The organism is Microbacterium telephonicum, from assembly GCF_003651225.1.
In the GTDB taxonomy this organism is placed as follows: domain Bacteria; phylum Actinomycetota; class Actinomycetes; order Actinomycetales; family Microbacteriaceae; genus Microbacterium; species Microbacterium telephonicum.
Genome location: NZ_RCDB01000004.1, coordinates 55,876 through 242,586, shown reverse-complemented (window position 1 = coordinate 242,586; position 186,711 = coordinate 55,876). Strand labels below are relative to the sequence as shown.

The following is a 186,711-nucleotide window of genomic DNA, read 5'->3' as shown; positions in this document are numbered from 1 at the left end:
GTCGACATGCCCTGATTCTCCCACTGGCCTCGGAGATTGATTCGAAAGTCCGAGAGGGTTGTGGAGAACTCGAGGGCGTCGGGTGCCAGCAGCCGATGCCGAGTTCGGGGGTTTCGATACGCGCGCTGCGCGCGCTACTCAACCACCGGGAGAGGGAGCCGCTAGGCGAGAGCACTCGCACCACCATCACCGCTGGCCCGGGGCGTTTCGACTCGTCGCGGTGCTCCTCGCTCAACGACCGGGAGTCACGCCGCGAGGATGCCGTGGGCGAGGCGGATGACGCGGTCGGCGGCGGCGATCGCGGCGTCGTCGTGCGAGACGCAGGCGACGGCGGCGCCGCGCGCGGCCTCCTCCGCCAGGATCCGCTGGGTACGCGCGACGCTCTCACTGTCGAGACCCGCGGCCGGCTCGTCGAGCAGCAGGATGTCGGGACGCCGCACGATTCCCTGCGCGACCAGCACCCGCTGCCGCTGCCCACCCGACAGGTCGGTCAGCGGCCGGAGGGCGAACGCCGTCATCCCGACCCGCTCGAGCGCCTCGGCGACGGCCTCACGCGCGGCGAGGCGCGACATCCGCACCCCCTTCTTCCACGTGCCCATCGCGACGACGTCGGCCGCGGTGACGGGCAACTCGGCGGGCGCGACAGGACGCTGCACGACGAGCGCGAGATCGCCGTGGCGCTCGACCGCACCCCGACGAGGACGTCGCACTCCCGCCATCAGCTCCACGAGCGTCGACTTGCCCGAGCCGTTGGGGCCGGCGATCGCCGCGACCTCACCGAAACGCAGGGTCACGCTCACGTCGTGCAGCACGTCGACCGCACCGTAGGCGAAGCAGAGGTCACGGGTTCGGAGCGCAAAGGACGAGGACGGCACGCGCGCCATCATAGTTAATGAAAATCGTTCTCATTTCCATGTAGCCTGTGTCCTCGTGTCCCTCCTCGATCCCTTCGCCACGGAGTTCTTCCTCCGCGCCGTCGTCGGCGGTTCACTCGTGGCCGTCATCTGCGGCGTCGTGGGTACGTGGGTCGTCATCCGCGGCATGGCCTTCCTCGGCGAGGCGATCGGCCACGGGATGCTGCCGGGCGTCGCGCTCGCCACGGTGCTCGGCCTGCCGGTGCTCGTCGGCGGCGCCGTCAGCGCGGTCGCGATGAGCGCCGCGATCGGCGCGCTGCAGCGCCGCGGCAGGCTGTCGTACGACACCAGCATCGGCCTGCTTTTCGTCGCGATGCTCTCGATCGGCGTCATCATCGTGTCGCACTCGCGCAGCTTCGCGACCGATGCCACCGCGTTGCTGTTCGGTGACATCCTCGCGATCCGCAGCGACGACATCGTCGTGCTCGCGATTGCGCTCGCCGTCACGCTAGGCGTCTGCGCCGGGTTCCATCGCGCGTTCGTCGCCGCGGCGTTCGACACCCGCATCGCGCAGACCCTCGGGCTGCGCCCGCAGCGCGCCCACATCGCCCTCGTCGGCCTGGTCGCCCTCGCGGTGGTCGCCTCCTTCCAAGCGGTCGGCACGCTCCTGGTCGTGGGGCTGCTGCTGGCTCCCACCGTCGCCGCCCGCGCCTGGACGACCCGCATCCCCACGACGATGGCCTGCGCCGCCGCGGTCGGCGTGCTCGCCGTGTCGGTCGGATTGCTCGTCTCGTGGCACTTCGGCACGGCGGCGGGCGCCTCGATCGCCGGCACCGCGATCGCGCTGGCGGCCCTCTCGGCCGCAGTCCGCGCGCTCAGCTCCCGTTCCACCCGCGACGGCGCCGCACACGCGGTCGCCGCCGCCCCTGCGCTCGCGTCACAGCGGTGACGCCCCGAAAAAGGTCCCCATGCCCCGCCGCCCGCTCCGCCGCCCCCTCCTCGTGCCCGCTCTCATCACCACCCTCGGGCTGACGGCAGGCCTCACCGCGTGCGCGGGTCAGAGCGCGGGTCAGAGCACTCCCCCGCCGGCCATCGCGTCGGCCGACGCGACCGGCGCGGGCCACGGCGCCGTGGCAGGAGCCGAGGAGGTCGCCGAGCCGCCGCTCGCACTCGTGTCCGTCGACACCGCCGGCGAGGTCGGGCTGCTCGATCTGCTGTCCGGCGATGCCACCACGCTCGGCAGCACGGCGACCCCCACGAGCCTCGCGACCGACGGCCGCTTCGCCTTCGTCGGCACCGCCGACGGGGTCGAGATCGTCGATTCCGGTCGGTGGAGCTGGAACCACGGCGACCACTTCCACTACTACCTCGCCGGCCCGCGACTCGTCGGCTCGGTCCCGGGAGACGGCGCCGCCACGGTCACGTGGGGCATGCTCTCGACCGCCGGGTCGACCGGCATCCGCTTCGCCGATTCCGGTGAGGCAGTACTCCTCGACAACGACGCCCTGGCCGGCGGTGAGATCGTCGAACGCTTCCGGGTGCAGACGGATGCCGGCCCCGGCGTCATCGCGCCGCTCGACGACGGCGCGCTCGTCTCGATCGGCGAGCGGCTCGTGTTCCACGACGCGACCGGCGAGCCGACCGACGCGACGGTTCCGTGTGCGGCGGCATCAGGCGCGGTCACGACCGTGGTCGGGCTCGCGGTCGGGTGCGCCGACGGCGCCGTGCTCGCGACCTGGGAAGGCGACGCTCCCGTCTTCGAGCAGATCGCCTCCCCCACCGACACCCCCGTCGAGCAGGCGACGTCCTTCGACGGACGCAAGGGACGTCCCACGGTCGCGGGCCTCACCGAGGGCGGCGCGCTCTGGCTGCTCGACACCCGCGAGCGCGCCTGGCAGGTCGTCTCCAGCCCCGCTCCGCTGGTGCGTGCCGTGGCCGTCGACGACGCCGACGGACACGTCGTCGCCCTCGACGCCGACGGCCGCGTGCGCGTCTTCGCCGCCGGCACCTCGCCCGACACCGGCGCCGAACTCGCCGTCACCGAGCCCCTCGTGGGCAGCGTGACGGATGCGGTGTCGCTCACGGTCGACGGCCAGCGCGCCTACCTCAACGACCCGGCCGCCGGCGTCGTGCTCGAGCTCGACTACGCCGACGGCGCCCGTATCGCCCGCACCGTGCACACGCCCACGGCTCCGCAGTTCCTCGCGGAGGTCGGCCGATGATGCGCCGTCTCGTCCGCACCGCCACGGCCGGCGCCGTTCTCCTCGCCCTCGTCCTCACCGGCTGCGCAGCATCCGATGCGGGCTCCGCCGAGCCGCAGGTCGTGGTCACGACGAACATCCTCGGCGACGTCACGCGGCAGATCGCCGGCGTCGAGGCGCACGTGACGACACTCATGAAGCCCAGTGCCGACCCGCACTCGTTCGAGATCTCCGCGCAGGAAGCCGCCCTCATGGACTCGGCCGACCTGCTCGTCTCCAACGGTCTCGGGCTCGAAGAGGGCCTGCAGCAGCACCTCGATCGCGCCGCGGATGCCGGAGTCGCCGCCGTGGTGGCCGGCGAGCACCTGGACGTGCTGGCCTACACGTCCGACGACGCCGACGGCGCCGACGACCCGCACTTCTGGACCGACCCGGCCCGGATGCGCGACGTCGTCGACGCGATCGAAGACGCGTTGACGCAGGTCGACGGGATCGACGCCGACGCGGTCGCCGCGAACGCCGCCGCCTACCGCGCCGACCTCGACGCGCTCGATTCCGAGATGGAGCAGGCCTTCGCCGCCATCCCCGCCGACCGGCGCGCGCTGGTGACCAACCATCACGTCTTCGGATACCTCGCCGACCGCTTCGACTTCCGTCTCATCGGCGCCGTCGTCCCGGGCGGCACGACCCTCGCCGCCCCGAGCGCGGCCGACCTGCGCGAGCTGGCATCCGCCATCGAGAGCGCCGGTGTCCCCGCGATCTTCGCCGAGTCCTCCCAGCCCGACCGGCTGGTGCAGGTGCTCGCGAGCGAGGTCGGCATCGACGTCGACGTCATCGAGCTGTTCACCGAATCCCTCACCGAGCCCGGCGGGGGAGCCGACACCTACCTGACGATGATGCGCGAGAACACGCAGCGCATCGCCCGAGGCCTGGGCCGCTGAGCCCACGACCGCGCCGCACCGGCGCACATGAAAGGGAAACCATGAAACGACACATGCGACTGACCGCGGTGGCGGCGGGCCTGGCCGGGCTCTCGCTGCTGGCCACCGCCTGCGCCGGCACCGGCGACGCCGGCGCCGCCCCGTCCGGCGACGCGACGGCATCCGCTCCGGCGACCGCCGAGGGACGCGTCGCCGTCTCGTACCCGGGCGGCATCGCGGTGCTCGACGCCGACACGCTCGAGGTCGTCGACGAGTTCGACTCCGAGGAGTTCACCCGCCTCAACGCGTTCGGCGACGGCCGCACGATCGCGGTGACGACCTCGACCGGCTTCCAGATGCTCGACACCGCCGAGCCCGCGCTCACCGACCTCGTCTTCGACGCCACCACCCCGGGGCACGTCGTGATCCACCACGGCAAGACCGTGCTCTTCGACGACGGCACAGGCACGACCACGATCCTCGACACCGACGCGTTCGACGGCGGCTACGACACCCTGCCCGAGGGCACGACCTACACCTCGGATGCCGCCCACCACGGCGTCTCGATCGTGCTCGAAGACGGCACCCTCGTCACGACGGTCGGCGACGACACCGGCCGCACCGGCGCCGTCGCACTGCACCCCCACGACGACCACTGGGACGAGGCCGCCTCCAGCGCCGAGTGCCCCGGCATCCACGGCGAAGGCACCGCCGAGGGCGAGGCCGTCATCTTCGGCTGCGAGAACGGCGCGCTGCTGTTCGACGACGGCGCGTTCACCAAGCTGACGGCGCCCGACACATACGGCCGCATGGGCAACGCCTTCGTCTCCGAGACCAGCCCGATCGTCGTCGGCGACTACAAGAACGACCCCGACGCCGAGGGCTACCTGCTCGACGCGGTCGCGCTGATCGACACGGCGGCGAAGACCTACGAGGTCGTCGCGCTGCCCGACGAGGTGCGCTACACGTTCCGCGACATCGCGCGCGGCCCCGGCGACCTCGCCTACATCCTGTCGACCGACGGGCAGATCCACGTGCTCGCCCCCGAGACCGGCGACATCACCGACACCTACCCCGTGATCGGCGCCTGGGAGGGACCGGCCGAGTGGCAGGACGCGCACCCGGCGATCAAGGTGAACGGCGACATCGCGTACGTCACCGAGCCCGCCGCGAACAGCGTGCACGCCGTCGACCTCACCACCGGCGAGGTCCTCGCGTCGGTCGAGCTCGACCACACGCCCAACGAGCTGGCCGTCGCCATCGGCTGACACCACTCCTCCGGCAAGAGGCCGGTGCGCGCGCCGCGGCGCCGCACCGGCCTTTCCCGTGCCCCCTGTGACCCACCCGGCGCGCGCACAGCCGGCGGACATACAGTGGAGGGGTGAACACGGTCGGGCCCCACAGGGGCAGTGAGGAGGTCGTCGGCGCATCCGCCGGCGGCAGAGGCTGAGGTCGGCGGCATCCGCCCCCTCTGACATGCGTCTTCGACGCACCCTCACCCGCGTCTTCGACGCACCTCACCCGCGGCTCCGCCGCATCCTCACGACAGGACCCTTCATGCGACCGTTCTCCGAGGCCGACATCCGCGCCTCCTTCCTCAACGCCAGCCTCCGCGAGCGCAAGACGCTGCTGCTGCCCGACGCCCTCGACCAGACGCCCTGGGACGCGCTGGACTATCTCGGCTGGCACGACCGCAAGCTGCCGCAGGTGGCCTACGTCAGCGTCGAACTCGACGGTGCCCCGGCGTCGCTGCTGCTGCGACGGGCGGATGCGAAGCCGCGCAACCGCGCCCAGTGCTCGTGGTGCGCCGACGTGCAGCTGCCCAACGACGTCGTGCTCTACACCGCCAAGCGCGCCGGCGACGCGGGCCGTCGCGGCGACACGGTCGGCGTGCTCGTCTGCGAGAACTTCGAGTGCTCGGCGAATGTGCGCAAGCTCCCGCCGTCGGCCTACCTCGGCTACGACCGGGAGGCCGCGCGCGACCGCCGCATCGAGCAGCTGACCGAGAACGTGACGGCGTTCGCCCGCGCCGTGCGCGACGGCAGCTGACCGCCCACGGTCCCGAACGCTCAGGCCGCCCAGGCGACGACGGCGATCACGATCAGCAGCACCAGGGCCGCGATCCGCGAGCATCGCGACGAGCGCCACCTCGCCGCTGTCGGCTCCTGCTCCGCCCGCGGGGATCGGGTCGGCCGCTCGGCCCCGGCCCGTGGTCCCATCGCTCATGATCATTCCCTTCCGTCGAGTCCCGACCGTACGATCGGCCGGTGCGCGCCCCCGGGGGCTTGACAGCAGACCCGTGCCCGCCCGGGCTACCTGCCGACGGCGCCGGATGCAAGCCCCTCCCGGTGAGGCTCGGGGGCATCCAGCGTGGAACCATGAGCGACAACAGCTTCAACGACGACATCGACCGTCCGGCATCCACCGACCCCGCGGCGCAGCCGCTGGGCGACCGGGACAGCTCGATCACCTCCGACGACGACGCCGCCCAGCGTGAGTGGGAGCGCACCGATGCGGTCGAGGCGGGAGTCGACCCCGCGGTGCTCGGTACCGCGACCGCGACCGGCGCCGATCCCGACGAGATTCCGTCCGACGAGGACGACATCCCCGCCGCCGATCTGCCCGCGGGACATGCCCAGCCCGAGACGCAGGGGGAGTCGCCCGTCGAGGCCGAGCTCGGCGACGACGGGCAGGGCGACCTCGCCCTGGAGGACCTGTGATGGCTGCGCACGAACCCACCGACCCGCGCAACGCGCACCCCGACGACGACTTTCCTGCGCAGGAGCAGCCGCAGCCGGGACTCACCGGCCGCACCACCCCGACGCCCGACCACGGCGAATCCGACTACCGCGGCTCCGACCGTCTCGTCGGGCGCCGCACTCTCATCACGGGCGGCGACTCCGGCATCGGCCGTGCCGTCGCGATCGCCTTCGCGCGGGAGGGCGCCGACGTGGCGATCGCGCACCTGCCCGAAGAGCAGGCGGATGCTGACAGCGCCGTCGAGCTCGTGCGCGACGCCGGCCGCTCCGCACTGTCGTTCGCGGGAGATGTCCGCGACCCCGAATTCGCCGCATCCATCGCCACCCGCACGGCCGAGGAGTGGGGCGGCCTCGACGTGCTCGTGCTGAACGCGGCGTACCAGAAGGATCGTGAGGGCCTCGAGACCCTCGCCGACGACGAGTTCGACCGCGTGTTCCGCACGAACCTCTACGGCATGATCTACACCGCCCGGGCGGCGATCCCGCTGATGCAGCCCGGGGCGAGCATCATCGTCACCTCGTCGATCCAGGCGTTCCAGCCTTCGCCGGGCCTCATCGACTATGCGATGACGAAGGCGGCGCAGGTCGCGTTCGTGAAGGCGCTCGCCGAAGAGCTCGGCCCCCGAGGCATCCGCGTCAACGCGGTCGCGCCGGGCCCGATCTGGACGCCGCTGATCCCCGCCACCGGCTGGGACGCCGACCGGCTGGCACAGTTCGGCCAGGACACGCCGCTGGGTCGGGCGGGTCAGCCGGCCGAACTCGCCGGCGCCTATGTGTACCTCGCATCGGATGCCGCGACCTACGTCTCGGGCGCGGTGCTGCCGGTGACCGGCGGCAAAGGGCTCTGACGGCGGCGCTCAGCCGCGGCCTTCGTCCTCCTCGGGTTCGAACGTCGAAGGCTCCCCCGTGTGACCGGCCGCGACGCCGTCCTCGTCGGGCGGGATCGTGCCGTCGGGGCCGAGCCCGCCGGGCTTGCGCTCGCCCGGGTCGTCCGCCGACGGCGTCTCGCCGGGCGCCTCGTCGGGGGTGATGGGATCGCTCATGATCGTTCCTCTCCTGTGTCCCCGTGCGTCGTCGCACGTGCGGGCAGGCTAGGCCGCATCATCCGCGCGACCGCGGGGGTTGACATCCCGCTAACCCGCGAGGCGGCTCACCGCAAGCCCCGTGATCGGCGGATGCGGACGGGCGAGCATGGGGGCATGGCCGCGACGCCCAGACTCGACCACGACGCCCTCGACGACGACACCCTCGACGCATTGGATGCCTGGTGCCGCGCCGCCGACTATCTCAGCGTCGGCCAGCTCTATCTGCTCGAGAACCCGCTGCTGTTGAGACCACTCGCACCGGAGCACGTCAAGGCGCGGCTGCTCGGCCATTTCGGCACCGTGCCGGGACTGAACCTCGTCTACGCGCACGCGAACCGCGCCATCCGAGAGCGCGACCTGCGCGCCCTCTACATCGCGGGGCCGGGTCACGGCGGACCCGCGATGGTCGCCGGGGCCTGGCTCGACGGCACGTACTCCGAGCGCTATCCCGAGATCACGCAGGATGCCGACGGCATGGCGCGGCTGTTCCGGCAGTTCTCGTTCCCCGGCGGCATCCCCTCGCATGCCGCCCCCGAGACGCCCGGCTCGATCCACGAGGGCGGTGAGCTCGGTTACTCGTTGAGCCACGCGTACGGGGCCGCGTTCGACAACCCCGACCTCACCGTGTTCTGCGTCATCGGCGACGGCGAGGCCGAGACCGGACCGTTGGCGACGGCGTGGCACGGCAACAAGTTCCTCAACCCCGTCACCGACGGCACGGTGCTGCCGATCCTCCATCTCAACGGCTGGAAGATCGCGAACCCCACCGTGCTCGCCCGCATCCCCGACGACGAGCTCCTCAGCCTGCTGCGCGGCTACGGCCACGAGCCGCTGCTGGTCGACGTCGAGAAGGGGGACGACCCGCGCGTCGCGCACCGCCGGTTCGCGGCCGCTCTCGACCACGCTCTCGACCGCATCGCCGAGATCCGCCGCGCGGCATCCGAGGGCGACGACGCACGTCCGGTGTGGCCGATGATCGTGCTGCGCTCCCCGAAGGGATGGCGGGGTCCCGACACGGTCGACGGCGACCCGGTCGAGGGCACGTGGCGGGCGCACCAGGTGCCGGTCGACGACGTGCGAGAGAACGCCGACCACCGCGACGTGCTCGAACGATGGATGCGGTCCTACCGCCCCGACGAGCTCTTCGACGCCGACGGCCGCCCCGTCGACACCCTCCGCGCCCTCGTCCCCGACGGCGACCGGCGCCTGTCGGCGACTCCCGATGCGAACGGCGGGCGTCGCGAGGACCTCGCGCTGCCCGCCGTCGGATCGTTCGCCGTGCCGGTCGAGACGCCGGGGGCCGAGGACGCCGGGGCGATGGCGACGCTGGGCGACTGGCTCGCCGAGGTCATCCGCGCCAATCCGACCACCTTCCGCCTGTTCGGGCCCGACGAGACCGCGTCGAACCGGCTCGCGCCGGCCGTCTACGCGGCGACCGACAAGCAGTGGGCCGCGGACCGCTCCCCCCTCGACGAGCACCTGGCCCGCGCCGGCCGCGTCATGGAGGTGCTCAGCGAGCACCAGTGCCAGGGCTGGCTCGAAGGGTACCTGCTCACCGGGCGCCACGGTGTCTTCACGTCGTACGAGGCGTTCGTGCACATCGTCGACTCGATGTTCAACCAGCATGCGAAGTGGCTCGAATCGGCGGCGGACGTCGACTGGCGCGCACCGATCTCCAGTTTCACCTATCTGCTGTCCAGCCACGTCTGGCAGCAGGACCACAACGGCTTCACGCACCAGGACCCCGGGTTCCTCGACGTCGTCCTCGACAAGAGCGCCGACATCGTGCGCACCTACCTTCCGTTCGACGCGAACACGCTGCTCGTGACGATGGCGCACTGCCTGCGCGGCACCGACCGCATCAACGTCGTCGTCGCCGGCAAGCAACCCGCCCCGCAGTGGCTCGACCTCGAGACGGCGTCGGCGCACTGCGCGCGCGGTCTGGGCGCGCTCGACTGGGCGGGAAGCGGCGGCGACCGCGCCCCCGACGTCGTGCTCGCCGCCGCCGGCGATGTGCCCACCGTCGAGGCGATCGCCGCCGCACAGCTGCTGCGCGATCACGCGCCCGAGGTCGCGGTGCGCGTCGTCAACGTCGTCGACCTCGGACGGCTCAGCACGCCCGAGCAGCATCCGCACGGCCTGCCCGACGACGACTTCGACGCGCTGTTCCCGCCCGGAACGCCGGTCGTGTTCGCCTTCCACGGCTACCCGTGGACGATCCACCGGCTCACCTACCGGCGGCGCGCCCACGACGACCTCCACGTGCACGGCTACCGCGAGCGCGGCACGACGACCACCCCGTTCGACATGCTGATGATGAACGACCTCGATCGGTACGCGCTCGCCGTCGACGCACTCGAGCGGATGCCGCAGGGCCACGACCGGTACTCGGCGCTGATCGCCGACCTGCGGGAGCGGCGCCGGGCCGCCCTCGCCCACACCCGCGCGCACGGCACCGACATCACCGACGTCACCGGATGGCGGTTCCGCCCGTCCGACGCCGGCGCGACGCCCCGACCCTCGGAGAAATGATGATCACGGATCTCTGGCTCACCCGGCACGGCGAGAGCATCGGCAACGTCGCGGCGACGGCGGCCGAACGCGACGGACTCGACGTCATCGCCCTCGAGGAGCGCGACGCCGATGTGCCGCTGTCGATCACGGGCGCCGAGCAGGCGCGCGCGTTCGGCTCATGGCTCGGTGAGAACGGCGCGCGCATCGGCACCGCGTGGGTCTCGCCGTACCTGCGCGCCCAGCAGACGCTGTCACTCGCGATGGACGAATCCGGGATGGCGCTGGTGCCCCTCACCGACGAACGCCTGCGCGACCGCGAGCTCGGCGTGCTCGACCTGCTGACCCGGCGCGGCGTCGAGCGGCTGCATCCGGGCGAGGCGGAGCGGCGCGCCCGCCTCGGCAAGTACTATCACCGCCCACCGGGCGGCGAGTCGTGGGTCGACGTGCGGCTGCGCCTGCGGTCGTTCCTCGCCGATGCGCTGCCGGCCGCCGACGGCGGCGGTCTCGTGGTCGCGCACGACGCGGTCGTGATGCTGATCGTGTCGCTGCTGACGGCGATGAACGAGTCCGAGCTGCTCGAGTTCGCCGCCGCGAACACGGTGCTCAACGCGTCGGTGACGCACGTGCGCCGGGGCGGCACCGGCTGGGAACTCGTCGCCTTCTCGGACGTGTCGCACCTGCGCCAGGAGGGCGCCGACGTCACCGTCCACCCCGGGAGCCCCGATGTCCAGCCCGAGTGAGTCGGAGGCCGCGAGCCGGGACCGGCGGGTGGATGTCGGCACGCTGCGGCGGTGGGGCCTGCCGGAGCCGGGGCGCACGAAGCAGTCGCGCGGCGACGCCGTCATCGTCGGCGCGTCTCGGCGCACCCCCGGCGCGGTGATCCTCGCGTTCGAGGCGGCCATGCGCGTCGGGGCGGGCCGGGTCGCGGTGCTCGTGCCCGGCTCGGTCGAGGAGCAGCTCGGCGCGCACCTGCCGGAGGCCGCGGTGCTGGCGCTGCCCGACGACCCGGCGGCTCCCCTCACCGGCGCCGCCGCCGAGGTCGTGGCCGGCGCGGGCGCGGTGCTCGTGGGGCCGGGCTTCGACGACGTGCCGCAGACCCGCGCGACGCTCGACGCTGTGCTGGCGTGCGCGCCGCAGCGACTCGTGCTCGACGCGTACGCCCTGGCCGTGCTACCGGGTATCGCACGCGATCGGCTTCCCGGCGAGCTCCTGCTCACTCCGAATGAGGACGAGCTAGAGATCCTCTCCCGCGCCGACCTCGACAGGAACGACCTCTCCCCGGCGGTCGTCGATGTCGCGGCGCGTTTCGAGGCGACCGTCGCCGCCTATGGGCTCGTCGGCACGGCGCCCGGCGACCCGACCGGCGGCACCGCGTCGCCGCTGCAGGTCGAGGGCGGCGGACCGGGCCTCGCGACCGCCGGTAGCGGTGATGTGCTCGCCGGTGCGATCACCGGCTTCCTCGCGCGCGGCATCCCTGCCGCCCGCGCCGCCGCGTGGGGGCTGTGGGCACACGCCCGCGCCGGCGACCGGCTGACGGCGACGCACGGTCTCGGCTTCCTCGCCCGCGAGCTCGCGACCGAACTCGCCTTCGCCGTGCGAGAGGTGGAGCAGGGCTGACCGCTCCACCTCCCCGGCGTCCGCCGCGTCAGGGCGTGAGCACGACCTTGATGCAGCCGTCCTCCTTGCGCTGGAACGTGTCGTAGAGCTGCGGCGCGTCGGCCAGTGGAGCACGGTGGGTCACGAGGTCGCCCACGCCCAGCGGATCCGCCGGGTCTTCGACGAGCGGCAGCAGCAGGTCGGTCCACCGCTTCACGTTGCATTGCCCCATGCGCATCGAGATCTGCTTGTCGAACATCGTCTTCATCGGCAGCAGGTCGGCGTCGCCGGCGTACACGCCGCTGACCGACACCGTGCCACCGCGGCGCACGGTGTCGATCGAGGCGTGCAGTGCCGCAAGCCGGTCGACGGCGGCGGCGTCCATGAGCTTCTGCGCGACCGGGTCGGGCAGCAGCCCGATCGCCCGCTGCGCGAAGGCGACGCCGGGGTTGCCGTGGGCTTCGAGCCCGACCGCGTCGACGACGGAGTCCGTCCCGCGCCCGTCGGTCGCGTCCCGCAGCTGCGCGACGATGTCGTCGGTGAGGTCGTACGTCTCCACCCCGTGCCGTGCCGCCATCTCGCGCCGCTCCGCAACCGGATCGACGGCGAGCACGCGGTATCCGAGGTGCACGCCCACCCGCGAGGCGAACTGGCCGACGGGGCCGAGGCCCATGACGGCCAGCGTGCCGCCCTCGGGCACGTGCGCGTAGTGCACGCCCTGCCAGGCGGTGGGAAGGATGTCGCTCAGGAACAGGTAGCGCTCGTCGGGCAGCTCCCCGCCGACCGGCACGCTGTTGTGATCGGCCAGCGGCACGCGCAGGTACTCCGCCTGACCGCCCGGCACCTGGCCGTAGAGCTTGGTGTACCCGAACAGCGCCGCGCCGCTGCCGTACTCGTGCACCTGCGTCGTCTCGCACTGCGACTGCAGGCCGCGACGGCACATGAAGCATTCGCCGCAGGCGATGTTGAACGGGACGACGACGCGGTCGCCGACCGAGAGCCGCGTGACGGCGTCGCCGACCTCGACCACCGCCCCCATCGCCTCGTGGCCGAGGATGTCGCCGGCGTCGAGGAAGGGCCCGAACAGTTCGTACAGGTGCAGGTCGGAGCCGCAGATCGCGGTCGAGGTGATCTTGACGATCGCGTCGGTGGGCTGCTCGATGACGGGGTCGGGCACGTCCTCTACGCTCACCGACCGGCGGCCCTGCCAGGTCAGCGCCTTCATGCCGCGCCTCCCTTCTCGGCGGCCTCGACCGCGGCGAGGCGGTCCCACGCGCGGTGCGCGGGCAGGGCTGCGAGGATGCCGTCGGCGAGCGCCGCGGCGTCGCCGCCCACGATCCCGGGGTCGTCCGGCGTCGCGCCCACGGCATCCCGCATCGTCTTCGCACCGTCGGCGATGCCGATCGCCTTGCCGTGCCGATACGCCTCGTCGAGCAGCTGCCGCACACGACGGTCTTCGGATGCCGCGAGCACGATCACGGCGTCGAGCTCGACGCTGGCCGCCGTGGCCGGGGTGCGCTGCACCGGGATCGCCCCGAGCATGCCGCCGTGGGGGGCGATGACCAACGGGACGATCGAGGCCGCGTCGAGGGTCTCACGCACGGCCGCGAGCGCGGCGGCGTCGGTGGCGTCATCGGCGACGATGCCCACGACCCGGCCGTCGACGGGCCACTCTTGACCGACCATGCGCAGCGCAGGGCTCGGCTCCAGCTCGGCGACCTGGATCTCGGCGTCCGGCGCAGGGAGGCCGAGCGCGCCGGCCACCGCCGCGCACAGCTGCGCGTCGATGTTCGCGAGCGCCTGGAGCTGACGTTCCTTGACGGCCTGCTCGTAGCACTTGCCGAGTTCGAACGCGTACGCGTCGGCGACGTGCTGCTGCTCGATCGGGGTGAGCGACCGGTAGAACAGCCGCACCTGCGTGAAGTGGTCGTCGAAGCTCGCCGCCTTGCCGCGCTGCTTCGTCGATTCCGCGACCACGGCGGGCACCTCGATGAAGGCGCCGTCCGCGGCACCGGCGTGGAACGGGCATCCGCCGTCGAGCGAGTTCGGCCGATAGGGCGCGACACCTCCGTGCACGGCGGTCTGGTGCATGCCGTCGCGCAGCATGTCGTTGACGTCGGTGTGGGGCCGGTTGATGGGCAGCTGCGCGAAGTTCGGGCCGCCGAGCCGGGTGAGCTGCGTGTCGAGGTACGAGAACAGACGCCCCTGCAGCAGCGAGTCGTTGGTGACGTCGATGCCGGGCACGAGGTGTCCGGGGTGGAAGGCGACCTGCTCGGTCTCGGCGAAATAATTGGTCGGGTTGGCGTCGAGGGTCATCGTGCCGATCACCTGCAGCGGAACGAGCTCCTCGGGCACGAACTTGGTCGGATCCAGCAGGTCGATGCCCTCGTACATCTCGGTGGGGTCGTCGGGCATGACCTGCACGGCGAGGTCCCACTGCGGGAAGGCACCCGATTCGATGGCGTCGGCGAGGTCGCGTCGGTGGAAGTCGGGATCCTTGCCGCCCAGCAACTGCGCCTCCTCCCACGTCAGGCCGTGCGTGCCCAGCTTGGGACGCCAGTGGAACTTCACGAGCGACGTCTCACCTGCGGTGTTCTCGAGCCGGAAGGTGTGCACGCCGAAGCCCTGCATCATCCGGTACGAGCGCGGCAGCGCCCGGTCGGACATGTTCCAGATGGTGTGGTGCTGCGCCTCGGTGTGCAGCGAGACGAAGTCCCAGAACGTGTCGTGCGCGGACTGTGCCTGGGGGATCTCACGATCGGGATGCGGCTTGCCGGCGTGGATGATGTCGGGGAACTTGATGGCGTCCTGGATGAAGAACACCGGGATGTTGTTGCCCACGAGGTCGTACACCCCCTCGGAGGTGTAGAACTTCGTGGCGAAGCCGCGGGTGTCGCGCGCGGTGTCGGCCGAGCCGCGCGAGCCCAGCACGGTGGAGAACCGCACGAAGACGGGGGTGCGCTCACCGGCCCGCAGGAACGCGGCCTTCGTGATGCCCTCGGCGGCACCGCTGGCCTCGAAGTACCCGTGCGCGGCGGCGCCTCGCGCGTGCACGGCGCGCTCCGGGATCCGCTCGTGGTCGAAGTGCATGATCTTCTCGCGCAGGTGGTGGTCCTGCAGCAGCACCGGGCCACGCGGCCCCGCTGTGAGCGAGTGGTCGGTGGTCGGCAGGCGGGTGCCCTGCGCGGTGGTGAGGAACGCCCCCTGCTGCGCGTGGGCCTCCGGCGCGTCGGCACTGGCGGCACCGGTGGGGGTGTGCGGCTCGGGGCCGCGCTGGTCGGGTTTCGGCGCGAGGGGACCGCGCGGCTCGGTCGGCTCCGCCACGGGCGGCGCCTCGGGGGCGGGCACTCCGGGGATGGTCACGTCGTCGGTGATGCGCTCGTCGGTCATGTGGGGCACGCTAGGAGCCCGCTCGGTCGCGCCCGATGGGCTTGACATCGTCCCGGTCCCGGCGTAGACGAGCGGGACGCCGCGACCTGTCAAGCCCTCGCCGCAGACCGCACCGCGTCGTACGGTCGAAGCACGGAGGAATGAGGATGATGTCGACGAACTTCTCCCGCACCGCACCGCACCGGGTGTGGGCGACGGCGATCACCCTCGCGGTCTCGCTCGCGGTCACGGGCTGCGGCGTCACGATTCCCACCGATCCCGACGGCACGCTCGACCGGGTGCGCTCCTCCGGGGAGCTGAGGGCGGGTGCGACGCCGGTCGGCGATGCGGTGATCGTCGACGGCGATGACCCCCGCGGTCCGCTGGTCGACCTCGTCGAGGACTTCGCGGCATCCGAGGGGGCGACGGTGCGCTGGACGGTCGCCGGCGAGGAGAGCCTCGTCGACGCGCTCGAGGCGGGCGAGGTCGACCTCGTCGTCGGCGGCATGAGCGACGCGACGCCGTGGTCGGATCGCGCGTCGGTCAGCCGCGGCTTCCCCGGCATCCCCGGCGCCGGCGGGAGGTCGCTCGTGTTCCTGGTGCCGCTCGGCGAGAACGCGATGCAGTCGACGTTCGAGACCTACCTCGACGAGCACATCGAGGGCGAGCGATGAAGCGCCTCGGACGCACCGACCTGCCGCCGGGGCAGCAGAAGGCGCTGCACAGCGCCATCCGTTGGGAATGGTTCACGATCGGCTACACGACCGTCACGATCGTCGTGATCGCCTTAGTCGTGGGCGGGTCGCAGGCGATGAAGACGGCGTGGATCGAAGACATGCTCTCCCTCATCCCGCAGATCGCCTTCCTCGTGGCGCTGCTGTTCATCCGGCGTCCGCCGTCGCGGTCGTTCCCGTTCGGGCTGCACCGGGTGATGGGCGTCGGCCACCTCGTGGCCGGGGTCGCGCTGCTCGCCGTCGGCGGCAACCTCGCGGTCGAATCGATCGTCGGTCTCGTCCGCGGCGAGCATCCCGCGATCGGCACCGTCGTGGTGTTCGGCCAGACGGTCTGGCTCGGCTGGTTCATGGTCGCCGTCATGTCGGTCATCGTCATCGGGCCGTTCTTCTACGGCCACGCCAAGGCGAAGCTCGCGCCCGTGCTGCACAACAAGGTGCTGTACGCCGATGCCGACATGGCCAAGGCCGACTGGACGACGACGGTCGCCTCGATCGTGGGGGTGCTCGGCGTCGGCGTCGGGCTGTGGTGGCTCGACGGCGTCGCGGCGCTGTTCATCTCGCTCGGGATCGTCTGGGACGGGTACCGCAACGCCCGCGCGGCCGTGTTCGACCTCATCGACCAGCGCGCCCGCACGCACGACGACGAGGACGAGGACCCGATCGCCGACCGCATCCGCGACGAGCTGCGGCGTCAGCCGTGGGTGCGCGACGCGGGGGTGCGGATGCGGGACATGGGGCAGGTGTTCCACGTCGAGGCGTTCGTCGTGCCGCGCCGCGACCGGGTCTCGACGCGCCGGATCGAGGCGGCACGCCGGGCGATCTCCGACCTGGACTGGAAGATGCAGGACGTGTCGATCGTCGTGGTCGCCGCGCTCCCCGAAGAAGTCGGAGACGACAGGAGGGTCTGATGTCGGTCAACGTGAGACGGATGCGGTGCGCACCGGAGGACGTGTTCCGGGTGCTCGAGCACGGCTGGCTGTACCCGGGCTGGGTGGTGGGGGCGTCGCGGATGCGGGCGGTCGCCGCCGACTGGCCGGCCCCGGGTGCCCGCCTCGCGCACTCCTTCGGGGTGTGGCCGTTCCTCCTCGACGACCAGACGGTCGTGGAGGCGTGCGATCCCGGCCGGCGCCTCGTGCTGCGGGCGAAAGGGTGGCCGATCGGGGAGGCGCGGGTGACGATCGACGTCAAGGCGGCGGGGGCGGGCACCCTCGTGCGCATCCAGGAAGAGGCGGTCCGCGGCCCCGGCCGCCTCGTGCCGCAGCCGATCCTCGACGTGCTGCTGCGCGTGCGCAATCGCGAGACGCTGCATCGCCTCGCGTACCTGTCGGAGGGGCGCGCAGGCGGCGCGGCACGATGACCGGCGAGCGTGTGGATGCCGTCGTCGTCGGGGCGGGGCCGAATGGCCTTGCCGCCGCCGTCACCCTCGCCCGCGCCGGGCTGGCGGTGCGCGTCTACGAGCAGGCTCCCCATCCCGGGGGCGGGACCGCGACGCGGGAGCTGACCGGGCCCGGCTACCGCCACGACGTGTGCTCCGCCGTGCACCCGCTGGCGCTCGAGTCGCGGTTTTTCCGGGAGTTCGGCCTCGCGCAGCGCATCGACCTGCACACGCCGGAGGTGTCGTTCGGCCATCCGCTGGACGGGGGCCGTGCGGCCGTGGCGTACCGGGACCTCGCCCGCACCGCCGCCGGCCTCGGCCGGGACGGCGCGGCGTACCGCGCCCTGGTCGCGCCGCTCGCGGAGCGCTCCACACGCATCGCACGGTTCACGGGCTCGCCGCTGCTGCGGGTGCCCGACGATCCTGTTGCGGCGTTGCTGTTCGGCCTGCGCGCGATCGAGCAAGGCTCGCCGCTGTGGGGGGCGCGGTTCGCACAGGATCTCGCGCCGGCGCTGCTGACCGGCGTCGCCGCCCACACGATCCTGCCCCAGCCGGGACTCGCGGCGGCGGGCGCGGGCCTGGCCCTCACCGCATACGCGCACGCGCGCGGCTGGCCGATCCCCATCGGCGGCAGCCAGGCCATCGCCGACGCGATGGTCGACGACCTCCGCGCACACGGCGGCGAGCTGATCACCGATCACGAGGTGCGCTCGCTCGATGACCTCCCCACGGCCCGCGCCGTGCTGCTCGACGTCACGCCGCGGACGCTCATCCGCCTCGCTGGCGAGCGGATGCCGGCGCGCTACCGCCGTGCGCTCGATCGCTTCCGGTACGGGGCGGGCGTCGCGAAGGTCGACTTCGCGCTGACGGCGCCCGTGCCGTGGGAGCACGCGGAGCTGCGACGGGCGGGAGTCGTCCACGTCGGCGGCACGCGCGCCGAGATCGCCGCCGCCGAGAACGCCGTGCAGCGCGGCGGGCACCCGGAGCGGCCGTACGTACTGGTCGCGCAGCAGTCGCTGTTCGATCCCACGCGCGCGCCGGCGGGCGGTCAGACCCTGTGGACGTACACGCATGTCCCCGCCGGCAGCGACGTCGACCGCCGCGAGGCCGTCATCGCGCAGATCGAGCGCTTCGCCCCGGGCTTCCGCGACGTCATCGTGCACACCGCCTCGGTGACGGCGAGCGACGTCGCGCGACAGCATCCGAACTACCCGGGCGGCGACATCTCGGCGGGCGCGGCGACCTTCGGCCAGCTCCTGCGCCGGCCCGTGCTCAGCCCGGATCCGTGGCGCACGCCGATCTCGGGCCTCTACCTCGCGTCGGCGTCGACGCCGCCCGGTCCCGGTGTGCACGGCTTGGCGGGCTGGTACGCGGCGCTGTCCGCGCTGCGGCACGAGTTCGGCACCCGTGCGCTCCCCGATCTGTCTCCCGACCCCCTGTCACCCGACCCGGGTACGGGCACCTAGTCGGCGTCCACCAACCGCTTCCGCAGGAACACCTGCTCCGACCCGCCGTCCTGCGGCACCCGCTCGCTCTCGCGGTACCCGAGCTTCTCGTAGAGGGCGATGTTCTGCTCGCTCAGCGAGCCGGTGAACAGCTCCGCCTCCCGGCATCCGTGCGCCCGCCCGCGCTCCTCGACCGCCTCGAGCAGGCGCGACCCGATGCCGCCGCCCTGCTGGTCGGGGGCGATCGCGATGCGGCCGACGAGCAGCAGCTCGCCGGAGGCGACCGCGCGCGCGGCCCCGACGATGCGCTCACCCTGCACTGCGACGCACCCCAGGTTCTCGCGCAGCTCGAACGCGACCTCCTCGAGCGACTGCGTCAGCGGTCCCATGTCGGGGTCGCCGTAGATGAGCGCCTCGGTCACGAATGCGGCACGCTGCACGGTCAGCACCTGACCGGCATCCGCTTCGGTGATGGGGCGGATCGTGATCTCGGAGTCGGCCATGGGTCAGATCGTGGCGACGGATCCGGAGTCGACCCGGTAGTTGGAGCCGTTGACGAACGACGCGTGGTCCGAGCAGAGGAAGGCGATCACCGCGGCGACCTCCGCGGGCTCTCCCCGGCGGCCGAGCTCCATGTACGGGCGCTCCTCGGCGAGGAACGACTCGATGGCCTCGTCGACACTCTCCCCCCGCTCCTTCGACCGCTTCTCCATCATCGCGTCGGTCATCGGGGTGTGGATGAAAGCCGGCGAGACGGCGTTCACGAGCAGCCCTTCCTTCGCGTAGGTGCGCGAGAGTCCCTTCATGAGCGCCAGGATGCCGGCCTTGGCCGAGCAGTAGGGGATCTCGTCGTCGTAGGGCTGCACGGCGTCCTCCGAGGCGAGGAACACGAGCCGTCCCCAGCCGCCGGAGCGCAGGTCGGGCAGGAATTCGCGCACGACCCGCACCGGGCCGAGCAGGTCGGTCTCGATCGTCGAGGTCCACCCCTCGTCATCGATCTCGTGGAACAGTCCCTGGGCGCCGGTGATCCCGGCGGACTGCACGAGGATGTCGATCTCGCCGACCGCGGCGCGCACCCGGCGTCCGAGTTCGGCGACGGAGGCGACGTCGGTGATGTCGGCGGCGACGTGGTGCAGGCGCCCCTCCGGGGCATCCAGGCGCGCGGCGGCCTCGGCCAGCGACTTCTCGTCGAGGTCGGAGAGAACGACGGTCGCGCCCTCCTCGAGGAGCAGGCGTGCCGTCTCCCAGCCGATGCCGGAGTCGCCGCCGGTGATGAGGGCGGTGCGTGAGGAGAGTCCGAGGTCCATGGTGTTCCTTTCGATGGGGTCAGGGGGTGGTCTCGCCGAACACGTGCGGCGGGTAGCCGCGCGTGCCGACGTCGAGGGCGAAGATCGAGCCGCTCAGCGGGTGGGCCTCGAGCTGCTCCTCGGTGAGGTTCTCGCGGCCGCTGCCCACGAACAGGGTGGCGAAGTCGGGGCCGCCGAACGCCACGGAGGTGACATTCGGGACGGGCAGCGGATGCCGCCGGTCGACGGCGCCGTCCGCACTCCAATGCACGACCTCGCCGTCGCCGTAGAGCCCGTTCCAGAATCCGCCCTCGCGGTCCCGAGTGAGTCCGTCCGACGGGTGACCGGCGAGGAACGGGGTCAGCTCGCCGAGAGGATCGGCGCCGGGGCCGTACGGCGCGCGGTAGACCGTTCGCGTCGAGGTGTCGGTGAGGTACATCTCGTCCCCGTCATCCGACCACTCGAAGCCGTTCGCGACGCTGAACCCGCCGCGCAGCAGCGCCGCGTCGCCTTCCGCCGTCACCGCGAACAGCGCGGCATCCGGCTCGCCCGAGGTCAGATCCATGCCACCGACGAGGAAGCGCCCGAACGGGTCGACCTTGCCCTCGTTGTTGCGGATGCCGCCGTGTCGGTGCGGGGTCGCCGCGACGTCGCGCACGAGGCGCCCGTCGGCGTCGAGCAGCGCGACGCGGTCCTTCAGCGCCACAACGAATCCACCGCCGGTCGCGGGCTGCACGGCGCTGACGGGCGGAGGGAGTTCGACGACGCGGTCCTCGCTCCCGTCGACGGCGCCGTCCAGTCGCGCCCGGTGCAGCAGGCCGGTCGTGATGTCGACCCACACGAGGTCGTCGGTGCGCTCGTCCCAGAAGATGCTCTCCACGAGCACCGAGCGCAGCTCGCGGAACACGCGCGCGTCAGTGCCCACGCAGCGCCCCCTCGGGCACGACGTCGCGGATGGTGAGGGCGGAGGCCACGACGGCGAGGTGGCTCAGGGCCTGCGGCAGATTGCCCCAGAACGTTCCGTCTTCCGCGTCGATCATCTCGCTGAAGATGCCGACGTCGTTCGCGCGACCGACGAGGTCGTCCATCGCCGTGAGAGCCTCCTCGTGCCGCCCCACGCACGCGAGGGCTCCGGCCCGCCAGAACGCCGACGCGACGAAGGTGTGCTCTTCGCGCCGCATCCCGCTGTACCGGTAGAGCAAAGCGCCGGCTCCGAGCTCGGCGGTGAGGGCGTCGATGGTGCGCGACATCCGCTCGCCGCGGTCGAAGCCGCTTTCGGCATGCAGTAGCACCGAGGTGTCGAGCTCCCGGGAGCCGGGGTACATCGTGTAGGCGCCGAGTTCCTCCGACCAGCACTCCTCCTCGATCCACGCCGCGATCCGGTCGCGTTCGGCGGCCCACCGGGAAGGCTCCCCGGGGATGGCGCCGGCCTCCGCGAGGTGCACCGCGTCACGCAGAGCCTGCCAGCAGCCCATCTTCGACGACGTGTAGTGCTGCAGTTCGGGCAGCTCCCACATGCCCGAGTCGCGCTGGCGCCACAGGTCGCAGGTGCGGTCGGCCGTGCGCGCCAGCAGTCGACCGGTCGCCGCGTCGAGCACGTTGCCGGCGTCGACGTAGGTGCGGCAGATCGCGAACAGGTCGCCGTAGACGCCGAGCTGCAGCTGATCGTGGGCGGGATTTCCTGCCACGACCGGTCCGATCCCCTGCCACCCGGGGGCGTCGAACTCTTGCACCCCGTCGACGACGCCGCCGCGCAGCGTGTACATCACGTGCAGTTCGTCGCCGTGCCGGCGGATGGTCTTCAGCAGCCACGACAGCGCGGCGTGGGTCTCCTCGCGCAGCCCGAAGCGCACGAGTGCGTGCGCCGTGTAGGCGAGGTCGCGCACCCACGCGTAGCGGTAGTCCCAGTTCTTGCCGCCGCCCGGGTTCTCCGGCAGCGAGGTGGTCGCGGCGGCGGCGATGGCGCCCGTGGGGGCGTAGACGAGCAGCTTGAGGGCAAGGGCGCTGCGCTGCACGGCATCCGCCCACGGGCCGTCGTACGAGAACTCGCGCGACCAGGTGCGCCAGCCGGCGATCGAGCGGTCGAGGCTCTCGTCGAGGTGGGTGACATCGGGCAGGTGCAGCGGCTCGTCGTCGGTCGCGACGATGCCCAGCACGTGGCGCGATCCCGGCGAGGTGGTGAACGCGCCGCGGACAGCGGGGAAAGGGGAGGCGCGCGATTCGGCGCGCGGGGTGCCGACGTCGCCGCCGACCACAGCGAGCGTCGTCGTGCCGATCTGCAGCAGATGGTGACCGTCGGCCCGCTGCACCCACGGCGAGGCGGTGCGCAAGCGCGTGCCGGGCCGCACGGCCCAGCGCAGCCGCACCGATCCCTCGACGCCGTCGATGCGACGCACGAGCTGCGACCACGGCAGACGACCGGCGACGCCGGTCACGAGCGCGTCCGTGACCGTGACCGTCCCGGCGTCGGTCGCGAAGGTCGTCTGCAGCACGTTGGTGCCGGCGAGATAGCGCCGGCGCACCGTGTACTCGCCGTCGGGCGCGAGCTCGAGGCAGCCGCCGTCGTCGTCGTCGATCAGCCGCGCGAACACCGGCGTGGAGTCGAGATTCGGCATCGGCATCCAGTCGATCCCGCCGTCGCCGGCGACGAGGGCGACGGTGCGCCCGTCGCCGATCGGCGCGTACGTGCGCAGGTCGTCGCGGTCGGGCACTCTCACCTGCCCATCGTGACACCGGCCGCCGGATCGCCCACGGGGCTTGCGATCCGACGGCCGGTGACGCTACGGCGGCTCAGGTGACGGGCATCCCGCCGGTCACGGCGATGGTCTCGCCCACGACGTAACTCGACTCCTGCGAGGCGAGGAACACGTAGGCGGGGGCGAGCTCGACGGGCTGTCCGGCGCGGCCGATGGGGGTCTGCTCGCCGAAGTGCTCGATCTTCTCGTTCGGCACGAACGCGGGCTGCAGCGGCGTCCAGATCGGTCCCGGCGCGACGCCGTTCACGCGGATGCCGCGCTCGATGAGCTGCTGGGCGGTCGCCCGCGTCCAATTGGCGATCCCCGCCTTCGAGACGGCGTACTCCGCGAGCGAGGGCGACGGCTCGAACCCCTGGATGCTGGAGGTCGTGATGATCGCCGCGCCCGGCTTCAGGTGCGGCGACGCCGCCTTGGTCAGCCAGAAGAGCGGGTAGATGTTGACCTTGACGACGTGGTCGAGGGTCTTCGTCTCGAAGTCGTCGATGCTGTCGACCGTCGGCATCGTGCCGGCGTTGATGACGAGGATGTCGAGGCCGCCGAGCTCCGCGACGGCCTTCTCGACGACGTCGGTGTTCGTCTGCTCGTCCTGCAGGTCGCCGGGCAGCAGTACGGCGGTGCGTCCCTCGGCCCGGATCAGCTCCGCGACCTCCTCGGCCTGCTGCTGCTCGACCGGCAGATACGACAGCGCGACGTCCGCGCCCTCGCGGGCGTAGGCGATCGCGACGGCGCGGCCGATTCCGGAGTCCGCTCCGGTGACGAGCGCCTTGCGACCCGGCAGCCGACCGAAGCCGACGTAGGTCTTCTCGCCGTGGTCGGGGGCGGGATCCATCGGGTGGATGTCGCCCGGACCGGACTGCTGCTGCGGCGGGAACGGCGGACGGGGGTACTGGGTCGTCGGATCCTGTGCGGTGTACATGTCGGTCATGCCGTCACGGTACAAACCGGCGTCCGATCCGAGTGCCCCCTTGCGGCCGGCGAGCACGGATGTTACTCGCGGGAAGCCTCCCGGACCGGACGCGCGAGGATGCGTGCGACGGCGTCTTCGACCTCGCCCGGATCCCGCGGCTCGGCGTCCAGCGCGCGGTGGATCGTGAGCCCCTCGATGAGCGCGTCGAGGATGCGCGCGGTCTCGGGGTCGAAGTGCCGCTCGAGCGCAGCGCGGCTGCGCCGCATCCAGGCGCTCGTGATCGCGCGGTAGGCGGGCTCCCGGGCGGCCAGGGTGTAGAGCTCGTGGGAGAGCACAAGCTCGCGATCGGTGCCGAAGACGTCTTCGCGGATGATGTCGACGACCGCGCGCGCGGCCGCGTCGGCGTCGCCGGCCTCCGTCATCCGTCGGTCGAACCGGTCGGCGACCGTCGCGGCGAAGCGGGAGAAGGCCTCGCCGAGGAGGTCGTCCATCCCGTCGAAGTAGTAGGTCATCGCCCCGAGGGGCACACCGGCCTGCGCGGCGACCTTCCGGTGCGAGGTGCCGGCCACCCCGTGGCGGGAGACGACCTCCAGGCACGCGTCGATGATCCGGTCGCGTCGGTCGGGGTCGTTCGGCCGCCGGCGCCGCGCGCGGGCTGACTTCTGCTGCTGCGCCATCCGACCTCCTATCCGTTGTGTACGAGCGTACACACAATGTGTACAGTCGTACCATGTACTCGCTGCTGTTGGGCATCATCTACGTCGCGTTCGTGAGCCTGGGGCTTCCCGACTCGCTCGTGGGCTCGGGGTGGCCGGTCATGCACCAAGATCTGGGCGTGCCGGTCGCGTTCGCCGGCATCCTCACGATGATCATCGCCGGCGGCACGATCCTGTCGAGCCTCGCCTCCGAGCGCGTCACGCGCCGCTTCGGCGTCGGCGTCGTCACCGCTGTCAGCGTCGGGATGACGGGCGCCGCCCTGCTCGGATTCTCGTTCTCCGACCAATTCTGGATGCTGTGCCTGTGGGCGATCCCGTACGGCCTCGGCGCGGGGGCCGTGGATGCGGCGCTGAACAACTACGTCGCCGTGCACTTCGCCGCCCGGCACATGAACTGGCTGCACGGATGCTGGGGTCTCGGCGCGTCGATCAGCCCCTTCATCATGAGCTACGCGCTCTCGGCCGATCTCGGCTGGCACGCGGCGTACCTGATCATCGGCGTGCTGCAGGCGGTGCTCACCTTCGTGCTGCTGATCAGCATCCCGCTGTGGGGCAAGGTGAAGCCGATCGTCGGCGACGGCGCGGCGCCGGCCGACGAGTCCCCCGACGAGACCTCCGACGCGCCTTTCGCGCCGGAGCGGGCGCACGTGCCCCTCGCTGCGGCGCTGCGCATCCCCGGCGTCGTGCTGATCCTCGTCGCGTTCTTCGCCTACTGCGCACTGGAGAGCACAGCCATCCTCTGGGCGGCGACCTACCTCGTGACCGATCGCGGCGTCGACGCCGTGACCGCCGCCGCGTTCGCGTCGCTCTTCCTGCTGGGGGTGACCGCGGGCCGGTTCCTGGCGGGATTCTTCGCCGACCGCATCGGCGACCGCGCGCTGATCCGCGGCGGCTTCGCGCTGGTCGGGGTCGGCGCGGTGCTGATCGCGCTGCCGCTCGGGACCGACGTGCTCGCCCTCGTCGGCCTGGCTCTCGCGGGGCTCGGCTGCGCGCCGATCTACCCGGCCATCATCCACTCGACGCCCGTGAATTTCGGCCGCCGCAACTCGCACGCGATCATCGGCATCCAGATGGCGGCCGCCTACACCGGCTCGACGTTCGTGCCGCCGCTGTTCGGCGCGGTCTCGGCGGTGACGGGCCTGTGGGTCTTCCCGCTGTTCCTGGCGATCCTGGTCGTGCTGGGGCTGCTGATGTCCGAGCGCCTCAACCGCCTCGTCGACCGCCGTCAGGTGTGAGCGTCTGTGCGCGCCTGCAGGTGAGTGCAGAGGCGTGAGATGTCGGCGAAGTCGTCGGCGAGGTCGCGCACTTGTGAGCAGGTCGCGTCGACCTGCTCGCCGCGGCCCTCGAACACGGCGCGCCAGCGCGGGTGACCATCGGCCACGAAGGCCTGCAGCAGCGTGAGGGTCGGCGCGTGGTGCAGCTCGATGATCACGATCGCGGAGTTCGGCCCCGGCGCGAAGCCGTCGTCGAGAACAGACACCCGATCCCGCAGCCGCAGGTTCTCGGTCAGGAACTCGTCGACCCACTCGGCGACGCGGGCACGATCACGGTAGGGCACAGGCACTCCTCATCAGAACGGGAGGTGTCCGTCACACACCAGTGCCCACCCTACGCGCCAGTAACGATATATCGTCCATCGACACCGGCTCACCCGGGCGTCGTCGATTCCGCGAGCGGGATGAGGTCGTCCCGCAAATAGCGCGCGTAGCCGTCGGGAGCCCGACCCACGGAGCGTCCGCTCGTGCGCACCCAGGCCGCATCCGAGGCGACCGCCTTCGCCCCCGCCGCGCGGGCCGCCTCGACGAGCAGCACGTCCTCGTGCACGGGCGCGGCCGTGAATCCGCCGGCGGCGAGGAACGTCGACGCGCGGATGCCGAGGTTCGCGCCGTGCACGTGCCCGTTGGCGACGCCGGGAGTGTGCGTGCGCCACCACGCGTCCTGCTGCGCCTCGGAGAGGTCGCGGAAGTCCGGCCGCACCGTGCCGATCACCACGTCCGCTCCCCGGCGGCCCAGCCGCAGCTGATGGCTCAGCCAGTTCGGGGGAACCACGCTGTCGCCGTCGGTGTGCGCGAGCCAGACGCGGGCCGGATCGGTCCCGTGCAGGCGTGCGAGCGCGGCGCGCGTCCCCTCCTGCCGAGCGATGCCGACGCAGCGGGCGTCGAGGGCGACGGTATGCACGCCGAGGCCGTCGGCGATGTCGGCCGACGCGTCATCGCAGGCATCGAGCGCGACGACGATGTCGACGCGGATGCCGCGCCGCCGCGGGGCGAGCGCGGCGATCTCGACGGCCTGCAGGCACGCCGCGAGCAGCTCCTGCTCGTTGTGCGCGGGGATGACGACGCCGATCGCGTCGATCGACGTCGTCATCCGACATCCCCCTGCACCCGCCCGGGCGGCGGCGAGGCGGAGGCGGGACGGAAGACCTCGAGCACGAACTCGTCCTCGAGGTGCGTGGACCCACGTCGGAACAACCCGCTCGCGACGATTGCGGCGTGCACGTCGTCGCCGTCGAGAGCGCAGCCCTCGATCGCGGGACGCCAGTGGCAGGCGACGAGCTCTCCGTCGGGGGACAGCGTCGCGGCGATGCGGGTGAGCGCGCGTACGAGCTCGTCGGGCCGCCAGTAGTAGGCGATCTCGGACAGCACGATGAGGTCGGCTTCCCCGTCCGGCCACCAGTCGGGCAGCTCGCCGCGCACGAAGGTCACCCGCGGGTCGTCCACGCGCGCGCGCGCCCGGCGCAGTGCCTCTTCCGAGACATCGACGGCGGTGACCCGGTCGGCGCGCCGCACCAGCTCGGCGGTGAGCAGGCCTGTCGCACATCCGAGCTCGATCGCGCGGGCATAGTGGGGGCGGGTGAGCGTCGCCAGTAGCAGCGCGCGCTTGCGCCGCTCGTACCACCGCGACTCGAACCCCCACGGGTCGTCGTGACGCCGGTAGAAGCCCTCGAACCAGTCCGCGGTGTGCACCGGCGGCTCGTCGTCGCGCGGCGCGGTGACGAACACCTCGTGCGTGCGCTCGAAATGCGACCGCATCCCGGCATGGATGATCGGGGGCGCCCCGCCCGCGGATTCGAGCTGGCTGCGGTGGGCGGCGATCGCGCGACGCTTGGCGTCGACGACGTCCGGCTGCAGTTCCAGCGTCCGCCACGCACGGCCGTCGACGGCATCCGGCGACGACCAGTGCCACATCCAGATCGGGTAGCCGACCACGTCCGCGCCGGAGGCCCGCAGCGCGAGCGCCGCCTCCCCGGCGATGCGGTGGTCGCGGTGGCCGTCACCCCACCACGGCACCGCGACCAGGGTGCGGGCCGCCGGCCCCTCCCCGACGACGTCGGCGATCGCGGCGCGCACCTCTGTGCGGTGCTCGCGCAGCCCTCCGTCGGGCAGGCCCGCGAACCGCACGGTGATGCGCTCCCCGAGGGCGGCGAGCGCCGCGAGCGTCTCGGCCCGGCGGGCTTCGGCCAGCGACGGGGTGTCGGGGTGCGACGCCTCGCCGTCGGTGAGCACCAGCACACTCACCGGGATCCCGTGGGCATGAGCCGTGGCGATGAGGCCTCCGGCGCCGAGCGTCTCGTCGTCGGGATGCGCGGCCACGATCACGACGCGATCGACATCGAACGACAGCGGCGACGCTCGGGACCAGGGCGCTGCTGCCTGCCAGTGCTCTTCCGCGGTACCGGGCTCGCGATGGTCGAAGACGACGCTCATGCCGGCGAGAGCAGTCGGCCGAGTCGGGCGAGGTCGCGTTCGCCGTGGTGCTGGCGCAGGTAGATCCGCAGGTCGGCCACGCGACGCGCGTGCTTGTCGTCGGAGGTGAGCGGGCCGGGGCCGAGCGCCCGGTCGGCGGTCGCGACGATCTGCTCGACCTGCGAGGCTGTGATGGACCGCGCCCGCTCGGCGGTGATGGTGAGATCGCGCCCACCGATGCCGACGTCCACGGCGTCGGCCGCCTCCGCCAGCACCGCCCGCACACCCCAGAAGGCGGCATCCGCCATGCCGGCGAACATGTCGGCGAGCTGGTCGGCGCCGTCTCGCTGAGCGCGGTCGACGACCGCGCGCACGAGCGGGGCCGCCGCTCCCCACCAGACCGCGGCGACGCCGATCCCACCCCAGGCGAACCCGGGACGCTCCAGATACCAGCCGTCCTCGCCGACGGGGACCGCGACGGCATCGTCGAAGTCGACGGCGGCGCTGACCACCTGCGACAGCCCGCGCGAGACCCACGGCCCACGGTGCGCGCGCACCTCGGGGCGGCGCAGCGGCACCGCGAACAGCCGGCGCTGCTGCGGTCCCGTCCACGCGGTGACCAGGGCGTGGCTGAGGTCGCCGGCGAGCGAGCACCAGTTCTTGGTGCCGCTCAGCCGCCATCCGTCGGGCGTCCGCCGGGCGTCGAGCCTCGCCCCCTCCGCCGCATACACGCCCCACGACGCACCCTCGTCCACTCCGATCGCCTCGAGGTCGACGGCGATCGCCTCCTCACGCGCCTGGCCGAGGATGCTCAGCGCATCCAGGTGCGGTTCGAGGATGCGGGCCCCGGTCACGTCGACGGCGGCCGCCGAGGCGAGCACCTCCCACGTCTCCCGGGTACGGCCGCGACCCGGGTGCGGGGCGTCGGCGGCGGCGGCGACCGCCCAGTCGATGGTGGCGCCCAGGTGCACGCCGAGCATCGGAATCATGCGCGCCGAGGCCACGACCGCGGAAGCGGCCGCGCCCGGTCCGTCGCCGAACGGATGCAGCGACAGCGCCTCCGTGGCTTCTTCGAGGGCCACCGACGCCGTCTGCATGCTCATCCGCGCTCCTGTCCGAGGGACTCATCCGAGGGTCGCGACCGACGATAGGCGGCGGAACCGATTCACCGGGGAGGCTTGACACGGGGCGCGACCGTGCTACTCGCGCGACACGCTGCCCGGACGCTACGTTCGGAGTGGGCGGAGTCCCTGGCGCTGGCCGCGAACACCAGCACCGGGATGTACATCACCGACGAGCGCATCATCGCCGAGGGCGACCCCGACCTGTCGTGACCGGCTGGTGCGGTGGCGGACTGCACGAGGCCGTTTCCAGAATCGCTCCCAAGCCACGGTTTCCGGGCAAAGCAGAACCCCCGCGATCCCAGTTTTTTCAAGGGATTGCGGGGGTTCGAAGCTGGCGGTGACGGTGGGATTTGAACCCACGGTAGGGGGTTACCCTACACAACTTTTCGAGAGTTGCACCTTCGGCCGCTCGGACACGTCACCGTCGTCCAGTTTACGACACGATCCGGTGTGCTGCGAATCGGGCCCCAACCGGCGGCGAACCGCCCCGCCGCACCACCCCGCCCCGACCCCCTCCGCCACCCCGTAGGTTGGGCCCATGACGGAGCGGATGTCGCCGCAGCAGCGCCTGGTGGTCGCGATCGCCGTGCTGGGGTCGTTCGTCGCGTTCCTCGACGGCACGGTCGTCAACGTCGCCCTCCCGGCGATCGCGAGAGAGCTCGGAGGCGGCCTGTCGACTCAGCAGTGGACCGTCGACTCCTACCTCGTCACCCTCGGCGCCCTCATCCTCGTCGCCGGTGCCGCGAGCGACGCGTACGGCCGGCTCCTCGTCCTCCGCATCGGACTGATCGGCTTCGGCGTCGCCTCGCTCGCCGTCGCGGCGGCCCCGACGATCGAGCTGCTCATCGCGGCGCGCGCGCTGCAGGGCGTTGCCGGCGCCTTCCTCGTGCCGAGCTCGCTCGCCCTCATCACCTCGACGATGTCCGACCCGGCGCACTCACGCGCCATCGGACTGTGGACGGCCCTCACGACGAGCGCCATGATCGTCGGCCCGCTTATCGGCGGCGTGATCGTCGACTTCTCGTCGTGGCGCTTCGTCTTCGTCATCAACGTGCTGCCGATCGGTCTCGCGCTCTGGTTGCTCACCCGCCTCGACGCCCGCGATCAGCGCCGACCCGACGCCCGCATCGACTGGCTCGGCGCCGCCCTGTGCACGGTCGGACTGGGCCTCGCGGTCCTCGCCCTCATCGAGCTGCCGGTCGCCGCCGACCCGATGCTGCTGTGGATCGCCCTTGTCGCCGGCATCGCGCTGTTCGCGGGCTTCCTCTGGCGGCAGCATGCGGCATCCGTCCCTCTGCTGCCGCTGTCGCTGTTCCGCAGCGCCACGTTCGCGAACGGCAACATCGCGACGTTCTTCATCTACGCGGCGCTCTCGCTCAACGGCTTCATCGTCGCCGTCTACCTGCAGCAGGGGGCCGGCCTCACCGCCACCCTCGCGGGACTCGCGAGCCTGCCGACGACGATCCTCACGATCGCGCTGAGCTCGCGCATCGGCGCCCTCTCCGGACGCATCGGCCCCCGGCTGTTCATGACGGTCGGGCCGGTAGTGATGGCGATCGGATGCCTGCTCCTGCTGACCGTCGGCGACGACTTCGACTACTGGTGGCAGGTGCTGCCGGGCATGGTCGTGCTCGGCCTCGGACTCGCGATCACCGTCTCGCCACTGACCGCCGGCATCCTCGGGTCGGTCGATCCGGAGCGCTCCGGCATCGCCTCGGCGGTCAACAACGCCGTCGCCCGCGTCGCCGGCCTGTTCGCGGTGGCCGGGGTCGCGGCGATCACCGGCGGCGCCCTCGACCTCGCCGGCTTCCACCGCGCGAGCTGGACGGCCGGCGCGCTGCTGATCGCCGGCGCGATCGTGTCGGCGATCGGCGTGCGCAATCCGCCGCGCGAACGCCTGGACGCCGAAGCTCAGCCCGACGCGGCGCCGTAGAGCGCGCCGATCTGCTTCGAACTGCGGCCCACGTCGTAGGTGCCGTGCTGCGGCCACCCGTCCGGCACGTCCTGCCACTCCTCCTGCCGGCCGTAGGGCAGCACGTCGAAACCGGCATCCGGCGGCGCGCCCATGTCGGCGCCGAACGGACTGTGCGCCGTCGAGTGCCACTCCATCCGGTTGCCGACCCGCTCCTTGTAGGCCAGGGCGTCCTCGATCGAGCCGTGCGTCACGATCACGAACCGGGCGTCGTATTGGTCGAGGAAGTCGAGCCGCGTGAACTGCGACGTCCACCCGGTCCGCCCATCGTGCGCCGCTGCCGCGCCCCCGGCAAGACCCCTGGCCATCCGACGGTGGCCGGTGCGGCATCCGTCCTGCCAGACTGAGCCCATGAGCGTGATCGAGAACTCGAAACTCACTGTCGTCGGCGCGGGTGCGGTCGGATCCTCCGTCGCCTACGCCTCCCTCATCCGCGGGTCGGCGCGCCACGTGGCGCTGTACGACATCGCGACCGAGAAGACCGAGGCCGAGGTGCTCGACCTCTCCCACGGCGCCCAGTTCACCGGGTCGAGCGACATCACCGGCGGCTCCGACATATCGGTGGCCGCCGGCTCGCACGTCATCGTCATCACCGCCGGCGCCAAGCAGAAGCCCGGCCAGACGCGCACCGAGCTCGCCGGCGTCAACGCCAACATCCTGAAGACGATGATGCCGCGGCTGCTCGACGTCGCCCCCGACGCGGTTTTCGTCATCGTCACGAACCCCTGCGACGTGCTCACCGTGCTCGCGCAGGAGGCCACCGACCTGCCCGTCGAGCGCATCTTCGCCTCCGGCACCGTGCTCGACACGTCGCGTCTGCGCGTGAAGATCGCCCAGCGCGCCGGCGTCTCGGTCGCGAGCGTGCACGCCTACATCGTCGGCGAGCACGGCGACACCGAATTCCCGCTGTGGTCGCACGCGACGATCGGCACCGTGCCGATCCTCGACTGGCAGCCCCTCGACGGCCAGCCGAAGTTCACCGTCGACGAGCTCGACCAGATCGCCGTCGACGTGCGCGACGCCGCCTACAAGGTCATCCAGGGCAAGGGCGCGACCAACTACGCGATCGGCCTGTCCAGCGCGCGCATCGTCGAGGCGGTGCTCGGCGACCAGAACGCCGTGCTGCCGGTCTCGACCGTGCTCGACGACTTCCACGGCGTGAGCGGCGTCGCCCTCTCGGTGCCGTCGATCGTCAACGCGAAGGGTGCCGCCCCGATCCGCGAGACGACGTTCTCGGCAAACGAGCTGGGCCTGTTCCGCCGCTCGGCCGACGCGCTGCGCGAGGTCGCCGTCTCGCTGCGCTGAGTCCACGCACGTACCGATGCCGCGGCGGTCTCCACCGTCGCGGCATCGTCGTGTCCGGGTGTCGGATGCCGCGGCTAGCCTTGCAGGATGGCCACCCGACGCCCCGCCACCACGAGCGCCTTCCGCTGCACCGAATGCGGGTGGACCTCCGCCAAGTGGGTGGGCCGCTGCGGTGAATGCCAGCAGTGGGGCACCGTCGTGGAGGCTGCCACGGCGACCGGCATCGTGCACACGGTGACGGCATCCACGCCGCTGCGCGCGGCCCGGCCGATCACGCAGATCGACACGAGCGAGGCGCCGCGGCGCACGAGCGGCATCGGCGAGTTCGACCGGGTGCTCGGCGGCGGCGTCGTGCCCGGCGCGGCGATCCTGCTGTCGGGCGAGCCCGGCGTCGGCAAGTCGACGCTCCTCCTCGAGGTCGCCGCGCAGAGCGCCCGGGCCGGTCGCCGCGTGCTGTACGCGAGCGCGGAGGAGTCCCTCGGCCAGGTGCGGCTGCGCGCCGAGCGCACCGGAGCGCTGCACGACGAGCTCTACCTCGCCGCCGAGACCGACCTCGCCACGATCCTCGGACACATCGACCAGGTGCAACCCGAACTGCTCATCGTCGACTCGGTGCAGACGGTGTCGTCTTCCCTGAGCGACGGCGTCGCCGGGCATCCCAGCCAGGTGCGGGAAGTGGCATCCACCCTCATCCGCGTCGCCAAGGAGCGCGACCTGCCGGTGATCATCGTGGGACACGTGACGAAAGACGGCTCGATCGCCGGTCCCCGCATCCTCGAGCACCTCGTCGACGTCGTGTGCCAGTTCGAAGGCGACCGGCAGACGTCGCTGCGCTTCGTGCGGGCGCTCAAGAACCGCTTCGGCGCGACCGACGAGGTCGGCTGCTTCGACATGACCGGCGACGGCATCGCCGAGGTCCCCGATCCGAGCGCCCTGTTCCTCGGGCACGGCTCGAGCGAACCCGGCACGTGCGTCACGATCGCCCTCGAGGGGCGCCGCGCCCTCCCCGTCGAGGTGCAGGCGCTCACGCTCCCCGCCGGCGGCGGCAATCCGCGCCGCATCGTCAGCGGGGTGGATGCCGCCCGCGTGGCCATGGTGCTCGCGGTGCTCGAGAAGCGCGCCGGGCTCAAGCTGTCCGACCAGGACGTGTACGTCTCGACCGTCGGCGGCGTGCGGCTCGTCGAGCCCGCGGCCGACCTCGCGATCGCCCTCGCCGTCGCGAGCGCCGTCACCGGTCGGCGCAACCCGACCGGCGTCGCGGCCGTCGGCGAGCTCAGCCTCGCCGGCGAGATCCGCGCGGTCACCCAGCACGATCAGCGCCGCTCCGAGGCGACGCGCCTCGGCTACCGCGCCGTGCTCGACCGGTCCTCGAACACGGTGCAGTCCGCGCTCTCCGACCTCGCCCGCCTGCACCCCGCCGACCGCCGCGACCGCCCCGACTTCTGACGCGCCGGTTGTGCGCCGCGCGCCCACCCGCTCCGCTCGCCAGCACAAACGGCGCCCCCCGGCGGCGGGCACCCACCGGTTCTGACTGCCGAGCGCACGGTGCGTGACCTCACCAGTCACGAACGGCGACCTACGGCGACAACCACCCACCACTTCTGACTGCTGAAGCCTCGCCCTACCGGCGCACACGCAGCGCGCAGCATCCGCCGCCCTCACCAGTCACGAACGGCGACCCACAGCCGCATCCACCCAGCATTTCTGACTGCTGAGCGCGGCGCGCGCGCGCTCACCAGTCACGAGCGGCGGCCTGCACCGGCATCCGCCCGCCTCTTCTGACTGCGGAGCGAAGGGCGGCGGTCAGACCTCGAGGGCGGCGAGCAGGTCGGCGGGGGCGGCCTGCATCGGATGCGGGCCCGCGATGTCGAAGAACACCGTCGTGATCTCGTCGGCGTGCACGTTGAGGAACGCCTTCAGCCACCCCGGCGACTGCAGCGCGACCGCGGGCGGAAGCGTCGCGGGCTTGTTCTTCGCGTCGCTGAACAGCAGCAGCGCGACCTGGCCCGTGTTCGGGTCGCGGAACGTCCACACCTCGCCGCTGTCGAGCGGGTTGTCGCGCTGGCCGGGCTTCATCAGCGGGACGACTGTCGGTCCGTGGCGCAGCGCGAACGCGAGGGCCGCCATGTCCTGGGTCTGCAGTGCATCCGCGAGCTGCGAGTTGGAGAACTCGAGGGGCTCGCCCTTCGCCGCTTTCGCGCGCTTCTTCCCGGCCATCCGTCCAGCGTACGCGGGTGCGGATGACGGACCCCTCGCCCATGGCCCGTGCAACGAACCAGGAGGGAAAAGGAAGGGGCCCTCTCGATCTCCCCATTGGGGACTGGGAAATTCGAGAGGGCCCTGCTCACCGCGGTGAGGATCCTGCATCGTGTCTCTGGGGAAGACGACGATCCATCGCTGGGGACAATGGGGACTCACCAGTGGCGGGAGCTGAGTCCAGCGTAACCGGCCACCCTTGCGCGCGGGTCCCCCAAAAGGGGGACAATGCATGAGAATGTTCTCAGGAATTCGCCGCTTTCCAGGCGAAAACCGCCCGAGAACCTGTGGATGACGTCAGCGTAGACGGAACTGCACCGGCTGCGACAGCACTCCGCCGATCGTCACCGTGAGGTTGTAGTAGCCCGGCAGCGCACCGGGGCGGTTGCCGCCGCACGTGTCGACCGACGACCGCGTGCGGTCCCACGACAGCGGCGCGGCGCTGGAGACCGTCTGCCCCGCCGCGAGCTGCACGACCTGGTTGCCCGACTCGGACTGGCAGTCCGTCGAACGCCACCAGGTGTCGCTGCCGCTCGTGATCGTGAAGCTCTGCGTCGCGGTGCCGACGTCGATGAGGCACGGGTCGGCTCCGGTGTTGGCGAGGGTGATCGACAGCTGCGGCAGCTCGCCCGAGCCGTACGACTCCTTGTCGGTGACCGCCGTCACGGCGAGGGAGCGGGTCTCGCACTGCGTGATCTCGGCCGCCTCCGGCTCCGTAGGCTCCGCGGGCGCCGGGGTCTCGGCGGGGTCGGTCGGGGCGGCATCCGCCGTCGCCGACGGGCTCGCCGAGGGCGTGGATGCGGCCGGGCTCGTCGGCACGCCGGAGCCGGACGCGGATGTGGTCGTCCGTGGCGCCGCGGCCCCGACGCCGTTCCACGGCTGCCAGACGGCGAGCGCGACGCCGCCGCCCACGACGAGCAGCACGGCGAGCAGCACCGCGAGGCGCCGCCGGCGGTACACGGCGGGCGACGGCCGGCGGGGTGCGGTGCTCACCCTTCCAGGCTACGGGCGAGCCGCTCTCAGAGCCGCTTGAGCATGCGGGTGTTGCCGAGAGTGTTCGGCTTGACGTGGGCGAGGTCGAGGAACTCGGCCACACCCTCGTCGGGGCTGCGCAGCAGCTGCGAGTACACGTCGGCGTCGACGACCTGCTCGCCGATCGGCTCGAAGCCGCGACGGCCGAAGAATTCGACCTCGAACGTGAGGCAGAACAGCCGGCTGAGTCCGAGATCGCGCGCCCGCTGCTCGAGTCCGGCGACGATGCGCCCGCCGACACCGTGCTGCAGCCACCGGTCGTCGACGATGAGCGTGCGGATCTCGCCGAGGTCCTCCCACATGACGTGCAGCGCGCCGCATCCGACGATCTGCTCGCCCGCCTCGGCGACGACGAACTCCTGCACCGATTCGTACAGGGTCACCCGCTCCTTGCCGAGCAGGATGCGCCGCTGCACCCACGGGTCGAGCAGCGCCAGGATCGCCGGCACGTCAGAGGTGCGCGCGGGGCGGACGACGAACGTGCTCACCCGCACCACACTAATGCGCGGATGCGGCACCCTCCCGCCCGGCGATGCGGCACCGCGCCCGCCGCGCACGCACCCTCCCGCGGCGCCGATAGTCTTGCGGAGCACGACCCACAGTCCTGATCCCGAAGGCGGCCCGAGCGTGAGTGTGCTGCGCGACTACGCCGCGACGGTGGCCCAGCCGACCCTGCCGTTCTCGGCCGACACGGCGCGCTACGACGAGGTCGTCGACGCCGACGGGTCGCTGCGCGCCGGGTGGAAGGCTTTGGCCGCCCCCGCCCTCGAGCTCACCCCGTCGACGCTGCAGCGCATCGAGGGCGAGATCACCCGCTTCCTCGCCGACGACGGCGTCTCGTATGCACGACCCGAGGCGGGCGCGCAGCCCTGGCAGCTCGACCCGTTCCCGTTCGTCGTCGACGCCGCGGCGTGGGCGACGCTGGATGTCGGTCTCGCCCAGCGCGCCGAGCTGCTGAACGCGGTGCTCGTCGACCTGTACGGCGAGCGCACGCTGCTCGAACGGGGCATCATCCCGGCGGCCGCCGTGACGGGCCACTCCGGTTTCGCCCGGCCGCTGGCGCGGGCGAGCGCGGTCGACCCGCATCCGCTGATCCTCTCCGCCGCCGACCTGGGACGCGACGCCGACGGCGAGTGGCACGTACTCGCCGATCGCGTGCAGGCGCCGTCGGGCCTCGGCTTCGCGATGGAGAACCGCCGCGTGATGTCGCAGGTGCTGCCCGACCTGTACCAGGAGGGGAGCCTCCACCGCGTCGAGCCCTACTTCTCGGCCGTGCACGCCGCCCTGCTCTCGTCGGCGCCGGAGGGCGTCACCGACCCGCGCGTCGTCATCCTCTCCCCCGGCACCCTCTCCGAGACCGCGTTCGACCAGGCGTTCCTCGCGAACGCGCTCGGCTTTCCCCTCGTGCAGGGCGGCGACCTCGTCGTCCGCGACGGCTTCGTGTGGATGAAGCCCGCGGGATGGCCGGCGAAGGCACCCGTCGAGCGCATCGACGTCATCGTGCGACGGGTGGATGCCGAATGGTGCGACCCGCTGGAGCTGCGCGGCGACTCACGCCTGGGTGTCGCGGGCCTGGCCGAGGCGGTGCGCCGCGGTCACGTGCGCCTCGTGAACGGGCTCGGCGCCGGCGTGCTCGAGAACCCGGCGCTCATGCCGTACCTCCCCGCCGCGTGCGAGCACCTGCTCGGCGAGCAGCTGCGCCTGCCGTCGACGCCGACCTGGTGGTGCGGCGACGCCGGGGCGCGCGAGAGCGTGCTGGCGCGCCTGCGCGCGGAAGACCCGACGCTGTTCGTGCGTCCGATCGACCGTCCCCGCAGCTCGCTCGCGGGCCGCACCCCCGCGGAGCTCGCCGACCTGATCGCCGCCGCACCTCACCGCTACGTGGGGCAGGAGCTGCTGCCGCTGTCGCAGGCGCCGTCGTGGCGCGGCGGCACGCGGGCGGGCGCCCTGCCGATCGTGCTGCGCGGGTTCACGCTGCGCTACGGCTCGGTCTACCGCCCCCTCGTGGGCGGCCTCGTCACGATGCGAGAAAGCACGGACGCCCCGCCGGTGTCGAAGGACGTCTGGGTGCTCAAGGCCGACGAGGCCGACCCCGACCAGGGCCTGGCCGAGCTCGATCCGCTGCCCGCCTCCCGCACGGTCCCCTCACTCGCGCCGCGCGCGCTGGCCGACCTGTTCTGGAGCGGACGCTACGCCGAGCGCGCCGAGGACCTGCTGCGTCTCGTGCTCACCGCGCAGCAGCAGATCGACCGCCCCGGCACGCACACGACCGGCATCCCGGCCGACGCCGTCGTGCTGCTGCAGGTGATCGCCCGCCTCGCCGGTCGCGCCGCCGCCGATCCCGAAGCCGAGTTCCGCTCACTGCTGCTGGATGGCGACCGCCCCGGCTCGGCGGCCCACTCGATCGCGCACCTCCGCGACGCGCTCTCGGGCGTGCGCGACCAGCTCTCCGGCGACACGTGGCGCGTGTTCTCGCAGGTGGAACGCGCGGTGCGGGCGCTGCGGGTGTCGCCGCATCCACACCGCTCGCAGGAGTCGGCGGGACGGATGCTGTCGGCACTGCTGTCGCTGTACGGCGTCTCGGCGAACATGGTGCGCGACCCCGGCTGGCACATGATGGAGGCCGGGCGCGCCCTGGAGCGCGCGCTCCAGGTGTGCGAGGTGCTCGCCGCCGGCGTCATCGACCGGCGTGATCCGCGCGAGGAGCGCGAGGTGCTCGAAGGCCTGCTGATCGCGTCGGAGAGCATCGTCACCTACCGCCGCCGCTACCGCGCGGCGCTGCGCGTGCCGGGCATGCTCGACCTGCTGCTGCTCGACGACGGCAACCCTCGGTCGATCGCGTTCAGCCTCGCCGCCGTGCAGGGGCACCTCGCCGCGATGCCCAGTTCGACCGGATCGTCGCGTCCGGAGCGGCTGCTGGAGCATCTGATCCGCGACCTCGCTGCGGTCGACGTCGCCGCGCTCGGCGCCTCGACGGGCGGCCGCCGTCGGGCGCTGGAGCCGTTCCTGCTCGACCTGCTGGCGCGGCTCGAGCAGCTCGCCGATTCGATCGCCGACCTGCACTTCGAGGTCGGCCCGCCGCCGGTGTCGCTGTCGTCGCTCGCGCTCATCGAAGAGATGGAGGCCCGCGCATGAAGCAGTACCGCGTGTGGCACCGCACCGCCTACAGCTACAGCGACCCGGTGCAAGACTCCGTCGGGCAGTTCCATCTGATCCCGCGCGCCCTGCCGTGGCAGACGGTGCGTTCCTCCGAGGTCACCGTGGCGCCGCATCCGGGCGATCTCAGCCCCGACACCGACTACTTCGGCAACTCCGCGACGTACTTCCACGTGACCGCCCCGCACGACGAGCTCGCCATCGCCTGCACGAGCGACGTCGTCGTCACCGAGCCCGACTACGACGCCGACGCGCTCGCTCAGCCGTGGGAGCTGGCCCGCCCGCTGCACGCTCCGACGCAGCCGGGCGCCTGGCGGGCGGCGGAGTTCGCGCTCGAGTCGCCGCGCGTGCGCCACGTCGACTCGGCGACCGCCTACGGCGCGCTCTCGCTGACGCCCGGGCGGCCGATCGGCGAGGCCGCGACCGACCTCATGCAGCGCATCCACCGCGACTTCGACTACGACTCCACGGCGACGACGGTGACCTCGACGGTCGCCGACGCGATGAGCAAGCGCGCCGGGGTGTGCCAGGACTTCGCCCACGTCGCCCTCGCCTGCCTGCGCGCGCACGGCGTCGCCGCCCGCTACGTGTCGGGCTACCTCGCGACGCAGCCCCCGCCCGGCAAGGAGCGCGTCTTCGGCGCCGACGCGTCGCACGCGTGGCTCGCGGTGTGGCTGCCCGGCACCGACGAGTGGCTCGCGATCGACCCGACGAACGACCAGTGGGCGAACGACCGTTACGTGACGGTCGCGTGGGGCCGCGACTACGGCGACGTCTCGCCGGTGAAGGGCATCATCTTCACCGAGGCGAAGACCTCGACGCTGCGCGTGCAGGTCGACGTCGCCCCGCTCGACGCGTGAGTTCGCACGGGGCACGCCTGCGGCATCCGCCCAGCACCCGTTGCTAGGGTCGGGTCGTGTCCACCCGGAGCTCGCTCACCCGCGCGCAGCGCCGTCGCCGCGTCGTGCGTCGTCGCCGCGCGCTCGCGGTGATCGTGTCGACCATCATCGTCGCCGCACTCACGGTCGGGATCTTCGGATTCATCCGCTCGCTCGGCGAGCGTCCGGCACCCTCCTCCACCCCGGATGCCGGGGGCGCCGACACGGCGTCGACCCAGCCCGCGTCGGCCGATACCGGACCGGGTGTGGACGTCGTCGCGGCGGCGGACTCCGCCCTCGGGGTGCTCGGCGACTACTCCGACGCCGCCCGTCCCACCGAGGACGCGCTCTATCAGGCGACCCAGACGCTGCGCGCCGCGACGACACCGGCGGATGCGGCCGCCGCGCAGTCCGGGGTCGATCAGGCCGTCGCCGCCGTCAAGGCCGACGCCGAGGCGTACCGCGCGCAGCTGGCCGCAGCATCCGCCGGCACCAACACGCAGCCGACCGGCGGTGACGTCGCCGCACAGCTCGGCTACCTGCACCAGTACGTCTTCAACTACAACTCCGGCGAGTGGGGCGACTACAACCCGTACGGCGGCGACTGCACGAACTTCGCGAGCCAGGGGCTCATCGCCCGCGGCTGGCACACCGACCGCACCTGGTACTCCGAGGGCGCGATGTGGACGGCCTCGAAGCCGTGGATCGCGACCGCGCCGATGGCGGCCTACTTCGACAGCCTGGGCTTCACCTATTCCACCGAGGCCGACCTCGACCGGGTGCGCGTGGGCGACATCGGGCTGTTCAGCTGGGGCGAGACCCAGGCGGGGATGGACCACACGATGACGGTGTCGAAGGTCGAGTACCGACCCGACGGCCCGCCGGTGGTGTCGTTCATCAGCCACAACGAGGACGGCGAGTTCCGCGAGCTGACGACGGCGCTGTACGTCGAGCACCAGAACTCGACGGTGCGGATCTACCAGATCCCGTGAGGCGCGGGCGTTTCGACTCGTCGCTGCGCTCCTCGCTCAACGACCGGGGTTGGTGCGCCTGCCCCCCCGGTCGTCGAGCGAGCGGAGCGAGTCGAAACGCCCGCACACACGACGACGCCCCTCCCGGCATCCGGGAGGGGCGTCGTCCGTGTCAGCTCAGGAGCCGGCCGCGAGGTCGGGCGTCGCCGTGATCTCGGGCACCGTCGACACGCCCACCGCGACTTTCTCGCCGCGCGGGCCGTGCTCGAACGTGAACTGCCCGTTCTCGGCGTCGACCTTCACGTGGTCGCCGCTGTTGAGCTCGCCGTGCAGGATCTTCTCGCTCAGGCGGTCCTCCACCTCGCGCTGCATGGCGCGGCGCAGCGGCCGGGCACCGAGCGTCGGGTCGAAGCCGATCTCGATGAGGCGGTCCTTCGCGGCATCCGACAGTTCCACCGTCATGTCACGGTCGAGCAGTCGCTCGCTCAGCCGCTTCGTGAACAGGCCGACGATCTGACGGAGCTCCGACTTGTCCAGCTGCGGGAAGACGATGACGTCGTCGACGCGGTTGAGGAACTCGGGCTTGAAGTGGCGCTTGAGCTCCTCGTCGACCTTGCCCTTCATCCGCTCGTAGGTCGTCTGGGCGTTGCCCTCGACCTGGAAGCCGACCGGGCCACCGGCGATCGCCGACGAGCCGAGGTTGGTCGTCATGATGATCACGGTGTTCTTGAAGTCGATGACGCGTCCCTGACCGTCGGTCAGACGACCCTCTTCGAGGATCTGCAGCAGCGAGTTGAAGATGTCGGGGTGGGCCTTCTCGATCTCGTCGAACAGCACGACCGAGAACGGCTTGCGGCGCACCTTCTCGGTGAGCTGGCCGCCCTCTTCGAAGCCGACGAATCCGGGAGGGGCGCCGAACAGCCGCGACACGGTGTGCTTCTCGCCGAACTCGCTCATGTCGAGCGAGATCAGCGCGCCCTCGTCGTCGAACAGGAACTCGGCGAGCGCCTTGGCCAGCTCGGTCTTGCCGACCCCGGTGGGCCCGGCGAAGATGAACGAGCCCGACGGACGCTTCGGGTCCTTGAGACCGGCGCGCTGGCGGCGGATCGTGCGGGACAGTGCCGCGATGGCCTCCTCCTGCCCGATGACGCGCTGGTGCAGCGCCTTCTCCATGAACACGAGGCGGCTGGTTTCCTCCTCGGTGAGCTTGAACACCGGGATGCCGGTCGCCTGGGCGAGCACCTCGGCGATCAGGCCCTCGTCGACGATCGCGTGGCTCGCGACGTCGCCCGAGCGCCACTGCTTCTCGAGGCGCAGACGCTCGGCGAGCAGGGACTTCTCCTCGTCGCGCAGGGCGGCGGCCTTCTCGAAGTCCTGGTCTTCGCTCGCGCGCTCCTTGTCCTCGCGGACCTTCGCGATCTTCTCGTCGAATTCGCGCAGCTCGGGCGGGGACGACAGGATGCTGAGGCGCAGGCGTGCGCCGGCCTCGTCGATCAGGTCGATCGCCTTGTCGGGCAGGAACCGGTCGCTGATGTAGCGGTCGGCGAGGTTCGCCGCGGCGACGATCGCGCCGTCGGTGATCTGCACCTTGTGGTGCGCCTCGTAGCGGTCGCGCAGCCCCTTCAGGATGTTGATCGCGTGGGGCAGGCTCGGCTCGGCGACCTGGATCGGCTGGAAGCGGCGCTCGAGCGCGGCATCCTTCTCGAAGTGCTTGCGGTACTCGTCGAGGGTCGTCGCACCGATCGTCTGCAGCTCGCCGCGGGCGAGGAGCGGCTTCAGGATGCTGGCCGCGTCGATCGCGCCCTCGGCGGCACCGGCACCCACGAGGGTGTGGATCTCGTCGATGAAGACGATGATGTCGCCGCGCGTGCGGATCTCCTTGGTGACCTTCTTCAGGCGCTCCTCGAAGTCGCCGCGGTAGCGGGAACCGGCGATGAGCGAGCCGAGGTCGAGCGAGTAGACCTGCTTGTCCTTGAGCGTCTCGGGCACCTCGCCCTTGACGATCGCCTGCGCGAGGCCTTCGACGACGGCGGTCTTGCCGACGCCGGGCTCGCCGATGAGGACGGGGTTGTTCTTCGAGCGGCGCGACAGGATCTGCATCACGCGCTCGATCTCCTTCTCGCGCCCGATGACCGGGTCGAGCTTGTTGTCGCGCGCGGCCTGCGTGAGGTTGCGGCCGAACTGGTCGAGCACCGCCGACCCGCCCTGGGCGGGCTGGTTCTGCTCGCCGGCACCCGCGGCGACGCCGGCGGGCTCCTTGCCCTGGTAGCCGCTCAGCAGCTGGATGACCTGCTGGCGCACCTTGTTGAGGTCCGCGCCGAGCTTGACGAGCACCTGTGCGGCCACGCCTTCGCCCTCGCGGATGAGACCGAGCAGGATGTGCTCCGTCCCGATGTAGTTGTGGCCCAGCTGCAGCGCCTCGCGCAGGCTGAGCTCGAGCACCTTCTTCGCACGCGGCGTGAACGGGATGTGCCCCGTCGGCTGCTGCTGCCCCTGACCGATGATGTCCTGCACCTGCTCGCGCACCGCGTCGAGCGAGATGCCCAGGCTCTCGAGGGCCTTGGCGGCCACGCCCTCGCCCTCATGGATGAGGCCGAGGAGGATGTGCTCCGTGCCGATGTAGTTGTGGTTGAGCATCTTCGCCTCTTCCTGGGCGAGGACGACCACTCGACGGGCACGGTCCGTGAATCTCTCGAACATTGTCGACTCCTCCGGGCGCCGAGTCTTCTGACGCCTTACGACGAGGGTAACGACCGGCGGATGCCGGTATGCCCGTGTTCGCCAGGGGCATAGCGCCCCGGCATCCGCGCGGCTCAGATCACGTCGGCGGACCAGTCGTCGAGGTTGCCGAAGCGGTGCGCGGTGATCGTGACCGACTGCTCGTGCAGGAACGGCAGCAGCTCGATCCGCCCCGCCGTGGTCACCTCGCCGGCGTAGACGGCCAGGTCGGGGTCGCCGCCGGTCGCCTGGGCGAGGCGTGCGGCGAGCGCGGCGACCGAGTCCGGCCCGCCGACGAGCCGCACGCGGCCCGGCCGCGCCGTCTGCACAGGGTCGAGCGGGTCGACCTCGCGCGTCATGCGCTGGATCCACTCGTCATCGGTGTCGAGGAACACCGGCACGTCGAGTCCCGACAGGGCGTGCCGCACGGATGCCGGGATGCCGACGGGTGCGCTGAGGGTCATCGCCGCGCCGGCGCGCACCCCCGCGACAACGACCCGCAGCACGGCGTTCCAGCCGGCATCGGCGGTCGCCCGGATGGCGACGGGCACGGCGCGGTACCGGAAGAGGTTGCGCTCGACCTTCAGCTGCGAGACGTCGCGCACGCGGCCGAACTCGCGGTCCCACGCGATCGCGTCGGACAGCGCACCGCGACGCAGCCACTCGAACGCCTCGTAGTCCAGCGACGGCTGCGCCGCCTCGATGACGGTCGTGATGCGGGTGTCGAGGCCGCGCAGGTGCAGGGTCGCCGACGACGCGGCGCCGCTGGTGGCACGCCACGAGCCGAGGCCGATGAGGTAGTTCGGGCCGCCCGCCTTCGTGCCGGGGCCGACCGACGAGCGCTTCCAGCCGCCGAACGGCTGACGCTGCACGATCGCCCCCGTGATGCCCCGGTTGACGTAGAGGTTCCCCGCCTCGACGCGGTCGAGCCAGAGCGCGAGGTCGTCGGGGTTCTGCGTGTGGAGCCCGGCGGTGAGCCCGTACGCCACCTGGTTCTGCAGCTCGATCGCGTGGCTCAGCGAGTGCGCGTGCAGCACGCCGAGCACGGGGCCGAAGAACTCCTCGAGATGCATGCGCGACCCGGGCTGCACGCCGACCCGGATGCCGGGGCTCCACAACCGCCCGGCATACTCGGGAGCAGCGTCGAGTTCGCGGGGCTCGACGAGCCATTCCTCGCCCTCGTCGAGGGTCGTCAGCGCCCACTGCAGCTTGCCGCTCGGCGCCTCGACGACGGGTCCGACCTCGCTGAGGGGGTCGGACGGCGGGCCGACCCGCAGCGAGCGCACGGCATCCACGAGCTGGCGCCGGAAGCGCTGCGAGCGGCCGACGGGACCGACGAGGATCGCGAGCGAGGCCGCCGAGCACTTCTGCCCGGCATGCCCGAACGCGCTCTTGACGAGGTCGGATGCCGCGAGGTCGAGGTCGGCGGAGGGCATCACGATCAGGGCGTTCTTGCCGCTCGTCTCGGCCAGCAGCGGCAGGTCGGGGCGCCACGAGCGGAACAGGGCGGCGGTGTCCCACGCGCCGGTGAGGATGACGCGGTCGACGTGCGGGTGCCAGACGAGCCGCTGCCCCAGGGCGCCTTCGTCGAGGTCGACGAGGGCGAGCAGATCGCGCGGCACGCCGGCCTCCCACAGCGCGTCGGCCACGACGGCGGCGCAGCGGCGCGCCTGCGGGGCGGGCTTGAAGACGACGCCGGAGCCGGCGGCGAGAGCGGCGAGCACCCCGCCGGCCGGGATCGCGACGGGGAAGTTCCACGGCGGCGTGACCACCGTCAGACGCGCCGGCACGAAGACGGCGCCGCTGACGCGGTCGAGCTCGCGCGCGGTGGCCGCGTAGTAGTTCGCGAAGTCGACGGCCTCGCTCACTTCGACGTCCGCCTCGGCGAAGACCTTGCCGGTCTCGGATGCGGCGACCTCGATGAGCTCACCCCGTCGCGCCTCGAGTGCCGCAGCGGCGGCCTGCAGCACGGCCGAGCGGTCGGCCGCGGGGCGCGCACCCCACGCCTCTGCAGCGGTGCGCACGCGCGCGACGGTCGCCTCGAGCACGTCGGCGTCGTCGATGCGCGCGGCGGCGATGGTCGCCTCACCGGCAGCGGAGGTCTCGACCCGCGCGAGGATGTCGCGCGCCCACGCGCGGTTGGCGGGCAGGGCGGGGTCACTGTCGGGGGTGTTCTCGAAGCCGGGGGCGCCGTACGCGCGCGCCGCCGACTCGTGCGAGGCGAACACCGCCGTCTCGACGATCTCCGCACCGCCGAACAGCTCCGCCGGAACGCCCGGCGCCAGCGGCTGGGTCTCCTCCGGCTCGGCGACGGCGGCCCGTGCGATGCCGAGCACCGCCTGCGTCAGCCCGGCATCCGATTCGGCAGCCGCACGGGTGCGGCGCGGCGCGGCGTCGGCCGGCGGCGCGGTGCGGTCCTGCGTGCGTTTGGGCCCCTCGGGGAGGGCGGGGTCAGCGGCGCGCTCGACCGACGCGACGAAGCGCTGCTCCTCCCGCTCGAACATCGCCGGGTCGGCGGCGAGGTCGAACGCGGCGGAGAGGAAGTTCTCGCTCGAGGCGTTCTCCTCGAGCCGGCGCACGAGGTAGCTGATGGCGACGTCGAATTCGTCGGGACGCACGACCGGCACGTACAGCAGCACGTGACCGACATCGCGGGCGACGGCGTCGACCTGGCCCTGCGCCATGCCGAGCAGCATCTCGAACTCGAGGTCGTCGCGCACGCCCCGCTCGCCGGCGAGCAGCCACGCGTAGGCGATGTCGAACAGATTGTGGCCGGCGACGCCGATGCGCACCGCGGCGGTGTTGCGGGGCTGCAGCGCCTCGTCGAGGCAGCGCAGGTAGCTCGCGTCGGAGTCGAGCTTGGAGCGGTGGGTGGCCAGCGCCCAGCCGTGCATCACGGCATCCACCCGCTCCATCGCGAGGTTGGCGCCCTTGACGAGGCGCACCTTGATGCGCGCGCCGCCGTCGGCCACGCGCTGCCGCGCCCACGCCGTGAGTTCCTGCAGGGCGGGACGCGCGTCGGGCAGGTAGGCCTGCAGCACGATGCCCGCCTCGAGACCGGTCAGCCGCGGGTCTTCGAGGATGCGGGTGAACACCGCGATGGTCAGGTCGAGGTCGCGGTACTCCTCCATGTCGAGGTTGATGAAGGTCGCATCCTGCGCGGCCGACAGGTACAGCGGCAGCAGCCGCTCCACGACGGCGTCGACGACCTCGTCGAACGCCCACATCGAGATGTGGCTGGCGACGGCCGACACCTTCACCGAGACGTAGTCGACGTCGGGGCGCCGGATGAGGTCGTGGATGCCGTCGAGCCGGCGCAGCGCCTCGTGCTCACCGAGCACCGCTTCGCCGAGGAGGTTCAGGTTGAGGCGCGCACCGGATTCGCGCAGCTTCGCGATCGCGGGACCGAGCTTCTCCTCGCGGGCGTCGACGACGAGGTGCCCCACCATCTCGCGCAGCACCCGCCGGGCGATCGGCACGGTGGGCGCCGGCAGCACGGGGGCGACGGCGCCGCCGGTGCGCACGGCACCGCGCAGGTACCAGGGCAGGAAGTCGGGGACGAGCGGCGCGACGCGCTGCAGATTCGCCGCGGCGGCGCTCAGCGATTCGGGGCGCATGACCCCGTCGACGAAGCCGATCGTGAACGGGAGCCCGTTCGGATCCTTCAGCACGCCGGCCAGGCGCTGGGCCGCGGGATCGACGTCGACCGAGGCGGATGCGGTCACCCAGCGCTGTGCGAGCTCGATCGCCCGCGCGGCCAGGTCGGCGCGCGGCGCTTGTGGCGCCGCGGGGGAGGTGTCCGGCATGCGCCCAGCCTACGACCGCGCCCTCGGCGTCAGTCCCAGAGGCTGGGCGCGTCGGCGCGGGTCGACGGCAGCGCCGCACCCGTCGCCCAGTCGGAGATCCACTGCGGCAGCGGCGGCAGGTCGTCGGGCCGGCCGAGGGCCGCGAACAGCTCGTCGGTGTTGACGACGCCGCCGCCCTTGCGCAGGAACCGGGCGCGCACGATCATCTCGGCGTACACCTCGCCGCCGACCACGGCGCGGTGGATCTGGTAAACGGCCTTGTCGTCGTGGCCGTACAGCCGCGACTCGACGGTGAAGCGCTGCCAGAGCTGCAGCGACTTGCGGAAGGTGACGGTCTCGCTGGCGACCACCGCGTACCAGTCGTGGGAGTTCATCGCGTCCCACAGGCCGGTGCGGATGAGCAGGTCGAAGCGCCCGAGGTCGAACAGCGACGCGTAGCGCCCGTTGTTCATGTGCATCAGCAGGTCGATGTCGGTGGGGAGCGTGCGCAGCCGGATGCGGCCGACCGACCGGGGCGGGATGGGTCCGCGCCGTCGCAGCAGCACCTTCGCGCGCCAGATCGTCAGCAGGGTCCGCCACCACACGTTCACGAGGCGCGATGTTAGCGGCTGCCCCCGGCGACCCCGAAAACCGGTTGTCGGGTTCCTCCATCCGACCCCCGCCGCGGCGATTTCGCGTTTCTCCCGGCCGCACGTAGCATCAGCCGCATGGAAGCCGAATCGAAGACCGACAGCGTCGTCCGTCCCGTTCGCGACGTGGATGCCGAGGCCCTCGGGCGGGTCCACGCGACGTGCTGGCACGAGACGTACGACCACCTCATCAGCAAGGCCGCACTCGAGAACGTGTCGCCCAAGCGCCTCGCCGAGCTGTGGACCCACTGGGCCGCGCAGGGCGAGGATTTCCGGATGTTCGCCGCGCTCGTCGACGGCGAGATCGTCGGGTTCGTCGGCTCGGGTCCCGCCCGCGACAAAGACGCCCCGAGCTTCCGCGAGCTCTACTTCATCTACCTGCTCGACGCGTACCACGGCACCGGCATCGGCCAGAAGCTGTTCGACGCCGCGATCGACGAGGGCGAGGCGGCGTACCTGTGGGTCGCCGAGGACAACCCCCGCGCGCACCGCTTCTACACGCGCAACGGCTTCACCCTCGACGGCGCGACGCACACCGAGCCCTTCCTGGGCGAGACGCTCACCGAGGTCCGCTTCGTCCGCTGACCCGGCTGGGTATCGGCGCGATCAGCGTCCGCTGACCGTGCCGAATATCCGGGCGATGGGGGCGACGACGAGGGGGCGCGCGGCGATCCAGGCGCCGGCCATCGCGACGAGCGACAGGACGAACATCCAGAAGCCGAGCCAGTTGTCGGCGTAGGCGGTGGGATCGGTCGACCCCTGCGCCGCGTACATGTGGTTGAGGTTGCGCAGCGCCCCCGTCGACAGCACGAGGGCGACGTGCACGACGATGAACACGACGAAGAACAGCATCACCGGGAAGTGCACCTTCCGGGCCCACTCGATCGGGTACGCGGCGTTGAGCTTCGGCGCCTTCTTGGGCCACACCCCGCTCATGCGGATGCCGGTGACGAACGCGAGCGGAGCCGCGAGGAACACGGTCGAGAAGTAGGCGAGCTGCTGCAGCGAGTTGTAGTTCACCCAGCCGTTCTCGGTCGGCCAGTCCAGCGACACGTACTGCAGGGCGGCGGAGAGCGCGTTGGGGAAGACCTCCCAGCTCGTCGGCACGATCCGCATCCACTGCCCGGTGACGAACAGCAGCACGACGAACACGAGTCCGTTGACGATCCACAGCAGGTCGATCGACTGGTGCAGCCAGATCGTGAGGCTCGTCTTGCCCTTCTTGTTGCGCCGCGGCGTCCAGAACACGGCGGGCCGCTTCTCGGTGCGGATCGTCAGGCCCGTCTTGATGATGAGCAGCATGAAGAAGCCGTTGAGGAAGTGCTGCCAGCCGAGCCACGCCGGGATGCCGACGGGCGCGCTCTCGGGCAAGTGGTACTCGCCTGGGTAGGCCGCGAGGAAGTCCTGCATGAACGGGAGGCTGAGGAAGGCACGCACGAACAGCACCGCAAGGGCCGCGGCGACGAGCAGTCCGCCTCCGCCGATGACGACGACACCGGCCCACTGCGCCTTCGTGAACGGTCCGACGCGCTGCGGTTCGGGCTTGGCGGGAGGTCGGTGGAAGGCGGCGCGTCCGGGCCACACCGTGCGCGGCACCGTCAGCGGCGCCCGGGGATCCGCCGGGCGGGCGACCGCGGCGGCCTCCGTGACGGCCGATGCGGGCTCGGCAGATGCTGCGGGAACGGCGGATGCGGCCGGCCCGGGGCTCGTGGCACCGGCATCCGCAGTTTCGGCGGCGACGGCGGGCGCGGCGAGGATGCGGGCGGTGCCGGCCGGAGGCCAGGCGTCGCCGCCGGCGGTGCGGGGCAGTCCGCGTCGCAGTTCCGCTCCCGGCTCCCCAGCCACAAGTGGCGGGTTCGCCGCATCCGGGGTCGCCACAACTGACGGGGGAGCCACAGTCGCCGGCGCAGCCTCACACTCAGCAGTCACCTGTGGCGGCTCGACGGCGGCCGAGGTCGCCACAACCGACTGCGGAGCGGAGACGGATGCCGACGGCCACGCCTCCCCGCCCGGCACGCGCGGCAGCCCGCGGCGCAGCGCCACCCCCGGGACCGATGCCGCTCCGGCGCCACCATCCTGTTCCGGCGCCGCCGGTTCGTGGAGCCCCGCGGGCGTCACGGCGCCCGGGGCGGCAACCGCGTCGGCGAGCACCGGCGCGGCGACCTCGGGAGCGCTCGCGGCCACCTGCGTGGCGGCGGCGGCAGGAGCGGCAGCGGCCCCGGAGCCGGCGGGCACGCCGGCGGGAGGCCAGGGCTCTCCCCCGACCACGCGGGGCAAGCCCCGGCGCAGCGCGCGCCCGCTGAGGGCCATCACGCCTTCTTCGCCTCGAGGGCGGCGATCAGCTGCGGAACCACCTGGAACACGTCACCCACGATGCCGAAGTCGGCGATGTCGAAGATGGGCGCGTCGCCGTCCTTATTGATCGCGACGATCGTCTTGGCCGTCTGCATGCCCGCCTTGTGCTGGATCGCGCCCGAGATGCCGAGCGCGACGTACAGCTGCGGCGACACCGACACACCGGTCTGCCCGACCTGGTGCGCGTACGGGATGTAGCCGGCATCGACGGCGGCGCGCGAGGCGCCGACGGCCGCGCCGAGCGCATCGGCGAGCTGCTCGACCAGCACGAACTTCTCGAGCGATCCGAGCCCGCGGCCGCCGGCGACGACCTTGGGCGCCCCGCGCAGCTCGGGCCGCGACGACTCGACGACGGCGGCGTCGAACGATTCGATGGACGCGGCGGCCGCACCCGACGGCGTCACCGTCAGCGCGGTGACCTCCGGCGCGGCGACGGCCTCGGCGCGCGCGTCGACGGCGCCCTGACGCACGGTCACGACGAGCGGGCCGAACGTCGGCGCCGAGGTGGCCGTGAAGGCGCCGCCGTAGACCGAGTGGTGCGCGAGCACGCCCTCCTCGTCGCGGGCGACGCCGACCGCGTCGACGGCGAGGGCGGCATCCGTGCGGGCGGCGAAGCGTCCGGCGACGTCGCGCCCCTCGATCGAGTTCGACACGAGCACGGCGTCGGGTTCGACGAGCTGCGCCGCGGCGGTGAGCGCATCGACGAGCGGCACGGTCAGCTGGGTGTCGGCGCCGTTCAGGCCGGCCGTCAGCACGGCGGCGGCACCGAGTGACCCGGCCGCAGCGGCCAGAGTGGGCAGGGCGTGGTCGCCGGCGACGACGAGCGCGACGGGCGTGCCGATCTGCGCGGCGGCGCCGAGCAGGCCCGCGGACGACGAGGCGAGCTCGCCGGCGGGGGTGACGTCGAGGAGGACGAGGACGGAATCGGCTGCGAAGGTCATGTCGGCGCTCCTCAGGCCAGTCGGTTCTCGATGAGGAAGGCGGCCAGCTGCTCGCCGGCGTCGCCCTCGTCGGTGATCTTCACGCCCGCACCCCGCGGCGGCTTCGCGCCCACGGCGGTGAGGATCGTCTGCGGCGCGGATGCCGGGTCGACGTCGATCCCGAGGTCGGCGAGCGTCACCACCTCGAGCGGTTTCTTCTTGGCCGCCATGATGCCCTTGAAGTTGGGGAAGCGGGCATCCGGCAGCGCCTCGGTGATCGAGATCACGGCGGGCAGGGGTGCGCTGACCTGTGCCGTGCCGGCATCCGTCGCGCGCGTGCCCGAAACGGTGGTGTCGGTGATCGTCACGGCCGACAGCGCCGTGGCCTGCGGCACCCCGAGGCGCTCGGCGATCATCGCGGGGATGACCCCGCCCGAGCCGTCGGTCGACAGGTTGCCGGTGATCACGAGGTCGAAGCCGGCGCGCTGCACCGCCGCGGCGAGCACCTTCGCGGTGACGCCGAGGTCGGCGCCGGCGAGGGCCGGGTCGACGACCTGCACGGCGGATGCCGCCCCCATCGCGAGCGCCTTGCGCACCGAGGCCTGCGCCTCTTCGGGCGCCATCGACAGCACGACGACCTCGGTTCCGGCGTTCGCGTCGGCGTGGCTGAGCGCGACTTCGAGCGCGCGCTCGCCGATCTCGTCGATCACACGCTCCGACGCGGCCCGCTGTGCGAGACCGGTCTCGAGGTCGAGCTTGCGGTCTCCATAGGTGTCCGGGACTTCCTTGACCAGCACCACGATCTTCATAGGGGGATCCTCCGTCCACCGAGTCTATTCATCTCCCTGCGCGTCGCTCCGACGCGGGTCGCCGCGTTACGCCATCCGCTCATGGGCGGCCTCCAGCAGCCGCGGCACGCCCTCTTCGAGCGTCGGCCCGAAGGTGTCTCCCGGCCGCTCGCCGGCCCGCCACCGGGTATAGAGCGCTTCGCAGAACACGGCCGCCTTCCACAGCGCGAGCGCCTCGTACCAGCCGAGGTCGGACACGTCGAGCGGATGCCGCCGGGTGTAGCGCTCGACGAGATGGGCCGTGTCGGGGAAGTGCTCGCCGCGCGTCACGGTCGTCAGCTCCAGCGGCGTCTCGCGCACACCGGGACGCGCGTACGTCGCGGTGAAGTAGCCGAGGTCGGCGAGCGGGTCGCCGAGCGTCGCCATCTCCCAGTCGAGGATCGCGGCGATGCGCGGCGGGCGGCCGGTGGCGTACATGAGGTTGCCGATGCGGAAGTCGCCGTGCACGACGGCGTGCCGCTGCGTGCGCGGGATGCGGCCCTGCAGCCGGTCGGCGAGCTCGGCGACCAGCGGCAGGTCGCGGCGCGTGTTGCCCGCCCACAGACCCGCGAAGCGACGCACCTGCCGTTCCAGGTAGCCGTCGGGGCGGCCGATCCCCGCGAGGGGGCCGGATGCCACGTCCACCGCGTGCAGGTCGGCCAGTGCGTCGACGGCGGCGAAGGCGAGCGGGGCGTGCTGCTCGGGGTCGGCGAACGGCGCGGGCAGCGTGTCGGTGACGACCTCGCCGTCCACGCGGGCCATGACGTAGAACGGCACACCGAGCACCGCGGGGTCTTCGCACACCGCGAGGATCGCCGGCACCGGAACCTCGGCATCCGCGAGCAGGCGCTGGATGCGCGCCTCGCGGGCCATGTCGTGGGCCGACGGCGGCAGCGGCGGGCGCGGGCCGCGCCGCAGCACGAGGTCGCGCCCACCGCTGCGGATCGCGTAGGTGATGTTCGACTGCCCCTCGCCGATGCGCTCCCACGCGAGCGTGCCGTCGCCGAGCCCCTCCTGCTGCAGATAGGCGGCGACCGTGTCGACGATCAGCAGCGGCGGGCGCTCGAGCGCGGCCGCGTCCGCAGCGGTGCGGACGACGTCGACCCCGTCGGGTTCGGTGATCATCCGTCGCCCCGCACGGCGATGTCGAGCCGCGGCTCACCGGCGGCGACGGCGCGGGCGCGCGCACGGGACGCCCGGCGCGCGATCGCCCAGCGGTGCGTCTCGCTCGAGCCGTCGTAGATGCGGAACGGCCGCACCTCGTTGAGGTACTGGATCAGCGGCAGGCCGCTGGAGACCCCGTCGCCGCCGCACAGCTGCACGGCGCGGTCGATGACCCGCCAGACCGCCTCGGAGCAGTGCACCTTGGCGATCGACGACAACGCCGCACCCTCCCGGTCGGAGCGCTCGAGCGCCGCCGCGGCGGCGTCGATCACCGCGTCGGAGGTGGCCAGGTCGATCTCGCTGTCGGCCAGCAGCGCCTGCGCGACGCCGAGGTCGGCCAGCGGCGACCCGAACAGCTCGCGCCCGTTCGCGCGGTCCAGCGCGGTGTGCTGCGCGCGTCGGGCGAGGCCGAGCCAGCGCATGCAGTGGGTGAGCCGGGCGGGCCCCAGCCGCACCTGCGCGTAGCGGAAGCCCTGCCCGGGAGCGCCGAGCACGTCGGCGTCGGGCACGAACACGTCGTCGAAGCGCACGTACGGGTGCCCGCCGGCGATGGCGGCTTCGATCGTGCCGATCGACGGGCCGATCCGGATGCCGGCGGCATCCATCGGGGTCAGCAGCATCGTCGCGCCCGCCCCGTGGTCGCCCGTCGCCTCGGTGCGCGCCATGACGATCGCGAACGCGGCGCCCTCGGCCCCCGAGATGAACCGCTTCTCACCCGAGACGAGCCATCCCCCGTCGACGCGGCGGGCCGTGGTGGCGAGCGCGTCGGGGTCGGATCCGGCGCCCGGGTGCGGCTCGGTCATCGCGAACACCGAGCGCACGTCGCCCGCCACGAGCGGACGCAGGTAGCGCTCCTGCTGCTCGTCGGATGCCACGACCTCCAGCAGGCGCATGTTGCCCTCGTCGGGCGCCATGGCGTTGAGCACGGCCGGTCCGATCGGCGAGTAGCCCGCCTCCTGGAACACCGGCGACCACTCGCGCAGCGGCAGCCCGAGCCCGCCGAGCGCGGTGGGCGCGTGGGGGGCGAACACGCCCGCCTCCCGCGCGAGCGCGCGCAACCGCGCGAGCTCGGCATCCGGGAGCGTCCGCCCCCACGCCGGCTCGGCGGGGATCACGACCTCGCGGACGAAGGAGCGGGTGCGGTCGGCGACCTCCGACCGCGCGCTCACGCCGTGCCTCCCGCCTGCAGCAGGCCGCCGTCGAGGGTGAGCACCTGCCCGGTGATCCAGGATGCGGCGGGCGAGGCGAGGAAGGCGACCGCTTCGGCGACGTCGTCGGGGTCGCCGAGGCGTCCGAGCGGGTACGCGGCGGTGACCTCGGCTTCGTTCTCGGCGTACAGCGCCCGCGCGAACCGGGTCTTCACGACGGCGGGCGCGACGGCGTTCACCCGCACGCGCGGCGCGAGCTCGACCGCGAGGGTGCGGGTCAGGTGGCTGACGGCGGCCTTGCTCACGCCGTACCACCCGATGCCGGGCGAGGGGATGTCGCCGGTGACCGACGAGACGTCGACGATCGCGGCACCCTCGTGCGCGCCGAGCCCGGCGGCCAGCGCCGCCTGCGTCCACGCGAGGGTGCCGATCACGTTGACCTCGAGGATCTTGCGCGCGGCGTCGAGGTCGAGGCCGACGAGCGGACCGTAGACCGGGTTGATGCCGGCGTTGTTGACGAGGATGTCGAGGCGCCCGTACGTGCGCTGCACGGCGGCGAACACCTCGGCGCGGTGCGCGGGGTCGTCGGCCCCGCCGGCGAGGCCGATCGCGCGCCCCTCCGCTCCGCGGACGGCCGTGAGGGCCGCGACGGCCTCGGCGAGCGGTTCGGCGCGGCGCGCGGTGAGGCAGACGGCGGCCCCTCCCGCGACGAGGCGCCGTGCGATGGCGAAGCCGATCCCGCGGCTCGCGCCGGTGACGAGGGCGACGCGGCCCGCGAACGGGCCGTCCGGCGTGGGCGCATCCGTCATGACATCTCCTTCGATGGTCGGATTATCTAATCCTGATTAAAACGATCGCCGAGCGCAACTCGGGAAACGCTGAGGGATTGCAGAGTTGCAGCATCCGGTTTCTAATGCATAATAAAAACCAACGGTCGCGAGGGAGCGGTCGGGAAGGACGGACGGCGATGGCGCTGACGAGAGACCTGTACGACGAAGAGCACGAGCAGTTCCGCGAGCTCGTGCGCGAGTTCGTCGAACGCAACGCGAAGCCCCACGTCGAGCGCTGGGAGGCCGAGGGCAAGGTCGACCGCGAGCTGTTCGCGCAGGCCGCCGAAGCGGGCATCCTCGGGTTCGCGATCGACGAGGCCTACGGCGGCGGCGGCGCCGACGACTTCCGCTTCAACGCGATCATGGGCGAGGAGCTCGCCCGCAATCCCGTCTCGAACGGCATGGCCGGCATCGCCCTGTCCAACGACATCACGATCCCCTACTTCACCGACCTGACCGACGACGACCAGAAGCAGCGCTGGCTGCCGGGGATCGCGGCGGGCGAGCTGATCACGGCGATCGCGATGACCGAGCCCGGCACCGGCAGCGACCTCGCCGGCATCCGCACCTCGGCGGTGCGCGACGGCGACGACTACATCGTCAACGGGTCGAAGATCTTCATCTCCAACGGCCAGAACGCCGACCTCGTCGCGACCGCCGTGCGCACCTCGCCCGACCCGCACAAGGGCCTGAGCCTGCTCGTGATCGAGCGCGGCATGGACGGCTTCAGACGCGGCAAGAACCTCGACAAGGTCGGACTGCACTCGCAGGACACCAGCGAGCTCGTCTTCGAAGACGTGCGCGTGCCCGCGGCGAACCTGCTCGGGCCGGAGGGCTCCGGCTTCCTCGGTCTCATGAAGAACCTGCCGCAGGAGCGTCTGTCGATCGCGGCGGCCGCCGTCGCGGCCAGCGAGGGCGTGCTGGAGCGCACCCGCACCTACGTCACCGAGCGCACCGCCTTCGGCAAGCCCGTCGCCTCGTTCCAGAACACCCGGTTCGAGCTGGCCGACATGGTCACCGCGACCGCCGTCAGCCGCGCCTACATCGACGCGGCCATCCGCCAGCACGTCGACGGGAAGCTGTCGGCGACGGATGCCGCAGCCGCCAAGTTCTGGACGACCGAGCAGTACGTCGACATCGTGAACCGCTGCCTGCAGCTGCACGGCGGCTACGGGTACATGAAGGAGTACCGCATCGCGCAGGACTACCTCGACGCGCGCATCACCACCATCTACGGCGGGACCACCGAGATCATGAAAGAGATCGTCGGTCGGGACCTCGGACTGTGACCACCCGGACGGGAGCAACCACCATGACCGATGCCTTCATCTACGACGCCGTGCGCACGCCGCGCGGCCGCAACAAGGGCGGGGCGCTGCACGGCACCAAGCCCGTCGACCTCGTCGTCACGCTCATCGATGCGTTGAAGCAGCGCAACCCGGGACTGGATCCCGCCGACGTCGACGACATCGTGCTCGGCGTCGTCTCGCCCGTCGGCGAGCAGGGCGGGGACATCGCCCGCACCGCCGCGCTCGTGGCGGGCCTGCCTGAGACGGTCGCCGGCGTGCAGGTCAACCGGTTCTGCGCCTCGGGGCTCGAGGCCGTGAACCTCGCCGCCCAGAAAGTCGCCTCCGGGTTCGAGGACCTCGTGCTCGCGGGCGGCGTCGAGTCGATGTCGCGCGTGCCGATCGGCTCCGACGGAGGGGCGTACGCGCAGGACCCCACCACCAACTACGACGCGTACTTCGTGCCGCAGGGCATCGGCGCCGACCTGATCGCCACGATCGAAGGGTTCAGCCGCGAGGACGTCGACGCCTTCGCCGCCCGCTCGCAGGCGCGCGCCGAGACGGCGTGGCAAGAGGGCCGGTTCGCGAAGTCGATCGTTCCGGTCGCCGACATCAACGGCGTCACCGTGCTCGACCACGACGAGCACCGCCGCCCCGGCTCCACTGTCGCCTCGCTCGGCGCCCTGCCGGCATCCTTCGCGGGGATCGGCGAACAGGCCGGCTTCGACGCCGTCGCACTGCAGAAGTACCACTGGGTCGAGAAGATCGACCACGTGCACGGCCCCGGCAACTCGTCGGGCATCGTCGACGGCGCCGCCCTCATGGTGATCGGCTCGCGGGCGGCGGGCGAGGCGGCGGGACTGACCCCGCGCGCCCGCATCGTCGCGACCGCCGTCACCGGCTCCGACCCGACGATCATGCTCACCGGGCCCACCCCCGCGACGCGGAAGGCGCTCGAGCGCGCCGGACTCGGTGTCGACGACATCGACCTGTTCGAGCTCAACGAGGCCTTCGCCGCCGTCGTCATGAAGTGGCAGAAAGACCTCGGCATCCCCGACGACAAGGTCAACGTCAACGGCGGCGCCATCGCGATGGGCCACCCGCTGGGCGCGACCGGCGCCATGATCCTCGGCACCCTGCTCGACGAGCTCGAGCGCCGCGACCTGAAGCGCGGCCTCGCGACCCTGTGCGTCGGGGCCGGAATGGGCATCGCCACCATCATCGAGCGCGTCTGAGCGCGGGAACGAAGGAGAACCGGAGATGAGCATCACCACCGACGCCCCCGTCTACACGGGCTACGCCTGGCAGAAGGATGCCGACGGCATCGTCACGATCACGATGGACGACCCCGACAGCTCGGTCAACACGATGAACCCGCACTTCGTGTCGGCACTGGAGGCCACGGTCGACCGGCTCGAGGCGGAGCGCGACGAGATCACGGGCGTCATTCTCGCCTCGGCGAAGAAGAGCTGGTTCGCCGGCGGCGACCTCAACCTGCTGCGAGCCGCCGACCCGGCCAAGGCCGCCGAGGAGACGGCGCACATCGACCACGTCAAGGCGCTGCTGCGCCGCGTCGAGAAGCTCGGCAGACCGGTCGTGTCGGTCCTCAACGGCACCGCGCTCGGCGGCGGGCTCGAAGTCGCCCTCGCCACACACCACCGCATTGCGGCATCCGACGTGCGCGGCGCCCAGTTCGGGCTGCCCGAGGTGTCGCTCGGCCTGCTCCCCGGCGGCGGCGGCGTGACCCGCACGGTGCGGATGCTGGGACTGCAGAAGGCGCTGCAGGAGGTCATCCTCCCCGCGACGCGGTTCTCGGCATCCGATGCGCTCGCCGTCGGCATCGTCGACGAGGTCGCCCCGCTCGCCGAGCTCGACGCGCGCGCCCGCGAGTGGATCGCCGCGAACCCGGCGCCCGTGAAGCCGTGGGACGAGAAGGGCTTCCGCCTGCCCGGCGGCGCCCCGAACTCCCCCGGCGTCGCCTCGACGCTGCCCGCGTTGCCGGCGCTGCTGCGCAAGCAGGTCAAGGGCGCGCCGATGCCCGCACCGCGGGCGGCGCTGGCCGCGGCGGTCGAGGGCGCCTACGTCGATTTCGACACCGCCTCCCTCATCGAGACGCGCTACCTCGTGAGCCTCACCCACGGTCAGGTCGCGAAGAACATGATCAAGGCGTTCTTCTTCGACCTGCAGGCCATCAACGCGGGCGCCTCGCGTCCCGAGGGCTTCCCGAAGTACCAGGCGACCAAGGTCGGCGTGATCGGCGCCGGGATGATGGGCGCCGCGATCGCCTACGTGTCGGCGAAGGCCGGCATCGACGTCGTACTCAAGGACGTGTCGGCCGAGGCCGCCGAGAAGGGCAAGGACTACGCGCGCAACCTCGAGCAGAAGGCCCTCGCGCGCGGCAAGACGACGGCCGAGAAGAGCGAGGCGCTGCTCGCGAAGATCACGACCACGGGCGACGCGGCCGACTTCGCGGGCGTCGACTTCGTCATCGAGGCCGTGTTCGAGTCGGTGCCCGTCAAGCAGGCGGTGTTCCAGGAGATCCAGGATGTCGCCCTGCCCGACGCCGTACTCGGCTCGAACACGTCGACCCTGCCGATCACGCTGCTCTCCGAGGGCGTGAAGCGCCGGGAAGATTTCATCGGCATCCACTTCTTCTCGCCCGTCGACAAGATGCCGCTCGTCGAGATCGTGCGCGGCAAGAACACCTCCGACGAGGTGCTCGCGAAGACGTTCGACTACGTGCTGCAGATCCGCAAGACTCCGATCGTCGTCAACGACTCGCGCGGATTCTTCACCTCCCGCGTCATCGGCACCTTCATCGCCGAGGCCGTCGCCGCCGTCGGCGAGGGTGTCGAGCCGGTGTCGGTCGAGCAGGCGGCCCTGCAGGCCGGCTACCCCGCCGGCGCGCTGCAGCTGCTCGACGAGCTCACCATCTCGCTGTCGCAGAAGATCCGCCAGGAGACGCGCGCGGCCGTCGAGGCCGAGGGCGGCGTGTGGACGGAGCATCCGTCCGAGGCGGTCATGGACTGGATCGTCGACGAGGCCGGCCGCCCGGGACGCAAGGCCGGCGGCGGCTTCTACGACTACGTCGACGGTCGCCGCGTCGGCATCTGGCCCGGACTGCGAGAGAAGTACGACTCCGGGCGCACGACGCTCCCGCTGAAAGACCTGCAGGAGCGGATGCTGTTCGCCGAGGTGATCGACACCGTCGACTGCCTCGACAAGGGCGTGCTCACGTCGGTCGCCGACGCGAACATCGGCTCGATCTACGGCATCGGCTTCCCGGCATGGACCGGCGGGGTGCTGCAGTACGCCAACCAGTACGAGGGCGGACTGCCCGGCTTCGTCGCCCGAGCCCGCGAGCTGGCGGCGACCTACGGCGACCGCTTCGAACCGCCCGCATCCCTCGTCGCGAAGGCCGAGGCCGGTGAGACCTATGAGTGACCAGACACCGGTCGTTGAGCGAGCGCAGCGAGTCGAAACGCCCACGCTCCGCACGCGGTTCACGGAGGCGCTCGGCATCGAGCACCCCGTCGTGCAGGGCGGCATGATGTGGGTCGGTCGCGCGGAACTCGCCGCGGCCGTGTCGGAGGCCGGCGGCCTCGGCATGATCACGGCCCTCACCCAGCCGACGCCGGCCGACCTCACGAAGGAGATCGAGCGGGCGCGCACCCTCACCGACAAGCCGTTCGGGGTGAACCTCACGATCCTGCCGTCGATCTCCCCGCCGCCCTACGACGAGTACCGGCGGGCGATCATCGACGCCGGCATCACGATCGTCGAGACGGCGGGGGCCAACCCCGAGCCGCACATGGACCTGTTCCGCGAGCACGGCGTGCGCATCATCCACAAGTGCACGTCGGTACGGCATGCCCTGAAGGCCCAGAAGGTCGGGGTGACGGCGGTTTCGATCGACGGGTTCGAATGCGCCGGGCATCCCGGCGAGGACGACGTGCCGGGGCTGGTGCTGATCCCCGCGGCCGCGGATGCGCTCGAGATCCCGTTCATCGCGTCGGGCGGCTTCGCCGACGGTCGCGGGCTCGCCGCCGCACTCGCACTCGGCGCCGACGGCGTGAACATGGGCTCGCGCTTCATGTGCACCATCGAGTCGCCGATCGCGCAGTCGGTCAAGGAGCGCATCGTGGCGGCATCCGAGCTGGACACCAACCTGATCTTCCGGTCGCTGCGGAACACGGCGCGCGTCGCGAAGAACACCGTGTCGGACGAGGTCGTGCAGATCCTCAAGGACGGCGGGCAGTTCCCCGACGTGCAGCCGCTCGTCGCGGGCGCGCGGGGACGCAAGGTGTTCGAGGACGGTGACGTGGAGGCCGGCATCTGGACCGTCGGGCAGGTGCAGGGCATCATCCGCGACATCCCGTCGGCGGGCGAGGTGGTGCGCCGCACCGTGGCGCAGGCCCACGAGGTGCTGACCCGCCGCCTGTCCCAGTTCGCCTGAGCCTCTCTCGCCTCCCGGTCGTTGAGCGAGCGCAGCGAGTCGAAACGCCCCGGGGTGCGGAGGCGCGTTTCGACTCGTCGCTGCGCTCCTCGCTCAACGACCGGGGGGGCGGTGCTTCCGGTCGTTGAGCGAGCGCAGCGAGTCGAAACGCGCGAGCCCTCCCCCCGGTCGAACGCGTCAGGGGCGGGCGAAGGTGCCGAAGCGCACCATGTCCTGCGCACCGCGCACGAGGTCGTCGAGCGACCGCGTCCGCGGGTTCCACCACTCGACGGCCCAGTTCATCGAGCCCAGCAGCAGCAGGCGGAACACATTGATGTCGAGCCCCTCGCGCAGCAGACCGGCATCCTGCGCGCCCTGGAACAGGTCGCGCCACAGACGGCTGTAGGCACCCTCCTCGGCGGCGGGACGCACACGCAGGTGCTCGGGCACCTGCCCGGCGTTGCGCACCGACGCGGTCGTGTAGTCCGAGATGAGCAGCTCGTAGCGCAGATGCGCGTCGACGGCCGCGAGCAGCCGCTCGCCGGCATCCGCGTCGGGGAGCGCGGCGAGCACCTCTTCGACGTGGGCGCGCACACGGTGGGCGCCGGCCCACATGACCTCTTCGACGAGGTCGTCGCGCGATCCGAAGTAGTAGTAGATGGCGGGGGCCTGGATGCCGGCCACTTCGGCGACGTCGGCGAGCCGCGTGCCGGCGTAGCCCTTGCGGCTGAGCACCTGGGCGGCGGCGTCGAGGATGCGCTCGCGCGTGCGCGCCGACTTCGCCGTCTGCGCCGGTCCGCTCGTCTCCGTGCTCATCGTCCCTCCCCGCCTCATTCTAATCGGGATTCGAAAAAGTCTTGCACAACAGTCCGGCGCGACCTATCGTGAATCACGGTTCACTTCTGGGACCGCTCAATGGGGAGCGAGGAATCCGACATGACACTCATCGACGGCACCACCACCACGGGCGACGCCGCACCGTCCACCTTCACCGCGCACGACCCGCGCGACGGCTCGGCGATCGCCGACCACGCGCTCGAAGACGCCGCCACCGTGTCCCGTCGCGTCGTCGACGCCCGCGGGGCCGCGGCGTGGTGGGCCGGGCAGGGCTTCGACGGGCGCAAGCGCGTGCTGCTCGCGTGGAAGGGCGCGATCGCGCGCGGCGCGCAGGAGCTCGCGGGCGTCATCTCGGCCGAGACCGGGAAGCCCGCCGGCGACGCGCTGCTCGAGGTGATGCTGACCCTCGGCCACCTCGACTGGGCCGCGAAGCACGCCAAGGAGGTGCTCGGCGTCCGCAAGGTGAAGGCCGGGCTCATCAACTACAACCAGCACGCGACGCTGCGCTACGAGCCGTACGGCGTGGTCGGGGTGATCGGCCCGTGGAACTACCCGTTCTACACGCCGATGGGCTCGATCTCGTACGCCCTGTCGGCCGGCAACGCGATCGTGTTCAAGCCGAGCGAGCTCACCCCCGGCACCGCGCGATGGATCGAGGCGCGCTGGAACGAGGTGTGCCCGAAGCCCGTCTTCCAGGTCGCGACCGGCGATCGCGCCACCGGCGCCGCCCTGGTGGCGTCCGGCGTCGACAAGGTCGCCTTCACGGGATCGACCGCATCCGCCAAGAAGGTCATGGCCGCCTGCGCCGAGACCCTCACCCCCCTGGTCGCCGAGTGCGGCGGCAAGGACGCGCTCATCGTCGCCGCGGATGCCGACCTCGACGCCGCCGCCGACTTCGTCGTGTTCGGCGCGATGGGCAACGCCGGTCAGACGTGCGTCGGCGTCGAGCGCGTCTACGTGCAGCGACAGGTGCGCGACGCGCTCGTCGCGAAGGTCGTCGAGCGCGCCCAGCGCCTGCGCACGGCGGGCGAGGCGACCTCGTACGGGCCGATGACCCTCGGCTCGCAGTCCGACGTCGTCGCCGCGCATGTCGCCGACGCACTCGCCCGCGGCGGCACCGCCGTGCTCGGCGGCCCCGAGTCGGTGCGGGGGCGCACCGTCGAACCCGTCGTGCTGTGCGACGTGCCCGAAGACGCCGACGCCGTACGCCTGGAGACGTTCGGACCGACGGTGGTCATCAACACCGTCGACTCGCTCGAAGAAGCGGTGGCCAAGGCGAACGCCACCGAGTACGGCCTGGGCGCCGCCGTGTTCACCGCCTCGCCGCACACCGGCGAGCGCCTCGCCGCGCAGCTGAAGGCGGGCGTCGTGACGATCAACTCCGTGCTCGGGTTCGCCGCGATCCCGGCTCTGCCGTTCGGCGGAGTGAAGGGCTCGGGCTTCGGCCGCATCCACGGCGCCGACGGGCTGCGCGAGTTCACGACGCCGAAGTCGGTGGCCCGGCAGACCCGCAAGGCGGCGCTCAACCTGCTCACTATGGAGCGCACCGACAAGGACATGCACATGGTCGCACGCATGATCCCCTTGCTGCACGGCAAGGGGAAGTGAGCCTCAGCGGTTCGTGAAGTCGGGCTGCCGCTTCTCCCGGAAGGCGGCCATGCCCTCCTTCTGGTCCGCCGTGTCGAACAGCGCAGCGAACGCGTGGCGCTCGAAGCGCAGGCCTTCGGCGAGCGTGGTCTCCAGGGCCGCATCCAGCGCCGCCTTCGCCGCGTACACCGACGGCAGCGACTTCGCCGCGATCGTCTCGGCGACCTTCGCCGCCTCGGCTTCGAGGTCGGCGGCCGGCACGACGCGGGAGACGAGCCCCGCGCGCTGCGCCTCGTCGGCGGACAGCATCCGCCCGGTCAGCACCATGTCGGCGGCGACGTAGGCGCCGACCGCGCGGATGAGACGCTGCGTGCCGCCCATTCCGGGGATGACTCCCAGGTTGATCTCGGGCTGCCCGAAGCGGGCCGTGTCGCCGGCGACGATGATGTCGCACATCATCGCGAGCTCGCACCCACCGCCGAGCGCGTAGCCCGAGACGGCGGCGATGACGGGGGTGCGCACGGCCGCGAAGCGCGCCCAGGCGCCGAAGTGATCGTCCATGATCATCTCCCGCCCGGACTTCTGCTCCATCTCCTTGATGTCGGCGCCCGCGGCGAACGCCTTCTCGCTGCCGGTGACGACGATGGCGCCGATCCCCTCGTCGGCGTCGAACGCCTCGGCCGCGGCGACGACATCGCGCATCACCTGCGAGTTGAGGGCGTTGAGCGCCTCGGGACGGTTCAGGGTGATCCGGCCGACGCGTCCGTGCGTGCCGACGAGGATCGTCTCGTAAGAGGTCATGCCCTCATGCTGTCACGAGAGGCCCGACGCGGCGCCCATCAGGCGGCGCGACCCGGGATACCCAGGGCGGCGCCCATGAGTGCGACGAGCCGTTCGGCCGCCACCGCGTCGCGCTCGGCCAGCAGCGGCGCCTCGTCGGCGACGACGCCGAGGCTCGCGTGCACGAGCACGACGGCCTCCTTGCCCCGCAGCTCTGGGCGGGCGGCCTGCAGCAGCGCCGTCCAGTCGGCCACGTGCGCGCGCTGCAGGGCGCGCAGGCGCCGCTGGTCTTCGGCGGGCAGGTTGCCGAGCTCGGCGAAGTAGACGCGCGTGAGGGCGAGGTTCGCGAAGGTGTGCGCGACGTAGGCGCGGCACACCTCGCGCAGGGCATCGGCCGGCGACGCCGCGCGCTCGCGCGCACCGAGCACGGCGTGCTCGAGCGAGACGGCCGCGCGTTCGCAGGCGGCCAGCAGCAGCGCGGACTTGTTCTCGAAGTGGCGGTACACCCCGGACGGGGTGAGGTCGACGTCGCTCGCGAGGTCTTCGATCGTCACGTCGTTGTACCCGCGCGCGGCGAACATCCGCACCGCGGAGTCGATCAGCCGTTCGCGTCGGGTGTCCGGATCGGCGGCGGATGCCGCAGCCGGTGCGGCCGTCGCGCGCGGCGCCTGCGCAGCGAGGGGGAGTTCGAGCACGCGCCATGCGGCATCGGCGAGCAGCGTCCGCAGCGTGCGGGCGGCGACGACCGTGTGGTGCGCCGTGATCGAGGCGACGACCGAGAGCGCGGCGAGGGTGCGCCAGCGCAGCTCGTCACCGGTCAGTTCGGGGCGCAGCACCGCGAGGCGGTCGGCGAAGCGCTGCCGCAGCAGCGCGAACTCGCCGGTGAGCAGCGCGCGGTCGGCGGGCTCGAGGTAGCGCCCTTCCCAACGGTAGATCCCCCCGGTCGTGCGCAGCTCGATCGTCGTCGCGATGACGGCGTCGAGCAGCGCGTCGACGACGGCGCGCGGGTCGGCGTCGGCGGGCGCGGCGGCCGGCTCGTCGGTCGCCTCGATGAGCCGGTGGGCGAGCATGAACGCCGTGCGCACGAACAGGGCGTACTTATTCGGGAAGTGGCGGTACAGCGCCGGGGCGGAGATGCCGACGGCGGCGGCGATGTCCTGCATGCCGACGGCGTGGTAGCCGCCCTCGGCGAACGCGACGGCGGCGGCCTCTTCGATGCGCCGCTTCCGGTCGCGCGGCCGGGAGCGCGGCGCGGCGGGAGCCGTCTCGAGCGCGGGGCCGGATGCCGGGGTCATGCCGACAGCCTAGACCTCCGGACGTCTGTGAATCTTCGTTAACAAAACCCGTGACAACCCGACGTCGCGGTGGCATACTCGACGCAGGCCCAGGGCGTCGCAGAGTCGCGACGTCCCGCTACGAAGACGTATGAGAGGGACCCCGATGACCGACCACACCGCGTATGCGATCCCCGCGGCGGCGCGCCGCAACCACTGGATGAACCAGATCACGGTGCACGCCGCCAACAAGCCCGACGCCACCGCCTTCCGCTTCCTCGGCGCCGAGACGACGTGGGCGCAGGCGCGGGAGCGCATGGACTCCTTCGCGGCCGCGCTCGCCCGCCGCGGCGTGGGCTTCGGCGACCGTGTGCTGCTGCTCACGCTCAACCGTCCCGAGGTCGTGCTGTCGGTGTTCGGCATCAACCGGCTCGGCGCGATCGCCGTGCCGATCAACATCCGCCTCACCCCGCCCGAGATCGCGTACATCGTCGACGACGCGGACGCCGACGTGCTCATCGTCGAGGCGCCGCTGGCCCCGCTCGTCGGCGCCGTCGCGCAGGTGACCGACCGCATCCGCAAGGTCATCGTCATCGGCGAGGCCGGCGAGGGGCAGGAGTCGTGGGCCGACCTCGTCGCCGAGGACCCGGAGGGATTCGAGGCGCCCGACGTGCCCGAGGACACGACGGCGCTCATCATGTACACCTCGGGCACCACCGGCCGCCCCAAGGGCGCCATGCTCGACCACGTCAACCTGTTCTCGCAGTCGATCACCTGCATCCGCGCGAACAACGTCAACGACGAGAGCGACATCGCCTTCATGACGGCGCCGCTGTTCCACATCGCCGGTCTCGGCTCGATCGCGCCGAACTTCATCATCGGCATCCCGACCGTCATCCACCCGCTCGGCGCCTTCAACCCGACCGAGCTGCTGGACGCGTGGGAGCGGGAGAAGGCGACGATCGTCTTCAACGTGCCCCAGCAATGGCAGGTGATCTGCGCCGACCCGTCGCTGCCCGACCGCGACCTGCACCTGCGCATCATCAGCTGGGGGGCGGCCCCGGCATCCGACACCCTGCTGCACGCGATGGCCGACCGCTTCCCGCACGCGACGAACGTCGCCGTCTTCGGTCAGACCGAGCTCTCCCCGATCACGTGCGTGCTGCGCGGCGAGGACTCGCTGCGCAAGCTCGGCTCGGTCGGGCGGCCCATCCCGACGATCCAGTACCGCGTGGTCGACGACGAGATGAACGACGTCGCGCCCGGCCAGGTCGGCGAGATCGTCTACCGCGGCCCGAACCTCATGAAGGGGTACTGGCGCAAGCCCGACGAGACCGCGGCGGCGTTCGAGGGCGGCTGGTTCCACTCCGGCGACCTCGTCAAGCAGGACGACGAGGGGTTCGTGTGGGTCGTCGACCGCAAGAAGGACATGATCATCTCCGGCGGTGAGAACGTGTACTGCGCCGAGGTCGAGAACGTGCTCGCCGCGCACCCGAAGATCCTCGAGGCCGCCGTGTACGGCCGCGCCGACGAGCGCTGGGGCGAGGTGCCGGTGGCCGCCGTGGCGCTCAAGCCGGAGCAGGAACTGTCGATCGACGAGCTGCAGGACTGGCTCTCGGACAAGCTCGCCCGCTTCAAGCAGCCCAAGCACCTCGTCGTCGTGCCGGCGCTGCCGCGCAACGCCGCCGGCAAGGTCAACAAGGTGGCGCTGCGCGCCGCCGACCGCGAGCCGGCGACGGCGTGAGCGCATGACCGCCGCCGTGGCCGCGCTCGTGAGGGAGCGCGGCGGATCCGTCGCGCTGTCCGAGATCACCGTGCGCGACCCCGGCCCGGACGAGATCCTCGTGCGCGTGATGGCGTCGGGGGTGTGCGCGACCGACCTGTTCGGCATCGCGGGCGGGGCGGGCGACCGCTTCCCCGCGGTGTTCGGGCACGAGGGCGCGGGTGTCGTCGAGGCGGTCGGCGCGGGGGTCACCGCGCTCTCCCCCGGCGACCACGTCGTGCTGAGCTTCGACTCGTGCGGCGCCTGCGCGTCGTGCGCCGCCGGCCACCCGGCCTACTGCGCCCGCTTCGCCGAGCTCAACTACGCTCCGCGATCGGATGCCGAGGTCGCCGGCGAGGCGGCCACGACCGGCTGGATGTCGCAGTCGTCGTGGTCGACGCACGTCGTGGCCCGGGAGTCCAACGCCGTCCGCATCGACGACGACGTGCCGTGGGAGGTCGCCGCGACGCTCGGCTGCGGCATCTTGACCGGTGCGGGCGCCGTCATCACCGTGCTGCGTCCGGGCCCGGACGACACGCTGCTCGTCATCGGCGCGGGCACGACGGGGCTCGCGGCGGTCATGGCCGCGCGGCACCGGGGCGTGCGGCGCATCATCGTCACCGATCCGCTCGACGAGCGCCGACGCCTCGCCCTGGACCTGGGGGCCGACGAGGCGCGCGGGCCCGACGCCCCGGCGGTGACGGACGTCTCCTGCGTGCTCGACACCGTGGGCACGCAGGAGACGGTCGCCCTCGGCCTGTCGGCGCTCGCGCCGCGCGGCGTGTGCGCGACCGTCGCCCTGCGCGCCGGCGCAAACCCCGTGACGATCTCCCAGTCGCAGTTGCTGTGGGGACGCACCCTCACCGGTGTCATCGAGGGCGACGCCGACGTGCACCGCGACATCCCGATGCTCGCCGCCCTGTGGCGGGCCGGTCGGATGCCGATCGAGCGACTCGTGACCGGCTACGCGTTCGACGACATCGACACCGCCGTCGCCGATGCGCGCGCGGGCCGCACGATCAAGCCGGTCGCCCGCATCGGCGAGGCGGTGGTCCCCGCGGGCGCACCGCCCGCCGCGACGCCGATCACCGGCATCCGCGACGCCGATCTGGCGTTGCTGTGGCGGTCGCTGCCGCCGGTCTCCCCCGGCGAGCTCGTGGGCCTGTGGCGCGGCACCGGGCTGAGCCTGGACCACCCGATCCAGCGGCAGCTCGAGCGCAGCGGATGGTTCGGCAAGCTCTTCCGCAGCGTCGACGACGTCGCGCCGATCGTGTGCACCGACGAGACCGGTGGGCTCGTCGCCGACGCGCGCCTCGCGGGCGGGGGCGCGACGGTGCGCACCGTGCGTCACGACGGCCTCGACACCGCCGCGATGCTCTACGACACGCGACCCGTGATCGACCTGTTCACCCGGCTCGGCCCCGACACCCTGCTCGGCGTCATGACCGGCCCCGGCACCGAGGTCCGCGGCCGCCGGTACCACTTCGTCCTCGAGCGCGTCCCCGACCGGCCGGTGCGCGTCGCGGACTGACACGCGGCCGCGTCACCGACCGTTCACCCGGGAGTAAGGCCGGAGCCACCCGGCGTCGATAGGCAGGAAGCACCTTCCCGAATCGACCTGAGGACATCCATGCCTTCGCCAGTCCGACGTCGTGCGGTCGCGGCGGCCACCACGGCCGCACTCGCCTGCACGCTCGCCCTGACACCGCTCACCGCCGCGGTCGCCGCCCCCGTCACGACGCCCCTGATCAGCGACTCCGTCGACGGTGCCGCCCTGAAGCTCACCCCCCTCGACACGTTCGAGTCGGGCGTGTTCGGCGAGTCCGCCGCCGAGATCGTGCAGGCCTACCGTGACCGCCTCTACGTCGTGAACGCGCTGTCGGGATCGGTGACGGTGCTCGACAACTCCGACCCGACCAACCTGCGCGAGCTGTTCGCCCTCTCTGCGACGGGCACCGCCAACTCGCTCGCGATCCGCGACGACGGACTCGGCGTCATCGCCTTCGAGGCGGAGGACAAGACCGCGAACGGATCGCTCGTCTTCTTCGACGCGAACGCCTCCTCCGCGGACACCGCCATCCTGGGGTCGGTGACCGTCGGCGCCCTGCCCGACATGGTGACGATCTCCAAGGACGGCGCGTACGCCGTCGTCGCCAACGAGGGCGAGCCGGCGGACGACTACTCCGTCGACCCGGAAGGCTCGATCGGCGTGGTCGCCCTGCCCAAGACGGTGAGCGCGCCGGCGCAGGCCGCCGTCAAGATCGCCGGATTCGGCGCGTTCGAGGCCGGCGGCACGAAGACGCTCGACCCGAAGGTGCGCGTGTTCGGTCCGGACATCGCCGCCCCCGACCAGGGCGCGAAGCCGCTCGCCGCGAACCGCGTCAGCCGCAACCTCGAGCCCGAGTACATCACCGTCGACGGCACCACGGCCTACGTCGCACTGCAGGAGGCGAACGCGATCGCGGTCGTCGACCTCGCCAAGGCCGAGGTCGGCAAGATCATGCCGCTCGGCGACAAGGACTGGGGCACCGTCGGCCTCGACGCGAGCGACCGCGACCCCGAGGACGCGCCGACGATCGACATCACGACCTACCCGGGGCTCAAGGGCCTCTACATGCCCGACGGCATCCAGTCGTACGCGGCGGGCGGCAAGACCTACCTCGTCACCGCCAACGAGGGCGACGCCCGCGAGTGGGGCTTCGACGAGAACGGCGACGAGAACGCCGCGTACTTCATCGACGAGGCCCGCGTGAAGGATCTCGGCAAGAAGGGTGTCGCGGGCATCTGCGCCGACAGCCCGCTGTCCGCGATCCCCGACGTCCAGAAGGACGACGTCCTCGGCCGCCTCAAGGTCGTGACCGACCTGGGCATCGCCTCCGGCGCCGACTGCTACAGCGAGCTGTACGCCTACGGCGCCCGCTCGTTCTCGATCTGGAACACCGACGGCACGCTCGTGTTCGACTCGGGCGACCAGTTCGAGCAGCTGCAGCAGCGCCTCGTCGGCCAGGGGCTCGTGTTCAACGCGAGCAACGACAACAACGACGACAACGACCGCAGCGACGACAAGGGCGTCGAGCCCGAGAACGTCGCGGTCGGCACGGTCGGCGAGCGCACCTACGCGTTCGTGGGCTTCGAGCGCGTCGGCGGCGTCGCCGTCTACGACATCACCGACCCGGCCGCAGCGGAGTACGTCACCTACGTGAGCCGCCGCGACTTCACGGCCGACGTCGAGTCCTCGGCCGCCGGCGATCTGGGCCCGGAGGGCATCCAGTTCGTCCCGGCGCACCGCTCGCCCACGGGTCAGCCGCTGCTGGTCACCGGCAACGAGGTCTCGGGCACGACGACCGTCTTCGCCGTCGAGGACCTGCTGGCCGACGAGCCCGACGTGCGCATCCTCACGGTCAACGACTTCCACGGGCGCCTCGTGCAGGAGACCGGCGGGGTCGCGGGCGCCGCGGTGCTCGCGGGAGCGGTCGACAGCTTCCGGCAGCAGAACCCGAACACGCTGTTCGTCTCGGCCGGCGACAACATCGGCGCCTCGGCGTTCGAGTCGTTCATCGACGACGACAACCCCACGATCGACGCCCTGAAGGCCGCGGGCCTGGACCTGGGCGCCGTGGGCAACCACGAGTTCGACCGGGGCTTCACCGACCTCACCGAGCGGGTGATCCCCCGCTTCGGCGCGGGCGAGCCGGCCTCCGACGGCGGCGCGGACTTCGCCCTCGGCGCCAACGTGTACGAGAAGGGGACGAAGACCCCGGCGCTCAAGCCCTACACGATCCGCGAGGTCGACGGCACGCGCATCGCGTTCATCGGCACCGTCACCCAGCAGACGGCCGGCATGGTCAGCCCCGACGGGATCGCGACGATCGACTTCGGCGACCAGGTCGAGGCCGCCAACCGGGAGGCCGCGAAGATCGTGGCGAACGACGAGGCCGACGTCATCATCCTGCTCACCCACGAGGGTGCGGCGACGTCGGACATCACCGACATCACCGAGGGCGACGACGCGTTCGCGCAGCTCGTGCAGAACGCGTCGCCGGAGATCGACGCGATCGTCTCGGCGCACACCCACCAGCGGTACGCGCACGAGATCGACGGCCGTCCCGTCATCCAGGCGCACCAGTACGGCACGGCGCTGGGCACCCTCGACATCGAACTGACGGATGCCGGCGAGCTCGAGTCGATCACCGGCGGCACCGTGTCGCTGTACGACGGCACCACGAGCCAGTACATCGCCTACCCGCAGGCGGCCACCAAGGCCGTCGTCGACGCGGCCGTCACCACGGCGAACCTCGAGGGCCAGAAGACGGTCGGCGCCATCACCGCCGACATCCTGCGCGGCAAGACCTCGGGCGGCGCCGAGGACCGCGGCGTGCACTCGACGCTCGGCAACACGGTCGCCGACGTGTACCTGTGGGCGACCAGCGACAACCCCGCCTACGGCGGCCAGGACGCGCAGATCGCGTTCATGAACCCGGGCGGCCTGCGCGCCGACCTGCTGTTCGGCGACGACAACGGCGCGATGAGCTACCGCGAGGTCGCGAACGTGCAGCCGTTCGGCAACACGCTCGTCACCCTCGACCTCACGCCCGCGCAGATCAAGGCGGTGCTCGAGCAGCAGTGGCAGCCGGCGGGCGCGTCGCGTCCGAAGCTCGCGATGGGCGTCTCGAAGGGCTTCACCTTCGAGTACGACCCGGCTGCGGCGGCCGGCTCGCACATCGTCTCGATGCAGCTCGACGGCGAAGAGCTGTCCCCGACCGACACGACGACGTCGATCCGCATCGTGACCAACTCGTTCCTCTCCGGGGGCGGCGACAACTTCGTCTCCTTCCGTCAGGGCACGAACGTGGCCGACTCGGGGCAGATCGACCTGCAGGCCACGGTCGACTTCTTCGCCGCGGCATCCGGTCCCGTCGCGCCGTCGCCGGCGAACCGCGCGTACCTCGTCGGCGAGCAGCCGCCGGTCGAGGGTGAGCCGGGCGAGGGCGAGAACCCCGGCGGTGAGAACCCCGGCGGCGAGCTGCCGGGCACCGGCGAGCCGACCGCCGCGCAGCTGCTGGCCGCGCTGAAGGCCGCGAAGGTCGCTCTCGGTGCGACCTCGGTCACGGCGGGCGGCACGTTCACCGTGGACGTCGCCGGGCTCCTGCCCGGCCAGCGGATCGGCGCCGAACTGCGAAGCGACCCCATCACGATCACCGGCATCCCGGCAGCGAACGCGTCGGGTGCGGTGTCGTTCACCGTCGCGGTGCCGGCAGACCTGCCGGTCGGAACGCACCACCTGGTGCTGATCTCGAACGGCACGGACGCGCAGTCGTTCGAGATCCTCGTGACGGCACCCGGGACCGCGCAGGCGATCGCCGCCACCGGCGGCACGTTCCCGATCGGGTTCGTCTCGGTGCTCGCGGCGGGCATCCTCGTCGCGGGACTCGTGATGCTCCTGCGCCGGCGCACCACGGCCGACGTCTGATCCGCATCCGACAGCGAAGCGGCCCCGGGTGATCCCCGGGGCCGCTTCCGTTTCTGCGCCGCCTCCGCTTACGAGACACACCTTCGGCGGCGAGAAATCATCGCCTGCGTGATGTCTCGCGCCGAGAGTGGTTTCTCGCCGTCAGCCCGCGGCCTCCTCGGGGCGCTCGGTCAGGCGGATCGCCTCGGTGTCGGGCGTGTAGCCCTCGATGTGCCGCTCGTCGGGGCCGTTGTAGGCCGACAGCGGGCGGATGAGGGCGTTGGCGCGCTGCTGCTCGATGATGTGCGCCGTCCACCCGGTGATGCGCGCCGCGACGAACAGCGGCGTGAAGGTGAGCGTGTCGAAGCCGATGAGGTTGTAGGCCGGACCCGACGGGTAGTCGAGGTTCGGGTAGATCCCCTTGCGCTCGACGAACTCGCGCTCCAGGTGCGCGTACAGCGCGGCGACATCCGGACGGTCGTAGTACTCCACGAGGGTGTCCAGCGCGGCCTTCATGGTCGGCACGCGCGAGTCGCCGCGCTTGTACACGCGGTGCCCGAAGCCCATGATCTTGCGCTTCTCGGCGAGCGCGGTGTCGAGCCACGACACGACGTTGTCGGCGTCGCCGATCTCGTCGAAGACGTGCAGCACCGCCTCGTTCGCCCCACCGTGCAGCGGCCCCTTGAGGGCTCCGATCGCGCCGACGACGGCCGAGTACAGGTCGCTGAGGGTCGAGGTGATGACGCGCGCGGTGAAGGTCGACGCGTTGAACGAGTGCTCGGCGTAGAGGATCATCGACCGGTTGAAGGCGTCGACGACCACCGGGGCGGCCTCCTCGCCGAAGGTCATCCACAGGAAGTTCTGCGCGTACGTGAGGTCTTCACGCGGGTCGACCGGTTCGAGCCCGCGACGTCGCCGCTGGCCGTACGCGACGATGGCCGGCAGTGCCGCGAACAGGTGCAGGCTGCGCGCGATGTTCTCCTCGGGAGTGCCGACGGCGGTGAGCACGTCCTCCCCCGCCGTCTCGATGGCGCCGATGACGCTGACGGCCGTGCGCAGCTCGTCCATCGGATGCGCGTCCAACGGCAGCTGGTCGATCGCCGCCTTGACCTCCGGCGCGAGCGCCCGGAAGCGCCGCCCCTCGGCCCGCTGCGCCGCGAGCTGTTCGTCGGTGGGCAGTTCGCCGTGCCACAGCAGGTAGGCGACGGCGTCGAAGGGCTGCGTCGCGGCGAGCTCCTGCACCGGGTACCCGCGGTACAGCAGGGAGTTCGATTCCGGGTTGACCTTGCTGATGGCGGTGACGTCGGCGACGACCCCCGCAAGGCCTTTCTTGATGTCCTGCTCGGTCATGGTCGGGCTCCTTTGCCGTGGGTCGGTGGTCAGCGGTCGACCGTGAAGTCGAAGACGCTCGTGTCGAAGCGGTTGTAACCCTCGTAGTCGATGAGGTCGTAGAGGTCGGCGCGGTGCTGCATCTCGCCGAGCTTCGAGGTGAGGTGCCCCTCGTCGGTCAGGGTATCGAGCCCGCGTCCGGCCGCGCCCATCGCGATCCGCAGCAGCGACACCGGCCAGATGACGATCTGCACGCCGGCGCCGCGCAGCTGCTCGACCGTGAACAGCTCGCTCTTGCCGAACTCGGTCATGTTGGCCAGGATCGGCACGTCGAGGGCGGAGGCCATCGCCTCGAACTCCGACAGATCGCGCATCGCCTCGGGGAAGACGGCATCCGCCCCGGCGTCGACGAGGGCCTTGGCCCGGTCGATCGCGGCGTCGAGCCCGTCGACCGCACGGATGTCGGTGCGCGCCATCACCAGGAAGTTCGGGTCGCGGCGCCCGTCGACGGCGGCGCGGATGCGCCCCCTCGCGGTGTCGGCGTCGACGACCGACTTGCCGTCGAGGTGGCCGCAGCGCTTCGGGTTCACCTGATCCTCGATGTGGGCGCCGGCGAGCCCGGCATCCTCGAGGGTCTGGATCGTGCGGGCGACGTTCATCGGCTCGCCGAAGCCGGTGTCGGCGTCGATGATCGCGGGCAGCTCCGTCATCCGCGCGATCTGCTGCCCGCGGCCGGCGACCTCGGTGAGCGTCGTGAGCCCGATGTCGGGAAGCCCCAGGTCGGCGGCGAGCACCGCGCCCGAGATGTAGACGCCCTCGTAGCCCTTGCGCTCGATCAGCCGCGCCGAGAGCGGGTTGAACGCGCCGGGGAAGCGCACGAGCTCACCGGCCGCGAGTCTCTCGCGCAGGATGCGGCGCTTCTCGGATGCCGGAGTCGTCGAGTACAGCATCAGAAGCCTCCTCGCGACGTTTCGACTCGCTTCGCTCGCTCGACGACCGGGACGGGTGACGGAGTGCAGCGACGCAGCATCAGAACAGGCCTCGGGGCGAGGGAGCCGATGCCAGCACGCCGGGCTTCGCGACGATGTTGAGCTCGCGCACCTCGGCGGGCGTCAGCTCGGGCAGGCGCTCGGCGAGCGCGAGGAACCGCTCGATCTCGGCGGGCTCGAGCACGGGCTCCGCGAGCAGCCGGAACTTGCGGATGTAGTCCGCCCGCGCGAACGGTCGGGCGCCGAGCGGGTGGGCGTCGGCGACGGCGATCTCGTCGACGATCGTCGTGCCGTCGGCGAGCGTGATCTCCACGCGGCCTCCGAAGGCCTTCTCGTCCGGGTCGTCGGAGTGGTAACGGCGCGTCCACTCGGCGTCTTCGGCCGTGGTGATCTTCTGCCACAGCGCGACGGTGTCGGCGCGACCTGCCCGCTCGGGCGTATACGAGTCGACGTGGTGCCAGCCGCCGTCCTGCAGCGCGACGGCGAAGATGTACGGGATCGAGTGGTCGAGGGTCTCGCGGGAGGCGGTCGGGTCGTACTTCTGCGGGTCGTTCGCGCCCGAACCGATCACGTAGTGGGTGTGGTGCGAGGTGTGCAGCACGATCGAGGCGACGTCGGCGGGGTCGAACCCGCCGCCGTTGTGCAGCTTGCGCGCCAGGTCGATCCACGCCTGCGCCTGGTACTCGGCGGAATGCTCCTTCGTGTACGAGTCGAGGATGCCGCGCTTGGCTTCGCCGGCCGCCGGCAGCGGCACCTCGTAGGCGGCGTCCTTGCCGTCCAGCATCCACGCGATCACGCCGTCTTCGCCTTCGTAGATCGGCGACGGCGACGTCTCGCCGCGCATCGCCCGGTCGACGGCTTCGACGGCCATCTTCCCGGCGAACGCGGGCGCGTGGGCCTTCCACGTCGAGATCTCGCCCTTGCGCGACTGCCGCGTCGCGGTCGTCGTGTGCAGGGCCTGGCCGACCGCCTGGGCGACGGTGTCGACGTCGAGCCCCAGGAGGGTGCCGATGCCGGCCGCGGCCGAGGGACCGAGGTGGGCGACGTGGTCGATCTTGTGCTTGTGCAGGCAGATGGCGCGCACGAGGTCGATCTGGATCTCGTACCCGGTCGCGAGGCCCCGCACGAGCGCGGCGCCGTCGGCGCCGACGTGCTGGGCGACGGCGAGGATCGGCGGGATGTTGTCGCCCGGGTGGGAGTACTCGGCCGCGAGGAACGTGTCGTGGTAGTCGAGTTCGCGCACGGCGACGCCGTTCGCCCACGCGGCCCATTCGGGGCTCGTGACGGTGTCGTTCGGCGCGCCGAACACGGTCGCCCCGGCGCCGCCGCGCGAGACCGGGTGGTCCAGCGCCTGGGCGCGGGCCGCCGAAACGGGGGCGCGGGTCAGCGAGGCGGCGGCGACGGCGGCGTTGTCGATGACGCGGTTGACGATCATGTCGACGACGTCGGCGTCGACGGCGACCGGGTCGACGGCGACCTGGGCGATCTTGTGCGCGAGCTGCTCGGTGCGCGGCAGGTCTTCCTCGCTGCGGTACACGCGGACGGGGTGGATGACGGTCATACGGATGCCTCCAGGGACTCGAGGATGCTGGTGAGGGCGTTGTGCAGGTGCACGTGGGTGGCGTGGGCGGCGAGGTCGGTGTCGCCGGCGGCGATCGCCGCGGCGATCACGCGGTGCTCGCCGACGGATGCCGCGAGACGGTCGGGGTTGTCGCGCGCGAGACGGCGCACCCGCACCAAGTGGGTGCGGACGGTGCGCAGCGCGGCGGTGAGGTAATCGTTGGCGACGGCGGCGTCGAGGGCGCGGTCGAACCGGGCGATGAGCGCGTAGTAGTCGTCGGCGTCGCCGCGCGGCTGCGCGTGCGCGAACTCGTCGGCGAGACCCGCGAACACGTGCCGGTCGGCGCTCGCCGCGGCCAGACGCGCGGCGGTCTCTTCGAGGGCGCGGCGCACCTGGAACAGATCGCGGATGTCGCCCTGATCGATGGCGGTGACCACCGTGACGCGGGGCGAGGCCTGCGCGACGAGCCCGTCGGCGGCGAGCCTGCCGAGCGCCTCACGCAGCGGGGTGCGGCTGACGCCGAGCCGCGACGACTGCTCCACCTCGGCGAGCACCGTGCCGGGCGCGAGCACGCCGGACTGGATCTCGTCGAGGAGCGTGCCGTACGCGAGGTCGGAAGCCTTCACCCGGCCAGTGTATACACAAACTCGCGCCGACGACCCGAATGCTTCGAGTTGCGACTCCTCGGTATACACCTAAGAATCGCACGGAGATCGACCCATTGGGCTATCGAAGAGACCGCCCATTCACTTATTGGTGAATCCAGATTCACAAAAACGCGTGACAACCGGCATCCGCGTCGGTCATACTCGACGCACCCGACCGGCTCGCGCACGACGCACCGCGTCCGCTCTCATCGACGAGGACGGACAGTGCGCGACCGCGGTCCCGGCACCTGTTCGAGGAGGAACACATGCACAGCACCCATCCCCGCCGACGCGGGACCCTCGCGCTCGCGTCGCTCACCGCCGCGTCCGCCCTCGTGCTCGCCGGGTGCGCCGGCCGAGAGGACGAGGCCGCCGCCGAGCCCGGCCCCAGCGGCGAAGCCGCGGCCTGCAGCCCCGGGTTCACCGACACCACGGTGAAGATCGGCAACAGCATCCCGCTATCGGGTCCGGCGGCCGCCTACGGCGCGATCGGCAACACGATGAAGGCCTACTTCGACGACATCAACGCCGCCGGCGGCCTCGAGTTCGCCGACGGCAAGACGCGCAGCGTCGAGGTCACGGTCGTCGACGACGGCTACGACCCCGCCAAGACGACGGTGAACCTGCGCACCCTCGTGGAGCAGGACGGTGTGTTCGCCCTCGCGGGCGTGCTCGGCACCGGCGCCGCGATCGGCGCCGCACCCTACGTCGCCGAGCAGGGGGTGCCGAACCTGTTCGTCGGCACCGGCACCGACGCCCTGGTCGGCCTCCACGAGGAGTCGCCGTGGACCACCGGCTTCATGCCGCAGTACAGCTTCGAGGTGCAGGCCCTGTCGGAGTACCTCATCGCCGAGCACCCCAGCGCGAAGGCCGCGATCCTGTACCAGAACGACGACTTCGGGGAGAGCATCCGTGCGGGCTTCGAGAAGGCGTTCGAGGGGACCGACATCGAGCTCGTCGCCGCCGAGTCGTACGAGCTCGCCTCCGCGTCGGTCGACAGTCAAGTCACGACCCTCGCCGCCTCCGGCGCCGACGTGTTCCTCGACTGGGCCGTCGGCGCCTTCGCGACCCAGTCGCTCAAGAAGAAGCTCGAGCTGGGCTGGGACGCCACGACCGTCATCAACGCGCCCGCCGCCGACGCGACCTTCTTCCTCAAGCCCGCCGGCCCCGGCGCCGCCGACGGCGTCGTGTCGATCGCGTACACGAAGGACATCACGGATGCCGGACTCGCCGGCGACGCCGGCTACGACGCGTGGACCGCGTTCGCCGCGAAGCACGCCGACACCGTCAACGCGCTGTCCGCGCCCGCCGCGGCCGGCTACCAGACCGCCCAGCTGCTCGAAGCGGCGCTGACCGCGATGGACGGCTGCACGCGCGACGACCTGCTGACGGCCGCGACCTCGTTCGACGGGCTCGAGCTGGATCTCGCGCCCGTGCCGGTGACGACGACGGCGGACTACCCGTACGTGTGGAGCGAGATCGGGGTGCAGGTCTTCAACGGCGAGAACTGGGATCTGCACGACGAGACGTACACGGTGGGCGACTGATCGCATGAGCTCGCCCCTGCTGCAGGTCGCCGACGTGCGTCTCGCCTTCGGCGGCCTGCAGGCCCTCGACGGTCCGTCGTTCACCGTCGGCGACGGTGAGATCGTCGGGCTCATCGGCCCCAACGGCGCCGGCAAAACGAGCCTGTTCAACTGCGTGAGCGGGCTGTACCACCCGCAGTCGGGTTCGATCCGCGTCGACGGCACCGAGGTGATCGGCCTGCCCCGCCACCGCGTGACGAGCCTCGGCGTGGGACGCACGTTCCAGAACCTCGGGCTGTTCGCGTCGCAGACGGTGCTCGAGAACGTGCTCGCCGGCGCGTACCACGTCACGCGCGGCGGATACTGGGCGACCGCACTCGCGCTTCCCCGCGTCGCCCGCGCCGAGGCCGTCACCCGGGACGACGCGCAGACGCTGCTCGACACGCTGGGGCTCGGCGACGTCGCCCACCGCATCGCCGGCACGCTGCCGTTCGGCACCCTCAAGCGCGTCGAACTGGCCCGCGCGCTGCTGTCGTCGCCGCGGCTGCTGCTCGTCGACGAACCGGCGAACGGCCTGATCCAGAGCGAGGTCGCCGAACTCGGCGCGACGTTGCGCGGTCTCGCGGCGCAGCGCGGCACGGCGATCCTGCTCGTCGAGCACCACATGGGACTCGTGATGTCGACCTGCGACCGCGTCGTGGTGCTCGACTTCGGGCGCCGCATCGCCGAAGGGGCGCCCTCCGACGTCGCCCGCGATCCCGCCGTCGTCGCCGCCTACCTCGGGAGTGCCGCATGAGCCTCACCGCCGACTCCCGCCTGCTGCAGGTCGACCTCCGCTCCGCCGGGTACGGCGCGGTGCCGGTGCTGCACGACATCGCCTTCGACCTCGACGAGGGCCGGCGGCTCGTGATCCTCGGCGCCAACGGCGCCGGCAAGACGACGACGCTGCGCGCCCTCACCGGCCTGTGCGCCGCGCAGGGCAGCATCCGCTTCGCCGGCGCGCCGCTGCAGGGGCTGCCCGCCCACCGCATCGCGCGCCACGGCATCGCGCACGTGCCGCAGGGGCGTGGCACGGTGCCCGACCTGACCGTCCGCGAGAATCTGCTGCTCGGCGGCACTCTGCGCTCGCCGCGCGAAGCGGCCGCGGACGTCGGGTTCTGGATGGACCGTTTCCCGCGCCTGGGCGAGCGCGCCGCACGGCCGGCATCCGGGCTCAGCGGCGGCGAGCAGCAGCTGCTCGCCATCGCACGGGCGTTCATGGCACGCCCTCGCCTCGTCCTGCTCGACGAGCCGTCGCTGGGCCTGGCCCCCAAGGTCACCGCCGAGGTGTTCGCCGCGATCGACGAGCTCGGTCGCGCGCGGGGCACGGCGCTGCTCATCGTCGAGCAGAACGCGGCACTGGCGCTGGCCATCGCCGACACGGCGCTCGTGCTCGAGAGCGGCCGTATCGTCACCCGCGGCGCCGCCGCCGATCTGCAGGGCGACGACGACCTTCGTCGCGCCTACCTGGGAGTGTGAGACCGCGTGATCTGGCAGCAGCTCGCCGACGGCATCGCGACCGGCGCCGTCTACGGCGCCCTGGCACTCGCGATCGTGCTCGTCTACCGCGCCTCGCGCACCCTCAACTTCGCGCAGGGCGAGCTCGCCCTGCTCGGCGCCTACGTCTCCTGGCAGCTCACCGCGTGGGGCCTGCCGATCGGGGTCGCCCTGCCGATCTCGATGGTGCTGCTGGCGGCGCTGTGCGCGGGATTCGAGCGGGTGCTGTTCCGCCCGCTCGTGCGACGGCACCAGCATCTGCCGCTCATCATCGTGAGCCTCGGCCTGATGATCGCCCTCAACGCCGTGATCGGCTGGATCTGGACCTACCAGACCAAGGAGGTGCCCGCGCTGTTCGGCTCGGGCGCCGTGCTCGCCGGCGGGGTCGCGGTCTCGCGGCAGGACATCGGGATCGTGATGTCGGTGCTGGCGCTCGCCCTCGTCCTGGCCGTGCTGCTGCGGTCCACGCGCACCGGACTGCGGATGCGCGCAGCCGTCTCGGCGCCGGAGTCGGCCGAACTGTCGGGGGTGTCGACGGGACGGATGATGGGCCTCGGCTGGGCGATGGCGGGGGCGATCGGCGCCCTGGCGGGCACCCTCATCGCCCCGGAGCTGTTCCTGCACCCGGGGATGATGGCGCCGGTGTTGATCTACGCGTTCGCGGCGGCGACGCTCGGCGGCCTCGACTCGCCGGTCGGCGCCCTCGTCGGAGGGGTGGTCGTCGGCGTCGTGGAGAACCTCGCCGGGAGCTACGTGCCCGGCGTCGGCGGAGAGCTCAAGCAGATCTTCGCTCTCGTGATCATCGTCGCAGTGCTGCTGCTGCGACCGCAGGGCCTGTTCGGCCGGAAGGAGCTGGTGCGGGTATGACCCTTGCCACCCAGACGCTGCCGCGGGTGGGACGGCCGCGCCGTGCCACGCCCGTCGAATGGCTGCGCACCCCGCGGCCCCCGCTGGCCCCGCCGCGCTGGCTGCGGATCGCCCTGCCGGTCGCCGGGGCCGCCGCGCTCATCGCCGTGCCCCTCGTGAACCCCAGCTACGTCACGCTGCCGCTGACCCTCGTGCTGATCTGGACGATCACGGGGCTCGGACTGAACCTCCTCGTCGGGTTCGGCGGCCAGATCTCGCTCGGCCACTCGGCGTTCTTCGCCATCGGCGCCTACGCGGTCGCGGTGGGCGGCGAGGCCGGCTTGGGGCAGCTGGTGCCGCTCGTGCTCGCCGGCATCCTGCCGTTCGTGGTCGGCTATCTGATCGGCCTGCCCGCCCTGCGGCTGCGCGGACTGCAACTGGGGCTCGTGACGCTCGCGATGGCGATGGCCACCCCCGCCGCGATCCGGATGCTGGAGGAGTGGACGCACGGCAGCCGCGGCATCGCGATCGACGGCGACGCCCCCGCCGGGGTGCCGCTCGCCCACGATCAGTGGGTCTACCACCTCGCCCTGCTGCTGACCGCACTCGCGTACGTCGTGACGCGGCGTCTCAGCCGCGGCCGGATGGGGCGCTCGTTCGTCGCGGTGCGCGACGCCGAACTCGTCGCGCAGACCCTCGGCGTCGACATCGCGCAGACCAAGACCCGCCTGTTCGCGACCTCGGCCGCCTACGCGGGGGTGGCGGGCGGCCTCTACGCCCTGCTGCTCGAGTTCATCGGTCCCGAGAACTTCGGCCTCATGCTGTCGATCTCGTTCATCACCCTGATCGTCGTGGGCGGTCTGGCGACCGTCGGTGGCGCTGTTCTGGGGGCCCTGTTCATCCAGTACGTGCCGATGTGGACCGCCTCGATCAGTCCGGCCGCGACCGGTGCCGCCTACGGCGTCGTGCTCGTGCTGTTCGCCTTCTTCGTGCCGTTCGGCCTCGTCGGTCTGCTGCGCGGCGCCCTCGGTCCGCTCATCGGCCGGCTCCCGGGACGGCGCTGACGTGTGGCGGCAGATGGTCGGATTTCACACTCTTCACGAATTCGTGAATCAGGCGTAGTCTCGCGCGCATGGCCGATGTCATCGCCACCCGCGCACTCACGAAGCACTACGGGCGGGTCCATGCCCTCGACGGGCTCGACCTCACCGTCGACGAGGGCACGGTGCACGGCTTCCTCGGACCCAACGGCGCCGGCAAGTCGACGACCATCCGCATCCTGCTGGGGCTCGCTCGGGCCACCGGCGGCTCCGCCACGGTCTTCGGCCGCGACCCGTGGCGGGATGCCGTCGACCTGCATCGCCGCATCGCGTACGTCCCGGGCGATGTGAGCCTGTGGCCGAACATCTCCGGCGGTGAGGCGATCGACCTGCTCAGTCGCCTCCGCGGGGGCGGCCGCGACGCCGGCTACCGGGCGGAGCGGGCCCGGCTCTCCGACGCGTTCCAGTTCGACCCCCGCAAGAAGGGCCGCGCCTACTCGAAGGGAAACCGTCAGAAGGTCGCGCTCATCGCCGCCTTCGCCGTGCCCGCCGACCTGTACATCCTCGACGAGCCCACCAGCGGACTCGACCCGCTCATGGAGGTCGTCTTCCGCGACGAGATCGCCCGGGTCGCCGCCGCCGGCGCGACGGTGCTGCTGTCGAGCCACATCCTCTCCGAGGTCGAGGTGCTGTGCGACCGCGTGTCGATCATCCGGCAGGGCCGCATCGTGGAATCGGGCACCCTCGCCGACATGCGTCATCTCACGCGCACCGAGGTGTCGTTCGCGGCGACCTCCCGCGCGACGACGGATGCCGCATCTGCTCTTCCGGGCGCGGAGGATGTGACGCTGGACCGCGATCGGGTGCGGCTCACCCTGGCCAGCGACCGCGTGACCGCGGCGCTCCCACAGCTCGCGACGCTCGGTGTGGAGGGACTGCGCATCGCTCCACCGTCGCTCGAGGAGCTGTTCCTCCGGCACTACGGCGACGCCCCCGCGCAGGCGACCGGGCGATGAGCGCTCTCGCTCCCCTGCTGCGTCAGCGCGCTCGGCGCGACCGCGTGCAGGTCGTGCTGTGGGCGGGCGGCACCTTCGCCCTGGCGGCCGCCGCCTATCCGGGTGTGTCGTCGTCCTACGGCGACGCGCAGGAGCGCACCGCGCTGCTCACGACCGTCATGGCCAACCCGGTCATCCTGCTGTTCCGCGGTTTGCCGTCGGGGGCGGAGCTCGCCCAAATGGTCGTGTTCCTGCTGCTGCCGTGGCTGCTGCTGCTCGCGGCGCTCATGAGCACCTTCCTCGCCGTGCGTCACACCCGTGCCGACGAGGAGTCCGGTCGCATGGAGCTGCTCTCGGGCACCCCGGCCGCCCGCTGGAGCCCCACCGTCGCGACCCTCGTCCACGGCGTCGCGGCGAACGTCGTGCTCGGTGCCCTCGTCTTCATCGCCTTCCTGAGCGCGAGCGGACAGCCGTTCGGATCCCTGCTCGTGGCGACGTCGTGCACGCTCACCGGCGTCGTCTTCCTCACGATCGCCCTCCTCGCTGCGCAGGTGATGCCGACCTCGCGGGGCGCGAACGCGCTCGCCGTATGGGTGCTCCTCGGGACGTTCATGCTCGCCGGCGTCGGCAACGCCCTGGGCACCCCCAGCGACGACCTCACCCGCATGCAGAGCTCGTGGCTGACGTGGCTCTCGCCGTTCGGCTGGGCGGAGAACGTGCGCGCGTTCGACACGGACACCGCCGCACCGCTGCTGCTGCTCGCCGCCGTCGCGGTCGCCTTCGGGGCCGTCGCCCTCGCATTGCAGGGGCGCCGCGACGTGGGCGGCGCATTCCTCCCCGAGCGCGTCGGCCGCGCGGACGCGCGCGCCGGCTTCGGCTCGTCGCCGGCCCTCGTCATCCGGCTCGCCCGGACGTCCGTCGTCGGCTGGCTCATCGGCGGACTGCTCGTGGGGCTGCTCGCGACGTCACTGGGTGGCGTCGTCGACGAGATCGGCGGCGGGAACCCGGCCGTCGCCGACGTCATCGCACGCCTCGGCGGCGACGCCGACGACCTGCGACTGGGCATCGTCGTCGTCTTCTTCGTCATGCTCGGGGTGCTCGCGGCGTGCGCGGGAGTGCAGACGGTGATCCGCGCCCGACAGGAGGAGGCGCGCGGTACGGCTGAGGTCGTGCTCGCCGAACCCGTCACCCGCGTGCGGTGGCTCGCCGAGTACGTGGTCGTCGCGCTGGCCGCCGCGACCCTCACCTGCCTCGCCGGTGTCGCCGGCGCCGCGCTCGGGGCGCTCGGCAGCACCGACCCCGGACCGCTCGTGCGGGAGGCGGTGGTCGCCGGCGCCGGACAGATCGCCGCCGCGTGGGTGTTCACGGCGCTCACGGCCCTCGTCTTCGTGCTCGCACCGCGGCTGACGATCGCCCTCGGCTGGGTGCTCGTGATGGTCGCCGCGATGATCGGGCTGTTCGGTCCGCTGTTCGGGATGGACCAGGACCTCACCGGGATCTCGCCGTTCGCCGCCGCGCCCGTGCCGACCGGCGACGGCACCGATGTGCGCGGCCTGTGGTGGCTCGCCACGGTGGCCGTCGCCTGCAGCGCACTCGCCCTCGGCCTGATGCGCCGACGCGAAGTGGCGGCCGGCGAATGAGCGCGCGGGACCGCGAAGACGGGCATCCCGGAGCCGGACCCGCCGAGCAGGCCGCGGCGATGATGACCGCGGCCGGGATGGCGCGGATGCCCGCGCGCGTCATGATGGCCCTCGTCGGATCGCCCGACGCCGGCTACACCGCCGCCGAACTCGCCGACCGCCTGGGCGTCTCCCCCGCCGCCGTCTCCGGCGCGGTGCGGTATCTGCAGTCGATGCGGATGATCGACCGGCTCTCCCGGGCCGGCGACCGACGCGACCGCTACGACCTCGCCGACGACGCGTGGCACGGCGTCGTCGCGGGCAACGCGCCGATGTACGTGCGCCTCGCCGACCTCATGGACGCGATCGCCGACGAGAACGCCGACGCCCCGGCATCCGTGCACCGCGCCCGTGAGACCGCGTCGTTCCTTCGCTATCTCGCCGAACGGATGCCGCAGCTGGCCGACGAGTGGCGGGCACAGCGCGCCACCTCGACTACCGTCGAAGGGTGAGCGAGTCGTCCTACACCGTGGCCACCGACGGCGCCTGCAAGGGCAACCCCGGACCGACGGGATGGGCATGGGTCGGCGAGGACGGGCATTGGGCGGCCGGGTCGATCGTGTCGGGCACGAACAACATCGGCGAGCTCATGGGCCTTCTCAAGGCCATCGAGGACCACCCCGACGTCGAGCACCTCACCGTGCAGGCCGACTCGAAGTACGCGATCGACACGTACGAGAAGTGGATGGACGGCCATCGCCGCCGCGGCTGGAAGACCTCGACCGGCGCCCCGACGAAGAACGTCGACATCCTCGAGCAGCTCATCGCGGCGCGGGACGCCCGCCGCGCGGTCGGTCTGCCCGATGTCGTGCTCGAGCACGTGCGCGGCCATCGCGGTCACGTGCTCAACGAGTGGGCCGACGAGCGCGCGGTGCGCGGCGCCGAGCACGCCGCCAAGGGCACCGCGAGCTCATGGTCGAGCCTCGGCGGCACGCACGAGAAGGTCGACGTCAGCGCCGCCCCCAAGAAGTCCCGCTGACGCGGGCGCGCCTCAGGTCGTGCCCTCGTAGAGTCCGATGTGGTTGCCGTCGGGGTCGACGATGACCGCCCACCAGCTCGTCTCCGAGATGGGCGCCTTCGCCATCGCGACCGTCGCCCCGGCCTTCTCGGCCGCCGCGACCGTCTCGTCGATGGAGTCGACCTCGACGTACGAGCGCGGCTGCTCGAATCCGTCGCTGCGCGGGGCGAGCCCGCCGCCGGAGATCTTGTTGGGTGCCTGCCACATCGGGTAGCCCTCGTAGCCGGGCACCTCCGCGATCGTCCAGCCGAACAGGCCGGAGTAGAACTCGGACGCCTTCGCGAGGTCGGAGACGGGGATGTCGATGTGCGTGATGTCGCCGTGTGCCATGGTGGCTCCCTTCCGCGGCGAGTCTCCTCCCCGCCTCGGACACCGGCAAGGCCCCGGCACCCGGGGGCGGGCGCTCACACCTCGGCGATGAGCTCGGCCAGCCTGTCCAGCGCGGGCCGCTGACCGGCGACCAGCCGCGGGCGCGCCTCCTCGACCGGCATCCACTCGACCCGATCCACCTCGGGGAACGACGCGCGGCGGCCCGAGCGGGGCGGCCACTCCATCTCGAACTCGCCGAACACGGCGTCGCCCACCTCGAACCCGGCGCCGTCGGCGACGAAGACCGTGACGCGCTTGCCCGAGCCGTAGACGAAGGTGCCCAACAGCGCGTAGTCCGCGTCGGGCGGCGCCAGGCCGAGCTCCTCCGCGAACTCGCGCTCGGCGGCATCCAGCACGTCTTCGTCGTCGTCGATCTCGCCCTTGGGGATCGTCCAGGCGCCCTCGTCCTTGCGCGCCCAGAACGGTCCGCCCATGTGCGCGACGAGCGCCGACACCCCGCCGTCCGGTTCGACCCGGTACAGCAAGATGCCGGCGCTCGATGCGGCCATGCCGGTCAGGCCGGACGGGACTTCGGCGACACCTCGTAGGTCTTCTCGGGGTCGATCTCGGCGACGCCCGACAGCGCCGCGTTGACGGCCTCGTACGCGGCGTCGTCGAGCGTGATCTCGGAGGCCTTGACGGTGTCTTCGAGCTGCTCGGGGCGCGAGGCGCCCACGAGGGCGGCGGCGATGTTCGGGTTGTGCAGCACCCAGGCCAGCGAGAGCTGGGCGACGGTGATGCCCGCCTCCTCGGCGATCGGGGTGAGCTTCTGCACGGCCTCGAGCACGTCGTCGCGGAGGAACCGCTTGATGAAGTTCGCGCCGCTCTTCTCATCGGTCGCGCGCGATCCCTCCGGCACCGGCTGACCGGGCAGGTACTTGCCCGTCAGCACGCCCTGGGCCAGCGGCGACCAGACGATCTGCGAGATGCCGAGCTCCTCGCTGGTGGGGATGACGCGGTCCTCGATGACGCGCCACAGCGCCGAGTACTGCGGCTGGTTGGAGACGAGCTGGAACCCGAGCTGCTTCGACAGGGCGTGACCCTCGCGCAGCTGCTCCGCCGTCCACTCGCTCACGCCGATGTAGAGCGCCTTGCCCTGGCGCACGATGTCGGCGAAGGCCTGCATCGTCTCTTCGAGCGGGGTCTCGTAGTCGTAGCGGTGAGCCTGGTACAGGTCGACGTAGTCGACCCCGAGGCGCTTGAGCGACCCGTTGATGCCGTCGAAGATGTGCTTGCGCGAGAGCCCCTGGTCGTTCGGGCCCTTACGCCCGATCGGCCAGTAGACCTTCGTGAAGATCTCCAGCTGCTCGCGCGGCTGACCCTTCAGCGCCTTGGCGAGCACGACCTCCGCAGCCGTGTTGGCGTAGGTGTCGGCCGTGTCGAAGGTCGTGATGCCGAGGTCGAGCGCCTTGTGCACCGTCGAGATCGCGGCGTCGTCGCCGACCTGCGAGGCGTGGGTCACCCAGTTGCCGTACGTGATCTCCGAGATCTTGAATCCGCTGTCACCGAGGTAGCGATAGTTCACCATGCCTCCACGCTAGCGGCGCGCCGGCACCGGCGGGCCGGTCTCGGCGCGGCGAGAAACCACCGACGTCACGAGACATCGGTGCAGCACGTGCGCGTCGAGGCGAAAGTGATTTCTCACACCACGGACGCGCGGGTCAGTCGATGAGGACGGATGCCGCCGCGGCCTCGTCCTCGGCGGTGGCCACGAGCTGTCCGCACGCGCCGTCGATCTCCTTGCCGCGGGTGTCGCGCAGGGTCGTCGGGATGCCGGCCTCGTTGAGCCGGCGCACGAACTCGTTCTGCACGTCGAGCTCCGACGAGGTCCACACCGAGCCCGGCGTCGGGTTCAGCGGAATGGGGTTGACGTGCACCCAGCCGCGGCCGCGCGCGTTGAGCTTCTCGGCGAGAAGGTCGGCGCGCCACGCGTGGTCGTTCATGTCCTTGATCAGGGCGTATTCGATCGAGACGCGGCGGCCGGTCTTGTCGAAGTAGCCACGGGCGGCGTCGAGGGCCTCGTCGACCTTCCACTTCGAGTTGATCGGGATCAGCTCGTCGCGCAGCTTGTCGTCGGGCGCGTGCAGGGACAGGGCGAAGGTCACCGGGATGTCCTCCTCGGCCAGCCGCACGATGTTCGGCACGAAGCCGACGGTCGACACCGTGATGCCGCGAGCGCTCATGCCCATGCCGTGCTTCTTGTCGACCATCGTGCGCACCGCCTGCATCAGACGGTTGTAGTTCGCGAGCGGCTCGCCCATGCCCATGAACACGATGTTCGAGACGCGCTCGCCCTCGTGGCCGACCTTGCGCGGGTCGCCGAGGCCGCCGTCGGCGATGAGCCGGTTGGCGCGCACGACCTGCTCGATGATCTCGGCGGCGGTCATGTTGCGCGTGAGCCCGGCCTGCCCCGTCGCGCAGAACGGGCAGTTCATGCCGCAGCCGGCCTGCGACGACACGCACAGCGTGATGCGGCCCGGGTAGCGCATGAGCACCGACTCGACGAGCGAGCCGTCGTGCAGCTTCCAGAGGAACTTGATCGTGTCGCCGCGGTCGGTCTCGAGGCGGCGCACCTCGGTGAGCAGGCTCGGCAGCAGCTGGGCGACGAGCTCCTCGCGGCCGGCGGCGGGCAGGTCGGTCATCTGCGCCGCGTCGGAGGTGTAATGCTGGAAGTAGTGCTTCTCGATCTGCCCGGCGCGGAAGCCGGGCAGGCCCAGCTCCTTGACCTTCTCGACCCGCTGTTCGGGCGTCAGGTCGGCGAGGTGCACCGGCGGCATCGAGCGGCGCGGGCTCGCGAACTGCAGAAGCGGGCGGCCGTCGGCATCCTTCTTCTGCTCCCACCCCTCCGTGCGGGGGCGCGTCTGACGCGGCTTGGTCGCGCGCACGGGAGTGGAGTCGGTCATACCCCCAGGGTACCGCCGCGTCCTGGGGGATCCGCCGGAACGAACGCGTCGGAGGCGACGAGCAGCGGGGGGCGCCGGAACACACCCCAGACGCACGTGGCCGCGAAGGCGATCGCCGATGTGAGGACCACGCAGGCCAGATACCGCACGCCCAGGCCCGGAGTGATCGAGGCGAAGCCCAGAACCCCCGCCGCTCCGAGCGCGACCGCCTCGACGTCCCCTGTCGCCAGCAGTGCCCCGCCGACCGCGGACGAGGCCACGGCGATGACGAAGGGGAACTGGAGCCGCAGATTCACGCCGAAGACCGCCGGCTCGGCGATGCCGAACGACGCCGGGACGCCCGCAGCCCCGGCGATAGCGCGGAGCCGCGAGCCTCGGCGGGCGAGGAGAGCCACCGCGAAGCACGCGCCCGCCTGGGCGAGGTTGGCGACACCTGCGACGGGGAAGATGAACGATCCCCCGCCGGCGATCAGCCCGAGTTCGAGCGAGACGAGGCTCTGATGGAGTCCGGTGACGACCAGGAGCGGGTACAACGCGCCGATGAGCGCGCCGCCCAGGAGGCCGGACGCGTGGTAGACGGTCGAGATCAGCGTCGCGAACGCGTCACCCAGAAGCCGGGCCGCCGGGCCGATGACGAGAAAGGCGAGTGCGCCGGTGAACAGCAGGGTCAGCATCGGCACGAACAGAAACGACGCCGCGCCGCGCAGACTCTGTCGCAGCCCGCGCTCGATCGCGGCGAGCACCGCGGCCACGACGATCACGGGTACGACGGACCCCCGGTAGTCGACACCGAGCACGTCGATTCCCGCGAGGGTCCAGCTGCCCCCGCCCTGCAGTCGCAGCGCGGGAAACGCGCCGCTGTCGACGATGAACGGCGCAGCGACGAGCGAAGCGCCCATCGCCGCACCGAGGTAAGGGCTCGCCCCGAACCTGCTCGCGGCCGAGAACCCGATGAGCACCGGCAGCAACGCGAAGACGCCGGTGCCGATGATGCCGATGAGGGCGGCCGGGCCGGAGAACCACGGCAGAACGGTGATGACCGCGTCCGCGCCGAAGATCCGCGGCGCGCTGATGAGGTTATGGAGGGCGAGGAGCAATCCTCCGGCCACGAAGACAGGCAACAGCGGTGTGATGATGTCGATGAGAAGGTGGACCGGCGCGAGGATCGTGCGCGCAGCGCGTCTCGGGCGCGAGACGTGGATCCGGTGGGAGTCCAGATCGCCCGCTCTGTCTGGCTCGGGGGACGCGTCGACCGGCGCGTCATGCGACGGTGCGGGCGCGGGTCGTGCCCCCTCCGCGACGCGACGCTGGAAGTCGGCGTGCACGGCCGCGACGGCGCCGGGCCCGACGACCACCTGGATCTGATCGCCCGAGCGAGCGACCCCGAGAACCCCGTGCACACGGGCGACATCCTCCGGTGCCGCGCGGTCGCCGTCGGCGAGCGTGATCCGCAGCCGCGTCGCGCAATGGGTCGCGACGACGATGTTCTGGGCGCCGCCCAGGGCCTGGAGAATGCCTGCCGCGATCTCTTCCTGCACCCGGTCGTCGCCTCCCCCCTCGCACCCCGTGTCTCGCGCACCACAGTAGTCACTCGCGGGGACACGGACGACCCCCGAGAGCTACAGCCCCGGGGGTCGTCGTGCGGCGTGCGGGCCGCGTCAGGCGATCATCGTGTGGGACGCGGATCGCTCGTCGCCGCGATGTCGTGCGCGTAGTTCGATGGGATATCGGCCCACTGACCGAGCCCGTTCGTTCCGTAGGACCGGTCGACCGTCACGTCGGAGCCGGAGATGTCGACTCTCACGGTGGGCGCGAGGGTGCCGCCGCGGACGAAATCGTCGGACGTCCCGATCGTGTCGATGAAGGACTGGACCAGCCCGCCCGGCATGACGTAGTGCGAGTACGCCTGGAACTGGCCGGGATGCTGATTGAAGTCGGGAGCGAAGGGGGCGCCGGCTGCGAAGTTCAGGTTCGACGGGCTGCCGAGAGCGAGCCCCGACCCGCGATTCACGGGCTGGTAGTCGCTGCGGACGCCGTCGCCGACGAAGCCGTACACACCCTCAGGGCCGTCGATCCCGGCCGCGTACGTGCCACGGTGCGTGATCGTGAACAGATAGTACTTGCCGTCCTTGATGTAGATCTGAGGGCGTTCGGTCTGATCGTTCACGCAGTTCGCCGAGAGGATCGGCGGCAGGAAGGTCCACTCGGTCAGCGCTGCGTTGTCGGCGACGGCGAGCCCGACGTTGGCGAGCTGGTAGTGCGCGCCGGCGTCCATCACCTCTGCGGCTGTCTCCGTGTACGGATCTCCCTCTCGGTAGCCCATGTCCTCCTCGGTGCACACCCGCTCGCCACGCGGAGCGGCGGTGTTGCCCTCGAACACCATGTAGGTCTTGCCCGGGTGCGCGGGGTCTTCGAAGGTGAACGGGTCGCGGAAATTGAAGAACTCGTTCTGCGCTCCGGTCTGGTAGTACTCGCCGTCGGCCTGCAGCATGTCGTGCTGGTCGCGGAAGCCCGTCATCCAGACGCCGTTCTCGTCGGCGAACAGACGCCCCTCGCTCTGCACGATGCGCGGGTCGTATGGCTTCCGATTGCTGCCGTCCTCGTTGCGGTAGAACGCGACGGCGGTGTAGAAGATGCGCAGTTTGTTGCCGTCGAAGATGCGCGTGGACCCAGACCACTCGGTCTGGTGGCTGAACGACTGGTCCTCGAAGATCGCGCCCGAAGCGCCATCGGGGAAGACGTGGCCGCCGTAGGTCCACCCACCGTCCGCGGGCCGCTCGGCGACGTTCGCCTTGCGGTAGAAGTATCCGAGGCGCGCATAGGTGTGCCGGTCGTCGAAGCCGAGACTGCGGTCGGCGACGAGCGAGAAGACGACCTCCCAGCCCTTGAAGCTCGGCTGGTCGCTCGTGCCGTCGGTGAGCGTCCAGCTGTCCCAGACCCACACCTGATCGTCACTCATGTCGGGGAAGTCCTGTGGCACCGTCGGCATGGTGTACTCCTCGGGCAAGGAGTTCTCGCGCGGCGCCGCATCGGGGTCGCTCATCGCGGCGATCTGCCGCGCGTCGGCGCGGGTCCATTTGGCGGTGAAGTCGTCGGTGGGCTCGTACGCCTGCTGCGTGTGCTCGGTGGGCGCGGGGAAGCCGGGAACGGCATCCGTCTCGTCGGCGGAGGCGGGCGCCGCGGCGAGGAGGGTCACGGCGGTGGCCGCGGCGGCGAGGAACGCCGCCGCTTTCCGCGCCGAGCGCCGTGTGGTGCGCGTCGTAGTGGTCACGTCTGTCTGCTTTCTGGAAGGACGATAGGCGTGGTCATGGGCTCTCGATCAGGAGAGTAGACGTCGATACGAGATCTGTCAAACGTTTGACATATCAGCCCGATCCTTGCAACACTTGTCGTGGCGGCCGCTTCCGCGGCTCCCGTGGTCTCACTCTCTCCGGGCTCATCCCGCCCATTCCACCTCTCACGCAGCGACGCGGGCGGCATTCGCTGCACGCCCGGTCGCGCTCGCATCCAACAGGAGTGCCATGTTCCTTCTCGACTCTCCGCGGTCACGCCGCGCCCTGCTGGTCGGCCTCGCGCTCGGCACCCTGGCGGCTCCCGCCGTCGCGGTGTCCGCGTCCGCCGCCGCCGACGTCTCCACTCTTGAATCCGGCAGCGTCGAGGCCGCTGCCGCCACCCTGATGGGCGACAACGTGAGCCTCGTCGCCGCGACCGTCACCCACGGGCGCGACGTTCAGCTCGGCACCTTCTCGGGTCTCGCGCTCGCTCCGGAGATCTCCTCCGGCGTCGCGCTGACGACCGGCTCGCTGCGCGCCGCCGACCCCTCTGCGACCGCCGACGTCGATTTCACGACGTCGGCGCTCACGGGCCCGAATACCAAGGCCACGACGACGGGCGACCTCGGCGGTGACGGCTCCCCCGAGCTGACGGCGCTCACCGGATCGACCACCTACGATGCGGCTCAGCTTGCTCTCACCGTCGTGCCGGCGGGCAACACACTGTCAATCGTTTATCAGTTCGGCAGCGAAGAGTATGCCAACTGGGCGGAGCAGGACTACACCGATGCCCTCGGCATCTTCGTGAACGGAACGCTGTGCTCGCTCGTCGGGAGCGACGCAGCCGGGATCGGCTCGATCAACGCCACGACGCAGAGCGAGCTGTTCGTCGACAACACCGACGGATCGAACGACACCGAGATGAACGGCTATACGACGGCCCTCACCTGCACCGCAACGGTCGAGCCTGGTGTCGAGACCACGATCGTGGCCGCTGTCGCGGACACGGTCGACGGCCAGCTCGACACGACGCTGCTCCTCGCCGCTGCGGGGATCACGTCCACGCCCGCGCCCGCCACCCCGACGCCCGCCCCGACCGCCCCGTCTGCCACGCCCACGCCCTCGGCGACGGACGTCGTCGGTGCAGTCGCCGGCGCCAGCACCGACGACCCCAAGCCCGGCGGTGCGCTCGCGCGCACCGGTGGTGACGGCGAGCAGCTCGCCGCTGTGATCGCGGGCGGGCTCCTTCTGGCCGCTGCGGGTGCGGGCCTTGTCATCCGCAACCGCCGCCGCACCGGGCGGGAAAGCGGCGCATGACCACCCGCAGCACTCGCTCGACCCATCTGAGCCTGGCCGCGCTTCTCATCCTCGGCGGCCTTGCCTGCGCCACCCCCGCGTGGGGTGTCGCAGGCGCGGCCCTGGACGCAACGACACCCACCGCGATCACCGCCGGTGTCGTTGCGCTCGGCACCGCTGCTCGACTGCGCCGAGGAGGCCACCGCTCATGACCGACGCCCCCGACCCGACCTCTGCCCCCACGCACCCGCGACTGCGCATGCTCGTCGTCTTGCTCGGCGTCGTCGCAGCGGTCGCGGTCGGGGTGCTCGTCTTCATGCTGTCACCCCGTCCGCACATCCCCACACCCACCCCCACCTCAACCTCCAGCCCCTCGGAGGCCCCCGGAACCGACGAGTTCGCACGCCCCTCATCGTGGGAGCAGTACCGCCCGTCCTTCCATCTGACGCCGCCCGCGCACTGGATGAACGACCCGCAGCGACCCATCTACCTCGATGGCCTATGGCACCTCTATTACCTCTACAACGCCGACTATCCGACGGGAAACGGCACCGAGTGGTACCACGCGACCTCGGAGGACCTCGTCCACTGGAAGAACGAAGGGGTCGCGATCCACAAGTACGAGAACGGGCTGGGCGACATCCTCACCGGAAGCGCCGTGATCGACGAGGCCGGCACCGCCGGCTTCGGCCCTGGGGCTGTCGTCGCCCTCGTCACCCAGCAGGACGACGGCGTGCAGCGGCAGTCGCTGTTCGGGTCGACTGACGGCGGATACACGTTCACGCCCTACCCGGGGAACCCTGTGATGGAGAATCCCGGCATCACCGACTGGCGCGACCCGAAGATCATCCGCGACGAGTCCGCCGATCGCTGGGTCATGGTGCTCGCCGAGGGGCAGCGACTCGGCTTCTACACGTCGGACGATCTCGTCTCGTGGACGTACACCTCGGACTTCTCGTCCGACGCCCTGGGACTGCTGGAATGCCCCGACCTGTTCGAGATGGTCGACCCCGTCTCAGGCCGTCGCACGTGGGTGCTGGCGGCGAGCGCCGACGGAGCCGCCGAAGGGCGCGCAACCGGCCTCGCGTACTGGACGGGATCGTGGGACGGCGAACGGTTCACGGCGGATGACGAAGAACCGCAATGGCTCGACGACGGCGCCGACTTCTACGCCGCCGTCACATGGGACGACCCCTCGCAGACCGACGAGGACCGGCTGAGCACGCGCTACGCGCTGGGCTGGATCAACAACTGGACCTACGCGCGCGACCTCCCGACGACCGACTGGCAGGGCGGTGCTTTGTCGACGACCCGCACGATCAGACTCGCCGAGGTCGACGGACGCCTGCGTCTGCAATCGACCCCCATCGAGGCGCTGACGACGTTGGAGGGGGACGCCGAGGCCGGTGAACCGCGCGTCATCGAGCCGGGCGGGATCCACGCACTCGACGTACAGCCCGGCACTCCGGCATATCGGCTGCGCATCTCCTTCGAGCGCCCGGCATCGGGCGAGTTGCGCCTGCGGCTGGCGGACGATGACGAGCACGCCGTGACGGTCGGCTACGACGCGACGCGCGGCGAAGCGTTCATCGTACGCGGAGCGAGCCCGGCCGCCGACTTCCCCGCACTGTACGTCGCTCCGCAGACCGCCCCGTCACCCGCCGATGCGCAGCGCAGTGCGGATGCCGCGGGCGAGCTCGTCACGATGGACCTCCTCGTCGACGCGTCGAGCGTCGAGGTGTTCGTCAGCGACGGGTCGTCGCTGACGAGCGCGATGTATCCGAGCAACACGCTGCGGGTGACCGCTGAGGCAGTCGGAGCATCGTTCCGCATCGACGCACTGTCGATCGCCCCGATGGCGATCGCCATCTCGGGCTGAGTCAGCTCGTCCAGCCGAGCCGCAGCTCCACGGGCAGCGGCGGCTCGGCCGGCGTCAGCCGCTCAGGGTCCTCGATCCGGTCGGCGACGAGATCGGCGGCGCGGCGGCCGAGGCGGGCGATCGGCTGGATGACCGTGGTGAGTCCCGGCATCCCCCACCGCACCACAGCCGATCCGTCGTACCCGACGATCCGCAGATCGCCGGGAACCGACCGACCGGTCTTGTGCGCCCATTCGAGCGCCATGAGCGCCGTGAGGTCGTCAGTTGCGAACACTCCGTCGGCGGCGGTCTCGGACAGCCAGGTCTCGACGAGAGCACGCCGCTCGTCGATGCCGGTGCTGTAACCGTATGCACGCACGCGCGGCGCGAGGCCGTGAGAGGCCATCACCTCACGGTACGAGGCCGCGCGGTCGTTGCCTTCGTGATCGGTCGCGGTGACGAGGACCGGCGCTCTCGCTCCGCGGGCGAGCAGGTGCTCGGTCGCCAGACGCCCACCGGTGCGATTGTCGCCGCGGACGATGGGGATGCCGCCGCCCACGCGACGATCGACGGCGACGATCGGAAGGTCGGCGTCTTCGTAGGCGGTGACGCCCCGGTTGTGCGTCGAGGTCACGATGCCGTCGACCCTGTTCGCCTGGAGGAGGTCGAGGTACTCCGCCTCGCGCTCCGGGTTCTCCTGACAGTCGCACAGCAGTGTCTTATAGCCACGCTCGGCGAGCCCGTGCTCGATCGCGGCGACGAGCTCGCCGAAGAACGGGTCGGCCACCGTCGGAACGATGACCCCGATGAGGCCGGAGCGGCGCCGGATGAGCGAGCGGGCGATCGCGTCGGGGCGGTAGCCGAGCTCGTCGATGGCGGCACCGACGCGGGCGCGCACGTCGTCGCTCAGATAGCCCCTGTTGTTGAGCACCCGCGACACGGTCGTGACCGAGACGCCGGCGCGCGCGGCGACATCGTGCAGCTTCGGTCTCGCCATGTCGCTCTCTCCCCGGCATCCGTCACGACGTCTCGGGAACGGGTCAGATGCGCTGCTTCGACGCTAGCCCATCCCGCGCGGTCCGCGGCCGCACGGCGTCAATCGCTCAGAATGACGTGGTCCACCATCAGGTGCCCCCACTCCCCCGTGTTGTCATCGAGGATCTGCAGCTGCGCCGTGCGGCCGGCGAGATCGCGCACATCCCACGCGACCGGGCGCAGCTGCGCAGAGTCCTCGCCGGTCGCGGAGCGCACCGGCGATCCGTCGATGAGCAGCTGCACGGATGTCGCCGGCTCGACACCCAGCGGGTTGTCTCCCCCGCCGATCAGGAAGTGCAACGTGTGCCGATCGATGGTGAACGGCGGCGAGGTGACGACGCCCGTCGCGGAGTCCGCCCCGGCGTAGGTGTCGGCGACCTTGGCGCCGACCTGCCCGCGCAGATCCGACGGTGTCGGAGCCGTCGCGGCGAGGCCGTCGGTCGCCGTCCACCCCTCGCCCCAGGCAGCCCCCTCGAAGTCGGCGATGACGCGGGCCGGCCGCTGCGCGAGATCGGCGAACTCGGTGATCTCGACGTCCTGGAACACGGCCGCTCCGCCGGATGTGTACAGGGCGAGACCCTGATCGGCTGCCGGCGCGAACACCTGGCTGGAGTGGGTGTAGCGGCCGTCGTCCACGAACATCTCGATCGTCGTCCGGTCGACCAGGATGCGCAGCTCGACCGTCGAGGCGTCGTCGAACGGCGTGCGACTCTCGACCTTCCACGACGGCGGATGGTCGGTCTGACCGCGGTTGAGGTAGGCGTAATCCTGGGTCACTCCCGCGTCAGCGTGGCGACTGCCGTCGGCCGAGCGTCGCAGCTGGATGCCGATGTTCGTCGCGTCTTGCCGTGACACGCGCGTCGTGAGCTGATACGCGTCGCCCGTGTAACCGAGCTCTCGGAACCCGTCGACCGTCACGTCGCCGAGGCGCACCGTGCGGGTGGCGTGATCGGCGAGCGCTGCGACGGGTTGCGAGACGAGGCTGTATCCGTCGCTGCGAGCCGAGAGTCGAATCTCGCGGGTGATCGAGTCGGTTCCCGTGAAGCCGTCGCTGGCCCAGGTCGGAGCCGAGTGCGCGTAGTCCCAGTTGTTCATCCAAGCGATCGCGAGGCGCTGGTCCATCGGCGCAGCCGGGTCCTCCCAGGTGACCGCACCGTACCAGTCGAATCCGTGATCGAGCCATTGCGGCGCAGGGTCGTCGGGGACGAAGGTGGTGCCGTCGAAGGCTCCCGTCCAGTAGGCGAACGTCGCCGGCTCTCCGGTCGCGTAGCCGTTCGCGCTGACACCCATCACCCAATGCCAGGTGCCGTCGTCGGCCCGGATCCTGAAGAGGTCGGGGCATTCGATCGTGCCCATGTCGTCATCGACGTACTCGCTCACCCGTGTCCAGGTGCGCAGGTCGTGCGACGTGTAGAACGACACCCGGTCGCGTTCGGCGATCAAGGCCACCCACTGCCCCCGCTCCTCATCCCACACGACCTTGGGATCACGCACATCGCGGCGCCCCTCGCCCGGGATGACGGGCTGGTCGCCGTCGGGGCGGAATGTGCGCCCGCCGTCGACCGAGTACCACAGGAACTGCGCCTGCTGCCCTGACGCGTTCCCCGTCTGCGCCGGTGTCGGGTGGTCCATCTGCGTCACGAGCATGACGACTGCACCCGCGCCGAACCCGGCCGTGTTCGCATGGTCCACCACGACCGACCCCGACCAGAGGTCGTAGTTCGCATTCGTCTTCTTCGGCGCGGCGACCCCCTGATCGGCGAAGGAGACGGCATCCGTGCTCGTCGCGAGGCGCCATTCCGTCCCGTGGTTCGACGTCGGATCCGCGTCGTAGTCGCCGTTGTACAGGTAGTAATAGTGCAGCACCCCGTCGATCACCACAGGGCGTTGGGGATCGTTCTTCCAATGGTCGGGAACGGTGAAGTGATACCGTGCGCGCAGCGACGGCTCTCCCTCGTCGTGCGCGGCCGCCGGCGCCGAAGCGAGTGCCGTCGCCGCGACCGCAATGCTCCCGGCGACGGCCAGCAAGCGGCGGAGGATGTTCTGGTGAGGATGCGTCATCGGATCCTTCTTCCGTGTCGGTCGCGCGGTCAGATGGGCGCCGCGATGGCTCCCGACGGAGGGGCGGCGTCCGTGCCGCGCTCGGCGGCGGGGCCCTCGACGACGACGAGGCGACCGTCGCGCCACGCGACGGGCATGGGATCGGTCACGCCGCCCACGAAGGAGCCGTTCTCGTCGACGTTGCGGAAGGCGAACAGGAACCATGCTCCGTCGTCGCGCCGCTGCAGCAGCCGGCCGACGTAGAGGCTTTCATCGGTGAGCGGGTAGGCCGCGTCGATGTCGAACGGACCGGTCAACGAGCTCGCGTTGACCGCCCAGGTGCCGCCGCGGTCCTCGCGCCGCGACGGCATGGCGTGCTCGGCGAGGCACGAGAACAGCAGCACCGGACGGCCGTCCACGATTGCGGTCTGGGTCACCTCCACCTGCCCGAAACCATCGACACTCGGCATGCTCAGTGGCGGGCGCAGCTCCCACGAGCGCAGATCCGGCGACCAGGCGTGACCGACGACACCGCGACCCCGTACGGGTCCTTCGGGCGCACGGGCCGTGACGAGCATGTGCCACCCGTCACCGCCCGGGTCGGCGAACACCCACGGGTCACGGAAAGCCTCGTCGTGCCAGTCCCCGCTGGCGAGGGTCTCGTACCAGGGCGCCGCCGCCTCCAGCACCGGATCCCCGGCTTTCGTCCAGGTGACGAGGTCGGAGGACGTCGCGTACCCGATCCGCTGGATGTTCTTGCCGTCGTCGGCGAGGGTCGATCCGGTGTAGAAGAGGTACCAGGTGCCGTCGGGCGCCTGCACGGTCGAGCCGGTCCAGGTTGCGAGGTCATCGAAGGCGCGGGCGTCGCTGCGCACGAGGGCATCCGCAACCTGCGTCCAGGTGATGAGGTCGTCGGACACCGCGTGCCCTACCGAAGCCCGGTAGTGACGAGCATCGGGATCGTGCAACGCCCGCGACGCGTACAGGAAGAAGAGGTGGTACTTCTCGCCGTCGTCGGCGAACCAGTAATCCCAGACCCAGGAACCGGGGAGGTCGAACATCGATCAGCCTTTCATCGGCGCAGCCGCGCCGGGGGTGGGGGTGGCCGGAGTGAAGATGGCCGGAGCGAAGGGACGTGGTGCGGCCGGGAGGTGGGCGAGCTCGGCGCTGCGCGGCGGATCGGCACCGGGACGGCCGACAGTGATCGCGGCCGCCTCGGCCGCGCGCACCAGGATGCGGGTCACTTCCGCCTCCGTGAGCAGTCCGAGCCGCTCGCGCGCCCCGGCACCGGCGACCCCCGCCGACACGAGGCCGTCGATGAGTGCGGCCATGAACGTGTCGCCCGCCCCGACGGTGTCCACGACGCGGGCCGGGGGCGACGCGATCTCGATCTCGATCTCGCCGTCGTCGGAAACGGCGAGCGCGCCGGCGGCCCCACGGGTGACGACCACGAGCGCGGGTCCTCGCGCGGCGAGCTCGCGGGCGACGCTCTTCGCGTCGCGCTCCGGGTACAGCCACGCGAGGTCTTCGTCGCTCGCCTTGACGAGGTCGGCGCGCGCGGCCAGCTCTTCCACGCGCGTTCGGGTAGCGGCCCGATCGGGCGTGATCAGAGGGCGGATGTTGGGGTCGTAGGTGACCAGAGCGTGACCGTGCACGGCATCGAGCGCGGTGCGCGCCGCGCCCGCACCCGGCTCGAGCAGCGCACCGATCGAGCCGAGGTGCAGCACGGTGGCACGGTCGAAGACGGCAACCGTGATGTCTCCGATGTCGCCGTCGATGTCGAACCGGTAGGTCGCCGCCCCCTCCTCATCGATGTCGGCGTGCGCGGCGGCCGTCGCGCCCCGTACGGTCACGGCGTCTAGGTCGACGTCGGAGGCTGTCAGCCATGCGCGCACGCGCTGGCCGCGCGCGTCGTCGCCGATGCGCGTCACGAGCACGAGACGCCTGCCGAGCCTGCCGAGTGCGATCGCGACGTTGGCGGGGCTTCCGCCGGGGGTCTCCCGCGCCTCACCGGGCAGGTCGGCGGCACCGTGCACGAGGTCGACGAGCGACTCTCCGAGCACGACGATCCGATCCGCCGCACTCACCCCTTGACCCCGCTCGCTGCGATGCTGCTCACGAACGCCCTCTGGAAGACGAGGAAGACGATCAGCACGGGGAGCGTGATGAGCGAGGTGTACGCCATCACTTCTCCCCACGCGGTGTTGAGCTGGAAGAAGTACTGCATGCCGACCATGACGGGCCGCAGGCCTTCCTTCTGGACCACCATCAGCGGCCAGAGATACTGGTTCCACGCGGGAAGGAACGTGAGGATCGCGACCGTGGCGAACGCGGGGCCCGACAGCGGCACGATGACGCGCCGGTAGATCGTGAACCAACTCGCCCCGTCGATGCGCGCCGCCTCGTCCAAGGAGGACGGGATGGTCGAGAAGTACTGCGCGAACAGGAAGATCGAGAACGCGTTCGCGATGAACGGCACGATCTGCACCTGATACGTGTTGAGCCAACCGAAGTCGTACTTGAGGACACCGCCCTCGATCACGAGCGTCGGAAGCTGCGAGACCCAGTAGACCATCGGAACCGCGATCGTCTCGAAAGGCACGATCAGCGTCGCGATGATGAGCGCCATGACCACCACGCGTCCCTTCCAGCGCAGGCGGGAGAGGGAGAAGCCGGCCATCGAATTGACGATCAGGCCCAGGCCGACCGTGAGGACCGTGACGAACACCGAGTTGAGCAGGAACTGGGCGACGGGCACCCGGTCGAAGACCCCGAAGTAGTTGTCCAGACTGATATCGCCGACCGGCAGGAAGGCCGCGGGCGAGTCCACGTCCTGAAGGATCTGGGCATCGGGCTTGAGGCTCGAAACGAACATGAACACGAGCGGAAAGAGGAAGGCGACGCCGAAAACGGCCATCACGGCGTAGTAGACGATCGTCCCTATGCGGCCGCGGCGCGCCTGGCCGGCGGGGCGACGACGACGTGCGCGCAGCGGTACACGCCGCACCTCACTCGGTGCGGTGAGGGTTCCTGTGGCGGTCATGGTCAGTCCTTGTCTCGCGTGAGGCGGCGCTGGATGAGCGCGATGACGAGCACCGCGACGAAGAAGATCAGCGAGATCGCAGCGGCGTAGCCGATCTCCTGCTGCTCGTATCCCTTGCGCACGGCGTGATAGACGATCGTCGAGGTCGACCCGGTCGGACCGCCCTGTGTCATGACGTCGACCTGGACGAACAGACCGAGGGCGGCGATCGTGATGGTGATGAGAACGAAGATCATCGTCGGGCGCAACCCCGGCCAGGTGACGCTCGTGAACTGACGCCAGGGGCTCGCGCCGTCCATCTTCGCCGCTTCGTAGAGCTCTTCGGGGATGGTCTGCAGGCCGGAGAGCCAGATGATCATGTGGAACCCGACGGCCTGCCAGATCGACAGCACGATGATGGCCGGCAGGGCGGTCGAGGGGTTGTTGAGCCAGTCGACGCTCTGCCATGCGCCGAAGGTCAAGGTGTCGATGAACGAGTTGACGAGCCCGTCCTTCTGGTACATGAACTTCCACAGGATCGACACGACGACGATCGAAGTGACGACGGGGATGAAGAAGATCACGCGGAACGCCGTGACTCCCCGCATCCGCCGGTTCACGAGCACGGCGAGCAGCAGGCCGAGCCCCGCTTGGACGGGAACGACCGCGAGCGCGAACAGGAAGGTGTTCCACGCGGACTGCAGGAACATCGGATCGGCACCGAATGCGCGTGCGAAGTTGTCGAGCCCGACGAATCGCGGCGGGTTGGGCGAGATGAGGCGTGCGTTGGTGAACGAGAGACCGAAAGCGAGGAGCACCGGGATCACGAGGAACAGCACGAGGAGGATCCCGGCCGGCGCGATCATCGCGAAGCCCGCCCATGTCTCGCGCCCACGCGTCGAGCGGAAGCGGCGGAGGGACTGCCGGGGCTTCTCGGCCGCGGCGGTTGCAGTGGACAGCGTCATGAGAACTCTTCTTGAGTCGTTGGCGAGGTGGGCGGAGGAGGAAACCTCCGCCCACCTCACGCGTCATTCGGTGAAGCCGTAGCCGTCGTTCGACGAGATGTTGGCGTCGATCTCGGACACCGCCTGATCGAGCGCGGTGTTCACGTCCGCGCCGTTCATGATGTCCTTCGCGGCTGTCTCGAACGTCGAGGAGATCACCGCGTAGGCCGGCGTCTCCGGGCGCAGGACCGCGAAGTTCTGCGACAGCTCGACGAAGGGACGGAGGACGCCGTCGTCGCCGAAGTACTTCGACGCCTGCGCAGCGGTTTCGGTCGCGGGGATGACGATCTGCTCGTCCGCGAACTGGGTGATGTACTCGTCCTGGAAGCTGAACTCCAGGTATGCGCGCGCTCCGTCGGCGTCGTTGCACGACGACGAGATGGCCCACTGCCACGAGCCGCCGCCGATCTTCGGGCCGTTGCCGAGGTCCGGCGGGGGCAGGATGACCAGGTCGTCGCCGATCGCGTCGACCGAGGCGAGGGCGTTCCAGACTCCGGTGTAGCTCAGGGCCACCTCGTCGTCGACGAACTCCTGGTTGCCGACGGTGCCGTTGGCGTTCGCGTAGCCGTCGGCGAAGAGGTTCTGGAACCACGTACCCCAGGCGATCGCGTCGTCACCGTTGAGCGCTCCTTCGGCGCTGAGCATCGTGTCACGGTCGATCAGGTCGCCGCCGAAGCTCTGCAGGAACGGAGAGTAGGCGTAGGGCCACCATTCGCCGGTGTCCTCAGCGCCGATATCGATGGGGGTCTCGTAGCCGGCGGCCTTGAGCGTCGCGAGCGCGCTCGCGAACTCCTCCTCGTCCCACGGCTCGTCGACCGTCGCGATGCGGATGCCGTTCGCCTCGAGCACGGACTTGCGGGCGAAGATCGAGAGCGCGGCGTCCCAGTACCCCGCCGAATAGATCTCGTCGTCCCACGTGCCGACAGCGGTCGGCAGCAGCGAATCGGTGATCTCGGCCGGGAGGCCCAGCGGCTGGATGTAACCGGCCCAGGCCCAGTTCGGCATGATCGGCCCGTCGAGGTCGAGCAGGCAGGGCAGATCTCCGGATGCCGCCGCTGCGACGACGGCGTCGTTGTACGCGCCCTGCGGGAACGACTCCTCGACGACCTCGTAGTCATCCTGCGAGGCGTTGAAGTCGGAGATGATCTGCTCGTACACGGCGAGTTCGGCGGGGTTTCCCGCCGAGTGCGTCCACATGGTCAGCTTCGTACGACCGTCCTCAGTGGTGCTGTCGCCCTGACCGGCCTGCCCGCAGCCGGTGAGTGCGAGCACACCAACGAGCCCCGCCGCGGCGAGAGTCGATGCGGATGTGCGCTTCATTGTGCTTTCCTGTTCTGGTGGCCGAACACGCGGTCACCGTTCGGGGGTCGCCGACAGCGACCGCTCGGTGTGATGTGAGGTCCGTCGCCGGTTCGGTTTGGCGACATGCGCCGGCGGCGGGCCCACGGAGTCTCGTCTGATGACGGGACACGTCATTTGGTGCGTGGCATCCTGCTCCTCCGCCGCGCGGATGCCGAGCGCGACCTCCATCGCCCATTTCCCCATTTCGTAGTGCGGGAGAGCGATGGTGGTCAGGGGAGGTTCTTGTTCGGCCGCGATGAACTGCTGGTCGTCGTAGCCGATGATCGAGAGGTCGTGAGGGATGCGCAGTCCGCGGGCGTGCGCGGCTGCGTACGCTCCGACCGCCATCCGGTCGTTGAAGCAGAACAGAGCCGTCGGCCGGACGGCATCCGGGAGCTGCAGGAGATGCTCGGCCGCCTCTCTTCCGCCTCGGATCGAGGTCTCACCGTGCACGTGCAAGGCGGGATCGACGCGAAGGCCCGCCTCACGCAGCACCTCACGATAGCCCTCGAGGCGGAGGTCTGCGGCGATCGGTCGAGTGGGGCCCTCGTCCGTGTCGATGAAAGCGATGCGGCGATGACCTGCGGCGACGAGCTCGCGTGTCGCGGCCGCGCCGCCGGCGCGATCGTCAGGCACGACGCTCCGAAACCCGCCGGCGTCGGGCCGACAGTCGAGGAACACCGCATCCGCCGGCAGCCCATCGGGCACCGGGACGATCTGATGCCACATCGCCGCGTAGATGGTCGCGTCGACCTGCTGAGCGGCGAGTGCGCGGATCGCCGACTGCTCGACGGCGCGATCACCGCCGGTGTCGACGAGAAAGACGAGCTTTTCATGGGCGCGGGCGACGTCCTGAGCCCCCGCCAGCATCCGCCCGGCGAACGGAGTCGTTGCGATCTGATCGGATATCAGGCCGACGGTCTGAGAGCGCCTCTGGCGCAGGCCGCGCGCGAGCGAACTCGGCGCGTAACCCACGGCCTCGGCCGCTGACCGTACCCGATCACGCGTCTCTCGAGATATGCGGGACTCGACGTCGTTGAGCACGAGAGACACTGTCGTCGCCGACACGCCTGCGGCGGCGGCCACGTCGGTGATCCTTGCTCGCGCCATCTCATCACTTCCTCGTGATAAATCGATTTATCTGTTCAGTGATTATGACCGAAGGCGATCGCGGCGTCAACCACTCCTAGAATTCTCGGCATGAGCACCCTCGGCGATGCGGCGCGAGCGCCAGGTGCGTCCGCCGACGCCTCCCGGCCGCCGCTGCACAAGGTGCTCAACAACAACGTCGTCATCCAGTTCGACGAGTCGGGTCGAGAACGTGTGCTCATGGGGCGCGGCATCGGCTTCCAGCTCAAGCCCACCGACACGATCGACCCGGCGAAGGTCGAGAAGACCTTCATCCTCGACGGGGGTGACAGCGGCGAGAACGAGCTGCGGCTGCTCGCCGAGGTGCCCTACCCCGTGCTCGAGGCGGTCAGCCGCGCCGTCGACGGTGCGGAGCGCACCCTCGGCCGCGCGCTCGGACGCGGCTTCACGATCGCGGTGCTCGACCACATCCAGTTCGTCCTCGAGCGCCTCGATCAGGGGCTGCGGATCCCCTCCACGCCGATGCCCGAGCTGCGCGTGCTGCACCCGCAGGAGTTCGCGGCCGCCGCGGCGATGGCGTCGTCGATCGGCACGGCGCTGGGTCGCGAGCTGCCGCCCGAGGAGGGCGTCTTCCTCACGATGCACCTGCTCAACGCGACGCGCGACGAGCCGAACGGCACCGCTGCGCTGCTGTTCCGTCGCGTGCAGCACGTCGTCACGACCGTCGAGAACCAGCTCGGCGTGCGCCTGGACACCGAGAGCCTCGACTATGCGCGCTTCGTGCTGCACGTGCAGTTCCTGCTGCAGCGCCTCGTCTCCCGCTCGATGCTGCGCAGTCACGACACGTCGTTCTTCGAGTTCGCCAAGCACTCGTATCCCGAGTCGTTCGAGATCGCGACCGAGGTCAAGGCGTACGTGCGCGCCGCCACCGAATCGGAGCTCACCGACGAGGAGGTGCTGTACCTCATCGTCCACATCGAGCGACTGAAGACGCAGGTGCGGCAGCCCGAGCCTGGACAGCCGGAGGATCCCGTGCTACCGTGACTCCCGATCCCATGGATCGTTACCGCATCAGCGGGCGAAACCTGGACTCATCGAAAGCTCCCGCTTTCACCGAGTCCAGGTTTTTTTGTTGCCCGGGCGCAGAAGCCCGAGCCTGAACACACGGAAAGGCGAATCCGATGGCGGATTACGCGAAGACCGCGGCCGGCGTGCTCGCCGGCGTCGGCGGCGAGGACAACGTCCAGAACCTCGTGCACTGCGCGACCCGGCTGCGCTTCGTCCTGAAGGACGAGAGCAAGGCGAATACGGCGGCCGTCAAGGCCACGCCCGGCGTCGTCACGGTCGCGCAGGCCGGCGGTCAGTACCAGGTCGTCATCGGCAACGACGTGCCCGACGTCTTCGCCGAGATCGGCAAGATCTCGCGCTTCGGCGGCGGCCACGACGGCTCCGGCGGCACCCCCGCCGCGCCGGGCGAGAAGGGCAGCCTCTTCTCCCGCTTCATCACGATGATCTCGGGGATCTTCACCCCCGTGCTGTGGACCCTCGCCGGCACCGGCCTGCTGAAGGCGTTCCTCGCCGCGGCCGTCACCTTCGGCTGGATGGATGCCACAACGTCGACCTACGCGGTGCTGAACGCCCTCTCCGACGCGTTCATCAACTTCCTCCCGATGGCCCTCGCCATCACGGCAGCGCGCTACTTCAAGGCCAACGAGTGGACCTCGTTCGCGATCGCCGGCGCCCTGCTGTACCCGACGATGACGGCGCTGGTCGGCGCTCCGGAGCTCACGATCTTCGGCATTCCATTCACGATGGTCAGCTACGTGTCCAGCGTCATCCCGATCGTCATCATCGTGTGGCTGCAGTCGCACGCCGAGCGCTTCCTCTACCGTGTGCTGCCCGGCGCGATCAAGCGCTTCGTCACCCCGATGATCGTCGTGCTCGTCGCGGTGCCGATCGTCTTCCTCGTCATCGGCCCGATCTCCGACCTGCTCGGCGGCTGGCTGGGCGACGGCATCGGCTGGGTGTTCTCCACCGTGCCGTGGCTGGGCGGTGCGATCATGGGCGGTCTGTGGCAGGTGTTCGTCATCTTCGGTCTGCACTGGGGCCTCGTCCCGGTGTTCCAGATCGAGTTCCAGACGACCGGTCAGATGCTCCTCATCGCCCCCGTCTTCGCCGCCGTCCTCGCTCAGGCGGGTGCCGTCGCCGGTGTCTGGGTGCGCGCCCGCAACAAGAACCTCAAGTCCCTCGCCGCGCCCGCGACGCTGTCGGCATTCCTCGCCGGCATCACCGAGCCCGCGATCTACGGCCTCAACCTGCCGCTCAAGCGCCCGTTCGCCTTCGGCATCGCCGGCGGCGCGCTCGGTGGAGCGATCGTCGCGATCGGCGGCGTGTTCTCGACGGCGTTCGTCGTTCCCGGCGGACTCGCCCTGCCGGCCCTGTTCGGCAACGGCAACATGATCATGCTGGGGCTCGGTCTGCTCGTCGCGATCGTCCTGCCGTTCATCCTCACCATCGTCGTCGGCTTCAAGGAGCCGTCCGACGAAGGCGTCACCGTCCCGGCAGAGGCGAACGACGTCGTGGTGCTGAGCCCCCTCGACGGCACCGTCGTGAAGCTGTCCGAGACGCCGGATGCCGCGTTCGCGGACGGCTCCCTCGGCCAGGGCGTCGCGATCCTGCCCCGCTCGGGCGCGGTCTACGCCCCGTTCGACGGCGTCGTGGCCGCCGCGTTCCCGACCGGGCACGCGATCGGTCTGCGCCACGCCGACGGCGCGGAGCTGCTGATCCACATCGGCATCGACACCGTGAAGCTGAACGGCGAGCACTTCGACGTCAAGGTCACGACCGGTCAGCAGGTGAGCGCCGGCGACCTGCTGCTGACGTTCGACGGCGACGCGATCGAGCAGGCCGGTTACGACCTGACGACCCCGGTCGTCGTCACGAACCCCGACCTGTACCCGGAGGTGGGCACGCCGGCATCCGGCCCCATCGCCCACGGCGAGACGCTGTTCTCGGCGATCGCGGTCGAGTCGCTCGCGACGGTGAAGTAATCACGCAAGGAGACACACACACATGAGCATCACCACGCATTTCCCCGACGGCTTCCTGTGGGGCGGCGCGACCGCCGCGAACCAGCTCGAAGGCGCGTACCTCGAAGACGGCAAGGGCCTGTCGATCCAGGACGTCATGCCGAAGGGCATCATGACCCCCCGCACCGAAGGCCCGACCGACGACAACCTCAAGCAGGTCGGCATCGACTTCTACCACCGCTACGCGGAGGACATCGCCCTGTTCGCCGAGATGGGCTTCAAGGTCTTCCGCTTCTCGATCGCGTGGAGCCGCATCTTCCCGAAGGGCGACGAGACCGAGCCCAACGAGGCCGGCCTCGCCTTCTACGACCGCGTGCTCGACGAGCTCGAGCGCCACGGCATCGAGCCGCTGGTCACCATCTCGCACTACGAGACGCCCCTGCACCTCGCGGAGCAGTACGACGGCTGGGTGAACCGCGACCTCATCGGCTTCTACGAGCGCTACGTGCGGGTGCTGTTCTCCCGCTACGGCGCACGCGTGAAGTACTGGCTGACCTTCAACGAGATCAACTCGGTCGTCCACGCCCCGTTCATGTCGGGCGGCATCAACACGCCCAAGGACCAGCTCTCCAAGACCGACCTGTACCAGGCCGTGCACCACGAGCTCGTCGCGTCGGCCCTCGCCACGAAGGTCGCCCGCGAGCTCGCCCCCAACGCGCAGATCGGTTGCATGGTGCTCTCCATGCCCGTCTACCCTCTGACGCCGAACCCGGACGACGTCTTCGCGGCGCTGACGACCGAGCGCGTCAACCTCGCCTTCGGCGACATCCACGTGCGCGGCGAGTACCCCGGCTACTACCTGCGGAGCCTGCGCGAGATGGGCGTCGAGCTGCAGATCAGCGACGACGACAAGGTGCTGCTCAAGGAGCACACCGTCGACTTCGTCTCGTTCAGCTACTACTCCTCGATCTGCGAGACGGTCGACGAGGACAAGCGCGTCATGGGCGAGGGCAACCTGTTCGGCGGCGTGAAGAACCCGACCCTGAAGGAGTCGGAGTGGGGCTGGCAGATCGACCCCGTCGGCCTGCGCCTCGTGCTCAACCAGTTCTGGGACCGCTGGCAGAAGCCGCTGTTCATCGTCGAGAACGGTCTGGGCGCGAAGGACGAGCTCGTCGAGGTCGACGGTGTGAAGACCGTCGTCGACGACTACCGCATCGCCTACCTGCAGGCCCACCTCGAGGCCGTCGGCGAGGCGATCGAAGACGGCGTCGACCTGCTCGGCTACACGACGTGGGGCTGCATCGACCTGGTGTCGGCCTCCACCGCCCAGCTCAGCAAGCGGTACGGCTTCGTCTACGTCGACCGCAACGACGACGGCACCGGCACCCTGGACCGCTTCAAGAAGAAGTCCTTCGACTGGTACGCCGAGGTCATCCGCACCAACGGAGCCTCCCTCTCCGCGTGAGCGCACTCCACCCCTGACCGACGCCGTCGCGACCCGAACCTGAGAGCGGGTCGCGGCGGCGTCACCACTTCCCCGAGCCCTTCCCCCGAGCCCCTTCTCCGAGGCACCCCATGACATCTCCCGCGCCCGTCCGCCGCCGCGCCGTCTTCCTCGACGTCGACGGCACCCTCATGCAGGACGGCCACCACATCCCGCCGTCGGCGATCGACGCGATCCGCACGGCGCGCGCCCGCGGCCACCTCGTGCTGCTGAGCACGGGCCGCGGCATGGCCGAACTGCGCGGCGACATCATGGACATCGGCTTCGACGGCGCCGTCACCAACGGCGGGGCCTACGCGAGCACCGGCGACGAGATCGTGATGGCCCGGATGCTGTCGGCCGACGACGTGGCTCACCGCCTTCGCGCGGCACGGGCTCATCTGACCCGCTCACCGCGCATTCATCCGGCTCCGCGAGAATGGAACACGTGACCTCGACAGACTCCCCCCAGCGCATCGCCTTCATCGACGTCGACGGGACGATCCTCGAGCACGGCTCGATCATCGCCCCCTCGACCATCACCGCCATCCGCACGGCGCGCGCGAACGGTCACCTGGTGTATCTGTGCACCGGTCGCGCCGACGGCGACATCCACCCGTCGGTGCGCGAGATCGGCTTCGACGGCGCCATCACCAACGGCGGCGCCTTCGCGACCCGGGGCGACGAGCGCGTCGTCGAGCACCTCATGCCGCGGGGCGACGTCGACCGGATGGTCGCCTACTTCGAGGCGCACGGCATCCACTACTTCCTGCAGACCAACGACGCCGTCTACGCGAGCGAGGGGATCGGCGGGTTCGTCGCCGAGTTCTTCGAGCAGCGCCGCGCCCGGCACGCCGAGGACCTCGCCGCACTCGGGCTCGAGGAGGACGACGAGCCGTTGCCGATGATCGCGTACCGCCCGATGGCCGAGGCCGACCTCGACGCCGTCGTGAAGTCGACGTTCATCAGCAACCACTCCGACACGCTCGACCACGCGCAGGCCGAGCTCGGCGAGCGCTTCCACGTCATCCCCGGGTCGATCCCGCTGCCCGGCGGCTCGAACGGCGAGATCATGGTGCGGGGCGTCAACAAGGGCTCCGCGATCCTCGAGGTGCTGGACCTGCTCGGCAAGGACGCCGCGGATGCCGTGGGCATCGGCGACAGCTGGAACGACGTCGAGATGTTCCAGGTCGTCGGCGACGCGTTCGCGATGGGCGGCGCCGACCCCGAGCTGCAGGCGATCGCCGGCAAGGTCACCACGGGCGTGCTCGAGGACGGGGTGCGCAACGCGCTCGTGTCCGCCGGGATGGTCTGAGGGGCCCCGCGCCGGGGCGCCGGCTCAGGCGTCGGCGCCGAGGTTGACGAGCGTGCCGTGCGGGTCGCGGATGCGGGCGACCCGCTCGCCCCAGGGCATGTCGGCGGGCTCCGCCTCGACCGCGGCGCCGCTGCGGACGGCGGCTTCGAAGGCGGCGTCAACGTCGTCGACGTAGAACCACAGGGCGGCGCGGTCGCCGGCGCCGGCATCCGGCGTCTGCGGATCCCAGCCGATGCCGAGCTTCACCCCGCCGATCGACAGCGCCACGTACACGTCGCGACCGTCCTGGTCGAACCGGTACTCGACGACGCCACCGAGCGCGCGCTCGTAGAAGTCGACGAGACCCGGCAGGTCACGGGTCGACAGGATCGGGAAGCAACTGCGCACCCCCATGCGGGGAACGCTAGTCGAGGAACACGTCCGGGAACAGGGCCCCGTCAGGCGTTCCGGGCACCGCCGCGTAGCCCGAGAAGTCGCGGACACCGGCGGCCTCGAGCACGTCCTCGACGATGAGCGTCTGACCGGTGTACTCGCGTGCCGGCTTCGTCAGCACCTCGCAGGCCGCGTCGGCGTAGATCTCGGGGGTGCGGCTGACGGCCATCATCCGGTCGCCGCCGAGCGAGTACTGCACCGCCGCGGTCGCGATCGTCGTGCGCGGCCACAGCGTGTTGGCGGCGATGCCGTCGCCCGCGAACTCGGCCGCGAACCCGAGGGTCGCCATCGTCATCCCGTACTTGGCCATCGTGTAGCCGGTGTGGGCGCCGAGCCACTTCGGCGAGAGGTTCAGCGGCGGCGACAGCGACAGGATGTGCGGGTTGCCGGCATCCTTCAGCATCGGGATCGCGGCGCGGGAGAGCAGGAAGGTGCCGCGCACGTTGACGTCCTGCATCAGGTCGTACTTCTTCGTCGCGAGTGCGAGCGAGCCGGACAGGTCGATCGCCGAGGCGTTGTTGACGACGATGTCGATGCCGCCGAACTCGCCCTGCACGGTGAGCACAGCCTCGGTGATCGAGTCCTCGTCGCGCACGTCGCCGACGATCGGGAGGGCGCGCCCGCCCGCCGCCTCGATCGCGGCCGCCGCGGTGTGCACGGTGCCCTCGAGTTTGGGGTGCGGCGCGTCGGTCTTCGCGAGGATCGCGATGTTGGCGCCGTCGCGCGCGGCGCGCAGCGCGATGGCCAGGCCGATGCCGCGGCTGCCGCCCGACATGAGGATCGTCTTGCCGGCGAGGGTCATCGGGGCTCCTTCGTGGTCGTCTTGCGGGAGGCGGCGGCGAACGCGGCGATGCGCGTCGCGGCGGCGTCGGTGTCGAACGCGCGCCCGATCGTCGCCGCCTCGTCGTCGAGGTTCTCGGCGAGGCCACGGTGGGCACCGGCGCGGATGAGGCGCTTGGCCTGGCCGAACGCGGCGGTCGCCCCGTCGAGCCAGGTGCGCGCGACCTCCGCGGCGCGGGCGGCCGGGTCGCCGGTGACCTCGGTGACGAGGCCCCAGTCCAGCGCCGTGGCGGCGTCGATCGTCGTGTCGGTGAGCAGCAGCTGCAGCGCCCGACGCTGACCGACCGCTGCCGGCAGCAGCGTCGAGACGCCCAGATCGGGCGTCAGTCCGATGTTCGCGTACTTGCTCACGAACTTCGCCGACGGTGCGGCGACGATGTGGTCGGCGGTCAGCATGAGCCCGAGCCCGCCACCGGCGACGGCGCCCTGCACGGCCGCGACGATCGGCTTGTCGGACTCTGTGAACGTGCGGATGCCGTCGTGGATGACGTGCGCCATCTCGGTGATCCGGGCCCCGTCGGCGCCCGAGGCCGACATCGCCACGACGTCGCCGCCGGCGCAGAAGGCGGGACCGTTCGCGTCGAGCAGGATCGCACCGACCGTGTCGTCCTCGGTCAGCTCGTGCGCGAGGGCCTGCCAGCGCGCCCCCATCTCGAAGTCCATCGCGTTGAGGAACGCGGGACGGTTGAAGGTGAGGCGGGCCAGCGCGCCGTCGCGCGTCAGCAGGATCGTGTCGCTCATCGCGGCATCCTTTCACTACGGTCGGTGTCCACAACTCCGGAGACGCGGGGCGCGCGGGACCGGAACGGCCGGAATCGCGCGGTCGGCGCCGAGTTCTCCGGAGTTGCGAACCGGGTGCGGCGGCGTCCGGTCACTTCGGCGCCATCCGGATCGCCCCGTCGAGGCGGATCGTCTCGCCGTTGAGGTAGCCGTTGCGCACGATCTCGAGCACGAGCGAGGCGTACTCGTCGGGGCGGCCGAGGCGGGCCGGATGCGGCACCTGCCGGCCGAGGCTGTCCTGCGCCTCGGCGGGCAGCGAGGCGAGCATGGGGGTCTCCATGATGCCGGGCGCGATGGTCACGACGCGGATGGCGTGGCGGGCGAGCTCCCGGGCGATCGGGAGGGTCATGGCGTGCACGCCGCCCTTGCTCGCGGAGTAGGCCGGTTGCCCGATCTGCCCGTCGAAGGCCGCGACGGAGGCGGTGTTGACGATGACGCCGCGGTCGCCGTCGTCGCCCGGTGCGGTGGCCGCCATCGCGGCGGAGGCCTGGGCGATGACGTTGTAGGTGCCGATGAGGTTGACCCGCACGATCCGCTCGAAGTGCTCGAGCGGGGTCGGCGCGCCGTCGCGGTCGAGCACCTTCGCGGGCGGGGCGATGCCGGCGCAGTTGACGACGACACGCAGCGGCCCGGCCGCGGATGCCTTCGCCACCGCGGCGGCGACCTGCGTGGGATCGGTGACGTCGGCGGCGACGAAGTCCCCGCCGAGTTCGGCGGCGCGGTCGGCGCCGGGGGAGGTCGGCAGGTCGACGAGCACGACGTGTGCGCCTGCGGCGGCCAGGGCGCGGGCGGTCGCGAGTCCCAGCCCGCTGGCGCCGCCGGTGACGAGGGCGGATGCTCCGACGATGTCCATGCTCTTCCTTCGCTCTCCGTCGAACGTGGTCCTGCATCCCACTCTAGGTGAAACTGCGTGTCACCTGCGCGGGTGGATCCGCACGCCGATCCGGGCGATCAGCTCGTCCGGCACGGCCAGGAGCGCCCGTGACGGGGCGTCGTCGACCAGGCGCTGCGCGAGGCGTACGGCGACGGCGGCATCCCGCCGTCGGTAACCCGTGACGTGGTGACCGTCGATCTCCCACTCGCGATCCCCCGCCGATCGGGTGCGCACCGTGACCGCGGCGCGGTTCGGCTCGGACACGTATCCACCGCCGAGGATCCCGAGCAGCACCGGGCCGACCGAGTCGGCCAGGCGCGGCGAGGGCAGGATCGTCGTCGGCAGGTCGGTGCGCAGCTCGACGACCTCGTCCCACACGACCGCCTCCTGCGCGTGCGTGCCGTCCCAGAGTTCGACGCCGCCGGTCGTGAGGCGCACGTGCCGCACCGCGACGTCACCGATCGCGACCGCGGGGACGCCGGCGCCCGCCGCGGCCACCGCCGTGAGAGGGCCCAGTCGTGACGCCATGCCTCCACTCAACCAGACCGTGCGCCGGGACGCCGGGGGAGAGAGGATGGGGAGATGTCGATTCCGACGACGGAGCTGCCGATCCCGCACAAGGTGCGCGAGCTCGCCCAGGGCGCGGGCCTGGACCCGGTTTGGCTCAACGAGGCCGGCGGCATCACGTGGCGCACCGACGACGGACGGTTCGTCAAGTACGGCCCCCGCGACGACGAGGTGAGCATGGCGTCGGAAGCGGTGCGGATGGCGTGGGCCGGTGCCTACGCGCGCGTGCCCCGCGTGCTCGACTCCGGCGACGACGGCACGCACGAGTGGCTGGTGACGGCGGCGCTGCCGGGGGAGTCGGCCGTCGCGCCGCGGTGGATCGCCGACCCCGAGACCGCCGTCACGGCCGTCGGCCGGGGCCTGCGGATGCTGCACGACGCGCTCCCGGTCGGCGACTGCCCGTTCGAATGGACCGTGTCGGTGCGGTCGGCGAACGCCCGGCGGCGCGGCATCCGCGTGCCTGCAGCACTGCACGACGCCCCGCCGATCGACCGCTTCGTCGTGTGCCACGGCGATGCGTGCGTGCCGAACACGCTGCTCGACGATCAGGGTGCCCCGCTCGCGCATGTCGACCTCGGGGCGCTCGGCATCGGCGACCGCTGGGCCGACATCGCGGTCGCCTCGATGAGCACCGCGTGGAACTACGGTCCCGGCTGGGAGGACGCGCTCATCGACGCGTACGGCGTGCGGCCCGACCGGGCGCGGCTCGCGTACTACCGGGACCTGTGGGACGCGACATGAGTCATCCCGTGATGTTCGACGACGCCGATCCGCTGCTCGCGCGGCTGCGGCGCATCGCCCTCGCCCTTCCGGAGGCCGCCGAGAAGATCAGTCACGGCCGACCCACCTTCCACACGCAGCGCGTGTTCGCCTACTTCGGCGGGTCGCGACTGGACCGAGGTGGCCGAACTCGGCGACGCCTCGCCTACGACCAGACGAAGCGGAAGGTGCCGGCGGCGACGGCGACCGTCAGCGCCGCGGCGATGAGCAGCACGCCGCCCGCGAGGGCGAGGGCGTCACGGCGACCGAGCGTCGAGCGGCGCAGCCAGGTGCGGGTCATGGGCGCCCCGAACCCGCGGGCCTCCATCGCCGTGGCGAGTTTCGTGCCGCGGCGCACCGCGAAGACGAGCAGCACGAACGCCATCGAGAAGAACCGTCGCAGCGCGCCGCGGTCGCCCACCCCGCGCGCGCGACGGGCGAGTCCCATCGCGCGCCAGTCGTCGACGAACAATCCGAGGGTGCGGGTGCCGGCGAGCACGCCCAGCACGAAGCGGCTGGGCAGCCGCACGATCTGGGCGAGCGCGGCGGCGAGGTCGTTCGGGTCGGTGCGACCGAACAGCAGGATCGTCGGCAGTGCGAGTGCGAACACGCGCACCGCGACGGCGACCGCGAAGGCGATCGACGCGTCGCTGACGGCCGCGACGCCGAAGCTCCAGTAGACGGTCCCGCCCGGCTCGGCGTACAGCAGCATGCTGATGCCCGCGATGGGCGCCAGCGCCGCCAGCGGCAGCAGGCGCAGCAGCACGGTGCGGTAACCGAGACCGGTCAGCGGCACGCACAGCAGTTGCAATCCGATCGCGACGAGCGCGCTCACGACGTCGATCGAGGCGAGCAGCGGCACCGACAGCACGAGGGCGAGCAGGATCTTCGTCGCCGGGTTCACCCCGTCGAGCCACGCGGATGCCGGCGCCGCGACGGGCCGGGAGAGGACGGCCGTCATGCCGCCGACCGCCCGGAATCGGAGGCCGTCGCGGATGCGGTCAGCTCGACGTGCCGACCGCCGAGGTGGTGGGCGACGTCGGCGTCGTGGGTGACGGCGACGACGGCGCGCCCCTCGAGGATCTGCTCCTGCAGCAGCGCGACGAGCGACGTCCAGCCGCGGCGGTCCTGACCGAACGTCGGCTCGTCGAGCACCACGACCCGCGGACCCGTGGCCAGCACCGTCGCGACCGACAGCCGGCGCTTCTGCCCGCCCGACAGCGTGAACGGGTTCGCGAGGGCGAGCGGGGCGAGGCCGATCCGCTCCAGCAGGTCGTCGGCGATGCGCAGGACGGCCGGCTCGTCGAGCCCGAGCGCACGCGGCCCGACCGCGAGCTCCTCCCGGAGCGTGCGCGCGAGGAACTGGTGCTCGGGATCCTGGAAGACCGTGCCGATGCGGGTGAGCAGTTCGCGCGAGGTCCAGCGCGACGGGCGGGTCCCGCGTCTCCCCGCGAGCTCCGGCGCGGACTCGACCCGACCGCGCAGCTCGGGCAGGAGTCCGGCGAGCGTCAGCGCGAGCGTCGACTTGCCGGCGCCGTTGGGGCCGGTCACGACGGTGGCGGCCGCGCGCGCGATGTCGAGCTCGACGCCGGTGCGCACCGGCATCCGGCCGTCGCGGGAGACCGCGAGCGCGTGCGCGGACAGCAGCGGGGCGGATGCGGCATCCGCCGGCGCGAGCACGGGAAGGTCGACGGGCGCTCCCGGCACCCACACGCCGGCCGCGGCCAGCGCCGCACCCTGCGCCGCGAACACCTCGGCGGGCGGCCCGTCGGCGAGCAGGCCGCCGTCGGCGCCGACGACGATGACGCGGGTCATGAGGTCCTGCCAAACGGCGGTGCGGTGCTCGATGACCACGAGCGTGGCGCCGGTGCGGGACACCGCCCGCTCGACCGCGGCGCGCACCTCCCGCACCCCGGCGGGGTCGAGGTTGGCGGTCGGCTCGTCCAGCAGCAGTACGCCGGGATGCATCGCGAGCACGCCGGCCAGGGCGAGTCGCTGCTTCTGCCCGCCCGACAGCGCCTTCGTCGGGTGGTCGAGCGGCACGTCGAGTCCGACGTCTTCCAGCGCCTCGCCGACGCGCGCGGGGATGGCATCGGCCGGCAGGCCGAGGTTCTCGCAGCCGAAGGCGACGTCGTCGCCCACCCGCGACAGCACGACACCGGCATCCGGGTCCTGCTGCACGAGACCGACCCGGCCGCGCTGCGCCTGCGGCGGGGCGCCGTCGACGCGCAGGTCGCCGGTCTGCTCGCCTTCGTCGGCGCCGCCGAGCAGCCCCGCCATGCCGGCGAGCAGAGTGGACTTGCCGGCGCCGGACGCGCCGAGCAGCAGCACCCGCTCGCCGGGCTCGATCGTGAACGACACGTCCTGCACGGCGGGGAGCCGCCGACCGGCGTACCGCCACCCCCAGCCGGCGGCGACGATGCGCGCGGGAGCGGTCACCGTCAGACCTCGGCGCGCGCCTCGCGGCCGGCGGCGAAGCGACTGAGCGCGCCGGTCGCGGCGAGCGCCCGCACGAGCAGCCAGCCGACGACGCCGGCCAGCACCGCACCGGAGACGACGAGCGCCCCCAGGTAGATGGCGTTGAACTCGACCGTCTTGAGGATGTTCGGCGAGCTGCCGTAGAACATCTCGAAGATCCAGGCGGCGACGGCGGCGCCGATGCCGGCGAGGGCGGCGACCGGAAGTCCGAAGCGGCGGTACGCGAACGCCGCGAAGACGAGCTCGGCGCCGAGGCCCTGCACGATGCCGGACAGCACCGTCGAGACGCCCCACACATTGCCGATGAGCATCGAGACGATCGCCGCGACGACCTCGACGAGCAGGGCCGCTCCGGGCTTGCGGATGACGAGGCCGCCGATGACGCCGCCGATCAGCCAGATGCCGACGGCGATGCCGCCCAGGCCCGGCGTGAGCGCGTCCATGGCGCCGAACCAGGCGCCGCCGATCGTGTTCCACAGCCAGAACAGCAGGCCGATGGCGACGCCGAGGACGGCGGCGACGACGATGTCGACGACGCGCCAGCCGAAGCGGTTCGGCGTGGCCGTGGTGACGGGGGTGGACGCGGACGCGTGCATGTTCTCTCCTCCCTGCGCCGGCATGATCCGGATCAGGTTCGACGGTCGAAGCGTGGATCGCTTCCTCTCAGCCCGGCTCACCGGACTCCCGTGGTTGTGTCGTTGAGTATAGCCACGTCCACCGGGCGGTAGTTTTGACCGCATGTCCACGCTCGACGCGCCGCCCGACCCGGCGGAGACGTCCGAGCAGTCGGCATCCGAAATGCCGGCACCGGAGCAGCCGGCATCCGAGATCCCGGCATCCGAGATCCCGGCATCCGATCAGCAGGTGCTCGTGACGTACTCGGGCCGGCGCGCGCTGACCTGGCTCGACGACGACAGCGTCGGGCCGGTGCCGACGCCCGCGCAGGGCTACCCGGCCGACCTGCTCGCCAAGCGCCCGCACCGCACGCCCCTGCGCGCGACCGTCGTGATCCCGATGCTCGCGATCGTCGCGCTCGTCGGCGCCTATGTCGCCGCGACGCAGCTGTGGCCGCTGCACGCGGTGCCGCCGGAGGCGTCGGTCGTCGAGGTCGCCCCGCTCGCGGCCTCCGACACGGCGGTGGCGTGGCCGGCGACGGGCACGGCAGGCGTCGGCGTCGACGGGATCACCGCGGACGCCGTCTCGACGGATGCCGTGACCTCGATCGCGAGCATCACGAAGCTCGTGACCGCCCTCATGGTGCTCGACGAGTCGCCGCTGGCCGCCGGTGAGAGCGGCCCGACCTACACGTTCACGAACGCCGATCGCCGCAGCTACCAGGGCTTCCTCGCCCGCGGCGAGTCGGCGCTGGCCTACCCGGTGGGCGGATCGCTCACGCAGTACCAGCTGCTGCAGGGCGCCCTCATCGGTTCGGCGGGCAACTACGCCGACTACCTGGCGTCACGGTACTGGACCACCGACGCCGTCTTCGCCTCCGCCGCCCGCACCTGGCTGGCGCGGCACAACCTCGCCGGTATCACGGTCGTCGAGCCGACCGGCATCGATCCCGAGAACGCTGCGACGCCCGAGGCGGTGATCGCGCTGGGCGAGCTCGCCCTGGCGAACCCCGTCGTCGCCGAGATCGTGAAGACGCCGCAGGTGGATCTGCCGGGCGCGGGGACGGTCGCGAACACGAACGACCTGCTCGCCGATCCCACCGTGGTCGGGCTGAAGACCGGCACGCTCGACGGGCAGTACAACCTGCTCGCCGCGAAGGACGTCACCGTGGGCGAGACCACCGTGCGCGTGTTCGCGACGGCGCTCGGCCAGCCCGACGACGCCGCCCGCGACGGGGAGACCCAGCGTCTGCTCGATGCCGTCGCCGCCGAGGTGGCCGCTCCCCCGGTGATGCCGGCCGGCACCCGCATCGGCGTCGTCACGACGCCGTGGGGCGCCTCATCGGACATCGTGACGGATGCCGACATCTGGGTGGTGCTGTGGAACCGCGCCTCGGCATCCGCGGCTCCGACGGTCGATCTGGGCGAGGCGCGCACGGCGGGTGCCGACGTCGGGACCCTCACGCTCACCGGCCCGCTCGGGAAGGCGACGGTCGCCGCACACCTGACCGACGATCTCCCCGACCCCGACGGATGGTGGCGTCTCACCCACCCCCTCGAGCTCTTCGGCCTCGTCGACTGACCCTCCCCGGTCCGCCCCCGGTCGTCGAGCGAGCGAAGCGAGTCGAAACGCCCCGACCCCTCCCCGCCCGCACCCCCGGTCGTTGAGCGAGCGCAGCGAGTCGAAACGCCCCGAGCTTCCTCCGCCCGCCCCCCCGGTCGTTGAGCGAGCGCAGCGAGTCGAAACGCCCCGAGCCTTCCCCGCTCAGAACGGCCAGATCAGCGGCACATACAGCACCGCGACGGCGAGGAACACCAGCATGAGCGGGACCCCGAGCTTCCAGTAGTCGCCGAAGCGGTATCCGGCGGGCTGCATGACCATGAGGTTCGCGGGCGTCGCGACCGGCGTCAGGAACGCGGCCGCGCCGGCGACGGTGAGGGCCATCATGAACGGGAGCGGGCTCAGTCCCATGCCGCCGGCCACGGCGAGCGCGATCGGGACGACGACGAGCACCGTCGCGACGTTCGAGATGAACTGGCCGAAGACCATCGTGATGACGCACAGCACGAGCAGCGCCAGGTACGGCGAGTGGTCGCCGATGGCCGCGATGACGCCGCCGGCCACGATATCGGCCGCTCCGCTCGAGGTGAACGCGGCCGAGAGGGGAACCATCCCGGCGATCAGGACGACGGTGGTCCACGACACCGCCCGATAGGCCTGCGGCACCGTGACGACGCGCATCAGGACGAGCGCGGATACGGCGAGCAGTCCCGCGACGGCGGGCGGGACGACGCCCGTCGCGAGGAGCAGGACCATCACCCCGAGCACGACGAGCGCCCGCTTCGCACCGCGTCCGAGCGGCACGGCACGTTGCAGCGCCTGCGGCGGGGTGACGGCGATGACGTCGGGCGAGTCGACGTAGCTGGTCAGCGCCGCCCACGGGCCGCGCACGAGCACGGCATCCCCGGCGCGCAGCACGAGCGGACCCGCGGCGGGGGTCGCGTCGTCGTCGCGGCGCACCGCGAGGATGACGAGGTTTTCGTCGCGCGTGGTCATCCCGGCGCTCGCGGTGCGTCCGATGAGGGTCGAGCGCGGCGCGACGAGCACTTCGGCCACGCCCTCCTTCGAGGTGAACAGTGCGCCGGTCGCGTCGTCGACGCGGTAGCTCGAGCGCAGTGCGTGGGCGTAGTCGCTCGCGTCGGGCGCGCCACCGAAATGCTCGGCCGCACGGTCGGGCAGCAGCCGCCCGCCGAGGAGTGCGACGACCAGGGTCGTGAGCACCACGAGCGGGAGTCCGGCCAGGGCGAACTCGAAGAACGAGAACTCGCGCGCGCCGGCGCCCGCGGCAGCCTCGGAGACAACGATGTTGACGGGGGTGCCGGTGAGGGTCAGCAGCGATCCGGCACTCGCGGCGAACGCCAGCGGGATCAGCAGCTTCGACGGCGCGAGGCCGGCGCGCATCGCGACGACGACCACGACGGGCAGCAGCGCCGCGACGGCGCCGTTGATCGAGATGAACGCCGACAGCACGGCGACCATGAGGCAGACGATGACGGTGAGTCGCGCGCGCCCGCGCCCGGCGCGGCTCACGACCTGGTTGCCGATCCAGGCGGTCACGCCGGTGGCATCGAGCGCCTCGCTGACGACGAACAGCGTCGCGATGAAGATGACGGTCGGGTCGCCGAATCCCGCGAGCGCCTGGTTGAGGCTCAGGATGCCGGTGGCCCACAGGCTCAGCGACACCCCGATGGCGACGATCCCGAGGGGGATCTTCCCGCTCACGAACGCAACGACGGCGACACCGAGGATGACGAACGTCCAGGTGGCGGCATCCATGCGCCCCACCCTAGTGAGCCCTCCGGTCGTCGAGCGAGGAGCGTGAGGACGAGTCGAAACGCCCCGAACCCGGCACCGATGGCGGGTGCACGGGTTTCGATACGCCGGCTGCGCCGGCTACGCAACCACCGGCAACCTCCGGTCGTTGAGCGAGGAGCGCGGCGACGAGTCGAAACGCCCCGAACCCGGCGTTGTTGAAGAGTGCACGGGTTTCGATACGCCGGCTGCGCCGGCCACTCAACCACCGGCAACCTCCGGTCGTTGAGCGAGGAGCGTGAGCGACGAGTCGAAACGCCCCGAACCCGGCACCGATGGTGGGTGCACGGGTTTCGATACGCCGGCTGCGCCGGCTACTCAACCACCGGGGGTGGCAGCGGGTCAGGCGAAGCGGACGGTCTGCTGCAGGCGGGTGCGCACGTCGAACAGTTCGTTGCCGCCGATGTCGCGGCTGCCGGTGATGCCGCGACGCAGCACCGCCGGCAGGGTGGAACGCCCGGTCACGGCCACCGGGAGCCCGCGCACCCTGCCCAGCTCTTCGATCGGCAGGGCCACGTCGTCATCGGGCAGCACGGCGATCACACCGCTGAATTTCACACGCGCCGCGCGCGAGATCGCCCGTGCCCGCGCGACGAGGTCGGCGATCGGCGACCCGACGACGGCGTCGCCGATCAGTTCGCCGCGGCGGGTGCGCACCGGGGCACCGAAGTCCTCCGACAGCACGGCGTACAGTCCGCTCGGCCCCAGCACGATGTGGTCGAGCTTCGCGTCGGGGTCGCGCGGGTCGACGGCGACGTCGTGCCACACCGTGTAGCCCATGCCGAGGTCGCCGACGGCGCGCGCGGTGGCCTCCTCGGCGAGCGCGTCGGCCAGCAGCCGGCGGATCTCCCGTGGCGCGGTGCGCACGAGGGCCGGGTCGTACGGGTCGTCGAGCGTCGTCCCGCGACCGACCCATTCGCGCATGAGCTGCAGGTAGCGCTCGCGACGCCAGCCGCCGGGCTGCCCGAAGGAGCGGGCGCGGGGGCGAGTGTCGGCGGTGCGCCCGGGCGGCCGCCACTGCGGCGCGCCGGCATCCGGTTCGTACGAGACGGTCTCTTCGCCGAACCCGTGACCGCGGTCGTAGCGCGCCCGGTCGTCGGGGTCGCCGACGAGCTCCCACGCACGCTGCACCTGCACGAACAGGGCGGCGTCGCCGCCGGTGTCGGGGTGGGTCTGCCGCAGCCGCAGCCGGTAGGCCTTGCGCAGGCTCTCGTCGTCGACGTCGGGCGCGACGCCGAGCACGTCGTACGCCGACGCGGAGAGCGGGCTGTCGAACATCAGGACCAGAGCGCCGGCTCGGGAACGCTCGCGAGCGCCGCCGCCGCCGTGCCCTCGGGTACCTCGGCGAGCGTCGCCGGCCGCCAGCGGGGCGAGCGGTCCTTGTCGACGAGCTGCGCGCGGATCCCCTCGAGGAGGTCGGGCTGGGTCGCCCCGAACCACAGCACGAGGCCGTACTCCTGGGCGAGCGCGGCGCGCAGGTCGGGCAGCTCCCGGGCGGCGCGGACGGCGGCGAGGGTCACCACGAGCGACGTGGGCGACAGTTCGTCGAGGGTGTCGGCGGTGGCGGATGCCGCGGGCTCCGGCCGCGCCCGCAGGCGTGCGATGATCTCGGGCACCGTGTCGGCGGCGAACGCGTCGTCGATCCAGGGCCGCGCGGCGGCGAGGCGCGACAGCTCAGGGGTCTCGTCGAACAGCAGCACCAGCTCGGTCGGCGTGTGCGGGTCGGCACGGGTGACGAACGCGTCGTGCAGGTCACCGAGGCGGTCGGCGGGCACCACGTGATCGGCGAGGCCCGCGTACACGGCGTCGGCGGCATCCATCACGGCGCCGGTGAGGGCGAGGTATTCGCCGAGGCGGCCGGGTGCGTGGGCGAGCAGCCACGATCCGCCGACGTCGGGCGTGAGGCCGATGCGGGTCTCGGGCATGGCGAGCTTCGAGCGCTCCGTGACGATGCGCACCGCGGCATGTCCGGCCAGGCCGATGCCGCCGCCCATGGTGACGCCGTCGGCGAAGGCGACGACGGGCTTCGGGTACTCGGCGATGCGGGCGTTGAGGGCGTACTCGGCACGGAAGAAGACGGACGTCTGCTCGGGGTGCCCGCCGAGGATCTGCTCGCGCAGCCCGCGCACGTCACCGCCCGCGCACAGCCCGCGCTCCCCTGCCCCGTCGAGCACGACGATCTCGATGTCGGCGTCGTGCTCCCACGCGTCGAGGGCGGCCGACAGCTGCTCGATCATTCCGAGGTCCAGCGCGTTGATGGCGCGCGGGCGGTTGAGCGTGAGGCATCCGACGCTGCCGTCGCGGGTGACGAGCACCGTCGGCTCGGGCGTCGGCAGAGGCGTGGACGTGCTCTGGGGCGTGGTCTCGGTGGGGCCGGTGGTCACCCCCGCAACGTTACCCGCCACCGCGCCTCTCGCCCTGAGCGCCCGGTGTCGGCCAGGATGGAGGGGACGACCGATCCGCCGACGATGAGAGGCCGCCATGCCCGACGGACACGTGCTCGAGTTCTCCGGACTGACCAAGCGCTTCGGGGCGGTGACGGCCGTCGATGCGCTCACGGCGCGGGTGGAGCCCGGTGTCGTCACCGGCTTCCTCGGCCCGAACGGCGCCGGCAAGACGACGACGCTGCGGATGCTGCTGGGCCTCGTCCGCGCCTCCGACGGCACCGCCACGATCGGCGGCAAGCGGTACGCGCAGCTGACCCACCCGCTGCAGACGGTCGGCGCCGCGCTCGAGGCGTCGAGCTTCCACCCCGGCCGCACCGCCGCGCGGCATCTTGCCGTCTATGCGCAGGCGGCCGGCATCCGTCGCCCGCGGGTCGACGAGGTGCTCGGGCAGGTCGGCCTCGCCGACGTCGGCGGGCGCAAGGTGGGCGGTTACTCACTCGGCATGCGTCAGCGGCTCGGCCTGGCCTACACGCTGCTCGGCGACCCGGGCGTGCTCGTGCTCGACGAACCCGCGAACGGTCTCGACCCCGAGGGCATCCGATGGATGCGCGGGTTCCTGCAGGCACTGGCCGCGGAGGGGCGCACCGTGCTCGTCTCGTCGCACCAGCTCACCGAGATCCAGCAGACCGCGCAGGACGTGCTCATCCTGGCGCGGGGGCGCCTCGTGTTCCAGGGCTCGCTGCGCGAGCTCACCGACACCGACGAGCAGGCGACCGTCGTCGACGCCCCCGATCGCGACGCGCTCGCCCGCGCCCTGGATGCCGCAGCCCTCGCGTACCAGCCGATGCGGGCGGGTTTCGTGGTCGCCGGCGTCGAGCCCGTCGCCGTGGGGGCGGCCGCGGCGGCCCAGGGCGTCGCGCTGTCGGCCCTGCAGCGACGCGGTCCCGCACTCGAGGAGGTCTTCCTGGGCCTCGTCGACGGCACCCGGGAGGCGCCGTCACCGACACCGGATGTCACAGCATCCGTCGAAGGGGGTGCGCGATGAGCCTCGTGAACGCGACCCGCTCCGAGCTGACGAAGCAGTTCTCGACCGCGATGTGGTGGATCCTCGGGATCGTTCTCGTCGCCTACGTCGGCAGCACCGCGGCGGGCCTCGCCGCCACGTTCGGGGCCGTCGCGACGGGGGCGATCGGCGGCGACTCGGCGGGCGCTCCGCCGCTTCCGGAGGAGATCCTCCCGCCGGTCATCTACAGTCTCGCGACGGCCGTCGGCTACGTCTTCCCCCTGCTGATCGGCGTCATCGTCGTCACCGGCGAGTTCCGTCACCAGACCCTCACCCCGACGTTCCTCGCGACCCCGCGCCGCGGTGTCGCACTCGGCGGCAAGCTCGTCGCCGGCACGGTGCTCGGCCTGCTCTACGCCGCGCTCGCGATCGTGGTGACGGTCGGACCGGGCGCCGGGCTGCTCGCCGCGTTCGGGGTCGACACGAAGCTCGACGACTCCGACATCTGGGCGATGATCGGCCGGATGGTGATCGCCTTCGTGCTGTGGATGCTGATCGGCATCGGCGTCGGCACCCTCGTGCGCAACCAGGTCGCCGCGGTCGTCGGGGTGATCGCGTTCACGCAGTTCCTCGAGCCGATCCTGCGCACGGTGGGCGGTTTCGTCGACGGCGTGACGGATGTCGTCCGCTGGCTGCCGGGGGCGGCATCCGATGCGCTCGTCGGCGCGAGCATCTACACGAGCTTCATGGGTGCGCAAGCCGACGACCAGATCGCGTGGTGGGCCGGCGGACTCGTGCTGCTGGGCTACGCCGTCGTGCTGCTGGTGGCGGGCTACCTGTTCAGCTGGCGCCGCGACGTCAGCTGAGCACGATCAGCCGATCGGGTCGACGCCGATCTCGGTGACGTCGTCGGCCGCGTCGCCCTCCAGGCGCAGCGCCTGCACCAGGGCGACGCCGTGCCGCGTCGTGAGCACGACGCGCTGGAACTCCGACTGCTCGTCGAGATCGATCACGACGCCCGGGCGGTGACGGCGCACGACCACGAAATCGGTGCTGCCGGCCGCGGCCCACGTTCCCATCGCGACGACGCCGCGCACGACCGTGCCGGGGCTCGGGACGCCGCGCAGCCACGTCCAGCCGTCATCGGTGAGCTGCACCTTCACGATGCGCTCCCGCGGGATCTTCACGCTCTCGGAGCGCCGGGAGAGCAGCCGCTCGGTGCCCGAGAGGGCGACCTCCAGCCGGGTCGCGTCGAGGAGCAGGGTCACCATGCGTTTCAGTCTGCCAGGCCGACTCCGCGTGATTGTTCACGGGGAGGTCACGATCCCCGCGGCGCCCGGATCAGACCGCGAACTCGTCGGTCGCGTGCGGCAGCGGGAACTGCGCGACGGCGGCGATGAGGCCCTCCACCGACTGATCGCGGGCGACGACGCTCACACCGAGCCCGCCGCGACGCGCATCCTTCGCGGTGCGCGGGCCGATGGCGGCGACGATCGTGCCCTCGGGGATGTCGGGGAACTGCTCGCGCACCTGCTCGGCGACCGAGCCGCTCGTGACGAGGATCGCGTTGATCCGCCCCGACCGCACGTCCTCGGCGATGCGCGAGGTGACCGGCACGCCGACCGTGCGGTAGGCGACGACGCTGCGCACGTGGTGGCCGGCAGCGCTGAGCTCGCGGGTGAGCACGGGCTTGGCGATCTCGCTGCGCAGGGTGAGAACGCGCTGCGGGTGGCGTTCGAGCTCAAGGAACTGGGCTGCCATCCCGGCCGCGGAGTTGTCCTCCTCGGGCACGAGATCGACCTTGAAGCCCATCGACAGGAGCGCCGCGGCCGTCGTCTCGCCGACGGCGGCGACCCGGGTGGATGCCGGGATCTGCGCGCGGTAGGCGTAGAGCACGTCGACGGTGGTCGCGCTCGTGAGCGTGACCCAGTCGAATGCGCCGGCGGCGAGGTCGGCGAGGGCCTCTTCGAGGGCGGCCTGGTCGGTCGACGGAGCGAAGTTGATGAGCGGCGCGATCACCGGCACCGCGCCTTGGGCGCGCAGGGTCGCCGCGACCGAATCGCCCCACGGTCCGCCCCGGGGAACGAGCACGCGCCAGCCGCGAAGGGGCTTGGACGGCGTCGCGTCCGGTGCTGCGTGGGTCATGTTCCGGCTTTCGTGGTCTGCTCGGACGCACGCAGTCGTGCGCCCGACACGGCGACACCCGGTCGGGACCGGGCATCCATCGATGTCGCCGTCGTCGGCAGCATCCGCCTCATCGCCACTGCCTGGTGCGATCCTACCCCCGCCCGCGCGATGCGGTGACCGGGGGTCGACGCGGGCGGCGCGGCCGCCTCGACGCGTGGTCAGCGCGTGTACAGCCGGACGACTCCCCACACGGCGGCACCGACCGCCAGTGCCACGCCGGCCGCGGCGGCGGCCGCGGCGCCGGGACTGCGGCGCGCGAACGCGCGGGCGCGGGTGACGCCGCGGTCGGTCGCGCGGGTGATGCGCTTCGGGACGTTGGACTTCTCCTCGATCGCGAACAGCGCGGCCTTCAGTTCGGCACGCGCCTTCTCGACGGGGTCGGTGATGCCCAGCGGAACGGCGGTGCGGGGCAGCAGCGGATCAGTACTCATCGACGACGTCCTTCACGATGCGCGCGTCGGCGGCGACCGCCTGGGCGGGGTTCTCCGACTTCGAGAGCTTCTTGAAACGGCGCAGGCCCATGAAGGCGAACACCGCGATGGCCACCAGCAGCAGCACGACGACGATCAGCGACGACAGCCATGCGGGCATCCACGACGCGAGGCCGATGATCGTGAACGCGCCGAGCGCGGGGATGAGCCAGAACAGCAGGAACAGGGCGACGGCGAACCAGGCGCTGCCGAGGCCGATCTGCTTACCCGCCGCGGCCGCCCACTTCTTGGCGGCGTCGATCTCGGCGACGACGAGGTTGCGGACGAGCTCGGGGATGTCGCCGAGCAGCGCGAAGAGGCTGTCGTCGTTGCGGTCGCGGAAGCCGCGCGGCGTGCTCATGTCAGTCCGCGGCCTTGCGCTGGCCGTTCGCGTTCTTCGGGGCCTTCGCGGCGTCGGCTACTTTCTTCGCCACGTCTTCGGCCGCCTTCTCGGCTTCCTGTGCCGTGACCTCCGCTGCCGCGGCGACGTCGCCCGCCGACTTCTTGCCGGCCTTCAGGGCGGCGTCGAGCTTCTGCCCGGGCGTCGAGCCCTTCTTGCCCGCGGCCTGCGTGATCTTCACCGCGCCGTCCCACAGGGCGCTCGGCAGGGCCATGGCGGCCGACTTGCCCAGCTCGGTCACCTTGCCGACCTGCTTCTGCACGGGATCGGTGTTCCAGACCTTGAGGAAACCCTCCTTGATCTGCTCGTAGCGCTCCCGGCCCGCGCGCGATCCGAGCACGTAGCCCGCCGCGAGTCCGACGACGATTCCGACTTTGCCCCTCATGAGGTCTCCTCACACTCGAGTGGGTGGTGCCGATCCCCACCAGCGTAACGCCGTATTCCGATCACGGCATCTACCGGTTCAGGGGTTGACATCCGGAGCGGGGTGGTTCTCGTCGCCGCTGTCCCACAGCAGCGCATGCCGCATCCGGTCGGTCTCGGCGACCGCATCCGCGACCGTCCGGGCGATACCGGCGCCGGCGACCCACGCGCCGACGACCGTCAGACCGGGCGCCTTCGCGACGGCGCGCCGGACGGCCTCGGCGCGGTCGGCGTGGCCGAGGACGGATGCCGGCGCCGCCGGCTCGACCCGGGCGCGGTGGGCGGCGATGACCGCGTCGACGGTGAGCGGCACCGCGAAGGCGGCGGCGACTTCGGCGACGGCGCGGGCGATGATCACGTCGTCGTCGGGCGCGGTTTCGGCGGGCAGACGCACACGCAGCACGTGGCGGCCCGGCCCTGCGTCGACCGCGAGCCACTCCCATGCGGCGGTCGCGTGGACGACGGATGCGGCATCCGCGGCGATCGGGTACGCGGCACCGCCGCGGGGAGCGCCGTCGAGCGCGGGCGCGTCGACGAGCAGCGTGACGACGTCGGCGGGCGCGGGTGCGGGTGCGGTGTTGCGAGGGAGGACGACGCCCGCTCCGGCGAGCAGCCGATGCGCCTCGGTGCGCGGGGTCGCGACGACGACCGCATCCGCTTCGATCGGCTCTTCCCCGGCGACCTCGGCCGTCCACGGGGATGTAGCGCGCGCAGGGCGCGCACCACCCGGTGGTTGAGTAGCGCGCGAAGCGCGCGTCCCTTCCGGTGGTTGAGTAGCGCGCGTATCGAAACCACGCCCCACCTTCTCCACGCGCACCCCGACGCGCACGTCGACGGCGTAGTCCGCCAACTCGGCGGCGAGGGCGTCGACGAGCGTCGTCATCCCGCCGCGCAGGGAGCGTCTCGCCTTGTCGGGGGCGTCCACGAGCAGGTCGCCGACGGCGCCCGAGAGCGATCCGAGGCGGGTGAGCGCCGTGCTGAGGCCGGGGACTGCGGCGTCGGCGTCGACGTCGGAGGGCTCGATGCCGTACACGCCCCGGGTCAACGGCGCGACGAGTCGGTCGAGCACCCGCGCGCCCATGCGGCCGCCGACGAGGGCGCCGAGGTTCGCCTGACGTCCGATGGTCAGCGGCGGGCGCAGTTTGTCGAGGTAGGCGCGCCAGGCACCGCGCCAGCCGATGAGCCGGCGCACGTCGTCGGCCCACGGGTTCGCGGGGATGCCGGCGAGGGCGTCGGCCGGGACGGGGGCTGCGCCCGGGAGTCCCGTGATCCAGACGTCGTCCGTGGCCAGCGGGACGACCGCGTCGCCGAGGCCGAGGTCGTCGATGAGCGCCTGCGCGCCGGGGGCGTAGGAGTCGGCGACGGCATCGACCCGCAGTCCGTCGAGCTCGGCGTCGGCCACCGCTCCGCCCAGGTGTTCGGCCGACTCGAACAGGGTGACTGCGAAGCCGACGCGCGCGCACTCCCGCGCGGCGACGAGCCCCGCGACGCCCCCGCCGATGACCACGACCCGGGTTGCGCGGGCGCGGGAGAGCAGGTCGGATTCGGCCATGAGCCCATCCTCCCATCGGTCGCGCGGATGCGGCCGGCGTCGGCCGCGGCGACCACCCGCGCTGCGGTGGCTCCCCTGGTCTGGCTACCCGAGGGGATCCTCATCTGACCGAGCGGAGAGTTACGGCAGCAGCGCGCAATCCGGAGCGGATGCGGCGAGGCGAGCGTCGAGGGTCAGCAGTGAGCACTGGGCCGCCCGGGCGAGCACGACGTACATGGCGTCATAGGCGCTGAGATTGTGCCGCAGCGCATGCACGGCGGGCAGTATGGACATCATCGGCACCTGCTCTACACCGAGCGCGTCGAACTCACCGAACGCACGCAACGCCTGCTCATCGGTGATCTGCCGGCTGAGCGACCATCCGCGGATGACGGAGGCGACTTCGGCTGTGAGGTGCTGCGGGGCCACAAGCTCGTGCCCGCCGAGCAGCGCGGCCGCTCGTCGCCCGGCTGCGGTTCCGAACAGGATCTCGGCGACCGCAGATGCGTCGACGACGAGCGTCATCGACCGGGGCGCTGCTCGGCGAGCACCTGTGCCGCCGGTTCGAGCGTGGCGACGCCCCGGCCGGCGATCCGTTCCAACAGTTCGGCCCGGCTCGGACGCGTCGCCAGCCGGTCGAGTTCGCGCAGCAGATAGTCGCTCAGCGAGCGGCCCTCGAGCGCAGCCTTCGCCTTGAGCGCACGACTCGTCTCCTCGGAGACGTTGCGAACCTGGATCGTTGTCATGCAACCAGCATACGCTGCATGCTGAACGCATGCACTCGCATCTTCTTTCCCGATGCGAGACTGGACCCATGGCCCTGCACATCACCGACGACGCCGACGCCGACGCGCTGCTGACCGAGAGCCCGCTCGCGCTGCTCGTCGGGATGCTGCTCGACCAGCAGATCGCGATGGAGACCGCGTTCGGCGGCCCCTTGAAGATCCGGGAGCGAACGGGTGGGCTCGACGCGGAGCAGATCGCGGGGTACGACCCCGACGCGTTCACCGAGGTGTTCCGGCAGACGCCGGCGGTGCACCGCTTTCCCGGCTCGATGGCGGGTCGCGTGCAGGCGCTGTGCCAGGCGCTCGTGGACGACTGGGGTGGCAACGCGGCGGCGCTGTGGACCGACGGCGACCCCGACGGCCCGACGGTGCTGAAGCGCCTGAAGGCGCTACCCGGATTCGGCGACCAGAAGGCGAAGATCTTCCTCGCGCTGCTGGGCAAGCAGTACGGCTTCACGGGCGCCGGCTGGCGCGAGGCCGCCGGCGCGTACGGCGAGGAGGGGTCGTTCCGCTCGGTCGCCGACATCGTCTCGCCCGAGTCGCTGACGAAGGTGCGCGAGTACAAGCGCGCCGCGAAGGCCGCCGCAAAGGGCTGATCACCGGCGGGGCCGCCCGCGACCTCGCGGCGACGCAGAGTCGCAGTCGGCATGTCACACGAACGGCCGGCCGGGACCGCCCGCACCCGCATTCTGCGTGACATGGATGCCGGGCATGTCCCGCGAACGGTCGCCCCGCGGGCTGCGCACCCACACTTCGCGTGACACAGATGCTGGGGAGCCGCCGCCGTCACCTCAGCTCGCACCGATGCGGCGCTGTCGCCGCCGGCATCCGGGTGTCACGATGGAGCCATGCAGAAGACCGGAGTCGTCGTCGACGAGTACCTCGCGCAGGTGACCCCGGCGGTACGCCGCCGCGACGCGCAGACCCTCATCGGGCTCATGCGCGAGGTGACCGGACGCGAGCCGGAGATGTGGTCGGGGAGCATCGTCGGTTTCGGCACGTGCCGCTACACCTACCCGACCGGTACGAGCGGCGAGTCGCCGATCCTCGGGTTCGCGGCCCGCACGACCGCCTCCACCCTGTACGTGCTCGACAACGTCGAGGAGCACGAGGACGCCCTCGCCCGGCTCGGCCCGCACACGCGGGGCAAGGGCTGCGTGTACCTGAAGGACCTCGAGCGCAACGACCTCGACGCCCTCCGCACCCTGTTTCAGCATGCCTACGACGAGGTCGTCGCCGGCGGCCAGGGCTACGCCGAGTTCACCGTGCTCGACTGAACCCCACGGCGTAGCGTCGCGGGCGTACGATCGCGAGCGATGGCCCGAGGGGGTGCGCCATGGACGACGCGGATGCCGACGCCTTCGCCGAGCGCGTGTTCGGCGCGGTGCTCGGCGCATTCGAGACGATGTCGATCTACGTCGGCGACCGACTCGGGCTCTACCGCACGCTCGGCAGCGGCACCGCCTGGAGCGTCGAGGCGTTCGCCGAGGCATCGGGCATGCACGTGCGCTACGCCCGCGAGTGGCTCGAGCAGCAGGCGGTCGCCGGCATCCTGCGCGTCGACGACGACGGACGCTTCGTGCTGCCGGCCGCGCACGCCGACGTGCTGCTCGACGCCGACAGCCTTCGATTCACGGCACCGCTGACGCGCATGGTGCAGGCGGCGGCCGCCCGGATGCCGGAACTTCTCACCGCGTACCGCGACGGCGGTGGCGTCACGTGGGCGCAGTTCGGCGATGACGCCCGCGACGCCCAGGGCGACGTCAACCGTCCGTGGTTCGAGCGGGAGCTCGCCGGCGCGCTGGCGGGAGTGCCGTCGGTCGGGGCGGTGCTCTCGCGACGCGGTGCGCGCATCGCCGACATCGGCTGCGGACACGGGTGGTCGTCGATCGCGATCGCGCGCGCGTGTCCGAATGCCGAGGTCATCGGGGTCGACGTGGATGAACCGTCGCTGGCGGCCGCCCGGGGCCACGCCGCCGGGACGCCGAACGTGTCGTTCGTGCACGCGGCGGGTGCGGCGCTGCGCGAGCGGGGGCCGTTCGATGCGGCGTTCATCTTCGAGGCGCTCCACGACATGCCCGACCCGGTCGCCGTGCTGGCGGCGGTGCGCGCCGCCCTCCGCCCCGACGGTGTCGCGATCGTGATGGACGAAGCCGTCGCCGACACGTTCGCGCCGGACGGCGACGAGGTCGAGCGGGTCATGTACGGCTACAGCCTGTTCCTCTGCCTGCCCGACTCGAAGGCGACACCCGGCTCCGTGGCAACCGGCACGGTGATGCGCCCGGACGTGCTCGCGCAGTACGCGCGCGACGCCGGGTTCACCGGCGTCGAGGTGCTCCCGATCGAGGGCTTCGCCGCGTTCCGGTTCTACCGGCTGGTGTGAGCCGCGCGGCGTTCACAACTCCGGAGTTCGCGCCGTCCACGCGCGCGCTCTCGTCCGAAACCCGGGACGGAGACGCGGATCTCCGGAGTTCTGAACACACGACGCGAGATCGCAGGGCGGTTCGCAGCTCCGGAGATCCGAAGGTTTCGGGCGCTCAAGCACGCCCGGCATCCGGCGCAGCAGCGCAGATCTCCGGAGTTCTGAACACCGGCACCCCGCGCAAGCCGCGGGGGCCGCCGCGCGGCGCGGCTCAGGCGCCGCGGAGGCGCTCGGCGAGGTAGGGGCGCAGGCCCTCGAGCGGGATGCGCTCCTGACCCATCGAGTCGCGGTCGCGCACGGTCACGGCGTCGTCGTCGAGCGAGTCGAAGTCGATCGTGACGCAGAACGGCGTGCCGATCTCGTCCTGGCGGCGGTAGCGGCGTCCGATCGCGCCGGCGTCGTCGAAGTCGACGGCCCAGCCGTTGCCGCGCAGCTCGTCGGCGACGCGGCGCGCGAGCGGCGACAGGTTCTCGTTGCGGCTCAGCGGCAGCACGGCCACCTTCACCGGGGCCAGGCGCGGGTCGAGCTTGAGCACCGTGCGGGTGTCGGTGCCGCCCTTGGCGTTGGGCACCTCCTCCTCGCGGTACGCGTCGACGAGGAAGGCCATCATCGCGCGGGTGAGGCCGAACGACGGCTCGATGACGTACGGCACGTACGTCTCGCCGGATGCCTGGTCGAAGTAGGTGAGCTTCTGTCCGGACGCCTCGATGTGGCTCGACAGGTCGTAGTCGGTGCGGTTGGCGATGCCCATGAGCTCGCCCCACTCCTTGCCCGGGAAGCCGAAGCGGTACTCGACGTCGATGGTGCCGGCCGAGTAGTGGGCGCGGTCCTCTTCGGGCACGTCGAAGCGGCGGACGTTCGCCGGGTCGATGCCGAGGTCGATGAACCAGTCCCAGCACGCCTCCACCCAGTGCTCGAACCACTGCTGCGCCTCGGTAGGCGGCGTGAAGAACTCGATCTCCATCTGCTCGAACTCGCGCGTGCGGAAGATGAAGTTGCCGGGCGTGATCTCGTTGCGGAACGCCTTGCCCACCTGGCCGATGCCGAACGGCGGCTTCTTCCGCGACGCGGTGAGCACGTTCGTGAAGTTCACGAAGATGCCCTGCGCGGTCTCGGGGCGGAGGAAATGCAGGCCCGACTCGTCGTCGACGACGCCGAGGTAGGTCTTGACGAGCCCGGAGAACGCCTTCGGCTCGGTGTACTGGCCCTTCGTGCCGCAGTTGGGGCACGGGAGGTCGGCGAGGCCGTTCTCGGCCGCACGGCCCTTGCGCGCCTCGAAGTCCTCGATGAGGGTGTCCTCGCGGAAGCGCTTGTGACAGCTCAGGCACTCCACGAGCGGGTCGGTGAAGGTCGCGACGTGACCGGAGGCCTCCCACACGCGCTTGGGCAGGATGATCGACGAGTCCAGGCCCACCATGTCGCCGCGGCCGCGGACGAACGTCTGCCACCACTGCCGACGGATGTTCTCCTTCAGCTCGGTGCCGAGGGGCCCGTAGTCCCACGCCGAGCGCGAGCCGCCGTAGATCTCACCGGCCTGGAACACGAACCCGCGGTGACGGGCGAGGGCGATGACTTTGTCGAGACGGGACTGCTCGGCCACGGTGGCTCCAATGGTCGGATGCGCGAACGCGCAAGAAAGAGGGATGCCGCACCCGGCGGCATCCCTCGATTCTAGTGTCCGGTCAGCTGACGAACTTGATGCTGAGCGGGTAGGTGTACCACTCGCCCTGGTTCGCCTTGATCGCGGCGATGATCGAGAACACGAGGCGCAGGATGTACGCCGCGGCGACGATGAACAGGCCGATGATCACGATGGAGAGGATCCATCCGACGATCTCGGCGATCAGCATGGTGAGCTGGAAGTTCAGCGCCGTCGAGGAGTGCGCGCGGACGAACGGCCCGCGGTCCTTGAGCACGAGGTACCCGATGAGGGCCGGCAGGAAGTTGAAGAAGATGCCACCGACGTGCACGAGGGTGGCCCAGAGCTTCTCGTCGGACGGGCTGAGGGGCTGCGAGGCAGGCGCGCCGCCGCCGTACGGCGGCTGGGGGGGCTGCGGAGGAGGCGTGGTCACGGTCTCAGCGTAGGGGTCCCGCCGCCCGAGCGGTATACGGAAATCCCGATATGTCGTCGATGGTCATCCCGCGGTGCTACCGCGCCGCGCGGCGGCGGCGCCGCACACGATACGGTCGGAGAACGCCTGCTCACTGACTGGAGAAGACATCGTGGATCCGTTCGCCGCCGGAGGATTGTTCGTTCTGATCGGGATCGGCGTGGTCGCGCTGATCGTCGTCCTCATCATCGTGCTGATCGTCGTGCGCGCCTGGTACAAGGTCGCCAAGGCCGACCAGGCGCTCGTGATCGTCGGAAAGAGCCAGAAGAGCGCGACCGGCGAGTCGTCCCGCATCTCGGTCATCACCGGCGGCGGTGCCCTCGTGAACCCCCTGACGCAGCGCGCCGAGATGATCTCGCTGCGCGCCCGCCAGATCAAGATGGAGCCGACGGCGCAGGCCTCCAACGGCGTCACCGTGAACGTGAGCGGGGTGGCCCTCGTGAAGATCGGCTCCGACCCCGAGTTCGTCCGCCGCGCCGCCGAGCGCTTCCTGTCGCAGGACGGCGCGATCGAGCAGTTCACCACCGAGCAGCTCGAAGGCGCGCTGCGCGGCGTCGTCGCGACCCTCACCGTCGAGCAGCTCATGAAGGACCGGCAGAAGCTGTCCGACCAGATCGCCGAAGGCATCAAGAGCGACCTGCTCGCTCAGGGCCTCATCCTCGACTCGTTCCAGATCCAGGGGATCACCGACCGGAACGGCTACATCGACGCCCTCGGCGCGACCGAGGTCGAGCGCGTGCGCCGCGAGGCCGACGTCGCCCGGATCAACGCCGCGCGCGAGGTGAAGGCCCGCCAGCTCGCGACCGACGAGGCCACCCTGATCGAGCAGACCCAGTTCGACAAGAACACCGCCGCCGCCTCGGCCGAGGTCGGCCGCGCGCGCGCCGAGGCGGAGCAGGCCGAGGCCCTCGCCCGTGCGCAGCGCGAGCAGGACGTGCTGCTGCAGGGCGCCGAGAACCGGCAGGCCCAGCTCGACGCCGACATCAAGAAGGTCGCCGACGCCAACCTGTACGAGCGACAGCGCGCCGCCGACGCCGACGCGTACGCACAGGTCAAGGCCGCCGAGGCCCGCGCGCAGATCGCGGCGCAGGAGGCCGAGGCCACCCGGCTGCGCGCGCAGGCCGAGGCGGATGCCGTGCGACTGGCGGGGCAGGCCCGCGCCGAGGCGATCGAGGCCGAGGCCGAGGCGCTCTCGCGCAACCAGGAGGCGCTGCTCGCGCAGCGCGCCCTCGAGGCGCTCGTGCCGATGATGGCCGAGTTCTCCCGCGGATTCGAGAACGTCGGGTCGATCACGGTGCTCGCCGGCGAGGGTGCGTCGTCGCACATCGCGGCGGAGCAGGCCTCGGGCCTGCGCGCGACGTTCGACGCCGTCGAGGCCGCGACCGGCATCGACCTGCGTCAGGTGATCCAGGGTCAGGCGACCGGTCGCGGCGTCGCCCAGGGCCTCGCCCCCGCCGCACCCGCGTCCGCCGCGCCGGCCGCATCCGCCGCTCCGGTCTTCGACGAGCCCGGCGAGGGCTGAGCCGCACCCGCGGGTGCGGGTGCGATCTCCGGGCGCGCGGGTCAGCTGCCGTAGCCGCACCAGCGCGCGACCCAGGCGAGCAGCTCGCCCCGCAGCGCGGGACTCGCCGCGAGATCGAACGCGCCCGCGACGCCGTCCACCTCGACCTGCAGGCGGAAGACCGTGCCACGCTTGTCCTCGAGCACGGCGTGCGGGTCGCAGCGCGCGGGACGCACGGGCAGCGGCGTCGTGACGGCGGCGCGGTCCGCGCCGGTCTGATCGATGTCGAGCGGATACTCGCCGCGGCCGTCCCGCCCGTCGAAGGTCAGCAGGTTCGTCTCGCGGATGCCGGTGATGCGCAGCACGCCCTCCCCCGCCCGCGGTGCGACGACGAGCTCGAGGGCGCCCGGCATCCCGGCCGCTGACGGGAGGAGGGCGCCGAGGGCGATGTCGGCCGAGGCCGCCGCGCCCTCCTGCACGCACTCGCGGGTGTGCAGGGCGGTGAGGAAGGGGATGACCTCCCCGACCGGCACGGTCGCGGCGAACGGTGCGCCACCGCGTGTGGCGTGCACGGTGAGCGTCGGTTCGGCGTCGTGCGGCGCCGCGCAGTCGACCGGACCGAGCTGCACCCGCACATCCACCGACCGCCCCGGCGCGAGCGTGGAGACCCGGTCGATCACCCGTTCGGCGGCCCCGCGGAACCGGGGGTCGGCGACCGAGACCGCGCCGACCTCGACGTCGGCGTCGGAGCCGTTGACGATGCGCACCTCCGCCTGACGCGACGCGACGTCCGATCGCAGCTGGATCAGCTGCGCCGTCACGCCCTCGGGGAGCCCCGGGGACGGATCCGCGGAGGGCGCGCAGCCGCCGAGGGCGCCGGCGATCGCGGCGACCGCCACCTTGATCGCCACCCCGATCGCCGTGGCGACCGGGTGGGCGCGGCGAGGCATCATGCCGTCACGGTACCCGCGGGCGCGTCTCTGTCATACTGCCCGGGATGAACGAGCAGCCCGCCGCCCCGCAGCCCTCCGCAGCCCCGGCGGACGCCGGCGGACGCGCCCGCGCGGTCGTCGCCGACGCGGCGCTGCCGCGGGTGCTCGCGCGCGAGTACGTCGCCTGGACACTGAGCCGGCCAGCGTGGATCACGCTGTGGGTCGTCGCGGGCGTGCTCGCGGCAGCTGCGGTGGTGCTCACGATCGCGACGGGCGACCCGTTCGCGCTCGTCCTCGTCGCGGTCTGGCTGGTGCTGCTCGGCGTGATCGCCGCCGTCGTCTACGCCATGACGCGCTCGTCGGCCGCCCGCGCGTTCGCGCCGGGGTCTCCGTTCGGCGCGGGCTTCGACGGCGCGACCCTGTCGCTCACGAGCGCCGTCGGTCGCAGCGAGCTCGACCTCTCGGTCGTGCGCCGCGTCGACACGAGCGCCCACGCCGTGTTCCTGCGACTGTCGACCGCGCGCGGCGCGGTGGCCATCCTCCCGCGCGAGGCCTTCGCGCCGGTCGAGCTCGAGCGCCTGCGGACGGCGGTCAGTCGCGGCTGATCGTGAACGCGTCCGGATCGTCGGGGCGCGGCGGTCGCAGGCGCGACGGCAGCGGCCACGGCAGCTCGATCCGCCGCGCCGGCCGCCCGACGTCGCCGAAGTCCTCGGGCTTCACGACGATGCGCACGGGGGTCACCTCGACGAGGCGCACGCGCAGCGGTCGCTCGGCCTCGGCCTCGAGCATCCACGGGTCGGCGAGGTAGGCGATCCCGTGGGCCTCGAGCGCCGACTCGGCCTCGAGCCAGTCGACGGCACCGGTCAGCTCACGTCCCAGCAGGTCTACGGCAACCCACGCGTCATCCGCGGGACGGATCCACCCGAGCAGCTCGCCGTCGTCGCGGCGGTGCGGCGTGCGGTCGGCGTCCATGTCCGAAGGCTACGACACGACCCTCGCGCACCGGGGCGGCGATAGCCTGATCCGATGCGCGGAAACGAGGAGGACGGGCGACGGCGACTCACCCGGATGCCCGCGCAGGGCGCGATCGTCGCCGTCCTCGCGATCGCCGGGCTCGCGTCGTCGTTCATGTTCACGCTGGTCGTGCCCATCCAGTCCAAGCTCCCCGAGCTCCTCGACGCGAGCCGCGAGGACACCGCGTGGGTGGTCACCTCGACACTGCTCGCCGCCGCCGTCATGACCCCGATCGCCGGGCGTCTGGGCGACATGTACGGCAAGCGGCGCATCGTCCTCGTGCTGCTGGCGCTGCTCGTGGCGGGGTCGGTGATCGCGGCGCTGTCGACCGGCATCGTCGGCGTCATCGTCGGACGCACGCTGCAAGGGGCCGTCACCGGCGTCATCCCCCTCGGCATCTCGATCCTGCGCGACGTCCTCCACGAGGACCGCGTCGATTCCGCGATCGCCCTCATCAGCGCGACCCTCGGCGTCGGCGGCGCGCTCGGGATGCCGATCAGCGCCCTCATCACGGAGCGCAGCGACTGGCACGTGCTGTTCTGGGTCTCCGGCGCCCTGGGCGCCATCGTGTTCGCCCTCGTGCTGTGGATCGTTCCGGTGAGCGTGCTGCGGGCCCCGGGCCGGTTCGACTTCGTCGGGGCCGCCGGACTCGCCGCGGGCCTCATGGGCGTGCTCCTGGCCATCTCCCGCGGCAACGAGTGGGGCTGGACGTCGCCGGCGACCCTCGCGTGCGGCATCGGCGGCATCGTCGTGCTGCTGGTGTGGGGCTGGTACGAGCTGCGCATCGCCGAGCCGCTGCTCGACCTCCGGGTCGCGGCGCGCCCGGCCGTACTCCTCACCAACCTCGCCTCGATCGCGATGGGCTTCTCGCTGTTCGGCTCGAACGTCGTGTACCCGCAGATGCTCGAGCTGCCCGTCGCCACCGGCGGCTTCGGGCTGTCTCTCCTCGGGGCGAGCCTCGTCGTCATGCCGGCCGGTCTCGTGATGATGGTGCTCTCGCCGTTCTCGGGACGCCTCGCCCGCACCGTCGGACCGACGCTGCTGCTCGTACTCGGCGCGGTCTCGCTCGTCGTCGCGTACGGCTTCACGCTGCTCTTCTCCGCCGAGGTGTGGCAGCTCGTCGTGGCGAACCTCGTCATCGGCGTGGGCATCGGCTTCGGATACGCCGCCATGCCGATGCTCATCATGCGCTCGGTCCCGCAGACCGAGACCGGCGCGTCGAACGGCCTCAACGCCCTCTTCCGCTCCCTCGGCACCAGCACGGCCGCCGCCGTCGTCGCCGCGGTGCTCGCGACGCATACCGTCGAGTACGACGGCGTGCCGGTCCCGTCGGTGTCCGGCTTCCAGCTCGCGTTCGTGCTCGGGCTCGGCGCGGCCGTCATCGCCCTCGTCGTCGCCCTCTTCATCCCCCGTCGACGCGATCCGCACGAGACCCGTCCGTCCCTGCCGTGATCCCCGGCCGGGGAGCCTGCCGCAGCGCACACCCACCGGCTAGGTTCAAGCCATGAGCGACGCACCACGCCAGGAGCCGGTCGGCCCGCCCACCGGTTCGCTGAGCGAGCCCGAGCCCTCGGCCGGCGACCACGACACCCGCTTCTTCGGTCAGCCGTGGGCTCTCGCGCACCTCTTCGGCGTCGAGATGTGGGAGCGCTTCAGCTTTTACGGCATGCAGGGCATCCTGCTCATCTACATGTACTTCTCGGTCGCCGACGGCGGCCTGGGCATCGACCGCGGCGTCGCGACGGGCATCGTGGGGGCGTACGGCGGCTCGGTGTACCTCGCGACGATCCTCGGCGCGTGGCTGGCCGACCGCGTGCTCGGCTCGGAGCGGGTGCTGTTCTCCAGCGCGATCGTCATCATGGCCGGGCACATCGCCCTGGCGGTGCTGCCGAACGTCACCGGGCTCGGCGTCGGCCTCGTGCTCGTCGCGCTCGGATCGGGCGGTCTGAAGGCGAACGCGACCGCCGTCGTCGGCACGCTGTACGCCGAGAAGGACCCGCGGCGGGATGCCGGCTTCTCGCTGTTCTACCTCGGCATCAACCTCGGCGCGTTCCTCGGCCCGATCATCACCGGCATCCTGCAGTCCAACGTCGGCTTCCACTGGGGCTTCGGCGCCGCGGCCGTCGGCATGGCGATCGGCCTCGTGCAGTACTCCTTCGGCCGCAAGCAGCTTCCGGATGCCGCCCGCACCGTCGCCGACCCGTTGCCGCGCAGCCGCGCCGGCGTCTACATCGGGATCGGTGTCGCCGGCATCGCGCTGATCGCGGTGCTCGTGCTCACCGGCGTCATCCGCGCCGACAACCTCGCGACCGTCGTGATCCTGGTGACCCTGGCCGCCGCGATCGCGTACTTCGCGATCATCATCGGCTCGCGCGCGATCACCGCGACGGAGCGCTCGCGCGTGATCGGCTTCCTGCCGCTTTTCATCGTCAACGTCGGCTTCTGGTCGCTGTACCAGCAGCAGTTCACCGTGCTCACGGTGTACTCCGACGAGCGCCTGAACCGCGAGATCTTCGGCTGGGAGATGCCGATCTCGTGGGTCAACTCGATCAACCCGATCTTCGTCATCATCCTGTCGGGCGTCTTCGCGGCGATCTGGGCGCGGCTGGGCGATCGTGCCCCGTCGGCTCCGGTGAAGTTCTCGCTCGGCGCGATGATCATGGGGCTCGCCTTCCTCGCGTTCCTGCCGTTCACCGGCACGGGCCAGAACGGCACGCCGCTGCTGGCGATCGTCGGCATCCTGCTGATCTTCACGATCGCGGAGCTGTTCATCTCCCCGCCGGGCCTGTCCGTGACGACCAAGCTCGCGCCCGCCCGCTTCCACACGCAGATGGTCGCGCTCTACTTCCTGTCGGTCGCCCTCGGCACCGCGATCGCCGGCTGGTGCGCGCAGTTCTACGACCCCGCGAACGAGGTTCCGTACTTCTCGGTCCTCGGCGTCATCGCGATCGTGCTGGGTCTCGCACTGCTGGCCGCGGTCAAGCCGGTGATGGCGCTCATGAAGGGTGTGCGCTGAGCGCAGCGCCGCCTGTCTTCCGCCCGCCGGGCGATGCCGTCCGCCGCCCGGAACGCGACCGTCCGGAACGGATGCCGGGTCAGGCGCGGTCGGCGCCCCGCTGTTCGCGGGCGCGGTCGCGCCGCGCTCGCCGGGCGTGCTCGGCGGCGGCGTCTTCGGCCTGCATCTGACGCTTCGCGTCGTCGACCTCGCCGAGGGCGGGACGGATCCAGGCCGTGCGCGGGTCGGAGTCGATGAGGATCATGCGCACGAGCAGTGTGAGCGGTACGGCGAGGATCGCCCCCCATCGGGCCGAGCACGACCGCCCAGAACAGCACCGAGACGAACGTGATGGTCTGGTTGAGCGACACCGAGTCACCGACGACCTTCGGCTGCACGACTGATTGGATGACGGCGTTGAAGACGCCGTAGACGACGATCACCGCCACCACCAGCGGCCAGCCGCCCGTCAGCGCGCCGAAAACGATCGGCGGCACCTCCGGCTTCGGCTTGGCGCGGAACGGCCACATGACGGCATCCTCTCGCTGGGCTGTCGCATCGAGCGTGGTGACGCGTTAACACGGCGTCACGCCCTGTCGCCCGTCTCGGGCGACGCCGTAGACTCGCGACCGGCTCGGAAACCGGAAGCCTCCGCCTTGAGCAGCGCGCGACGATCGCCCCTGCAAGAGCCTTCTGACACACCCCACCCGACGCATCGGGTCCGTCTCAGGAGGAGACGCATGTCCATTCCCACCACCACCTCCGGCAGCCTGCCCCGCACGGCCGCCCTCATCGACGCGAACGCGTCGCGCACCTTCGACGAAGACGGCTTCACGCTGCAGTCGACGCCCGAGTTCGCCGAGCTCACCGCACAGGCCGTCGCCGACGTCGTCGCCCGCCAGCGCGACGCCGGCATCACGCTCGTCGGCGACGGCGAGTTCGGCAAGGCGATGTCGAACGCCGTCGACTACGGCGCCTGGTGGTCGTATTCCTTCCAGCGCGCCGAGGGGCTGTCGCTGACCGAGGTCAACGCGTTCAACGAGCCGCCCGTGCGCAGCGAGCCGGGGGCCGTGCGCCTCACGAGCTTCCTCGACCGTCGCGACCGTCAGCTCTTCCCCGCCGTGTACGCCGAGGCCGTCGAGGTCGGCGCCGGCGCGACCGCGTTCCCGACCACGACCGGCCCGATCCGCTACCGCGGTCAGGCGGCCGTGGCCTCCGACATCCGCAACCTCACGGCGACCCTCGGCGACGGCGAGCAGGGCTTCCTCACCGCGATCGCCCCGGGGTCGGCCGCGCGTGTGCGCAACGACTTCTACGCGACCGACGAAGAGCACATCTTCGCATGGGCCGACGCCCTCCGCGAGGAGTACAAGGCGATCACGGATGCCGGTCTCATCGTGCAGCTCGACGACCCGTCGCTGGCCGAGAACTTCGACCAGATCAACCCGGAGCCGTCGATCGCCGACTACCAGGCGTTCACGGCGCTGCGCATCGAGGCGATCAACCACGCCATCGCCGGACTGCCGAAAGAGCTCGTGCGCCTGCACCTGTGCTGGGGTTCGTGGCACGGCCCGCACACCACCGACGTCGCGCTGGCCGACATCCTGCCGGTGATCTTGAAGGCGAACGTCGGATCGATCTCGTTCGAGGCCGGCAACGTGCGCCACGAGCACGAGTACCCGGTGTGGGACGACGCCCGCGTACCCGACGACCTCGTGCTCGTGCCCGGCGTCGTCAGCCACGCCACCAACGTCGTCGAGCACCCCGACCTCGTCGCCCAACGCATCCGTCGCTACACCGCGATCGTCGGCGAGGACCGCGTCATCGCGTCGACCGACTGCGGGCTGGGTGGCCGCATCCACCCCGACATCGCCTGGGCGAAGCTCGCATCGCTCGGCGAGGGCGCCCGCCGCGCCTGACCGCTCGCGCTCGCGCCCGCGCATCCACACGAGGGGTCGCGACACGCGGCATCCGGCTCCGGCCGTGCCGCGTGTCGCGACCCCTCGCGTGTAACGGCAGGGTGCAGACACGGCAGAATCGAGGGATGACCGTGCACTCCCCGTCGCTGCTGCCTGCCCACGCGTGCCTCATCGTGCACGGCAAGGACAGCCCCGGGATCATCGCGGCCGTCTCGGCGCTGATCACCCGCATCGGGGGCAACATCGTCGCGTTCGACCAGTACTCCGACGACCCGCGCGGCGGCGCGTACTTCCAGCGCGTCGTGTTCCACCGTCCCGACTTCGCGGCCGACCGGCCGCAGATCGAGGCGGAGATCGCGCAGACCCTCGCAGGCTTCGAGCTCGAGTGGTCGCTCACCGACCAGTCGGTGCCCAAGCGCATGGCGATCCTCGCGAGCAAGCAGGACCACTGCCTGCTCGACCTGCTGTGGCGCCACCGCCGCGGCGACCTGCCGGTGTCGATCCCGATGGTCGTCTCCAACCACACCGCCACGGCCGAAGACGTGCGCAGCTTCGGCGTGCCGTTCTTCCACGTGCCGTCGGTGCCCGGCCCCGACAAGTCGGCGTCCGAGGCCGAGCTGCTGAAGCTGCTCGTCGGCAACGTCGACTTCGTCGTGCTCGCCCGCTACATGCAGATCCTGTCGGGCGACTTCCTGACCAAGCTCGGCGTGCCGGTGATCAACATCCACCACTCGTTCCTGCCGGCCTTCATCGGCGCGGAGCCGTACAAGAAGGCGCAGCAGCGCGGCGTCAAGCTCATCGGAGCGACCTCGCACTACGTCACGACCGACCTCGACGAGGGGCCGATCATCGAGCAGGACACGATCCGCGTCACCCACGCCGACACCGTGTCGGAGCTCGCCCGTCGCGGCGCCGACGTCGAGCGCCAGGTGCTCTCGCGCGCCGTGCTGTGGCACGCGCAGGACCGCGTCATCCGCCACGGCAACCACACCATCGTCTTCTGACCCGCAGCTCGGGGCACCGCGGCGCGCATGTCACACGATTGGTCGGTGCGGCATCCATGCGGCGGCATTTCGTGTGACACGCACGGCGAGCGTGTCGCACGATTGGTCGGTGCGGATGCTGCCCGGCGGCCGTTCGTGTGACATGCACCGGTTCGCGGCGCCCTCCGGTCGTTGAGCGAGGAGCGCAGCGACGAGTCGAAACGCCCCGGACCGGGGCGCCAGGCTCAGAACACGTACTCCATGAGGTCGGAGCCCAGCATCCGGAACGCCTCGTGGGCGCGCAGGCGGTGCGCGATCGAGAGGTCGTCGAAGCACACGATCAGGGCGTAGGCGACGCCGCCGCGGGGACCGGCGAGCACGCCCGCCTCGGCGCGGATGCCGTCGGCGCGGCCCGTCTTGCTGACGAACAGCAAGCCGTGCCGGTCGTCCTCGTGGGCGAACGGGTCGAGCGCGGTCGCCGCCCCGACGAGGGCGAGATCCTGGTTGAGGTTCAGCCACTCGCCCACCTGCGCGCTCACGCCGGGTGAGACGAGTCGGGCGTTGACGATGCCCGCGAACAGTTCCGCCAGTTCGCCGGCGGTCGCGAGCGCGACCTGCGGCGCGTCGTCGGGGCCGCGCACGTCGCGGAACCCGTCGATGAGCGCCGTCTTCGACAGTCCGAGCGCGTCGATCCGCGCACGCACGGCGTCCAGACCGACGCGCGCGAGCAGGGCGTTGGCCGCCGCGGCGTCGGATGCGGCAGCCGCCAGCACCGCGAGGTCGCACACCGGCAGGGCCGGCGCCTTCAGGTGCTGCCAGATGCCCGCCACGCCGACCGCCGGCACCGACCCGCGGTCGATGATCTCGAACGGGTCGAGCGTGCCCGCCTCGATCTGCGCGGCGACCTCGATCAGCAGCGGCACGACGCCGAGGCCGCCGACGGGCAGCGTCAGGTGGTCGTCGCCGCTGAGCACGACCGCGCCGCTATCGAGGTCGACGACCCGCACCGACACCTGCGCTCCCGCCGCGGCGACGGCGTCGAGCGCCTTCAGCGTGCCGATGAACGACCGCTGGCGCAGCGACGCGCGCGAGGGCGCCCGCCGCTCGCCGGACGGCGAACGACGCGACGCGCCCCGCGAGGGCGGAGTCTCCTCCGCGCCCCGCGACGTGGGGGGCTCGTCCGCGCCCGAGCGGCGCGTGCGCGGCCGCTCGCTCACCAGATCGTGACGCGCTCGTCGGGGGCGAGCCACAGCGCGTCACCCGAGGTGACGTCGAAGGCCGCGTAGAACTCGTCGATGTTGCGGACGATCTGGTTGCACCGGAACTCGTTGGGGGAGTGCGGGTCGATCGTGAGCAGACGGATCGTCTCGGCGTCACGGCCCTTCTGCTGCCAGATCTGCGCCCAGCTCAGCAGCAGGCGCTGGATGCCGGTGAAGCCGTCGATGACGGGGCCGTCGGGGTCGGTCGATCCGGTGGCGGCCAGGTGCAGGCGGTAGGCCTTGATCGCGATGCCGAGCCCGCCGAGGTCGCCGATGTTCTCGCCGATCGTCAGAGCACCGTTGACGTGGTGCTGGGCGTCGAGTCCCTGCGGGACGAGCGCCTCGTACTGCGCGATGAGGGCGCCGGTGCGCTGCTGGAACGCCGCGCGGTCCGCATCCGTCCACCAGTCGTGCAGGGCGCCGGTGCCGTCGAAGGCGCTGCCCTGGTCGTCGAAGCCGTGGCCGATCTCGTGGCCGATGACGGCGCCGATGCCGCCGTAGTTGGCGGCGGCGTCGCGGTCGGGGTCGAAGAACGGGAACTGCAGGATCGCGGCGGGGAAGACGATCTCGTTCATGAGGGGGTTGTAGTAGGCGTTGACCGTCTGCGGGGTCATGTACCACTCGTCGCGGTCGATGGGAGACCCGAGCTTCGCGAGCTGTCGCACGTGCTCCCACTCCCCGGCGCGGCGGACGTTCCCGAGCAGGTCGTCGCCGTCGACGGCGAGCGCGGAGTAGTCCTTCCACTTCACCGGGTAGCCGACCTTCGGCGTGAAGGCGTCGAGCTTCTCGAGCGCCCGGTCGCGGGTGGCCGGCGTCATCCACTCCAGCGCGGTGATCGACTGCCGGTACGCCTCGATCAGGTTGGCGACGAGCTCGTCCATCTCGTCCTTCGCCCGCGGCGGGAAGTGCCGCTCGACGTAGACGCGGCCGACGGCCTCGCCCATCGCCGCCTCGACGAAGCTCACGCCCCGCTTCCAGCGCTCGCGGTTGACGGGCACGCCGGTGAGCTCGGTGCCGTAGAACGCGAAGTTCGCGTCGACGAACTCCTGCGACAGGAACGGTGCCGCCGAGCGGATGACGTGCAGCCGCAGCCACGCCTTCCAATCGTCGAGACGTTCCTCGGTCAGCAGGGTTCCGAGGCCCTCGAAGAAGCTCGGTTCGTTGACGTTGATGTCGGCGAAGCCGTCCTCCTGGCCGGATGCCACCGCCTCCAGCCACGGACCCAGGTCGACCCCGACGAGCTCGACGACGGCATCCCAGCCCATGAGGTTGTAGGTGGCGACGGCGTCGCGCGTGCGCACGTTGTCCCAGTGGAACGCCGCGAGCTCGGTCTCCAGCGCGAGCACGCGGTCGGCCTGCTCCTCGGCGCCGGCGACCCCGGCGAGGCCGAGCATCGTCGCGACGTAGGCGCGGTAGGCGGTACGCGTGTTCGCGAAGTTCTCGAGACGGTAGTAGCTCTCGTCGGGCAGCGACAGGCCGCCCTGCACGAAGAACGCGACGTAGCGCTGCGGGTTGCCCGGGTCGGGTTCGATGTAGGTGCCGAACGGCCCGCCCACGCCCTCGCGCTCGAGTGAGCCCGCCGTGCGCAGGAACGAGGCGATGTCGGTCACCGCATCGGCGGCGGCCAGCTGCGCCCGCAGCGGCTCGGCACCCTTCGCCTCGATGCGCTCGGTGTCCATGAAGCTCGCGAACAGGTCGCCGATCTTGCGCTCCTCGGTGCCGGCATCCGCCTGCTGCGCCTCTTCGATGATGGCGTGCACGTCTTTCTCGGCCTGCTCGGCGATGAGGTGGAACGATCCCCAGCGCGCCTTGTCGCCCGGGATCTCGGTGCGCTCGATCCACGAGCCGTTGACGTGGCGGAAGAGGTCGTCCTGCGGGCGGATGTCGGCGCTCAGCTCGTCGAGCTGGATACCGGAGCGGGGGGCATCGGTCATGCTGACGAGGATAGTCGCCGGGTCTGTGTGCGCGGCGGGGAGATGCGCGGATGCCGGCGTGCTCAGCCGTCGGTGCGCCGGCATCCGGGGTCGGCCGGTCGTCCCTCGAATCGCGCCTTCGTCCAGGCGAGGAGGTCGTCGACGAGCGGGGAGTAGCTCTCCATGACCTGGGCGTGCTCGAATCCGTCGTAGACGCGGTAGTCGACGGTCTGCCCGGCGCGGCAGAGACGTTCGACGTACCCGTCCTGGGTGCGCGCGGGCACGACGGAGTCGTCGGCGCCCTGGCCGATGAACAGCGGCATCCCGATGTCCGACGGCGGTGCGTTGTGGCGCAGCGCGGCGCCGAGGGGGCCGGTCGTCGGGTCTTTCGCGAAGATGTCGGGGTCGGTGCTCATGCCTACGGCGGCGAGTACCGAGACGATCGTGCCGGGGTCGGTGAGGCAACGCTGCGCCATCGCGCGAACGACCGTCTGCGCGCCGGGGCGGATGTAGTCGCCGTAGCTGACGTCGGGTTCGATCTCGGAGAAGGCCTGGAAGGCGAACGAGGCGAAGATGCTGCCGCCGGTGATCTCGGTGACGCCTTCGACGAGGCTCGGCGGGTCGCTGGCCGGCGCGAGCGCCGCGACTCCGCGCACCGCCACGCGCGGCGCGTACTCGTCGCGCAGGGCCCCCGTCCACAGCGCCGCGCCGCCTCCCTGCGAATGGCCCCACACGACGGTGTTGCGGCTGAGCTGCGCCTCGGTCAACTCCCACGCGGCGCGCACCGCGTCGAGGGTGGCGTGCGCGCTCGGCTCGCCGAACAGGTACGGGTGCGGTCCCTGCGTGCCGAGGCCGATGTAGTCGGGCGCGACCATCGCCCACCCCTGGTTGATGACTTTCGAGGGGAAGTACATGCCCCCCGACCACAGCGGCCGGTCCTGCACCGAGGGGGCGCAGTGCTCGGCGAAGCCGGTGGTGCCGTGGTCCCACGCGACGGTGGGGAACCGCTGGCCGGGCTCGGCATCCTTCGGCACGATCACGAGGCCGCTCGCGACGCGCACCCTCCCGTCGACACCCGTGGTCGTGTAGAGGATGCGCCAGGCGCGTGAGTTCGACGGCATCGCTCGGGTGAACTCCTCGGCGCGCACGAGGTGGCCGGCGGTGGCGGGCATGTCGCGCGGCGCGGCGTAGAACGGGTCTGTCACCGACGATCCGTCGCGCAGCGGGGCCGTCAGCGCGGCGACGGCGATCGCGAGGGCGAGGGAGCCGACCGCGAGGACGGTGCGCCCCCAGCGCGGTTTCGCCTCGGCATCCGGATGCCGGCGGCGGCGCCGGCGGCGCGACAGGGTCCAGAGGTCGGCGATGCCGCGCATGAGCAGCGAGGCGCCGAAGACGACCGCGACGACGAGCAGCGTGATGTCGGGCCAGAAGAGACCGATGACCCCGAAGATGAGCCCGCTCGCGCCGAAGGCGGCATCCGCGATGCGCGCGTCCCAGCCGCGGCCGCGGCGGAAGGCCGAGACGACGCCGAGCGTGCCGCTGACGAGCAGCAGCACACCGACGAGACCGGCGACGGCGCGCACGGTCAGCCCGGGCCACAGCAGCACGAACACCCCGCCGCCCACCCAGGCGAGCGCGACCGGGATCGCCCACCACCGCCGGGACGGCGCGGAGTCGGCGGCGGTGGCGGAGGGGGCGGTGGTGTCGGCCGCGGCACCCGCGTCGTCGGCGCGACCCGTGAGCTCCAGAGCGCCGCTGAGGATCATGCCGGCGCCGAGCAGCACGGCCAGCAGGTCGAGCGCCGTCGTCGGGCGGATGACGATCACGGCACCGAGCACGACCGAGACTGCGGCCAGGCTCGCCTGCAGCCATGCCGGCTGGCGCGCGTGCAGACGCACCACCGGCACGCGCGCGAGGATGCCGGGCCGCCGAGCCATCCCTCCACGCTAACCCGCCGCGCCTCGACGTCTCCCCCACGCCGCCGTAGCTTCCGCTTCCGCGAGGGGTCGCGCAGGCGCCTCTAGGCTCGGAACATGCCTGCGCCGACCCTCAACCGCGAGATCCTGCGGCTGGCGGTCCCGGCGCTCGGCGCGCTCATCGCGGAGCCGCTCTTCCTCATCGCCGACAGCGCGATGATCGGCCACCTCGGCGTCGAACCGCTCGCCGGACTCGGCATCGCCTCGGCGGTGCTGCAGACGATCGTCGGCCTCATGGTCTTCCTCGCGTACTCGACCACACCCGCCGTCGCACGCCGATTCGGCGCCGGCGCCCACGGCGACGCCGTGTCGGCCGGTATCGACGGCCTCTGGCTCGCGCTCGGACTCGGCGCCCTGCTCGCCGTCGCCGGATCGTGGCTCACCCCGCCCGCCGTCGCCCTCTTCGGCGCGACCCCCGAGGTCGCCGAGCAGGCCGAGATCTACCTGTCGCTGTCGATGTGGGGCCTCCCGGCGATGCTCATCGTCTTCGCCGCAACCGGGCTGCTGCGCGGGATGCAGGACACCGTCACCCCGCTGTGGATCGCCGGCGCCGGATTCGGCGCGAACATCCTGCTGAACGCCCTGTTCATCTACGGCTTCGGCTGGGGCATCGCGGGGTCGGCCGCCGGCACCGTCGTCGCGCAGTGGGCGATGGTCGGCGCCTACGTCGTCGTCGTGGGACGGCTGGCACGGCGGCACGCCGCATCCGTCCTCCCCCGCCGTGACGGCCTGCGCGGATCGGCGCGGTCGGGCGGCTGGCTGTTCCTGCGCACCGTGTCGCTGCGGGTGGCGCTGCTCGTGACCGTCGCCGTCGCGACGGCCGTCGGCACGGACGAGCTGGCCGGGTGGCAGGTGGCGTTCACGATGTTCTCGACCGCGGCGTTCGCCCTCGATGCCCTCGCGATCGCCGCGCAGGCGCTGATCGGGAAGGGGCTGGGTGCCGGGGACGAGCCGTTCGTGCGGCGCGTGCTGGGGCGCACGGTCGCGTGGGGCGTGTGGTTCGGGGTGATCGTCGGCGGGCTCGTCGCCGCCTCGTCGGGCGTGCTCGGCCTGCTGTTCACCGGCGACTCGGAACTGGCGGCGCTCATCCAGCCCGCGCTGCTCGTGCTCGCCGTCGCGCAGCCGATCTGCGGCGTCGTGTTCGTGCTCGACGGGGTGCTCATCGGCGCCGGCGATGCGAAGTACCTCGCGATCGCGGGCGTGCTGAACCTCGTCCCCTATCTGCCCGCGCTGCTCATCGTGTGGTGGCTGCAGCCGACGGGTGCGATCGGCCTGATGTGGCTCGCCGTGTGCTTCTTCGGCGTCTACATGCTCGCCCGACTCGCGACGCTCGGCTGGCGCGTGCGGGGCGCGGCCTGGCTCACCGCCGGGGCGTGAGGCTCAGGCCCAGCGGCGGCACCACTCGTACATGACGACGGCCGCGGCGGCGGAGGCGTTGATCGACCGGGTCGAGCCGTACTGCGTGATCTCCACGACGGCGGATGCGGCGGCCACGGCCTCGGGCGACAGGCCCGGCCCCTCCTGACCGAACAGCAGCACCGCACGCTCGGGCAGGTCGGCGCGGTCGACGGGCACCGAGCCCGGCACGTTGTCGACGGCGACCACCGGGAGTCCGGCGTCCCGAGCCCACGCCGCGAAGGCCGCGACGTCCTCGTGGTGACGCACGTGCTGGTAACGGTCGGTCACCATCGCACCGCGCCGGTTCCAGCGGCGCTTGCCGATGATGTGCACCTCGGCGGCTCCGAACGCGTTCGCGCTGCGCACGATCGAGCCGATGTTCATGTCGTGCTGCCAGTTCTCGATCGCGACGTGGAACGGATGCCGGTGCGCGTCGAGGTCGGCGACGATGGCGTCCATCGTCCAGTAGCGGTACCGGTCGACGACGTTGCGGCGGTCGCCTTGGGCGAGCAGCTCGGGATCGTAGTGCGGATCGGCCGGCCACGCCTCGGGCCCACCGGGCCACGGCCCCACGCCGACCGGCAGCTGCGGCTCCCCCGCGTCCGGCGGCTGCGGCTCGCCCGCCGTCGCGCTCGACGGCCCGCCGACGGTGGTGTCGGGGGCGGGCTCGGTCACCGGTCCAGGGTACGCGAGGCGTTCACTTCTCCGGATGACCGCGGCTCGAGCCCCCAGCCGCCCCCGGGAATCCGCGGTGGCGCCCCGCGCCGTGGCCTGATCGTCCGGAGAACTGCACCGACTCACGCGCGAACCTCGCATTTTTCGGCGCCCCGAAAACTAAGCGCTAAGGTTTCGGCATGCCGAAAAATCCGATCACCACGACCGCCGCCGTCCCGCCGCGCCCCCGCTCCACCGGCACCCGCGTCGCGTGGCTGCTCGGCCCCGCGCTCGTCGCGGGCGTCGCGTACCTCGACCCGGGCAACGTCGCCAGCAACATGACCGCGGGTGCCCGTTACGGCTATCTGCTCGTGTGGGTCGTCGTGCTCGGCAACACGATGGCGTGGCTCATCCAGTACCTCTCGGCCAAACTCGGCGTCGTCACGGGCCGCAGCCTCGCCGAGACGCTCGGCGATCGAATCCGCAGCCGCTGGGGACGCCGCGCCTACTGGCTGCAGGCCGAGCTCGTCGCCATGGCGACCGACATCGCCGAGGTGATCGGCGGCGCCGTGGCGCTGTGGCTGCTGTTCGGCGTGCCGCTGCTGGCCGGCGGTGTCATCACGGGCGTCGTCTCGATCGCGCTTCTGCTCATCCAGCAGCGGCGCGGCGCGCGCAGCTTCGAGTTCGTCGTCATCGGGCTGCTCGCGATCATCGCCCTCGGCTTCACATACGGCGTGTTCGTCGCACCCCCGGATGCCGCCGCCACCCTCGACGGGATGATCCCGCGTTTCGAGGGCACCGACTCGGTGCTGCTGGCCGCCTCGATCCTCGGCGCGACGATCATGCCGCACGCGATCTACGCGCATTCGGCCCTGGCCCGGGACCGGTTCACCGCGTCGTCGGCGCGCAGCGAGGATCGCGCCGTGGGGGTGCGGCGCGTGCTGCGCGCGACGCGGTGGGACGTCACGATCGCCCTCGTCATCGCGGGCACCGTGAACCTCTGCATCCTGCTGCTGGCCGCCGCGAACCTCGCGGGCGTGCCGGGCACCGACAGCCTCGAGGGCGCGTACGCGGCGCTGTCCGACAACCTCGGCATCGTCGTGGCGACGCTGTTCGCGGTCGGCCTGCTCGCGAGCGGCTTGGCGAGCACGGCCGTAGGCGCCTACGCCGGCGCCGAGATCATGCAGGGGCTGCTGCGGGTGCGCATCCCGCTGCTGGCCCGCCGCCTGGTCACCCTCGCCCCCGCGCTCGTGATCCTCGCGCTCGGCGTCGACCCGACGCTCGCCCTCGTGCTCAGCCAGGTCGTGCTGAGCTTCGGCATCCCGTTCGCCCTCGTCCCCCTCGTCGCCCTCACGGCTCGGCGCAGCGTGCTCGGCACGCACCGCAACCGCTGGTGGACGACCGCGGCCGGCGTGGCGGCATCCGCGTTCCTCATCACGTTGAACACGCTGCTGCTGTGGCTGGTGCTCACCGGCGGGTGAGCGGCGGATGCGGGCACCGCTAGCCTGGGGCGGATGCCGAACTCCGCCGCGGTCGACGACTACCTGAAGACGATCTACCACCACACCGAGTGGCAGAGCGCCCGCATCACGCCGTCGCAGCTGGCCGGCGTGCTCGGCCTCGCGCCGTCGACGGTGACCGAGATGGTGCAGAAGCTCGCCGCGCAGGACCTCGTCGCGCACCGCCCGTACGGCCCGATCTCCCTGACGCCGGCCGGCGAGAAGCGCGCGGCGGCGATCATCCGCCGCCATCGCCTCATCGAGACCTGGCTCGTGCGCGAGTTCGGCTACGCGTGGGACGAGGTGCACGACGAGGCCGAGGTGCTCGAGCACACCATCAGTGATCGGCTGCTCGACGGCATCGACGCGCGACTGGGCAGCCCACGGTTCGATCCGCACGGCGATGCGATCCCGGATGCCGAGGGCCACGTGCACCGGGAGCCCTTCATCCTGCTCGCCGACGCCCCCGCCGGACACACCGGACGCGTGCTGCGCGTGAGCGACCGCGACCCGGCACTGCTGCGCGCTTGCGAGGAGGCGGGGCTGGACGTCGGCGTCGAGGTGACGGTGACACCGTCGGGCGTGCACGTGAGCGGGGCGGATGCGGCCCTGTCGGCCGACGTGCGGGACGCCGTCTGGCTCACCGCCCCCGCCTGACCCCGCAGCACGGCCGAGCGTCGCCGGCACGGGCCGAACCTCGGGCGACCACGGGCGGGATCAGCGCGCGCGGGTCTTCGAGGCCTTGAGGTACGGCCACGGGCTCGTGGCGTGCTCGCAGTAGTTCCACAGCCGCGCGGCGATCTCGGGGTCGCGCGCCACCTTGGCGGGCGTCGCGCGCCGCGGCTCTCCCGACACGATGCGCGACGGCCCCCAGAACTCGCCGCCCTCGACCACGGGATCGGCGAGGGCCCGCACGAGCGGCCAGGCGCCGTGCTCCTTGGACTGCGTGATCGGCGCCTGCAGGTTGTCGACGAAGCGTGACATGCGCGACGGGGCATTCACCCCGACGATGCCGCGGGTGCGACCACTCGTGGAGTACCCCGGGTGGGCGACCACGCTCTGCACCGGCACCTTCGCTTCGGCCAGCCGACGGTCGGCTTCCAGTCCGATCGCCGTCGTCGCGACCTTCGACTGGACATATGCCCGCCACGGCGTATAGCCGTTCTCGAGCTCGATGTCGATCGGGTCGTACGCCCACATCGACGTCGACATCGACCCGAGCCACACCATCCGGCCGCGTCCGGCGGCGAGCGAGAGCAGCAGCTCGCCGGCGAGCGCGTAGTGGCCGAGCACGTTGGTCGCGAACACCACTTCGTGGCCGTCACGCGTCGTCTCGCGCTGCTTCGGCGGATGCACGATGCCGGCGTTCAGCAGCACGCCGTTGAGCCCCGCGCGCCCGCGGACGGTCGCGGCGGCGGCACGGAGCGAGCCGAGGTTGCTCACGTCGAGGGCCAGGGTGGCGAGGTCGGCATCCGGATACCGTCGCAGCACGGCCGCGCGCGCCGCCGACAGCTTCGCAGGGTTGCGACCGGTCATGATGACGTGCGCGCCGGCACCGGCCAGCTGCAGCGAGGAGAAGAACCCGAGACCGGCGTTGGAACCGGTCACCAGGTAGCGCCGCCCGCTCAGGTCGGGCAGATCCTGGGGGTTCCACGGGTCGACGGCCACACGTCGAGACTACGGCCGCACAGTAGGCTGGCGGCATGCGGACACGCGCCGACATCGAATGCTGGTTGACCGACATGGACGGCGTCCTCGTCCACGAGAACCGTCCCATCCCGGGCGCCGCCGAACTGCTCGAGCAGTGGCGCACCGAGGGCACGCCGTTCCTCGTGCTGACGAACAACCCGTTCTACACGCCGCGCGATCTCAGTGCGCGGCTGCGGATGTCGGGACTGGAGGTTCCGGAGGACCGCATCTGGACGTCGGCGCTCGCGACCGCCGAGTTCCTGAAGTCGCAGCATGCGGGCGGCACGGCGTTCGTCATCGGCGAGGCGGGGCTGACGACCGCCCTCCACGAGGCCGGCTACATCATGACCGAGACCCAGCCCGACTACGTGGTCGTGGGCGAGACCCGCAACTACTCGTTCGACTCGATCACCAAGGCGATCCGTTTCATCAACGCGGGCGCCCGCTTCATCATCACCAACCCGGATGCCACCGGGCCGACGCCCGACGGCGTCGTGCCGGCCACCGGATCGTTCGCCGCGCTCATCTCCCACGCCACCGGCAAGCAGCCCTACGTCGTCGGCAAGCCGAACCCGATGATGTTCCGCTCCGCGATGAACCGCATCGGCGCGCACTCCGAGAACACCGGCATGATCGGTGACCGCATGGACACCGATGTCGTCGCCGGCATCGAGGCGGGCCTGCACACCGTGCTCGTGCGCACTGGCATCGCCGACGACGCCGAGATCGCCCGCTTCCCGTTCCGGCCCGACGAGGTCATCGATTCCGTCGCGGATCTGCTGCACGAGCCGGCCGAGACCGAGTTTCCCGATGATTACTGAGTCGCGCACGGGGTGGAGCACTGAGGCGGCACGCAGCGTGCGGCATCCGCGATGAACGAGACCGAGCAGACCCTGCTCCTGCTCACGAGCGCCGTGATCCTCGCGACGACGCTCGTCGTGTTCGTCGTGCAGTTCGTGAGGAATCGAGGAGACCGCTCATGATGTCCCTGGTGCTCGTGATCACCGCTCTCGCGATCCTCGTGATCGCGCTCGTACTGTTCCTTCGCGGACGGCGCGACGCCCCGCAGGGCACGCCGTTGCCCAACGGCCGCGGCATCGTCATCCTGACGGTGCTCGGGCTGTTCCTCGCGCTCGCGTCGCAGACGCCGATGTTCAAGTCCTGACGGGCGCGCGCCGGCCTTACTGCGGCTGCAGCCCCAGGTCGGCGAGGTCGATGACCGACCGCCACTGATAGCCCTGGGCCTCGACGGCCGCCTGCGCGCCCGTCTTGCGATCGACGACCGTGACGACCGCAACGACGTCGGCGCCGGCGGCGCGCGCCACCTCGGCCGCCTTCAAGGGGGAGCCCCCCGTGGTGGAGGTGTCCTCGACGATCACGACGCGCTTGCCGGCGACCTCGGCGCCCTCGATCTGGCGGCCGCGGCCGTGGTCCTTGGGCTCCTTGCGCACGACGAACGCGTCGACCGGGGTGCCGGAGTGCACCGACGCGTGCAGCACGGCGTTGGCGATCGGGTCGGCGCCGAGGGTGAGGCCTCCGATGGCGTCGACGTCGAGGTCGCGCACGATGTCGAGCACGAGACGGCCGATCGCGGGGGCGGCACGGTGGTCGAGCGTGAGCTTGCGCATGTCGACGTAGTAGGTCGCCTTCTTGCCGCTGGAGAGCGTGAAGTCGCCGTGGAACACCGCCTCGTCGCGGATCAGCCCGATGAGGGACTGACGGTCGGATTCGAGCTCGGGCGTGGAGGCGGCGGTCATGCCCAGAAGTCTACGGAACCGTCATCGATGGCGATTTTTCACCGGCATCCATCCCGGGTCGGGCGTGGCGCGCCCCCTATAGTCGGGGGCGGAACCGCAACAGGGGAGCATCGCACATGGCCCGCATCGGCATCGTGGCAGAACAGGCGGGTGAGAGCCGTGTCGCGGCGTCGCCGGTCACCGTCCAGAAGATCATCGACCTGGGCTACGAGGTCGTCGTCGAGGCGGGTGCCGGATCGGCCTCGTCGTTCCCGGATGCCGCCTACACCGACGCGGGCGCGCTCATCGTCGACGCCGCCACGGCGTGGGGGTCGGATGTCGTGCTCAAGATCGCCGCGCCGACGGATGCCGAGATCGCCCTCCTGACGCCGGGTGCGACCCTGGTGGCCCTGCTGAGCCCCGCCCTGCGCCCGGAGCTGCTGTCGGCGCTCGCCGCGCGCGGCGTCACCGGGCTCGCGATGGACGCCGTCCCGCGCATCTCACGCGCACAGTCGATGGATGTGCTCAGCTCCATGGCCAACATCGCCGGCTACCGCGCGGTCGTCGAGGCGGCGCACGAGTTCGGGCGCTTCTTCACCGGTCAGGTGACCGCGGCCGGCAAGGTCCCGCCCGCGAAGGTGCTCATCGCGGGCGCCGGCGTCGCCGGCCTCGCCGCGATCGGCGCGGCATCCAGCCTCGGCGCCATCGTGCGCGCCACCGATCCGCGCCCCGAGGTCGCCGACCAGGTGAAGTCGATCGGCGGCACCTACCTCGAGGTCGTGGTCCCCGACGAGCAGAAGGAGGTCTCGTCCGACGGCTACGCCAAGGCGACGAGCGCCGCCTACGACGCCGCCGCCGCGAAGCTCTACAGCGACCAGGCCGCCGACGTCGACATCATCGTCACGACCGCCTTGATCCCCGGGCGGGCCGCGCCGCGGCTGATCACCGCGGCCGATGTCGCGAGCATGAAGCCGGGCAGTGTCATCGTCGACATGGCCGCCGCGCAGGGCGGCAACGTCGAGGGCTCGGTCGCCGGCGAGCGCGTCGTGACCGCCAACGGCGTCACGATCCTCGGCTACACCGATCTGGCCGGCCGGCTGCCGCAGCAGGCCTCGCAGCTTTACGGCACGAACCTGCTCAACCTGCTGAAACTGCTGACGCCCGGCAAGGACGGTTCGCTCGTGCTCGACCACGACGACGTCGTGCAGCGCGCCGTCACGGTCACCCAGGACGGCGCCGTGACCTGGCCGCCTCCGCCCGTGCAGGTCTCGGCCGCCCCGGCCGCGAAGGCCGCCGCCGAGATCGCACCGGCCGCGCCGAAGAAGACGATGTCGACCGGCGCGAAGTCGGCGCTCACCGTCGTCGGCATCGCCGTGCTGTTCCTCGTGTGCGCGTTCGCCCCGGCGCCGCTGCCGCAGCACTTCCTCGTGCTGACGCTGTCGGTGATCATCGGCTTCTACGTCATCGGCAAGGTCGCCCACGCGCTGCACACGCCGCTCATGAGCGTCACGAACGCGATCAGCGCCATCATCGTCGTCGGCGCGATGAGCCAGATCATCGTCCCCGACCCGCTCGTGCAGGTGCTGGCCGCCGTCGCGGTGCTGCTGGCCTCCATCAACATCTTCGGCGGGTTCGCCGTCACTCGGCGAATGCTCGCCATGTTCCAGAAGGGTGACCAGAAGTGAACGTCATCGCGACCGCACAGACCGGCGCGCTCGAACTCGCGCAGTCGATCGCCACCGCCGCGTACATCGTCGCCGCCCTGCTGTTCGTCCTCGCCCTCGCGGGCCTCAGCAAGCAGGAGACGGCCCGGCGCGGCATCGCCTACGGCGTCTCGGGCATGACGATCGCCCTGATCGCCACCTTCCTCGTCGTCATCGCCCGCGGCGGGATGGTGCCCGACGACGTGACCCTGTACCTCGGTGTGGCCCTGCTGGTCGCGGCGATCGTCGTCGGCGCCGTCATCGGCCTGTGGCGGGCGCGCAAGGTCGAGATGACCGGGATGCCGGAGCTCATCGCCCTGCTGCACTCGTTCGTCGGTCTCGCCGCGGTGCTCGTCGGCTGGAACGGCGCCCTCTACGACGAGGGCATCGCGCCCGAACTGGTCGGCATCCACCACGCCGAGGTGTTCATCGGGGTCTTCATCGGCGCCGTCACCTTCACCGGGTCGATCGTCGCGTTCCTCAAGCTGTCGGGGCGGATGTCGAGCAAGCCGCTCATGCTGCCGGGCAAGAACCTCCTGAACGTCGGGGCGCTCGTCCTGTTCGTGCTGCTCACCGTCTGGTACGTCATCACCCCCGAGCTGTGGCTGCTGATCGTGGTGACCCTGCTCGCCCTCGCCCTCGGCTGGCACCTGGTCGCCTCGATCGGCGGCGGCGACATGCCCGTCGTCGTCTCGATGCTCAACAGCTATTCGGGCTGGGCGGCGGCCGCGGCGGGCTTCCTGCTGAACAACGACCTGCTGATCGTGACCGGCGCGCTCGTCGGCTCGTCGGGTGCGTACCTGTCGTACATCATGTGCAAGGCCATGAACCGCTCGTTCCTGTCGGTGATCGCGGGTGGCTTCGGCATCGAAGCACCGCGCGGCGACGACGAGGAGCAGGGCGAGCACCGCGAGATCGACGCCGCGTCGGCGGCGGAGCTGCTCTCGGGCGCGTCGTCGGTCATCATCACCCCCGGATACGGGATGGCCGTCGCGCAGGCGCAGTACCCGGTCGCCGACCTCACGGCGCGACTGCGCGAGCGGGGCGTCGACGTGCGCTTCGGCATCCACCCGGTCGCCGGGCGTCTGCCCGGGCACATGAACGTGCTGCTGGCCGAGGCGAAGGTGCCGTACGACATCGTGCTGGAACTCGACGAGATCAACGACGACTTCTCCGACACCGACGTCGTCCTCGTGATCGGCGCGAACGACACGGTCAACCCCGCCGCGGCGGAGGACCCGGGCAGCCCCATCGCCGGGATGCCGGTGCTGCACGTGTGGGAGGCGCGCAACGTCATCGTCTTCAAGCGCTCGATGGCCTCGGGCTACGCCGGCGTGCAGAACCCGCTGTTCTTCCGCGAGAACACGCAGATGCTCTTCGGCGACGCCAAGGACCGGGTGGAGGACATCCTCCGCGCCCTCTGACCCCGGGCGCTGCCGCGCGCTCGAGGATGCGGCATCCGCGGGGCCCGCGTCCGCCTGGGATTCTGGTGGCCGCATCCGCGATCCCGAATCCGCGAGACCTCATCTGCACGCCGAGACCGTGGGTCGTACCCGCGGTCTCGGCGGCCCGTTGAGGTCTCGCGGATGCTGGGGCTCGCGGCCGGGGACGCGAGCGGGAGCCGCGGGCCGGAGCGCCGGGCGGGAGCGCCGGGCGGGTCAGCGGTCGCGGGCGAGGAAGGGGCGCGGCCAGGCGCCGAGGGCGAGCACGGCGAGCACGACCTGCACGAGTCCGGCGACGAAGTAGATCCCGTGTAGCGGCGACCACACGAGCATGAGCGCGATCTCGACGAAGATCCAGATCAGCATCACCAGTCCGGCCGCGGCGTGCATCCCGGGGCCGAGGCGATAGCGCCCATGCGTCGCGACGAGGGCCAGCACCTGTGCACCACCGACGACGACGCCGAGGATGACGCCGGGCCAGAAGTACGACGTGAACCCCGTTCCGGCGATCCACTCGAGCGGGATGCCCATGCCCCCGCCGAGGGTGAGGCCCACCATGCCGACGAGCGCCGAGACGAGCGAGAACCACGCCACGACGAGCAGGCCGACATGGAGCGGGCGGCCTGCGCGGCGCGGCACGGCATCCATGCCCGCAGGCTAGGAGCGCGCCCCGACCCTCGCGCTCCCGCGGGCCGTGACAATCCCGCATCCGTGAGAGAACATGTCGGCGCCGAGAGGGTGGGGGCGGCGCGAGGCGGCCGGGCGCCGCCGGGCGGGCGACGTCGGTGGGCGACCGTAGGCTGGATGCCATGCGCCTGGCCACCTGGAACGTCAACTCGATCCGCGCGCGGGTCGTCCGCACCGTGGAGTTCGCCGTCCGCGAAGACGTCGACGTGCTCGCGATGCAGGAGATCAAGTGCAAGCCCGAGCAGTTCCCGTACGCCGAGTTCGAGGCCGCCGGCTACCACGTCGAGGCGCACGGCCTCAATCAGTGGAACGGCGTCGCGATCGCCAGCAGGCTCCCCCTCGAGCAGGTCGAGGTCGGCTTCCCCGGCATGCCAGGGTTCGCGAAGGGGCACGACGGTCCCGACGCCCCGCAGGAGGCCCGCGCCCTCGGCGCCACCGTCGACGGGGTGCGTGTGTGGAGCCTCTACGTCCCCAACGGCCGCTCGCTCGACGACCCGCACTACACCTACAAGCTCGCCTGGCTCGAGGCGCTGCGCGGCTACACCGCCGACGCCCTCGCCGCCGACCCCGACCTCGCGCTCGCCCTCACCGGAGACTTCAACATCGCGCCGACGGATGCCGACAACGGCGATCCGACGGTCATCGAGGGCGTCACCACGCATGTCTCGCCGCCCGAGCGCGCCGCGTTCCAGGCACTGCTGGATGCGGGGCTGGCCGACACCGTGCGCCCGCTCGTGCCGACCGGCTACACCTACTGGGACTACAAGCAGCTGCGCTTCCCCCGAAACGAGGGCCTGCGCATCGACTTCATCCTCGGCTCGCATTCCTTCGCGGATGCCGTCGTCGGCGCCGCGATCCACCGCGACGAGCGCAAGGGCGAGATCCCGAGCGACCACGTGCCGGTGGTCGTCGACCTCGACCTCGGCGGCGGCGACGATGACGACCGCCCGATGATCTTCTGACGCACGGGTCGGCGACCCCGGCATCCGCGCGACCGTGTCACACGAATGGCCCGTGCGGAAGCGCCGAGAGCGCACATCGCGTGACATGCGCACCGACCATGTCACTCACCTGGCACGTGCAGCATCCCCGAACGCGCACATCGCGTGACATGCCCGGAGCGCGCGGGCGTGCGCCGGGGCGGGCTCACCCGTCGGTCGCACCTGCGGGGGTCGCATCGTCGAAGGGGACGCAGCCGGGCGGGCGGGAGTTGCCGCTGATGTCGAAGTCCTCGCAGTGCAGGAACTTCGCCTGGTTGAGGCCGAGGATGTACGACGCCAGCACCACTCCGCCCACGACCGCCGTGATGAGCCACCGGTGGCGTCGCGTCGTCTCGGAGCGGAAGTCGGGCCAGATGATGCGCACGAGCACGACGAGCGTGAACGGGATGCCGATGATCACCGCGGCGATCGCGGAGAGGACCACGATCGCCGTCGCGAGGTCGGCTTCGGTGTCGGTGTTCGCGGTGAAGCTGATCACCAGCCATACCGTCGGCAGCGCGAGCGCGATCGCCTGCAGCACACGCCGCCACCACGCCTGACGCTCGACGAGCACGAAAGCGAAGGCGGCGACCGACGCCGCCCACAGGCCCATCAGGTAGTCGAAGAACAGCTCCCCCCACGCGCCGAGCGTGAACGCCGGCCACCACGCGACGGCGGCGATGCCGACCATCACCACACCGACCGGGATGTCGCGCTTGGCCTGGGATCGTCGTCTCCTGCGCCTTCTGCGCGGCCACGACCGCGGCATCCGCCCGCGCCGTGGCGACCGACGCGGCGGCGGATGCGGATGCGGCCGCGGCGTGGGCGCCGCTGACGGTGCGCAGCACGCCCGTCGGTGTCTCCGCCGGGCCGGGATGCGGCTGATCGTCGTCGGACTCGTTCACGAGCGGCGAAAGCTACCACCGCGGCCGCGCGCCGCAGCGTCCCGCCTCACTCGGACACGGCCTCCCTCGTCGCCACCGGTGCGCTGCGGCCAGTACGCCGCGAAGATGTCGTACGTGCGCCGTCCGAGCAGCAGCGCATCCATGCGGCGGATGCCGGACCCGACCCGTTCGCCCACCAGGTCGTCGTCGATGGGAGCCTGCCACCCGCCCCACGGGAATCCGCCCGAGGTGTCCTCGTCGGGACCTCCGGGCGCCTGGGCGACGCCGTCGAGCGTCGTGAACAGGTCGATGACGATGCGGCCGCGGGTCATGGTTCCTCCTCGAATCGATGCGGCGCGGTGCAGCGACGCCGGACGGCGAGTCAGGTGAGGTTGCGCCGGATGTGCTCGTGGAACCGTTTCAGGAACCCCCGCAGGAACTCCGCCGTGTCGGCATCCGCGATCGCCCCGTCGTCGGTGAAGAACCCCTCCTCCACATGGATGTAGACCTCCGGGGCTCCGAGCACCACCGCCCCCTGCCCCACGAGGATCGCCTTCAGCTCGTGCTGGGCGACGGCCGTGGAGATGTCGCCCTTGCTGGCGCCGGTGACCGCGGCCGGCTTGTCGGGGAACGAGTTCTCCCCGACGGGACGCGACGCCCAGTCGATCGCGTTCTTGAGCACGGCGGGGATCGAGCGGTTGTACTCCGGAGTCACCAGCAGCAGCGCGTCGACGCCGTCGACCTCCTTCTTGAAGTCGGCCCCGACGGGCGGGAACTCCTGCTCGAACTGGGTGCCGAAGAACGGCAGCGCGCCGATCGGGATGTCGTGGAAGTCGAGGCCCGCCTCCTCGCCGAACCGCGCGAGGGCGTCGGCGTAGCGACGGTTGAGTGACGGCTCGGATGCCGAGCCGACGATGAGTCCGACGGTGTAGGTGGCCATGGGTTCCTCCTCCGGTGGTCGTCGTCCATGCTCGCGCCCGCACCGCCGGCGGACCAGGGTCTTGCGACGGCGCCCGCACCGCGGTAGCGCTCTCCCCCGCACGACGGATGCCGAGCCGCCGTGCGCGCCCTACCGTGGAGGAATGACCGATCAGCCCCGTCGCCCCCGGCCCACGGCCGCGGGCCTGCGCGGAGACATCCTGCTGGCCGGGGTTCTGTTCGTCGCGGCGGTGATCTCGGTCGCGCTCGGTCAGATCGCCGGGATCTACGGCGATGACGTGCCCCATCTCATGTGGGGGCTCGCCTACGGCGCGGCCCTGACGCTGCCGTTGGCGGTGCGGCGCCGCTTCCCCGAGGTCGTGCTGCTCGTCGTCGCGGTCGCGTTCTTCGTCGGCGTGACCTTCCGCATCCCCGAGGTGTACGTCGGCAACGTCGCCGTGTTCATCGCGATGTACACGGTCGGCGCGTGGGTCGATGATCGGCGGCGCGCGACGCTCGTGCGCCTCATCGTCATCGGCGGCATGTTCGTCTGGCTGACCGTCGTCACCTTCCAGGCGGCGACGGTCGACGATGAGAGCGGGCTGTCGCGCGCCGGACTGTTCTCGCCGTTCGCCGCGTACATGCTCATGAACTTCCTGGTCAACGCGGGCTTTTTCGGCGGTGCCTACTACTTCGGCGAGCGCGCGTACGCGCAGGCGATGCAGCAGACCGCGCTCCGCGCGCGCACCGACGAACTGGAGCGGGAGCGGGAGCTGACCGCGGCGCAGGCCGTCGCCCTCGACCGGGTGCGCATCGCGCGCGAACTGCACGACGTCGTCGCGCACCACGTGTCGGCGATGGGGGTGCAGGCGGGGGCGGCCCGCACGGTGCTCGACCGCGACCCGGCGGCCGCACGGCAGGCGCTGGTCGGGGTCGAGGAATCGGCCCGGTCGGCCCTGGCGGAGCTGCGCCAGCTTCTCGAGACCCTCCGCACGCCGGATGCCGCCTCGCCCGACGACCCGACGCTGCGCCTGACGGCCCTCCCCGACCTCGTCGTCCACGCGAACGAGAACGGGCTGCCGACGAGCTTCGACATCGTCGGCGACCCGCGCGAGGTGCCCGAGATCGTGCAGGTGAACCTTTACCGCATCACGCAGGAGGCGCTCACCAACGCGCGTCGCCATGGTTCCGCGGATGCCGTCGCCGACGTACGGCTGCGCTACACGGATGCCGCCGTCGAAGTGGAGATCACCAACACCGGACGGGTGCAGCCGGGCCGTGCCGGGCTCGGCATCGTCGGCATGCGCGAGCGCGCCGCCGCATCCGGCGGGACGATCGAAGTCGGGCCGCGCGACCGCGGCGGCTTCCTCGTGCGGGTGCGCGTGCCCCTCGCGCCGCCACCCGACACCGACGGCGGGTCGGCCGCGATCGCCGCGGCCGCCGCATCCGCCGCCGCGGGAGTGGTCGCGTGAGCGGCGACGCGATCCGGGTGCTGCTGGTCGACGACCACGCCGTCATGCGTGCCGGATTCCGCATGATCCTCGACAGCGCCGACGCCATCGAGGTCGTCGGCGAGGCCGCCGACGGCGCCGCGGCGATCGTCGCGGCGACGCGACTGCAGCCCGACGTCATCTGCATGGACGTGCAGATGCCCGACATGGACGGCATCGAGGCCACCCGCCGGATCGTCGCCGACGCGGCGGTGACGGCATCCGTCGTCATCGTGACCACGTTCGACCGCGACGACTACCTGTTCCAGGCGCTGTCGGCGGGGGCGAGCGGATTCCTGCTGAAGAACGCGGGCCCGGAGGAGCTCGTCGCGGCGGTGCGGGCCGCCGCCGCCGGCGACGCCCTGCTGGCGCCCGAGGTGACCAAGCGCGTCATCGAGCGTTTCGTCGCCCCCGCATCCGCACCGGCATCCGTGGCCGGATCGGCAGCGACCACGGGAGCGGCCGTCACGATCACCGCCGAGCTCACCGAACGCGAATCGGAGGTGCTCCATCTGCTCGCGCAGGCGCTGAGCAACGCCGAGATCGCCCAGCGCCTCTACATCGGCGAGGCGACGGTGAAGACGCACGTGTCGAACGTGCTGCAGAAGATCGGCGCGCGCGACCGCGTGGCGGCCGTCGTCTACGCGCACCGCAACGGGCTGGCCTGAAGCCCGGCGGTGCCGGGTCGGCGACTGCCGCGAGCGTCAGACGGCGGCGGGCTGCGGCAGCAGGGCGGATGCCGGCTGCGCGACGGCCCGCGAGGGCAGCGCGGCCTTGACGAGCCAGACGACGCTCCACACGAACATGCCGATCACGATCCCGTTGCGCAGCAGCAGGATTCCGGCGGCGGTCGGGTCGGCGTCGATGAGCGGCAGGTAGAGGATCGGGAAGATCAGCGTGGTCAGCAGACAGGTCAGCGCCATCCACGTCGCGGGCTTGCGCCACCCCTCGTAGTCGATCGCGAGACCGACGGCGACGACCGGCGCGAGCCACAGCATGTACTGCGGCGAGCCCACCTTGTTGAAGACGATCAGGGCCGCCGTCACCGCGAACGCGCCGCGCACGATCAGGCGCTGCTCCAGTTCGGGCGTGAGCACGCCCGAACGCTGAGCGCGCGAACGCGCCAGCCATAGCAGGGCGACGAGCACGACGACCGAGATCGGCATCATGATGCCGACGAGATCGGCGGCGAGGTGCGCTCCGGGGCCGGCGACCTCGCGCGTCGCGAGGTACCAGTTCTGACGGATCTCGGCGCCCGGGATTCCGAGCACCGTCGCCCACACCCACGGCGTCGCGACAGGGGCCTCGAGCTGGAGCGCCCGGTCGGTCTGGATCGTCGCGAAGCTCAGGATGTTGGCGGCGCCGCCGCCGATCGCGACGACCGCGACGATCCCGGCGCTGAGGGCGACACCGCCCACGATGATGCGCGTCCGCGTGCGTGCGACGGTGACCGCGGCCGCGGCCAGGGCGGCAGGCCACACCTTGATCCACGTCGCGGCGGCCAGCATCACGCCCGCGACGGCGGGTCGTCGGACGACCCAGACGAGTCCCGCGATCGCGAACGGGGCGGCCGCGCCCTCGAGGCGCAGCATCGAGACCGGCGCGAGCAGCAGCACGATCAGCAGCCAGTACCAGGCAGCGGGGTAGGCGCTGCGGCGGCGGAATCCGCCGGTGATCGCCGCGAGGGCGGCGAGGTTGCCGGCCGATAGCAGCACGAGCCAGACCAGCTGGAACGCCCACGGCCCCGCGAGGATCGACAGCATGATCGGCACGAGCGCGCCGGCGGGGTACACCCACGGCTCGTCGAAGACGGGGATGACGCCGTGCAGCGCCTCCTGCGCCCACTGCCGGTAAAGCGGCAGGTCTCCCTCCGTGCCGCCCACGAGCAGGATCGGCAGCAGGCTCAGCGCGTAGGCGAGATGCAGGGCCGCCCAGCCGGTGACGAGACCGCGTCGGGTGAAGGCGAACGCGCGCGCACGGTCGAAGACTCCGCCGGGACGGGACAAGGGTCGCACACGATCCGTAGCAGCGGTCACAGCGGGGAGCCTAGACCCGTGGTCTGGCCACCGCATGGACGGAAGATTGCCGGATGCTGTGAATCGGCTGAGCCGGATGTCCGTGTGGGAGCCGGCCCCGGCTCGCACCGCTCCGCCGCGCGGTGGAGACGCAGAACCCGCCCTGCGGGGGATACCCGGGCGGCACCGGGCCCGTAGCGTCGGGAATGGTCGGACTCGGCTCGAGCCGCACCATCGACAGCGCAGGAGGATCGGATGCTGGAACTGTCCGGGATCACCAAGAGCTACGGCACGCGCCGTGTGCTCGACGACATCGGGTTCACCGTGCCCGACGGCCGGCTCACCGGATTCGTCGGGGGCAACGGCGCCGGCAAGACCACGACGATGCGCATCGTGCTCGGCGTGCTGTCGCGGGATGCCGGCACCGTCACACTCGACGGAACCACCGTCACGTCGGGCGACCGCCGCCGCTTCGGCTACATGCCCGAAGAGCGCGGCCTGTACCCGAAGATGAAGGTGCTCGAGCACATCGTCTACCTCGCGCGCCTGCACGGCTTCTCGAAGGCGGATGCCACGACCCGCGCGACGGGCCTGCTCGAGGAACTGGGCCTCGGCGAGCGTCTCGACGACAACATCGAGACCCTCTCGCTCGGCAACCAGCAGCGCGCGCAGATCGCCGCGGCGCTCGTGCACGAACCGCGCGTGCTCATCCTGGACGAGCCGTTCTCCGGCCTCGACCCACTCGCCGTCGACGTCGTCGCGGGCGTGCTGCAGGCGCGGGCCGCCCAGGGGGTGGGCGTGCTCTTCTCGTCGCACCAGCTCGACGTCGTCGAGCGGCTGTGCGACGACCTCGTCATCATCGCCGGCGGCACCATCCGCGCCGCCGGGACGCGCGACGGACTGCGCGCCGAGCACGCGCAGCGTCGTTACGAGCTCGTCTCCACCGGCGACGCCGGCTGGCTGCGCGGCGAAGCGGGCGTCGAGGTGCTCGAGTTCGACGGCGGCTACGCCCTGTTCGACGCCGACACCGACGAGACCGTGCAGCGCATCCTGCAGCGCGCCGTCGCCGCGGGCGACGTCGCGAGCTTCGCGCCCCGGCATCCGACCCTCGCCCAGATCTTCAAGGAGGTCATCCAGTGAACACCTCATCCCCCTCCTTCGCCCAGAGCGTCTGGCTCGTCACCGAACGCGAGGTCGGCTCGAAGCTGCGCAGCAAGGCCTTCCTGATCTCCACCGGCATCCTGTTCGCGATCGCACTGGTGGCCGTGATCTGGGGCGGCTTCGCGGCGCAGTCCGATTCGCGCACGAAGGTCGCCGTGACGAGCGAGACGGCGTCGGTGCTCAGCGGGATGGACTCGGCCGTGGAACTCACCGAGGCCACCTCCGCCGACGAGGCCGAAGAGCTGGTGCGCTCGGGCGACGTCGACGCGGCGATCGTCCCCGGCGGCCCGGCGCCCTTCGACTACACCGTCGTCGCCGACGACAGCGCTCCGACGGGGCTCGTCGGAATGCTGAGCGTCACGCCGCCGGTCGAGCTGCTCAACCCCGATGAGACCAACGAGGCGCTGCGCTACCTCGTCGCGCTCGGGTTCGGGCTGGTCTTCTTCACGGCCGCCCTCAACTTCGGGGCGACGATCGCGCAATCCGTCGTCGAGGAGAAGCAGACGCGCGTGGTCGAGCTGCTCATCTCGGCGATCCCGACGCGCGCGCTGCTGGCCGGCAAGGTCGTGGGCAACACCATCCTCGCGATGGGACAGATCCTGGGACTCGCGGCGATCGCGGTGATCGGACTCACCGTCACGGGGCAGACCGAGGTGCTCGCCGGTCTCGGCGCGCCGCTCGTGTGGTTCGCGGTGTTCTTCCTGTTCGGCTTCGTGCTGCTGGCGTCGCTGTTCGCCGCGGCGGCCGCGATGGTCTCGCGCCAGGAGGACATCGGGTCGACCACGACGCCGCTGATGATGCTCGTGATGGCGCCGTACTTCCTCGTGATCTTCTTCAACGACAACCCCGTCGTGATGACGATCCTGTCGTACGTGCCGTTCTCGGCGCCGGTCGGGATGCCGGTGCGCATCTTCCTCGGCGAAGCGCAGTGGTGGGAGCCGCTCGCCTCGCTCGTCGTGCTGCTCGCGACCTGCGTCGCCGCGATCGTCATCGGCGCGAAGATCTACGAGAACTCGATCCTGCGCATGGGTGCCCGCGTCAAGCTCGGCGACGCCCTGAAGGCCTGACACACGCGGTTGCGGGGTGGGTCGTCGCCGTCGGGGCGACGGCCCACCCCGCTGTCGTCAGTCGACGATGACCGAGATGACGTTCCCGGCGGGGTCGCGGAACCACCTGTGGATGACATTCGCAGCGCGTGATCAACCGCGCTAGCGTGTCGAGATCCGTCCCGGAGGTCCGCGCTTGTCTCCCCCACGTCGCACAGTCTTCATCACCCTGACGATGGTCGCCGCGCTCGCACTGACTCCTGTTCCTGCAGCGGCCGACGTCCAGACACCGACAGGACCCGCGACCGCAGCGTCGACTCCCACGCCCCCGGTGACTCCCGCACCGGACGAGGGTGCAACCCCACCTCACCCCGAAGAAGATGTTCACGACCACTCCGGTCCGACCGAACCGCTGACGATCGAGCCCTGGGACGAACCGATGGATTTCCCTTCGCGTCAGATGTCTCGTGGGCTGGCGGCCCCGATCTGGCATCTTCCATTCGAGCCGGGTCAGCGCTGGTCAGCGGGCGGGCCCCACCGCGATAGCGACGGAACGGCATGGGGCGCGTTGGATTTCGCGCCGGGGTCTAGTCCGAACCGGCGCGTGGTCGCCGTCGCCGAGGGACGCGTGTATCGAGTCACATGCCCGAATGGTTGGTTTCTCGGTATCGACCACGGCGGCGGGTGGAAATCCGAGTACTACCACCTGGCGGGCGCTCAAGAGCACCTCATCGGTCAATGGGTGCCCGCGGGGGCTTACCTCGGCGAAGCGGGGAACACTCTTCCGTGCGGGGGGTCATCCAATGGCCCGCACGTCCACCTTTCGATCCTCCACGGCGATGCGCCCCAGCCCGGCCCCGGAACGCAGCGACCCTATCACCCGGTCGACGGAATGCGGTTCGGCGACTATGTGATCCGGCAGGGAAGTGCGCTGCACCAGGGCACTTGGCATGACCTCGCAGGGAACGTGATCTTCCGGAACTGGGGGTGTTGTCTGACGTCCACCACACCCACTCCCCAAAGGTTCAGTTCGACTCCGGCGCCGAGAATCCAAGGGCTGCCCGACGTGGCGAACGTGCTCACTGCGGAAGTAGCCGATTGGCAACCGGTCGCCACTTTCACGTATCAGTGGAAACGAGACGGCAGCAGTATCCCGGGTGCGACCAATCGCGAGTATCTGGTCACGAAGTCCGATCGCGGCGCCCAACTGACGGTCGTTTCCGAAGGACGACGCACTGGTTACTGGCCAGAGGTCCGATCCAGCACCTCGGTGCAGGTGCCCACCCCCGTGACGAGATACGGGGGTGTCGACCGGTACCAGACGTCTGCGATGATTTCGGCCGCAACATTCGTCGCGCCGGTGGACAGAGTGCTGGTCGCCACCGGAGCAGACTTCCCGGACGCGCTAACCGCCTCCGCCGCGAGCCGCGGCGCGGGTCCAGTGCTCCTCACGGAACGGGACGCTTTGCCGGTCGACATCGAGCAGGAGATCCGACGGCTCCAGCCACGTGAGATCGTCGTGGTCGGGTCGACGGCTTCGATCTCGGCGAGCGTCGCCGACCGACTCGAGGCTCTCGCGCCGGAGGTACGGCGCGTCGGTGGGGTCGATCGCTTTCAGACGGCGGCCATGCTTTCAGAGATGGCATTCGATCCAGGTCAGGCCCTTGTCTACGTCGCGACTGGCGCCAACTATCCCGATGCTCTCAGCGCAGCGGCAACAGCCAAAGGCCCTGTAGTGCTCGCCCTTCGCGACGAAGTGCCGACGGCGACGATGACTGAGTTGAAGCGACTCCGACCTCAGCGGATCGTGATCGTCGGGGACTCCGCCTCGATCTCGGCGGCCACTTTGAACCATATCTGGGCGCATACGGGCTCTCCCGTGGATCGGGTATCAGGCGCCGACCGGTTCGGGACGTCCGCCGCCATCGTGCGGTCGACCGGGATCGCGCCGGCGGAACGTGTATACGTAGCAAGCGGCGAACGCTTCCCGGACGCGGTCTCCGGGGCTGCGGCAGCCGCGGCGGCAGTCGCCCCTCTGTTGATCGCACAGCAGGGCGCGCTACCCTCGAACACCGCCGATCTGGTCGCTCAGCTCTCGCCGGCCCGAGTCTCTCTTCTGGGTGCCGCAGACGCCGTCAGTGAAACCGTCGCCAGACGTCTGGCTGAACTCGCACGGTGAGCGGCGCAGTCGTCAGTCGACGATGACCGAGATGACGTTCCCGGCGGGGTCGCGGAACCACGCGATCTCGGGACCGCCGTTGCCGCGGGCGATGCCGCGTTCGTCGGTGCCGAAGTCGGGGTCGCGGTAGATCTTCGTCTCGACGCCGGCCGCGTTCAGGGCGTCGACGGCGGCGTCGATGTCGGACACCACGAGGTTGAGGATCGTGAACGTCGCCGGCACGTGATCCTCCTTCGGGTAGGCGATGGTGTTCCAGCCGCCGGGCAGCGTGATCTCGAGGATGCCCATCTCGCCCAGCACCACCTCCAGCCCGAGCGTGTCGCGGTAGAACGTCTCCGCGGCGGCGATGTCGTCGACGGAGAATCCGGCGAAGGCGGACTCGAAGGCGATCATGACGTGCTCCTCCCGTGGATGGTTCCACCGTGACCCGCCGCCCCGGCCCGCGCAACCCCTTCCCCCGAACGCCGAGTTCGCCGGTCCCGCGCCGACTTCGCCGGTTCCGCGCCGATATCGCCGGCGAGGTCGCGGCCGGAGCGGCGAACTCGCGGGGGAACCGGCGAAGTCGCGGGGTCTTGCGGCACGGGTCAGCGCACCCACACCCCCGGTCGCTGAGCGAGCGGAGCGAGTCGAAACGCCCGAAGCCCGTCCGGCGCGGCGCGAGTCAGCGGTCGACGAGTACGCCGTCGGCGTCGGCCCACACGTGCGCGCCGGGGCGGAACTGCACACCGGCGATCGTCACCGGCACGTCGAGCTCGCCGACGCCGTCCTTCGCGCTCTTGCGCGGATTGGAGCCGAGCGCCTTGACGCCCAGCGGAAGCTGCCCGATCGCGGCGCGGTCGCGGATCGCACCGTGCACGATGATCCCCGCCCAGCCGTTCGCGACGGCGGATGCCGCGATCAGATCGCCGACCAGCGCCGACTCGAGCGACCCGCCGCCGTCCACGACGAGCACCGCCCCGCCGCCCGGCGTCGCGAGCACCTGCTTCACGAGCGCGTTGTCACGGTGGCACCGCACGGTGCGCACCGGGCCGTCGAACGCGACCCGCCCACCGATGTCCTGCAGCTGCAGCGCGAGAGAGTCGAGCGCGTCGCCGCGCTCGTCGTACAGGTCGGCCGTGGCGATCGTCATGCCGCCACGCTAACGGCGGCGGATGCGGCGCCCACCGGCATCCGTCGCAGAAGAACTCCGACTCTTCCGCGACGGGCAAGGACGCTCCTCCCTCTATGACGGCGGACGTCTCGCACCCAGCGGGAACACATCGGAGGTGCATACCGTTGGATAGGTCGGGCCGACGGCGTCCCGTCCCGATTCATCTGAAGGAGACGCCATGAGCACCACACTCGTCCAGCCCGCGACCACCGACGCGCCGATCCTCGACGTTCTCGCCGAGCGCTGGAGCACCCGCATCTTCGACCCGTCGACCCCGATCGACGAGGCCGCGCTCGCCAGCGCGCTCGAGGCCGCCCGCTGGGCCCCCTCGGCCAACAACTCCCAGCCGTGGCGCTTCATCGTCGCCCGCCGCGGCAGCGAGGCCCACGCCGCGATCGTCGCGTCGCTGGTGGGCTTCAACCAGACCTGGGCCGCGGATGCCGCCGCCCTCGTCGTGTTCGCCACCGTGACCTCGCTCGACGGCAAGCCGCTCGCGTGGGCCGCCTACGACACCGGCCAGGCCGCCGCGCACTTCACCGTGCAGGCGCACGCGTCGGGCCTGCACACCCACCAGATGGGCGGCTTCGACCGCGCCGCGATCGCCGAGCGGTTCGGCTTCGGCGAAGACCTCGCCGCGGTGACGGTCATGGCCGTCGGCGCGCTCGGCGACATCGCCGCCGCTCCCGAGACCCTGCGCGAGCGCGAGCTCGCCCCGCGCGTGCGTCGCCCCATCGGCGAATCGCTCATCGCGAACGACTGAGCACCCGCTCGCCGATCCACCGAACGCCGCTCAGACCGCGGCGCCCGGCGGATTGTCGTCGGGGTGCAGGACGGTGACCAGCGAGAAGGACTCGCCGTCCCGGTCTGGTCCGCGCTCCTTGAACTCCTGTAGCAGGCCGTACAGCCGGTCCCGCAGCTCGTCGAGGTGCTCGGCGTTCAGCCGCAGGCCCAGCCACGTCGTGTCGATCGACTCCGGATCGAGCCCCTCCATCTGCTGCCGCATCGTCTCCAGCAGCACGATGGACTGGTTCGGCATCCGCGGGGCGCGCCACGACAGCCCCGTCGCCCTGTAGGGCACCTCGCGCGCCCCGCGTGCGCCGACCCGCTCGTCCTGCGCCGCGAGCAGTCCCACCTCGACGAGGGTGCGCACGTGGTGCAGCATCGTGCCGGGGTTGACCCCGAGCAGCTCCGCGATCTCCTTGTTCGTGCGGGCGTCGAACGCGCACAGACGGAGGACGCGCAGCCGCAGCGGCGAGCTGAGCGCGCGGGCCAGCGCCTGCGCCCGCGCGTCGTCGTCGGTGTCGGCGGCCGCTGCGTCGGCGGATGCCGTGGGGTCGCCGGTGACGGTCGGGTCGGCATCCGCGAGGCTCATCGCCCCACCGTATCGAAGTGATTGGCAGACTTCAATCACTTACGCCATACTGATCGACATGTCCCAATCGCTCGAGGATGCGGCCGCGCCCGCCGACACCGCACCGCGCTCGTTGTGGCACGACCGCAACTTCCTCACGATGTGGGGCGGCCAGGCCCTCAGTCAGTTCGGCGCACAGATCACCGAGCTCGCCCTGCCGGTGCTCGCCGTGCTGATCCTGCACGCGACCGAGTTCGAGGTCGGTCTGCTCAACGCCGCCGGAACGGCCGCGTTCCTCATCGTCGGGTTGCCCGCCGGCGCCTGGATCGACCGGATGCGCAAGCGCCACGTGATGATCGTCGCCGACGGCGTACGGGCCGTCGCGCTCGCGATGCTGCCGCTGCTGTGGTGGCTCGGCGTGCTGCAGGTGTGGCACATGCTCGTCGTCGCCCTGGTCATGGGCGTCGCGACCGTGTTCTTCGACGTGTCGTACCAGTCGATCGTGCCCTCGCTCGTGCCGAGCCGGCAGATCGCCGAGGCCAACGGCAAGCTCGAATCGACGGCGCAGATCGCCGGCATCGTCGGCCCCGCCGCGGGCGGGTGGCTCATCGCGGTCATCACCGCGCCGTTCGCGCTGCTGGCGACGGCGGCGACCTACGTCGTCTCGCTCGGCGCGCTCTCGGTCACCCGCGACCGCGAGGTGCCCGCCGAACCCGGAACGCACGACCCCCTCGTGCGTTCGGTGCGCGAGGGCCTGGCCTGGGTGTTCGGCAACCCGTACCTGCGGCTGATCGTCGGCACGACGACGGTGTCGAACTTCTTCAGCACGGTGACCTTCACGCTGCTGCCGCTGCTCGTGCTGCGGACCCTCGGACTTGGCCCCGAGATGATGGGCGCCATCTTCGCCGCCGGGTCGGTCGGCGGCCTGCTGGGCGCCATGGCCACGCCGCACATCTCGCGGTGGATCGGCGAGGCCCGGTCGATCCCCGTCTCGGCGATCGGTTTCTCGCTCGTCGCGCTGCTCATCCCCGCCGCGGCGGGCGCGGGGGCGTTCGCGGTGCCGATCCTGCTCGCGCAGAGCTTCCTCGGCTCGTTCTTCGTGCTGCTGTACAACATCACGCAGGTGACGTTCCGTCAGCGCATCACCCCGCCGCGACTGCTGGGCCGTATGAACGCGTCGATCCGCTTCTGTGTGTGGGGCGTCATGCCACTCGCGGCGCTCGCCGCCGGCGCGCTCGGCGAGACCCTCGGCATCGTCCCGACCATGTGGATCGGCGCGATCGGCGCGCTGCTGTCGGCGCTGTTCGTGCTGCGCCGCCGCTTCCTCACGCGCGAGCTGCCCGCCCCCGCGGTCTGACGCCCCGAGCGCCGGCTACTCCTCGCGGGCCTCGCGGCGGCCGCGCAGGATGCCGGCGACGGCGACGGCCAGGGTCGCGAACCAGGCGGCCGAGGCGATCAGCATCCCGGCGGTGAAGAAGGGGACGACGGCCTCGGGCGACATCCCGGTCCAGACCGCGAGCGCGGGCCGGAGCGGACCGCCGTCGCCGGCATCCGGGATGGTGATGGACACGAGCAGCAGCGCGACCCACTGCACGATCATCGCGATGCCATAGATCACGCGCACCGTGCGGCCACGGCGGGCGATCGGGTCGAACAGCGCGAGCACGGGCGGCAGGAGCAGCAACAGGATGACGATCGGGCCGTAGAGGAACCCGAGCACGCCCATCCAGCCCATCTCGGCGCCGACGAATCCGCGTCCGAGGAACACCCAGATCGGCAGCAGCACGGCGAGCACCCACTGGAGCACGAACACGGGCCGGCCGAACGAGGCGATGCGCATGCCCCGAGCGTAGCGGCGCGCTCGGGCGCCCTCCGGGCGAACCGACGGCGAGAAACCACCTCCCGCGCGAGAAACACATGGCGCAGGTGTTTCTCGGCGCACGGCGGGTTTCTCGCACTCACCCGCTGCGCCGATGCACAGTCGACGTAGATCGGCAACCACCGTTCGCGAACGCGCCGACGGCGGATAGCCTGCCCGGATGAGCGCACGGATCATCGGCATCGGCACGGCCGTCCCGCCCACCGTCCTCCCGCAGGGCGACGTCCGCGACCTGTTCGCGGGCCAGCCCGGGACGAACCGGCTGACCGCCCGGCTCATCGGCGCCGCGTTCGACCACTCCGACATCGACACCCGGCACAGCGTGCTGTCCGAACTCGCCGCGGACGGCGGCGCCGCCGGGTCGGCGTTCGTCGAGTCTGGATCGCGTCGCATCCTGCAGCCGCCCACCGGCGCGCGCAACGCCGTCTACGCCCGGGAGGCGCCCGGCCTGTTCGCCGCCGCCGCGCGCGACGCCCTCGACCGCGCAGGGGTGGAGACGGCCGCCGTCACCCACGTCGTCACCGCGTCGTGCACCGGCTTCTTCGCCCCGGGCCCGGAGTTCCGCCTCATGCGCGACCTCGGGCTGGACTCGACCGTGCCGCGCGAGCACCTCGGCTTCATGGGCTGCGCCGCAGCGCTCCCCGCCCTGCGCTCCGCCGCGCGCATCTGCGCGGCCGATCCGACGGCGGTCGTGCTGGTCGTGTGCGCCGAGATCTGCACGATCCACCTGCGCCCCTCCGACGACCCCGATCAGATCGTGTCGTCGGCCGTCTTCGCCGACGGCGCCGCGGCGGCGATCGTCACCGCCAGCGCCCCCGTCGGGCCCGCACCGCACCTCGAGCTCGACGGCTTCGCCACCGCGACGACGGAGGAGGGCGAATCGGACATGGCGTGGACCATCGGCGACTCCGGCTTCGAGATGACCCTCACGGCCGAGGTGCCCCGCATCATCGGACGCGAGGTGCGCGAGGCGCTCGCCCCGCTGCAGGATGCCGCAGGCACCATCGACACGTGGGCCGTGCACCCGGGCGGCCGCAGCATCCTCGACCGGGTCGAGAGCGCGTTCGCGCTCCCCGCTGCGGCGCTCGCCCCCTCCCGCGACGTGCTGCGCCGCTACGGCAACATGTCGTCGGCGACGGTGCTGTTCATCCTGCAGCGGGTGCTCGCCGACACCACGGCGCGCGACGGGTCGCGGGTGCTCGCCCTCGCCTTCGCGCCGGGCCTCACCGTCGAGTCGGCCCTGCTCACGCTGCGCACCCCCGCGGCGACGCCGGAGGGCTCGTCGCAGCACACGCCGGAGATCGCTGCCACGGCCGCGACCGTCGCGGCGCCCACCCGATGACGCCCCTCGCGCAGCGCGACGACACGCTGCGCGAAATCATGGACGACCCGGACTGCGACCCGGTGCGTCTGCGCCGCACCCTCGAACGGTTCTCGCTCGTCAACCGGCTCGTCGCGGGCTGGGGCACGGTCTACCGCACCCGCATCGCACCGGCGCTGCGGGCGGCGCCCGGCCCGGTGCGGATCCTCGACATCGGCTGCGGCGGCGGCGACGTGCTGCGGATGCTGGTGCGGCGGGCCCGACGGGACGGCTTCGATGCGACGGGCCTCGGCGTCGACCCCGACGAGCGCGGCCTCGCCGTCGCGTGCGCGACGCCGGCATCCGGAGTGACGTACCGGGCGGCGCGGAGCGCGGACCTCGTCGCGGCGGGCGAGCGCTTCGACGTCGTCGTGTCGAACCACGTGCTGCACCACCTGTCGGCGTCGGAGATGACGACGCTGCTCGACGACTCGATGCGGCTGACGCGTCGGATCGCGCTGCACTCCGACATCGCGCGCTCGCCGCTCGCATACGCCCTGTATGCGGCGGGGATCACCCCGCTCGCCCCCGGCACGTTCCTGCGCACCGACGGTCTGCGCTCGATCCGCCGCAGCCGCACCGCCGCCGAGTTCGCCGCCCTGCGCCTGCCCGAGTGGACGGTCTCGCGGCCGGTGCCGTTCCGCGTGCTGCTGACACACGCCGTCGTCTCCGCGCGCGACCTCCCCGCCGCCGGCGCGCGCACGCACGGCGAGGCCACGCCGTGACCGTCGTCGTCGTCGGGGCTGGGCCCGTCGGCGTGCTGCTGGCCGCCGAGCTGAGCCGCCACGGCACTCCGGTGCGCCTGCTCGAGCGCCGCACCACGCTGCGGTCCGGATCCCGCGCGGTGGGCGTGCACGCGACGGCCCTCGCGGCGATGGAGGCGTCGGGGGTGACCGAACGGCTCCTCGCCGAGGCACGCCTCGTGCGCGAGGGTGAGGCGCGCTCCCGCGGACGGTCGCTCGGCGTCGTGAGGTTCGACCGCCTCGCGATGCGGCATCCGTACGTCGCGACGCTGCCGCAGTCGGCGACCGAGGCCGCCCTCGCCGACGCGGCCCGCGCGTGGGGCGCGCCCGAGGCCGAAACGGGGAGCGAGGTCCGCGCGATCCGCGTCGACGGCGCCCATCCGCGGGTCGAACTCGTCGGCGGCGCGACGCTGTCGGCGACGGCGGTGGTCGTCGCGGGCGGCGGTCGCGCCCGCTCCCTGCATCCGACGCGGGCGCGGGTGCGGGCCTACCCCGATCGCTACCTGATGACGGATGCCGCCGACGCCGGTCCGGACGGCGACCGCGCCGTCGTGCACCTCGATCCGTCGGGCGTACTCGAGTCGTTCCCGCTGCCGGGGGGCAGGCGCCGCTACGTCGCCTGGATGCCGACCCTCACGGGCGACGGACCCGCCGAGTCGCGAGACCCCGCGGCGGACGGTGCCCGACTGCGGGAGGCGGTCGCGCGCCGCACCGGCTCGGCCGCCGCGGCCGATGCCGTGACCGTCGCGAGCGCGTTCGGTGTGCGCCGCGCCGTCGTGGCGACGCCGCGCGTGGGATCCGTCCTCGCGATCGGGGACGCGGCCCACGAGGTGAGCCCGATCGGCGGGCAGGGGATGAACCTGGGGCTGATCGATGCGGTGACCCTCGCGCCGCTGCTGTCTCGGTGGGTTCGAGAGGGCGAGCCGCCGGCCGGGCTCGATCGCTGGGTGCGCGAACGACGTCGGGCGGCGCTGCGCTCGGCCCGGATCGCCGCGCTCAACACACGGCTCGGCCGCCCGTTCACGCTCGCCGTGCGTCCGACCGCCGTACGCGCCGCACTGGCCCTGCCCACGGAGCGGCTACTCACGCACGCCTACGCGATGGGGTTCGACCCCGCCGCTTCCGGCTTCAGGACTGCACGCTGACACCCGTCACGGCGAGTTGGAGGGCCAGCAGCAGCGCGGCGCCCATGACGAGCCGGAAGACCGTGCGATCGGGCCGCCGGAGGGCGCGCGCGAGGCCGACTGCGGCGAGCACCGAGACGAGCCCGAAGGCGACGATGCCGAGCGGTGGAACGCTGCCGGCCACGACGATCGGCCCGATCAGCACCGCAAGGGCGCCGACCTCGACGGCGACGAAGGCGGTGACCGCGGATGCCGCGCTCCCCAGCCGGTGGGGCAGTCCGCGCACGCCGGTCGCCGCATCGTCGTCGAGGTCGGGCAGCACGTTGGAGAAGTGCACCGCGGCACCGAGAGCGGCACCGGCGATCCACGCCCAGGGCGCGGCGAACCCGGGAGCGGGGGCGGCGAGGGTCGCGAGCGACGGGAACAGCCCGAAGCTGACGACGAACGGTGCGACGGAGAAGGCCGTGCGCTTGAGCGCGACGTTGTAGCTCCAGGCCGACACGAGCGTGATCAGGTGCACGACGAGGAACGGCCATCCCAGCAGGGCCGACAGCACGAGGGTGACGACGACGGCGACGACGGCCGCCGCCCACACCCCGCGTGCCGAGATCTCGCCCCGCGCGATCGGCTTGTCGGCACGCCCGACCGCCGTGTCGCGCCGCGCGTCGACGGCGTCGTTGGACCAACCGACGCAGAGCTGACCCGCGAACACCGCGGCCGCCAGCAGAGCGAGGCGCCCGGCATCCAGCCCGGCGGAGATCCCCAGGATCACCGCCAGCACGGTCACGACGAGCGTGGGACCGGGATGACTCGACCGCCAGAGCGCGCCCGGAACCGAGAAGAGGGCGGCGCGCATGACCCGAGCGTAGTCGGGCCATGCGCGCCGTCGGAGGGATGCCGGAGACGCGAGAAACCACTCCGCGCGCGAGAAACACGTGCAGCACGTGTTTCTCGGCGTCGAAGTGGTTTCTCGATGCGGGCACCCGGCGCCCAGACGGCTCAGGCGCCGGCGGAGGTCAGCACCAGGGCGCTGCCGTCGGCGGCCACGTCGACCCGCACGAGGTCGCCGTCGTGCACCCCGCCGGAGAGGATCGCCATCGCGAGGCGGTCCTGGATCTCGGACTGGATGAGGCGGCGCAACGGGCGCGCACCGAACACCGGGTCGTAGCCGCGGTCGGCGAGCCAGGCACGCGCGTCGGGGGTGACGGCGAGCGTGAGGCGGCGGTCCTTCAGACGCCGCTGCAGCGCGTCGACCGAGAGCTCGACGATCTGGGCGAGGTCGTCGTGCGAGAGCGCCTGGAACATGACGATGTCGTCGAGCCGGTTCAGGAACTCCGGTCGGAACGCCTGCCGCAGCAGCACCTGCACCTGCTCGCGCTTCTCGTCCTGCGACAGCATCGGGTCGATGAGGATCGGCGAGCCGAGGTTCGAGGTGAGGATCAGGATGACGTTGCGGAAATCGACCGTGCGCCCCTGGCCGTCGGTCAGCCGGCCATCGTCCATGACCTGCAGCAGTACGTCGAAGACCTCGGGATGCGCCTTCTCGACCTCGTCGAGCAACACCACCGAGTAGGGCCGGCGGCGCACCGCCTCGGTCAACTGACCGCCCTGCTCGTACCCGACGTACCCGGGAGGGGCGCCGACCAGACGCGAGACGGAGTGCTTCTCGCCGTACTCGCTCATGTCGATGCGCACCATGGCGTGCTCGTCGTCGAAGAGGAACTCGGCGAGCGCCTTGGCCAGCTCAGTCTTTCCGACCCCGGTGGGGCCGAGGAACAGGAACGAGCCGGTCGGCCGGTTCGGGTCGCTGATGCCCGCCCGCGAGCGGCGCACCGCGTCAGACACCGCCTTGACGGCATCCTTCTGTCCGATGAGTCGCTTGCCGAGCTCGGCCTCGAGATGAACGAGCTTCTCGCTCTCGCCCTGCAGCAGGCGTCCGACCGGGATGCCGGTCCACGCGGCGATGACGGCGGCGATGTCCTCGTCGGTCACCTGTTCGTTGACCATCCGCTCCTCGGCGGGGGCCTCTTCGGCGCGTTCGGCATCCCTCAGCTGCTCCTGCAGCCGCTTGATGGTCTCGTACTCGAGCTTCGACGCCTTCGCGTAGTCGGCTTCGCGCAGCGCCCGGTCGCGCTCGGTGAGCGCCTCGTCGAGCCGCTTCTTGAGGTCGCCGACGCGGTTGAGCGACGTACGCTCGCGCTCCCAGCGCGCCTCGAGCTGCGCGAGCGTCGCCTCGGCGGCGCCCATCTGCTCGCGGAGCTTGCCGAGTCGCTCCTTCGACGCGTCGTCTTTCTCCTTCTTCAGCGCCAGCTCCTCCAAGCGCATGCGGTCGACCTGACGCTTGAGCTCGTCGATCTCGACGGGCGAGCTGTCGATCTCCATCTTCAGGCGGCTCATGGCCTCGTCGATCAGGTCGATGGCCTTGTCGGGCAGCTGCCGGCTCGGGATGTAGCGGTTGGAGAGGGAGGCCGCCGCCACGAGTGCGCCGTCGGTGATCGTCACGCCGTGGTGGGCTTCGTAGCGGCCCTTGAGTCCGCGGAGGATCGCGATCGTGTCTTCGACGCTCGGCTCGCCGACGTACACCTGCTGGAAGCGGCGTTCGAGGGCGGCGTCCTTCTCGATGAACTCGCGGTACTCGTCGAGCGTCGTGGCGCCGATGAGGCGCAGCTCGCCGCGCGCGAGCATCGGCTTGAGCATGTTGGATGCGGCGACCGAGCCCTCGCCGCCGCCGGCGCCCATGAGGGTGTGCAGCTCGTCGATGAAGGTGATGACGCGTCCGTCGGACTCGGTGATCTCCTTGAGGACGCTCTTCAGACGCTCTTCGAACTGTCCGCGGTACATCGCACCGGCGACCAGCGCGGAGATGTCGAGGGAGACGAGCTCCTTGTCTTTGAGCGATTCGGCGACGTCGCCCGCGACGATGCGCTGCGCGAGGCCCTCCACGACGGCGGTCTTGCCGACGCCGGGTTCGCCGATGAGGACGGGGTTGTTCTTGGTGCGGCGGGTGAGCACCTGACTGACGCGGCGGATCTCGCCGTCACGGCCGATCACGGGGTCGAGCTTGCCCTGGCGGGCGCGGTCGGTGAGGTTGATCCCGAACTGCTCGAGGGCGCTCTTCTGCTCCTCCTGCCCGGGCTGGGGTTGTGCGTTCATGTGTTCTCCTGAAAGTGTCCGGCTCAAAGTTGAGCCTGTTGGACTCAAGTTTACAACAGCCCGACTATGAGGGCAACGCAGACATGGGCAGCGCTCCCCATCGTCTGCACGAGGCACCCCCTTAGCTGGACCCGTGCCCGATCTCAGCGTCAACACGGAGATCGCGTCCAAGGGCAGTGTCGTGATCGCCGAGTTCGGACGCGGCACGTCGACGAGGTCGGCGAGCGCGGTCACGGGGCGTTCGATTTAGAGGTCGAGCAGCGCGGCGGCGCCCGACCCGACGACGACGGCCACGACGAGTCCGAGCGAGGCGATGGGGGTGGGCTGCAGCAGCAGGATGACGAGCACGGTGATCGCGCCGACGATGACCGCGGCGAGATTCCACTGGGGCACGTGCAGCAGGAGGTCGACCGTCTTCACGATGCGGTTCGGCCCCTGCGCATCGAACCCCGTGAAGTTCGAGAGCTGCCCGAGCACGATGTTCACCCCGACGGCGGTGACGAATCCGGTCGTCACCGCGGTGGGGACGAACGAGACGAGGCGCCCCGCCCGCAGGATCCCGGCGAGCACCATGATCACGCCGGTCATCATCGCGAGGGTGTACAGCGCCCGGTCGGGGTCGGGCCGGGCGCCCGTCAGGCGGCGGATTCCTCCGCCGTGACGGTGCAGGTGAAGCGGGCCCGGTAGGCGGTGGGGGTCAGACCCAGCGTGCGGGCGAAGTTCTGGCGCAGCACGGCGGCGGAGCCGAAGCCGGACGCGTGCGCGATGGCATCCAGGCCCAGGTCGGTCTGCTCCAGCATCCGCTGGGCGTGGATGATGCGCTGGCGCCCGAGCCACGCCGCCGGCGTCGTGCCGTGATCCGCCTTGAAGCGGCGCGCGAACGTGCGCGGCGACATGTGGGCCCGCGCGGCGAGCAGGTCGACCGAGAGATCGAGGTCGAGGTTCTCCAGCATCCAGTCGGTCACGGGAGACAGCGACAGCGACGTCGACACCGGCAGCGGGGCCGCGATGAACTGCGCCTGGCCGCCGTCGCGCTGCGGCGGCACGACCATGCGCCGCGCGATCTGGTTGGTCATCTCGGCGCCGAGCTCGAGACGCAGCAGGTGCAGGCATGCATCGATGCCCGCGGCGGTGCCGGCGCTCGTGATGATGCGGCCGTCCTGCACGTAGAGCACGTCGGGGTCGACGTCGATCTGCGGATACATGCGCGCCATCGTGTCGGCGTACCGCCAGTGCGTCGTCGCGCGGCGGCCGTCGAGCACGCCCGCCGCGGCGACGGCGAACGATCCGCTGCACACCGTCAGCACCCAGGCGCCGCGGTCGACGGCGCGGCGGATCACCTCGCACACCCGCTCGTCCACGCTGTCCCACGACGTCCGCGGGATGGGCGTGACCACGACGAGGTCTGCCTCGTCGGCGAACGCGAGATCGGCGTCGACGTTGATCGAGAACCCGATGTTGCTGGGCACTGCGCCGGGATCGGGCGTCACGATGCGGAAGTCGAAGTTCGGGATGCCGTCGTCGCTGCGGTCGAGGCCGAACGCCTCGCAGGCGAGACCGAACTCGAACGGGGCGAACCCGGGCTGGACGACGCACGCGACGGTCTTCATGGCAGGAATGCTACACGAAGCGGCAGTCCTGCCACTCGTGGCAGTACGGATGCCGTACGTAGCGTTTCTGCCATGATCACCGTCATCGTCCTCACGCTGCTCCTCGCGGGTGTCGCGGCCGTCGGCACGGTCCGCGCGCTCTTCACCGACGGCTACCGCCGCGTCCCCACCGACCCCTCGCGCATCCCCTGACCGCTGGCCGCTTCGGGCGTTTCGCCTCGCTGCGCTCGCCCAACGACCGGGAGGGGTGCACTCACCCACCGGTCGTTGAGCGAGGAGTGCAGCGACGAGTCGAAACGCCCCGAACGCGTCAGCGGGCGAGCGAGGTGACCGTGTCGAGCAGGATGCCGGCCGAGCGCGTCCACGTGAAGCGCGAGATGTGCGCGGTTCCCGCGGCGACGACCTCGGCGAGCCGCGCCGGGTCGTCGAGCGAGCGCACCGCGTCGGCGACGGACTCGGGCGAGTCCGGGTCGACGTAGAGCGCACCGGCGCCGGCGACCTCGCGGAAGATCGGCATGTCGGTGACGACGGCGGGCACGCCGAGGGCGAGCGCCTCGGCGACCGGCAGGCCGTAGCCCTCGTCGCGACTGGTCGTCACGAGCACGGCCCGGTCGGCCAGGGCGGCCGCGTACTCGGCATCCGTCACCCCGCCGTGGAAGACGACGTCGCCGTCGCCGGCCAGCGCCGCCAGTTCCGCGCGCCGCTCGGGTGAGATGCGCGAGAGCAGGTGCAGCGTGCGCCCGGGCAGCAGCCGCATCGCGCGCACGAGGGTCTCGACGTTCTTGTAGGGCATGAACGAGCCCATGTAGACGAGGTTCCGTGCCCCCGGCACGACGTCGACGCCGTACGCCGCGAGCTGCTGCGGCGCGTTCGGGATGACGACGACCGGTCGCTTGGTCAGCCGCACCTCGGCGAACTGGGCGGCGGAGGTGTCGGAGACGGTGGCGACGGCATCCGCGGCGTTCAGCGTGACCCGCTGCGGGACGTACGAGAGGTGGAACAGGCGCCAGCCGATCCGCACGTACCAGGGCAGATCGCGCGGCGGCGTGCGATGCCGGTAGTAGATCATGTCGTGCAGCGTCAGGATGAGGCCGAAGCGGCGCCCCGCCGAGCCGATCGTCTGCATGGGCGAGAACAGCACATCGGGTCGGAACCGGTTCAGGATCAGCGCCGAGAACGGCTCCTGCCACGCGGTCGGCGCGTGGATCTTGAGCACCGTCGCGCCGGCCGGCAGCAGCGGCACCTGCCGGTCATCGAAGACGAGGAACACGACCTGCACTCCGCGCGCAGGTGCTTCGGCCGCGACGGCGGCCGCGAGCTCGGCGGAGTAGCGGCTGATGCCGTCGTGGAACTCCCAGCGGATGTAGCGCGCGTCGAACAGCAGGCGCATGGCGACCTCGCTCTCAGGCGTCCAGCGGCTCGCCGCGGTAGAGCTTCTCGAACGTGTCGAGCGTCTTCTCGATGTCGTGGATCTCGACGCCCTGCAGCGACGCCTGCTGCATCCCCAGATAGTCCTCGGGCGAGGCCGTGAGCACCCGGCGCAGCTTGTCGGCGAGGTCGTCGACGTCGCCGGGCTCGAAGAGGTAGCCGTTGACGCCGTCGTTGATCAGGTGCGGCAGGGCGACGGCGTTCGCGCCGACGACGGGCAGACCGGAGGCCATCGCCTCCATCGTCACGATCGACTGCAGTTCGGCGATCGAGGCGATCGCGAACACGTCGGCCTTCGAGTACGAGGCGCGCAGTTCGGCCTCGTCGACGCGGCCGTGGAAGGTGACGCGGTCGTTCAGTCCCAGCTTCTGCGTCCACTGCTCGAGGGCGCGGCGCTGGTCGCCGCCGCCGACGATGTCGAACGTGATGTCGGGCAGCTCGGGCGCGAGCTTCGCGACCGCCTGCAGCACCACTTCGACGTGCTTCTCGGTCGTGAGCCGTCCGACGAACAGCACGCGCGAGTGCGCCCGGGGCGCGAGGTCGGGCGTGTAGTTGCGCTTGTCGATGCCGCAGCTGATCGGGATGACGCCGTCGATGTCGATCGTCGCCTCGAGGAATTCGGCGGCCTTGCGCGTCGGGGTCGTCACGGCGCGCGACATGTCGAACGTGCGCTTGGCGTCCTCCCACGCGAGCTTGACGACGACCTTGTCCAGCAGCGGCGGGAGGGTCGTGAAGTCGAGGATGTTCTCGGCCATGACGTGGTTGGTCGCGACGACCGGGATGCCGCGCTGGTGCGCGATGCGGGTGAGGCCCCGTCCGATGACGATGTGCGACTGGCTGTGCACGACGTCGGGTTTCACGGCCGACAGAACCTTGCGGGCGTAGTGCTTGCTGCGCCACGGCCACACGAAACGCAGCCAGTCGTGCGGGTACCAGCGCACGCCGGGCAGCCGATGCACGGTGAGGTCCTGGTCTTCGATGTGCTCGGTGAACACGCCGTGGTTGCGGTGGCCCACGCTCGGGGTGACGACATGCACGTCGTGGCCGCGGCCGGCCAGGCCCGCGGCCAGACGCTCGGCGAAGCGGGCGGCGCCGTTGACGTCGGGGGCGAACGTGTCCGCGCCGATGACGATCGTGAGCGGTCGATGTCCGCCGGAAGGATGCGGCTCAGGTGTCGCGGTGGGAGTCACGGGGTGGTGGCTGCCTATCTCTGCGGCGTGCTCGGCGGGGATGCGCGCCGACTCCCGCCAACTCTACCCGAGGGCCTCACGACGGCCCGGGAGCGCGATGGGCGCGTGGGCTCACCCGCTCGGGGCGAGCGTTCACCGGATCGCCATTCCCCCGGCGACGTTCGGGTTCTTCGTGGACTGGACCGCATCGACCGGCGAGTCGGGCACCGTCAGGCTTCCCGCGAACGGCACCCCGGTCAGCCCGCTCGACTCGGCCGGCAACCCGATCACGTTCCGGGAAGCAGGGAACGTTCCTCGTCGCCAAGGACTTCGTCGGCATCGATCCGGCGCTCCTCCCGAGGGGGACGACGTTCACGATCGACTGCACCGCGCGGCTCCCGCTGGGCAC

The 186,711-nt window shown here is 71.5% G+C and carries 170 protein-coding genes, 1 tRNA gene, 5 pseudogenes and 1 riboswitch (1 of these 177 only partly in view); of the genes and pseudogenes, 81 read left to right on the top strand and 95 right to left on the bottom strand.

Features of this window, described 5'->3' with window-relative positions; translation table 11 throughout:
• Positions 1–245: 245 nt before the first annotated feature.
• The gene (locus C7474_RS14600) at positions 246–875 is read right to left on the bottom strand and encodes a metal ABC transporter ATP-binding protein (protein WP_241965285.1); all 630 of its coding nucleotides are present in this window, start codon (positions 873–875) and stop codon (positions 246–248) included.
• Between the two features lie 55 nt (positions 876–930).
• Between C7474_RS14600 and aztB the strand changes: the two genes are divergently transcribed.
• The 7 genes from aztB (at position 931) to C7474_RS14565 (ending at position 7,582) form a co-directional block, all read left to right on the top strand.
• Positions 931–1,803, top strand: a complete 873-nt coding sequence (gene aztB / locus C7474_RS14595; RefSeq protein ID WP_121061186.1) for a zinc ABC transporter permease AztB — start codon at positions 931–933, stop codon at positions 1,801–1,803.
• A 19-nt stretch (positions 1,804–1,822) separates the two neighbouring features.
• Positions 1,823–3,076 (top strand): ABC transporter, encoded by a 1,254-nt coding sequence (locus tag C7474_RS14590; RefSeq protein WP_121061183.1) that lies wholly within the window; start codon positions 1,823–1,825, stop codon positions 3,074–3,076.
• Positions 3,076–3,996, top strand: coding sequence for a zinc ABC transporter substrate-binding protein AztC (aztC, locus tag C7474_RS14585; RefSeq protein WP_121061243.1), 921 nt, complete (start codon positions 3,076–3,078; stop codon positions 3,994–3,996). Before C7474_RS14590 ends, aztC begins: the two co-directional genes overlap by 1 nt.
• Before the next feature lie 53 nt (positions 3,997–4,049).
• Positions 4,050–5,243: a zinc metallochaperone AztD gene (gene aztD, locus C7474_RS14580; protein ID WP_241965284.1), complete on the top strand. Its 1,194-nt coding sequence runs from the start codon at positions 4,050–4,052 to the stop codon at positions 5,241–5,243.
• A 289-nt stretch (positions 5,244–5,532) separates the two neighbouring features.
• Positions 5,533–6,024: an FBP domain-containing protein gene (locus tag C7474_RS14575; protein WP_121061241.1), complete on the top strand. Its 492-nt coding sequence runs from the start codon at positions 5,533–5,535 to the stop codon at positions 6,022–6,024.
• A gap of 329 nt (positions 6,025–6,353) precedes the next feature.
• Positions 6,354–6,695, top strand: coding sequence for a sugar ABC transporter ATPase (locus C7474_RS14570; RefSeq protein ID WP_121061178.1), 342 nt, complete (start codon positions 6,354–6,356; stop codon positions 6,693–6,695).
• Positions 6,695–7,582 carry an SDR family oxidoreductase gene (locus tag C7474_RS14565; protein ID WP_121061176.1) on the top strand — a complete coding sequence of 296 codons (888 nt, stop codon included), beginning with the start codon at positions 6,695–6,697 and terminating at the stop codon, positions 7,580–7,582. Before C7474_RS14570 ends, C7474_RS14565 begins: the two co-directional genes overlap by 1 nt.
• Positions 7,583–7,591: 9 nt before the next feature.
• Here the strand turns inward: C7474_RS14565 and C7474_RS14560 are convergent, their stop codons facing one another.
• On the bottom strand, positions 7,592–7,777 hold the full coding sequence (locus C7474_RS14560; RefSeq protein ID WP_121061174.1) for a hypothetical protein: 186 nt from the start codon (positions 7,775–7,777) through the stop codon (positions 7,592–7,594).
• A 156-nt stretch (positions 7,778–7,933) separates the two neighbouring features.
• Between C7474_RS14560 and C7474_RS14555 the strand changes: the two genes are divergently transcribed.
• The 3 genes from C7474_RS14555 to C7474_RS14545 are packed head-to-tail and all read left to right on the top strand — an operon-like array spanning position 7,934 to position 11,950.
• Positions 7,934–10,351 (top strand): phosphoketolase family protein, encoded by a 2,418-nt coding sequence (locus C7474_RS14555; RefSeq protein ID WP_121061172.1) that lies wholly within the window; start codon positions 7,934–7,936, stop codon positions 10,349–10,351.
• Positions 10,348–11,073 (top strand): histidine phosphatase family protein, encoded by a 726-nt coding sequence (locus C7474_RS14550; protein ID WP_121061170.1) that lies wholly within the window; start codon positions 10,348–10,350, stop codon positions 11,071–11,073. The genes C7474_RS14555 and C7474_RS14550 overlap by 4 nt, the downstream gene beginning before the upstream one ends.
• Positions 11,057–11,950, top strand: a complete 894-nt coding sequence (locus C7474_RS14545) for an ADP-dependent NAD(P)H-hydrate dehydratase (protein ID WP_121061168.1) — start codon at positions 11,057–11,059, stop codon at positions 11,948–11,950. Before C7474_RS14550 ends, C7474_RS14545 begins: the two co-directional genes overlap by 17 nt.
• A gap of 28 nt (positions 11,951–11,978) precedes the next feature.
• On the opposite strand, the gene C7474_RS14540 is transcribed toward C7474_RS14545, so the two are convergent.
• Both C7474_RS14540 and C7474_RS14535 read right to left on the bottom strand, forming a co-directional pair.
• Positions 11,979–13,154: an alcohol dehydrogenase catalytic domain-containing protein gene (locus C7474_RS14540; RefSeq protein WP_121061165.1), complete on the bottom strand. Its 1,176-nt coding sequence runs from the start codon at positions 13,152–13,154 to the stop codon at positions 11,979–11,981.
• Positions 13,151–15,319, bottom strand: a complete 2,169-nt coding sequence (locus tag C7474_RS14535; RefSeq protein WP_121061163.1) for a catalase — start codon at positions 15,317–15,319, stop codon at positions 13,151–13,153. The genes C7474_RS14540 and C7474_RS14535 overlap by 4 nt, the downstream gene beginning before the upstream one ends.
• Before the next feature lie 146 nt (positions 15,320–15,465).
• Between C7474_RS14535 and C7474_RS14530 the strand changes: the two genes are divergently transcribed.
• The 4 genes from C7474_RS14530 to C7474_RS14515 are packed head-to-tail and all read left to right on the top strand — an operon-like array spanning position 15,466 to position 18,873.
• On the top strand, positions 15,466–15,972 hold the full coding sequence (locus C7474_RS14530) for a transglycosylase SLT domain-containing protein (protein WP_241965283.1): 507 nt from the start codon (positions 15,466–15,468) through the stop codon (positions 15,970–15,972).
• On the top strand, positions 15,969–16,940 hold the full coding sequence (locus C7474_RS14525; protein ID WP_121061161.1) for a cation efflux transmembrane domain-containing protein: 972 nt from the start codon (positions 15,969–15,971) through the stop codon (positions 16,938–16,940). The genes C7474_RS14530 and C7474_RS14525 overlap by 4 nt, the downstream gene beginning before the upstream one ends.
• Positions 16,940–17,389, top strand: a complete 450-nt coding sequence (locus C7474_RS14520) for an SRPBCC family protein (protein WP_121061159.1) — start codon at positions 16,940–16,942, stop codon at positions 17,387–17,389. Before C7474_RS14525 ends, C7474_RS14520 begins: the two co-directional genes overlap by 1 nt.
• Entirely contained in the window at positions 17,386–18,873 is a 1,488-nt protein-coding gene (locus C7474_RS14515) for a phytoene desaturase family protein (RefSeq protein WP_121061157.1), read from the top strand. The genes C7474_RS14520 and C7474_RS14515 overlap by 4 nt, the downstream gene beginning before the upstream one ends.
• On the opposite strand, the gene C7474_RS14510 is transcribed toward C7474_RS14515, so the two are convergent.
• The 6 genes from C7474_RS14510 to C7474_RS14485 form a co-directional block, all read right to left on the bottom strand.
• On the bottom strand, positions 18,870–19,355 hold the full coding sequence (locus tag C7474_RS14510; RefSeq protein ID WP_121061155.1) for a GNAT family N-acetyltransferase: 486 nt from the start codon (positions 19,353–19,355) through the stop codon (positions 18,870–18,872). The two genes, C7474_RS14515 and C7474_RS14510, sit on opposite strands and share 4 nt — an antisense overlap.
• Before the next feature lie 3 nt (positions 19,356–19,358).
• Positions 19,359–20,159: an SDR family NAD(P)-dependent oxidoreductase gene (locus tag C7474_RS14505; RefSeq protein ID WP_121061153.1), complete on the bottom strand. Its 801-nt coding sequence runs from the start codon at positions 20,157–20,159 to the stop codon at positions 19,359–19,361.
• A 19-nt stretch (positions 20,160–20,178) separates the two neighbouring features.
• Entirely contained in the window at positions 20,179–21,063 is an 885-nt protein-coding gene (locus C7474_RS14500) for an SMP-30/gluconolactonase/LRE family protein (RefSeq protein WP_121061151.1), read from the bottom strand.
• Positions 21,053–22,855 carry a glycoside hydrolase family 15 protein gene (locus C7474_RS14495; RefSeq protein ID WP_241965282.1) on the bottom strand — a complete coding sequence of 601 codons (1,803 nt, stop codon included), beginning with the start codon at positions 22,853–22,855 and terminating at the stop codon, positions 21,053–21,055. Before C7474_RS14495 ends, C7474_RS14500 begins: the two co-directional genes overlap by 11 nt.
• 73 nt (positions 22,856–22,928) lie before the next feature.
• The gene (locus C7474_RS14490; RefSeq protein ID WP_121061235.1) at positions 22,929–23,819 is read right to left on the bottom strand and encodes an SDR family oxidoreductase; all 891 of its coding nucleotides are present in this window, start codon (positions 23,817–23,819) and stop codon (positions 22,929–22,931) included.
• A 62-nt stretch (positions 23,820–23,881) separates the two neighbouring features.
• Positions 23,882–24,478 carry a TetR/AcrR family transcriptional regulator gene (locus C7474_RS14485; protein WP_121061149.1) on the bottom strand — a complete coding sequence of 199 codons (597 nt, stop codon included), beginning with the start codon at positions 24,476–24,478 and terminating at the stop codon, positions 23,882–23,884.
• Between the two features lie 53 nt (positions 24,479–24,531).
• Here C7474_RS14485 and C7474_RS14480 point away from each other — a divergent pair, with 53 nt between their 5' ends.
• On the top strand, positions 24,532–25,752 hold the full coding sequence (locus C7474_RS14480) for an MFS transporter (protein ID WP_121061147.1): 1,221 nt from the start codon (positions 24,532–24,534) through the stop codon (positions 25,750–25,752).
• Here C7474_RS14480 and C7474_RS14475 read toward each other — a convergent pair.
• The 4 genes from C7474_RS14475 to C7474_RS14460 all read right to left on the bottom strand — a co-directional run bounded on the left by C7474_RS14475 (position 25,743) and on the right by C7474_RS14460 (position 29,306).
• Entirely contained in the window at positions 25,743–26,075 is a 333-nt protein-coding gene (locus C7474_RS14475) for a protein-L-isoaspartate carboxylmethyltransferase (protein ID WP_121061145.1), read from the bottom strand. The two genes, C7474_RS14480 and C7474_RS14475, sit on opposite strands and share 10 nt — an antisense overlap.
• 89 nt (positions 26,076–26,164) lie before the next feature.
• Complete coding sequence (locus C7474_RS14470; RefSeq protein ID WP_121061143.1) at positions 26,165–26,884, bottom strand: glycosyltransferase family 2 protein; 720 nt, start codon at positions 26,882–26,884, stop codon at positions 26,165–26,167.
• A complete protein-coding gene (locus C7474_RS14465; RefSeq protein ID WP_121061141.1) occupies positions 26,881–28,224 on the bottom strand; it encodes a PIG-L family deacetylase in 1,344 nt (447 codons plus the stop codon). Before C7474_RS14465 ends, C7474_RS14470 begins: the two co-directional genes overlap by 4 nt.
• On the bottom strand, positions 28,221–29,306 hold the full coding sequence (locus C7474_RS14460) for an acyl-CoA dehydrogenase family protein (RefSeq protein WP_121061140.1): 1,086 nt from the start codon (positions 29,304–29,306) through the stop codon (positions 28,221–28,223). The genes C7474_RS14465 and C7474_RS14460 overlap by 4 nt, the downstream gene beginning before the upstream one ends.
• 93 nt (positions 29,307–29,399) lie before the next feature.
• Between C7474_RS14460 and C7474_RS15095 the strand changes: the two genes are divergently transcribed.
• Positions 29,400–29,537, top strand: a complete 138-nt coding sequence (locus tag C7474_RS15095; protein ID WP_158597356.1) for a hypothetical protein — start codon at positions 29,400–29,402, stop codon at positions 29,535–29,537.
• A 122-nt stretch (positions 29,538–29,659) separates the two neighbouring features.
• Here the strand turns inward: C7474_RS15095 and C7474_RS14455 are convergent.
• Positions 29,660–29,750, bottom strand: a tRNA-Ser gene (locus tag C7474_RS14455).
• Positions 29,751–29,865: 115 nt separating this feature from the next.
• Here C7474_RS14455 and C7474_RS14450 point away from each other — a divergent pair.
• Positions 29,866–31,260: an MFS transporter gene (locus tag C7474_RS14450; protein ID WP_121061138.1), complete on the top strand. Its 1,395-nt coding sequence runs from the start codon at positions 29,866–29,868 to the stop codon at positions 31,258–31,260.
• Here C7474_RS14450 and C7474_RS14445 read toward each other — a convergent pair.
• Positions 31,239–31,565, bottom strand: a pseudogene (locus tag C7474_RS14445) (DUF899 domain-containing protein); the annotation flags it as partial. The gene C7474_RS14450 and the pseudogene C7474_RS14445 sit on opposite strands and share 22 nt — an antisense overlap.
• A gap of 85 nt (positions 31,566–31,650) precedes the next feature.
• On the opposite strand from C7474_RS14445, the gene C7474_RS14440 reads away from it, so the two are divergent.
• Positions 31,651–32,604 carry an L-lactate dehydrogenase gene (locus tag C7474_RS14440; protein ID WP_121061136.1) on the top strand — a complete coding sequence of 318 codons (954 nt, stop codon included), beginning with the start codon at positions 31,651–31,653 and terminating at the stop codon, positions 32,602–32,604.
• Positions 32,605–32,691: 87 nt separating this feature from the next.
• Positions 32,692–34,050, top strand: coding sequence for a DNA repair protein RadA (gene radA / locus C7474_RS14435; protein WP_121061134.1), 1,359 nt, complete (start codon positions 32,692–32,694; stop codon positions 34,048–34,050).
• Between the two features lie 357 nt (positions 34,051–34,407).
• Here the strand turns inward: radA and C7474_RS14430 are convergent, their stop codons facing one another.
• The 3 genes from C7474_RS14430 to C7474_RS14420 all read right to left on the bottom strand — a co-directional run bounded on the left by C7474_RS14430 (position 34,408) and on the right by C7474_RS14420 (position 36,380).
• Entirely contained in the window at positions 34,408–34,821 is a 414-nt protein-coding gene (locus tag C7474_RS14430; RefSeq protein ID WP_121061132.1) for a dehydrogenase, read from the bottom strand.
• Between the two features lie 336 nt (positions 34,822–35,157).
• On the bottom strand, positions 35,158–35,853 hold the full coding sequence (locus tag C7474_RS14425) for a hypothetical protein (RefSeq protein ID WP_241965281.1): 696 nt from the start codon (positions 35,851–35,853) through the stop codon (positions 35,158–35,160).
• A gap of 26 nt (positions 35,854–35,879) precedes the next feature.
• On the bottom strand, positions 35,880–36,380 hold the full coding sequence (locus tag C7474_RS14420; RefSeq protein ID WP_121061130.1) for an amino-acid N-acetyltransferase: 501 nt from the start codon (positions 36,378–36,380) through the stop codon (positions 35,880–35,882).
• A 139-nt stretch (positions 36,381–36,519) separates the two neighbouring features.
• Here C7474_RS14420 and C7474_RS14415 point away from each other — a divergent pair, with 139 nt between their 5' ends.
• From C7474_RS14415 to C7474_RS14405, 3 genes are read left to right on the top strand one after another with little or no spacing between them, the layout of a single operon-like run.
• Entirely contained in the window at positions 36,520–39,027 is a 2,508-nt protein-coding gene (locus C7474_RS14415) for a circularly permuted type 2 ATP-grasp protein (RefSeq protein ID WP_121061128.1), read from the top strand.
• Positions 39,024–39,908 (top strand): transglutaminase family protein, encoded by an 885-nt coding sequence (locus C7474_RS14410; RefSeq protein WP_121061126.1) that lies wholly within the window; start codon positions 39,024–39,026, stop codon positions 39,906–39,908. Before C7474_RS14415 ends, C7474_RS14410 begins: the two co-directional genes overlap by 4 nt.
• A 56-nt stretch (positions 39,909–39,964) precedes the next feature.
• Complete coding sequence (locus C7474_RS14405; protein ID WP_121061124.1) at positions 39,965–40,918, top strand: amidase domain-containing protein; 954 nt, start codon at positions 39,965–39,967, stop codon at positions 40,916–40,918.
• 156 nt (positions 40,919–41,074) lie between these two features.
• Here the strand turns inward: C7474_RS14405 and C7474_RS14400 are convergent, their stop codons facing one another.
• The 3 genes from C7474_RS14400 to C7474_RS14390 form a co-directional block, all read right to left on the bottom strand.
• Positions 41,075–43,597, bottom strand: coding sequence for an ATP-dependent Clp protease ATP-binding subunit (locus C7474_RS14400; RefSeq protein WP_121061122.1), 2,523 nt, complete (start codon positions 43,595–43,597; stop codon positions 41,075–41,077).
• Between the two features lie 113 nt (positions 43,598–43,710).
• Positions 43,711–47,421: a proline dehydrogenase family protein gene (locus C7474_RS14395; protein ID WP_121061120.1), complete on the bottom strand. Its 3,711-nt coding sequence runs from the start codon at positions 47,419–47,421 to the stop codon at positions 43,711–43,713.
• A 29-nt stretch (positions 47,422–47,450) separates the two neighbouring features.
• Complete coding sequence (locus tag C7474_RS14390; protein ID WP_121061118.1) at positions 47,451–48,011, bottom strand: acyl-CoA thioesterase; 561 nt, start codon at positions 48,009–48,011, stop codon at positions 47,451–47,453.
• 117 nt (positions 48,012–48,128) lie between these two features.
• Between C7474_RS14390 and C7474_RS14385 the strand changes: the two genes are divergently transcribed.
• Positions 48,129–48,635, top strand: a complete 507-nt coding sequence (locus C7474_RS14385; RefSeq protein WP_121061116.1) for a GNAT family N-acetyltransferase — start codon at positions 48,129–48,131, stop codon at positions 48,633–48,635.
• 21 nt (positions 48,636–48,656) lie between these two features.
• Here C7474_RS14385 and C7474_RS14380 read toward each other — a convergent pair whose 3' ends face one another.
• From C7474_RS14380 to C7474_RS14355, 6 genes are all read right to left on the bottom strand, one after another.
• Positions 48,657–50,360, bottom strand: a complete 1,704-nt coding sequence (locus C7474_RS14380; protein ID WP_121061114.1) for a cytochrome b/b6 domain-containing protein — start codon at positions 50,358–50,360, stop codon at positions 48,657–48,659.
• Positions 50,360–51,346, bottom strand: a complete 987-nt coding sequence (locus tag C7474_RS14375; RefSeq protein ID WP_121061112.1) for an electron transfer flavoprotein subunit alpha/FixB family protein — start codon at positions 51,344–51,346, stop codon at positions 50,360–50,362. Before C7474_RS14375 ends, C7474_RS14380 begins: the two co-directional genes overlap by 1 nt.
• Before the next feature lie 11 nt (positions 51,347–51,357).
• Positions 51,358–52,134, bottom strand: a complete 777-nt coding sequence (locus C7474_RS14370; protein WP_121061110.1) for an electron transfer flavoprotein subunit beta/FixA family protein — start codon at positions 52,132–52,134, stop codon at positions 51,358–51,360.
• A 66-nt stretch (positions 52,135–52,200) separates the two neighbouring features.
• Complete coding sequence (locus C7474_RS14365) at positions 52,201–53,277, bottom strand: phosphotransferase family protein (protein ID WP_121061108.1); 1,077 nt, start codon at positions 53,275–53,277, stop codon at positions 52,201–52,203.
• Positions 53,274–54,485: an acyl-CoA dehydrogenase family protein gene (locus C7474_RS14360; protein ID WP_121061105.1), complete on the bottom strand. Its 1,212-nt coding sequence runs from the start codon at positions 54,483–54,485 to the stop codon at positions 53,274–53,276. The genes C7474_RS14365 and C7474_RS14360 overlap by 4 nt, the downstream gene beginning before the upstream one ends.
• Positions 54,482–55,273, bottom strand: coding sequence for an SDR family oxidoreductase (locus C7474_RS14355; protein ID WP_121061103.1), 792 nt, complete (start codon positions 55,271–55,273; stop codon positions 54,482–54,484). The genes C7474_RS14360 and C7474_RS14355 overlap by 4 nt, the downstream gene beginning before the upstream one ends.
• Before the next feature lie 158 nt (positions 55,274–55,431).
• On the opposite strand from C7474_RS14355, the gene C7474_RS14350 reads away from it, so the two are divergent.
• From C7474_RS14350 to C7474_RS14335, 4 genes are read left to right on the top strand one after another with little or no spacing between them, the layout of a single operon-like run.
• A complete protein-coding gene (locus tag C7474_RS14350) occupies positions 55,432–56,583 on the top strand; it encodes an acyl-CoA dehydrogenase family protein (RefSeq protein WP_121061101.1) in 1,152 nt (383 codons plus the stop codon).
• 23 nt (positions 56,584–56,606) lie between these two features.
• Positions 56,607–57,815, top strand: a complete 1,209-nt coding sequence (locus tag C7474_RS14345; protein ID WP_121061099.1) for an acetyl-CoA C-acetyltransferase — start codon at positions 56,607–56,609, stop codon at positions 57,813–57,815.
• Positions 57,816–57,840: 25 nt separating this feature from the next.
• A complete protein-coding gene (locus C7474_RS14340) occupies positions 57,841–60,024 on the top strand; it encodes a 3-hydroxyacyl-CoA dehydrogenase NAD-binding domain-containing protein (RefSeq protein WP_121061097.1) in 2,184 nt (727 codons plus the stop codon).
• Positions 60,017–61,036, top strand: coding sequence for an NAD(P)H-dependent flavin oxidoreductase (locus tag C7474_RS14335; protein ID WP_121061095.1), 1,020 nt, complete (start codon positions 60,017–60,019; stop codon positions 61,034–61,036). The genes C7474_RS14340 and C7474_RS14335 overlap by 8 nt, the downstream gene beginning before the upstream one ends.
• Before the next feature lie 177 nt (positions 61,037–61,213).
• Here C7474_RS14335 and C7474_RS14330 read toward each other — a convergent pair whose 3' ends face one another.
• Positions 61,214–61,831, bottom strand: coding sequence for a TetR/AcrR family transcriptional regulator (locus tag C7474_RS14330; RefSeq protein ID WP_241965280.1), 618 nt, complete (start codon positions 61,829–61,831; stop codon positions 61,214–61,216).
• Positions 61,832–61,951: 120 nt separating this feature from the next.
• Here C7474_RS14330 and C7474_RS14325 point away from each other — a divergent pair, with 120 nt between their 5' ends.
• A complete protein-coding gene (locus C7474_RS14325; RefSeq protein WP_121061091.1) occupies positions 61,952–63,460 on the top strand; it encodes an aldehyde dehydrogenase family protein in 1,509 nt (502 codons plus the stop codon).
• Positions 63,461–63,463: 3 nt separating this feature from the next.
• On the opposite strand, the gene C7474_RS14320 is transcribed toward C7474_RS14325, so the two are convergent.
• Positions 63,464–64,240 (bottom strand): enoyl-CoA hydratase-related protein, encoded by a 777-nt coding sequence (locus C7474_RS14320; protein ID WP_121061089.1) that lies wholly within the window; start codon positions 64,238–64,240, stop codon positions 63,464–63,466.
• Positions 64,241–64,278: 38 nt separating this feature from the next.
• Positions 64,279–65,514, bottom strand: coding sequence for a TetR/AcrR family transcriptional regulator (locus C7474_RS14315; RefSeq protein ID WP_121061087.1), 1,236 nt, complete (start codon positions 65,512–65,514; stop codon positions 64,279–64,281).
• Positions 65,515–65,659: 145 nt separating this feature from the next.
• Between C7474_RS14315 and fadD5 the strand changes: the two genes are divergently transcribed.
• The 3 genes from fadD5 (at position 65,660) to C7474_RS14300 (ending at position 72,725) form a co-directional block, all read left to right on the top strand.
• Positions 65,660–67,237 carry a fatty-acid--CoA ligase FadD5 gene (fadD5, locus tag C7474_RS14310; RefSeq protein ID WP_121061085.1) on the top strand — a complete coding sequence of 526 codons (1,578 nt, stop codon included), beginning with the start codon at positions 65,660–65,662 and terminating at the stop codon, positions 67,235–67,237.
• A 4-nt stretch (positions 67,238–67,241) separates the two neighbouring features.
• Positions 67,242–68,786 carry an alcohol dehydrogenase catalytic domain-containing protein gene (locus tag C7474_RS14305; RefSeq protein WP_121061083.1) on the top strand — a complete coding sequence of 515 codons (1,545 nt, stop codon included), beginning with the start codon at positions 67,242–67,244 and terminating at the stop codon, positions 68,784–68,786.
• A 99-nt stretch (positions 68,787–68,885) separates the two neighbouring features.
• Entirely contained in the window at positions 68,886–72,725 is a 3,840-nt protein-coding gene (locus C7474_RS14300; protein ID WP_121061081.1) for a choice-of-anchor I family protein, read from the top strand.
• Between the two features lie 141 nt (positions 72,726–72,866).
• Here the strand turns inward: C7474_RS14300 and C7474_RS14295 are convergent, their stop codons facing one another.
• The 4 genes from C7474_RS14295 to C7474_RS14280 all read right to left on the bottom strand — a co-directional run bounded on the left by C7474_RS14295 (position 72,867) and on the right by C7474_RS14280 (position 77,209).
• Positions 72,867–74,054 carry a bifunctional 2-methylcitrate synthase/citrate synthase gene (locus C7474_RS14295; protein WP_121061079.1) on the bottom strand — a complete coding sequence of 396 codons (1,188 nt, stop codon included), beginning with the start codon at positions 74,052–74,054 and terminating at the stop codon, positions 72,867–72,869.
• Between the two features lie 29 nt (positions 74,055–74,083).
• Positions 74,084–74,983 (bottom strand): methylisocitrate lyase, encoded by a 900-nt coding sequence (gene prpB, locus C7474_RS14290; protein WP_121061077.1) that lies wholly within the window; start codon positions 74,981–74,983, stop codon positions 74,084–74,086.
• A 79-nt stretch (positions 74,984–75,062) separates the two neighbouring features.
• A complete protein-coding gene (locus C7474_RS14285) occupies positions 75,063–76,583 on the bottom strand; it encodes an MmgE/PrpD family protein (protein ID WP_121061075.1) in 1,521 nt (506 codons plus the stop codon).
• Positions 76,580–77,209 carry a GntR family transcriptional regulator gene (locus C7474_RS14280; RefSeq protein ID WP_121061073.1) on the bottom strand — a complete coding sequence of 210 codons (630 nt, stop codon included), beginning with the start codon at positions 77,207–77,209 and terminating at the stop codon, positions 76,580–76,582. The genes C7474_RS14285 and C7474_RS14280 overlap by 4 nt, the downstream gene beginning before the upstream one ends.
• A gap of 287 nt (positions 77,210–77,496) precedes the next feature.
• On the opposite strand from C7474_RS14280, the gene C7474_RS14275 reads away from it, so the two are divergent.
• From C7474_RS14275 to C7474_RS14235, 9 genes are all read left to right on the top strand, one after another.
• Positions 77,497–78,777, top strand: a complete 1,281-nt coding sequence (locus C7474_RS14275) for an ABC transporter substrate-binding protein (protein ID WP_121061071.1) — start codon at positions 77,497–77,499, stop codon at positions 78,775–78,777.
• 4 nt (positions 78,778–78,781) lie between these two features.
• Positions 78,782–79,552, top strand: coding sequence for an ABC transporter ATP-binding protein (locus C7474_RS14270; protein WP_121061069.1), 771 nt, complete (start codon positions 78,782–78,784; stop codon positions 79,550–79,552).
• Positions 79,549–80,274, top strand: coding sequence for an ABC transporter ATP-binding protein (locus tag C7474_RS14265; protein WP_121061067.1), 726 nt, complete (start codon positions 79,549–79,551; stop codon positions 80,272–80,274). Before C7474_RS14270 ends, C7474_RS14265 begins: the two co-directional genes overlap by 4 nt.
• Positions 80,275–80,280: 6 nt before the next feature.
• Positions 80,281–81,159, top strand: a complete 879-nt coding sequence (locus C7474_RS14260; RefSeq protein ID WP_199692475.1) for a branched-chain amino acid ABC transporter permease — start codon at positions 80,281–80,283, stop codon at positions 81,157–81,159.
• The gene (locus C7474_RS14255) at positions 81,156–82,202 is read left to right on the top strand and encodes a branched-chain amino acid ABC transporter permease (protein ID WP_121061065.1); all 1,047 of its coding nucleotides are present in this window, start codon (positions 81,156–81,158) and stop codon (positions 82,200–82,202) included. Before C7474_RS14260 ends, C7474_RS14255 begins: the two co-directional genes overlap by 4 nt.
• Before the next feature lie 68 nt (positions 82,203–82,270).
• Positions 82,271–83,194: an ABC transporter ATP-binding protein gene (locus C7474_RS14250; protein WP_121061063.1), complete on the top strand. Its 924-nt coding sequence runs from the start codon at positions 82,271–82,273 to the stop codon at positions 83,192–83,194.
• A complete protein-coding gene (locus C7474_RS14245) occupies positions 83,191–84,813 on the top strand; it encodes an ABC transporter permease (protein WP_121061061.1) in 1,623 nt (540 codons plus the stop codon). Before C7474_RS14250 ends, C7474_RS14245 begins: the two co-directional genes overlap by 4 nt.
• The gene (locus C7474_RS14240) at positions 84,810–85,304 is read left to right on the top strand and encodes a GbsR/MarR family transcriptional regulator (protein WP_121061058.1); all 495 of its coding nucleotides are present in this window, start codon (positions 84,810–84,812) and stop codon (positions 85,302–85,304) included. The genes C7474_RS14245 and C7474_RS14240 overlap by 4 nt, the downstream gene beginning before the upstream one ends.
• Positions 85,301–85,831 (top strand): ribonuclease H family protein, encoded by a 531-nt coding sequence (locus C7474_RS14235; RefSeq protein WP_121061056.1) that lies wholly within the window; start codon positions 85,301–85,303, stop codon positions 85,829–85,831. The genes C7474_RS14240 and C7474_RS14235 overlap by 4 nt, the downstream gene beginning before the upstream one ends.
• Before the next feature lie 12 nt (positions 85,832–85,843).
• Here the strand turns inward: C7474_RS14235 and C7474_RS14230 are convergent, their stop codons facing one another.
• The 6 genes from C7474_RS14230 to C7474_RS14205 form a co-directional block, all read right to left on the bottom strand.
• Positions 85,844–86,200, bottom strand: a complete 357-nt coding sequence (locus C7474_RS14230) for a VOC family protein (RefSeq protein WP_121061054.1) — start codon at positions 86,198–86,200, stop codon at positions 85,844–85,846.
• Positions 86,201–86,274: 74 nt separating this feature from the next.
• A complete protein-coding gene (locus C7474_RS14225; protein WP_121061052.1) occupies positions 86,275–86,748 on the bottom strand; it encodes an NUDIX hydrolase in 474 nt (157 codons plus the stop codon).
• A gap of 5 nt (positions 86,749–86,753) precedes the next feature.
• A complete protein-coding gene (locus C7474_RS14220) occupies positions 86,754–87,767 on the bottom strand; it encodes an aldo/keto reductase family protein (RefSeq protein WP_121061050.1) in 1,014 nt (337 codons plus the stop codon).
• A gap of 133 nt (positions 87,768–87,900) precedes the next feature.
• Positions 87,901–89,142 (bottom strand): dual-specificity RNA methyltransferase RlmN, encoded by a 1,242-nt coding sequence (gene rlmN, locus C7474_RS14215; protein WP_121061048.1) that lies wholly within the window; start codon positions 89,140–89,142, stop codon positions 87,901–87,903.
• Positions 89,139–90,680: a PTS transporter subunit EIIC gene (locus C7474_RS14210; RefSeq protein ID WP_121061227.1), complete on the bottom strand. Its 1,542-nt coding sequence runs from the start codon at positions 90,678–90,680 to the stop codon at positions 89,139–89,141. The genes rlmN and C7474_RS14210 overlap by 4 nt, the downstream gene beginning before the upstream one ends.
• Before the next feature lie 128 nt (positions 90,681–90,808).
• Positions 90,809–92,413, bottom strand: coding sequence for a glycoside hydrolase family 68 protein (locus C7474_RS14205; RefSeq protein WP_121061046.1), 1,605 nt, complete (start codon positions 92,411–92,413; stop codon positions 90,809–90,811).
• 250 nt (positions 92,414–92,663) lie between these two features.
• On the opposite strand from C7474_RS14205, the gene C7474_RS14200 reads away from it, so the two are divergent.
• From C7474_RS14200 to C7474_RS14195, 3 genes are read left to right on the top strand one after another with little or no spacing between them, the layout of a single operon-like run.
• Entirely contained in the window at positions 92,664–93,731 is a 1,068-nt protein-coding gene (locus C7474_RS14200; RefSeq protein ID WP_121061044.1) for a choice-of-anchor L domain-containing protein, read from the top strand.
• Positions 93,728–93,922: a hypothetical protein gene (locus C7474_RS15090; RefSeq protein ID WP_158597355.1), complete on the top strand. Its 195-nt coding sequence runs from the start codon at positions 93,728–93,730 to the stop codon at positions 93,920–93,922. Before C7474_RS14200 ends, C7474_RS15090 begins: the two co-directional genes overlap by 4 nt.
• A complete protein-coding gene (locus C7474_RS14195; protein WP_121061042.1) occupies positions 93,919–95,589 on the top strand; it encodes a glycoside hydrolase family 32 protein in 1,671 nt (556 codons plus the stop codon). Before C7474_RS15090 ends, C7474_RS14195 begins: the two co-directional genes overlap by 4 nt.
• A 1-nt stretch (position 95,590) precedes the next feature.
• Here the strand turns inward: C7474_RS14195 and C7474_RS14190 are convergent, their stop codons facing one another.
• From C7474_RS14190 to C7474_RS14155, 8 genes are all read right to left on the bottom strand, one after another.
• The gene (locus tag C7474_RS14190; RefSeq protein WP_121061040.1) at positions 95,591–96,565 is read right to left on the bottom strand and encodes a LacI family DNA-binding transcriptional regulator; all 975 of its coding nucleotides are present in this window, start codon (positions 96,563–96,565) and stop codon (positions 95,591–95,593) included.
• 98 nt (positions 96,566–96,663) lie between these two features.
• On the bottom strand, positions 96,664–98,664 hold the full coding sequence (locus tag C7474_RS14185) for a glycoside hydrolase family 32 protein (protein ID WP_121061038.1): 2,001 nt from the start codon (positions 98,662–98,664) through the stop codon (positions 96,664–96,666).
• Between the two features lie 29 nt (positions 98,665–98,693).
• A complete protein-coding gene (locus tag C7474_RS14180) occupies positions 98,694–99,704 on the bottom strand; it encodes a glycoside hydrolase family protein (RefSeq protein ID WP_121061036.1) in 1,011 nt (336 codons plus the stop codon).
• A 3-nt stretch (positions 99,705–99,707) separates the two neighbouring features.
• Complete coding sequence (locus C7474_RS14175) at positions 99,708–100,730, bottom strand: carbohydrate kinase family protein (RefSeq protein WP_241965279.1); 1,023 nt, start codon at positions 100,728–100,730, stop codon at positions 99,708–99,710.
• A complete protein-coding gene (locus C7474_RS14170; protein WP_121061034.1) occupies positions 100,727–101,686 on the bottom strand; it encodes a carbohydrate ABC transporter permease in 960 nt (319 codons plus the stop codon). Before C7474_RS14170 ends, C7474_RS14175 begins: the two co-directional genes overlap by 4 nt.
• Positions 101,687–101,688: 2 nt before the next feature.
• Positions 101,689–102,630 carry a carbohydrate ABC transporter permease gene (locus C7474_RS14165; RefSeq protein WP_241965278.1) on the bottom strand — a complete coding sequence of 314 codons (942 nt, stop codon included), beginning with the start codon at positions 102,628–102,630 and terminating at the stop codon, positions 101,689–101,691.
• Positions 102,631–102,693: 63 nt separating this feature from the next.
• The gene (locus C7474_RS14160) at positions 102,694–103,989 is read right to left on the bottom strand and encodes a sugar ABC transporter substrate-binding protein (RefSeq protein WP_121061032.1); all 1,296 of its coding nucleotides are present in this window, start codon (positions 103,987–103,989) and stop codon (positions 102,694–102,696) included.
• Positions 103,990–104,022: 33 nt separating this feature from the next.
• The gene (locus C7474_RS14155; protein ID WP_241965277.1) at positions 104,023–105,096 is read right to left on the bottom strand and encodes a LacI family DNA-binding transcriptional regulator; all 1,074 of its coding nucleotides are present in this window, start codon (positions 105,094–105,096) and stop codon (positions 104,023–104,025) included.
• Between the two features lie 114 nt (positions 105,097–105,210).
• On the opposite strand from C7474_RS14155, the gene C7474_RS14150 reads away from it, so the two are divergent.
• From C7474_RS14150 to C7474_RS14130, 5 genes are all read left to right on the top strand, one after another.
• A complete protein-coding gene (locus tag C7474_RS14150; RefSeq protein WP_121061028.1) occupies positions 105,211–106,143 on the top strand; it encodes a PRD domain-containing protein in 933 nt (310 codons plus the stop codon).
• A gap of 137 nt (positions 106,144–106,280) precedes the next feature.
• A complete protein-coding gene (locus C7474_RS14145; RefSeq protein WP_121061026.1) occupies positions 106,281–108,149 on the top strand; it encodes a beta-glucoside-specific PTS transporter subunit IIABC in 1,869 nt (622 codons plus the stop codon).
• Between the two features lie 22 nt (positions 108,150–108,171).
• On the top strand, positions 108,172–109,593 hold the full coding sequence (locus C7474_RS14140) for a glycoside hydrolase family 1 protein (protein WP_121061023.1): 1,422 nt from the start codon (positions 108,172–108,174) through the stop codon (positions 109,591–109,593).
• 110 nt (positions 109,594–109,703) lie between these two features.
• Positions 109,704–110,063 carry an HAD hydrolase family protein gene (locus tag C7474_RS14135; RefSeq protein ID WP_121061021.1) on the top strand — a complete coding sequence of 120 codons (360 nt, stop codon included), beginning with the start codon at positions 109,704–109,706 and terminating at the stop codon, positions 110,061–110,063.
• Positions 110,060–110,926 (top strand): Cof-type HAD-IIB family hydrolase, encoded by an 867-nt coding sequence (locus C7474_RS14130; protein ID WP_422385810.1) that lies wholly within the window; start codon positions 110,060–110,062, stop codon positions 110,924–110,926. The genes C7474_RS14135 and C7474_RS14130 overlap by 4 nt, the downstream gene beginning before the upstream one ends.
• Positions 110,927–110,950: 24 nt before the next feature.
• Here C7474_RS14130 and C7474_RS14125 read toward each other — a convergent pair whose 3' ends face one another.
• From C7474_RS14125 to C7474_RS14105, 5 genes are all read right to left on the bottom strand, one after another.
• Positions 110,951–111,319, bottom strand: coding sequence for a VOC family protein (locus tag C7474_RS14125; RefSeq protein ID WP_121061017.1), 369 nt, complete (start codon positions 111,317–111,319; stop codon positions 110,951–110,953).
• Positions 111,320–111,329: 10 nt separating this feature from the next.
• Positions 111,330–112,160, bottom strand: a complete 831-nt coding sequence (locus tag C7474_RS14120) for an SDR family oxidoreductase (RefSeq protein WP_121061015.1) — start codon at positions 112,158–112,160, stop codon at positions 111,330–111,332.
• Complete coding sequence (locus C7474_RS14115) at positions 112,157–112,939, bottom strand: enoyl-CoA hydratase/isomerase family protein (RefSeq protein ID WP_121061013.1); 783 nt, start codon at positions 112,937–112,939, stop codon at positions 112,157–112,159. The genes C7474_RS14120 and C7474_RS14115 overlap by 4 nt, the downstream gene beginning before the upstream one ends.
• Before the next feature lie 130 nt (positions 112,940–113,069).
• Entirely contained in the window at positions 113,070–113,831 is a 762-nt protein-coding gene (locus tag C7474_RS14110) for an SDR family NAD(P)-dependent oxidoreductase (protein ID WP_121061011.1), read from the bottom strand.
• A gap of 60 nt (positions 113,832–113,891) precedes the next feature.
• Complete coding sequence (locus tag C7474_RS14105; protein WP_147436728.1) at positions 113,892–114,380, bottom strand: hypothetical protein; 489 nt, start codon at positions 114,378–114,380, stop codon at positions 113,892–113,894.
• 54 nt (positions 114,381–114,434) lie between these two features.
• On the opposite strand from C7474_RS14105, the gene C7474_RS14100 reads away from it, so the two are divergent.
• The gene (locus tag C7474_RS14100) at positions 114,435–115,160 is read left to right on the top strand and encodes an aminoglycoside 3'-phosphotransferase (RefSeq protein WP_121061007.1); all 726 of its coding nucleotides are present in this window, start codon (positions 114,435–114,437) and stop codon (positions 115,158–115,160) included.
• 184 nt (positions 115,161–115,344) lie between these two features.
• On the opposite strand, the gene C7474_RS14090 is transcribed toward C7474_RS14100, so the two are convergent.
• The 3 genes from C7474_RS14090 to C7474_RS14080 all read right to left on the bottom strand — a co-directional run bounded on the left by C7474_RS14090 (position 115,345) and on the right by C7474_RS14080 (position 118,252).
• Complete coding sequence (locus C7474_RS14090) at positions 115,345–116,139, bottom strand: energy-coupling factor transporter transmembrane component T family protein (protein WP_121061005.1); 795 nt, start codon at positions 116,137–116,139, stop codon at positions 115,345–115,347.
• Positions 116,136–117,617 (bottom strand): ABC transporter ATP-binding protein, encoded by a 1,482-nt coding sequence (locus C7474_RS14085; protein ID WP_241965276.1) that lies wholly within the window; start codon positions 117,615–117,617, stop codon positions 116,136–116,138. Before C7474_RS14085 ends, C7474_RS14090 begins: the two co-directional genes overlap by 4 nt.
• A gap of 2 nt (positions 117,618–117,619) precedes the next feature.
• Positions 117,620–118,252, bottom strand: a complete 633-nt coding sequence (locus C7474_RS14080) for an ECF transporter S component (RefSeq protein WP_121061003.1) — start codon at positions 118,250–118,252, stop codon at positions 117,620–117,622.
• Positions 118,245–118,354, bottom strand: a riboswitch (TPP riboswitch). (Overlaps the previous gene by 8 nt.)
• A gap of 40 nt (positions 118,355–118,394) precedes the next feature.
• On the opposite strand from C7474_RS14080, the gene C7474_RS14075 reads away from it, so the two are divergent.
• Entirely contained in the window at positions 118,395–119,852 is a 1,458-nt protein-coding gene (locus C7474_RS14075; RefSeq protein WP_241965275.1) for a D-alanyl-D-alanine carboxypeptidase family protein, read from the top strand.
• Between the two features lie 183 nt (positions 119,853–120,035).
• Here the strand turns inward: C7474_RS14075 and C7474_RS14070 are convergent, their stop codons facing one another.
• The 3 genes from C7474_RS14070 to C7474_RS14060 all read right to left on the bottom strand — a co-directional run bounded on the left by C7474_RS14070 (position 120,036) and on the right by C7474_RS14060 (position 124,027).
• The gene (locus tag C7474_RS14070) at positions 120,036–121,607 is read right to left on the bottom strand and encodes an SLC13 family permease (protein ID WP_121061001.1); all 1,572 of its coding nucleotides are present in this window, start codon (positions 121,605–121,607) and stop codon (positions 120,036–120,038) included.
• A 378-nt stretch (positions 121,608–121,985) separates the two neighbouring features.
• Complete coding sequence (locus C7474_RS14065) at positions 121,986–122,921, bottom strand: DnaJ domain-containing protein (protein WP_121060999.1); 936 nt, start codon at positions 122,919–122,921, stop codon at positions 121,986–121,988.
• Positions 122,921–124,027, bottom strand: a complete 1,107-nt coding sequence (locus C7474_RS14060; protein ID WP_422385809.1) for an enoyl-CoA hydratase/isomerase family protein — start codon at positions 124,025–124,027, stop codon at positions 122,921–122,923. Before C7474_RS14060 ends, C7474_RS14065 begins: the two co-directional genes overlap by 1 nt.
• 97 nt (positions 124,028–124,124) lie before the next feature.
• Between C7474_RS14060 and C7474_RS14055 the strand changes: the two genes are divergently transcribed.
• Both C7474_RS14055 and C7474_RS14050 read left to right on the top strand, forming a co-directional pair.
• Complete coding sequence (locus C7474_RS14055; protein WP_121060995.1) at positions 124,125–125,075, top strand: ATP-binding cassette domain-containing protein; 951 nt, start codon at positions 124,125–124,127, stop codon at positions 125,073–125,075.
• Positions 125,072–125,899 (top strand): ABC transporter permease subunit, encoded by an 828-nt coding sequence (locus C7474_RS14050; protein ID WP_121060993.1) that lies wholly within the window; start codon positions 125,072–125,074, stop codon positions 125,897–125,899. Before C7474_RS14055 ends, C7474_RS14050 begins: the two co-directional genes overlap by 4 nt.
• A gap of 6 nt (positions 125,900–125,905) precedes the next feature.
• Here C7474_RS14050 and C7474_RS14045 read toward each other — a convergent pair whose 3' ends face one another.
• The 8 genes from C7474_RS14045 to C7474_RS14010 all read right to left on the bottom strand — a co-directional run bounded on the left by C7474_RS14045 (position 125,906) and on the right by C7474_RS14010 (position 130,790).
• Entirely contained in the window at positions 125,906–126,304 is a 399-nt protein-coding gene (locus C7474_RS14045; protein ID WP_121060991.1) for a hypothetical protein, read from the bottom strand.
• A gap of 70 nt (positions 126,305–126,374) precedes the next feature.
• Positions 126,375–127,178 carry a uroporphyrinogen-III synthase gene (locus C7474_RS14040; RefSeq protein WP_121060989.1) on the bottom strand — a complete coding sequence of 268 codons (804 nt, stop codon included), beginning with the start codon at positions 127,176–127,178 and terminating at the stop codon, positions 126,375–126,377.
• A 200-nt stretch (positions 127,179–127,378) separates the two neighbouring features.
• Complete coding sequence (locus C7474_RS14035) at positions 127,379–127,651, bottom strand: hypothetical protein (protein ID WP_121060987.1); 273 nt, start codon at positions 127,649–127,651, stop codon at positions 127,379–127,381.
• Complete coding sequence (locus C7474_RS14030) at positions 127,641–128,051, bottom strand: phage holin family protein (RefSeq protein ID WP_121060985.1); 411 nt, start codon at positions 128,049–128,051, stop codon at positions 127,641–127,643. Before C7474_RS14030 ends, C7474_RS14035 begins: the two co-directional genes overlap by 11 nt.
• A 1-nt stretch (position 128,052) precedes the next feature.
• Positions 128,053–128,475, bottom strand: a complete 423-nt coding sequence (locus C7474_RS14025) for a hypothetical protein (RefSeq protein ID WP_121060983.1) — start codon at positions 128,473–128,475, stop codon at positions 128,053–128,055.
• A 78-nt stretch (positions 128,476–128,553) separates the two neighbouring features.
• Positions 128,554–130,065: a protoporphyrinogen/coproporphyrinogen oxidase gene (locus tag C7474_RS14020; protein ID WP_121060981.1), complete on the bottom strand. Its 1,512-nt coding sequence runs from the start codon at positions 130,063–130,065 to the stop codon at positions 128,554–128,556.
• Positions 130,066–130,185: 120 nt separating this feature from the next.
• A complete protein-coding gene (locus tag C7474_RS14015) occupies positions 130,186–130,569 on the bottom strand; it encodes a type II toxin-antitoxin system VapC family toxin (protein ID WP_121060979.1) in 384 nt (127 codons plus the stop codon).
• Positions 130,566–130,790: a FitA-like ribbon-helix-helix domain-containing protein gene (locus C7474_RS14010; protein WP_199692474.1), complete on the bottom strand. Its 225-nt coding sequence runs from the start codon at positions 130,788–130,790 to the stop codon at positions 130,566–130,568. Before C7474_RS14010 ends, C7474_RS14015 begins: the two co-directional genes overlap by 4 nt.
• A gap of 68 nt (positions 130,791–130,858) precedes the next feature.
• Between C7474_RS14010 and C7474_RS14005 the strand changes: the two genes are divergently transcribed.
• The 3 genes from C7474_RS14005 to C7474_RS13995 all read left to right on the top strand — a co-directional run bounded on the left by C7474_RS14005 (position 130,859) and on the right by C7474_RS13995 (position 133,212).
• The gene (locus C7474_RS14005; protein WP_121060977.1) at positions 130,859–131,425 is read left to right on the top strand and encodes an HhH-GPD-type base excision DNA repair protein; all 567 of its coding nucleotides are present in this window, start codon (positions 130,859–130,861) and stop codon (positions 131,423–131,425) included.
• 252 nt (positions 131,426–131,677) lie between these two features.
• The gene (locus C7474_RS14000) at positions 131,678–132,106 is read left to right on the top strand and encodes a DUF1801 domain-containing protein (protein ID WP_121060975.1); all 429 of its coding nucleotides are present in this window, start codon (positions 131,678–131,680) and stop codon (positions 132,104–132,106) included.
• A gap of 59 nt (positions 132,107–132,165) precedes the next feature.
• Positions 132,166–133,212 (top strand): class I SAM-dependent methyltransferase, encoded by a 1,047-nt coding sequence (locus C7474_RS13995; protein WP_121060973.1) that lies wholly within the window; start codon positions 132,166–132,168, stop codon positions 133,210–133,212.
• A 250-nt stretch (positions 133,213–133,462) separates the two neighbouring features.
• Here the strand turns inward: C7474_RS13995 and C7474_RS13990 are convergent, their stop codons facing one another.
• Together C7474_RS13990 and C7474_RS13985 are read right to left on the bottom strand one after the other, a co-directional pair.
• Complete coding sequence (locus tag C7474_RS13990; RefSeq protein WP_121060971.1) at positions 133,463–134,851, bottom strand: glycine--tRNA ligase; 1,389 nt, start codon at positions 134,849–134,851, stop codon at positions 133,463–133,465.
• Positions 134,852–134,933: 82 nt separating this feature from the next.
• Positions 134,934–135,323, bottom strand: a complete 390-nt coding sequence (locus tag C7474_RS13985; protein ID WP_121060969.1) for a DUF4870 domain-containing protein — start codon at positions 135,321–135,323, stop codon at positions 134,934–134,936.
• A gap of 151 nt (positions 135,324–135,474) precedes the next feature.
• Here C7474_RS13985 and C7474_RS13980 point away from each other — a divergent pair, with 151 nt between their 5' ends.
• Positions 135,475–136,884, top strand: a complete 1,410-nt coding sequence (locus C7474_RS13980; protein ID WP_121060967.1) for a flotillin family protein — start codon at positions 135,475–135,477, stop codon at positions 136,882–136,884.
• 41 nt (positions 136,885–136,925) lie between these two features.
• Here the strand turns inward: C7474_RS13980 and C7474_RS13975 are convergent, their stop codons facing one another.
• A complete protein-coding gene (locus C7474_RS13975) occupies positions 136,926–137,816 on the bottom strand; it encodes a hypothetical protein (RefSeq protein WP_121060965.1) in 891 nt (296 codons plus the stop codon).
• Positions 137,817–137,860: 44 nt separating this feature from the next.
• Between C7474_RS13975 and C7474_RS13970 the strand changes: the two genes are divergently transcribed.
• A complete protein-coding gene (locus C7474_RS13970) occupies positions 137,861–138,400 on the top strand; it encodes a YcxB family protein (RefSeq protein WP_121060963.1) in 540 nt (179 codons plus the stop codon).
• Here the strand turns inward: C7474_RS13970 and C7474_RS13965 are convergent.
• Positions 138,387–138,767 (bottom strand): hypothetical protein, encoded by a 381-nt coding sequence (locus tag C7474_RS13965; RefSeq protein ID WP_121060961.1) that lies wholly within the window; start codon positions 138,765–138,767, stop codon positions 138,387–138,389. The genes C7474_RS13970 and C7474_RS13965 overlap by 14 nt on opposite strands.
• A gap of 96 nt (positions 138,768–138,863) precedes the next feature.
• On the opposite strand from C7474_RS13965, the gene C7474_RS13960 reads away from it, so the two are divergent.
• A complete protein-coding gene (locus C7474_RS13960; protein WP_121061215.1) occupies positions 138,864–140,261 on the top strand; it encodes an MFS transporter in 1,398 nt (465 codons plus the stop codon).
• Positions 140,262–140,313: 52 nt separating this feature from the next.
• Entirely contained in the window at positions 140,314–141,825 is a 1,512-nt protein-coding gene (locus tag C7474_RS13955) for a peptide MFS transporter (RefSeq protein WP_121060960.1), read from the top strand.
• Positions 141,826–141,904: 79 nt separating this feature from the next.
• Here C7474_RS13955 and C7474_RS15355 read toward each other — a convergent pair whose 3' ends face one another.
• Positions 141,905–142,069 (bottom strand): hypothetical protein, encoded by a 165-nt coding sequence (locus C7474_RS15355; protein WP_241965293.1) that lies wholly within the window; start codon positions 142,067–142,069, stop codon positions 141,905–141,907.
• A 97-nt stretch (positions 142,070–142,166) separates the two neighbouring features.
• A pseudogene (locus C7474_RS15350) lies at positions 142,167–142,334 on the bottom strand (hypothetical protein); the annotation flags it as partial.
• Positions 142,335–142,544: 210 nt separating this feature from the next.
• Between C7474_RS15350 and C7474_RS13945 the strand changes: the two are divergent.
• Positions 142,545–143,723, top strand: a complete 1,179-nt coding sequence (locus C7474_RS13945; RefSeq protein WP_121060958.1) for a cobalamin-independent methionine synthase II family protein — start codon at positions 142,545–142,547, stop codon at positions 143,721–143,723.
• Between the two features lie 125 nt (positions 143,724–143,848).
• Entirely contained in the window at positions 143,849–144,727 is an 879-nt protein-coding gene (purU, locus tag C7474_RS13940) for a formyltetrahydrofolate deformylase (RefSeq protein WP_121060956.1), read from the top strand.
• Between the two features lie 224 nt (positions 144,728–144,951).
• Here the strand turns inward: purU and C7474_RS13935 are convergent, their stop codons facing one another.
• The 3 genes from C7474_RS13935 to C7474_RS13925 all read right to left on the bottom strand — a co-directional run bounded on the left by C7474_RS13935 (position 144,952) and on the right by C7474_RS13925 (position 149,815).
• Positions 144,952–145,923, bottom strand: a complete 972-nt coding sequence (locus tag C7474_RS13935) for a serine hydrolase (protein WP_121060954.1) — start codon at positions 145,921–145,923, stop codon at positions 144,952–144,954.
• The gene (locus tag C7474_RS13930) at positions 145,920–147,899 is read right to left on the bottom strand and encodes a M13 family metallopeptidase (protein ID WP_121061213.1); all 1,980 of its coding nucleotides are present in this window, start codon (positions 147,897–147,899) and stop codon (positions 145,920–145,922) included. Before C7474_RS13930 ends, C7474_RS13935 begins: the two co-directional genes overlap by 4 nt.
• 62 nt (positions 147,900–147,961) lie before the next feature.
• Entirely contained in the window at positions 147,962–149,815 is a 1,854-nt protein-coding gene (locus C7474_RS13925) for a lipase family protein (protein WP_121060952.1), read from the bottom strand.
• A gap of 96 nt (positions 149,816–149,911) precedes the next feature.
• Between C7474_RS13925 and C7474_RS13920 the strand changes: the two genes are divergently transcribed.
• A complete protein-coding gene (locus tag C7474_RS13920) occupies positions 149,912–151,231 on the top strand; it encodes an MATE family efflux transporter (protein WP_121060950.1) in 1,320 nt (439 codons plus the stop codon).
• Positions 151,232–151,234: 3 nt separating this feature from the next.
• Here C7474_RS13920 and C7474_RS13915 read toward each other — a convergent pair whose 3' ends face one another.
• Positions 151,235–151,927 (bottom strand): TrmH family RNA methyltransferase, encoded by a 693-nt coding sequence (locus tag C7474_RS13915; RefSeq protein WP_121060948.1) that lies wholly within the window; start codon positions 151,925–151,927, stop codon positions 151,235–151,237.
• A 179-nt stretch (positions 151,928–152,106) separates the two neighbouring features.
• Between C7474_RS13915 and C7474_RS13910 the strand changes: the two genes are divergently transcribed.
• Entirely contained in the window at positions 152,107–153,387 is a 1,281-nt protein-coding gene (locus C7474_RS13910; RefSeq protein WP_121060946.1) for an Nramp family divalent metal transporter, read from the top strand.
• A 33-nt stretch (positions 153,388–153,420) separates the two neighbouring features.
• Complete coding sequence (locus C7474_RS13905) at positions 153,421–154,062, top strand: metal-dependent transcriptional regulator (protein WP_121060944.1); 642 nt, start codon at positions 153,421–153,423, stop codon at positions 154,060–154,062.
• 60 nt (positions 154,063–154,122) lie between these two features.
• Here the strand turns inward: C7474_RS13905 and C7474_RS13900 are convergent, their stop codons facing one another.
• Positions 154,123–155,073 carry an SDR family NAD(P)-dependent oxidoreductase gene (locus C7474_RS13900; RefSeq protein ID WP_121060942.1) on the bottom strand — a complete coding sequence of 317 codons (951 nt, stop codon included), beginning with the start codon at positions 155,071–155,073 and terminating at the stop codon, positions 154,123–154,125.
• A gap of 35 nt (positions 155,074–155,108) precedes the next feature.
• Between C7474_RS13900 and C7474_RS13895 the strand changes: the two genes are divergently transcribed.
• Both C7474_RS13895 and C7474_RS13890 read left to right on the top strand, forming a co-directional pair.
• Positions 155,109–155,915, top strand: a complete 807-nt coding sequence (locus C7474_RS13895; RefSeq protein WP_121060940.1) for an HAD-IIA family hydrolase — start codon at positions 155,109–155,111, stop codon at positions 155,913–155,915.
• 158 nt (positions 155,916–156,073) lie between these two features.
• Positions 156,074–156,259, top strand: a complete 186-nt coding sequence (locus tag C7474_RS13890; RefSeq protein ID WP_121060938.1) for a hypothetical protein — start codon at positions 156,074–156,076, stop codon at positions 156,257–156,259.
• Between the two features lie 16 nt (positions 156,260–156,275).
• Here the strand turns inward: C7474_RS13890 and pyrE are convergent, their stop codons facing one another.
• Complete coding sequence (pyrE, locus tag C7474_RS13885) at positions 156,276–156,851, bottom strand: orotate phosphoribosyltransferase (protein ID WP_121060936.1); 576 nt, start codon at positions 156,849–156,851, stop codon at positions 156,276–156,278.
• A gap of 116 nt (positions 156,852–156,967) precedes the next feature.
• Between pyrE and C7474_RS13880 the strand changes: the two genes are divergently transcribed.
• Both C7474_RS13880 and pntB read left to right on the top strand, forming a co-directional pair.
• The gene (locus C7474_RS13880; RefSeq protein ID WP_121060934.1) at positions 156,968–158,515 is read left to right on the top strand and encodes a Re/Si-specific NAD(P)(+) transhydrogenase subunit alpha; all 1,548 of its coding nucleotides are present in this window, start codon (positions 156,968–156,970) and stop codon (positions 158,513–158,515) included.
• Complete coding sequence (gene pntB / locus C7474_RS13875; protein ID WP_241965274.1) at positions 158,512–159,957, top strand: Re/Si-specific NAD(P)(+) transhydrogenase subunit beta; 1,446 nt, start codon at positions 158,512–158,514, stop codon at positions 159,955–159,957. The genes C7474_RS13880 and pntB overlap by 4 nt, the downstream gene beginning before the upstream one ends.
• A gap of 234 nt (positions 159,958–160,191) precedes the next feature.
• Here pntB and C7474_RS13870 read toward each other — a convergent pair whose 3' ends face one another.
• Positions 160,192–160,623: a hypothetical protein gene (locus C7474_RS13870; RefSeq protein WP_241965273.1), complete on the bottom strand. Its 432-nt coding sequence runs from the start codon at positions 160,621–160,623 to the stop codon at positions 160,192–160,194.
• 161 nt (positions 160,624–160,784) lie between these two features.
• Here C7474_RS13870 and C7474_RS13865 point away from each other — a divergent pair, with 161 nt between their 5' ends.
• On the top strand, positions 160,785–161,624 hold the full coding sequence (locus tag C7474_RS13865) for an exodeoxyribonuclease III (protein ID WP_121060932.1): 840 nt from the start codon (positions 160,785–160,787) through the stop codon (positions 161,622–161,624).
• Positions 161,625–161,808: 184 nt separating this feature from the next.
• Here C7474_RS13865 and C7474_RS13860 read toward each other — a convergent pair whose 3' ends face one another.
• The 3 genes and pseudogenes from C7474_RS13860 to C7474_RS13850 all read right to left on the bottom strand — a co-directional run bounded on the left by C7474_RS13860 (position 161,809) and on the right by C7474_RS13850 (position 163,466).
• Positions 161,809–162,333, bottom strand: coding sequence for a hypothetical protein (locus C7474_RS13860; RefSeq protein WP_241965272.1), 525 nt, complete (start codon positions 162,331–162,333; stop codon positions 161,809–161,811).
• Positions 162,334–162,618: 285 nt separating this feature from the next.
• Positions 162,619–162,858: pseudogene (locus tag C7474_RS13855) on the bottom strand (dihydrofolate reductase family protein); the annotation flags it as partial.
• 50 nt (positions 162,859–162,908) lie between these two features.
• Complete coding sequence (locus C7474_RS13850) at positions 162,909–163,466, bottom strand: NADPH-dependent FMN reductase (protein WP_121060928.1); 558 nt, start codon at positions 163,464–163,466, stop codon at positions 162,909–162,911.
• Positions 163,467–163,608: 142 nt separating this feature from the next.
• Here C7474_RS13850 and C7474_RS13845 point away from each other — a divergent pair, with 142 nt between their 5' ends.
• Positions 163,609–164,916: a sensor histidine kinase gene (locus tag C7474_RS13845; RefSeq protein WP_121060926.1), complete on the top strand. Its 1,308-nt coding sequence runs from the start codon at positions 163,609–163,611 to the stop codon at positions 164,914–164,916.
• Between the two features lie 44 nt (positions 164,917–164,960).
• A complete protein-coding gene (locus tag C7474_RS13840) occupies positions 164,961–165,602 on the top strand; it encodes a response regulator (RefSeq protein ID WP_241965288.1) in 642 nt (213 codons plus the stop codon).
• Positions 165,603–165,638: 36 nt separating this feature from the next.
• Here the strand turns inward: C7474_RS13840 and C7474_RS13835 are convergent, their stop codons facing one another.
• Positions 165,639–166,970, bottom strand: coding sequence for a glycosyltransferase 87 family protein (locus tag C7474_RS13835; RefSeq protein ID WP_158597354.1), 1,332 nt, complete (start codon positions 166,968–166,970; stop codon positions 165,639–165,641).
• 234 nt (positions 166,971–167,204) lie between these two features.
• Here C7474_RS13835 and C7474_RS13830 point away from each other — a divergent pair, with 234 nt between their 5' ends.
• The 4 genes and pseudogenes from C7474_RS13830 (at position 167,205) to C7474_RS13820 (ending at position 171,335) form a co-directional block, all read left to right on the top strand.
• Positions 167,205–168,089 carry an ABC transporter ATP-binding protein gene (locus C7474_RS13830; protein ID WP_121060922.1) on the top strand — a complete coding sequence of 295 codons (885 nt, stop codon included), beginning with the start codon at positions 167,205–167,207 and terminating at the stop codon, positions 168,087–168,089.
• Positions 168,086–169,177 (top strand): ABC transporter permease, encoded by a 1,092-nt coding sequence (locus tag C7474_RS13825; protein ID WP_121060920.1) that lies wholly within the window; start codon positions 168,086–168,088, stop codon positions 169,175–169,177. Before C7474_RS13830 ends, C7474_RS13825 begins: the two co-directional genes overlap by 4 nt.
• 214 nt (positions 169,178–169,391) lie before the next feature.
• A pseudogene (locus C7474_RS15520) lies at positions 169,392–169,985 on the top strand (M23 family metallopeptidase); the annotation flags it as partial.
• Positions 169,986–170,222: 237 nt separating this feature from the next.
• Positions 170,223–171,335, top strand: a complete 1,113-nt coding sequence (locus C7474_RS13820) for a cell wall-binding repeat-containing protein (protein ID WP_241965271.1) — start codon at positions 170,223–170,225, stop codon at positions 171,333–171,335.
• A gap of 12 nt (positions 171,336–171,347) precedes the next feature.
• On the opposite strand, the gene C7474_RS13815 is transcribed toward C7474_RS13820, so the two are convergent.
• Together C7474_RS13815 and rraA are read right to left on the bottom strand one after the other, a co-directional pair.
• Positions 171,348–171,728, bottom strand: a complete 381-nt coding sequence (locus tag C7474_RS13815) for a VOC family protein (RefSeq protein ID WP_121060916.1) — start codon at positions 171,726–171,728, stop codon at positions 171,348–171,350.
• 268 nt (positions 171,729–171,996) lie between these two features.
• Entirely contained in the window at positions 171,997–172,464 is a 468-nt protein-coding gene (gene rraA / locus C7474_RS13810) for a ribonuclease E activity regulator RraA (RefSeq protein ID WP_121060914.1), read from the bottom strand.
• Between the two features lie 199 nt (positions 172,465–172,663).
• Here rraA and C7474_RS13805 point away from each other — a divergent pair, with 199 nt between their 5' ends.
• On the top strand, positions 172,664–173,245 hold the full coding sequence (locus tag C7474_RS13805) for a nitroreductase family protein (protein ID WP_121060912.1): 582 nt from the start codon (positions 172,664–172,666) through the stop codon (positions 173,243–173,245).
• A gap of 30 nt (positions 173,246–173,275) precedes the next feature.
• Here C7474_RS13805 and C7474_RS13800 read toward each other — a convergent pair whose 3' ends face one another.
• On the bottom strand, positions 173,276–173,857 hold the full coding sequence (locus C7474_RS13800) for an ArsR/SmtB family transcription factor (protein ID WP_121060910.1): 582 nt from the start codon (positions 173,855–173,857) through the stop codon (positions 173,276–173,278).
• 58 nt (positions 173,858–173,915) lie between these two features.
• Between C7474_RS13800 and C7474_RS13795 the strand changes: the two genes are divergently transcribed.
• Positions 173,916–175,193, top strand: coding sequence for an MFS transporter (locus C7474_RS13795; RefSeq protein WP_121060908.1), 1,278 nt, complete (start codon positions 173,916–173,918; stop codon positions 175,191–175,193).
• Positions 175,194–175,208: 15 nt separating this feature from the next.
• Here the strand turns inward: C7474_RS13795 and C7474_RS13790 are convergent, their stop codons facing one another.
• On the bottom strand, positions 175,209–175,676 hold the full coding sequence (locus C7474_RS13790) for a hypothetical protein (protein WP_121060906.1): 468 nt from the start codon (positions 175,674–175,676) through the stop codon (positions 175,209–175,211).
• A gap of 199 nt (positions 175,677–175,875) precedes the next feature.
• Here C7474_RS13790 and C7474_RS13785 point away from each other — a divergent pair, with 199 nt between their 5' ends.
• Genes C7474_RS13785 through C7474_RS13775 form a run of 3 tightly spaced genes read left to right on the top strand, consistent with a single transcriptional unit; the run spans position 175,876 to position 178,963 of the window.
• Positions 175,876–177,057 carry a type III polyketide synthase gene (locus C7474_RS13785; protein WP_121060904.1) on the top strand — a complete coding sequence of 394 codons (1,182 nt, stop codon included), beginning with the start codon at positions 175,876–175,878 and terminating at the stop codon, positions 177,055–177,057.
• A complete protein-coding gene (locus C7474_RS13780) occupies positions 177,054–177,800 on the top strand; it encodes a methyltransferase domain-containing protein (protein ID WP_121060903.1) in 747 nt (248 codons plus the stop codon). Before C7474_RS13785 ends, C7474_RS13780 begins: the two co-directional genes overlap by 4 nt.
• Positions 177,689–178,963 (top strand): FAD-dependent monooxygenase, encoded by a 1,275-nt coding sequence (locus C7474_RS13775; RefSeq protein WP_121060900.1) that lies wholly within the window; start codon positions 177,689–177,691, stop codon positions 178,961–178,963. The genes C7474_RS13780 and C7474_RS13775 overlap by 112 nt, the downstream gene beginning before the upstream one ends.
• Here C7474_RS13775 and C7474_RS13770 read toward each other — a convergent pair.
• The 6 genes from C7474_RS13770 to C7474_RS13745 form a co-directional block, all read right to left on the bottom strand.
• Complete coding sequence (locus C7474_RS13770) at positions 178,947–179,798, bottom strand: UbiA family prenyltransferase (protein WP_121060899.1); 852 nt, start codon at positions 179,796–179,798, stop codon at positions 178,947–178,949. The two genes, C7474_RS13775 and C7474_RS13770, sit on opposite strands and share 17 nt — an antisense overlap.
• 143 nt (positions 179,799–179,941) lie before the next feature.
• Positions 179,942–182,095, bottom strand: coding sequence for an ATP-dependent Clp protease ATP-binding subunit (locus C7474_RS13765; RefSeq protein WP_121060897.1), 2,154 nt, complete (start codon positions 182,093–182,095; stop codon positions 179,942–179,944).
• Between the two features lie 246 nt (positions 182,096–182,341).
• The gene (locus C7474_RS13760) at positions 182,342–182,701 is read right to left on the bottom strand and encodes a SulP family inorganic anion transporter (protein ID WP_277870610.1); all 360 of its coding nucleotides are present in this window, start codon (positions 182,699–182,701) and stop codon (positions 182,342–182,344) included.
• Between the two features lie 29 nt (positions 182,702–182,730).
• A complete protein-coding gene (locus tag C7474_RS13755; protein WP_121060893.1) occupies positions 182,731–183,705 on the bottom strand; it encodes a GlxA family transcriptional regulator in 975 nt (324 codons plus the stop codon).
• 310 nt (positions 183,706–184,015) lie between these two features.
• Positions 184,016–185,095 carry a glycosyltransferase family 4 protein gene (locus tag C7474_RS13750; protein ID WP_121060891.1) on the bottom strand — a complete coding sequence of 360 codons (1,080 nt, stop codon included), beginning with the start codon at positions 185,093–185,095 and terminating at the stop codon, positions 184,016–184,018.
• 13 nt (positions 185,096–185,108) lie between these two features.
• Positions 185,109–186,323 (bottom strand): glycosyltransferase, encoded by a 1,215-nt coding sequence (locus C7474_RS13745; RefSeq protein WP_121060889.1) that lies wholly within the window; start codon positions 186,321–186,323, stop codon positions 185,109–185,111.
• On the opposite strand from C7474_RS13745, the pseudogene C7474_RS15515 reads away from it, so the two are divergent.
• A pseudogene (locus tag C7474_RS15515) lies at positions 186,305–186,711 on the top strand (hypothetical protein); its annotated part runs 217 nt beyond the window's last position; the annotation flags it as partial. The gene C7474_RS13745 and the pseudogene C7474_RS15515 sit on opposite strands and share 19 nt — an antisense overlap.

Coding starts and splice junctions, on each gene's coding strand:
- C7474_RS14240 (WP_121061058.1), top strand. CDS start 84,810: ATGAGCGCGCGGGACCGCGAAGACGGGCATCCCGGAGCCGGACCCGCC.
- C7474_RS14255 (WP_121061065.1), top strand. CDS start 81,156: ATGACCCTTGCCACCCAGACGCTGCCGCGGGTGGGACGGCCGCGCCGT.
- C7474_RS14005 (WP_121060977.1), top strand. CDS start 130,859: ATGGCCCTGCACATCACCGACGACGCCGACGCCGACGCGCTGCTGACC.
- aztD (WP_241965284.1), top strand. CDS start 4,050: ATGCGACTGACCGCGGTGGCGGCGGGCCTGGCCGGGCTCTCGCTGCTG.
- C7474_RS14080 (WP_121061003.1), bottom strand. CDS start 118,252: ATGCACGCGTCCGCGTCCACCCCCGTCACCACGGCCACGCCGAACCGC.
- C7474_RS14185 (WP_121061038.1), bottom strand. CDS start 98,664: ATGACGCATCCTCACCAGAACATCCTCCGCCGCTTGCTGGCCGTCGCC.
- C7474_RS14025 (WP_121060983.1), bottom strand. CDS start 128,475: ATGAGGGGCAAAGTCGGAATCGTCGTCGGACTCGCGGCGGGCTACGTG.
- C7474_RS15355 (WP_241965293.1), bottom strand. CDS start 142,069: ATGATCCTCATCGACTCCGACCCGCGCACGGCCTGGATCCGTCCCGCC.
- C7474_RS14050 (WP_121060993.1), top strand. CDS start 125,072: ATGAGCCTCGTGAACGCGACCCGCTCCGAGCTGACGAAGCAGTTCTCG.
- C7474_RS13960 (WP_121061215.1), top strand. CDS start 138,864: ATGCCCGCGCAGGGCGCGATCGTCGCCGTCCTCGCGATCGCCGGGCTC.
- C7474_RS14510 (WP_121061155.1), bottom strand. CDS start 19,355: ATGGCCGACTCCGAGATCACGATCCGCCCCATCACCGAAGCGGATGCC.
- C7474_RS14430 (WP_121061132.1), bottom strand. CDS start 34,821: ATGGCCGGGAAGAAGCGCGCGAAAGCGGCGAAGGGCGAGCCCCTCGAG.
- C7474_RS13965 (WP_121060961.1), bottom strand. CDS start 138,767: ATGGACGCCGACCGCACGCCGCACCGCCGCGACGACGGCGAGCTGCTC.
- C7474_RS14245 (WP_121061061.1), top strand. CDS start 83,191: ATGAGCGCTCTCGCTCCCCTGCTGCGTCAGCGCGCTCGGCGCGACCGC.
- C7474_RS14355 (WP_121061103.1), bottom strand. CDS start 55,273: ATGACGGATGCGCCCACGCCGGACGGCCCGTTCGCGGGCCGCGTCGCC.
- C7474_RS14115 (WP_121061013.1), bottom strand. CDS start 112,939: ATGAGCGACACGATCCTGCTGACGCGCGACGGCGCGCTGGCCCGCCTC.
- C7474_RS13890 (WP_121060938.1), top strand. CDS start 156,074: ATGATGTCCCTGGTGCTCGTGATCACCGCTCTCGCGATCCTCGTGATC.
- C7474_RS14035 (WP_121060987.1), bottom strand. CDS start 127,651: ATGAGTACTGATCCGCTGCTGCCCCGCACCGCCGTTCCGCTGGGCATC.
- C7474_RS14335 (WP_121061095.1), top strand. CDS start 60,017: ATGAGTGACCAGACACCGGTCGTTGAGCGAGCGCAGCGAGTCGAAACG.
- C7474_RS13840 (WP_241965288.1), top strand. CDS start 164,961: ATGCGTGCCGGATTCCGCATGATCCTCGACAGCGCCGACGCCATCGAG.
- C7474_RS14465 (WP_121061141.1), bottom strand. CDS start 28,224: ATGAGCGTCGTCTTCGACCATCGCGAGCCCGGTACCGCGGAAGAGCAC.
- C7474_RS14380 (WP_121061114.1), bottom strand. CDS start 50,360: ATGGCCCTCAGCGGGCGCGCGCTGCGCCGGGGCTTGCCCCGCGTGGTC.
- C7474_RS13905 (WP_121060944.1), top strand. CDS start 153,421: ATGCCGAACTCCGCCGCGGTCGACGACTACCTGAAGACGATCTACCAC.
- C7474_RS14560 (WP_121061174.1), bottom strand. CDS start 7,777: ATGAGCGATCCCATCACCCCCGACGAGGCGCCCGGCGAGACGCCGTCG.
- C7474_RS13970 (WP_121060963.1), top strand. CDS start 137,861: ATGAACGAGCAGCCCGCCGCCCCGCAGCCCTCCGCAGCCCCGGCGGAC.
- C7474_RS14480 (WP_121061147.1), top strand. CDS start 24,532: ATGTACTCGCTGCTGTTGGGCATCATCTACGTCGCGTTCGTGAGCCTG.
- prpB (WP_121061077.1), bottom strand. CDS start 74,983: ATGCTGTACTCGACGACTCCGGCATCCGAGAAGCGCCGCATCCTGCGC.
- C7474_RS15090 (WP_158597355.1), top strand. CDS start 93,728: ATGACCACCCGCAGCACTCGCTCGACCCATCTGAGCCTGGCCGCGCTT.
- C7474_RS14395 (WP_121061120.1), bottom strand. CDS start 47,421: ATGCCGGACACCTCCCCCGCGGCGCCACAAGCGCCGCGCGCCGACCTG.
- C7474_RS14565 (WP_121061176.1), top strand. CDS start 6,695: ATGGCTGCGCACGAACCCACCGACCCGCGCAACGCGCACCCCGACGAC.
- C7474_RS14375 (WP_121061112.1), bottom strand. CDS start 51,346: ATGACCTTCGCAGCCGATTCCGTCCTCGTCCTCCTCGACGTCACCCCC.
- C7474_RS14295 (WP_121061079.1), bottom strand. CDS start 74,054: ATGACCGAGCAGGACATCAAGAAAGGCCTTGCGGGGGTCGTCGCCGAC.
- C7474_RS14325 (WP_121061091.1), top strand. CDS start 61,952: ATGACACTCATCGACGGCACCACCACCACGGGCGACGCCGCACCGTCC.
- C7474_RS13815 (WP_121060916.1), bottom strand. CDS start 171,728: ATGATCGCCTTCGAGTCCGCCTTCGCCGGATTCTCCGTCGACGACATC.
- C7474_RS13800 (WP_121060910.1), bottom strand. CDS start 173,857: ATGAGCCTCGCGGATGCCGACCCGACCGTCACCGGCGACCCCACGGCA.
- C7474_RS13780 (WP_121060903.1), top strand. CDS start 177,054: ATGACGCCCCTCGCGCAGCGCGACGACACGCTGCGCGAAATCATGGAC.
- C7474_RS14410 (WP_121061126.1), top strand. CDS start 39,024: ATGAAGCAGTACCGCGTGTGGCACCGCACCGCCTACAGCTACAGCGAC.
- C7474_RS14110 (WP_121061011.1), bottom strand. CDS start 113,831: ATGGACATCGTCGGAGCATCCGCCCTCGTCACCGGCGGCGCCAGCGGG.
- C7474_RS14460 (WP_121061140.1), bottom strand. CDS start 29,306: ATGAGCATGCAGACGGCGTCGGTGGCCCTCGAAGAAGCCACGGAGGCG.
- C7474_RS14000 (WP_121060975.1), top strand. CDS start 131,678: ATGCAGAAGACCGGAGTCGTCGTCGACGAGTACCTCGCGCAGGTGACC.
- C7474_RS14065 (WP_121060999.1), bottom strand. CDS start 122,921: ATGTTCGACAGCCCGCTCTCCGCGTCGGCGTACGACGTGCTCGGCGTC.
- C7474_RS13975 (WP_121060965.1), bottom strand. CDS start 137,816: ATGATGCCTCGCCGCGCCCACCCGGTCGCCACGGCGATCGGGGTGGCG.
- C7474_RS14515 (WP_121061157.1), top strand. CDS start 17,386: ATGACCGGCGAGCGTGTGGATGCCGTCGTCGTCGGGGCGGGGCCGAAT.
- C7474_RS13870 (WP_241965273.1), bottom strand. CDS start 160,623: ATGGATGCCGTGCCGCGCCGCGCAGGCCGCCCGCTCCATGTCGGCCTG.
- C7474_RS14070 (WP_121061001.1), bottom strand. CDS start 121,607: ATGGATGCCGCCACCTGGACGTTCGTCATCCTCGGTGTCGCCGTCGTT.
- C7474_RS13925 (WP_121060952.1), bottom strand. CDS start 149,815: ATGGCTCGGCGGCCCGGCATCCTCGCGCGCGTGCCGGTGGTGCGTCTG.
- C7474_RS14570 (WP_121061178.1), top strand. CDS start 6,354: ATGAGCGACAACAGCTTCAACGACGACATCGACCGTCCGGCATCCACC.
- C7474_RS14140 (WP_121061023.1), top strand. CDS start 108,172: ATGAGCATCACCACGCATTTCCCCGACGGCTTCCTGTGGGGCGGCGCG.
- C7474_RS13805 (WP_121060912.1), top strand. CDS start 172,664: ATGAGCACCACACTCGTCCAGCCCGCGACCACCGACGCGCCGATCCTC.
- C7474_RS14440 (WP_121061136.1), top strand. CDS start 31,651: ATGAGCGTGATCGAGAACTCGAAACTCACTGTCGTCGGCGCGGGTGCG.
- aztC (WP_121061243.1), top strand. CDS start 3,076: ATGCGCCGTCTCGTCCGCACCGCCACGGCCGGCGCCGTTCTCCTCGCC.
- C7474_RS14350 (WP_121061101.1), top strand. CDS start 55,432: ATGGCGCTGACGAGAGACCTGTACGACGAAGAGCACGAGCAGTTCCGC.
- C7474_RS14525 (WP_121061161.1), top strand. CDS start 15,969: ATGAAGCGCCTCGGACGCACCGACCTGCCGCCGGGGCAGCAGAAGGCG.
- C7474_RS13995 (WP_121060973.1), top strand. CDS start 132,166: ATGGACGACGCGGATGCCGACGCCTTCGCCGAGCGCGTGTTCGGCGCG.
- C7474_RS13770 (WP_121060899.1), bottom strand. CDS start 179,798: ATGCGCGCCGCCCTCTTCTCGGTTCCGGGCGCGCTCTGGCGGTCGAGT.
- C7474_RS13920 (WP_121060950.1), top strand. CDS start 149,912: ATGCCTGCGCCGACCCTCAACCGCGAGATCCTGCGGCTGGCGGTCCCG.
- C7474_RS14105 (WP_147436728.1), bottom strand. CDS start 114,380: ATGGCGTCACGACTGGGCCCTCTCACGGCGGTGGCCGCGGCGGGCGCC.
- C7474_RS14365 (WP_121061108.1), bottom strand. CDS start 53,277: ATGATCACCGAACCCGACGGGGTCGACGTCGTCCGCACCGCTGCGGAC.
- C7474_RS14270 (WP_121061069.1), top strand. CDS start 78,782: ATGAGCTCGCCCCTGCTGCAGGTCGCCGACGTGCGTCTCGCCTTCGGC.
- C7474_RS14400 (WP_121061122.1), bottom strand. CDS start 43,597: ATGTTCGAGAGATTCACGGACCGTGCCCGTCGAGTGGTCGTCCTCGCC.
- rraA (WP_121060914.1), bottom strand. CDS start 172,464: ATGACGATCGCCACGGCCGACCTGTACGACGAGCGCGGCGACGCGCTC.
- C7474_RS14315 (WP_121061087.1), bottom strand. CDS start 65,514: ATGACCCCGGCATCCGGCCCCGCGCTCGAGACGGCTCCCGCCGCGCCG.
- C7474_RS14265 (WP_121061067.1), top strand. CDS start 79,549: ATGAGCCTCACCGCCGACTCCCGCCTGCTGCAGGTCGACCTCCGCTCC.
- C7474_RS13845 (WP_121060926.1), top strand. CDS start 163,609: ATGACCGATCAGCCCCGTCGCCCCCGGCCCACGGCCGCGGGCCTGCGC.
- C7474_RS14190 (WP_121061040.1), bottom strand. CDS start 96,565: ATGGCGAGACCGAAGCTGCACGATGTCGCCGCGCGCGCCGGCGTCTCG.
- C7474_RS13750 (WP_121060891.1), bottom strand. CDS start 185,095: ATGCGCCTGCTGTTCGACGCGCGCTACATCCGCTGGGAGTTCCACGAC.
- C7474_RS14505 (WP_121061153.1), bottom strand. CDS start 20,159: ATGGACCTCGGACTCTCCTCACGCACCGCCCTCATCACCGGCGGCGAC.
- C7474_RS14200 (WP_121061044.1), top strand. CDS start 92,664: ATGTTCCTTCTCGACTCTCCGCGGTCACGCCGCGCCCTGCTGGTCGGC.
- C7474_RS14055 (WP_121060995.1), top strand. CDS start 124,125: ATGCCCGACGGACACGTGCTCGAGTTCTCCGGACTGACCAAGCGCTTC.
- C7474_RS13865 (WP_121060932.1), top strand. CDS start 160,785: ATGCGCCTGGCCACCTGGAACGTCAACTCGATCCGCGCGCGGGTCGTC.
- C7474_RS13955 (WP_121060960.1), top strand. CDS start 140,314: ATGAGCGACGCACCACGCCAGGAGCCGGTCGGCCCGCCCACCGGTTCG.
- C7474_RS14340 (WP_121061097.1), top strand. CDS start 57,841: ATGAGCATCACCACCGACGCCCCCGTCTACACGGGCTACGCCTGGCAG.
- C7474_RS14220 (WP_121061050.1), bottom strand. CDS start 87,767: ATGGTGAACTATCGCTACCTCGGTGACAGCGGATTCAAGATCTCGGAG.
- C7474_RS14450 (WP_121061138.1), top strand. CDS start 29,866: ATGACGGAGCGGATGTCGCCGCAGCAGCGCCTGGTGGTCGCGATCGCC.
- C7474_RS13860 (WP_241965272.1), bottom strand. CDS start 162,333: ATGGTCGGCATCGCCGCCGTCGCGTGGTGGCCGGCGTTCACGCTCGGC.
- rlmN (WP_121061048.1), bottom strand. CDS start 89,142: ATGACCGACTCCACTCCCGTGCGCGCGACCAAGCCGCGTCAGACGCGC.
- C7474_RS14120 (WP_121061015.1), bottom strand. CDS start 112,160: ATGACCCTCGCCGGCAAGACGATCCTCATGTCGGGCGGCAGCCGCGGC.
- C7474_RS14575 (WP_121061241.1), top strand. CDS start 5,533: ATGCGACCGTTCTCCGAGGCCGACATCCGCGCCTCCTTCCTCAACGCC.
- C7474_RS14520 (WP_121061159.1), top strand. CDS start 16,940: ATGTCGGTCAACGTGAGACGGATGCGGTGCGCACCGGAGGACGTGTTC.
- C7474_RS14370 (WP_121061110.1), bottom strand. CDS start 52,134: ATGAAGATCGTGGTGCTGGTCAAGGAAGTCCCGGACACCTATGGAGAC.
- C7474_RS14230 (WP_121061054.1), bottom strand. CDS start 86,200: ATGGCACACGGCGACATCACGCACATCGACATCCCCGTCTCCGACCTC.
- C7474_RS13850 (WP_121060928.1), bottom strand. CDS start 163,466: ATGGCCACCTACACCGTCGGACTCATCGTCGGCTCGGCATCCGAGCCG.
- C7474_RS14535 (WP_121061163.1), bottom strand. CDS start 15,319: ATGACCGACGAGCGCATCACCGACGACGTGACCATCCCCGGAGTGCCC.
- C7474_RS14490 (WP_121061235.1), bottom strand. CDS start 23,819: ATGACCGACATGTACACCGCACAGGATCCGACGACCCAGTACCCCCGT.
- C7474_RS14330 (WP_241965280.1), bottom strand. CDS start 61,831: ATGAGCACGGAGACGAGCGGACCGGCGCAGACGGCGAAGTCGGCGCGC.
- C7474_RS14300 (WP_121061081.1), top strand. CDS start 68,886: ATGCCTTCGCCAGTCCGACGTCGTGCGGTCGCGGCGGCCACCACGGCC.
- C7474_RS14305 (WP_121061083.1), top strand. CDS start 67,242: ATGACCGCCGCCGTGGCCGCGCTCGTGAGGGAGCGCGGCGGATCCGTC.
- C7474_RS14145 (WP_121061026.1), top strand. CDS start 106,281: ATGGCGGATTACGCGAAGACCGCGGCCGGCGTGCTCGCCGGCGTCGGC.
- fadD5 (WP_121061085.1), top strand. CDS start 65,660: ATGACCGACCACACCGCGTATGCGATCCCCGCGGCGGCGCGCCGCAAC.
- C7474_RS14590 (WP_121061183.1), top strand. CDS start 1,823: ATGCCCCGCCGCCCGCTCCGCCGCCCCCTCCTCGTGCCCGCTCTCATC.
- C7474_RS13790 (WP_121060906.1), bottom strand. CDS start 175,676: ATGCGCATCGCCTCGTTCGGCCGGCCCGTGTTCGTGCTCCAGTGGGTG.
- C7474_RS13880 (WP_121060934.1), top strand. CDS start 156,968: ATGGCCCGCATCGGCATCGTGGCAGAACAGGCGGGTGAGAGCCGTGTC.
- C7474_RS14345 (WP_121061099.1), top strand. CDS start 56,607: ATGACCGATGCCTTCATCTACGACGCCGTGCGCACGCCGCGCGGCCGC.
- C7474_RS13930 (WP_121061213.1), bottom strand. CDS start 147,899: ATGACCGATGCCCCCCGCTCCGGTATCCAGCTCGACGAGCTGAGCGCC.
- C7474_RS13830 (WP_121060922.1), top strand. CDS start 167,205: ATGCTGGAACTGTCCGGGATCACCAAGAGCTACGGCACGCGCCGTGTG.
- C7474_RS14195 (WP_121061042.1), top strand. CDS start 93,919: ATGACCGACGCCCCCGACCCGACCTCTGCCCCCACGCACCCGCGACTG.
- C7474_RS14045 (WP_121060991.1), bottom strand. CDS start 126,304: ATGGTGACCCTGCTCCTCGACGCGACCCGGCTGGAGGTCGCCCTCTCG.
- C7474_RS14285 (WP_121061075.1), bottom strand. CDS start 76,583: ATGACCGTCATCCACCCCGTCCGCGTGTACCGCAGCGAGGAAGACCTG.
- C7474_RS14320 (WP_121061089.1), bottom strand. CDS start 64,240: ATGACCTCTTACGAGACGATCCTCGTCGGCACGCACGGACGCGTCGGC.
- C7474_RS14180 (WP_121061036.1), bottom strand. CDS start 99,704: ATGTTCGACCTCCCCGGTTCCTGGGTCTGGGATTACTGGTTCGCCGAC.
- C7474_RS14160 (WP_121061032.1), bottom strand. CDS start 103,989: ATGAAGCGCACATCCGCATCGACTCTCGCCGCGGCGGGGCTCGTTGGT.
- C7474_RS14030 (WP_121060985.1), bottom strand. CDS start 128,051: ATGAGCACGCCGCGCGGCTTCCGCGACCGCAACGACGACAGCCTCTTC.
- C7474_RS14470 (WP_121061143.1), bottom strand. CDS start 26,884: ATGACGACGTCGATCGACGCGATCGGCGTCGTCATCCCCGCGCACAAC.
- C7474_RS14485 (WP_121061149.1), bottom strand. CDS start 24,478: ATGGCGCAGCAGCAGAAGTCAGCCCGCGCGCGGCGCCGGCGGCCGAAC.
- C7474_RS14170 (WP_121061034.1), bottom strand. CDS start 101,686: ATGACCGCCACAGGAACCCTCACCGCACCGAGTGAGGTGCGGCGTGTA.
- C7474_RS14015 (WP_121060979.1), bottom strand. CDS start 130,569: ATGACGCTCGTCGTCGACGCATCTGCGGTCGCCGAGATCCTGTTCGGA.
- C7474_RS14550 (WP_121061170.1), top strand. CDS start 10,348: ATGATGATCACGGATCTCTGGCTCACCCGGCACGGCGAGAGCATCGGC.
- C7474_RS13910 (WP_121060946.1), top strand. CDS start 152,107: ATGCCGAAAAATCCGATCACCACGACCGCCGCCGTCCCGCCGCGCCCC.
- C7474_RS13755 (WP_121060893.1), bottom strand. CDS start 183,705: ATGAAGACCGTCGCGTGCGTCGTCCAGCCCGGGTTCGCCCCGTTCGAG.
- C7474_RS14100 (WP_121061007.1), top strand. CDS start 114,435: ATGTCGATTCCGACGACGGAGCTGCCGATCCCGCACAAGGTGCGCGAG.
- C7474_RS14275 (WP_121061071.1), top strand. CDS start 77,497: ATGCACAGCACCCATCCCCGCCGACGCGGGACCCTCGCGCTCGCGTCG.
- C7474_RS14010 (WP_199692474.1), bottom strand. CDS start 130,790: ATGACAACGATCCAGGTTCGCAACGTCTCCGAGGAGACGAGTCGTGCG.
- C7474_RS14125 (WP_121061017.1), bottom strand. CDS start 111,319: ATGGGGGTGCGCAGTTGCTTCCCGATCCTGTCGACCCGTGACCTGCCG.
- C7474_RS14250 (WP_121061063.1), top strand. CDS start 82,271: ATGGCCGATGTCATCGCCACCCGCGCACTCACGAAGCACTACGGGCGG.
- C7474_RS14040 (WP_121060989.1), bottom strand. CDS start 127,178: ATGACCCACGCAGCACCGGACGCGACGCCGTCCAAGCCCCTTCGCGGC.
- C7474_RS14540 (WP_121061165.1), bottom strand. CDS start 13,154: ATGAAGGCGCTGACCTGGCAGGGCCGCCGGTCGGTGAGCGTAGAGGAC.
- C7474_RS14150 (WP_121061028.1), top strand. CDS start 105,211: ATGAGCACCCTCGGCGATGCGGCGCGAGCGCCAGGTGCGTCCGCCGAC.
- radA (WP_121061134.1), top strand. CDS start 32,692: ATGGCCACCCGACGCCCCGCCACCACGAGCGCCTTCCGCTGCACCGAA.
- C7474_RS13945 (WP_121060958.1), top strand. CDS start 142,545: ATGTCCATTCCCACCACCACCTCCGGCAGCCTGCCCCGCACGGCCGCC.
- C7474_RS13785 (WP_121060904.1), top strand. CDS start 175,876: ATGAGCGCACGGATCATCGGCATCGGCACGGCCGTCCCGCCCACCGTC.
- C7474_RS14165 (WP_241965278.1), bottom strand. CDS start 102,630: ATGACGCTGTCCACTGCAACCGCCGCGGCCGAGAAGCCCCGGCAGTCC.
- C7474_RS14090 (WP_121061005.1), bottom strand. CDS start 116,139: ATGACGGCCGTCCTCTCCCGGCCCGTCGCGGCGCCGGCATCCGCGTGG.
- C7474_RS13795 (WP_121060908.1), top strand. CDS start 173,916: ATGTCCCAATCGCTCGAGGATGCGGCCGCGCCCGCCGACACCGCACCG.
- C7474_RS14385 (WP_121061116.1), top strand. CDS start 48,129: ATGGAAGCCGAATCGAAGACCGACAGCGTCGTCCGTCCCGTTCGCGAC.
- pyrE (WP_121060936.1), bottom strand. CDS start 156,851: ATGACCGCCGCCTCCACGCCCGAGCTCGAATCCGACCGTCAGTCCCTC.
- C7474_RS13895 (WP_121060940.1), top strand. CDS start 155,109: ATGCGGACACGCGCCGACATCGAATGCTGGTTGACCGACATGGACGGC.
- C7474_RS14075 (WP_241965275.1), top strand. CDS start 118,395: ATGTCCACGCTCGACGCGCCGCCCGACCCGGCGGAGACGTCCGAGCAG.
- C7474_RS14530 (WP_241965283.1), top strand. CDS start 15,466: ATGATGTCGACGAACTTCTCCCGCACCGCACCGCACCGGGTGTGGGCG.
- C7474_RS14020 (WP_121060981.1), bottom strand. CDS start 130,065: ATGGCCGAATCCGACCTGCTCTCCCGCGCCCGCGCAACCCGGGTCGTG.
- C7474_RS14555 (WP_121061172.1), top strand. CDS start 7,934: ATGGCCGCGACGCCCAGACTCGACCACGACGCCCTCGACGACGACACC.
- C7474_RS14545 (WP_121061168.1), top strand. CDS start 11,057: ATGTCCAGCCCGAGTGAGTCGGAGGCCGCGAGCCGGGACCGGCGGGTG.
- C7474_RS13765 (WP_121060897.1), bottom strand. CDS start 182,095: ATGAACGCACAACCCCAGCCCGGGCAGGAGGAGCAGAAGAGCGCCCTC.
- purU (WP_121060956.1), top strand. CDS start 143,849: ATGACCGTGCACTCCCCGTCGCTGCTGCCTGCCCACGCGTGCCTCATC.
- C7474_RS14135 (WP_121061021.1), top strand. CDS start 109,704: ATGACATCTCCCGCGCCCGTCCGCCGCCGCGCCGTCTTCCTCGACGTC.
- C7474_RS14225 (WP_121061052.1), bottom strand. CDS start 86,748: ATGGCCGCATCGAGCGCCGGCATCTTGCTGTACCGGGTCGAACCGGAC.